The organism is Caenimonas terrae, from assembly GCF_042655405.1.
In the GTDB taxonomy this organism is placed as follows: Bacteria; Pseudomonadota; Gammaproteobacteria; order Burkholderiales; family Burkholderiaceae_C; genus Ramlibacter; species Ramlibacter terrae_A.
Genome location: NZ_JBHSMF010000006.1, coordinates 556845 through 780289, shown reverse-complemented (window position 1 = coordinate 780289; position 223445 = coordinate 556845). Strand labels below are relative to the sequence as shown.

Genomic DNA, 223445 nt, shown 5'->3' with positions numbered 1-223445 from the left:
TCGTCGACACGGTGGCCGACAAGTTCTACGGCGACAAGGTGAAGATGGCCTTCGCCTTCGCCGAGTTGTTGAACCAGGAAGCGCTGGCGCTGCAGGCCGACGGCGTGGACATCATCCAGTTCGACGAGCCGGCCTTCAACGTGTACATGAAGGACGCCGCGGACTGGGGCGTGAAGGCGCTGGAGCGCGCCGCGCAGGGGCTCGCCTGCACCACCGCCGTCCACATCTGCTACGGCTACGGCATCCAGGCCAACAACGACTGGAAGCAGAAGCTGGGCGAGGAATGGCGCCAGTACGAGCAGGTGTTCCCGGCGCTCGCCGCCAGCAGCATCGACCGCGTCAGCCTGGAGTGCTACCACTCGCACGTGCCGCCGGATCTGATGAAGCTGCTGGCAGGCAAGGACGTGATGGTGGGCGTGATCGACGTCGCCAGCGACGAGATCGAGACGCCCGAGCAGGTGGCGGACACCATCGGCCGGGCGCTGCAGTTCGTGGCCAAGGAGCGGCTGTTTCCCTGCACCAATTGCGGCCTGGCGCCGATGGACCGCGAGGTCGCCCTCAAGAAGCTGCAGGCGCTGGGCGCCGGCGCCGAACTGGCGCGCCGGAGATACGCTTGAGCGCGCGGCTGAATCCGCAGGCGGCGGTCCGGATCCGGGAGGTGCTGCAGGGCCATGTCGACAGCGGCCTGATCCCGGGCGCGGTGGCGCTGGTCGCGCTGGGCGGCGAGACCTGCCTGTTCGAAACGCTGGGACGGCGCGATCCGGCGGCGCCGGACGCGATGCGCACCGACACGGTCTTTCGCATTTATTCGATGACCAAGCCGGTCGTGTCGCTGGCCGCGCTGATGCTGGTGGAGCAGGGGCGGCTGCTGCTGACCGATCCGGTCTCCAAGCACCTGCCGATGTTCGCCGGCCAGCAGGTGCTGGGCGCGGACGGCAAGCTCGTTGCGGCAGCCCGCGAGGCGACGGTGCAGGACCTGTTGCGCCACACGGCCGGCTTCACCTACGAATTCATGGGCGACGGCCCTGTGCACCGGCAGTACGCCGAGGCCGCCCTTGCATCCCACAAGCGCAGCAACCTGGAATTCTGCGAGGCGCTGGCGGCGATTCCGCTGGCGTTCCAGCCGGGCAGCTGCTGGGAATACAGCCGCGCCACCGACGTGCTGGGCGCGTTGCTGGAAGTGGTCGCTGGCCAGCCGCTGGGCGCGTTGTTGTCGGCCATGGTGCTGGCGCCCCTGGGCATGAAGGACACCGGCTTTTCGCTGCCGGAGGCGGCCCACGGGCGGATGGCCGAGCCCTTTGCGGCGGATCCGCAGACCGGCGAAGCCGTGGTGCTGATGCCCAACCGGCGCGTGCCTCGCTTCGAATCCGCCGGCGGCGGCCTGCTGTCCACCGCCGCCGATTACGCGCGCTTCCTGCTGCTGCTGCGCAATCGCGGCAGCCTGGACGGCGTGCGGCTGCTGTCGCCGCAGACGCTGGCGTGGATGACCGCCGACCACCTGGGCGCCATTCCCGTGCGCGGCGACCTGCTGGCGCCGGGCAACGGCTTCGGCCTGGGCTTCGCCGTCCGCACCGATGCGGGGGTTGCGCCGACGCCGGGCTCGGTGGGCAGCTATTTCTGGTCCGGCCTGGGCGGCACCTCGTTCTTCGTCGACCCGGCGCAGGACCTGTTCGCCATGCTGCTGACCCAGGCCCCGGGCCAGCGCGAATTCTTCATCCGCCTGTGGCGCCAGCTGGTGTACGGGGCGCTTGACTGAGCATGGTGCTGGTGTAGCCTCGGCGGCATGAGCACGCACGACGATCCCCACGACCACGCCCATTCGCCCGACTGGAAGCACGACGGCGTCCGGGTCATTCCCGGCAACCAGCTGGACTCCAACACGGCGCAGACGCCGGGCATGGACCGCAAGGCCGCGATCAACTTCGCGCGGGTCGGCGCGCAGAAGCTGTGGGCCGGCACGGTGACGATCCACGCCAACGCCAAGACCGGCGCCCACCACCACGGCCACCTGGAAAGCGTGATCTACATCGTCAAGGGCCGGGCCCGCATGCGCTGGGGCGACCGGCTGCAGTTCACGGCGGAGGCGGGGCCGGGCGACTTCATCTATGTGCCGCCTTACGTGCCGCACCAGGAGATCAATGCCAGCCCCACCGAGGCGCTGGAATGCGTGCTGTGCCGCAGCGACGGCGAGGCGGTGGCGATCAACCTGGACATCGAGCCGGCCGAGCGTCCCGAACAGGTGCTGTGGGTGGACCCGACCCATCCGAAGGGCGGCGTCTAGGCCCCGGCCGCCTGACGGCTGCCGTCAGGCACGAAGCCCGCTGAGCGCTCACTTCCGGCGGGCGCATCGCCGTCGCTGACCTGTCAGCTCTGTCCTACGCGATGGCGGGGGTTTTTCGCGCTCCGCCTTCCGACGGGCCTACAAGGCGGCCCGAGGCTCAGCAGCTACAACGGGCACATGCAAGAAGCTCCCAAGACCTCCATGCCCGTCACCGGCCGCGTGCTCGCCTTGCTGGCGCTGCTGTGCGCGGCGATCGGGCCCGCGGCTGCGGCATACCTCAACACCACGGCCGGCGGCGTGCTGCGGCCCGGCGTCTACGGCAGGATCGAGATCGGCAGGTCGGCCCCGCCGCCGCTGATCTACCCGCGCCCCGTGATCGCCTCGCGCACGGTGCTGCCGGCCAACGTCAAGCCGGTCTACCTGTACGTGCCGCCCGGCCAGGTCCGCCGCTGGGAGCGCCACTGCGCCAAGTACCGCGCCTGCGACCTGCCCGTGTATTTCGTTCGCATGGACAACAGCCCCAGCAAGCTGGGGCGCTGGAAAGCGCGCAGCGAGCTCGCGCACCGCGACCCCGACCTGGCGCTGCGGACCATGGGCGGGCCGCCCGGGTACCGGGACTAGCTCGCGTCGGCGACGTGCAAGACCAGCTTGCCGAAATTCTCCCCGGTGAACAGCTTGGCCAGCGCCTGCGGAAAGGCCGCAATGCCGCCGGCCATCACGTCTTCGCGGCTCTTGATGCGCCCCTCCTTCAGGTAGCCGGACAGCTCGGCCACCGCAGCGGGGAAGCGCTCGGCGTAGTCGAACACCACGATGCCTTCCATCCGCGCCCGGTTCACCAGCAGCGACAGGTAATTCTTCGGTCCCTGCACCGGCGTGGTGTTGTTGTACTGGCTGATGGCGCCGCAGATGACGATGCGCGCGCCGCGGCCGATGCGCGCCAGCACGTCGTCCAGGATCTCGCCGCCGACGTTGTCGAAGTAGACGTCCACGCCCTTGGGGCAATGCTGCTTCAGGCCGGCCTTCACGTTGCCGGCCTTGTAGTCGATGCAGGCGTCCAAGCCCAGCTCGCGGACCACCCACTCGCACTTGGCGGGGCCGCCGGCGATGCCGACGACGCGGCAGCCCTTGAGCTTTGCCAGCTGGCCCACGGTCTGGCCGACCGCGCCGGCGGCGCCGGAGACAACCACGGTCTCGCCGGCCCTGGGCTGGCCCACGTCCTTCAGGCCGAAGTAGGCCGTCATGCCGGGCATGCCCAGCACGTTGAGCCACTGGGCCGGCGTGCCCAGCCTGGTGTCGATCTTGTGCAGGCCGGTGCGCTGCTCCTGGCCGGCCTCGACCAGCGCGTATTCCTGCACGCCCAGCACGCCGGACACCAGGTCGCCGGCGGCGAAGCGCGGGTTCTCGGAGGCCACCACCTGGCCGATGCCGCCGGCACGCATCACCTCGCCGATGGCCACCGGCGCGATGTAGCTCTTGCCATCGTTCATCCAGCCGCGCATCGCCGGGTCCAGCGACAGCAGCAGGGTCCTGACCAGCACGCCGCCGGCGGCCGGCCGGCCCACCGCTTCGGTGGTGAAGTTCCAGTCCTGGGCGACCGGGTTGCCGCTGGGGCGGCGGGCCAGGCGGACCTGGTGGTTGGCGAGTGCGGCGAGGGTGGTCATGGCGGGCTCCTGGAGGTGCGTCGCGATGGTAGCGGCGCCCCCAATTCCGCACGGTTGCGCAGGCGACAGCAGGCCCCGCACAAAGCCATTTTGCTTGTGCTGTAATGGCCGCGGAGGGGACGCGAGCAACAGAAAAACAAGGAAAGCTGCCGATGTCCATCACACCGTTTTCCACTGCCCCGGCGGCAGGCACAGCATGGCGCCGCGCGCTGGCGCAGCGCTACGACCAGGTGCGCGCCTGCAGCCTCGCACTGGCTGCGCCGCTCAGCGCCGAAGACCAGGGCGTGCAGTCGATGCCCGACGCCAGCCCCACCAAGTGGCACCTCGCGCACACCAGCTGGTTCTTCGAGGCAGTCGTGCTGATGCCGAACGACGGCGGCTACCGTCCGTTCGACGAGCGCTTCCTGCGCCTGTTCAACTCCTATTACGAATCGCTCGGACCGCGCCATCCGCGGCCGCAGCGCGGGCTCCTGACCCGGCCCTCGCTGGACGAAGTGCAGGCCTACCGCGCCCATGTGGACGCGGCGATGCGCGGCCTGATCGGCAGCGCCGGCGATACGGCGTGGCAGGCGCTGGCGCCGCTGGTGGAGCTTGGCCTCAACCACGAGCAGCAGCACCAGGAACTGATCCTCACCGACATCCTGCATGCGCTGTCGTGCAATCCGATGCTGCCGGCCTACCTGCCGCATGAGCCGCCAGTGCTGCGGCTGGCCACGCCGCCGCCGGCGCAGCGCTGGCTGGCGCAGGAGGGCGGCGTGCGCGAGGTCGGGCACGGCGGCGCCGGCTTCGCCTTCGACAACGAGGGCCCCCGCCACCAGGTGCTGCTGCAGCCTTACCGCATCGCCGACCGGCTGGTGAGCTGCGGCGACTACGAGCAGTTCATCGCCGACGGCGGCTACCGCAATCCGGCGCTCTGGCTGTCCGACGGCTGGGCCGCGGTGCAGGCCGGCGGCTGGCAGCATCCGGCCTACTGGCTGGCGCCGGACGACCCGCGCGCGCCGGCCGGCCACTGGCAGGTGTTCGGCCTGTCGGGCGTGCGGCCGCTGGACGCCGCGGCGCCGGTGGCGCAGCTCAGTTTCTACGAGGCCGCCGCCTATGCCGAATGGGCGGGCGCGCGCCTGCCGACCGAATTCGAATGGGAAGCAGCGTTCGACGCGCCGGGCATCGCGCAGATGACCGGCCAGGTCTGGCAGTGGACCCGCTCCTCCTACGATCCCTATCCGGGCTTCCGGCCCTGGCAGGGCGCGGTGGCCGAATACAACGGCAAGTTCATGGTCGGCCAGGTGGTATTGCGCGGCAGCAGCAGCGCCACGCCGGACGGCCACGCCCGGCCGACCTACCGCAACTTCTTTCCGCCGGCGGCGCGCTGGCAGTTCTCGGGCCTGCGGCTGGCCAGGGACGGCACATGCTGAACCCGTCGCCCATGGACCAGGAACTGCTGGCGCCGCCGGCAGCGCAGGAGGCGGCGACGCGCGGCTTCGCGGCCGACATGGCGCGGGCGCTGACCGTGCATCCGCGCAGCATCTCGCCCAAGTATTTCTACGACGCCCGCGGCTCGCAGCTGTTCGACGCGATCTGCGAACTGCCCGAGTACTATCCGACCCGCACCGAGCTGGCGATCCTGCGCCGGCATGCGCCCGAGATCGCGGCGCAGATGGGGCCGCGCGCCGAGATCGTCGAATTCGGCGCCGGCTCCTGCGTCAAGGTCGGCCTGCTGCTCGATGCCATGGAGCAGCCGGCGCGCTACCTGCCGATCGACATTTCCGGCGAGCACCTGGCCGCCTCCGCCGCCGAACTGCGCGGGCGCTATCCGGCGCTCGACGTCCAGCCGGTGGTGGCCGACTACACGCAGCGGCTGCTGCTGCCGGCGCTGCTGCCGGGCGCCGGCCGGCGGGTCGGCTTTTTCCCGGGTTCGACCATCGGCAACTTCACGCCGGCCGAGGCGCTGCATTTCCTGCAGGTCGCCGGCCAGGTGCTGCGCGGCGGCGCGCTGCTGCTGGGTGCGGACCTGGTCAAGGACCCCGCCGTGCTGCACGCGGCGTACAACGACGCGCAGGGCGTCACCGCCGCCTTCAACCTCAACCTGCTGGCGCGCTCCAACCGCGAGCTCGGCACCGACTTCGCGCTGGAGCAGTTCGCCCACAGCGCGTTCTACAACGCGCCCTTGCAGCGCATCGAGATGCACCTGGTCAGCCGCTGCCGGCAGCAGGTGACGCTGGACGGCCAGGCGCATGCGTTCGACGAGGGCGAGACGCTGCACACCGAGAATTCGTACAAGTTCACCGTCGACGGCCTGCGGGCGCTGGCCGAACGCGCGGGTTTCCGCGCCGGGCCGGTGTGGACCGACCCGCAGCGCATGTTCAGCCTGCACTGGCTGCAGGCACCAAAGTAGATGTCCAGTCAGTTGGGGACAGAGCCTAAGATCTGTCCCGCAAGGAGATCAAGAATGAAAGCAATCTGGAAAGACGCCGTGATCGCGCAAAGCGACGACCTCGTGGTCGTCGAGGGCAACCAATACTTTCCCGAAAGCTCGCTCAACCGCGAGTACGTCACCTTCAGCAACCACAAGACCAGCTGCCCGTGGAAGGGCCAGGCCAGCTATTACTCGCTGATCGTCGATGGCGAACTGAACACGGACGCCGCCTGGTATTACGCCGACCCGAAGCCGGAGGCCGAGATGATCAAGGGCCGCGTGGCCTTCTGGAAGGGCGTCAAGATCGAAGCCTGAGACGTTGCGGGACAGGCCTTCCGCTCTGTCCCCGACTGACTCCGGCGGTGCCGTGCGGGCTTTGCTAAGCTCGACGCATGAATTTTTCGCCGCCCTTCAGCACCCCCGCAGAACTGCAGCAGCAGCTGCGAACGCGCGGCTACGCGCTGCTCAGCCCGCAGTCGGTGGCGCAGCTGGCTGGCGTGACGCTGGCCGAGCTCGATGCGCTGCGTCCGGGCTGGGACGCGCTGCCGCCGGACGTCCACCTCAAGGACGGCGGCAAGTACCGGCGGCGCCGCCACTCCAGCTTCGTCGCCGACGGCGGCGAACTGGTGCCGGTGCCGCATCGCGCGCACTGGCAGCCGGTGGAATACAACGCGCTGCACGGCGGCATGGAGCGCTGGTTCGAGCCGATGGACGAAGCGACCGTGGCCGCGCCGGCCTGGCGCAAGCTGCTCGGTGCGCTGGCGGCGATCAGCTCGCAGCTCAAGGGCCCGCGTCCCTGGTTCGTGGAAGCGCACCAGTTCCGCATCGACACCACCGACGGCATCGGCCGTCCCACGCCCGAGGGCGCGCACCGCGACGGCGTCGACGTGGTGGCGGTGTTCCTGGTGGCGCGCGAGGGCATCAAGGGCGGGGAGACGCGGGTGTTCGAATCCGACGGCCCCGCCGGCCAGCGCTTCACCCTGGCCGAGCCCTGGAGCCTGCTGCTGCTGGACGACGCCCGCGTGGTCCACGAGACCACGCCGATCCAGCCGCTGGCCCCCGGCGGGCACCGCGACACGCTCGTCGTCACGCTGCGCGCCGGCGGGTTTCAGGACGCATGAGCGCCTGAAAGCGGTTGCGTCCGGCTGTCCGATTCCAACTAGTCGCGGATGTCGGCGACCGGCCTGGAACCGAAGTCGGGCCGGGCGAGGAATGCCAGCAGCCTGGCGGCGGCCTCCTGGGGCGATGCGAGCACGCCCTTGTCCTTCAGGCCGATGAAGGTGTCGATGTCGGGGAAGCGGCTGGTGTCGGCGCCGCGCAGCTGCACCTGCATGTCGGTGTCGATCACGCCGGGCGCCAGCGAACAGATCTTGGCGCCGTTCGGACGGCCGGCTTCTTCCAGCGCGACGCAGCGGCTGAAATGGTCCATGCCGGCCTTGGCGGCGCAATAGGCGGCCTGCGATGCCATCGGGTTGCGGCCCAGGCCCGAGGAGACGTTGAGGATGCGGCGCTGCGCCTTCCAGCCGGCGGTCGCGCGCAGGAAGGCGCCGGCCAGCAGCATCGGCGCTTCCAGGTCCACCCGCAGCGCGTCCGACAGGTCGCGCGCCGGGATGTCGCCCAGCGGCGCGATCCGCGGCAGCAGGCCGGCGTTGTTGATCAGCGTGACCGAGGCGAGGGTGGCGCCGTCGCGCCGCGACAGCCAGGTCTCCAGCTTGGCGGCGGCGCTCTCGGGCCGGGCCAGGTCGTGCGGCCATTGCTCGCAGGCCACGCCCTGGCGCGACGCCAGGCCGGCCAGCACGTCGTTGGTCTTGCGCGAGATGCACAGCAGGTCGTGGCCGGCGGCGATCAGCTGTTCGGCCATCGCGTGGCCCATGCCGCGCGAGGCGCCGGTGAGGATGGTGAGGTTGGGCGAAGTCATGCGCCATGGTAGCCACTCTGCGGCGCCGGTCCCGACCGGGCCGCAGTCGCCGTCCTAGAACGGCGCCGGGCTCTCGAAGGACAGCGCCGCGCCGGTCAGCGGATGGGCGAGCCGCAGCCCGCACGCGTGCAGCAGCAGGCGCGGGGCCGCGGCCGCGATCGGGCCGGGCGCATACAGCGCGTCGCCCAGGATCGGGTGGCCCAGCGCCTTCAGATGCACCCGCAGCTGGTGCGAGCGGCCGGTGACCGGCTCCAGCTCCAGCCGCGTGGTGGCGGTCGCCTGGTCGTGGGCCAGCACCCGCCAGCGCGTCACGCTGGCCTGGCCGCGCTCGCGGTCGATCACGCGCAGCGGCCGGTTGGGCCAGTCGGCGGCGATCGGCAGGTCGATCACGCCCCAGCCTCCCGCCGGCGGCTGCAGCAGGCCGGCCACCACCGCCACATAGCGCTTGCTCACTTCGCGCTCGGCGAAGGCCCGGCTCAGGCGCCGCTGCATGTCGGGGCCGCGCGCCATCAGCAGCAGGCCCGAGGTGGCCATGTCGAGGCGGTGCACGATCAGCGCGTCGGGGACCAGCGCCTGCACCCGCAGCGACAGGCAATCGGCCTTGTCCGCGCCCCGGCCCGGCACGCTGAGCAGGCCGGCCGGCTTGTCCAGCACCAGCAGCTGCTCATCGCTGTGCAGCACATGCACGGCGTGGCCTGCCGTCGATCGGTCGCTCGCTTCCATGGGGTCCATTGTGGTCCGCCCAGTTACACTCGCCGCAGTTTCCCCAACGTCATACCCAGGAGCCAGCATGCTGTTTGGCAAGTTGCTGCCGCGCGAAGGCAATTTCTTCGAGATGTTCAACCAGCACGCGGAGCGCATCGTCGAGGCGGCCCGGGCCTTCTCGCAGCTGGTGGCGAACTACAACGACCCGCACCTGCGCGAGCAGTACAACCGGGACGTGGACAACGCCGAGCGGGCGGCCGACCGGGTGACGCACGACGTCAACCGGATGATCCACCAGACCTTCATCACGCCGATCGACCGCGACCAGATCCACACGCTGATCAACACCATGGACGACGTCGCCGACCTGATCCAGGACTCGGCCGAGACGCTGGCGCTGTACGACGTGCGCCAGGTCAACGAGGAGATCACCCGGCTGACGGACCTGAGCGTCAAGTGCTGCGAGCGGGTCAAGGACGCGGTGGCCCTGATCAGCAAGCTGGCCGATCCGGCCAGCGCCGAGGCGGCGCTGAAGACCTGCGAGGAGATCGACCGGCTGGAGTCGGACGCCGACCGCGTGATGCGCTCGGCCATGAGCAAGCTGTTCCGCGAGGAGCCGGACGTGCGCGAAGTGATCAAGATGAAGGCGATCTACGAGCTGCTCGAGACCATCACCGACAAGTGCGAGGATGTGGCCAACGTGATCGAGGGCATCGTCCTCGAGAATTCCTGAGCGGCGGCGGTTCTCGATGACAACCGTGCAGGCCTCCCTGTGGGTGGTGATCATGCTGATCGTGCTGGCGATCGCGTTCGACTTCATGAACGGCTTCCATGACGCCGCCAACTCGATCGCCACCGTCGTGTCCACCGGCGTGCTCAAGCCCACCACCGCCGTGGTGTTCGCCGCCTTCTTCAACCTGGTCGCGATCTTCGTCTTCCACCTCAGCGTGGCCGCCACGGTGGGCAAGGGCATCGTCCAGCCCGGCGTGGTGGACACCCACGTGGTGTTCGGGGCGCTGATCGGCGCCACCGCGTGGAACATCGTCACCTGGTATTACGGCATTCCCAGCAGCTCCTCGCACGCGCTGATCGGCGGCATCGTCGGTGCGGTGATCGCCAAGGCCGGCGCCGGCTCGCTGATCGGGGCCGGGATCTGGAAGACCGTGCTGTTCATCTTCGTGTCGCCGCTGCTGGGGTTCCTGCTCGGCTCGCTGATGATGGTGCTGGTCTCCTGGCTGTTCCGGCGCAGCCGGCCGTCCAAGGTGGACCGCTGGTTCCGGCGCCTGCAGCTGGTCTCCGCCGGTGCCTACAGCCTGGGCCACGGCGGCAACGACGCCCAAAAGACGATCGGCATCATCTGGATGCTGCTGATCGCCACCGGCCATTGGGACGCCGGGGCCGCCTCGCCGCCTTACTGGGTGATCGGCGTGTGCTACACCGCCATCGCGGCCGGCACCATGTTCGGCGGCTGGCGCATCGTCAAGACCATGGGCCAGAAGATCACCAAGCTCAAGCCGGTGGGCGGCTTCTGCGCCGAGACCGGCGGGGCGATCACGCTGTTCCTCGCCACGGCTCTGGGCGTCCCGGTCTCCACCACCCACACGATCACCGGCGCGATCGTCGGCGTCGGCTCCACCCAGCGCGCCAGCGCCGTCCGCTGGGGCGTCGCCGGCAACATCGTCTGGGCCTGGATCTTCACCATCCCCGCCAGCGCGTTCGTGGCGGCGATTGCGTATTGGGCGAGTTTGCAGGTGTTCTGAACTGTTCGCGCGGCGCGGCAGGCGGTGCCCGGCGCGGGCTCACACTGCGGCGGTCGGCGCGGCGCGCCGGAATCGGCAAGACACGGAACGGCGCAGGCGAGGAGACGTCTGGATCCCGGGTTGAGCCCGGGATGACGGTCAGCCGGCGAGCGCGGCCTTCACCGCCGCCGACACCTGGCCCATGTCGGCCTTGCCGGCCAGGCGGGCCTTGACGGCGCCCATCACCTTGCCCATGTCGCCCGGACCCTTGGCGCCCAGTTCGGCGACGATGGCCTTCACCTCGGCGGCGACTTCCTCGGCCGACAGGCGCGCCGGCAGGTAGGCCTGCAGCACCTTCACTTCGGCGATCTCCTTGTCGGCCAGGTCCTGGCGGGCCGCCTTCTCGAAGGCCTCGATGCTGTCCTTGCGCTGCTTGAGCATCTTGTCGACGATGGCGATCACCGCCACGTCGTCCAGTTCGATGCGTTCGTCCACTTCCTTCTGCTTCATGGCGGCCGTCAGCAGGCGGATGGTGCCCAGGCGCTCGCTGTCCTTGGCGCGCATGGCGGCCTTCATGTCCTCGGTGATGCGTTCCTTCAGGCTCATGCTGTTCTCCGGAAAAAGGGGGTCAGAAACGGAACAAGCCTGCTTGAGCGTCCCCAGGCAGGCTTGTCGAGCCGCGCGCCGCGAGGGCGCCCGGCAGGCGGGAAAAAGCGCTTAGTAGAGCTTCTTGGGCAGCTGCATGCTGCGAACCCGCTTGTAATGGCGCTTCACGGCCGCGGCCTTCTTGCGCTTGCGCTCGGCGGTCGGCTTCTCGTAGAACTCGCGGGCGCGCAGTTCGGTCAGCAGGCCCAGCTTCTCGATGGTGCGCTTGAAACGGCGCAGGGCGACGTCGAAGGGTTCGTTCTCTTTAACTCGGATGGTCGTCATTAGCTAATGATTTCGTTTGATGTGCCAGGAGAAGATCAGGCTCCGGGCGGGGGTTCCCCAACTAAAGATGATCAGGCCGTTGGGGTTTGCCAGCAAAGCCCGACATTATAGCCTTGCGCCGGATTTGGGCAAGGCTGGGGGAAATCCGCGGGCTTCCCAGCGGGCCGCTGCGCCGGAAATGGGCTAGATTCCGCGGGTGACTGTTTCGCCGCCTCCGTCCCCGCCCACTGGGGCCGGCACGCCGGAAAACCAGCAGCGGCAGCCGGCCCGGGCCGCCCAGGGCCCAGCCTCGGCCGAGGACGCCCTGCGCCAGAGCGAGGAGCGGCTGCGGATGGCGCTGGCCGCCGGCCGGGTCGGCATCTGGGACTGGGCCATCCCCGGCAACCAGGTCACCTGGTCGGACGAAATCTACGCCCTCCACGACATGGAACCGGGCAGCTTCGGCGGCCGGGTGGAGGATTTCGGCCCGCTGATCCATCCCGACGATGCCCCTGCGGTCATGGCCGCGCTGGACCGCGCCCTGAAGCTGGGCGAGCCCTATGCCGCCGAATACCGGTTCCGGCGCGCCGACGGCAGCGTCCGCTGGATCGCCACCCAGGGCTACGTGACGCGCAACGAGCAGGGCGAGCCGGTGCGCATGATGGGCGCGGCCAGCGACGTGACCGAACGGGTGGAGCTGCTGGCGGCCGAGCGCAGGGCCCGCCTGGCGGCGGAAGCGGCCCGCCACCGGCTGGAACTGCTGGCCCGCGCCGGCACCGTGCTGTCGGGGTCGCTCGACCCGCAGGACACGCTGCGGGCCATCGCCCGCACCCTGGTGCCCGACATCGCCGACTGGTGCCGGATCGACCTGCTGGACGAAGAGGGCGTGCTGCGGCGCCGGCTGGCCTTCCACACGGATCCCGAGCTGGCACAGCAGGCGCTGGAGATGGCGCTGCGCGTGCGCGCGGCGCCCACCACCACCGGCTCGATGGCCTGGGTGCTGGACAACGGCATGCCGGTCCACGGCCGCTTCGACGCCGGCGAGGCGATGGCCGACCCGGCGTTGCGCACCTTCACTCAGGCGTTCGGCATGGGGGCGTACTTCATCATGCCGCTGACCGCGCGCGGCCGCACCGTCGGCGTGATGGCGGTGATCCAGGCCGAGTCGGGACGCGACCTGGGCGAGGACGACCGGGCGCTGATCCAGGAGCTGGGCCAGCGCGCCGCGCTGGCGCTGGACAACGCCAGGCTGTACGCCGAAGCGGAGGCGGCGCGCCGCCAGGCCGAAACCGCCAACCGCACCAAGGACGAGTTCCTGGCCATCCTGGGGCACGAACTGCGCAACCCGCTGGCGCCGATCGTCAGCGCCCTGGAGCTGATGCAGCGGGTGGAGCCGCAGGTCCACGCCAACGAACGGCGGGTGATCGGCCGCCAGGTGATGCACATGTCGCGGCTGATCGACGACCTGCTGGACATCTCGCGCATCACCCAGGGCAAGATCGAGCTGCGGCGCGAGGCCGTGGACCTCAAGGCGGTGATCGCCAATGCGATCGAGCTGACGCAGCCGGTGTTCGAGGGGCATCGCCAGCCGGTGCAACTGCGGCTGGCGCCGCAGCCGGCGACCGTGATGGGCGACCCGGTGCGGCTGGCGCAGGTGCTGTGCAACCTGCTGATCAACGCCGCCAAGTTCACGCCGGCCGATGGCCTGGTGTCGCTGCAGCTGGAGGTGCGCGACGGCATGGCCGAAATCGGCGTGCAGGACAGCGGCCACGGCATCTGCGCCGACCTGCTGCCGCGGGTGTTCGACCAGTTCGTGCAGGGCCGGCAGGCGATGGACCGCCGCAGCGGCGGCCTGGGCCTGGGCCTGGCCATCGTCCGCTCGCTGGTGGAGATGCACGGCGGCGACGTCACGGCGGCCAGCGAGGGACAGGATCGCGGCAGCCGGTTCAGCGTCCGCCTGCCGCTGGTGGAAGCCGGTCCGGCCCAGTCCTCGCGGCCGGCGCCGCTGGAGCAGCATGCGCCAGGCAGCCGGGTGCTGCTGGTGGACGACAACGCCGATGCGGCCGACAGCCTGGCGGAGCTGCTGCGCATGGTGGGCTACGAGGTGCGCACCGCCGGCCACGCCGACGAGGCGCTGGCGCTGCTGGACGATTTCTCCCCCGCGCTCGGGCTGCTGGACATCGGCCTGCCCGACATCGACGGCTACCAACTGGCGGCCCGCCTGCGCGCCGACCCGCGCAGCCAGGCCATGCGGCTGGTGGCGCTGACCGGCTACGGCCGCGACAACGACCGCGCCAAGGCGCTGGCCGCCAGCTTCGACGAGCACCTGGTCAAGCCGGTGGCAATCGAGCGCCTGCTGCAGGTGGTCGACGCGCTGCTGGCCCCCAACCCTGATTGACAACCGGAATCCCGATGCCCCACCTGCCAGCTTCCAGCGCGTTGCAGCGCTTTCGCGTGATCGACCTGACCCAGGTGCGCGCCGGCCCCACCGCCTGCCGCCAGCTGGCCGACTGGGGCGCCGACGTGGTCCAGGTGCAGATGCCCGACCACATGCGCGGCGACGACACGCTCGGCGGCCAGGAGGGCTCGGACTACCAGTACACCCACCGCAACAAGCGCTCGATCACGCTGAACCTGAAGGAGCCGGAAGCGATCGCCGTGCTCAAGCGGCTGATCGCCGGGGCCGACGTGGTGGTGGAGAACTTCCGGCCCGACGTCAAGGGCCGCCTGGGGATCGACTACGCGAGCCTGAGCGCGGACCATCCGCGGCTGGTCTACGCCAGCATCTCCGGCTTCGGCCAGAGCGGGCCGCTGGCGCAGCGCCCCGGCTTCGACCAGATCGCGCAGGGCATGGGCGGGCTGATGTCGGTGACCGGCCAGCAGGGCGGCGAGCCGATGCGGGTCGGCATCCCGATCGCCGACCTGTGCGCCGGCATCTTCGCCGCCCAGGGCATCCTGGTGGCGCTGCTGGAACGCGAAAGCTCGGGCAAGGGCCAGTGGCTGCACACCTCGCTGCTGGAAGCGATGGTCTACATGATGGATTTCCAGACCTCGCGCTGGCTGATCGACGGCGAGGTGGCGACCCAGGCCGGCAACTTCCATCCGACCAGCATCCCCACCGGCGTCTACAAGGCGCGCGACGGCTACATGAACATCGCGGTGTTCGGCTCCAAGATCTGGGAGCGCTTCTGCGACATCCTGGGCGCGCCAGAGTGGGTGGCGGACGAGCGCTCGCACGACAAGAAGGCGCGCTCGGTGCACCGCGACTGGTTGAACGCGCAGATCAACGAGCGGCTGGCCGCGCACGACCGCGCCTACTGGATCGAGCGGCTGAACGCAGGCGGCGTCGCCTGCGGCCTGATCAACAACCTGCAGGAAGTGTTCGAGGAGCCGCAGGTGCAGCACCTGGGCATGGTGAAGGACGTGGTGTCGCCGCACTTCGGGCCGCAGCGCATGGTGGGCCAGCCGGTGCAGCTGGAGCGCACGCCCAGCAGCATCGCCCGCTCGGCGCCCAGGCGCGGCGAGCACACGCGCGAGATCCTGGCCGAACTCGGCCTGGCCGACGCCGACATGGACCGCATGAAAGCAACCGGGATCTTCTGATGACAACCGACTACCAATCGCCCACCGAACGCGTCCAGAGCTGGCTGGACGGCAGCACGCTGCACATCCGCTTCAACAATCCGGCGCGCCACAACGCGCTGTCGGTCGACATGTGGGAGGCGGTGCCGGCGCTGCTGGCGCCGGCCGCAGCGGACGAACGGGTCCGGCTGGTGGTGTTCTCCGGCGCCGGCGAGAAGGCCTTCGTGTCGGGCGCCGACATCACGCAGTTCGAGGACATGCGGGCCGCCCGCGAGGCCGTCACGCGCTACGAGGCGATGGCGGAAGCGGCCCTGGCCGGCATCGCCGACTTCAGCAAGCCGACGCTCTCGTGCATCCGCGGCTGGTGCATCGGCGGCGGCGTCAACGTGGCGATCGCCTGCGACATCCGGATTGCCGCGAGCGATTCGGTGTTCTCGATCCCGGCGGCCCGGCTGGGCCTGGGCTACCGCTACTCGGCGATGAAGAACCTGGTCGACCTGGTCGGGCCGGGGGTGGCCAAGGACCTGTTCTTCACCGCCCGGCGGATCGACGCGCAGGAGGCGAAGGCGGTCGGCCTGGTCTCGCGCGTGTGCGAGCCGGACCAGCTGGAAGCGCTGCTGGCCGAATACACCGGCAGCATCGGCGTCAATGCACCGCTGACCATCCGCACCGCCAAGGCGATCACGGCCGAGATCCTGAAACCCTCGCCGGAGGTCGACCTCGACCGGTGCCGGCAGATGATCCGGGGCTGCTTCGACAGCGCCGACTACGCCGAGGGCCGCAAGGCCTTCATGGAAAAACGCAAGCCGGTGTTCACCGGCAAATGAGGAACGACACGATGCGCTCTTGGTGGATGCAGACCGACGGGGCGCACAGCGCCCTGGAATTGCGCGACGGCGCGCTGCCCGTGCCCGGCCCGGGCCAGCTGCTGGTGCGCATGCACGCGGCCGGCCTGAACCGGGGCGAATTCATCCTGGCCCACGGCCTGCACAAGGCCGGCGCCGCCAAGGCGATCGGCATGGAAGGCGCGGGCGAGGTGGCGCAGGCCGGTGCCGGCAGCCGCTTCAAGGCCGGTGACCGGGTGATGGGCCGCTGCGGCGGCGCCTTCGCCGAGTTCGCGCTGATGGACGAGCGCGAGGCGCTGGCCGTCCCTGCCAATCTCTCCTGGGAGCAGGCTGCCAGCGTGCCGCTGGTGTTCCTGGTGGTGCACGACATGCTGGTGCTGCAGGGGCGCCTGCGAGCCGGCGAATGGATGCTGGTCAACGGTGTGTCATCGGGCGTGGGTGTCGCCGCAATGCAGCTGGCCAAGGCGCTGGGCGCGCGGGTGATCGGCACTTCCGGCTCGGCGGAAAAACTCTCGCGGCTGCAGGCACAGGGCCTGGACGTCGGCCTGTGCACGCGCGGCGCGGATTTTCACGACGCGGTGATGAAGGCCACGGCCGACAAGGGCGTGAACCTGGTGATCAACACGGTGGGCGGCACGGTGTTCGCCGAGGACATCCGCTGCATGGCGTTCCAGGGCCGGCTGGCGACCGTCGGCTATGTCGATGGCGTGCTGAAGGCGGAGATCGACCTGCAGGCGCTGCACAGCAAACGGCTGACGCTGTTCGGCGTCTCCAACAAGCTGCGCTCGCCCGAGCAGCGCGCCGAGGGCGTGCCGCGCTTCGTCGCCGAGGTGCTGCCGGCGCTGGCCGACGGCCGGATCCAGCCGCTGGTGGACAAGGTGTTCCCGTTCGAACAACTGGAGCAGGCCAAGGCGGCCATGGAAGCCAACCGGCACCTGGGCAAGCTGGTGCTGGCGATGTCCCCGGCCTGAGCCGCAACCTTTCCACAGGAAACACCATGAACCACAAGCCGGGAAGATTCAGGCGCCTGCTGCTGGCGGCGATGGCGGCGACAAGCATGACGGCAGCCTTCGCCCAGGCGCCGGCCTATCCGTCCAGGCCGGTGAAGCTGGTGGTCGGCTTCGCCCCCGGCGGCGCCGCCGATTACGTGGCGCGCGTGATGAGCGAAGCGATGGGCAAGTCGCTCGGCCAGCCGATCGTGATCGAGAACCGCGCCGGCGGCGGCTCCAGCATCGCGGCCGACGCGGTGGCCAAGTCGGCGCCGGACGGCTACACCGTGCTGATCGCCAGCCCGGCCAGCATCTCGGTCAATCCGGCGCTCAATCCCAGGCTGGGCTACAGCCCGCGCGACCTGCAGCCGGTGGGCAAGCTCACCAGCTCGCCGCTGGTGCTGGCGGTCAATCCCGCCACCGGCATCAGCTCGGTGCGGGAGCTGATCGAGCGCGCCCGCAAGGCGCCGGGCACGCTGAACTACGCGACCTCGGGCAACGGCTCGGCCCCGCACCTGGGCGCCGCGCTGTTCCTGCAGATCACCGGCGTGCAGATGACGCACATCCCGTATCGCGGCGGCGCGCCGGCGATCCAGTCGGTGATTGCCGGCGACACGCAGCTCACCTTCGGCACGCCGCCGTCGGTGCTGCCGCAGGTGCCGAGCCGGCTGCGCGCGCTGGCGGTCAGCACGCGCGAGGGCTCGTCGCTGGTGCCCGGCGTCCCGGGCATGGCAGCGGCGGGGCTGCCCGACTACGCGATCGAGTTCTGGTACGGCCTGTTCGTGCCGGCCGGGACGCCGGCGCCGGTGGTGAGGAAGCTGTTCGACGCCGCCATCGCCGCGATGCAGCAGCCCGCGGTCAAGGCGGCGCTGGCGCGCGAGGGAACCGAAGTGTCGCTGTCCGCATCGCCGGAGGACTTCGGCGCCTTCCTGGCCGAGGACGCGAAGTTCTGGACCAAGCTGGTGAAGGACGCCGGAGTCAAGCTGGAGTGACGGCGGGCCGGGCCGCCAGCGCCTGCGCGCAGGCGTGGGCGCTGGCCCAGGCCCACTGGAAGTTGTAGCCGCCCAGCCAGCCCGTGACGTCCACCACCTCGCCGATGAAGAACAGGCCGGGCTGCTTCGATTCCATGGTCTGCGACGACAGGTCGCGCGTGTCGACGCCGCCGGCCGTCACTTCCGCCTTCTTGTAGCCCTCGGTGCCGGTCGGCACCAGTTCCCAGCGCGAGAGCCGCTCGGCCAGCGCCAGCAGCGCCTTGTCGGTGGCGTCGCCGATCGGCTTCTGCCAGGCCGCATCCTGCTGTACCCACGCGTCGGCAAGGCGTGCGGGCACCAGTGCCGCCAGCTCGTTGGCGACCAGCTTGCGCGAGCGCGCCTTGGCCTGCAGCAGCGCCTCTTTCAAGTCGACGCCGGGCGCCAGGTCGATGCGGATCGGCTGGCCCGGACGCCAGTAGCTGGAGATCTGGAGCACCGCCGGGCCCGACAGCCCGCGGTGGGTGAAGAGCAGGTCTTCGTGGAACGAAACCGTTCTGGCTGAGCTTGTCGAAGCCTTCCTTGGCGCGGGCCCTTCGACAGGCTCAGGGCGAACGGTCGATATCTGCACCGGCAGCGCCAGCCCCGCGAGCTGCGAATAGGGCGCCCAGGCGTCGCCGTCGAAGGTCAGCGGCACCAGCGCCGGCCGCGGCTCCACCAGCCGCAGGCCGAACTGCCTGGCGATGCGGTAACCGAAATCGGTGGCGCCGATCTTGGGGATGGACAGGCCACCGGTGGCGATGACGACGTTGCGCGAGCGCACCGGCCCGCGGTCGGTGTCGATCTCGTAGCGCGCGCCGTCGTCGGCGTCGCAGGAGCGGATCGCCTTCACGCTGCACGGTTGCCAGCGCGTGACCTGGCCGGCCTCGCATTCGGCCACCAGCATGCCGATGAAATCGTCGGCCGAGCGGTCGCCGAACAACTGGCCCTTGTGCTTCTCGTGGAAGGGGATGCCGTGCTTTTGCACCAGCGCGATGAAGTCCTGCGGCGTGTAGCGCGCCAGGGCCGAGCGGCAGAAGTTGGGGTTGTCGCCCAGGAAGTGCTTGTGCGGCGCCGCCGGCTCCAAGTCGCGGTTGGTGAAGTTGCAGCGGCCGCCGCCGGAGATGCGGATCTTCTCCCCGAGCTTGTCGCTGTGGTCCACCAGCAGCACCTTGAGCCCGCGCTGCCCGGCCTGGCCGGCACAGAACAGTCCCGCCGCGCCGGCGCCGATCACGACCACATCGAAACTTTGCATGCGCCGCAGTGTAGGTGACTGTCATCCCGGGCTCGACCCGGGATGACGCCATCAGGCCACGCGGAACTGCGCCGGCACGGCATCGGCGGCGGCGATGCCGGACACCACGTCGCCGACCACGATGACCGAGGGGCTGGCCATCTGCTCGCGCGCGATGGCGGCGGACAGCTCGCCCAGCGTGGTGACGATGTGCCGCTGGTCCGGCAGGCTGGCGCGCTGCACCACTGCCACCGGCGTGGCGGCCGGCAGGCCGGTGAGCAGTTCCCGCTGGATGCGGGCGGCGCCGCTCACGCCCATGTAGATCACCAGCGTCAGCTTGGCATCGCGCGCGGTGGCGGCCAGCGAACGCCAGTCGGCGCCTTCCGACCCCGGCCGGGAATGGCCGGTGACGAACACCACGCCGTGCGCATGTTCGCGGTGGGTCAGCGGCACGCCCAGCGAGGTCACAGCGGCCAGGCCGGAAGTGATGCCGTTGACCACGTGCACCTCCACGCCGGCGGCGCGCAGGTGCTCCACTTCCTCGCCGCCGCGGCCGAAGATGAAGGGGTCGCCGCCCTTGAGCCGCACCACGTTCTCGCCTTCGCGCGCGGCCATCACCATCAGCTTCTCGATGAAAGCCTGGGGCGTGCTCTTGCAGCCGCCGCGTTTTCCCACATGCACCACCCGCGCGGTCGGCGAAGCGAAGGCGACGATCTGGTCGCTCACCAGGTCGTCGACCAGCAGCACCGTGGCCGCCTCGATGGCCTTCACCGCCTTGAGCGTCAGCAGGTCCGGATCGCCCGGGCCCGCCCCGACCAGGGTGACCTTGCCGGTGGCATCGAGGGGATTGCTGTGGGTGTTCATGCTGCGTCAGCCAGATGCAAGATATGTTCCACCTGCTGCAGCATGGAGGCCGGAACCGGGCGCCGCTCGTCGAGCACATCGCGGATATAGGCCGCCGTTGTCGCAGCGTCGATCCCGCCCGGCAGGTCGGGCAGCTCGGTGAGCGTGCCCTTCTGGCCGGCCTCCAGCGCGACGTGGCGGCCGCGGATGAAGCCGTCCATCTGCGGCAGGCGGCGGGCATCGGCCACCGCCTCGCCCTCGGTGCCGCGCAGCAGCAGCGCCGTCGATTGCTCCAGCTGGAACACGGCCGACATCGATTCCAGGTACTCGCGGTGGGTGTAGCTGCTGACGATCACCGCCGGCCCGGCGCAGGGATTCATCAGCTTGACCATGCTGTGGCCGGAGTTGCGCAGGCCCACCACGCGCCGCACGTCGAGCAGGCGCTTGAGCGCGGGGCTGAGCAGTTCCAGCGGCGCGTAGGCCACCTCGCCTTCGGCCAGCGGCCGGATCGCCGGCAGCGGCGCGAGGTCGAGCCGCTCCAGCACCGCCGGCACCGTCACCCGGCTGTCTTCGGTGGCCGAACCGTGCATCAGCACCGGCAGGCCGCGCCGCGCCAGCAGCAACGCCAGCAGCGGCGTGAGCAGCGGCAGGCGGCGCGCACCGTTGTAGCTGGGAATGGCCACCAGCGGCCGCCGGCCGGCCGGCACCAGCGCCATCCGCGCATGGGCCGCGTCGAGAAAGCCCGCCATCTCCTGCGGCGTCTCGCCCTTGATCCGCATCGCCAGGCAGAAGGCGCCCAGCTCCAGGTCGGTGATCGTTCCGTCCAGCACCTGCGCCATCAGGTCGGCGGCCTGCGCGCGCTCGAGCGGCCGCGCGCCGCGCTGCCCGCGGCCGATCTCCTTGAGGTACTGGCTGATTCCCATGCCGGGATTTTCTCAGAGCCTTGCCAACCGCTGGCTATAAGGCGAATGACCGCGCCTTTCAGGCCCGGGCCGGCTCCGCCGCCGGCTGACGGGCCAGGCGTTTCAGTTCCGGAATGCAGGAGCCGCAGTTGGTGCCGCAGCGCAGGTCGGCCTGCAGCGCCGCCAGCCGCGCGGCCTCGTCGCCGGCGCTGTCCGCGAGGCATTCGCCGATCTGCAGGTCCGTCACGTTGAAGCAGGTGCAGACCAGCTTGCCGCGCGACTGCACCGCCACCGGTGCCTTCGCGCCGGGCGACAGCAGCAGCCGGCCATAGGCCTGCGCCGGCAGTTCATCCTGCAGCAGGGTGCGGATCCAGGCCTGGGCGCTGATGTCGCCGGCCAGCACGAAGGCTTCCAGCCGCGCGTCCGCGCCGTGCCGCGCCAGCCGCATGGCGCGGCGCTGGCCCCGGCGCGGGTCGGCGTAGCGCAGCACCTCGGGGCCGTCCAGCCCCAGCAGCGCCTCGATCCGCGCCAGCAGCTCCGCCGGCGGCGCTTCGTGGGCCGCCGCCCGCAGCAGGATGCCGGTGCGCGAGCCCTTGGCCGCCTGCGCCAGCGGCACGCTGTTGGAAAAGGGCACGCAGGATGCGAACGGGAACAGCTCCATCACCGCGCGCAGCTGCTCGCGCACGGCCAGCGCGGTGTCCTCGGACAGCCAGCCCAGCGCCAGCAGCGACCAGGGCAGTTCGGCCTTGAGGATCTTGACGGCGGCGTGCTTGAGTTCCGGCTGTTTGGAGCTGGGGCAATAGGCCGACGTGGTGAGCGCGTTGACGCCCGCCAGCCTGTGGCCGGTGCTGGAGCAGCCGCCCAGGTAGTCGCCGCCCCAATGCATGGCGATGAAGGCCTGGTTCAGGCCGACCTCCGGGCTGGCCTGCACCGGCACCACGATGGAGCCGCGCTTGCTGGTGACGTGCACCAGGTCGCCTTCGGCCAGCAACCGGCGGCGCATGTCCTGCGGATGCATCTGGACCGAGGGCTCGGCCACGTGGCCGAACAGCCGGCCCAGCGTGCCGGTGCGGCTCATGCCGTGCCACTGGTCGCGCAGCCTGCCGGTGGTGAGCGAGAAGGGATAGCGCGACTCGCGCGGCTCGGCCAGCGGCTGGTAGACGGTGTTGGCGAAGCTGGCCCGGCCGTCCGGCGTCGGAAACACGCCGTCCTCGTACAGGCGGGCCTTGCCCTGCGTCGCGCCTTCGGGCATCGGCCATTGCAGCGGCGTCTTCTCCAGCAGCGCGTAGCTCATGCCCGTGATGTCCAGGTCGCGGCCGCGCGTCGATTCCCGGTGCTCGTTCCAGATGGATTCGGGGCAGGTGTAGGGGAACAGACTCCGTTCGACAGGCCTGTCCCGAGCTCGGTCGAAGGGCTCAGGGCGACCGGAAAGGCGCCGTTCCAGCCGCCGCGCGAAGTCCACCGCGATCGCCCAGTCGTGCCGGGCCTCGCCGGGCGGCGGCACGGCGGGGTTGACGCGGCTGATGCGGCGCTCGCTGTTGGTGACGGTGCCGGTCTTCTCGCCCCAGGTGGACGCCGGCAGCAGCAGATCGGCGTAGTCGCAGGTGGAGGTGGTCGAGAACGCTTCCTGCACCACCACGAACTCGGCCCGCTCCAGCGCCCGCCGCACCGTGTTCTGGTCCGGCATCGATTGGGCAGGGTTGGTGCAGGCGATCCACAGCGCCCTGATCTCGCCGTCGGCGGCGGCCTGGAACATCTCCACCGCCGTCTTGCCCGGCTTGTCCGGCACCGAGGCCACGCCCCACAGCGCAGCCACTTCGGCGCGGTGCTGCGGGTCGGACAGGTCGCGGTGCGCGGACAGCAGGTTGGCCAGCCCGCCGACCTCGCGCCCGCCCATCGCGTTGGGCTGGCCGGTGAGCGAGAAGGGGCCGGCGCCCGGCTTGCCGATCTGCGCGGTGGCCAGGTGCAGGTTGATCAGCGCCGCGTTCTTGGCGGTGCCGCTGGTCGACTGGTTCAGGCCCTGGCAATACAGGCTGAGCGTGGCCGGCGAGGTGGCGAACCATTTGGCCGCCGTGAACAGGTCTTCCTTGCGGATGCCGCAGACCTGCGCCACCAGGTCGGGCGTGCAGTCGCGCACCGTGGCCTTCAGGTCGTCCAGGCCCGTCGTGTGGGCGGCGATGTACTCAGGTTTGGTCCAGCCTTCCCACAGCATGATGTGCAGCAGGCCGTTGAACAGCATCACGTCGGTGCCCGGCTGGATCGGCAGGTACAGGTCGGCGATGCCGGCGGTGTCGGTCTTGCGCGGGTCGCAGAAGACGATCTTCAGCGCCGGATTGGCGGCCCTGGCGTCCTCGATGCGGCGGAACAGGATGGGATGCGCGAACGCGGTGTTGCTGCCGACGATGAAGATGCAGCCGGCGTGGTTGACGTCGTCGTAGCAAGTGGGCGGCGCGTCGGCGCCCAGCGTCAGCTTGTAGCCGGCCACCGCGCTGCTCATGCAAAGGCGCGAGTTGGTGTCCACGTTGTTGGTGCCGACCAGGCCCTTGGCCAGCTTGTTGAAGACGTAGTAGTCCTCGGTCAGCAGCTGGCCGGAGATGTAGAAGCCGACCGCGTCCGGCCCGTGCTCGCCGATGATCTGGGCGAAGCTTTCGGTGGCGAACTCCAGAGCGGCGTCCCAGCCGAGCGGCCTGGGCTTGTCGCCGCGGTGCTCGCGCCGCATCGGCTGCAGCAGCCGCGTCTGCAGCGTGACGGGTGCCGTGGCGGTCAGGTGCAGCGTCGAGCCCTTGGTGCACAGCCGCCCGAAATTGGCCGGATGATCCGGGTCGCCGCGCACGCCGGTGATCTGCACCCCTTGCGACTCGATGATCACACCGCATCCCACGCCGCAATACGGGCAGGTCGAACGGGTCTCCCGCCGTTCGCCCTGAGCGGGTCGAAGGGCTTCGACAGGCTCAGCCCGAACGGAAAGAGTGCTCATGACGAGTGAGGCGCCTGCACCTCGTAGGTCCGGTCGCCGACCGCGCCCGTCGTGGCGCCGGGGCCGGAGCGCGGCGGCTGCAGGTCGAGCGCCAGCGTCGCCAGTTCCACCGGGTCCAGCAGCACGCTGCCGGCGTCCACCCTGACGGCGAACTTCTGCACGCAGCCTTCGTCCGGCGCGCTGGCGCAGCCGTCGGCCAGGCCGATGGTCCAGTTGTGCAGCGGGCAGGCCACGCTGGTGCCGAACACGATGCCCTGCGACAGCGGCCCGCCCTTGTGCGGGCAGCGGTCCAGCAGCGCGAACACCTGGTCCTGGCCGTTGCGGAACACCGCCACGTCCATGCCCTTGGGCCGCGCCACGCGGCGCGAGCCCAGCACGGGAATGTCTTCCACCCGGCAGATCACTTTCCAGTCACTCATTCGACGGCTTCCTTCTGCGTCTTCTGCGTCGCTTCTGCGTGTTCTGCGTCCGGTTGTCCGATTCTGGAGAACTGGCGCGTGTCGACCGACGCCTTCTGGTGCTCGAACCAGGGATCGGGCTCGCCGTCCAGCGCGAACTGCAGCCGCTCCCACAGCGCCCGGCGCAGCTCGTGGTCTTCCAGGATCTTCTTCTTGACGTAGTCCAGGCCGACGCGGTTGACGTAGTGCAGCGTGCGCTCCAGGTAGAAGCCTTCCTCGCGATACAGCTGCAGGAAGGCGCCGCTGTACTCCAGCACCTCGGCGGCGGTCTTGAGCTTGCAGAAGAAGTGCGCCACTTCCGTCTTGATGCCGCCGTTGCCGGCGATGTAGATCTCCCAGCCCGAATCCACGCCGATCACGCCGACGTCCTTGATCCCCGCTTCCGCGCAGTTGCGCGGGCAGCCGGAGACGGCCAGCTTGACCTTGTGCGGCGCGTACATGCGCCACAGGGCCCGTTCCAGGTCCTTTCCCATCTGCGTGCTGTCCTGGGTGCCGAAGCGGCACCACTCGCTGCCCACGCAGGTCTTGACCGTGCGCAGCGCCTTGGCGTAGGCATGGCCGGACGGCATGCCGATGTCCTTCCAGACGTTCTGCAGGTCTTCCTTCTTCACGCCCAGCAAATCGATGCGCTGGCCGCCGGTGACCTTCACCGTCGGGATCTTGTACTTGTCCACCGCATCGGCGATGCGGCGCAGCTCGCTGGCCGTGGTCTCGCCGCCCCACATCCGCGGGATCACGGAATAGGTGCCGTCCTTCTGGATGTTGGCGTGGCTGCGCTCGTTGATGTAGCGGCTCTGCGGATCGTCCCTGGCCTCCTTCGGCCACGTCGACAGAAGGTAGTAGTTGATCGCCGGCCGGCAGGAGGCGCAGCCGTTGGGCGTGCGCCAGTCCATCATGCTGTAGACGTCCGCGATCGCCAGCAGGTGCATGTCGCGGATGGTGTTGCGCACTTCCTGGTGGCTGTGGTCGGTGCAGGCGCACATCGCCTTCTTCTTGGGCGCCGACGAATAGTCGCCGCCGGCCGTGAACATCAGGATCTGTTCCACCAGGCCGGTGCAGGAGCCGCAGGAGGCGCTGGCCTTGGTGTGCTTCTTCACTTCCTCCAGCGTGAACAGGCCCTTTTCCTTGATCGCCTTGCAGATCGTGCCCTTGGTGACGCCGTTGCAGCCGCAGACCTCGGCGCTGTCCGGCATCGACGCGGCCTTGGTGTGGCCCTCGTGGCCGACGTCGCCCAGGCTGGACTCGCCGAACATCAGCTTGTCGCGGATGTCGCCGATGCTGCGGCCGTCGCGCAGCAGCTTGAAGTACCAGCTGCCGTCCACCGTGTCGCCGTACAGGCAGGCGCCGATCAGCTTGTCGTCCTTGAGCACCAGCTTCTTGTAGACGCCGCCGAACGGGTCGGACATAACGATTTCCTCGGTGCCCTCGCCGCCCATGAATTCGCCGGCGGAAAACAGGTCGATGCCCGTCACCTTCAGCTTGGTGGACGTGAGCGAACCGGTGTAGCGGCCGATGCCGAACTGCGCCAGGTGGTTGGCTGCCACCTTGGCCTGCTCGAACAGCGGCGCCACCAGGCCGTAGGCGATGCCGCGGTGCGCCGCGCATTCGCCGACCGAGTAGATGCGGGCATCTGTCACCGTCTGCATGGTGTCGCTGACGACGATGCCGCGGTTGATGTGCAGGCCCATGCTCTCGGCCAGTTGCGTGTTGGGGCGGATGCCGACTGCCATCACCACCAGGTCGGTCGCGACCTCGGTGCCATCCTTGAACTTGATGCTGGTGACGCGGCCATCCGCGCTGCCCACCAGCTCCTGCGTCTGGGCGCCGATCAGGAACTTCAGGCCGCGGTCTTCCAGCGACTTCTGCAGCAGCTTGCCGGCCACGTCGTCCAGCTGGCGCTCCATCAGCCAGGGCATCACGTGAACCACGGTCACTTCCATGCCGCGCTTCATCAGGCCGTTGGCCGCTTCCAGCCCCAGCAGGCCGCCGCCGATGACGACCGCGCGTTTGTACTTCTCGCTGGCCTCGATCATCGTGTTGGTGTCCGCGATGTCGCGGTAGGCGATCACGCCCTGCAGCTCCTTGCCGGGCACCGGCAGGATGAAGGGGTTGGAGCCGGTGCACAGCAGCAGGCGGTCGTACGGCTCCTCGGTGCCGTCGTCGGCGATCACCAGGCGCTTCACGCGATCCACCTTCACCACCTTCTTGCCGGCGTGCAGGGTGATGCCGTTGTCCCTGTACCAGTCCCACGAGTTCAGGACGATGTCGTCCATGGTCTGCTCGCCGGCCAGCACCGGCGACAGCAGGATCCGGTTGTAGTTGGGATGCGGCTCGGCGCCGAACACGCTGATGTCGTACAGCTGCGGCGCCACCTTCAACAGCTCCTCGATGGTGCGCACGCCGGCCATGCCGTTGCCCACCATCACCAACTTCGACTTCTTCATCGGATCTCCAGAGAGGACTGCTCTCCGGAGTGCAAGGGTCATGCCAGTTGTGCAGGCGGCCCCTGGCGGGCCGGCGCACCAATGGGCGGCGCGATTGCGCTGGCGCGACGCACCAAGTGGTGCATGCCGCCTGCCGATGCTGGTGCATCGGCCGGCATCGACTGCCGGCGGACGCATCCGGTGCCTAGCGCGCCTTGCCGGGGTCCTTGACGAACTTCTGGACGTCGAATTCCACGTTGTACAGCTTGCCGCCGACGCGCTCCACCTTGCGGATGTAGACGTCCTGCACGATGTCGCGGGTCTGGGCGTCGATCAGCACCTGGCCGCGCGGGCTCTCGAAGATCTGGCCCTTCATCGCGTTGACCAGCGCCTCGCCGCCGGCGCCCTTGGTGGCCTTCAGGCCCTCCATGAGCACGCGCATGCCGTCGTAGCCGCCCACCGCCATGAAGTTGGGACGCATGCCGTTGTTGGCCTTGGAGAAGGCCTCGACGAACTTGCGGTTCATCGCCGACGGGTGGGCGGCCGAATAGTGGTGCGAGGTGATCACGCCCAGGGCGGCGTCGCCCATGTCGGCGAGCACGTCGTCGTCCGTGATGTCGCCCGGCCCGATCAGGCGGATCCCGGCCTTGGCCATGCCGCGCTCGGCGAACTGCTTCATGAACACCGCCGCCTGGCTGCCGGCGGGCAGGAACACGAACACCGCTTCCGGCTTGGCATCCATCACGCGCTGCAGGAACGGCGAGAAGTCCTGCGTCACCATCGGCATGCGCAGCGACAGGGGCACCTGGCCGCCGTTGGCCGTGAGCACCTGGGTGAAGGCCTTCTCCGCATCGATGCCGGGCCCGAAGTCCGACACCAGCGTCACGACCTTGTTGACCTTGTTCTTGTAGGCCCACTCGGCCACGCCCATCGTCACCTGCGGCAGCGTCATGCTGGTGCGCACGATGAAGGGCGACTTCTCGGTGACCGAGGAGGTGGCGGCGTTCATCACCACCATCGGCGTCTTGCTCTGGGTAGCGATGGTCGCAGTGGCAAAGGCCTGCGGCGTCAGGCCGAAGCCGGCCAGCGCCGTCACCTTGTCGTTGACCACCAGCTCCTGGGCCAGGCGGCGGGTGGTGTCCGGCGAGCCGGCGTCGTCCTTGACGATCACCTCCACCTTGCGGCCGGCCACCGTGTTGCCGTGCTGAGCCAGGTAGAGATTGACGCCGGCGCCGATCTGGCGGCCCATGTAGGAGAAGGGTCCCGTGACCGGAACGACCAGGCCGATCCGGATCGGGTCGGCGGCGTGCGCGGCAAGCGGCGCCAGCGCCGTCAGTCCGCTCAGGATGGCTGTCGCCAGGGCTTGCTTGATGCGCATGTGTCTCGCTCCTGTAGGGATGCGCCCCGCTGCCGGGGCGAAACCATTCTAGGGCGGGGTCCGTGCGCTGCCCCCGGGCCTAACCCTCAGGCGGCCTGCCTTTCCACGTGGGCCTGGCGGGTGTAAAGGAAGTCGATCACGGCCTTGCGGTAATGGACGTAGCGGGGATCTTCGGCCAGTTCCACCCGGCTGCGCGGACGCGGCAGGTCCACCGCCAGGACCTGGCCGATGGTGGCGGCCGGGCCGTTGGTGAGCATGACGATGCGGTCCGACAGCAGCACCGCTTCGTCGACGTCGTGCGTGACCATCACCACGGTGCTGCGCGTCGTTGCCACGATCTGCAGCAGCTCGTCCTGCAGCCTGGCGCGGGTGAGAGCGTCCAGCGCGCCGAAGGGCTCGTCCATCAGCAGCACCTTGGGTTCCATCGACAGCGCCCGGGCGATGCCGACGCGCTGCTTCATGCCGCCGGAAATCTCGCCCGGCCGCTTCTGCGCCGCCGCGGCCAGGCCGACCAGCGCCAGCGCCGCCTCGGTGCGGGCCTTGAGTTGCGCGCGGTTTTCGGTGGCGGCGAAGACCCGCTCCACCGCGAGGTAGACGTTCTCGAAGCAGGTGAGCCAGGGCAGCAGCGAGTGGTTCTGGAACACCACGCCGCGGTCCGGGCCCGGCCCGGCGATCTCGCGGTTGGCGCAGATCAGCGACCCCTCGGTCGGCCGCGCCAGTCCCGCGATCAGGTTCAGCAGCGTCGACTTGCCGCAGCCCGAGTGCCCGATCAGCGTCACGAACTCGCCCTTGGCCACGGTCAGGTCGATGTCGCGCAGCGCCACGAACGGGCCCTTCCTGGTGGCGAAGGTCTGCCCGACGGCTGCGATCTGGATGTATCTGGTGCTCAGGTTCTCATTCATTGACGTTCCTAAAGTCGGGATCGGGGGCAGGACGCAGAAGGCGCAGAAGCAACGCAGAAAGCGCAGAAAAGACAGATGAAACAATCGAATTCAAATCTTCAATGGTTCTCTTTTGCGTCTTCCGCGTCCGGCTGTCCGCATTTCAGGTCTTTACTTCTTCAAAGGTGAAGGCGGTGGCAAGCTTGATGAGGGCGTATTCGAGCAGCAGGCCGACCATGCCGATCACGAAGATCGCGATGATGATGTTCCGGACGTTCAGGTTGTTCCACTCGTCCCACACCCAGAAGCCGATGCCGACGCCGCCGGTGAGCATCTCGGCGGCCACGATCACCAGCCAGGCGGTGCCGACGGCCAGCCGGACGCCGGTGAGCATGTAGGGCAGCACGGCGGGGAACAGGATCCTGGTGACGATCTTCCACTCGGACAGGTTCAGCACCCGCGCCACGTTCATGTAGTCGCTGGGCACGCGCTGCACGCCGACCGCGGTGTTGATGATCATCGGCCAGATCGAGCAGATGAAGATGGTCCAGATCGCCGCCGGGTTGGCGCCCTTGAACACCATCAGGCCGATCGGCAGCCAGGCCAGCGGGGAGACCGGGCGCAGCAGGCTGATCAGCGGGTTGAACATCCGCGACAGGAAGGTGAAGCGCCCGATCATGAAGCCGGCCGGAATGCCGACCGCCGCCGCCAGCCCGAAGCCCAGCGCCACCCGCTGCAGCGAGGACAGCACGTTCCAGCCGATGCCCTGGTCGTTCGGCCCCTTGCGGTAGAACGGGTCGCTGAACACGGCGACGGCCTGGTGGAAGGTCTCCACCGGCGTCGGCAGGCCGCTGCTGCTGCGCAGCGAGACCAGCTCCCACAGCAGCACCAGCAAGCCGATGCCCAGCACCGGCGGCAGCACGCGCAGCCAGGCGGCGCGGACGTCGAACGGGATGCGAGCCGTTCGCACTGAGCTTGTCGAAGTGCCCGTGGTGGCTTCGACAGGCTCAGCCCGGACGGATTGTGAGGGCGCGACCTTGGTGGCGGGCGGGTCGACGGGCTCGGCCCCAACGGCACTCATCGTCTCCAGCGGCGAATGAAACACTGCACTGACCATGGCCGTCTCCTAGGCGTTGCTGGCGTGGACCTTGAACGAGTCCGCGTACTTCTTCGGGTCTTTGCCGTCCCAGACCGTGCCGTCCATCAGCTTCGAGCTGCGCAGCACGTCCTTGGGCACGGGTGTCCTGGTGGCGGCGGCGGCGTCCTTGTAGACGTCCAGCTGGTTGACCTGTTTCGCGACGGCCAGGTAGTCCGGGTGCTCCTTGATCAGGCCCCAGCGCTTGTGCTGCGTCATGAACCACATGCCGTCCGACAGGTAGGGGAAGTTCACCGCGCCGTCGTTGTAGAACTTCATGTAGTTGGGGTCGTCCCAGGTCTTGCCCATGCCGTTCTGGTAGCGGCCCAGGATGCGCTGGTTGATGGCGTCGACGCTGGTGTTGACGTAGCTCTTGTCGGCGATGGTCTCGGCCATCTTCTGCTTGTTGCCCAGGCTGGCGTCGATCCACTTGCCGGCCTCCAGGATGGCGGCGGTGACGGCGCGGGCGGTGTTGGGATGTTTCTTGACGAACTCCGCGGTGGTGCCCAGCACCTTTTCCGGATGGTCCTTCCAGATGTCCTGGCTGGTGACGGCCGTGACGCCGATGCCGTCCAGGATGGCGCGGTGGCCCCACGGCTCGCCGACGCAGAAGCCGTCCATGTTGCCCACCCGCATGTTGGCCACCATCTGGGGCGGCGGCACGGTGATGACCTTGGCGTCGCGCATCGGGTTGATGCCGCTGGCCGCCATCCAGTAATACAGCCACATCGCGTGGGTGCCGGTGGGGAAGGTCTGGGCGAAGGTGTACTCGCGCTTCTCGCTGGCCATCAGCTTGGCCAGCCCGGCGCCGTCGACCGCGCCCTTGTCGGCCAGCTTCTTGGACAGCGTGATCGCCTGGCCGTTGTTGTTCAGGGTCATGAGCACGGCCATGTCCTTCTTCGGCCCGGCGGTGCCCATGTGCACGCCGTAGACCAGGCCGTACAGCACGTGGGCGAAATCGAGTTCGCCGTTGACCAGCTTGTCGCGCACGCCGGCCCAGCTCGCTTCCTTGCTGGGGACGATCTTCACGCCGTGCTTCCTGTCGATGCCCAGCACCGAGGCCATCACCACGCTGGCGCAATCGGTCAGCGGGATGAAGCCGATCTTCACTTCTTCCTTCTCCGGCTTGTCGGAGCCGGCGGCATAGACGGCGCTGCGCAGCGCGGGTGAAATGCCCACGGCGCCGACGGCGGCGGCCTGCAGCACGGTGCGGCGGGACAGTCTGGTTCTCAGCAGGTCGGTCATCACAAGGCAACTCCAGCAACAAAGAATCGGCCAAATCAAAAAGGCGTCCGCACGCGACACACGGGTGTCGGTGGGGACGCCTTCGTCCGGGATGGCCGGGCCGCTTCGCCGTTGAAGCAGACCGGTCAGCGAACCTTCATCGGTTCGTGCCAGGGAGATCGCAAGGGCCGTGCCAGGACTTGTCATTCCGGGGTGGACCCGGGATCCAGGCGCTGGCGCCCAGGGACCTTCGATGTTGTTTCACTGCATTCGCCTTGCGGGCCACCGTCTGGATGCCGGATCAAGTCCGGCATGACGGTGTGTGCGCACCGCATCTGTGCGCCGCACCATCGGAAGGCGTCAACCCAGCAGGTCGGCGACGTCCAGGATGCGCTGCGCCACTTCGCCGAGCTTCAGGCCGCGGTCCATCGCGGCCCTGCGCATCTTGGCGTAGGCGTCCGCTTCCGACATGCCCTGGCGCTGCATCAGCACGCCCTTGGCGCGGTCGACCAGCTTGCGGTCGTTCAGCTCCGAGCGGGCATGCGCCAGCTCGCGCCGCAGCTCCTGCTCGTGCTGGAAGCGCGCCATCGCCACTTCCAGGATCGGGCGGATCCGCTCCGGCGACAGGCCGGCGACGACATAGGCCGAGACGCCCGCGGCCACGGCGTCTTTCACATGGGTGGTGTCGTCGTCGTTGGTGAACATCACGATCGGGCGGCGGGCGTCGCGGCTGGCGACCACCACGTGCTCCAGCGCGTCGCGCGCCTCGCTTTCGGCATCCACGATGATCATGTCGGGCTGCAATTGCGCCAGCCGTTCGGCCAGGAAGGTGTCGGTCGGCAGCACGGCCACGATGTTGTAGCCGGCCTCCAGCAGGCCGATGCGCAGGGCCCGCGAGCGCTCTGCCTGTTCGATGGCGTAGTCGTCGCCCGCGTCCGGCTGCAGCGAGTCGGGCGCGATGACGACGAGGCGAAGGGTCTGGGAGACGGACGGCATGCGGGCGAATCCGCAAGATTCGCGCCAGAACGGCCTTGCCGGCCGGCGGGCAACGCCGTTCCCATAAACTGCAGCGATGCTTGTCCTCGGAATCGAATCTTCATGCGACGAAACCGGCGTTGCTGCGGTCGAGGCATTCGGCAGCGCGACGCCGACGCTGCTGGCGCACGCCTTGCACAGCCAGATCGAGATGCACCAGGCCTATGGCGGGGTCGTCCCGGAGCTGGCCAGCCGCGACCACATCCGGCGCGTGCTGCCGCTGGCCGAACAGGTGCTGGAGCAAAGCGGCCGCGCGCTTGCCGATCTCGATGTCGTCGCCTACACGAGGGGCCCCGGGCTGGCCGGTGCGCTGCTGGTGGGCGCGGGCGTGGCGTGCGCGCTCGGTGCCGCGCTGAACAAGCCGGTGCTCGGCGTGCACCATCTGGAGGGCCACCTGCTGTCGCCCTTTCTCAGCGCCGATCCGCCGCGCTTCCCGTTCGTGGCGCTGCTGGTGTCGGGCGGCCACACGCAGCTGATGCGGGTCGACGGCGTCGGCCGCTATGACCTGCTGGGAGAGACGATCGACGACGCCGCCGGCGAGGCCTTCGACAAGTCGGCCAAGCTGATGGGCCTGGGCTACCCGGGCGGGCCGGCGCTGTCGAAGCTGGCGCAGCAGGGCCGGGGCGATGCGTTCAAGCTGCCGCGCCCGCTGCTGCACAGCGGCAACCTGGACTTTTCATTCGCCGGCCTGAAGACCGCCGTGATGACGCAGGCCAGGAAACTCGGGGACGAGCTGGAGGCGCGCAAGGCCGATCTCGCGGCCTCCACCGAGGCGGCGATCGTCGATGTGCTGGTGAAAAAGACGCTGGCGGCGCTGGACGACACGGCTTTGGACCGCGTGGTGGTCGCCGGCGGTGTGGGCGCCAACCGGCTGCTGCGCCAGCAGCTCGATGCCGCCTGCCGCCGGCGCGGCGTGCGCGTGCACTATCCCGAGCTGCACCTGTGCACCGACAACGGCGCCATGATCGCCATGGCCGCCGCGATGCGCCTGCAGTCCGGACAGCAGGAGGCCACCTCGGTCTACGCCTTCGACGTCAAACCGCGGTGGCCGCTGGCGCAGCTCTAGCCCCCGGGATGACGACGGCAAGTTGCGAGCGACGCTCGCAACTGCGTTGTCACTTCACTTCGATCTGCTTGACGTTGCTGGCCGGAACCTGCTTGGCCAGGGTCAGCGTGAGGACGCCGTTTTCCAGCTTGGCGGTGCTGGCATCGACGTCGATGTCCTGGGGCAGCTCGTAGGCGGCCTTGTACTGGCGCTTGGCTTCGGCCTTGGTCCCGATGCGCACCACGCTGCCTTCGGTGGCGATGGTCAGCTCTTCGCGGGTCACGCCCGGCAGGTCCAGCGTCACGGTCCAGGCCTTGTCGTCCTGGGTGACGTTCACGCCCTGGCTCACGGGCGTGAAGAAGGCCTCGTTGACGAAGCGCTCGAAGCTGCGGTCGAAGGAACGGGAGCCGGGCGCGACGGCGCGGCTGCGCACGACAGGGGCGAAAAACATGGTGAACTCCTTGGTGATCGGGGCAACTGCGGTTGCCTTAAACTGCGCGGCTCTCAACCCGATCGCCGCATGCACAGCATCTGTGCCCCGCGCGGCCGTTTTCAAGGGAATTCCGGTGCTGAAAATTGCCCGCCGCGGGGTCTTGAAATCCCTCGTGGCATCGCTATGTCTTCCGGCCTTCGCGCACGCGCAGGGCGATTCCGCGCCGATCCGGCTGGCCATGATCGAGGGCCTGTCCGGCGGCAACGCCAACGGCGGCGAAGCGGTGTTCCGCAACCTGGTGTGGGCGGTGGAGCGGGTCAACGCGCGCGGCGGCGCGAAGCTGCCCGGCGGCGCCCGGCCGCTGGCGCTGGAGCGCTACGACAGCAAGGGCCAGATCGAGGAGGCGCTGGCGATGCTGCGCTCGGCCATCGACAACGGCGCGCGCTTCATCCTGCAGGGCAATTCGTCGGCGGTGGCGGCGGCCCTCATCGAAGCGATCAGCAAGCACAACGAGCGCGAGCCGACGCGCCGCGTGCTGCTGCTCAATTACGCCGCGGTCGATCCGATCCTCACCAACGAGCGCTGCAGCTTCTGGCACTTCCGCTTCGACGCCCATGCCGACATGCGGATGGCGGCGCTGATGGCGGTGCTCAAGGACGACCGCGCGGTGAAGTCGGCGTACCTGTTCGGCCAGGACTACAGCTTCGGCCAGACGGTGCTGCGGGAGGCGCGGCGCCAGCTGGGCGTGCAGCGGCCCGACATCGCCATCGTCGGCGACGAGCTGCATCCGATGTTCCGCATCAAGGACTTCGCGCCCTACGCCGCCAAGATCAAGGCCAGCGGCGCCGACGCGGTCATCACCGGCAACTTCAGCAACGACCTGACGCTGCTGGTGAAGGCGGCGCGCGACGCCGGCTTCGAGGGCAAGTTCTACACCTTCTACGGCAACGCGCTGGGCGCGCCGGCGGCCATCGGCGATGCCGGCATCGGCCGCGTGATCGCGGTGGCGGACTGGCTGCCCAACCTGCCGACGCGCGAGAGCGAGGCCTTCTACCAGGCCTTCCGCAAGCGCTATCCCGATCCGGCCGACGACTACGTCCACATGCGCATGCAGCTGCTGGTGGAGGCGCTGGCCTCCGCCATCGGCAGCGCCGGCTCGCTGGAAGCGGCCGCGGTCGCCACGGCGCTGGAACACACCAGCGCCAGCCTGTACGGCCAGCGCGGCACGATGCGCGGCGCCGACCACCAGTTCCAGCAGCCGCTGGTGGTGGGCGTGATGGACCGGCAGGGCACGCCCGGCGTGAAGTTCGACGTCGAGGGCTCGGGCTACGGGTTTCGGGTCATCAGGCAACTCACTGCGGCCCAGGCGGAGATGCCGACCTCGTGCCGGATGATCCGGCCGGCCTGACAGACCTCTGGGACAATTGCGTTCATGCGCCAGACCCTGATCAACCTCGAAGAATCGAAGATCCGCGAAGTCGCCAATGCCGGCATGGGGCGCAGCGACGTGCTGGCCTTCTGGTTCGGCGAGAGCGACGAAGTGACGCCGGAATTCATCCGGCAGGCCGCGATCGACTCGCTGCAGAAGGGCGAGACCTTCTATTCGCACAACCTGGGCCTGCCGGAACTGCGCGAGGCGGTGGCCGGCTACATGAGCGGCCTGCACGGCGCCATCGGCAGCGACCGGATCGCGATCACCTCGGGCGGCGTCAACGCGCTGATGCTGGCGGTGCAGGCGCTGGTCGATGCCGGCGACCGGGTGGTGGCCGTCACGCCGGTCTGGCCCAACCTCACGGCCCAGCCGCTGATCCTGGGCGCCGACCTGCATTGCGTTTCGCTCAGGCCGGACGGCGGCCGCTGGACCCTGGACCTGGATGCGCTGCTGGCGCAGGTCACCGGCAAGACCCGGCTGCTGATCCTGAACGCGCCCAACAACCCCACTGGCTGGACCCTGACCCGCGGCGAGCAGGAGGCCATCCTGGCGCATTGCCGCGGCACCGGCACCTGGATCCTGGCCGACGAGGTCTACGAGCGGCTCTATTACGAAGAGACGCCCAACCGCTGTGCCCCCAGCTTCCTGGACGTGGCCCGGCCGGAAGACCGGCTGGTGGTGGTCCACAGTTTCTCCAAGAGTTTCCTGATGACCGGCTGGCGGCTGGGGTGGCTGGTGATGCCGCCATCCCTGACCCGCCACATGGGAAAGCTGGTGGAGTTCAACACCTCCTGCGCCAGCGTCTTCACCCAGCGCGCCGGCGTGGTCGCCCTGCAGCGCACCGACGAAGTGACGCCGCGGGTGGTGGCGCATCTCAAGCACTGCCGCGACACCCTGGTGCCGCTGCTGAAGGCGCTGCCAGGGGTCCAGGTGGAAGCGGCCCGGGGCGGGATGTACGCCTTTTTCAAGCTCGACGGCTACGAGGATTCGCTCGGGGTGGCCAAGCGGCTGGTGGCCGAGGCCGGCCTGGGGCTGGCGCCGGGCAGCGCCTTCGGCCCCGAGGCCCAGGGCTGGCTGCGCTGGTGTTTCGCCTCCAGGGAGCCGGCCCGGCTGGCCCAGGGGGTGGACCGGCTGGCGGCCTGGCTTCGGGCGCAGCCGGCCGGGTGAACGCTTCCAGGCTATAATTCCAAGGCTTTGCATCCCGCAAGCGCACGCCGATGGCAGTTCCAGCCGCCGGCGCAAGTGACAACCCGATCGCACCCCAGGTGCGAGCACTCCAAGGAAACCAATGATCGCATCCACAGTCAAGGCCGAAGTCGTCAAGGCCAACGCGCGCAGCGCCACGGATACCGGCAGCCCGGAAGTCCAGGTGGCCATCCTGACCGCCCGCATCAACGAACTGACCCCCCACTTCAAGACCCACGCCAAGGACCACCACGGCCGCCGCGGCCTGCTGCGCATGGTGAACCGCCGCAAGAGCCTGCTGACGTACCTGAAGAACAAGGACGCCGACCGCTACACCGCGCTGATCGGCAAGCTGGGCCTGCGCAAGTAAGCAGGGCAAAGAGACACAAGCGCCTGAGTTAGCCCGCTAGCTCAGGCGCTTTTTACTTCGGAGACGGCGGATACAAGACATTCTCCAGCGGCCAGGGCGCATCCAGCCTCCGGCTCCTGAAGAATGCCTCGTGTTCCCGCTCCAGGCCTCAAGGCGCAGCCGATGCGCCGAATTCCATAGGAGAGAACGACATGAGCATCTTCAACAAGGTCACCAAGAGCTTCCAGTGGGGCCAGCACAAGGTCACCCTCGAGACCGGTGAAATCGCGCGCCAGGCGTCCGGCGCCGTCGTCGTCGACATCGAAGGCACCGTGGTGCTGTGCACCGTGGTCGCCTCCAAGACCGCCAAGCCGGGGCAGGACTTCTTCCCGCTGACCGTGGACTACATCGAGAAGACGTATGCAGCCGGCAAGATCCCCGGCAGCTTCTTCAAGCGCGAAGCCAAGCCCAGCGAGCTGGAGACGCTGACCAGCCGCCTGATCGACCGCCCGATCCGCCCGCTGTTCCCCGAAGGCTTCCTCAACGAAGTGCACGTCGTCATCCACACCGTGTCGCTCAACCCGGAAGTCGATCCGGACATCGCCGCCATGATCGGCTCCAGCGCCGCGCTGGCGATTTCCGGCGTTCCCTTCGCCGGCCCGATCGGCGCCGCCCGCGTCGGCTACATCGACGGCCAGTACGTGCTCAACCCGGGCCAGACCCAGCGCAAGGATTCGCTGCTGGACCTGGTGGTTGCCGGCACCGAGTCCGCCGTGCTGATGGTGGAATCGGAAGCCAAGCAGCTGTCGGAAGACATCATGCTGGGCGCCGTGGTGTTCGGCCACGAGCAGGGCAACATCGCGATCAACGCGATCCACGAGCTGGTGCGCGAAGCCGGCAAGCCGGTCTGGGACTGGCGCGCCGCGCCCAAGGACGACGTCCTGATCAACAAGGTCAACGCCCTGGCCGAGGAAAAGCTGCGCGCCGCCTACCAGCTGCGCAACAAGCAGGCCCGCACCCACGCCACCCGCGAGGTGACGACCTGGACGATGATGGGCCTGAAGGCAGAAGGCGTCGAATTCGACTCCAGCGTGGTCGAGAACATGCTGTTCGACATCGAAGCGAAGATCGTGCGCAACCAGATCCTGTCGGGCGAGCCGCGCATCGACGGCCGTGACACCCGCACCGTGCGCCCGATCGAGATCCGCACCGGCGTGCTGCCCCGCACCCACGGCTCCTCGCTGTTCACCCGCGGCGAAACCCAGGCGCTGGTCATCACCACGCTGGGCACCGAGCGCGACGCGCAGCGCATCGACGCGCTGATGGGCGAGTTCGAAGACCGGTTCATGTTCCACTACAACATGCCTCCCTTCGCCACCGGCGAAGTGGGCCGCATGGGCTCCACCAAGCGGCGCGAAGTGGGCCACGGCCGCCTGGCCAAGCGCGCGCTGCTGGGCGTGCTGCCGACCAAGGAAGAATTCCCGTACACCATGCGCGTGGTCTCCGAGATCACCGAATCCAACGGCTCCTCGTCGATGGCGTCGGTGTGCGGCGGCTGCCTGTCGCTGATGGACGCCGGCGTGCCGATGAAGGCCCACGTGGCCGGCATCGCCATGGGCCTGATCAAGGACGGCAACCGCTTCGCCGTGCTGACCGACATCCTGGGCGACGAAGATCACCTGGGCGACATGGACTTCAAGGTGGCCGGCACCACCAACGGCATCACCGCGCTGCAGATGGACATCAAGATCCAGGGCATTACCCGCGAGATCATGCAGGTGGCGCTGGCGCAGGCCAAGGAAGCGCGCATGCACATCCTGGGCAAGATGCAGGAAGCGATGGGCGAGGCCAAGACCGAAGTGTCCAACTTCGCGCCCAAGCTCTACACGATGAAGATCAATCCGGAGAAGATCCGCGACGTGATCGGCAAGGGCGGCGCCGTCATCCGCGCGTTGACCGAAGAGACCGGCTGCCAGATCAACATCGAGGAAGACGGCACCATCACCATCGCCGCCACCGACAACGAGAAGGCCGACGTTGCCAAGAAGCGGATCGAGCAGATCACCGCCGAAGTGGAAATCGGCAAGGTCTACGAAGGCCCGGTCACCAAGATCCTGGACTTCGGCGCGCTGATCAACCTGCTGCCCGGCAAGGACGGCCTGCTGCACATCAGCCAGATCGCCCACGAGCGGGTCGAGAAGGTCACCGACTACCTGTCGGAAGGCCAGATCGTCAAGGTCAAGGTGCTGGAGACCGACGAGAAGGGCCGCGTCAAGTTGTCGATGAAGGCGCTGCTGGATCGTCCGGCCGGCATGCCGCAGGACGACCGCTTCGGCGGCGGCCGCGACGAGCGGCGCGATTCGCGCCCGCCGCGCGAGGACCGTGGTCCGCGCGAAGACCGTGGCCCGCGCGACCAGCAGTTCCGTGGCGACCAGCAGCCCCGTGGCGAGCAACAACCGCGTGGCGAGCAGCAACCGCGCGGCGACCAGCAGTTCCGCGGCGAGCAGCAATTCCGTGGCGACCAGCAGCCGCGTGGCGAGCAGCAGCAGCAGCCGCGCGACAGCCAGGCCAATCCCGGCGATCAGCAGCGCAACACGCCGGTCGACGACCACCAGTCCTGAACGCCTGCCGTTCGTGAGCCGCCGGCGTCCCAGGGCGCCGGCCGGAGGCCAGAAAGACCATGAAAGCCGTTGAAATCACAAGCTATGGGGCGCCCGAGGTGCTGCGCCTGGGCGAGCGCCCGGATCCGGTCGCCGGTCCCGGCGAGCTGCTGATCCGCGTCGCCGCCAGCGGCATCAACCGCCCTGACGTGCTGCAGCGCACCGGCAACTACCCGGTGCCGCCGGGCGCCTCGGACCTGCCCGGCCTCGAAGTGGCCGGCACCATCGTCGACGGCGATGCGCAGGCCATGGCGCAGGCCGGCCTGAAGGCCGGCGACCGCGTCTGCGCGCTGGTGGCAGGCGGCGGCTATGCGCAGCTGTGCGTCGCGCCGGTCGGCCAGACGCTGCCGGTGCCCAGGGGCCTGAGCGACATCGAGGCGGCCTCGCTGCCGGAGACGTTCTTCACCGTGTGGAGCAACGTGTTCGACCGCGTCAGGCTGCAGGCCGGCGAAACCCTGCTGGTGCAGGGCGGCACCAGCGGCATCGGCGTCACCGCGATCCAGATGGCCAAGGCGCTGGGCGCCACCGTCATCGCCACGGCGGGCAGCGACGAGAAGTGCCAGGCCTGCATCAAGCTGGGCGCGGACCACGCAATCAATTACAAGACCCAGGATTTCGTCGCCGAGGCCAAGCGCCTCACCGACGGCAAGGGCGTCGACGTCGTGCTGGACATGGTCGCCGGCAGCTACGTGGCGCGCGAGGTGGAATGCCTGGCCGAGGACGGCCGCATCGCGATCATCGCCGTGCAGGGCGGCACCAAGGCGGAATTCAACGCCGGCATGGTGCTGCGCAAGCGGCTGGTGATCACCGGCAGCACGCTGCGCCCGCGGCCGGTGGCCTTCAAGGCCGCCATCGCCCAGTCGCTGGCCAAGAACGTCTGGCCGCTGATCGAGCGCGGCGCGATCAAGCCGGTGGTCTTCAGGACCTTCCCGGCCGCGCAGGCGGCCCAGGCCCACACGCTGATGGAATCGAACCAGCACATCGGCAAGATCGTGCTGACGTGGTGACGATGGCCAAGCACAAGCTCATCGCCGGCAACTGGAAGATGAACGGCAGCATCGCTGCCAACGACGCGCTGGTGCGCGCCGTCATCGCCGGCCTGGCCCAGTCCGACTGCACGGTCGCGGTCTGCGTGCCGGCGCCTTACCTGGCGCAGCTGCAGATGCTGCGCCACGGCTCGGCGCTGGAGCTGGGCGCGCAGGACGTCTCGCAGCACGAGCAGGGCGCCTTCACCGGCGACGTCTCGGCCTCGATGCTCAAGGAATTCGGCGTGCGCTACGCCATCGTCGGCCATTCCGAGCGGCGCCAGTACCACGGCGAATCGGACGCAGTCGTCGCCGACAAGGCCAAGGCAGCGCTGGCCCACGGCATCACGCCGATCGTCTGCGTCGGCGAGACGCTGGCCGAGCGCGAGGCCGGCAAGACCGAGGAAGTGGTCAAGCGCCAGCTGGCGGCGATGATCCACACCAACGGCCATTGCATCAGCGAGATCGCGGTTGCCTACGAACCGATATGGGCCATCGGCACCGGCCGCACCGCCACGCCGGAGCAGGCTCAGCAGGTGCACCAGGTGCTGCGCGCGCAGCTGCAGGCAGCCACGCCGCACGCGCAGCGGGTCCACATCCTGTACGGCGGCAGCATGAACGCGGCCAACGCGGCCAGCCTGCTGGCCCAGCCGGACATCGACGGCGGCCTGATCGGCGGGGCGTCGCTCAAGGCGCAGGACTTTCTTCAAATCATCGGCGCCGCGCGCAGCGCGCGCGCCTGACAGCGACAAAAAATAGGAGTGATCGAATGACTGTGTTACTTACCATCGTGCTGGCCGTGCAGATGCTTGCGGCCCTGGGCATGATCGGCCTGATCCTGGTGCAGCATGGCAAGGGCGCCGACATGGGCGCGGCCTTCGGCAGCGGCAGTTCGGGCAGCCTGTTCGGCGCCAGCGGCAGCGCCAACTTCCTGTCGCGCACGACCGCGGTGTTGGCCGGCGTGTTCTTCGCCTGCACCCTGGCGCTGGCCTACTTCGGCAACCTGCGGCCGGCGGATTCGGGCAGCGTGCTCGAGCGCGCCGGTGCACCGGCGGTGGCGCCAGCCGCCTCCGGCGCTGCTGCCATCCCTGGCACCGCCGCTCCGGTTGCGGCCGTCCCCGCGAGCGCCGCCTTGCCGCCCGCCACACCGGCGTCAGGCGCCGCGCAGATTCCCACCAAGTAACGGCCGCGCAGCGCCGTTCTCCTCGAAGAACGGCGCTGATTTCGGAGTAAAATCAAAAGCTGCCCGGGAAGCAAAGCTGTTCGCAGTTCCTCATGCCCGTCCCGGGCCGTGAACAAACCGCCGTCGTGGTGAAATTGGTAGACACGCTATCTTGAGGGGGTAGTGGCGAAAGCTGTGCGAGTTCGAGTCTCGCCGACGGCACCATACAAAAAAGAGGCCCCGGGCAGCACCCGGCGGCTTGAAGCGGTTACCCATAAGCGCCCAAGATGAACCTCGACCAGTACCTTCCTGTCCTCCTGTTCATCCTGGTCGGTGTTGGCGTCGGCGTCGCGCCCCAGGTGCTGGGCTACGTGTTCAGCAAGGCCGCCGGCTTCCACAAGCCCGACGCGGCCAAGAACTCCCCCTATGAATGCGGCTTCGAGGCGTTCGAGGACGCCCGGATGAAGTTCGACGTGCGCTACTACCTCGTCGCCATCCTGTTCATCCTGTTCGACCTGGAGATCGCCTTCCTGTTTCCCTGGGCCGTCGCGCTCAAGGAGATCGGGGCCGTCGGCTTCTGGTCGATGATGGTTTTCCTCGCCATCCTGGTGGTTGGCTTCGTCTACGAGTGGAAAAAAGGCGCGCTGGACTGGGAATGAACCCGCCCGCGCCCGCAAGGACTGATCTCAATGGCTAACGAAGGCATTCTCGACAAGGGCATGGTCACGACGACCGTGGACTCCGTCATCAACTGGGCAAAGACCGGATCGCTGTGGCCGATGACCTTCGGGCTGGCCTGCTGCGCGGTGGAGATGATGCACGCCGGCGCGGCGCGCTACGACATCGACCGCTTCGGCATGCTGTTCCGCCCCAGCCCGCGGCAATCGGACCTGATGATCGTGGCCGGCACGCTGTGCAACAAGATGGCACCGGCGCTGCGCAAGGTGTACGACCAGATGCCCGAGCCGCGCTGGGTGCTGTCGATGGGTTCGTGCGCCAACGGCGGCGGCTATTACCACTACAGCTACTCGGTGGTGCGCGGCTGCGACCGCATCGTGCCGGTGGACGTGTACGTGCCCGGCTGCCCGCCGACGGCCGAGGCGCTGCTGTACGGAATCATCCAGCTGCAGCAGAAGATCCGCCGCACCCAGACCATCGCGCGGGCCTGAAAGCAATGCAGACCATCACTCCGTTCGCAGTCGATCCCGAGGCGCTTGCCGCCCACATCCAGAGCACCCTGGGCCCCCTGGCCAGGTCCGTGGCCGTGCGGCTCGGCGAGATCACGGTGCAGGTCGCGCCTGCCGACTACCTCGCGGCCGCCACCCAGCTGCGCGACGCGCCCGGCTGCCGGTTCGAGCAGCTGATGGACCTGTGCGGCGTCGACTATTCCGACCACGGCGAAGGCACCTGGGAAGGCCGGCGCTATTGCGTCGTCTCCCATTTGCTGTCGATCAGCCTGAACCAGCGCGTGCGGCTGAAGGTGTTCGCGCCGGACGACGACCTGCCGGTGGTCGATTCGATCAACGGCATCTGGAGCGCCGCCAACTGGTTCGAGCGCGAGGCCTTCGACCTGTACGGCATCGTGTTCGAGGGCCATGCGGACCTGCGCCGCATCCTGACGGACTACGGCTTCATCGGCCACCCGTTCCGCAAGGACTTCCCGGTCTCGGGCCACGTGGAGATGCGCTACGACCCCGAGCGCCAGCGCGTGATCTACCAGCCGGTGACGATCGAGCCGCGCGAGATCACGCCGCGCATCATCCGCGAAGAAAACTACGGCGGCATCCGCGCGCCGAGCAAATGATGAGCCCCCACGTTTGCGGCTACGCCGCTTCACTGCCCCCCGAGGGGGCGCATGCCTCTCTAGGGGCGGCCCGTCGAGAGGCATAGCAATGGCCGAGATCAAGAACTACACCCTGAACTTCGGGCCGCAACACCCGGCCGCGCACGGCGTGCTGCGGCTGGTGCTGGAGCTGGACGGAGAAGTGATCCAGCGCGCGGATCCGCACATCGGCCTGTTGCACCGCGCCACCGAGAAGCTGGCCGAGACCAAGACCTACATCCAGGCGCTGCCCTACATGGACCGCCTCGATTACGTCTCGATGATGTGCAACGAGCACGCCTACTGCATGGCCATCGAGAAGATGATGGGCCTGGAAGTGCCGATCCGGGCGCAATACATCCGCGTGATGTTCGCCGAGATCACCCGCCTGCTGAACCACCTGCTGTGGCTGGGCGCGCACGGGCTGGACTGCGGCGCGATGAACATCCTGATCTACTGCTTCCGCGAGCGGGAAGACCTGTTCGACATGTATGAGGCGGTGTCCGGCGCGCGCATGCACGCGGCCTATTTCCGTCCGGGCGGCGTCTACCGCGACCTGCCCGACAGCATGCCGCAGTACAAGGTCAGCAAGGTCAAGAACCAGCGCGCCATCGACCGCCTCAACGAGAACCGCAGCGGCACGCTGCTGGACTTCATCGACGACTTCACCAAGCGCTTCCCGCACTATGTGGACGAATACGAGACGCTGCTGACGGACAACCGGATCTGGAAGCAGCGCACCGTCGGCATCGGCGTGGTGACGCCGGAGCGGGCGCTCAACCTGGGCTTTTCCGGCCCGATGCTGCGCGGCTCGGGCATCGAATGGGACCTGCGCAAGAAGCAGCCCTACGAGGTGTACCGCCACATGCAGTTCGACATCCCGGTGGGCAAGACCGGCGACTGCTACGACCGGTACCTGGTGCGCGTGGAAGAAATGCGCCAGGCCAACCGCATCATCAAGCAGTGCGTGGACTGGCTGCGCGCCAACCCGGGCCCGGTCATCACGGACAACCACAAGGTGGCCGCGCCGGACCGCGAATCCATGAAGACCAACATGGAAGAACTGATCCACCACTTCAAGCTGTTCAGCGAAGGCTTCCGCGTCCCCGAGGGCGAAGCCTATGCGGCGGTGGAGCATCCCAAGGGCGAGTTCGGCATCTACATGGTCAGCGACGGCGCCAACAAGCCGTACCGCCTGAAGATCCGCGCCCCCGGCTTCCCCCACCTGGCCGCGATGGACGAGATGTCGCGCGGCCACATGATTGCCGATGCCGTCGCCGTGATCGGAACGATGGACATCGTGTTCGGAGAAATCGACCGATGAGTGCAGCAAGCAACGCAACGCCGGCGGTGCCCAGCGCATCGATGCTGGAGCGCTTCGCGCGCGAGGTGGCCAAGTACCCGTCCGACCAGAAGCAGTCCGCCGTGATGGCCTGCCTGGCCGTGGTGCAGGCCGAGTGGGGCTGGGTCAGCCGGGAGGCGGAGAACTTCGTCGCCGAGTACCTGGGCATGCCGCCGATCGCCGTGCACGAGGTCACCACCTTCTACAACATGTACAACCAGGTGCCGGTGGGCAAGTACAAGTTCAACGTCTGCACCAACCTGCCGTGCCAGCTGCGCGACGGCGCCAAGGCGCTGCACTACCTGGAGCGCAAGCTGGGCATCAAGATGGGCGAGACCACGGCCGACGGCATGTTCACGCTGCAGCAGAGCGAATGCCTGGGCGCCTGCGCCGATTCGCCGGTGATGCTGGTGAACGACTTCACCATGTGCAGCTTCATGAGCAACGACAAGCTGGACCAGCTGGTGGATGGCTTGAAAGGAGCGACCGAATGAACGCCCAGCAAGTGCTCGGCCAGTTCCAGGCCACCGGCGTGCAGACCTGCTTCCACGGCCGCCACATCAGCCCGCAGATCTACAAGGACCTGGACGGCACCAACTGGCGGCTGAAGGATTACGAGGCGCGCGAAGGCTATGCGGCGCTGAAGAAGATCCTCAATGAGGGATTAACGCAGGACCAGGTGATCGCCACCGTCAAGGAATCGGCGCTGCGCGGCCGCGGCGGCGCCGGCTTTCCCACCGGCCTGAAGTGGAGCTTCATGCCGCGCCAGTTCCCGGGCCAGAAGTACCTGGTCTGCAACTCGGACGAAGGCGAGCCGGGCACCTGCAAGGACCGGGACCTGCTGCAGTACAACCCGCACCAGGTGATCGAGGGCATGATCATCGCGGCCTACGCGATGGGCATCACGGTCGGCTACAACTACATCCACGGCGAGATCTTCCAGACCTACGAGCGCTTCGAGGAAGCGCTGCAGGAGGCGAGGGCGGCGGGCTATCTCGGCGACAAGATCCTGGGCTCGAACTTCTCGTTCCAGCTGCACGCCTCGCACGGCTTCGGCGCCTACATCTGCGGCGAGGAGACGGCGCTGCTGGAATCGCTGGAGGGCAAGAAGGGCCAGCCGCGCTTCAAGCCGCCGTTCCCGGCCAGCTTCGGCCTGTACGGCAAGCCCACCACCATCAACAACACGGAAACCTTCGCGGCCGTGCCGTGGATCATCCGCAACGGCGGCCAGGCCTTCCTGGCGGTCGGCAAGCCGAACAACGGCGGCACCAAGATCTATTCGGTCTCCGGCGACGTCGAGTGGCCGGGCAACTACGAGGTGCCGCTGGGCACGCCCTTCCCCAAGCTGCTGGAACTGGCCGGCGGCGTGCGCAAGGGCCGCACGCTCAAGGCCGTGATCCCGGGCGGATCATCGGCGCCGGTGTTGCCGGCCGCGATCATGATGGAGTGCACGATGGACTACGACTCCATCGCCAAGGCCGGCTCGATGCTGGGCTCGGGCGCCGTCATCGTGATGGACGATTCGCGCTGCATGGTGGAGTCGCTCAAGCGGCTCTCCTACTTCTACATGCACGAGTCGTGCGGCCAGTGCACGCCCTGCCGCGAAGGCACGGGCTGGCTCTGGCGCGTGGTGGACCGCATCCACAACGGCCACGGCAAGCCCAGCGACATGGACCTGCTCAACTCGGTGGCCGACAACATCCAGGGCCGTACCATCTGCGCGCTCGGCGACGCGGCGGCGATGCCGGTGCGCGCCATGATCAAGCATTTCCGGCCTGAATTCGAAGCGATGATCAACAAGGCGGCTGTGACCTCATGATTGAGATTGAACTGGACGGGCAGAAGGTGGAGATCACCGAGGGCAGCATGATCATGCATGCGGCCGACAAGGCGGGCACCTACATCCCGCACTTCTGCTACCACAAGAAGCTGTCGATCGCGGCCAACTGCCGCATGTGCCTGGTCGACGTGGAGAAGGCGCCCAAGCCGATGCCGGCCTGCGCCACGCCCGTCACGCAGGGCATGATCGTGCGCACCAAGAGCGACAAGGCGATCAAGGCGCAGCAGTCGGTGATGGAGTTCCTGCTGATCAACCATCCGCTGGACTGCCCGATCTGCGACCAGGGCGGCGAATGCCAGCTGCAGGACCTGGCGGTCGGCTATGGTGCTTCTTCTTCCCGCTACGAAGAGGAAAAGCGCGTCGTGTTCCACAAGGACGTGGGCCCGCTGATCTCGATGGAGGAGATGAGCCGCTGCATCCACTGCACCCGCTGCGTGCGCTTCGGCCAGGAGCTGGCCGGCGAGATGGAGCTGGGCATGATCCACCGCGGCGAGCATTCCGAGATCACCACGGTGCTCAATGACACGGTGGATTCCGAAGTCTCCGGCAACATGATCGACCTGTGCCCGGTCGGCGCGCTCACCAGCAAGCCGTTCCGCTACCAGGCCCGGCCGTGGGAGCTGTCGCGCCGCAAGTCGGTCAGCCCGCATGACAGCACCGGCGCCAACCTGATCGTCCAGGTCAAGAACAACAAGGTGATGCGCGTGCTGCCGCTGGAAAACGACGCCGTCAACGAATGCTGGCTGGCCGACCGCGACCGCTTCTCGTACGAAGCGCTCAACACCACCGAGCGCCTGACCCAGCCCATGCTCAAGCAGGGCGGCGAGTGGAAGCCGGTGGACTGGCAGACCGCGCTCGAATACGTGGCCAACGGCCTGCGCCAGATCAAGGCGGACCACGGCGCTGCCAGCATCGGCACGCTGGCCAGCCCGCACAGCACGGTGGAAGAACTGTTCCTGGCCGCTGCGTTGATGCGCGCGATGGGCAGCGAGAACATCGATTACCGGCTGCGCAACGCGGAGTTCCCGAAGACCGAAGCCGCCGGCACCACGCCGTCGGTCCGCTGGCTGGGCACCACCATCGCCTCGCTGTCCAACCTGCAGCGGGCGCTGGTGATCGGCTCCAACCTGCGCAAGGACCACCCGTTGTTCGCCATGCGCGTGCGCGCCGCGACGCGCAAGGGTGCAACCGTCTCGCTGATCCACGACGTGGAGCAGGACTGGGCGATGCCGGTGAAGAACAAGCTGATCGCGCCGGCCGGGCAATGGGTGCAGGCGCTGGCGGATGTGGCGGGAGCGATTGCCGCCGAAAAGGGCGTTTCCGGCCCCATCTCCACGCAGGCTTCGACAGGCTCAGCCCGAACGGAAGTGAAGGCGCTCGCGCAGTCGCTGCTCGCCGGCGAGCGCAAGGCCATCCTGCTGGGCAACGCCGCTGCGCATCACGCCAGCGCCTCCAGCATCCTGGCCCTGGCCAACTGGATCGGCGAGCAGACCGGCGCCACTGTCGGCTATCTGACGGAAGCCGCCAACACGGTCGGCGCCCAGCTGGCCGGCGCGCTGCCGGGTGCCAACGGCCTGAACGCAGGCCAGATGCTGGCCGGTGGCCTCAAGGCCGTTCTGCTGCTGAACACCGAACCGGAATTCGATTCCGCCGCCGGCCGCGCCGCCGTCGCCGGCCTGAACAAGGCGCAGATGGTCGTCACCCTCAGCCCGTTCAAGGCCAACCTGGAATTCAGCGACGTGCTGCTGCCGATCGCGCCGTTCACCGAGACGCCGGGCACCTTCGTCAACGCCGAAGGCCTGGTGCAGGGCTTCCACGCCGTGGTCAAGCCGCTGGGCGAAACCCGCCCGGCCTGGAAGGTGCTGCGCGTGCTGGCCAACATGCTGGGCCTGCCCGGCTTCGATTACGAATCGGCGCAGGAGGTGCTCGCTGCATCGCGCGGTGGCGACCATGCCCAGGCAGCCAGCGTGCAGGGCAACGTGCTGGGCAACCGCACCTCCGCCGCGATCGACCTGTCGCCGTCGGCCGGCCGGCCTGCCACCGCCGCCATCTACCAGCTGGACAGCATCGTGCGCCGCGCGCCCTCGCTGCAGCTGACCGCGGACGCCAAGCGCGCTGCCGCCGTGGCCGAAGGAGAGCCGGCATGATCGACCAGATCTACGGCTTCGGCAACGGCCTGGTGGGCGCCGGCTGGTGGACGGCCGCCGCCTGGCCGGTGATCTGGACGCTGATCAAGATCATCGTGGTGGTCCTGCCGCTGATGGGCGCCGTCGCCTACCTCACGCTGTGGGAGCGCAAGGCCATCGGCTTCACCCAGATCCGCATCGGCCCCAACCGCATCGGCCCGCTCGGGCTGCTGCAGCCGATCGCCGACGCGCTCAAGCTGCTGACCAAGGAAATCATCGTCCCGACGGTGGCCAACAAGGGCCTGTTCTTCCTCGGCCCGATCATGACCATCATGCCGGCGCTGGTCGCGTGGGTGGTCATCCCCTTCGGTCCGGACGTGGCGCTGTCCAACATCAATGCCGGCCTGCTGTTCCTGATGGCGATCACCTCGCTGGAGGTGTACGGCGTGATCATCGCCGGCTGGGCCTCCAACTCGAAGTACGCCTTCCTGGGCGCGCTGCGGGCCTCGGCCCAGATGGTGAGCTACGAGATCGCCATGGGCTTCTGCCTGGTGGTGGTGCTGATGGTCGCCGGCAGCCTGAACATGACCGACATCGTGATGGGCCAGGGCAAGGGCCAGTTCGCCGCCATGGGCCTGGGCTTCCTGTCGTGGAACTGGCTGCCGCTGCTGCCGATCTTCCTGGTCTACTTCATCTCCGGCCTGGCCGAGACCAACCGGCACCCGTTCGACGTGGTGGAAGGCGAATCGGAGATCGTCGCCGGCCACATGATCGAGTACTCGGGCATGAGCTTCGCGATGTTCTTCCTGGCCGAGTACGCCAACATGTGGCTGGTCTCGATCCTGGCGGTCACCATGTTCCTGGGCGGCTGGCTGTCGCCGGTGGCCTTCCTGGACTTCATCCCGGGCTGGATCTGGCTGGGCCTGAAGACCTTCGCCGTGGTCACCATGTTCCTGTGGGTGCGCTCCACCTTCCCGCGCTTCCGCTACGACCAGATCATGCGGCTGGGCTGGAAGATCTTCATCCCGGTCACGCTGGTGTGGCTGGTGGTGGTGGGTGCCTGGATGCAGACCCCGTACTCAATCTGGAAGTAAGGAAAGCAGTTCATGTCTTCTTCCCAAGCCATCGCCCAGCCGCGGGCCTTCTCGCTCAAGGACTTCCTGTCCAGCTTCATGCTGGTCGAGCTGTTCAAGGGCCTGGCCATCACCGGCAAGTACGCATTCGCGCGCAAGATCACGGTGCAGTTCCCCGAGGAAAAGACGCCGCTGTCGCCGCGCTTTCGCGGCCTGCACGCGCTGCGCCGCTACGAGAACGGCGAGGAGCGCTGCATCGCCTGCAAGCTGTGCGAGGCGATCTGCCCGGCGCTGGCGATCACCATCGAATCCGACGTGCGCGAGGACGGCTCGCGCCGCACCACCCGCTACGACATCGACCTGACCAAGTGCATCTTCTGCGGCTTCTGCGAAGAGAGCTGCCCGGTGGACTCGATCGTGGAGACCAACATCCTCGAATACCACGGCGAGAAGCGCGGCGACCTGTACTTCACCAAGGACATGCTGCTGGCCGTGGGCGACCGCTACGAAACCGAGATCGCGGCCAGCAAGGCGGCGGACGCCAAGTACCGCTGATCCCGCAGCGCAACCAACAACAATCCCCATGGACGTCAAAACCGGCCTCTTCTACCTGTTCTCGGCGGTGCTGCTGTTCGCGGCCTTCCGGGTCATCACGGCCCGCAACCCGGTGTATGCCGCGCTCTACCTGGTGCTGGCCTTCTTCCAGGCGGCGGCGGTCTGGATCCTGCTGAAGGCGGAGTTCCTGGCCATCGCGCTGGTGCTGGTCTACGTCGGCGCTGTGATGGTGCTGTTCCTGTTCGTGGTGATGATGCTGGACATCAACATCGACAGCCTGCGCGCCGGCTTCTGGAAGCACTTCCCGCTGGCCGCGACGGTCGGTGCGGTCATCGCGCTCGAGATGGCAGCGGTGCTGCTGGGCGGCTTTCGCACCGGCGAGGAGCCGCGCACGCTGACGGCGGCGCAGGCCGCCGCCGCCGCGCAGCCCAACACCAAGGAACTGGGTAAGCTGCTGTACAGCCAGTACCTGTATCCGCTGGAGATCGCCGCCGTGATCCTGCTGGTGGCCATCATCGCGGCCATCGCGCTGACGCTGCGCAAGCGCAAGGACAGCCGCCACATGGACCCGTCCGACCAGGTGCGCGTGCGCCCGCAGGACCGGGTGCGCATCGTGTCGATGAACCCGACGCTGGTGCAGCCGGCGCCGGAGCCGGTTGCGGCCGCGGCGGTGGAGGCCAAGCCATGATCCTCACCCTGGGCCACTTCCTGTCGCTGGGCGCGATCCTGTTCGCGCTGTCGGTGATCGGCATCTTCCTGAACCGGCGCAACCTGATCGTGCTGCTGATGGCGATCGAGCTGATGCTGCTGGCGGTGAACATGAACTTCGTCGCCTTCTCCTACTACCTGAACGACATGCACGGGCAGGTGTTCGTGTTCTTCATCCTGACGGTGGCCGCGGCCGAATCGGCCATCGGCCTGGCCATCCTGGTGCTGCTGTTCCGCAACAAGTCGAACATCAACGTCGACGAACTGAACACGCTCAAAGGCTAAAAAAATAATGAGCCAGACCCTCAACGCTTCCACGCTGCTGGCCGTGCCGCTGGCGCCCCTGGTCGGCGCCGTGATCGCCGGCGTCTTCGGCACCACCTTCGGCGGCAACGTGGTCGGCCGGCGGCTGTCGCACAGCGCCACCATCCTGGGCGTGTTCATCGCCTTCGTGCTGTCGGCCATGACGCTCAAGAGCGTGGCGCTGGACGGCGCCCGCTTCAACGCCACCATCTACGAGTGGATGAACGTGGGCGGCCTGAAGATGGAAGTCGGCTTCCTGGTCGACGGCCTGACGGCGATGATGATGTGCGTCGTCACCTTCGTCTCGCTGATGGTGCACATCTACACCATCGGCTACATGGAGGAAGACGCCGGCTACAACCGCTTCTTCGGCTACATCTCGCTGTTCACCTTCTCGATGCTGATGCTCGTCATGAGCAACAACTTCCTGCAGCTGTTCTTCGGCTGGGAGGCGGTCGGCCTGGTGTCCTATCTGCTGATCGGCTTCTGGTACACGCGGCCAAGCGCCACCTTCGCCAACATGAAGGCCTTCCTGGTCAACCGGGTCGGGGATTTCGGCTTCATCCTGGGCATCGGCCTGATCGCCGCCTACGCCGGCTCACTGAGCTATGCGGACGTGTTCGCCAAGGGCGGCGAGATCGCCAAGCTGGGCTTCCCCGGCACCGGCTGGATGCTGATCACGGTGGTCTGCATCTGCCTGTTCATCGGCGCGATGGGCAAGAGCGCGCAGGTTCCGCTGCACGTCTGGCTGCCCGATTCGATGGAAGGCCCGACGCCGATCTCCGCCCTGATCCACGCGGCAACGATGGTGACGGCCGGCATCTTCATGGTGGCGCGGATGTCGCCGCTGTTCGAGCTGTCGGACACGGCCTTGTCCTTCGTGATGGTGATCGGCGCGATCACGGCCCTGTTCATGGGCTTCCTGGGCATCATCCAGAACGACATCAAGCGGGTCGTCGCGTATTCCACGCTGTCGCAGCTCGGGTACATGACGGTGGCGCTCGGCGCCTCCGCGTACTCGGTGGCCGTGTTCCACCTGATGACGCACGCCTTCTTCAAGGCGCTGCTGTTCCTGGCGGCCGGCTCGGTGATCATCGGCATGCACCACAACCAGGACATCCGCTGGATGGGCGGCGTGCGCAAGTACATGCCGATCACCTGGATCACCTTCCTGCTCGGCTCGCTGGCGCTGATCGGCACGCCGCTGTTCGCCGGCTTCTATTCCAAGGACAGCATCATCGAAGCGGTGGGAGAGAGCCACCTGTGGGGCTCGGGCTTCGCCTACTTCGCAGTGGTGGCCGGCGTGTTCGTGACCGCCTTCTACTCGTTCCGCCTGTACTTCCTGGTGTTCCACGGCAAGGAGCGCTACGACCAGAATCCGGAGGCGCATGGCCACCAGGCGCATTTCTCCGACGAGGAGCCTGACGTGCAGCACCACGACGGCCACGGTGATGCGCACGGCCACCACGAGGAGCACAAGCCGCACGAGTCGCCGTGGGTGGTGACGGCGCCGCTGCTGCTGCTGGCCTTTCCGTCGGTGGTGATCGGCTTCCTCACCGTCGGCCCGATGCTGTTCGGCGACTTCTTCAAGGACGCGATCGTCGTCAACCTGGAGAAGCACCCGGCGATGGAGGAACTGGCCAAGGCCTTCCACGGCCCGGCGCAGATGGCGCTGCACGGGCTGATGACGCCGCCGTTCTGGCTGGCGCTGGCCGGCGTGGCGCTGGCCTACTACCTGTACATGGTCAACACCGCGCTGCCGGCGAAGATCCGGGCCCGGGCCGAGCCCCTGTACCGGCTGCTGGAAAACAAATATTACGCGGACTGGTTCAACGAGAACGTGCTGGCCCGCGGTGCGCGCCTGCTGGGCACGGGCCTGTGGAAGGGCGGCGACCAGGGCGTGATCGACGGCTTCTTCGTCAACGGCTCGGCCCACCTGATCGGCCGCATCTCCGGCGTGGTGCGCTGGGTCCAGTCCGGCTACATCTACCACTACGCCTTCGGGATGATCCTGGGCGTGTTCGTGCTCATGACGTATTTCGTCTGGTTGGCCCGCTAAACCAATAACAAAAGTCACGGAAAAGAACATGGGTTTGTTGAGTCTTGCGATCTGGACGCCGATCTTTTTCGGCGCCGTCCTGCTGGCCCTGGGACGCGACGACCAGGCCCGCGCGGTGCGCTGGATCGCCCTGATCGGCAGCATCGTCAGCCTGCTGGTCACGCTGCCGCTGTACGGTCGTTTCCAGACCGGCACGCCGGCCATGCAGTTCGTGGAGCGCAGCCCGTGGATCGAGCGCTTCAACGTCTATTACCACCTGGGCATCGACGGCATCTCGTTCTGGTTCGTGATCCTGACGGCCTTCATCACGGTGGTCGTGGTGATCTCGGCCTGGGAGGTGATCACCGAGCGCGTCAACCAGTACATGGGCGCGTTCCTGATCCTGTCGGGGCTGATGATCGGCGTGTTCTGCGCGCTCGACGGCATCCTGTTCTACACCTTCTTCGAGGCGACGCTGATCCCGATGTACCTGATCATCGGCGTCTGGGGTGGTCCCAACAAGATCTACGCGGCCTTCAAGTTCTTCCTGTACACGCTGCTGGGCTCGCTGCTGATGCTGATCGCGCTGGTGTTCCTGTACACCAAGTCGGGCGGCAGCTTCGACCTGGCCACCTGGCAGAAGATGCCGCTCGGCGGCACGGCGCAGACCTTCCTGTTCTTCGCCTTCTTCGCCGCCTTCGCGGTCAAGGTGCCGATGTGGCCGGTCCACACGTGGTTGCCTGATGTCCACGTGGAGGCGCCCACCGGCGGCTCCGCGGTGCTGGCGGCCATCATGCTCAAGCTGGGCGCCTACGGTTTCCTGCGATTCTCGATCCCGATCGCGCCGGATGCGGCGCGCGAGTGGGCCTGGCTGATGATCGCGCTGTCGCTGATCGCGGTGATCTACGTCGGCCTGGTGGCGCTGGTGCAGCAGGACATGAAGAAGCTGGTGGCCTATTCGTCGGTGGCCCACATGGGCTTCGTCACGCTGGGCTTCTTCATCTTCAACGACCTGGGCGTGGCCGGCGGCATCGTGCAGATGATCGCCCACGGCTTCGTCTCGGCCGCGATGTTCCTGTGCATCGGCGTGCTGTACGACCGGGTGCATTCGCGCGAGATCGCCAGCTACGGCGGGGTGGTCAACACCATGCCGAACTTCGCGGCCTTCGCGCTGCTGTTCGCGATGGCCAACTGCGGCCTGCCCGCCACCGCCGGCTTCGTCGGCGAATGGCTGGTGATCCTGGGTGCCGTCAAGTCCAACTTCTGGCTCGGCTTCGGCGCCGCCACGGCGCTGGTCCTGGGCGCCGCCTACACGTTGTGGATGTACAAGCGGGTCTACCTGGGGCCGGTGGCCAACGAGGACGTGCGCGAACTCAAGGACATCAACCCGCGCGAGTTCCTGATGCTGGGCCTGCTGGCGATCGCGGTGATCTGGATGGGCGTCTATCCCAAGCCCTTCACCGACGTCATGAACGCCTCGGTGGCGGAATTCCTCAAGCAAGTGGCCGTGTCCAAACTGAACTGAAAGAGCCGGAACATGCTGGACAAGATGAGCCTCATCGTCACCTCGCCGGAGATCCTGCTGCTGGTGATGGCCTGCGTGATCGCGCTGGTGGACCTGGGCGTGACCTCGCGCCTGCGCGGCGCCACCTACTGGCTGACCATGGCCACGCTGGCCGTGGTGGCCTGGTTCAGCGCCGACTTCGCGCTGCAGGGCCAGACCATCTACGCCTTCGGCGGCATGGTGGTGAGCGACCCCATGGGCAACTGGCTCAAGTGCTTCGCCGCGCTGGCCATGATGGTCTGCCTGGTCTACGGCCGCGGCTATGCGGCGGACCGCGACATGCTGCACGGCGGCGAGATGTTCACGCTGTCGATGTTCATCCTGCTGGGCATCTTCGTGATGATCTCGGGCCAGAACTTCCTGGTGATTTACCTGGGCCTGGAGCTGATGACGCTGTGCAGCTACGCGCTGGTGGCGCTGCGGCGCGACCACGCCACCTCCACCGAGGCGGCGATGAAGTACTTCGTGCTCGGCGCGATGGCCAGCGGCTTCCTGCTGTACGGCATGTCGATGCTGTACGGCGCCACCGGCTCGCTGGACATCGGCACGGTGTTCAAGATCGTCAACTCCGGCCAGGTCAAGCACCAGGTGCTGGTGTTCGGCCTGGTGTTCATCGTCTCCGGCCTGGCCTTCAAGCTGGGCGCCGCCCCGTTCCACATGTGGATCCCGGACGTCTACCAGGGCGCCCCGACCTCGGTCACGCTGGTGATCGGCAGCGCGCCCGAGCTGGCTGCGTTCGCGATCTGCATCCGGCTGCTGGTGGAAGGCCTGCTGCCGCTGGCGATCGACTGGCAGCAGATGCTGGCGGTGCTGGCGATCGCCTCGCTGCTGATCGGCAACCTGGCGGCCATCGCGCAGACCAACCTCAAGCGCATGCTGGCCTACTCCACCATCGCTCAGATGGGCTTCGTCATCCTGGGCCTGCTGTCCGGCGTGGTCAACGGCAACACGCTGTCGGCCGCCAACGCCTACAGCTCCGCCATGTTCTACATCGTCACCTACGTGATGACCACGCTGGCCAGCTTCGGCATCATCCTGCTGCTGGCGCGCGAAGGTTTCGAGAGCGAGGAGATCACCGACCTGGCCGGCCTGAACCAGCGCAGCCCGCTGTTCGCCGGCGTGATGGCCATCTGCATGTTCTCGCTGGCCGGCGTGCCGCCGCTGGTCGGCTTCTACGCCAAGCTGGCGGTGCTGCAGGCGCTGGTCTCGTCCGGCCAGGCGCTGTACATCGGGCTGGCGGTGTTCGCCGTGATGATGTCGCTGGTGGGCGCCTTCTACTACCTGCGGGTGGTCAAGGTGATGTACTTCGACGCGCCGATCACGGCCACCACGGTCTCGGCGCCGGCCGACGTCCGCGCCGTTCTCACCCTCAACGGCGCGCTGGTGCTGATCCTGGGCATCCTGCCCGGCGGCCTGATGACGCTGTGTGCCCAGGCGATCGTCAAGACGCTGGCCAGCTGATCCCCCGGGGGTCCCCTTGTCCGAATCGGTTTCCGTCTGGCTGGTGATCGTGGTCGCCTTCCTGGCGGCCAACCTGCCGTTCCTCAACCAGCGCCTGCTGGGCGTGGTGCCGCTCAAGCGCCCGGTCAAGCCGCTGCCGCTGCGGCTGGCGGAACTGGTGCTGCTGTACTTCATCGCCGGCGGCCTCGGCCTGCTGCTGGAGAACCGTGCCGGCCAGATCGCGCCGCAGGGCTGGGAGTTCTACGCCGTCACCGGCGCGCTGTTCATCACGTTCGCGTTTCCGGGCTTCATCTGGCGCTATCTGTGGAAGAAGAAATGAGCCCCCGCGTTTGCTGCTTGGCAGCTGCTCTGCCCCCCGAGGGGGCGCAGTCGGCCTTGGGGCGGCCCGGCGGCTGACTGGCACCATGGCCGACGACAGCCACCTGGTGGAGCACAGGCTGGGCAGCGAGGAGCTGTTCAAGGGCAGGCTGCTGCACGCATGGAGGGACACCGTGAAGCTGCCCGATGGCGGCACGGCGACGCGCGAATACATCGTCCACCCCGGCGCGGTGGTGATCGTGCCCTTGCTGGACGACGGGCGCGTGCTGCTGGAGCGGCAGTTCCGCTATCCGGTGCAGCAGGTGATGATCGAATTTCCGGCCGGCAAGCTCGACGTGCCCGGCGAGGACAAGCTGGCCTGCGCCAAGCGCGAGCTGCTGGAGGAGACGGGCTACACGGCGCGCGAATGGGCCCATGCCGGCGTGCTGCACCCGGTGATCTCGTATTCCACCGAGGCGATCGACATCTGGTTCGCGCGCGGGCTGGTGGACGGCGGCCAGCGCAACCTGGACCACGGAGAGCACCTGGACGTGTTCAGCGCCACGCCGCAGGAGCTGGCGCAGTGGTGCCGGGACGGCCGAGTCACCGATGCCAAGACGCTGTCCTGCGCGCTCTGGCTGCAGAACGTCCTGGCCGGAGCGTGGACACTGGAGTGGCGCTCATAATCCGGCTATGTTGAGCCCCCACGCCAGGCACGATGTGCCGTCGCCGCCCCCCGAGGGGGCCATCGCGCCTTGGGGCGGCCCGGCGGCGCGATGAAAGTCCTCGACCTCCAGTGTGCGCAACAGCACAGTTTCGAAGGCTGGTTCGGATCGGAGGCGGACTTCCAGGACCAGCTGGCGTGCGGGCTGGTGGAATGCCCGCTGTGCGGCGACGTCGCCATCAGCAAGCTGCTCAGCGCCCCGCGCCTGAACCTGGGCGGCGGCAAGGAGCCGGCGCCCGCCGCCCGGCACCAGCAGGACCTGGTGGCGGCGCCGGACCGCACCATGCAGGCCGCCTGGATGAAGATGGTGCGCCACGTGATGGCCAACACCGAGGACGTGGGCGCGCGCTTCCCGGAAGAAGCGCGCCGCATGCATTACGGCGAGACGCAGGAACGCGGCATCCGCGGCCAGGCCTCGCCCGGCGAAACCCAGGCCCTGCTGGAGGAGGGCATCGGCGTGCTGCCGCTGCCCATTCCCAAGGCGCTGAAGGAACCGTTGCAGTAGCGCCGCTCCGCGGAAACCCACGCGATTCGTGAACAAGGTCCGCGCCTGGGCGCGGGTGAGTGCCGATCCCGGACGGTGCGAGGGTCATCCCGGGTCCGGGCGCGGCACCAGCCGAGTAGGATGCAGCTCAACCAACGAGAGACGCGTCAGAAATGCCTGTACCGGTTTCGGAGATGTCTCAGGTCTACGCCTTGACGGCTCTGGGTGAGCATGAGTTGCGCGGTAGCGTGACCAGCCTGTCTCCCAACGAGCTCGAGTTCCTGGTGCGGGTCGACGGCTCGCTGTCGCTGGCGCAGATCCAGGCCGGAATGCCCGCAGTCACGCAGGATGCGTTCGCGTCGCTCTTTCGCGGACTGCGCGACCGGCGCCTGCTGGAGCCGACGCAGGCCGATCCGCTGGCCCTGCAACTCCAGGCCTGCCTGAACCAGATGGCGCTGCCGGTGAGCGACGCCAAGGCGGATTCAGGCGTCTCGTCGCTGCGCAGCAGCGGCTTCTACGTCGAGATCGCCCGCGAGCGGTCGCTGGCGCGGCCGCCGGGCGGGGTGCTCACCGCCATCGTGGTGGAAGACGAGCCGACGCTCGCCCGCTTCATCCAGAGCTACCTCGCCTTCGAGGGCTTCCAGGTCCGGCTGGCGAGCAACCGCAGCGAGATCGTCGCCGAGTTCAGCAAGCCGCCGGTCCCCGACCTGATCCTGCTGGACGTGCTGCTGCCGGATGCAGACGGCTTCGACATTCTGTCGCGGGTGCGGCAGCACAAGGCGCTGAGCCAGGTGCCGGTCGTCATGCTGACGGGCAAGGCCACGCGCGAGGCGGTGCTCAAGGGCATGGCCGGCGGCGCCGACGGCTACGTGACCAAGCCGTTCGAGGCCGAGTCGCTCCTGCGCGTGGTGCGGGCCGTCGTCGGCCTGCCTGCGCCACCGGAGCAGGCCCCCGATCCATGGGCCAGCCGGGACGCGGGCAGCTGGAAGTTGTGACGATGCAAGCCGAACGCAAGCCCGGCTCCCGGCGCATCCTGGTGGCCGAGGACGTGGAGATCAACCGCGAGATCCTGGGCGATGTGCTCGCCGGCCTGGGGCATGAACTGGCCTTTGCGCAGGACGGCGCGCAGGCACTGGAACTGGTGCAGCGCAGCACCTTCGACCTGGTCCTGATGGACGTGCAGATGCCGGCCATGGACGGCCTGGAGGCAACCCGGCGCATCCGCACGCTCGACGGCGGGGCGCGCAACGTCCCGATCCTGGCGCTCACCGCGAACGTCACGCAGGAAGAGGGTCGGCGCTGCATCGCGGCGGGAATGAACGAATGCCTTGCCAAGCCCTACGACTGGGTCCAGATCGAAGCGGCGATCGCGCGCTACGGCTGCGCCGGAGCGGCGGCGAAGCCGCTGCCCGCGCCGCCGCCGGCGACGCATCCCGGCGGGCCCGCCCTGGTGAACACCCAGGTCCTGGCCGGCCTGCGGCGCATGGCCGGTCCGGAGCAGTTGCGCGCGATGGTCCGCTCCGGCCTCGATGCCTACCAGACCTACTGCCAGGAGATGCTCCATCCCGCCGCCGGCGCGGACGCGATCGCGGCGCAGGCGCACAAGCTCAAGGGTTCCGCCGGCACCATCGGCCTGGGCGCGCTCAGCGCCGTCGCGGCCCGGATCGAGGACGCGCTGGCCGACGGTCTCCCGGTCGGCCTTCTCTTGCAGGAACTGGAAGACACGATGGCCGCCACCCGCGCCGAACTCGACACCCTGGGCGTGCTTGCGGACGGCAAGTCCGCCGCCGCGCCGGCCCGGACGCAGCAGCAGTTGGAGGCCGCTCTCCATGCGTCCGAGGCCCTGCTGCAGGCCCGCGACAGGCAGCTGGCCGCGCTCCAGGACGGGTACGACCTGCTGGTCTCCACGCTGGACGCCACCAACGACGGCGTGTTCACGCGGCAGGCGGGGGGCAGCATCTTCTTCAACATCCGCACGGCCGAACTGTGGGGGATTCCGGAGGAGGACATCGCCACCATCGACGCGGAGAGCCTGCGCCGGTTCAACCTCGAGCAGGTGGCGGATCCGGTCGCGTATTCAGCGCTGATCGAAAGGCACCGCGCCAATCCTAGGGAGAGGCTGGTCCGCGTGGTCGCGCTCAAGAGCGGCCTGCTGCTCGAGCGCACCGTCGCCCCCCAGTTCGTCCACGGCAAGTGCGTCGGCAGCGTCATTACCTACCGCGATGTGACCGCGAGCGTGCGGCACGAGGAAGAGATGGCCTTCAATGGCCAGGTGCTCGAGAACTCGGGTCCGATGTACTGGATCGAGCGCGACACGGGTGCGATCGCCTATGCCAACCGCGCGGCCTGCAAGCACTTCGGCTTCGAGGTCCAGGAGCTGCGCGGCGTGTCTGCCGCCAGCCTGGGCCTGGCGCTCACGCCCGAGCAGGACCGCATGGTGATGGCGCAGGCCGCCGACGCCGGCCCGATCTCGTTCGCCGGCGTGCACCGGCGCAAGGACGGCAGCCTGCGCGACGTCGAGCTGTCGATCTTCCTCACCGAGCAGGCCGAGCGCAGCATGTTCGTCGTCTGCGTCAAGGACGTCACCGAGCAAAGGGGCGCCGAACTCGAGGCCGGCCGGCAGCGCGCGTTGCTGCTGTCGCTGATCAACTCGATTCCCGACGGGATCGTCTTCAAGGACCTGGAGGGCCGCTACCTCGGGTGCAACACCGCCTATTCGGTGCGGACCGGGCTGTCCATCGACCAGGTGCGGGGCCGGACCTGCGAGGAGCTGTTTGCGCCGGCGCGCGCCGCCGAGATCCGGCAACGCGACCGCGCCGTCATCTCGGCCAACCAGCCGCGGACCATCGAGGAGATGCTGTCGGTGGCGGATGGCCGCGAGGTCTGCTATGAAACCGTGGTGTCGCGGCTGCAGAACCAGTTCGGCCAGGCCGAGGGCCTGCTGGCGGTGTCGCGCGACATCAGCGAGCGCAAGAAGCACGAGGAGCAGATCCGCACGGCCATGGAGTTGGCCGAGGCGGCCACCCACTCCAAGTCGGACTTCCTGGCCAACATGAGCCACGAGATCCGCACGCCGATGAACGCCATCATCGGCCTGTCGCACCTGGTGCTGCAGACCGACCTGGCGCCGCGCCAGCGCGACTACGTGAGCAAGGTGCAGACGGCGGGCCAGCACCTGCTGGGCGTGATCAACGACATCCTGGACTTCTCCAAGGTCGAGGCCGGCAAGCTGGACCTCGAGCATGCGGAGTTCGAACTGGAGAAACTGCTGGACACCACTGTCAGCCTGATCTCGGGCGAATGCGAGAAGAAGGGCCTGGAACTGGTGATGCACGTGGAGCCTTCGGTTCCCGCCCGCCTCAAGGGCGATTCGCTGCGGTTGGGCCAGGTGCTGCTGAACCTGGTCAACAACGCGGTGAAGTTCACCGCCCGGGGGGAGGTCGGGATCACGGTGCGGGAGATGGAGCGGACCGAGGGCCAGGTGCTGCTCGAGTTCCGTGTTCGCGATACCGGCATCGGCCTGTCGCCCGAGCAGATCGGCCGCCTGTTCCAGAGCTTTTCCCAGGGGGACGCGTCGACCACGCGCCGGTTCGGCGGCACCGGGCTGGGCCTGGCCATCAGCAAGAAGCTGGTCGAACTCATGGGCGGGCAGGTGGCCGTCGAGAGCCAGCCCGGGGCGGGCAGCACCTTTTCTTTCACGGCGCGGCTCGGGATCGGCGCGGACCACGCCCGCAAGCTGGTCCCCAACCCCGACCTGCGCGGTTGCCGGGTCCTGGTGGTGGACGACAGCTTCCATGCGCGTGCGGCGATCGCCGTCATGCTCACGAAGATGTCCTTCGTGGTCACCGAAGTCTCCTCGGGCGCGGAGGCCATCGATGCGGTGCGTGCCGCCGCCGTCGCCGGCGACCCGTTCCGGATCGTGTACCTGGACTGGCGCATGCCCGGAATGGACGGGATGGACACGGCACGGCGGATCAAGGCGCTCGGCCTGCCGCTGCCGCCCGTGCTCATGATGGTTTCAGCGCACGGCCGCGAGGAAATGCTGCGGGAAGCGCAGAACATCGGCCTGGACGGCGTGCTGGTCAAGCCGGTCAACGCGTCGCTGCTGTTCGACAGCACGATGAATGTGCTGGGCGCGAGCTGGCAGGAGGTGGCGCCGGCGTCGCCGGCGGCGCGGCCCGGCGCCGACGGCCTGCCGGGCTCGCTCGGTGCCCTGCACGGGGCGCGCATCCTGGTGGTGGAGGACAACGAAATCAACCAGATGGTGGCGCGCGAGATGCTGGAAAGCGCGGGCTTCGTGGTGGACGTGGCGGACAACGGCCAGCTGGGCCTGGAACGGGTGCAGCAAGCCGACTACGACCTGGTGTTCATGGACATGCAGATGCCGGTGATGGACGGACTCACCAGCACCCGCGAGATCCGCAAGATCGCGCGGCTGGCGCGGCTCCCCATCCTGGCAATGACGGCCAATGCCATGGAGCACGATCGCCGGCGCTGCATCGACGCCGGCATGAACGACGCAGTCATCAAGCCCATCGACCCGAATGCCCTCTGGGCCGCGCTGGTCCGTTGGCTGCCGGAGCGCGGCGCGGAGCCTGCACCGATGCCGGCCAGCGCCGTTGCAGCCCCAGCGGCCGCGGCGCCGGGTGCGGACGGCCTGCCGCGCGTTGCCGGGCTGGACACCGAACTAGGGCTGAGCCGCGTCCTGAACAAGAAGGACCTGTACCTGACCATCCTGCGCCGGTTTGCGTCGGGCTACGGATCGCTTGCGGCGAAGATCCAGGCGGCGCTCGCCACCGGCGACCTCGCGACCGCGGAACGCCTGGCCCACAGCGCGAAGTCGGTGGCCGCCAACATCGGCGCTTCCGGCATCGAGGCGCACGCCGCCGGCCTGGAGAGCGCCCTCAAGGCATATGCGCCGCCGGCCGAAGTCCAGCAGCGCCTGGGCGCCTTCGAACGCGACCTGGTCACGCTGGTGGCGGCGCTGAACGATCAACTGGCGCCGGAGGCGCCGCCCGCTGGATCGGGGGCGCCTTCAGCGGCCCTGAAGGAGCCGTTGCAGTAAGACTTTGCAACGGCGGCCGCCGAGATATCCACATCATCTGTGGACAACGCTGTGGGCTGGCCGGGGGTGAAGTGCGCAGCGCCAGCGCCGGTGCGGGCTGCAACGCGGCGCCTGCCAGATAGGCAGCTCAGCGCCGGCCCAGCCGCTGGACCCCGATGCTCTTGAGCATGAACTTCTCGTAGATCGGCTCCGAGGTGCCGTGCTTCATCTTGTACAGGAAATATTTCTCGTACGCGATCTTGGCCAGGTGCACCCACTTGCCCTTGCTGAACCAGTTGGTGTTGCGCGGCGGGATCTGCGGCAGCGCCACGAAGGCGATGCCGGTGTCGCCCATGTCGGCCAGGCAGATCGCGTTCCAGCTGCCCTGCGCCACCGGCGGCTGGCCGGCCAGGTCGGCGCCGATGTTGTTGACGATGGCCGTCACCATGGTCTCGATCATGTAGCCGGTCTTGGGCGCGCCGGTCGCCACCGGCGTCGCCTCCACCGGCGGGATCGCCACGCAGACGCCGGCCGAGAAGATGTTGCGGTACTTCTTGCTGCGCTGGTATTCGTCGATCAGCACGAAGCCGCGCGGGTTGCACAGGCCTTCCACCGCCGCCACCGCGTCCACGCCCTTGAAGGCCGGCAGCATCATGCTGTACTTGAACGGCAGCTCGTGCTCCTGCTTGACCTGGCCCTGGTCGTCCAGCTCGGTGACGAACATCTTGCCGTGCTCCACCCGAGTGACCTTGGCGTTGGTGATCCACTTGATGTGGTTGTTGCGCAGCTCGCTCTCCAGCATGGTCTTGGAGTCGCCCACGCCGCCCAGGCCCAGGTGGCCGATGTAGGGCTCGCTGGTCACGAAGGTCATCGGCACCTTGTGGCGCAGCTTGCGGCGCTGCAGGTCCTTGTTCAGGATGAAGGCGAATTCGTAGGCCGGCCCGAAGCAAGACGCGGCGGGCATCGCGCCGACGACCACCGGCCCCGGCTCCTCGACGAAGCGCTGGTAGTCGTCCCAGGCCTTGGCGGCGTGGTCCACCGTGCAGATCGACTGCGTGTGGCCGGCGGGCCCCGAGCCCGGCACCTCGTCGAAGGCCAGCTTCGGTCCGGTGGTGATGACCAGGTAGTCGTACGTCAGCCGGCTGCCGTCCTGCAGTTCCAGCCCGTTGCCCTCGGCGTCGATGCGCTGCACCGGCTGCGCCACGAAGGCGATGCCCTTCTTCTCCAGGTGCGGCCGGATCGGGAAGGTGATGGACTCGCGCTTGCGCCAGCCGACCGCCAGCCAGGGGTTGGACGGGACGAACTGGAAGTAGTCCAGCGCGTTGACGACCGTGATGTTGTGTTCCTTGCCGAGGTGCGCGCGCAATTCGTAGGCGGCGGGCATGCCGCCGATGCCGGCGCCCAGAACGATGATGTGGGCCATGGTGATCTCCTGGTTGGTGGGGAAGAAAGTCCTTGCCGTGAGTCCTCGTCAGCGCTGCAGCGCCGCGTTGACCTCCTGCAGCCGCGCCTCGTCCAGCCCGCCCGCCAGGGCGGCCAGCCGCAGCCGGTTCAGCAGCACGTCGGCGCGGGCCTGCACCAGCGCCAGTTCGGCGCCACTGGCGTCGTTCTGCGCGTTCAGCAGGTCCAGCGTGGTGCGGTCGCCGACCTGGCGCCCCAGCTGCGTCGCGTCCAGGCGCGCGCGGCTGGCGGTGAGCGATTCGGCCAGCGCTTGCAGCCGCGCCTTGCCCGTCTGCAGGCCCAGCCAGGCGGCGCGGGTCTGCTGGCGCACCTGCTGGCGGGTGCGCTCCACTTCGGCGTCGGCCTTCTCCTGCAGCCGCAGCGCTTCGTCCTGCCGGGCGCTGCGCATGCCGCCGGTGGACAGCGGCACCGTCAGCTGCAGGCCGACCATCGCCTGGCTGGCGGTGTTGCTGGCGCTGCCGAAGTCGCCGCTGCCGGCGAGCCGGTCGCGGCCCGCTTCCGCCACCAGGTCCAGCGTCACGCCGGCACGCGCGCTGCGCCGGGCCACTTCCTGCGCGGCCGACTGCGCGTTGGCCTGCTGCAGCCGCAGCTGCGGGCTGTCACGGCCGGCCAGTTCCAGCCACTGCTCCAGCGGCGGCAGCACGGCCGGCGCCGCGGCCTCGGCCGGAGGCGCCAGCTGCAGCGCCGCCGGCGGCAGGCCGGTGACGTCCGACAGCTGCTCGCGGGCCAGCTGCAGTTCGCTTTCCGCCGCCAGCACCTGCGCCTGCAGCGCGCGCGCCCGCGCCGATGCCTCATGGGTGTCGGTGATCGGCTTGTCGCCGGCGGCGAAGCGGTCGCGGGCTTCCACCAGCGCCTGGTCGACGGCAAGCTGCTGGCGCTGCAGCAGCTCGAGCTTGCGTTCGGCCAGCACCGCGTCGAAGTAGCGCTGGGCGGTGCGCAGCATCAGCTCCTGCTGCGAAGCCTGCCATTCCAGATCGGCGGCATCGGCGCCGATCAGCAGTTGCCGGCGCTGCGCCTGCCGGTCGCCGCTGACCAGCGGCTGGCGCGCGCTCAGGCCCCAGCGCGTCGAGGTGCCGCCGTGGATCGAGGTGGCGAAATTCACGCCGTCCGACTGGCCGAAGCCGGGCGCCGAAAAGCGCGCGCCGGTCATCGCCGTGTCGGCGTTCATGGCGCCGACCGTGGCGTTGAGGGCCAGCGTGGGACGCCACAGCGCCGCGGCCTGCGCCCTGCGCGTCTCGCCGGCCTGGCGGCCGGCCAGCGCGATCGCCGCGTCCGGGTCGTGTTCGCGCGCTGCCTGCCAGGCCTGCATCAGGTCCGTGGCCTGCGCCGAGAGCGCGGCCAGCGCGAGCGCGGCGATCGCCAGGCGTCGGGGAAGCGCACGCATGGGCCGGTCCTTCAGCAGCCGCGCTCGGCACCCAGCTTGCGCAGGATCGTTTCCATCACGCACCACCGGGTGAGCGCGCTTTGCAGCAGGTTGATGCCGACGAAGGCGGTGAAGGCCAGCCACCACTGGCTGACGAAGACCGGGCTGCCGGGGGTGCCCAGTGCCAGCGACAGCAGGATGAAGATGCCCGCGACGAGGCGGACGATTTGCCAGGATTTCATGAAAGGACTCCTTGAGGTTGATGAAATGAAGAAAGGGATCAGGCCGCGGCCGGTGCCAGCGCGCCCAGGCGCTTGCGGTAGGCCGCGTAGTAAAGCGTCGGGATCACGACCAGCGTGAGCACGGTGGAGACGAAGATGCCGAAGATCAGCGAGATCGCCAGCCCGTTGAAGATCGGGTCGTCCAGGATGAAGAAGGCGCCGAGCATGGCGGAGGCGCCGGTCAGCATGATCGGCTGGGCCCGGGTGATCGCCGAGTGGACGACGGCCTGCTTGAACTCCACGCCGGCCCGCACCTGCAGATTGATGAAGTCCACCAGCAGGATCGAGTTGCGCACGATGATGCCGGCCAGCGCGATCATGCCGATCATGCTGGTGGCCGTGTACTGCGCGCCCAGCAGCGCATGGCCCGGCATCACGCCGATGACGGTCAGCGGGATCGGCGCCATGATGATCAGCGGCGTCAGGTAGGAGCCGAACTGCGCCACCACCAGCAGGTAGATCAGCACCAGGCCCACCGCATAGGCGGCGCCCATGTCGCGGAAGGTCTCGTAGGTGATCTGCCACTCGCCGTCCCACTTCAGCGCGTAGCCGCGCCACGGGTCCTGCGGCTGGCTGATGAAGTATTCGGCAACGCTGCCGCCGTCGGGCGCGCGGATCTTCGCGATGTCGCCGCGCATGCCGAACATGCCGTACAGCGGGCTGTCCAGCTTGCCGGCCATGTCGCCCAGCACGAAGTCCACCGCCAGCAGGTCCTTGTGGTAGACCGGCTGCTCGCGCAGCGTGTCGCTGACCGTCACCAGCTCGCCGATCGGCACCAGCTTGCCCGACGCGCTGCGCACCGACAGCTGCAGCAGCGCGTCCAGGTCGCCCTGGCTGGCCGCCGGCAGTTGCAGCACGGCCGGCACCGGATACCGGCTGGCGTCGTGCAGGTACGTCGCCGACTCGCCCGCCAGCGCGGTGCGCAAGGTGCCGACGATGGCCTGTTGCGGCACCCCCAGCATGGCGGCCTTGCGCCGGTCCACCAGCAGCAGCTTGCGCGGCGCGTCGGCGATGCCGGTGTCGTCCACGTCCACCACGTTGGGCGTCTTCTCGAACACGGCGCGCACGGCCCTGGCCACCTGGCGCCGGCCTTTGGCCTCCGGCCCGTAGATCTCGGCCACGATCGGCGACAGCACCGGCGGGCCCGGCGGCACTTCCACCACCTTCACGTTGGCGCCGAAGCGCCGCCCGATCTTCTGAAGTTCGAGCCGGACCCGGGCCGCGATCGCGTGGCTCTGGTCGCTGCGCTGGTGCTTGTCGACCAGGTTGACCTGGATGTCGCCGACCTCGCCGCCGGCGCGCAGGTAATACTGCCGCACCAGGCCGTTGAAGTTGATCGGGGAAGCGGCGCCGGCGTAGGCCTGGTAGTCCGTTACCTCGGGCACCGTGGACAGCTGCGCGCCCAGCTCGTGCAGCACGGCGGCGGTGCGCTCCACCGGCGTGCCGGCCGGCATGTCCACCACCACCTGGAATTCCGACTTGTTGTCGAAGGGCAGCATCTTGAGCAGCACCAGGCCGGTGGCCGGCAGCACCAGCGACAGCACGATCAGGACGGCGATGCCCAGCCCCAGCAGGCCGCGGTTGCGCCTGCCGCTTCGATCGTCCAGCAGCGGCTTGAACACGCGCTCGAACAGCGGCGTCAGTTTGCCGGCCAGGCCGGTCGGGCCGGCGGCATGGCCGTGCGCCGGGGTGGCCTTCATCCACAGGCGCGCCAGCCACGGCGTGACCATGAAGGCGATCGCCAGCGACAGCAGCATGCCCATGCTGGCGTTGATGGGGATCGGGCTCATGTAGGGGCCCATCAGGCCGCTGACGAAGGCCATCGGCAGCAGCGCCGCGATCACCGTCAGCGTCGCCAGGATGGTGGGGCCGCCCACTTCGTCGACCGCGCCGGGAATGAGCTCGGTCAACGTGCGGTCGGGATGGAGCTGCTGGTGGCGGTGGATGTTCTCCACCACGACGATGGCGTCGTCCACCAGGATGCCGATCGAGAAGATCAGCGCGAACAGCGACACCCGGTTGAGCGTGAAGCCCCAGGCCCAGGAGGCGAACAGCGTCACGGTCAGCGTCAGGATCACCGCGGCGCCGACGATCGCCGCCTCGCGCCGGCCCAGCGCGATGAACACCAGCGCCACCACCGCGGTGGTGGCGAACAGCAGCTTCTCGATCAGCTTGATCGCCTTGTCGTTGGCGGTGGCGCCGTAGTTGCGCGTCTCGGCCACCAGCACGCCGGCCGGGATCACCGTGTTGCGCAGCTGCTCCACCCGCTTCATCACGCCGTTGGCCACGTCGATCGCGTTCTGGCCGGGCTTCTTGGTGACGGTGAGGGTGACGGCCGGGTATTCGCCGCCGCCGTCCTTGCCGGACTGCCCGTACCAGGCGTAGCGGCCGGCCGGCGGCGGGCCGTCGCGCACCTGCGCCACGTCCTTGAGGAACACCGGCTTGTTGTCGCGCACGCCCACCACCAGCTCGGCGACGTCGCTGGCCTGCGCCAGATAGGGGCCGGCCTCGATGGCGACGCTGCGGTTGCCGCCGACCAGCTCGCCGACCGGCAGGCCCAGGTTGGCCGACTGCAGCGCCGTGCGCAGGTCCTGCACCGTCACGCCCGAGCCGGCCATGCGGGCCGGATCGATCTCCACCAGCACGGCGTGGCCGGGGCCGCCGATGGTCTGAATTTCGCGCGTGCCCGGCACCCGCTTGAGGTCGGCCTCGATGCTGTGGGCGACCCGCTCCAGGTCGAAGGCGCCGGTGGCGGGGTCCTTGCTGTACAGCGTGAGGGCGACGATCGGCACGTCGTCGATCCCCTTGGGCTTGACGATCGGGTCCAGCACGCCGACGCCGCGCGGCAGCCAGTCGCTGTTGTCGCGCAGCGTGTCGTGCAGGCGCACCAGCGCCTCGGTGCGTGGCACGCCGACCTTGAACTGCACCGTCAGCACCGCCAGGCCCGGGCGCGAGACCGACATCACGTGCTCGACGTCCGCGATCTGCGACAGCACCTGCTCGGCCGGCGCGGCCACCATCTGCTCGACGTCCGCCACCGCGGCGCCGGGGAAGGGGACCAGCACGTTGGCCATCGTCACGTTGATCTGCGGTTCTTCCTCGCGCGGCGTCACCATGACGGCGAAGATGCCCAGCAGCAGCGCCATCAGCGCCAGCAGCGGCGTGATCTGCGCCGACTGGAACGCGGCGGCGATCCGCCCGGAAATGCCCATGCGCGGTTGCTGCTTCATCTCAGGGCGCCCTGGCCGCGGCCTGCGGGTCGAGGGCGACGGTGTCGCCCTTGCCGACGCCGCTGAGGATCTCCACCCGCTCGCCCTGCACCGGGCCGAGCCGCACCTGCCGCAGCAGCGGCCGGCCCTGCGCGTTGAGCACGTAGACGCCGGTCATCTCGGCGCGCCGCACCACGGCGCTGGCCGGCAGGTACAGGCGCTCGGCGCCGGGGGCGCCCGCGCCCGCCGCGGCGGCCGGCAGCCAGACCCGCGCGAACATGCCCGGCACCACGCCCTTGAGGCCGGCCGGCAGCGCCAGCCGGACCTGGCCGGTGTGGGTGGCGGCATCGACCACCGGCAGCACCTGCACCCGCGCCGGCTGGAGCCGGCCGGGCGCGGCGGCATAACCGGGCAGCTCGAAGCGGATGTCCCTGCTGTCGGCCAGGGCCGCCAGCACGGTCTGCGGCACCGCCGCCGTCACGCGCAGCGCCGACGGATCGTGCAGCGTGAGCAGGGCGCGGCCCGGCATGGCCATGTCGCCGAGCGTGACCGGCACGTCGCTCACCACGCCGTCGTAGGGCGCGCTCAGCACGAAGAAGCCCGACTCCGCCTGCGCCGCGCGGGCCTGGGCCTGCTGCGCCTGCACCTGCGCCTGCGCCGACTCGTACTGCGCCCGCGCGCGGTCGAGCGCCGACTGGCTGATGTACTGCTTCTGGAACAGCAGCTGCTGGCGCTGGTATTCGGTGGCGGCGACCTTGAGCGCCGCCCGCGCCGCGTCCACCTGGGCGGCGCTGGCCGCGGCGTTCTGGCTGGCCGCGCGGGCGTCGATGCGCACCAGCGGCTGGCCGGCCTTCACCGAGTCCCCGGCCTTGACGTTGAGCGCGACGATGGCGCCCGCCACCTGGGCCGACAGCGTGGTCTGGCGCTCCGCTTCCACCACCGCGTCCAGGCTCACTGCGTTGCCGCCGGCGGCCGAGCCCTGCACCTGCACCGTCGCCAGGGCGGCGCCCGCGGCGGCCCACGCGGGCGGCGCGCCGAGCGCCATCGCCATCACTGCGGCAAGCCATCCTGTCCTTGACATCCCGAATCCCCTTTGTTGCATGTTTAGCTAATCAGCTAATTAAGCAATCATACGGTAAACTCAAGTCCTTCGCACTGCACTTTGATCCGGCGCGGCGCGACGGCGCTGATCTACGTCAAGGAGCGTTCATTCATGAAAAACCTGCCGCCCGAAGCGCTGGCCGAGGTGGCCCGCTACTTCCAGGTGCTGTCGGAGCCGACCCGGCTGCAGATCCTCAACCTGCTGCGGCAGGGGGAGCGCAACGTGGGCGACCTGGCACAGGCCTGCGGCTTCTCGGCCGCCAACGTCTCGCGCCACCTGGCGCTGCTGACCGAGCAGGGCCTGGTCGCGCGCGAGAGCCGCGGCACCAGCGTCTATTACCACGTCGCCGACGAGTCGGTGTTCGCGCTGTGCGACCTGGTCTGCGGCAATATCGCCCGCCAGCTGGACGATACGGCTTCCCGGCGCAAGGCCTTCGCGCCGGGGCGGCGGCGCTGAGGGCGCGGCCCGTCACTCCATGAACTGCAGCGCCGCCAGCCGGGCATACATGCCGCTGGTGGCGACCAGCGAATCGTGGGTGCCCTGTTCGACGATGCGGCCGTGGTCCATCACGATGATGCGGGTGGCGCGCTGCACGGTGGCCAGCCGGTGGGCCACCACCAGCGTGGTGCGACCGCTCATGGCCGACTCCAGCGCTGCCTGCACCATGCGCTCGCTCTCGGCGTCCAGCGCGCTGGTGGCTTCGTCCAGCAGCAGCAGCGGCGGGTTCTTCAGCATCGCCCGCGCGATCGCGATGCGCTGGCGCTGGCCGCCCGACAGGCGCACGCCGCGCTCGCCCAGGAAGCTGTCGTAGCCCTCGGGCAGGGCGGTGATGAACTCGTGCGCGAAGGCGGCGCGGGCGGCGGCCACCACTTCCTCGTCGCGGGCGGCGGGGCGGCCGTAGCGGATGTTCTCCATCGCGCTGGTGGAGAAGATCACCGCGTCCTGCGGCACGATGCCGATCCGCTGCCGCAGGTCGTGCAGGGAGAGCTCGCGCGTCGGCACGCCGTCCAGCCGGATGGTGCCCTGCGCCGGGTCGTAGTAGCGCAGCAGCAGCTGGAACACCGTGCTCTTGCCGGCGCCGCTGGGGCCGACCAGCGCCACCGTCTCGCCCGGCGCCACGACCACGTTGAAATCGCGCAGCGCCGGTGTCAGCGGCCGCGACGGATAGTTGAAGGTGATGCCCTGGAACTCCACCCGGCTGCCGCCGCTGACCGAGGGCAGCGCCGCCGGCGCCGGCGGCGACACCACCGGCGACTTGGCGTCCAGCAGTTCCATCAGGCGCTCGGTGGCGCCGGCCGCGCGCAGCAGGTCGCCGTAGACCTCGCCCAGCACGCCCACCGCGCCGGCCAGCATGATCACGTAGACCACGGTCTGGCCCAGGTGGCCGGCGGTGATGGTGCCGGCCAGCACCGCCTGCGTGCCCTGGTACAGGCCCCACAGCAGCGCCGCGCTGGTGGCGATGATGACGAACGCGATCAGGAAGGCGCGGGCCTTGGTGCGGTGCACCGCGGTGGCGAAGGCGCTGGCGGTGGAGGCGTCGAAGCGCTCGGCCTCGCGCGTCTCGGCGGTGTAGCTCTGCACCACCGGGATGGCGTTGAGCACTTCGGCCGCGATGGCGCTGGAGTCGGCCACCTTGTCCTGGCTCACCCGCGACAGCTTGCGCACCCGCCGGCCCCACCAGGCGGTCGGGAACACCACGACCACCAGGATGCCCAGCACCTGGGTCATCACGTAGGGATTGGTCACCACCAGCATCAGCAGCGCGCCGGCGCCCATCACCGCGTTGCGCAGGCCCACCGACAGCGAGGAGCCGACCACGGTCTGTACCAGCGTCGTGTCGGTGGTCAGGCGCGACAGCACCTCGCCGGTCTGGGTGGTCTCGAAGAATTCCGGGCTCTGCTGCAGCACGTGGGCATAGACCGCGTTGCGCAGGTCCGCCGTGACCCGCTCGCCCAGCCAGCTGACCATGTAATAGCGCGCCGCCGAGAACATGCCCAGCGCCGCGGCGACGGCGAACAGTTCCATGAAGTGCTCGCGCAGGGCCAGCACCTGGGTGCCCTTGGATTCGGCCGACAGCCCGCCGTCGATCAGGCTGCGCAGCGCCAGCGGGAACACCAGCGTCGCCAGCGCCGCCAGCAGCAGGAACAGGCCGGCCAGCGCAAAGCGCCCGCGGTAGGGCCGCAGGAAGGGGACGAGGCCCGACAAGGAGCGGGGCGAGCCCTTGCTGGGGGCGGGGCGGGCAGATGTATCCATGCCCCGAGTTTAAGCTTGAGCAAGCAAAGACAGCCTTGACAATATTTGCTTAGGCAAGTATCATCGCCCCTCATGTCCACCAAAGCCACCGTCCGCCGCAGCCCCGCCCGGCCCGCCACCCCCGCGGCCAAGCGCAAGGCGCCGCCGCGCGCCGCGCCCAAGCTCAAGGTGGAGGTGCAACCCGACTTCTACGTGCCGGAGAACTACCAGCCGGAAGAGAGCGTCGGCTACCTGATGCGCCGCATCCTCAACACGGTGGCCACCGAGATCGAGCGCGAGATGGCGCCCAACGGCCTGACCAACGCGCAATGGATCCCGCTGTTCAAGCTGTTCATGGGCCCGGTCTCCACCGTGGCGGAACTGGCGCGCGAATGCCAGCTCGACGCCGGCGCGATGACGCGGCTGCTGGACCGGCTGGAGGCCAAGGGCCTGCTGCGGCGGGTGCGCTCCTGCGAGGACCGGCGGGTGGTCAACCTGGAACTGACGGCCGAGGGCCGGGCCGCCGCGCAGGAGATCCCCGGCGCGCTGTGCCGGGTGCAGAACGCCCACATGAAGGGCTTCACCCACGCCGAGTGGGAGACGCTCAAGCGCCTGCTGCGCCGCATCCTGGAGAACGCGCTGGCGATCCAGGCCGACAAGGGAACGACCAATGAAAAATGACCCAATGACCCACCGCAACCCCAGACTGGCCGCGCTGGCGGCGGCGCTGCTGCTGGCGGGCTGCGCCAACATGGCCGGCATCGAACCGCAGGCCAGACTGCGCGACGACGCATCGCTGAACCTGCCGGCCGCCGCTGCCGAGGCGCCGCTGGCGGTGCAGTGGTGGCGCGCTTTCGGCGACGAGCAGCTCGATCGCCTGATCGAGCAGGCACTGGCCGACAACCCCAACCTGCGCATCGCGCAGGCCCGGCTGGCGCGCGCCCGCGCCGCCGGCGAAGTGGCCGGCGCCGCGCTGCTGCCGCAGGTCAACGGCCAGTTCGACGCCATGCACCAGCGTTACAGCGAGACCGGCCTGCTGCCGCCGCCGATCGCCGGCTCGGTGCGGGACAGCGCCACGCTGCAGCTGGGCGCGGGCTGGGAGCTGGACTTCTTCGGCAAGAACCGGGCGCTGCTCGAAGGAGCGCTGGGCGCGGTCCGCGCCCAGCAGGCGGAAACCGATGCCGCCCGCATCCTGCTGGCCAGCAACGTCGCCCGCAGCTATTTCCAGCTGGCGCGCGTGGACGAGCAGCTGGTGGTGGCCCGGCGCACCCTGGCCCAGCGCGAAGAAGCGCTGCGGCTGGTGCGCGACCGCGTCAACGCCGGCCTGGACACCAGCCTGGAGCTGCGCCAGAGCGAGGGCGGCCTGCCCGAGGGGCGCCAGCAGATCGAGGCGCTGCAGGAGCAGGCCACGCTGGCGCGCAACGCGCTGGGCGCGCTGGTCGGCAAGCCGAACACCGACGTGGTCGCCACCGCGCCGCGGCTGGCCGACATCAAGCCGCTGGCCACTGCCGCCGTCATTCCGGCCAACCTGCTGGGCCTGCGCGCCGACGTCGCCGCCGCCCGCTGGCGAGTGGAGGCGGCCGGCCAGGACGTGCGCAGCGCCAAGGCGCAGTTCTATCCGGACATCAACCTCTCCGCCTTCGCCGGCCTGTCCAGCATCGGCCTGGGCAACCTGCTGCAGGCCGGCAGCCTGCAATGGGGCGTGGGCCCGGCGATCCGGCTGCCGATCTTCGAGGGCGGCAAGCTGCGCGCCAACCTGCGCGGCAAGACGGCCGACTACGACGCCGCGGTGGAAAGCTACAACGCCACCGTGATCGAAGCGATCCACGAGGTGGGCGACCAGCTCGCCTCGGGCCGCTCGATCGCGCTGCAGCAGGCCGAGCAGAAGCAGGCGCAGGCCTCGGCCGAAGGGGCCTACGACATCGCCGTGCAGCGCTACAAGGCAGGGCTGGGCAACTACCTGAACGTGCTCACTGCGGAGAACGCCGTGCTGGCCCAGCGCCGGCTGGCGGTGGATCTGGCCGCCCGCGCGCTCGACACGCAGGTGGGACTGGCCCGCGCCCTGGGCGGCGGCTATGTGCCGCCTGCCGATGCCGTCGCCGCCGCCAACGACAAGAACTGAAAACATTCTGGAACCGAACATGGAAGCAAACCAAACTCCCGCCGTCGTCCCCACCGTGCACGCCGGCGCCGGCCGCCGGCGCAAGGCCCTGACCATCCTGGGTGCGGTCGTCGTGATCGGCGGCCTGGCCTGGGGCGGCTACGAATGGCTGGTGGCCAGCCACTACGAGTCCACCGACAACGCCTACGTGCAGGGCAACGTGATCCAGATCACGCCGCAGATCGGCGGCACCGTGATGGCGATCATGGCCGACGACACCGACTTCGTGAAGGCCGGCCAGCCGCTGGTCAAGCTCGATCCCACCGATGCGAAGGTTGCTCTGGACCAGGCCGAGGCCAACCTCGCGCAGACCGTGCGCCAGGTGCGCATGCTGTACGCCAACAACGGCTCGCTGTCGGCGCAGGTCTCGCTCAAGCAGGCCGACATCGGCCGCTACCAGGCCGACGTGGCCCGTGCCACCGACGACCTGAACCGCCGCCAGCAGCTGGTGGGCAACGGCGCGGTGTCGAAGGAAGAACTCGATCACGCCCAGACCCAGCTGGCCAACGCCCGCAGCGCGCTGTCGGCGGCGCAGGCCGGCGTGGTGGCGGCGCGCGAGCAGCTCACCAGCAACCAGGCGATGACCGAAGGCACCAGCGTGGACGAGCATCCCAGCGTGCAGGCCGCCGCCACCAAGGTGCGCGAGGCCTGGCTGGCCGCCCGCCGGGCATCGCTGCCGGCGCCGGTGGACGGCTACGTCGCCAAGCGCACCGTGCAGCTGGGCCAGCGGGTCGCCGCGGGCACGCCGATGATGTCCATCATCCCGCTCAAGCAGGTCTGGGTGGACGCCAACTTCAAGGAAGTGCAGCTGCGCAAGATCCGGCTGGGCCAGCCGGTCAAGCTCACCGCCGACATCTACGGCAAGAAGGTGGAATACGACGGCACGGTCGCCGGGCTCGGCGCCGGCACCGGCTCCGCCTTCGCGCTGCTGCCGGCGCAGAACGCCACCGGCAACTGGATCAAGGTGGTGCAGCGGGTGCCGGTGCGGGTGGAACTCGACCCGCGCCAGGTGGCAGCCAACCCGCTGCGGGTCGGCCTGTCGATGGACGTCGTGGTCGACGTCAGCAAGCAGGACGGCAAGACGCTGGCCGACGTGCCGCGCGCCGCGTCGCTGGCCACCACCGAGGTCTACGACTCGCTGGATACCGGCGCCGAAGCCGAGGTCAAGCGCGTGATCGCGCAGAACTCCGGCCGCGGCGTGCGCCCGGCCACCGCGGTGTTCGGCGCCTCGGCCGCCCCGGCGGTGGCCAGCAGAAACAACAACGCGCACTGAGAGCGATGGCCACGTCGCCCACGCCCGCTGCGCAGCACCAGCCGCTGGAAGGGTCCGCGCGGCTCTGGGGCACGCTGGCCCTGTCGGCCGCCACGTTCATGAACGTGCTGGACACCTCGATCGCCAACGTCTCGCTCCCGGCCATCGCCGGCGACCTCGGCGTCAGCCCGAACCAGGGCACCTGGGTGATCACCAGCTTCGCGGTGGCCAACGCCATCGCGCTGCCGCTGACCGGCTGGCTGTCGCAGCGCTTCGGCCAGGTGCGGCTGTTCGTCGGCAGCGTGATCCTGTTCGTGCTGGCCTCGTGGATGTGCGGCCTGGCGCCCAACATGACGACGCTGATCGCCTTCCGCGCGCTGCAGGGCTTCGTCGCCGGCCCGATGATCCCGCTGTCGCAGTCGCTGCTGCTTTCCAGCTACCCGAAGGCGCTGGCCGGGCTGGCGATGGCGCTGTGGGCGATGACCACGCTGGTGGCGCCGGTGCTGGGGCCGCTGCTGGGCGGCTGGATCACCGACAACATCAACTGGCCGTGGATCTTCTACATCAACATCCCGGTGGGCATCGCCGCGGCGCTGTCGTCGTGGGCGATCTACCGCAAGCGCGAGAGCCAGACCCGCAAGGTGCCGATCGACAAGCTCGGGCTGGCGCTGTTGGTGGTCTGGATCTCGGCGATGCAGATGGTGCTGGACCTGGGCAAGGAGAACGACTGGTTCCACTCCGGGATGATCGTCGGCCTGACGGTGGTGGCGGTGGTGGGCTTCGCCTTCTTCATGGTGTGGGAGCTGACCGACGTGCACCCGGTGGTGGACCTGCGGCTGTTCGCCAAGCGCAACTTCTGGGCCGGCACGGTGACGGTGTCGATCGGCTACGGCCTGTTCTTCGGCAACGTGGTGCTGCTGCCGCTGTGGCTGCAGCAGTTCATGGGCTACACCGCCACCGACGCCGGCATGGTGCTGGCGCCGGTGGGGCTGATGGCGATGGTGCTGTCGCCGTTCGTGGGCAAGACCGTGGGCCGGGTGGACCCGCGGCGCTACGTGACCTTCTCGTTCCTGGTGCTGGCGCTGGTGCTGTGGATGCGCTCGCGCTTCAACACCCAGGCCGACTTCGTCACCATCATGATCCCCACCGTGGTCCAGGGCGTGGCGATGGCGTTCTTCTTCATCCCGCTGATGACGATCACGATGTCGGGCATGTCGCAGGAGCGGATGCCGGCCGCCTCGGGCCTGACCAACTTCGTGCGGATCACGGCCGGCGCCATCGGCACCTCGGTCTCCACCACGCTGTGGGAAAGCCGCGCGGCGCTGCACCATTCGCAACTGGCGGAGGCGGTCAACCCGTCCAGCCCGGCGACGCAGGCCACGCTGTCGGGACTGGCGGCGGCGGGGCTGACGCCGCAACAGGCGCTGGCGCAGATCAACCGGCTGGTCGACCAGCAGGCCTTCATGCTGGCGGCCGCCGACATCTTCTACCTGTCGGCCGGGCTGTTCCTGCTGCTGATCCCGCTGGTGTGGCTGACGCATCCGCAGCGGGCGGCCGGCGGCGGCGGCGCGCTGGACGCGGCGGCCGGGGCGCACTGAGCGCAGGGGCAGGGCGCAGCTACTGCGCTTTCCTGCCCCACTTCTCGATCAGCACGCGCGCCATTGCTTTCTGCCGGATGGCGGCCCCATCGGCGCCCGGAAAGGCGGACCGCACGGCGGCCTCGACATCGGCCCGTGCGGCGGCCATGCCTATCCCAGCTGGTGGAACCCGCTGATGTCGAAGTGCACGTCCACCTTGGTGCCGCCGGCCAGGCGCAGGCGGAAGGTCTCGATGGTGCGGCCCTGGCTGTTGCGGCCCAGCGAGCGCAGGTCCACCTTCCAGTCGCGTTCCATCGCGCCGAAGGTCTTTTCCAGCCACGCGTACTCGGCCGGCACGCCCGCCATGGGGGTGTTCGCGGCAATCTTCACCGGCAGCTCCGGCGTGAAGCCCTCGCGCGGGGCCGCGCGCCGCGATCCAATCACGGTTGCATCCGCATCGACGCTGGAGTCCATCGAATTCATGTCCTTTCCCGCCGATTGTGCCGTGTCCGGCGCCGGCGGGGGTGCGCCCGCGCCGGCTGTGCCTCCCGTCCTACAACGGCGGCCGGCGCCCGGTGTCTAAGATCGGGGCATCTCTTTGCATCTGCATCCAATTCACGGAGTCACGCCATGATCGACGCCAACGCAGGATCGGCCAGCAAGCTCGGACGCGAACGCATCGACGTCCAGCACGACTACGCGGTATGCGCCTGGGCGCGGCACTTCAACACCAGCCAGACGCGGGTGAAGGAGGCGGTGCAGGCGGTGGGCGACCGGGCCGACCGGGTGCGCGACCACCTGGCCGGGCAGGGCGCCAGCGAGCGCCCGTCCGCCCGGTGACGGCGCCCGCCGCGCTGGCGCTGCGCAAGGCCACGGCAGCCGACGCGGCCGCGATTTCGCGCTTCAACCAGGCCATGGCCCTGGAGACCGAAGGCAAGACCCTGATCCCGGAACTGGTGGACGCCGGCGTGCGCCGCCTGATCGCCACGCCCGCGCTCGGCTTCTACGTGGTGGCCGTCGCCGGCGACCGCATCGTGGCCTGCCTGCTTGTGACCCAGGAATGGAGCGACTGGCGCAACGGCCTGTTCTGGTGGATCCAGAGCGTGTTCGTGGAGCAGGGCTGGCGCCGCCAGGGCGTCTACAGCAGCCTCTACCGGCACGTGCAGGAGCTGGCCGGGGCCGATCCGGGGGTCTGCGGCTTTCGCCTTTACGTGGAAAAGGACAATGCAGTCGCCCAGCAGGCCTATGCGGCGCTGGGCATGGCGGCGACGGATTACCTGATCTACGAGGAACTGCGACCTGGGGTGCGCTACTTCAAGTAGCATCAAGGTGCGACCTTTCCGCACCCCCCATGGAACCAAAAGTGATAGAGGACCGGCGCAACCCAGGCCTGGAAGAGCGCCTGCAGCTGCTGATCGAGGCGGTTGTCGACTACGGCATCTTCGTGCTTGATCCCCAGGGCCACGTCGTGTCCTGGAACACCGGCGCGCAAAAGCTCAAGGGCTACACCCGCGACGAAATCGTCGGCAAGCACTTTTCCACCTTCTACCCACGCGAAGAGGTGGAGCGCGGCTGGCCGCAGGAGGAACTGCGCCGGGCGCTGGCCAGCGGCCGCTTCGAGGACGAGGGCTGGCGCATCCGCAAGGACGGCAGCCGCTTCTGGGCCAACGTGGTCATCACGCCGCTGTACGAGTCCGGCGGCGAGCTGGCCGGCTTCGCCAAGATCACCCGCGACCTGACCGACCGGCGCGAGAACGAGCAGCGGCTGCGCGCCAGCGAGGAGCGGTTGCGGCTGCTGATCGAGAGCGTGCGCGACTACGCCATCTTCATGCTGGACCCGGACGGCACGGTGCGCGGCTGGAACACTGGCGCCCAGACGATCAAGGGCTACACGGCCGACGAGATCATCGGCCAGCACTTCAGCAAGTTCTACACGCCGGACGACCAGCGCGCCGGCAAGCCGGCCCGCGAGCTGGAGACCGCGCTGGCAGTGGGCAGCCTGGAGGACGAAGGCTGGCGGGTGCGCAAGGACGGCACGCTGTTCTGGGCCAACGTGGTGATCACGGCGGTGCGCGACACCTCGGGCCGGCTGATCGGCTTCGCCAAGGTCACCCGCGACATGACGGAGCGCAAGCGGCTGGAGGAGCTGGAGCGCTCCAGCCGCCGGATGAGCGAATTCCTGGCGATGCTGGCGCACGAGCTGCGCAACCCGTTGGCGCCGATCCGCAACGCGGTGACGGTGATGCAGCTGGAGACGATGGCCAGCCCGGCACTGCGCAACAGCCGCGACATCATCGACCGCCAGCTCACCCACATGACGCGGCTGGTCGACGAGCTGCTGGACGTGGGGCGCCTGACCACCGGCAAGGTCAAGCTGCGGCGCGAGAAGGTGGATTTCGGCGGCGTCATCGCCCGCAGCGTGGAGATGGCGCGGCCGCTGATCGAGGCGCGCGGACACCAGCTCAACGTGGACCTGCCGCCCATCGGGGTGTTCGTCAACGGCGACGGCACCCGCCTGACGCAGATCCTGCAGAACCTGCTGGTCAACGCCGCCAAGTACACGCCCGACGGCGGCCGCATCCGGCTGCAGGTGCAGGCCGCCGACGGCTTCGTCGACACCCGCGTCATCGACAGCGGCCGCGGCATCGAGCCCGACGAACTGGAGCGGATCTTCGAGCTGTTCATGCAGGGCGACACGTCCAACGCGCCCAACGAGAGCGGGCTGGGCATCGGGCTGACGCTGGCCCGCTCGCTGGCCCTGCTGCACGGCGGCACGCTGGAGGCCACCAGCGGCGGCTCCGGCCGGGGCAGCACCTTCATGCTGCGGCTGCCGCTGGGCGAACTGCAGGAGGACCTGCCGGACGAAGGCGTCCCCGGGCAGCCGGCGCCGGGCGCGCTGCGGGTGATGGTGGTGGACGACAACCGCGATTCGGCCGACAGCGCCACCAGCATCGTGCGGCTGCTCGGTTTCCGGGTGGAGACGGCGTACAACGGCGCCGCGGCGCTGGACCTGGCGCGCACGCTGCGGCCGCACGCGGTGCTGCTGGACCTGTCGATGCCGCAGATCGACGGCTACGAGACGCTCAAGCTGCTGCGCGTGCAGCCGGGGATGGAGAACGCCTACGTGATCGCGATGACCGGCTTCGGCAGCGACGAGGACCGCCGCCGCACCCGCGCCGCCGGCTTCGACGCCCACCTGGTCAAGCCGGTCGGCCTGGACCTGCTGGTCGGCGTGCTCAACGAGGCGCGCGAGCGGCACGAGGCTGCGGGCCCCTGAAGGCGCAACAGCCGGACGCAGAACACGCACAAGCAACGCAGAGAGCGCAGAAAAGACACTCGCTACAGCCGCAGCCGCTGGGCGTAGCCGGTCATCTCCAGATAGCCCTGGCCGACGCGCTTGCCGTTGCTGTCGAACAGGTGGGCCAGGCCTTCCCAGTAGATCGCGCCGGTGGAGGCGCGGCTGTCCAGCTCCTGGTCGTCGATGACGGCGCGCACGGTGTAGAAATCGGCGGGCGTGCGCACCATCCATTCGACCGGATAGGTGGCCTGTGAGAGCGGGCTCTTCCAGCGCCGCTGCGCGCTGAAGGCCACCTCGCCGACGCCGAAGTTGAACGGCTCGCCGCCGCGGGCGCGAAACGATCCGCCATCCCACAGCGTCGCGCCGTCCCTGCCGCGCAGCCGGAATGCGGTCAGCGCGCTGCCGTCGTCCAGGTTCATGCCGATCCAGTCCCAGCCCTGCGCATCGGGATGCAGCACCTCGTCGCTCCACTCGTGGTCCATCCAGGCCTTGCCCTGGGCCTGCAGCACCCGGCCCGGCAGCCGCAGCGTGCCGGTCACCGCCAGCTGCGGCTCGCTGTAGTAGTAGCTGGCCTGCTGCTCCTGCGGGCCCTTGCGCGACAGGCCGTTGCGGCCCTGCAGCAGCAGCGGCTGGGTCGGCGCGCAGCGCAGCTGCAGGCCGATCTCCTCGCCGGCCACCTGCGCCACATAGGCGCCGTCCTCGCGCCGCAGGCTCCAGTCGCGCAGCCGGATCGCGGTGTCCGTCCCGCTGGCCGACACCACGCCGAAGCCTTCGCGCGCGATCCGCTGGTCGTGCCGGAGCTTGCGGCCCTCGACGTCGGTGATCGCGGCGTGTGCGAACAGCAGCTGGCGGGCCGCGAACTGCGATTGCATCTGCTGCGTCGCGTCCACCCGCGAGCGGAAGAAGGTCACCTGGAAGCCGAACTCGCGCCCGCCGGAGCTGACGGCGCCGGTGATGTACCACCACTCGGTGCGCAGCGCCGGATGCGCGCCGTGGTCGCGCGGGAAGCGCAGCGTGAGCGGCGGCAGCGCCCGCGCCGGCCCGGCGGCCAGGGCGGCTATCAGCAGGGCGCGGCGGCGCAGCAGCACGAGCGGCGTCACGGTGCGATGCTCCCTCTGCTGTCATCCCGGGCTCGACCCGGGATGACAGACGAGTGCGCGCTGTCGCCCATCACCAATCCTCCTTCACCGCCAGCACCGCGTCGCGGCCCGCGGCGGCGCGCCCGGCCAGCCAGGCGGTCGCCGTGCCGGCGGCCACGACGGCCAGGCACAGCAGCGCGAGGCGCAGCCACGGCACCTCCAGGTCCATCGTCCAGTGGAAGCTCTGGGGGTTGACCACGTGCACCAGCACCAGCGAAACGGCCAGTCCCAGCGCCAGCCCGGCCAGCGAGCCGATCACGGTCCAGGCCGCACCTTCGCCGGCCACCACCGCCAGGATCTGGCGGCGCGTCAGCCCCAGGTGGGCCAGCAGGCCGAACTCCTTGCGCCGCGCCAGCACCTGCGCGCTGAAGCTGGCGGCGATGCCGAACAGGCCGATCGCGATCGCCACCGCCTGCAGCCAGTAGGTGACGGCGAAGCTGCGGTCGAAGATCCGCAGCGAGGTCGCGCGCAGCTCGCGCGCGGAGGCGAACTCCAGCAGCGCCGCGCCGTCGGGCGCCTGCCGCTGCGCCAGCTCGCGCAGCGCCTGCTGCACCGCGCCGGCGTCGGCGCCGGGCGCCAGCCACAGCTGCACGTCGTTGGCCCGCAGGTCGCCCGTCAGGCGCTGGTAGGCGCGCCGGTCGATCGCCACCGCGCCGCTCTGGCGCACGTAGTCGCGCCAGACGCCGGCGACGAAAAAGCGCGGCCGGCTGCCGTCCTTCACCGCCGGCTGCAGCGCGTCCGACAGGCGCGCGAATTCCTGGCCCGGGTGCACGCCGTGCAGGTCCACCACCGCCTCGCTCACGTACACCGGCAGCACGCCCGGCGGCACCGGCAGCGGCGCGCCGACCAGCGGCAGCGCCTGTGCCGGGTCGTCGATGCCGCGGGCGATCAGCGCCACCGCCGGCAGCGCCGGATCGAGCAGCAGGCTGCGCAGGCGCTGCGTCGCCACCCGCTGCACGCCGGGCAGCTGCGCCGCCGCGGCGACGAACTCCGGCGTGAAGTAGGCGCTGTCCGCCGAGGCCGACGACACCGCGGTGCGCACGTAGAGATCGGCCGGCAGCACCACGTCCAGCCAGCGCGCCACCGAGTCGCGAAAGCTCGCCACCATCACGGTCAGGGCCACGGCCAGGCTGAGCGCGGCGACCACGCCGCTGACCGCGACGGCGGCGCTTTCGCGCACGCGCCGCGCCCGTTCCACCGCCAGCAGCGGCAGCAGCCGGTGCGCCAGCAACGGCGCGAGCCGGTCATACAGCAGCGCCACCAGCCAGGGCAGGGCGGTGATGCCGCCGACCAGCAGGAAGCCGACCGACAGGTAGGCCGCCAGCGGAATGCCGGCGATCGGCGGCAGCAGCGCCAGCAGGCCGCCGGCCGCCATCAGCAGCAGCGACCAGCCGTGGCCGTGGCCGCCGGCGATCGGGCTGCCCAGGCCCTTGAGCGTCTGCGCCAGCGGCAGCCGCGACGCCGCCAGCGCCGGCCACCAGCCGCCGGCCATCGCGGCGGCCACGCCCAGCAGCCCGTAGGCGAGCGCGGCCGGCGTGCTCCACTGCAGCTGCGGCGCGACGCCGGGGAAGTAGCCGCCGCCCAAATCGCCGCCCAGCAGCTTGAGCGCCAGCGACGCCAGCGCGGTGCCCAGTGCGATGCCCGCGATGCTGCCGGCCGCGCCCAGCAGCGTCGATTCGGCCAGCACCAGCGCGCGCCGCTGGCGCGCCGTCAGCCCCAGCACGCCGAGCAGCGCGAACTGCTGCGAGCGCCGCGCGACGCTCAGCGACAGCACCGAGAACACCAGGAAGCCGCCGGTGAAAAGCGCCACCAGCGCCAGCACCGTGAGGTTGACGCGGTAGGCGCGCGACAGGTTGCTCACGCGTTCGGCCGCGTCGCCCGGTTGCCCCGCCGCGATGCCGGGCGGCAGCCGCAGGCCGCGCAGCCAGGCTTCGCGGTCGGTGCCGGCGGCCAGCCGCACGTCGATGCGCGTGAGCTGGCCGACGCGGCCGAACAGCTCCTGCGCCGCGCCGATGTCCATCACCGCCAGCGGCGCGCCGCCGGCCGCCACGCTGCCGCCGACACTGGCATCGCGCAGCTGCAGTCCGCTTTGCAGCCGCACGCCGGCGCCCGCCACGAGCCGCTGCGCCGCCGCATTGAGGAACACCGTGCCCGGCGCCAGCAGTGCCAGCCGGTCGCCGCCAGCGGCGGGTTGCGGCATCAGTGCCGGCGCCACCGCCGACACCACCAGCGCATCGACGCCGACCACGCGGATCGGCAGCCGCCGGCCGTCGGCCAGCGCCAGCAGCGTGGACAGTTCGAGCACCGGGCTGGCGACCGCGACCGCGGGGTCGGTGGCGATGCGGCCGAACAGCGCTTCGTCGAATGGCCCCTGGGCCGAGCGCAGTTCCAGGTCCGGCTGGCCGTTGACCGAACGCACCGCGCCCGCGAACTCGCTCAGGGCCGATGCATTGATGAGCTGAACCGAGAACGAGAGCGCGACCCCGAGCAGCACCGCCAGCACGCCGGCAGCGCTGCGCCACGGATGGTGGCGCAGCTCCTGCCAGGAGAAAGTGCGCAGCAGCGACAACATGCGCCGATTGTGGGCCTTCACCAACGAATGAGCGATGGCGGCTGGCCATGATCGTGGCCCTGCGACTTCTTAGCAATGCTGCGGCGGGTGGCATCCCGCATCTGAGCCGCGATGGCTGCCGGATCAGGTCCGGCGTGACAAGCCTCAGGCCATCGCGCCCATCAGTTCGTCCTTGCGCGCCTGCAGCTGGTCGCGCATGGCGACCAGGTCCAGCTTGCGGGCGGCGCGGGCCTTGGGGAACATTTCGGTGCGCTCGTCCTTGACGTGGTGGTCGATGTTCTCGCCCAGCACCTTGACCTTGGCGTCGAACATCTCGTCCGGCTCGGTCCCGCTTTCGATCTGGGCCACCAGGTCCTTGGCGCCCTGGTGCTCCACCTCGCCTTCGGCGACGATCGACGTGTCCTTGAGCGCGGCGCGCAGGGCCGGGTAGAAGATCTCTTCCTCGATCTGCATGTGCACGTTCAGTTCCTGGCAGATCTGCCGCACCAGCTCGATCTTCTTCTTGACCGCCGTGCGGGCGCGCGAGGCACCCAGGTCGGAGTAGGCGTTGAACAGTTTCTTGACGGCCTTGTGGTCGGCGTCGAGCAGGTCGCAGGCATCTTTTTCAGAGCGGGTTGCCATCGGGAATCTCCGGTTGTTGAGACTCCGATGATCGGCCGCGCCGGCGCCGCGGCCTGTAGGAGAAATTCGGCAGCGCCCGCCGGGCGCAGCGCGGGCTTGCGCTAAGCTCGTGCGGATGGATTCCTCCCCCACCTACCAGGACGTCGTGGCCGCCGCGGCGCGTTTGCTCGGCCATGCGCACCGCACGCCGGTGCTCCGGTCGTCCACCATCGACGGCCGGCTCGGCGCGCAGCTGCACTTCAAGTGCGAGAACTTCCAGCGCATGGGCGCCTTCAAGTTCCGCGGCGCCTTCAACGCGCTGTCGCGCTTCACCCCGGCGCAGCGCCGCGCCGGCGTGCTGGCCTTTTCCTCCGGCAACCATGCGCAGGCGATCGCGCTGTCGGCGCGGCTGCTGGAGATGCCGGCGGCGATCCTGATGCCGCTGGACGCGCCGGTCTCGAAGGTGGAGGCCACCCGCGGCTACGGCGCCGAGGTGATCCAGTTCGACCGCTACACGCAGGACCGCGAGGCGCTGGCCGCGGGGCTGGCGCAGGAGCGCGGCATGACGCTGATCCCGCCCTTCGACCACCCGGACGTGATCGCCGGCCAGGGCACGGCGGCCAGGGAACTGTTCGAGGAGGCCGGCGAACTCGACGCGCTGTTCGTCTGCCTGGGCGGCGGCGGCCTGCTCAGTGGCAGCGCGCTGGTCGCGCGCGCGCTGGCGCCGCGCTGCAAGGTCTACGGCGTCGAGCCGGAGGCGGGCAACGACGGCCAGCAGTCGTTCAGGACGGGGCGGATCGTCGACATCCCCACGCCCAAGACCATCGCCGACGGCGCCCAGACCCAGCACCTGGGCCGGTACACCTTCGAGATCATCCGGCGCGACGTCGACGACATCTTCACCGTCACCGACGCGCAGCTGGTGGAGGCGATGAAGTTCTTCGCCGAGCGCATGAAGATGGTGGTCGAGCCCACCGGCTGCCTGTCGTTGGCCGGCGCCTGCCACGCCGGCCTGGACCTCAAGGGCCGGCGGGTCGGCGTGATCGTCAGCGGCGGCAACGTCGACCTGCAGCGCTTCGCCTCGCTGGTGGCCTGACGATGGGGCGGCTGTTGCCCCTGGCGCAACTGCCCGAGGTGCAGCGGCTGGAAGGCCTGGCGATGCGGCTGCAAACGCCCTGCGGCCCGGACGGCACGATGGCGTGGCGGCGCTGGGGCGAGGGGCCGCCGCTGGTGTTGCTGCACGGCGGCAGCGGCAGCTGGACCCACTGGCTGCGCAACATCGACACGCTGGCGCAGCGCTACACCGTGTTCGCGGCGGACCTGCCCGGTTGCGGCGACTCGGCGCTGCCGCCGGGCGCGCGCGACGCCGACACCATCCACCAGCAGGTGGCCAACGGCATCGCGCAGCTCGCGGGCGGCGTGCCGGTGCAGCTGGTGGCCTTTTCCTTCGGCACCGTGGTGGCCGGCTTCATCGCCGCCACCCGGCCGGAGCTGGTGAAGCACCTGCACCTGGCCGGTTGCGCCGGGCTGGGCCTGGCGCGCCCGCGGCTGGAGCTGCGCTCGCTGGCCGGCGTGCCGGCGCAGGAACAGGAAGCCGTGGTGCGCGCCAACATGGAGGCGCTGATGGTGCTGCATCCGCAGACGCTGGACGACACGGCTCTTTCGCTGCATTACGCCAACCTGCAGCGCGACCGGCTGCGGCGGCGCCGGATCTCGCGCACGCCGGTGATGATCGAGCTGCAGGCCCGCTGGCAATGTCCCGTGCATGCGGTGTGGGGCAGCGGCGACGTGCTGATCCGCGACGACCGGGCCCGCCTGCCCGCGGTGTTCTCGGGCTGCGAGCTGCGCGGGCTGGCGCTGGTGGAGGATGCCGGCCACTGGCTGCAGTACGAACGGCCGCAGGCGTTCGACGCCGTGCTGCTCCAGGGGCTGGCGGCGGCGGACTGAAGGGATTGCTGCAAGGAGGCGAGCATGGACAAAGCGGACGCCGGCCCGGCCCGGCCGGCATCGCAACTGATCTCGCAGCGCATCGCCGACCTCGGCGACTGGCGCGGCGCCGCGCTGGCCCGGATGCGCAAGCTGATCCTGGACGCGGTGCCCGGGGTGGTCGAGGAGTGGAAGTGGATGGGCACGCCGGTCTGGTCGCACGGCGGCATCCTCTGCACCGGCGAGTCGTACCGGGACAAGGTCAAGCTCACCTTCGCCAAGGGGGCTTCGCTGAAGGACCCGGCGCACCTGTTCAACGCCAGCCTGGACGGCAACGCGCGCCGCGCCATCGACATCCGCGAGGGCGAGCAAGTGGACGCCGGCGCCTTCCAGGCACTGGTGCGCGAGGCCAGCGCCCTGAACGCGGCCGGCAAGTCCGGCGCGGCGAAGAAGGCCAAGGGCTGACGGCCCGGCCGCTGGCGGCATACTGTCGGCGACGCCGTCTTCCAGGAGTGCCCATGTGCAGGAACATCAAGACACTGTTCAATTTCGAGCCGCCGGCCAGCGAGCTTGAGATCCGCGACGCCTCGCTGCAGTTCGTGCGCAAGCTCAGCGGATTCAACGTCCCGTCTCGGGCCAACGCGCAGGCCTTCGACCAGGCGGTGCAGGAGATCGCCGCCAGCGCCCGCACGCTGATCGCCTCGCTGGTGACCACGGCCGAACCCCGCGACCGCGAGATCGAGGCCGCCAGGGCCCGCGCCCGTTCTGCCGCCCGCTTCGGGTCTGCCAGTTGACGGACGGCACCATGCGCACGACCAGCCTGGGCCTTCTGATCCTGGTGTGCCTGGCGATTGCCGGCGCCTATTTCGCCGGCCATTACATGGGCCAGGCCGACGCGCAGGACGGGACCGCCGACGCGGTGTTCTACGCGGACGCCGCGCGCAGCGCCGAATCGTTCGCGACGGCGGCCAGCATCCGGCAGGCGCTGCGCGAGTCGGACCCGGCCCGGGCGGAGCTGCTGGCAGTCCGCGACGCCGCCCTCAAGGTGCCGTCGCTGGTCGCCTGCGCGGCCTCGCCCGAGTGCGCGGCCGCAGTCGGCGCCCGGCTGCCGACCAAGGCGCAGCTCGATGAAGCGCTCGCCGCCCGGCGGGCGCTGCGCGAGCAGCCGTGAGCCGCTGCGGCCGGCAGAAATTCCACTTCACTGCGAGGTAAGCCATGGCGTCTGCCAACGATTTCTGGACCCTGTCGGCCGCCCAGGTGGCGGCGCTGGTGCGCTCGCGCCAGGCCAGCGCGCTGGAGGTGGCGCAGGCCGCGCTGGCGCGGGTGGAGCGGGTCAACCCCGCGCTCAACGCGATCGTGGAGCACCGGCCCCAGGAAGTGCTGGCGCAGGCCCGCGCCATCGACGCGGCCATCGCCCGCGGCGAGGATCCGGGCCCGCTGGCCGGCGTGCCGGTCACCACCAAGGTCAACATCGACCAGGCCGGCTACCCCACCACCAACGGGCTGCGCTCGCAGCGCGCGCTGGTCGCGCCAGCGAACAGCCCGGTGGCCGAGAGCCTGCTGCGTGCCGGCGCGGTGCTGCTGGGGCGCACCAACACGCCGGCCTTCAGCTACCGCTGGTTCACCAGCAACCAGCTGCATGGCGTCACGCGCAATCCGCGCGATCCGGCGCTGACGCCGGGCGGCTCCTCGGGCGGCGCGGCGGCGGCCGTCGCCTCGGGCATGGGCCCGCTGGCGCACGGCACCGACATCGCCGGCTCGATCCGCTATCCCGCCTATGCCTGCGGCGTGCACGGCCTGCGCCCCTCGTTCGGCCGGGTCGCCTCCTGGAACCCCTCGGCCGGCGCCGACCGGGCGATCGGGGGCCAGCTGATGGCGGTGTCCGGCCCGATTGCCCGCACCATCGCCGACCTGCGGCTGGGCCTGCAGGCGATGGCGCGGCCCGATGCGCGCGACCCCTGGTGGGTGCCGGCGCCGCTGGAGTGGCCGGATGCGCCGCGGCGCGCGGTGGTCTGCCTGCGGCCCGACGGCATGGACACGCGGCCCGAGGTCTGCGCCGCGCTGCTCGATGCAGCGGCTCGCCTGCGCGACGCCGGCTGGACCGTGGAGGAAGTGGACAGCCTGCCGCCGCTGAAGGACGCCGTGCCCCTGCAGATTGCGCTGTGGATGGGCGATGGCTACCAGGGCATGGTCGAGGCGGCGCAGCGCGAGGGCGATCCGGGCGCGATCGCCGCGCTGGCAGGGCAGCGGCAGCTGGTGGGGAACCTGCAGGCGGCGGACCTGTCGGCTGCGCTGTCCAGGCGGCTGGGCATCGCGCGGGCCTGGCAGCTCTATCTGGAACAGCATCCGGTGGTGCTGCTGCCGGTCTCGGCCGAACTGCCGTTCGAGAACGACCTGGACCTGCGCGATGCGGCTTCCTACGAACGCGTCTGGCGCTCGCAGATGACGATGATCGCGCTGCCCCTCACGGGGCTGCCGGCGCTGACGGTCAGCACCGCGCTGGTGGGGCGCACGCCGGTCGGCGTGCAGGTGGTGGCGGGGCGCTTTCGCGAAGACCTGTGCCTGGCCGCCGGCGCGGCCATCGAGGCCGGCGGCGTGCCGCCGGCGCCGGTCGAGCCGCAGGCCGCCTGAGCCGTTGCCGTCCTGGGCGCCCGCCGGCGCAGCCGGATCGGCACGCTGGCGGCAGTTCCTAGCGCCCTGTGAGCGGAATCCCTAAGGTACCTGGCTCAGCGTTGCCTAGACTGGAGCGAATCCACCAAGCGCCATGCTCCAGTCCCCCCAGTCCACTGCCCCGCCCTCGGCCTCCATGCCCCAGCAGCTGTCGGCGGGTTACGCCCTGCTGCAGGACGTGGACGAGGCGCTGCGCCATGCGGAAATGGCACTGCAGGCTGCGCACCGCGATTACGTCGCGCGGGTGGGCCCGCGGCCCGACACCGTCTACCGCGAGGTGGTGCGGCTGCGCGAGCAGGCGCGCGTGATGCTGGACCAGCTGGCCGACCTGTTCCTCGGCGAGGAACAGCGCGGCCACCGCCAGGTCAGCGAAACGCGCTCACGGCAATAAGCAGGAAGCCGGCCACCGCCAGCAGCGCGTGGACCACGATGATGTTCTTGGGGATCGGCAACTGCTTGTTGTGGAACGCCAGGTTCAGGTAGATCCCGCCCAGCGCCGCCGCCGCCAGCAGCAGCAGCCCCAGCCAGGCGAGCGACGGCATGCCCGCGGCGAATCCGGCGTAGAGCAGCAGCGTCAGCCCGCTGCCGGCCAGCAGGCCATGCAGCATCGCGATCCAGGACGGCGGCCGCTCGGCGCCCGAAAAGCGGATCACCGCCATCAGCAGCCCGCCCACCGCGGTCAGTGCCAGCAGGATCGTGGCGGTCTTCATCATCGTTGCTGCATCCATGGCGATTCTCCTTCGGTATTGTTCAGAGCGATTTCAGGTACTGCGCCAGGTCGGCGATGTCCTGCGCCGACAAGCCTAGTCCTTTTTTGCCGTTGTAGGTCTGGGCTGCGGCTTCGAGCGTCGGCGCCGAGCCGTCGTGGAAGTAGGGCGCGTGCTGCCAGGCGCCGCGCAGCGGCGAGGTGCGGTACTGCTTGGTCGCGGAGCGCGCGGCGTAGCTGGGCGACTCGGGCTCGGCCATCGAGTCGGCCGGCGGATGCAGGGTGGCGTTGGCGTCGGTGAAGCTGGCGCCCGAGTGGCAGGTGGCGCACTTGCCGCCGCCCTCGAACACCAGCCGGCCGCGGGCGGCCGCCGCCGCGTCGAAGCTGCCGGCCGGCGGCGCCGGGGCGGCGAGCGACAGCTGGTAGGCCTGCAGCGCCGGCAGCTTGGCGCTCACCAGGTCGACGCTGCCGTGCGTCACCGACAGGTTCAGCCGCGGCTCGACCACCGAGCCCAGGCCGCCCATCTGCGTCACCGCCACGTAGCGGTTCCAGTAGGCCAGGTCCTCGCCGTCGCCGGTGAACGTGATGCGGTGGATGCCGTCCAGGCCGTAGGCGGGCGGGATCACCACCGGCTTGTTGCTGCCGTCGATGTTGAAGCGCGGGTCGTACTTGCCCTTGCCCCAGGAGTTGTAGACCGCCTTCATCGCGCTGGTGAGCGCGGGCGACAGGGCGATGATCGCGCCCGGGTTCAGGTCGCGGTTGGGCCAGCCGTCCAGCCGCTTGCCGATGCCCGGCGCAAACGAGTTGTCGACGGTGGAATGGCACAGGGCGCAGGTGACGCCGACCCGCACCAGCGCGTCCTTGCCGTCCACCGCCTGCACCGTGCCCTTGATGCCCACCACCGCGTCCAGCTTGATCAGCGCCACGGTCGTGGCTGGGCTTTTCAGGTCCACGCTGCCGTTGCGGATGCCCTCGACCACCGACGGCGGCAGGGCATCGGCGTCCACCTTCAGCCCCACCGACAGCGCCGTCGTCGGGTCGACGGCGGCGGCGATCACTTCGTGCATCCGCAGCGTGTCGGTCCACTGCGCCTCGTCGCCGAAGGTGTCGAAGCGGAAGATCTGCTGGCCTTGCGCGACCAGCGCCGGGTCGGGCGGCGCGTTGTCCGATGAGCCGCCGCAGGCCGACAGCAGGGTCGCCGCCGCCAGGCAGCCGATGGGAAGGAGCAGGTAGGCACGCATGGTGGTCTTTCGTGGAGTCCGTGCCGTTAGACGCGGTGGACCGCAGAAAGGTGACGGCGCAGCCGTCAGGCGAAGAAGCCGCGCGGATCCTTGGTGATCGCCACCGAGACGATCCAGCCGAAGGTGACGAGCGCGCCGACCCAGGCGACGGCGCGCACCGGCGCCGGCCGTCCGGGCTTGAGCGCCACCATCCCCAGCGCGATGTACCCCAGCAGGCCGGCGATCTTGGCCAGCAGCCACGGCGCCTGCATCGGGTTGAGCCGCAGCGTCCAGGCCAGCAGCAGCGCGGATGCCAGCAGCACCGTATCGACGACGTGCGGCAGCGTCTTGGCCGGCCTGCTGCCGACCCAGGCCGCGCCCAGCAGCGAGCCGAGGCCGCGGGCGAAGAAGCCGGCGATTGAAAGGGCAACCGCGGCCTGGTGCACCGTCTTGAGGGCGACGTAGTCCATGCTCAGCCCGGCTTGCCGTCCAGCCGCGCGCGGGTCAGCACCGGCCAGTAGCGCAGCGCGTACAGGCCGAAGCCCGCGGACCACAGGGCGGCCGAGCACAGCACCGCGTGGACGATGAATGCCGGCGCCGCCAGCGGCACCCCCACGCGCACCAGCGCGGCGGCGATCACCAGCGCGAAGCAGGCCACGTCCCAGCGGTCCGCCACCAGCGGCCGGCCGGTGTGGCCGCGGGCGGTGCGCGCCATCATGCCGATGATCAGCCCGCCGGCGGCGCCGACCGACAGCGCGTGGACCGCCAGCGAGGGCGCAACCCAGCCCGGCTGCGCCAGCGCGCGCAGCACCAGGTGCACCGGAATCCACAGATAGGCGACATGCAGCACCCACACCAGCGGCGCGCGGCCGGTCTTCCATGGCTGCCAGAGCGACCAGCGCGCCAAGTGCGCGGCGCCGGCCGCGACCGCCAGCAGCGCCAGCGGCAGTCCCTGCAGTTGCGCGGCGTCGGCGGCCAGCAGCGCCAGCGTCAGGCCCAGCGCCGCCTGCTCCAGCAGCGGCCGGCGGGTTGCGTTCGCACCGGGCACGCCGTTGTTGGTGAACATCGGGATCACGCGGCCGCCCATCACCGCCATGATGAACAGCACTGCGTCCAGCGCCACCTGGATGCCGACCCAGCCGGGTACCTTGAGCACGCCGAGCTTGTCCAGGTGCACCAGCAGTTCGGCCGCCGACAGCAGCACCAGCAGCCCGACGAAGAAGTAGTTGCGGCGGTTGCCGGCGGCGACGAAGGGGATCGCCAGCGCGACCGCCGCCGCCAGCGGGAAGGCGGCGTTGGCGATCGCCGCGCTCCAGCCGAAGGGAGTCAGCACCAGCACCCGGCCCGCCACCCAGAGCAGCGCCAGCGCCGCCAGCGGGGCGCCGGCCAGCGTCGGCCGGTTGGCCCAGTTGCGGCCCGCGGTCAGCAGGAAGCCGACGATCACCGCCAGGATGAAGCCGAACAGCATCTCGTGCGCGTGCCACAGCGGCCCGTCCAGATAGGGCCGGCCCAGCCAGCCGGAAAACTGCAGCGCCCACAGCGGGATCGACAGCGCGGCGAACACGCTGGCCAGCAGATAGAACGGGCGGAAACCCAGTTGCCACAGCGCGAAACGCGGCGGCCCGGCGGCGGCGCGGGCCGGCTCCTCGATGCGGATGATGGTGCTCATGAACGGTTCTCCCTGGCCCGCCCCGGGCCGTGCCGATGACGCCAGGCCAGCGCCGCGCCCGCCACCGTGGCGGCGAACAGGGCGATGGCGACGGCATTCAATGATGCGCCGATTGCGCGCAACGCCATGTCGTTCCAGCCGGCGCCCAGCCGCAGCAGCAGCGACAGGTGCAGCGCCGCCAGCGGAACATAGAAGGCATTGCCGAACTGCAGCTTGACGCGCGCCACCGCCGGCAGGATCACCGGCGCGTGGCCCATCATCATGCTGACGATGAAGCCCAGGCCCAGCGCGTGCAGCGCCACGTCGCGCAACGGCAGCCCGAGCGCGGTCGCGGCCCAGGCGGCACCGGCGACGGCCAGCCAGGCATAGCCGCCCAGCAGGCACAGCGCCATGTAGCGGGCCAGGCCGCCGGCGCGCACCGTGCGCCGCGCGATGTCGAAGGCGGCCAGCCATGCCGCCAGCGCGAACAACGCGGCGCCGTACAGCACGCCGCCGGCGCGGGGCGCGAAGGCCGAGAGCGCCGCACCCGCTGCCAGCGCCGCCAGCACCAGTTCCAGCGCCAGCTGCACGCCGGGCCGGCGCCGCATCAGCCGCGTCATTTCCAGCCGCTCGGCGGCGACGGTCAGCACCAGGAAGGCGAACCACCAGGGCAGCGCGGCAAGGCTGGCGCCGCCGCCCGCAAAGGCCAGGTTGCCTGCCAGCCAGGCCAGCGCGCCACCCAGCAGCAGCGCGGTGTGGGCGGCGCGCTGGCGCAGCAGCAGCTGGATGTTGACGGCGACGAACAGCATGGACGCGCCCACCAGCAGCCAGCCGCCCGCCGCCGGCCGGCCGGCCAGCAGGGCCAGGCCTGCGAGCCCGGAGCCCAGCGGCGCCAGCAACGCCCAGCGCAACCTGACGGCGACGGCGCGCTCGACGCCGATCACGGTGCCCATGAAGCCGCAGATCATCAGCGCCGCGTGGGCCAGCGCCGCCTGTGCCAGCCAGTCGGCGCCGCCGCCGGCCGGCAACATGACCCCGGCCCGCAGCAGCCCGCCGGCGATGCCGGCCGCCAGCGACAGCAGCGCCGTCGCCAGCACCAGCGCGCGCGCGGCGATCACCATCCCATGAAGCGCCGGGCGCTCTCGCTCATGCGCGCGGTGGTCCATGGCGGCTCCCAGACCAGGTCGACCTGGATCTTGAGCTCCGGCGGCAGCGCGCGATCGAGCTGGGTTTCGATGTCGTCGACGATCACATCCGCGACCGGGCAGGCGGCGGAGGTCATGGTCACTTCGACCCTGGCGACGCCGTCGGCGACGCTGACGCCGTAGACCAGGCCGACGTCGACGATGTTCATCGCCACTTCCGGGTCCACCACGCGGCGCAGCGCGGCGAGGATCGCCGGCTGCAGCTGCGGCGGCCCGCGATAGGGGAATGGCTCTGTGTTCATGCGTTACGCCCGGCGAACAGGATGGCGGCCAGCTGCTGCCGGTTGCGTACCAGGTCGGCCAGCGTGTAGCGATCGAGCACCGCGTAGAAGGCTTCGACCGCCTCGCCCAGCACGCGGCGCAGGCGGCACACGGGCGCGATGCAGCAGTTGCCGTCCTCGGCGAAGCACTCCGCCACCACCGCCTCGCCTTCGGTGCGGCGGACCACCGCGCCGACGCCGATCGCCTCCGGCGGCTCGCCCAGCGCCAGCCCGCCGCCCTTGCCGCGGGCGTTGGCCAGCCAGCCGGCCTTGCCCAGGAAATGCACGACCTTGGTCAGGTGGTTCTCCGAGACGTCGAATGCCGCCGCGATCTCGGCGATGGTGGCCCGTCGCCCGGGCCGGGCGGCCAGGTAGACCAGCACCCGCAGGCTGTAGTCGGTGAAGGCGGTGAGCTTCATGGCGCTCAGGCGGCAGCGGCGGTCCCCGCGATGGCGCTGGCCCGGCTCCTGCCCCATCCGAGCAGGCGGAAGGCATACAGGGCCAGGAACAGCGCGCCGATGGCGAACAGGATGTCGCCCGGCACCCGCAGCCAGACCAGGGCCTGCATCACCGGCGAGTGGATGATCTCGGCCGAACGCGCGTACCAGAGTCCCTTGCTGACGCTGGCCCAGGCCTGGTAGATGCCGGCCGGCAGCAGCGACAGGAAGACCATCATCGCCAGCCCGACGTTCATGCCCCAGTAGGCCGGCGCCAGCAGCTTGTCGGCGTGCAGGTGGCGCGGGTACAGCGTGCGCAGGCAGAACAGCATCAGGCCGATGCCCAGCATGCCGTACACGCCGAACAGCGCGGCGTGGCCATGGGCTGCCGTCATGTTCAGCCCCTGCACGTAGTACAGCGATGCCGGCGGGTTGATCGCGAAGCCCAGCAGCCCGGCGCCGACCGTGTTCCAGAAGCCGACCGCGACGAAGCACATCACGGGCCACTTCCAGGCGGCCAGCCACGGCATCTCCTGCGAGCGCTTCCAGGTCTGCAGCGCTTCCAGCCCGATCAGGGTCAGCGGCACCACTTCCAGCGCGGAGAACACGGCGCCGACGGCGATCACCGAAGTGGGCGTGCCCGTGAAGTACAGGTGGTGCAGCGTGCCCAGGATGCCGCCGAACAGGAACACGATGGTCTCGGCGATGATCGCGCGGTTGGCGCTGCTGGCGCGCACCAGGCCCAGGTTGGTGAAGATCAGGGCGACGACGGCGGTGGCGAAGACCTCGAAGAAGCCTTCCACCCAGAGGTGGACCAGCCACCAGCGCCAGTACTCCACCATCGAATAGTGGGTGTGCTGGCCCCACGCCAGCGAGGTCGCGTAGAAGCCGCCGATGCAGGTGGCCGACAGGAACACCATCGCGATCAGGCCGCGGGTCTCCGACGGCCGCTTCAGCGCCGGCCACAGCGCCCGCCCGAGCAGGAACACCCAGAACAGCAGGCCGACGAACAGCAGGATCTGCCAGACGCGGCCCATGCTGGTGTATTCCAGGCCCTGGTTGCCGAGCCAGAAGCTGAAGTTCACGCCCTGGTGCTGCAGCGTGCCGAGCCAGCCGGTGACGGTGGAGCCGACCACGATGGCGATCAGCGCCCAGAACAGCAGGTCGACGCCCAGCTTCTGCAGCTTCGGCTCTTTCCCCGACAGCAGCGGCGCGACGAACAGGCCGGTGGCCAGCCACGCGGTGGCGATCCAGAAGATGCCGATCTGGGTGTGGACCGTGCGGCTCACCACATAGGGCAGGACCTGCGCCAGCGGAATGCCGAAGAACGAACCGCCCTCGACCGCGTAGTGGGCGGTGACCACGCCCATGCCGATCTGCAGCAGCATCAGGCCGATGACGGCGAAGAAGTACTTGCGGGTGGCCAGCATCGACGGCGTGGCGACGGCGCCCAGCAGCGGGTCGGCCTGGGGCGGCTGGGCCTGCGGCTCGTGCTTGCTGCCGCCGTGCAGCCACAGCATGGCGGCGATGGCGCCCAGCAGCAGCACGATGCTGACCATCGACCAGATGGCGGCCGAATCGGTCATCTTGTTGCCCACCAGCGGCTCGTAGGGCCAGTTGCTGGTGTACGAGAGATTCTCTTCGCCGGGGCGGTCGGTGCTCGCGGCCCACGAGGTCCAGAAGAAGAAGGCGGTCAGCGCCGCGCGATCGGCGGGATCGGGCAGCAGGTTGCCGCGCATGGCGTACTGGTCGCGCAGCTTGTCCAGTGCTGCGTCGTCGCCGAACAGGCCCGCGTAGTGGCGTGCCACGCTGCGGATCGCCTGGGCACGCTGGGCCGAGACGGTGATGGCGCCGGTGGTTTCGTCATAGGTGTTGCGGCGCATTTCCTCCTTGAGGGCGGCGTCGACGGCGCCGCGCTCGGAGGCCGTCAGGGTGGCCACGTCCTTGCCGGCGCGCACGGCCTGCAGCGCAACCGCTTCGCGGTGCAGCCAGTCGGCCGACCAGTCGGGCGCGACGTAGGCGCCGTGGCCCCAGACACTGCCCTGCTGCTGGCCGCCGCTGGCCAGCCAGACCTGCTGGCCAAGCTGCACCTGCTCGCCGGTGAACAGCACCTCGCCGCCGGTGGTGACGACGGCCTTGGGAATGGGAGGCGCCGTCAGGTAGATCTGCAGCCCGAGGTAACCGAGCGCGCCGAACGACAGCACGAAGACGAAGGCGAGCCAGCGCCACAGCATCTTGTTGTTTTTCATGATTGGGGTGTTTCGAAGGGAGTTCGGGAAAGGGAACGAAGGGTCACGCGCCGCCGCCGCATGCGCCGCAGCAGCGGCCGTCGCTGGCGGCCGCCTTGCGCCTGGTGATCGCCACGCGCCAGGTGTCCGGGCCCTGCTCGAGGTAGTCCCAGCCGAACCCGCCGGGCGACTGCGCCTGGAAGGCGAAGTACAGCGGCCTGGGGTCGTGGTCGTTGACCAGTTCCATCGCCTGGCCGTCCGCCAGGGCGTTGAAGGTGGAGAAGATCAGCGGATGGCGCTCGCGCGGCGGGATGGCTCGGACGTCGATGCGGGGGCTGGTTTCAACGGGCATGGGAACCTCTCTAGAAGATGCATTTGGAATGCACCTATCGTAGGAAGCTCAGCCGGCCAGGGACTTGATCTGGATCAAAGGTGAGCACACTGCCACCCGGCCAGGATGACCGCAGGACGTCAGGACGCCGGCGCAGCCTTCAACGCGATCGTCAGCAGCAGCGACGAATCCTCCAGGGCGTGCAAGCCGTGGATCTCGTCGCCGGCCGAGTGCACCAGCTCCCCGGCGGCCAGCTCGCGCTCGCCGGCTTCGCAGGTGAACGCGATCCGCCCCTCGATGCACTGCAGCGTGATCTCGCCGGGCACCGCGTGCGGCGGCATCCGTTCGTCGCGTTGCAGGACCAGTCGGATCACCTCGAGGTCGGCCGACTTGAACAGCGCGTGGGAGCGGGCTTCGGCCAGCTTGGGGCCGAGTGGCCGCACGTCGATCACGTCGCCGGGCTGGGCATGGGGAATGGCCATGATGACTCCTAGTGTCCGTCCACTGTACACAGGCCGGCGTGCTGGCGGGGCGGCCCGCGGGATGGGACACTCCGGGGCCCGGCGCGTGCAAACTGGCGTGCCTCCAACCTCATGAAAGAACAACGATGCGATTGACAAGCTCCCTGAAGACCGGCTTCCTGGCCCTGGCCCTGGCCCTGGCCTGCGGGCTGGCGATGGCGGACGGCTATCCGTCGCGCCCGATCAAGTTCGTGGTGCCGTGGCCCGCCGGCGGCGCGACCGACCAGGTGGCGCGGATCCTGGCCCAGCCGCTGTCGCAGGCCATGGGCGTGCCGGTGGTGGTGGAGAACAAGGGCGGCGCGGGCGGCAACATCGGCACCCAGTCCTTCGTGCACGACAGCCCCGACGGCTACTCGATCCTGCTGGCCACCAGTTCCACCAACGCGGCCGGCCCGCACCTGTTCGCGCGGCAGGGCTTCGATCCGGCCAAGGACTTCACCCCGGTCACGCTGCTGGTCTCGATCCCCAACGTGATGGTGGTGCCGGCCAAGTCGCCCTGGCACAGCATCAAGGACATCGTCGCCGCCGCGCGCGCCAACCCCAACAAGTACACCTACGGCTCGGCCGGCATCGGCTCGTCGCAGCACCTGGCCGGCGCGCAGTTCAAGAAGTCGGCGGCGATCGACATCGTGCACGTCCCCTACAAGGGCAGCGGCCCGGCCGCGGCCGACCTGATGGCCGGCCACATCGACATGATGATCGACACCGGCTCGCTCGGCAGCATCAAGGGCGGCAGCCTGCGCGCGCTGGCCGTGGCGTCCGAGACCCGGCTGGACGTGCTGCCGGACGTGCCGACCTTCAAGGAAGCGGGCGTGCCGATGATCGCCTCGGCCTGGTACGGCGTGATGCTGCCGGCCAATGCGCCGGCCGACGTGGTGGCGCGCCTGAGCCGGGAATTCAACACGCTGCTGAAGAATCCCGAGATCCGCGCCCGGCTGCAGGCCATCGGCGCCGAGATCGGCGGCGGCAGCTCCGACAGCTTCGCCAGGTTCTCGCTGTCGGAGATCAAGCGCTACGAGGCCATCGTGCGCGATTCCGGCGCGCCCAAGGAGTGATCAGGCGAGAAAGCGATCGGCCAGCGCCTGGGTCTGGGCCCGGAACAGGCCGATGTCGTTGCCGACCGCGACGAAGCTGGCGCCCTGCTCCAGGTAGCGGCGGGCGTCGGCCTCCACCGGGGTCAGGATGCCGATCGGCTTGCCCTGGGCCCGGATGGCGGCAAACAGCCGGATGATCGCCGCCTGCACCTCGGGATGGCCGGGATTGCCGATGTGGCCCAGCGCCGCGGCCAGGTCCGAGGGGCCGACGAACACGCCGTCCACGCCATCGACCGCCGCGATCTGCGCCACCGCGTCGATCCCGGCCCGGCTCTCGATCTGCACCAGCACCGTCATGTTGTCGTTGGCGATCCTGAAGTAATCCGGCACGCTGCCGTAACGGTTGTTCCGCTGCACCATCGCCACGCCGCGGATGCCCTGCGGCGGATAGCGGGTAGCGGCGACCGCGTCGCGCGCGGCCTGGGCGGTCTCCACGAACGGGATCAGGAAGTTGTGGAAGCCGGCATCGAGCAGGCGCTTGATGATCACCGGCTCGTTGGCCGGCGGCCGCACCACCGGCGCGCTGGCGCTGTCCTTGAGCGCCATCAGCTGCGGGATCAGCGTGAGCACGTCGTTGGGCGAATGCTCCGCGTCCAGCAGCAGCCAGTCGAAGCCGGCCAGCCCCAGCACCTCGGTGGTGATCGGGTTGGCCAGCGAGCACCAGCAGCCGATCAGGCGCTGCTGCTCGCGCAGGCGCTGCTTGAAGCTGTTGACCGGAAAGGCGCTGTAAGGGGTGGGGTTCATCCTGCGATGTTATCGGTCCAGTGCCGGCCGCTTCGGATCGAACTTCCAGCCGGGGATGAGGAACTGCATCGCCATCGCGTCGTCGCGCGCACCGAGGCCGTGCTGCTGGTACAGCTGGTGCGCCTTCTCCACTTCGACCATGTCGAGCTCGACGCCGAGCCCCGGCTGCTTGGGCACCTGCACCAGGCCGCCGACGATCTGCAGCGGCTCGTTCGTCAGGCGCTGGCCGTCCTGCCAGATCCAGTGGGTGTCGATGGCCGTCACCCGGCCCGGCGCGGCGGCGGCGACGTGGGTGAACATCGCCAGCGACACGTCGAAGTGGTTGTTGGAATGCGAGCCCCAGGTCAGGCCCCAGTCGCGGCAGGTCTGCGCCACCCGCACCGAGCCGGCCATGGTCCAGAAATGCGGGTCCGCCAGCGGGATGTCCACCGACTGCAGCGACAGCGCGTGCGTCAGCTGGCGCCAGTCGGTGGCGACCATGTTGGTGGCGGTCGGCAGGCCGGTGGCGCGGCGGAATTCCGCCATCACCTCGCGGCCGGAGAAGCCATCCTCGGCGCCGCACGGGTCTTCCGCGTAGGCGACCACGCCCTGCATGTCGCGCATCAGCCGGATCGCGTCCTTGAGCAGCCAGCCGCCGTTGGGGTCCAGCGTGACGCGCGCCTTCGGGAAGCGCTCGTGCAATGCCCTGACGGCCTCGGTCTCTTCCTCGGCCCGCAGCGCGCCGCCCTTGAGCTTGAAGTCGTTGAACCCGTAGCGCGCGTAGGCGGCCTCGGCCAGCTTGACCACCGCCTGCGGCGTCATCGCCTTCTCGTGGCGCAGCCGGAACCAGTCGCTGTCCGCATCGGGGTCGCTGGCATAGGGCAGGTCGGTCTTGCCCTTGTCGCCGACGTAGAACAGGTAGCCGAGCATCTCCACCGCATCGCGCTGCTGGCCCTCGCCCAGCAGGGCCGCGACCGGCAGCCCGAGGAACTGCCCGAGCAGGTCCAGGAAGGCCGACTCCACCGCGGTGACCGCGTGGATGGTGGTGCGCAGGTCGAAGGTCTGCTGGCCGCGGCCGCCGCTGTCGCGGTCGGCGAACTGCCTGTGCATGCGCTGCAGCACCTGCTGGTGGTTGCCGATCGGCTGGCCGACCACCAGGGCGCCGGCGTCTTCCAGCGTCCGGCGGATCTTCTCGCCGCCCGGCACTTCGCCGACGCCGGTGCGGCCGGCGCTGTCGGTGAGCAGCAGCAGGTTGCGGGTGAAGAAGGGGCCGTGCGCGCCGCTCAGGTTCAGCAGCATGGAGTCGCGGCCGGCGACGGGGATCACCCGCAGCGCGGTGATGGTGGGAGTGGACGATGCGGCCATGGCCAGGTATTCCTCAGTCGAGCGTGATGCCACGCTCCTTGATGATGCGCGTGTAGCGCTTGCGGTCGCTGTCGATCAGCGCGCCGAACTGCGCCGGCGTCATGGCCATCGGGATCGCGCCCAGCTCGGTGAGCCGGCCCTTGACGTCGTCGGCAGCCAGCACCTCGCGCAGGTCGGCGGCGATCTTCTCCACCAGCTCCTTTGGCGTCGCGGCAGGCGCCAGCAGGCCGATCCACGAGATCGAGTTGAAGCCCGGGATGACCGTCTCGGCCAGCGTCGGCACGTCCGGCAGGGCGCCGACCCGCTTGTCGCTGGTCACCGCCAGCGCCCGCAGCTTGCCGGCCTTGACGTGGCCGCTGGCTTCCAGCACGGTCATGAACGACAGCTGCACGTGGCCGGCGAGCAGGTCGCCGATGGCCGGGCCGCCGCCGCGGTAGGGCACGTGCAGGATGTAGGTGCCGGTGGATTCCTTGAACATCTCGGCCGCCAGGTGCGGGCCGCCGCCGGCGCCGGAGCTGCTGTAGGTGAGCTTGCCGGGCTGGCGCTTGGCCAGCGCGATGAATTCGGCCGGCGTCCTGGCCGGCACCTGCGGATTGACCATCATGGCCAGCGGCAGTTCGGCGATCAGCGAGATCGGGGCGAATGCGCTGTCCGGGTCGTAGTTCAGTTTCTTGTACAGAGCCGGGTTGATCGACTGGGTGCCGATGTTGCCCACCAGCAGCGTGTAGCCGTCCGGGCGGGCCTTGGCCACCACATCGGCGCCGATCTGGCCGGCCGCGCCGCCGCGGTTCTCCACCAGCACCGGCTGACCCCACTTCGCGGCCAGCTTCTGCGCCACGATGCGGGCGCCGGTGTCCGTGCCGCCGCCGGGCGGAAAGGGCACGACCAGCGTCACCGGCCTGGTCGGAAAGGCGGCCGGCTGCGCCTGCGCGACCCCGCAGGCGAGCAGGGCGACGGCGGCGCTGGCGAGGACGCGGCGCCGCATGCTCAGTCGGCCTTGATGTGGCGGGAGGCGATCAGCTTGCCCCAGCGCGCGTATTCGGAGGCCTGGTAGGCCGCGAAGTGCTCCGGCGTGTCGGCCACGATCTCGAAGCCGAGTTCCAGCAGCTTGGGCTTGACGGCCGGGTCGTTGAGGGCGGCGACGATGGCGGCGTTGAGCTTGCGCTTGACGTCGGCCGGCAGTCCCTTGGGGCCGGCGATGGCCTGCCAGGACTGCACGTTGGCGCCCTTGATTCCGCTTTCTTCCATGGTCGGCACGCTGGGCAGCAGCGGCGAGCGCTTCTCGCTGGTGATGGCCAGCGCCCGCAGCTTGCCGGCCTGGATCTGGGGCAGCGCGGTGTTGATGTTCATGAAGGACGAATCCACCTGGTTGCCCAGCAGGTCGGTCATCACCGGGCCGCCGCCCTTGTAGGGCACGTGGATGCCGCTGGTGCCGGTCTGCAGCCAGAACAGTTCGGCCGTCAGGTGGTCGCTGCTGCCGTTGCCCGAGGAGGCGAAGGTCATCTTGCCCGGGTTCGCCTTCTCGTAGGCGATCACGTCGGCCATCGTCTTGTGGGCCGAAACAGTGGGCACCACCAGCACGTTGGGCGCCTGCACCGCGATCGAGATCGGGTCCAGGTCCTTGAGCGCGTCGTAGGGCACCTTGAACAGGTGCGGTGCGATCACGAAGGGGCCGAGCGAGGACACCAGGAGCGTGTAGCCGTCGGCCGGCGCGCGCGCCACCTGGGACGCGCCGATGGTGCCGGTGGCGCCGGCCTTGTTGTCGACGATGGCGTTGCCCGCGCCCAGCTTTTCCGGCAGCTTGCTGGCCAGCATGCGGGCGATCAGGTCGGTGGAGCCGCCCGGCGGGAACGGGACGACCAGCGTGATCGGCTTGGCGGTGGGCCAGGCCTGGGCCAGAGTCGCCATCGAGGCAAGCGCCAGCGACGCGGCGATCAAGATCTTTTTCATCGGAGTCTCCTGTGGTGGCGCTGTTACTGCGCGCCGAGTTTGGAAATCAGTTGCGCCAGCTGGTCGACCTCGGCCGGCTTGAGCTCCGACAGCGGCGGGCGCACCGGCCCGGCGCCGTGGCCGACCAGCGTGGCGCCGGCCTTGACCATGCTCACCGCGTAGCCCTGGCCCTGGTTGCGCAGCGCGATCAGGGGCAGGAAGAATTGGTCCAGCAGGCGGTTGGTCGTCGCCGTGTCGCGGGCGTGGTGGGCGTTGTAGAACTCCATCGCCGTCTTCGGGATGAAGTTGAACACCGCCGACGAATACACCGGGCAGCCCATCGCCTGGTAGGCGCCGGCGAACACTTCCGCCGTCGGCAGCCCGCCCAGGTAGGCGAAGCGATCGCCCATGCGGCGCTGGATGGCGACGAAGGATTCGATGTCGCCGACGCCGTCCTTGAAGCCGATCAGGTTGGGGCAGCGGTCGGCCAGCTTCACCAGCGAGGCCGGCGTCAGCCGGCAGGCGCCGCGGTTGTAGACGATGACGCCGAACTGCACGCTCTTGCAGACCGCCTCGACGTGGGCGACCAGGCCGTCCTGCGTCGCTTCGGTCAGGTAGTGCGGCAGCAGCAGCACGCCCTGGGCGCCCAGGCGCTCGGCCTCCTGCGCGTACTTGATGGCCAGCGTGGTGCCGCCGCCGGTGCCGGCGATGATCGGCATCCGGCCCTTGCAGGTGTCCACGGCGGTCTTGACCACCTGGCCGTATTCCTGCGGCTCCAGCGAGAAGAACTCGCCGGTGCCGCCGGCGGCGAACAGCGCGGTGGCGCCGTAGGGCAGCAGCCACTCGAGCCGGTCGGCGTAGGGCCTGGGTGCGAACTGCAGCTGGCTGTCGAAGTCGGTCAGCGGAAAGGACAGCAGGCCGTACGAGATGATCTTCTTGAGTTCTTGCGGGGTGGTCATGGTGGGATCCATCAGGAGGGAAACGAAAACTGCTCGCGGGTCCAGCCGCGGGCTTGCCCGGAAAGGGTCAGGCCCAGGCCGGGCCGGGTCGGCACCAGCATCCGGCCGTCCCGGATCTCGATGCGCTCGTCGAACAGCGGCTCCAGCCATTCGAAGTGCTCGACCCAGGGCTCGCGCGGATAGGCCGCGGCCAGGTGGATGTGAAGCTCCATCGCGAAGTGCGGCGCCAGCATCAGGCCGGCGTGTTCGGCCAGCGCGGCGACCTTCAGGAACGGCGTGATGCCGCCCACCCGCGGCGCATCGGGCATCAGGTAGTCGGCGGCGCGATGGCGGATCAGGTCGGCGTGCTCGGCGGCGCTGGTCAGCATCTCGCCGGTGGCGATCGGCGTGTCGAACTGCAGCGCGAGCGCGGCGTGGCCTTCGTGGTCGTAGGCGTCCAGCGGCTCCTCGATCCAGACCAGGTTGAACTGCTCGAAGATGCGGCACATGCGCTGCGCGGTCGGCCGGTCCCATTGCTGGTTGGCGTCCACCATGATCGGCACGGCGTCGCCCAGGTGCGTGCGCACTGCTTCCACCCGCTGGATATCCAGTGCGCCATCGGGCTGGCCGACCTTGAGCTTGATGCCGCCGATGCCGCGCGCGATCGACGCCGCGGCGTTGGCCTTCAGCTGCTCGATCGGCGTGTGCAGGAAGCCGCCGGAGGTGTTGTAGCAGCGCACCGAATCGCGGTGGGTGCCCAGCAGCTTGGCCAGCGACAGGCCGGCGCGTTTCGCCTTCAGGTCCCACAACGCGACGTCGAAGGCGCCGATGGCCTGGGTCGCCATGCCGCTGCGGCCGACCGAGGCGCCGGCCCAGCACAGCTTGTCCCACAGCCTGGAAATGTCGCTCGGATCCTCGCCGACAAGAACCGGCGCGATCTCCTTCGCATGGGCGAACTGGCCCGGGCCGCCGGCGCGCTTGGAGTAGCTGAAGCCCAGGCCGCCGTGGCCGTCCGCCGTCTCGATCTCGGCGAACAGCATCGCGATCTCGGTCATCGGCTTTTGCCGGCCGGTCAGGACCTTGGCGTCGCTGATCGGGTGGGCCAGCGGCAGGTAGCAGGAGGAAACCCTGACGCGCGAGATCTTGTCCATCATTCGAGCTTGAGGCCGGCCTTGGTCACCACCGCCTGCCAGTGCCTGATCTCGGTGTCCACGAACCTGGTGATCTCCGCCGGCGGCATGGTGGAGACTTCCGCGCCCTGCGCCACCAGCTGCTCGCGCACGGCGGGCAGGCGGATGATGCGCAGCAGCTCGGACGAGATCTTCGACAGCACCGCCGGCGGCATGCCCGCCGGCGCCAGCACGCCCTGCCAGGTGCCGGACTCGAAGCCGGGCAGCGTCTCGGCGATGGTCGGCACATCCGGCAGCAGCGCGACCCGCGTGAGCTTGGACACGGCCAGGATCTTCAGGCGCTTGGCCTGCACGAACGGCAGCGTCGCCAGCATCCCGTTCATCAGCACGTCGGTGGTGCCGGCCATGGTGTCGTTGATCGCCTGCGAGCCGCCCTTGTAGGGCACGAACGACCACTTGGCGCCGGTGCGCTCGGCGATCTGCACGCCGGCCAGGTGCGGCGCGCTGCCCAGCGCGGTGACGGCGAAGGTCAGGTGCTTCTTCTTCGACAGCTCCACCAGCTCCTTGAGGTTGTTCACCGGCACCGAGGGATGGACCACCAGCAGGTGCGGCGAATACGCGAGCATCGCGACGCCCTGCAGGTCCCTGGCCGGATTGAACGGCAGCTTGTAGAACGAGGGGCTGATGGCCAGCGCGCGCACGTCGCACAGCAGCAGGGTGGAGCCGTCGGCCGGCGCCTTGGCGACGAAGTCGGCGCCGATGTTGCCGTTGGCGCCGACCTTGTTGTCGACGATCACGGTGGTGCCCAGCGCCTCGCCCAGCGGCTGCGCGATGGCGCGGGCGATGATGTCCGAGGATCCGCCGGCGGTGAAGGGGACGATGATCCGCAGCGGTTTGCCGCCGAAGTCGACCTTGCTGCCCGCGGGCTGCGCTGCCTGCAGGCCGCCGGCCCCGGCGGCCGCCAGGGTGACGAGCGCGGCGCGCCGGGTGAGGCCTGTGGTGCTGGAATTCTTCAAGTGGATCTCCTGGATGACAACGTTATCATTTGGCGGCGCCTGCATCGGTCGGGTGGCGGTGAGGCCGGGGCCGCCTGGCGCTTTGCCCACACCGGCGAGGCCAGTCTAAGCGCCGGATCCATACCGCTGGCAATCGATTCGCGGCTATGGTAACGTTGTCATTCACGGCCGTCAAGCCATCCAGAAAAATGTCCAGCCCCACCCCCCAGCCCGCCAAAGCCGCCACCTTGCACGACGTGGCCCGGGAGGCGGGCGTGTCGCTGATCACGGCGTCGCGGGCCCTGACCAACCCGGGCCTGGTCTCGGACAAGACCATCGAGCGCGTGCAGCAGGCGGTCGCCGCCACCGGCTACATCCCCAACCTGCTGGCCGGTGGCCTGAAGTCCAGGCGCAGCCTGATGGTGGCGGGCCTGGTGCCCACCATCTCGGTGCCGCAGTTCCTGCCGACGGTCAAGGCACTGACCGAGACCCTGGACGCCGCCGGCTACCAGTTGATCCTGGGCCAGAGCGGCTACGACCATTCGCGCGAGGAGAAGCTGCTCAACACCATGCTGAGCCGGCGGCCCGACGGCATCGTGATCACCGGCCTGGTCCATTCGCAGCAGGCGCGCGAGCAGCTCAGCCGGCTGGGCATTCCGGTGGTGGAGACCTGGGACCTGAGCGACCGGCCGGTCGACATGATGGTGGGCTTCTCGCACGTCAAGGTCGGCAGCGCGGTGGCCGGCTTCTTCCTGTCGCGCGGCTGGCAGCGGGTTGGCATCGCCACCGGCGACGACCACCGCGCGATGATGCGGCACGACGGCTTCCTGGCCGCGATCGGGCGCGCGGTGCCCACCGCGATCGTGCCCGCGCCCAGCAGCGTCGAGTGGGGCCGGCGCGCGATGGCGCAGCTGCTGGAGAAAGACCCGCAGCTGCGCGCCGTCTACTGCAGCTCCGACGGTTTCGCCCAGGGACTGATGATCGAGGCGCAGTCGCGCGGCCTGCGCATTCCGCAGGACCTGGCGGTGTGCGGCTTCGGCGACGCGGATTTTTCCGCCCACCTGCAGCCGTCGCTGACCACCGTGCACATCGACGGCGCCGGCATCGGCCGCATCGCCGCGCAACTGATCATCGACCGCTGCGCCGGCAAGACCATCGACCAGCCGATCGTCGATGTCGGCTTCCACATCATCGAGCGGCAGTCCACCGCTCCAGCGTAGAAAGACCGCCATGCAAATCGCCGCCCGAGCGCCGCTGTACATCACCATGCACCCGGCCGACAACGTCGCCATCGTCGCCAACGACGGCGGCCTGCCGCCCGGCACCGTGTTCCCCTCGGGCCTGACGCTGCGCGAGCACGTGCCGCAGGGCCACAAGGTGGCGCTGGCCGACCTGGCCCAGGGCGATGCCGTGCGCCGCTACAACGTGACCATCGGGTCTGCCCTCAAGCCCATCGCGGCCGGCAGCTGGGTGCACGAGCGGCTGCTGGCGATGCCCGCTGCCCGCAGCCTGGAGCGGCTGCCGATCGCCACCGTCAGGCCCGAGCCGCAGCCGCCGCTGCAGGGCTACACCTTCGAGGGCTTCCGCAACCCGGACGGCTCGGTCGGCACCCGCAACATCCTGGCGATCACGCAGACGGTGCAGTGCGTGGCCGGCGTCACCGACTTCGCGGTGCAGCGCATCAAGGCGGAACTGCTGCCCATGTTCCCCAACGTCGACGACGTGGTGGCGCTGGAGCACGGCTACGGCTGCGGCGTGGCGATCGACGCGCCCGACGCCGTGATCCCGATCCGCACCCTGCGCAACATCAGCCTGAACCCGAACTTCGGCGGCGAGGTGATGGTGGTGAGCCTGGGCTGCGAGAAGCTGCAGCCCGAGCGGCTGATGCCGCCGGGGACCATCCCGCTGATCGACGAGCGCAACGTGGCGGATGTCGGCGTCAATGCCGACAGCAAGCTGGACGTGGTCTGCCTGCAGGACGACGCCCATGTGGGTTTCATGTCGATGGTCGACTCCATCATGCGGCAGGCGCAGGAGCACCTGGAGCGGCTGAACGCCCGCACCCGCGAGACGGTGCCGGCCAGCGAGCTGGTGGTCGGCGTGCAGTGCGGCGGCAGCGATGCCTTTTCCGGCGTCACGGCCAATCCGGCGGTGGGCTTTTGCACCGACCTGCTGGTGCGCGCCGGCGCCAGCGTGATGTTCTCGGAAACCACCGAGGTGCGCGACGGCATCGACCAGCTCACCTCGCGCGCCGCCACGCCGGAGGTGGCGGCGGCGATGATCCGCGAGATGGCGTGGTACGACGCCTACCTGCAGCGCGGCAGCGTCGACCGCAGCGCCAACACCACGCCCGGCAACAAGAAGGGCGGGCTGTCCAACATCGTGGAGAAGGCGATGGGCTCGATCGTCAAGTCCGGTTCGTCGCCGATCACCGGCGTGCTGGCGCCCGGCGAGAAGCTGCGGCAGAAGGGGCTGACCTACGCCGCCACCCCGGCCAGCGATTTCATCTGCGGCACGCTGCAGCTGGCCGCCGGCATGAACCTGCACGTGTTCACCACCGGGCGCGGCACGCCCTACGGGCTGGCCGAAGTGCCGGTGATCAAGGTGGCGACGCGCAGCGACCTGGCGCGCCGCTGGCACGACCTGATGGACGTCAACGCCGGCGCCATCGCCGACGGCGACGCGACGATCGAGGAGGTGGGCTGGGAGCTGTTCCGCCTGATGCTGGACGTCGCCAGCGGCCGCAAGCAGACCTGGGCCGAGCGCTGGAAGCTGCACAACGCCCTGGTGCTGTTCAACCCGGCGCCGGTGACTTGACGGCGGTTCCAGGAAGCAGACAGCCGGACGCAGAATTCACACAAGCAACGCAGAAGACGCAGAAAAGACCAATGGGTTGAATCATTTTCGATCGGCTGTTCTTTTGCGTGTTCTGCGTTGTTTCTGCGTCTTCTGCGTCCTTGTCCCCGCTTCAAGGCCTGAGGCATCATCGGCGGCGTGGATTACACGCTCGTCCTGATCCTGGGCCTGGTGGCCGGCACGCTGGGCGGCGTGGTCGGCTTCGGCACCTCGATCATGCTGATGCCGGCGCTGGTGCTGGTGTTCGGCCCGCGCGAGGCGGTGCCGATCATGGCGGTGGCGTCGATCATGGCCAACGCCTCGCGCGTGGCCGCCTGGTGGCGCGAGATCGACTGGCGCGCCGTCGCCGCCTACAGCGCCACTGCGGTGCCGGCGGCGGCGCTGGGTGCGGCGACGCTGCTGGTGCTGCCGGCGCGCGGCGTGGAAGCGATGCTGGGGCTGCTCTTCATTGCGATGATCCCGGCGCGGCGCTGGTTCGCGGCGCAGGACTTCAGGCTGGGGTTGTGGCACCTGGCCGCGGCCGGCGCGGCGATCGGCTACCTCACCGGCATCGTCGCCACCACCGGCCCGATCAACGCGCCCTTCTTCCTGGCCTACGGGCTGGTCAAGGGCGCCTACCTGGGGACCGAGGCGCTGGGCTCGCTGGCGGTGTTCGTCGCCAAGGCCGTCGCCTTCCGCAGCCTGGGGGCGTTGCCGGTGGAGACGGTGGGCAAGGGCGCGATCGTCGGCAGCTCGCTGGTGGCCGGCTCCTTCATTGCCAAGCACTTCGTGCGCCAGGTCGACGCCGCGCGTTTCCGCCTGCTGATGGACGGCCTGCTGCTGGCCGCCGGCATCACGATGCTGTGGGCCGCTGCGGCGCAGTGACTGCGCTGCGGATGGTCCTGGGCGTTCAAGAATTGCCTGGCCCGCGGCGGCCTTGCCGGCGGCCGCAGTGAAGGGGACTAGCGCGTGCCCATCAACCCCAGCAGGCCGATCAGGATCAGGTAGATCGCGACGATGTAATTGAGCAGGCGCGGCATGATCAGGATCAGGATGCCGGCGATCAGCGATGCGATCGGGCCGAGGTGGGGGATCAGGTTCATTGTCGTCTCCGAGGATGGGGTGCGTGCATCCTGCCTCAGCGGCGCGCCGGGCCATGTAGTCCATTGCCGACTCCTGCCATCCCGCAGCAGGTCCGGCACGACAGGTCAGCTAGCGCTCGGTCAGCGTCAGCAGGATGTCCGCGTACCAGGCGCAGTTCAGGCCCAGCGCTTCGTCCAGCTTCAGGTCGCGCGTGCCCACGTCCAGCCGCGCCGAGTGCACGCCCAGCAGCCGCCAGGGCAGGTCGCCGTGGCCGGCTTGCGCGGCGGCCATGCGCATCACCACCGGCGACCCGCTGGTGCCGCGGTGGGTCCGTGCGTCGGTGAGGAAATAGCCCTCGCCGCCGAAGCGCAGGCCGAAGGACGAGGCGTTGACCGCGTGCCGCGCGACCGGCATGTGGTGCAGCGTGTCGTGGAAGCCCAGCGGAAAGCCGACGATCAGCAGCGAGGTGCCCAGCTCCACCGGCTCGCTGGCCTCGTGCAGGTGGCGCGGCGTGAAGGCGCGGTACAGCGCGGTCCGGGGCAGCGCGTCGCGCTCGATCTCCAGCACCGCGACGTCGATCTCGCCGGACTTGTCCTTGCCCTGGCGCCACAGGCTCTTGCCGTCGCGGTACAGCGGCATCGAGAACCCGGTGGAGGCCGCCAGGTTCTCTTCGTCCATGTGCAGTTCGATCTCGATGCGGTCGGGAAAATGCTTGCTCGGCTCGTCGATCATCACGTGGCGGCTGGTCACCAGGAACAGCCGGTCGGCCCGCTCGAAGAAGAAACCGCTGGCGTTGGTCAGGCCCCGCTTGCCGTCGAAGGTGCCGATGCGCGCGGCCGTCAGCAGCAGGGATTCGAGCCGCAGCGAGGAGGGCGCCGGGACGGTGGAGGAGAGCGGCGCATCGCTTGCGGCGGGCGCCGGGAAGGATGTCGGTTTTCTGGTTGCCATGGGGAATTGTGCGCCGCTGACCCGCCGCTTGCGCCTAGTCGGGCCGGATGCCTTCGCTGGTGAGATGCAGCACGCGGTCGGCGCGCGCGGCGGCCGCCACCGAATGCGTGACCAGCACCAGCGACGCGCGATGCTCGCGGGTCTGCGCCAGCAGCACGTCCATGACGCGCAGGGCGGTGGCCGGGTCGAGGTTGCCGGTCGGCTCGTCGGCCAGCAGGAAGGCCGGCTGGTGCACCAGGGCCCGCGCGATCGCCACCCGCTGCAGCTGGCCGCCGCTGAGCTGCTGCGGCAGCCGCGGGCCCAGGCCCGCCAGGCCGACCGCATCGAGCATCCGTTCCACCCGCACCGGGTCAGGCTGCCCCAGCAGCATCAGCGGCAGCCCGACGTTCTGCGCCACGTCCAGGTGCGGCAGCACGTGGAAGGCCTGGAACACGAAGCCGATGCGCCGGCGCCGCAGCAGCGCCCGGGCCTCGTCGTCCAGCGTCGCCAGGTCGACGCCGTCCACCGCGACGCTGCCTTCGTCCCACGTGTCCAGGCCGGCCAGGCAGTTGAGCAGCGTGGACTTGCCCACGCCCGATTCGCCGACGATGGCGACGAACTCGCCGGCGCCCACTTCCAGCGAGACGTTGCGAAACACCACGGACTCGCCGTAGCGTTTGGCCAGCTGGCGCACGACCAGGCTCATTGCGCCTGCGCCGCCGCGTCCAGCACCTGCTGCAGCGCATCCGGCGCATCGCAGGCGATCACCTGCCGCTGCGGCATGCCGCGCAGCCAGGTGAGCTGGCGCTTGGCCAGCTGGCGGGTGGCGAAGATGCCGCGCTGGCGCAGTTCGTCCAGCGGGAACTCGCCGCCCTGCGCCGCCTGCGCGTCCAGCAGCTCCCACGCCTGCCGGTAGCCGACGCAGCGCATGCTGGGCAGGCCCGGGTCCAGGTCGCCGCGCGCCCGCAGCGCCATCACTTCGTCCAGGAAGCCCGCCGCCAGCATCGCGTCGAAGCGGTCCGCGATCCGCGCATGCAGCCAGCTGCGCTCCTGCGGTTCCAGCGAGAGCAGGGGAGCCGCCAGGCCGCGCCCGGTCTTGTGCTGGCGCGCCACGTGGAAACTGGACAGCGGCCGGCCGCTGATGCGGAACACCTCCAGCGCGCGCTGGATCCGCTGCGCGTCGTTGGGCGCCAGCCGCGCGGCGGTGACGGGGTCCACGTGCGACAGCGCCGCGTGCATGGCCGGCCAGCCGTTGATCGCCGCCTCCGCCTCCAGCTCGTCGCGCACGCTGGCGTCTGCCGGCGGCATCGCGTCCAGGCCCTCGAACAGCGCCTTGAAGTACAGCATGGTCCCGCCCACCAGCAGCGCCAGCTTGCCGCGGGCGTTGATCTGCGCCACCAGCGCCGTGGCATCGGCCACGAAGTCGGCGGCGCTGTAGGCCTGCAGCGGATCGCGGATGTCGATCAGGTGGTGCGGCACCGCCGCGCGTTCGGCGGCGCTGGGCTTGGCGGTGCCGATGTCCATGCCGCGGTACACCAGCGCCGAATCGACGCTGATGATCTCGCACGGCTGGCGGCGCGCGATCGCCAGCGCCGCCGCGCTCTTGCCGGAGGCGGTCGGGCCGGCCAGCGCCAGCACGCGCGCAGCGCCGGCCGCGATGCGGCCGGAGGCGGGGGCGGGTGGCGCGACGGGCATCGCTAAAGGGTAGCAGAACAGCACGCCGCGGCCGCGCGACAGGCCCTGTAGGAGGTTGACGACGAGCGGACAGGAGGCTTGCCGGCTCCCTGGCCGGCGGCCCGGTCCTAACTTGGATTCATGTCAACCAGTTCGAAGGAACACAGATGAACAAGCAGCAAGTCAAGGGTAGCGTCAAGGAAGCGGCCGGCGAGGTCCAGGAACAGGCCGGCAAGCTGATCGGCAGCAAGGAACAGGAGGTCAAGGGCCACGCGCGCGAACAGGCCGGCAAGGCCGAAAAGAAGAGCGGCGACCTCAAGGGCGTTCTCCGGGAAAGTGGCAGGCACTGAAGGCAGCGGTGCCACAGCCTTTGACGGCCGGGCTTGCCCGGCCGTTTTTTTGCCCGGAGAGGGCCACCTCCTACGCGGGCGCCCGCGTGCGGTCCGTACGATGGCCGGTGACACATCAGCACGAGGACAGCACATGGGCGACGCGATTTCGACACTGAAGAAGATCAAGGAATATGACGATGCCCGTCCCGGCTTTCCGGGCGAGCACTGGATCGTGCTGGGCGCCGGCATCGGGCTGTGGCTGGCGACCCGCCGCCGCCGCTCGATGGTGGTGCAGGCGCTGGGCGCGCTGGGCGCCACCGCGCTGGCCGCCCGCGCCGCCAGCGGGCGCGAGGGCCTGAGCAAGGTGCTGCGCTACACGCCGCTGGGCGGCGGCATCCGGCGCCGCGGCTAGCGCGGCGTGCCGGGGGCGCTCGCGCCTCAGGACTTCTTGGCGTACTTCTTGTCGGCCTTGGACAGTTCCTTGTTGTACTTGTCCATGACCTTGGCCTTTTCCTTGTCGGTCTTGGCTTCGGCCATTTCATGGATGCCCTTGGCCTTGGCTTCTGCCTTTTCGTGGGCCAGCTTGGCGTCGTTCATGCAGGCCTTTTCCTCGGCGCCCTTCATCGGCTTGCAGGCCTTCTTGGCATCCTTGTAGGTCGCGTCGGCCGACTTCTTCAGGGCCTTGGCGTCGTCCTTGGTGCCGGCCAGGTCGCCGGCGCTGGCTGCCGGGGCGGTGGTGGCTGCAGGCGCCGTCGTGGCCGGGCTCTGGGCCGAAGCGAAGGTGGACAGGCCGAACAGGGCCGTGGCAGCGATAGCGATCAAAGTCTTCTTCATGGGGGATTTCTCCTGACGCCGACAATCCGGCTCTCTCCCAACGCGGCACGACGACATCGGTTTGTAGGACGGCGCCTCGACAGCGCATGGGCACTGTCAGCCCTGCGTCAGTGCAGGCTGAACAGCTGAGCCAGTGCCTGGCGGTATTGCGCCTGGCCGAGCGACATCGTGCTGAAATGCGAGCCGCCCGCCACCAGCAGGAACTGCTTGCGGCCCTGCGCTGCGTCGTAGAGTTTTCGGCCCAGCGCGCTGGCGATCAGGTTGTCGTTTTCTCCGTGCACGACCAGCAGCGGCGAATGGATCTTCGCCACCTTCTTGATCGACTCGAAGCGCTGCGTGATCAGCGCGGCCGGCAGCCACGAGCCCTGCAGCCAGCCCCACTTCATGGTGCCGGCGACGTCCGGGATCGAGCTGAAGGTGCCTTCGACGATGGTGCCGCGCTCGTCGTCCACCTGGGCCGCCAGGTCGATGGCGATGGCGCCGCCCAGCGAGTGGCCGAAGATGTAGCGGTCGCGCCGCGGGTACCTGGCGGCCAGCCAGTCCCAGGCGGCCCGCGCGTCCTCGTAGGCGGTCGCCTCCGACGGCAGGCCGGCGGTGCTCTTGCCGAAGCCGCGGTAATCGATGGCCAGCACCGAGAAGCCCAGTTCCTGCATGCGGCGGATGCGCGGCGCCGAGCCTTCCACGTTCCAGCGGGCGCCGTGCAGATAGAGCAGCACCGGGGCCCGCGCCGCGTGCGGTCCGTCGGCCGCCAGCCAGAGTCCGTGCAGCCGGGCCGGCGCGTCGGTCACCTTCGAGCTGAAATCGATCCAGACGTCGTCCATGTCCTGGGCCAGCGCGGCGCTGCCGCCCCAGGCCCGGTCGCTGGGCTGGAAGATCCAGGCCCGCTCGTGCTCGTCCAGGGTGGCACAGCCCAGGGTGAGCAGGGCGGCCAGGGCGGCCGCCAGGAACAGGATCCAGCGTTTCATGCCAGGGTCGGAGCGGCCGGCGGGGCGGAAAGTTCAGCGATTGTCATTCGAGCGTGTCGTCCAGGCATTGTCGTCCCCAGCTTGACCCGGGACCCAGACGCAACGAATGCCAATACCGTCATCAAGGAGCATGGATGCGTCTCGCTGATCGACGGGGTCGTCGGCGCACAAGCGTCTGGTGCCGCGTCGCGGCCCGGCATGACAGCTTTGGCGTGAAGCGCCAGCCTCAGCGGCCGCGCATGAACAGCGCGTCGAGCTCGCGCACGGAGAGCTGGCGCCAGGTGGGGCGGCCGTGGTTGCACTGGTCGGAGCGCTCGGTCTGCTCCATCTGGCGCAGCAGGGCGTTCATCTCCTCCAGCGTGAGCTTGCGGTTGGCGCGCACCGCGCCGTGGCAGGCCATGGTGCCGAGCAGCTCGTTGCGGGCGCGCTCGACCACCGTGCTGGCGTCGTGCTGCGCCAGTTCGGCCAGCACGCTGCGCGCCAGTTCCACCGCGTCGCCCTGCGCCAGGCTGGTGGGCACCGCGCGCACCGCCAGCGTCTTCGCCGAAAAGGGCGTGATCTCCAGCCCGAGCGCGGCCAGCGCCTGCGTGCAGGCTTCCACGGTGGCGATCTCCTGTGGCGTGGCGGCGAAGGTGGCCGGGATCAGCAGCGGCTGGCTGGCGATCCGGTCGGTGTCCATCTGCAGCTTGAGCCGTTCGTAGACGATGCGCTCGTGCGCCGCATGCATGTCGACGATCACCAGGCCCTGCTGGTTTTCGGCCAGGATGTAGATGCCCTGGAGCTGCGCGATCGCGCGGCCGAGCGGCCAGGCGCCGGCGGGCAGGGGAGAAATCGCGTCATCAGGTAAAGCCGTTCGCCCTGGGCTTGGCCTGTCCTGAGCCTGTCGAAGGGTCGAAGCCCCCGCCAGCCCTTCGACGGGCTCCGGGCGAACGGAAGGGTTGGCGTTCCACAGCGCCGCGAGATCGGAGACGCGGTTGCCGATCTCCGGCGCGAAATTCATCGCCGGCTGCTGCCACGTCGCCGACGCCGGCAAGCCGTCTTCCCTCGCTGGCGGCTGTTCCTGCTGGAGCGCCAAGGCAGCCCTGGGCGCGGCCAGCGCGTATTCCACCGCATGGCGCACGGCCTGGTGCACCTCGCGGCTGTCGCGAAAGCGCACCTCGATCTTGGTGGGGTGCACGTTGACGTCGACGCGGGCCGGGTCGATCTCCACGTACAGCGCGTAGACCGGCTGGCGCTGGCCGTGCAGCACGTCCTCGTAGGCGCTGCGCGCCGCGTGCGTGATCACCTTGTCGCGCACGTAGCGGCCGTTGACGTAGGCGAACTGGTGGTCGGCCCGGGCCCGCGCCAGGTCGGGGATGCCGGCGCGGCCGCTGACCCGGATCGGCCCGGCGCTGTATTCCACCGCGACGCCCTGGTCGATCAGTTCGTCCCCGAGCACGTCGGCCAGCCGCTGCTCGCGCGTGGCCGGCCGCCACTGTTCCACCAGCCGGCCCTCGTGCCAGATCGCGAAGCCGACGTCCGGGCGCGCCAGTGCGTGGCGGCGCACCGCCTCGATGCAATGGGCCAGCTCGGTGGCGTCGCTCTTGAGGAACTTGCGGCGCGCCGGCGTGCTGAAGAACAGTTCCTTCACTTCCACGCTGGTGCCGATGGCGCGCGCCGCCGGCCGCAGCTCGCCGCTGCGGGCGTCCAGCGCGAAGGCACTGGCCTGGCCGGCGCAGCGTGACAGCAGCGTCAGTTCGGCCACCGAGCCGATCGCCGCCAGCGCCTCGCCGCGAAACCCCATCGTGCCCACCGACTCCAGGTCCTGCAGCGAGCCGATCTTGCTGGTGGCATGGCGCCGCAGCGCGATCGGCAGTTCCTCGCGCGGGATGCCGCTGCCGTCGTCCTCCACCGAGATCAGCCGCACGCCGCCGGCCAGCAGCCGCACCGTGACCTGGGTGGCGCCGGCGTCCAGCGCGTTGTCGGTGAGTTCGCGCACCACCGAGGCGGGGCGTTCCACCACTTCGCCGGCCGCGATCTGGCTGACCAGTTCGTCGGGCAGTTCGCGGATCGGGCGGCGGGGGGCGGGTGGGGAAACGGTGGGGAGGGAAGCTGGCACCGGGGTATTTTAGGTTCGGCCGCCGCGGCCGGCCGGCTGGTTGAACAGCCCCCAGTAGACGCCGACCGCGCGCGCGCAGGCGATCAGGCCTTCGTAGCCGACCGGCTTGGTCACGAAGCCGTTGACCCCGGCCGCATAGCCGGCCTCCACGTCCAGGTGCTGGTTGGACGAGGTCATGATCACCACCGGCAGCAGGTGCAGGCTGGGCTCGCGGCGGATCGCGCGCACCAGGTCCAGGCCGTCCATGCGCGGCATCTTGATGTCGGTCAGCACCACCAGCGGCAGCACGTCCTCGCGCCCGTCGTACTCGCCGCGCCGCAGCAGGTAGTCCATGGCCTGCACGCCGTCGCGGCAGACGACGATCGGGTTGGCCAGCTGCGCTTCCTCCAGCCCGATGCGGAACAGTTCGACGTCGTCGTCGCTGTCGTCGACGATCAGGATCGGCTGGAGACTGTCATGCGGCATAGGGTTCAGACACTACCAGTTCGGCGCGGCAGCGTAAACCGGAAACAGGCGCCGGCGCCCGGCTCGCTCTCCACCCAGACCTTGCCGCCGTGGCGCTCCACGATGCGCCGCACGTTGGCCAGGCCGACCCCGGTGCCCTCGAATTCGTCCTGGTGGTGCAGCCGCGAAAACACCTTGAACAGGCGGTGCACGTACTGCATGTCGATGCCCACCCCGTTGTCGCGGATGGCGATGCAGTCTTGGTCCGGGCCGGCATCCTCGCTGAACACCTCGATCAGCGCCGGCGTGCTGCGGGCCGAGTACTTCACCGCATTGCCCACCAGGTTGGACATCACCTGGGCCAGCAGGGCGGCGTCGCCCTGCACCACCGGCAGCGGGCCGATCCGCCATTCGACGGCCCGCCCCTCCAGCTCCGGCGCCAGCGCGTCGATGCAGCCGCGCAGCACCTCGTTGAGGTCCACCGGCCCCACGGCCAGCTCGTGGTGGCTCAGTTGCGAGAAGGCCAACAGGTGGTCGATCAGCCGGCCCATGCCGTGGGCGGCGGCGACGATCCGGCCCAGGTAGTCGCGGGCCTTGTCGTCCATGCCGGCGCCGTGCCGCAATTCCAGCACCCGCGCGAAGCCGTGCACGTGGCGCACCGGCGCCCGCAGGTCGTGCGCCACCGAATAGGCGAAGGCCTCCAGCTCCTGGTTGACCCGGGTCAGGTCGGCGGTGCGGGACGCCACGGTGCCCTCGAGTTCGCGCGCGAAGCTGCGCTGCTGCTCCTGGATCCGCTTCTCGATCGAGATGTCGTGGAACGACGCCAGCAACTGGGGGCTGCCGCCGCCGGTCACTTCGCCCAGCGACATCGCCAGCTCCAGCGGCTGGCCGTCGCGCGTGACGCCGACGACGTTGCGCACCGTGCCCACCTGCGGCATGCCGTCGCGCGCCAGTTCCGGCACCAGCATCGAGAACGGCTGCCCGAGCAGTTCGCCCTCCGGATGCCCGAACAGGCTGCAGGCGGCGGGGTTGGCCGAGCGGATCAGGCCGGCCGTGTCGATCGCGATGATGCCGGTCAGGGTGGCGGAAAGGACGGCACTGGCGCGGGCCTGGGCCCGGTCGCGCTGGCCGATCGCCCGCCGCAGCAGGCCCGCCACCAGCAGGGTCAGCGTCAGCACCAGCAGGCCGGCGGTCAGCGCCTTGCCGTGCAGCAGCGAGTCGACCGGGCGCGAGCGCATCTCGATCGACCAGAAGCGGCCGTGGACGGCAATCACCTGGGCCAGCGTGCGTTCCTCCCGCCAGGGCGACCGCGCCGGCAGGTTGCCGTACCGTCCCAGCAGCAGCAGGCCCGAGGCGCCCGGCGCCGGGCCGTCGACCGCGCCGGCGTCGGTCAGGCTGATCTCGGTTTCCGGCAGCAGGTGGTGTCCCAACGCCGTCCCCAGCAGGTGGTCGGCAACGAACACCACCGAGACCTGGCCGCGGTATTCGCGGCGCCGGTCCTGGACGTTGCGCAGGGTCGCGCCGCGCCGGTAGATCGGTGCGCGGATCACCAGCCCGGTCTTGCCGGTCTGCACCAGGGTAAAGGGCGCCGACGCCGTCGCCTCGCCGGTGTCGCGCGAGGCCTCCAGCACCGCCGCGCGCACCGGGCCGGACGCCGTGTCGAAGCCGAAGGCGGCCTCGTTGCCCTGCATCGGCTCGTTGAATTCGGTGGCGACGTAGAAGGGCCGCTCGCCCGGCGGGACGATCCGGAACTCCGGGTAGCCGCCCGGCTGCAGCGAGGCGTCGGCCCGCACCGCGGCCTCGAAGGCGGCACGCTCCTGCTGCGGCACCCAGCGCGCGAACTGCAACGCCTGCAGCTCGGCGCCTTCGCCGACCCGCAGGGCGCGGGCGTACTGGTGGAAATCGGCACGGGTGACGTTGTCGGAGGCCAGGAACAGGCCCTGCACGCCGCGCAGCATCGTGTAGGCCTGCTCCACCTTGCTGGTCACTTCGTAGGTGAGCTGCGCAAAGCGCTGTTCGTCCTCCCGGTCCCGGGACTCGGAGTCGCCTCTTGCCACGGCATACCAGGTGAGCGCCGCCAGGGCGCTTCCCGCCAGCAGCACCGCACCGGCGTAGAACCGCGCGAAATATCGAATGCCACCCGATGAGTTCATTTCCGCCAGCATAACCACCGGCGGCCGGCGCGCGCCGCCGGGGGATAATCGTCCGATGGAATTCGTCACCTTTATCGTCGGCTTCGTCCTGCACGTCGACACCTACCTCGAAACCTTCGTGCGCAACTACGGCGCCTGGGTCTACGCCCTGCTGTTCGTGATCATCTTCGTGGAGACCGGCGTCGTCGTGATGCCCTTCCTGCCCGGCGACTCGCTGCTGTTCGTGGTCGGCGCGATGTGCGGGCTGGGCCTGATGAGCCTGCCGCTGTCGATCGGCCTGCTGATCGCCGCCGCGGTGCTGGGCAACCAGAGCAACTACACGATCGGCCGCTTCTTCGGGCCGAAGGTGTTCCAGTGGGAGCAATCGCGCTTCTTCAACAAGCGCGCCTTTTTGCAGGCCCACGAGTTCTATGAACGGCACGGCGGCATCACCATCGTGGCGGCGCGCTTCATGCCTTTCCTGCGCACCTTCGCGCCCTTCGTGGCCGGCGTCGCCGAGATGACCCGCCGCAAGTTCACGCTGTACGACGTCACCGGCGCCGTGCTGTGGGTCGGCGGCGTCGTCACCGCCGGCTACCTGTTCGGGGGCATCCCCTGGGTCAAGCTGCACCTGGACAAGATCATCTGGGCCATGATCTTCATTCCGGGCGTCGTGATCCTGTTCGGCGCCTGGAAGGCCAGGCGCAAGGCTGCCCTGGTGGGCTGAGGGCGTCGGGCTGCCCGTCTTGTGACTTCCCAGGAGACAAGCAATGAATGCACCGCAAAGCCTGTCGCGCTGGAGCGAGCCGGGATCCAGCCGCGTGCCCTTCTGGGCCTACACGGACGCGCAGCTCTACGCCCGCGAGCTGGACAAGATCTTCTACGGCGAGCACTGGTCGTACGTGGGACTGGAGGTGGAGATCCCCAACACCGGCGACTTCAAGTTGAGCCACATCGGCGAGCGCCAGGTGATCATGGTGCGCGACCGGGTGGCGCCGAAGGACCGCGCCACTGACAGCGGCATCCGGGTGGTCGAGAACCGCTGCGCCCATCGCGGCGTGCGCTTCTGCCAGCAGCAGCACGGCAACGCCCGCAGCTTCGTCTGCCCGTATCACCAGTGGACCTACAAGCTCAATGGCGACCTGGCGGGGCTGCCGTTCAAGGACGGGGTGAAGGACGGCGACTGCGTCAACGGTGGCATGCCGGCCGGCTTCGAGCTGAAGGACCACGGCCTGACCAAGCTGCGCGTGGCGGTGCTGCACGGCCTGGTGTTCGCGACCTTCAGCGACAGCGTCGAGCCGCTGCAGGACTATCTCGGTCCCGAGCTCAAACCCTGGCTGGACCGCATCTTCCAAGGCCCTTCGACGGAGCTCGGGACAGGCCGCACGCTCAGCCTGCTGGGCTACAACCGCCAGCGCATTCCGGGCAACTGGAAGCTGATGATGGAAAACATCAAGGACCCGTACCATCCGGGCCTGCTGCACACCTGGTTCGTCACCTTCGGGCTGTGGCGGGCCGACCAGAAGAGCCGGATGGTGATGGACGCGCACGGCCGGCATGCGGTGATGGTCTCCAGCCGCAACGAGGGCGGGCACAACGCAGCGGTCACGGCCGGCGTCACGTCGTTCAAGGCCAACATGGCGCTGCACGACGACCGCCTGCTGGACGTGGTGCCGGAAGCCTGGTGGACCATCGACGATCCGGCCCATCCCGGCAGCAAACTCACGCCATCGGTCACCATGATCACGCTGTTTCCCAGCCTGATCATCCAGCAGCAGGTCAACTCGCTGTCCACCCGCCACATCGTGCCGCGCGGCGAGGGCGAGTTCGATTTCGTCTGGACCCATTTCGGCTTCGCCGACGACACGCCGGAGATGACGCGCCGGCGCCTGCGCCAGGCCAACCTGTTCGGGCCGGCCGGCTTCGTCAGCGCCGACGACGGCGAGGTGATCCAGTTCAGCCAGCAGGGCTTCGCCCAGTGGGGCGAGGGCGGCAGCACCCTGTGCGAGCTCGATGGCACCGGCACCGGGCCCAGCGGCCACATGGTGACCGAGACCCTGATCCGCAGCATGTACGCCTACTGGAAGAAGGTGATGGCCGTATGAGCGACGCCACCGTTCGGGCTGAGCCTGTCGAAGCCCTGTTCCTGCAGATGCAGGTCGACCGGCTCAACGCCGCCTACTGCGCAGCGCTGGACGAGGCGCGCTTCGACGACTGGCCGGAGTTCTTTTTGGACGACGGCCAGTACAAGGTGCAGGCGCGGGAGAACTTCGACCGCGGCCTGCCGCTGGCGCTGATCGCGCTGGAAAGCAAGGGAATGATGAAGGACCGGGTCTACGGCGTGACGCAGACCATCTACCACGGGCCGTACTACATGCGCCACGTGGTGGGCCCGGCCCGGGTTCTGTCCGACGACGGTGGCCTGGTCAGGGCGCAGTCGAACTACGCGGTGTTCCGCACCCGCCCGGGCGATGCCAGCGAGGTGTACAACGTCGGGCGCTACATCGACGAGATCGTGCGCACCGAAGCCGGCCTGCGCTTGCGCAGCCGGCTTTGCGTGTACGACAGCGAGATGGTGCTCAACTCGCTGATCTACCCCATCTGAGGCCGGATCAACGGCGGCGATCGGGCTTGGTGGCCTGGTTGCCGATGTAGGCACCGGCAGCCGCGCCACCCACGGTGCCGAGCGGGCCGCCGAGCAGGGCATCGCCCACCACGCCGCCGACCACGGCGCCGCCGACCGTTCCCGCCGTCTGGCGGTCCATGTTGGCACAGCCGGACAGACCCATCACCGCTGCGGCTGCAACAGCCGCGAGAATTTTCGTGTTCATCAGATTCACCTTCATGGTTGGTTGGTTCCAGGCCGACTTCGTGCGCGGTGTGAGCCGCTCCCAAGCCTGTGAGATCAATGTATGAACCCGGCGCAAACGGGGGTGTAGGAAGATATCGCCGCACCCCGTCGGCCTGCGTCGGCCGAAATCACACTCGAACGCAATGCGTTACAAGGGGCGGTTGCGCGCCAGCGGCGGATTCTTCAGGAAGTAGCGGTTGATGCCGCGCATGATCGCGTCGGCCAGCTGCTCCTGGTAGGCGTCGCTGCGCAGGCGCGCCTCTTCGTCGGGGTTGCTGATGAACGCGGTTTCCACCAGCACGCTGGGGATGTCCGGCGCCTTGAGCACCGCGAAGCCGGCCTGTTCCACGTTGCGCTTGTGCAGCGCGCCGACGTTGCCGATCTCGCCGAGCAGCGCGCCACCGAGCTTGAGGCTGTCGTTGATCTGCGCGGTGGTGCTCATGTCCAGCAGCGCGCGCGCCAGGTGCACGTCCTGCGTCTTGATGTTGACGCCGCCGATCAGGTCGGCCCGGTTCTCCTTGTCCGCCATCCAGCGCGCCGCCGAACTGGAGGCGCCGTTCTGGCTGAGCGCGAACACGCTCGCGCCCTTGGCCGACGGCGTGAGGAAGGCGTCCGCATGCAGGCTCACGAACAGGTCGGCCTGCACCCGCCGCGCCTTCTGCACGCGCTGGTGCAGCGGCACGAAGAAGTCGGCGTCGCGCGTCATGTAGGCGCGCATCGGGTTGCCGTTGACGACGGTGGCGTTGATGCGCTGCTGCAGCCGCTGCGCGATCTGCAGCACCACGTCCTTCTCGCGCGTGCCGGACGGCCCGGTCGCGCCCGGGTCTTCGCCGCCGTGGCCCGGGTCCAGCGCCACGATGATCAGGCGGTCGGTGCGTTGCGCACGCGCGGTGGCCGGCGCCGGGCGCTGCGGCGCCGGCGCTGGCGGCGCTGCGGGCGGCGCGCTGGCGGGCCGCTGGCTCTGCCTGGCGATCAGTTCGCCCAGCGGGTCGCCGGCCGGCGCCGGCGCCGGCTGCGCCTGGCTGTCCTTCATGCGCTGGGCGATCAGTTCCTCCAGCGGATCGGCGGCCTTGCGCGGATACACGTCCACCACCAGCCGATGCTGGTAGGCCGCGACCGGCGGCAGGCTGAACACCTGGGGCAGCGCGGCCTGCTTCAGGTCGATCACCAGCCGCACGCCCGAGGGCGCGCCCTGGCCGACCCGGATGCCGGCGATGAAGGGATCGTCCGGCTTGACCTTGGCCACCAGCTCGCGCAGCGCGGGATTGAGTTGGATGCCCTCGATGTCCACCGCCAGCCGCGGCGGGTCCGGCACCACCACCTGGCGCGACACCAGCAGGCCGTCGGACTCGATGGTGACGCGCGTGTAGTCGGGCGCCGGCCAGACCCGCACCGCCAGGATGGTGGCGCCGCTGGCGATCTGCTGCGCCCCGAGCAGCAGCACCAGCGTGCCGCCCTGCACCAGCTCGCGCCGCCTCATTGCAGCAGCTCCCGGCCCAGCGGCGTCTGCGCCGCCAGCGTCACGTGGCGCACGTCGTCCGCCCCGACCTCGATGCGGACCACCAGGTCGGCCCTGGGCAGCAGGGCGCCGGCGTTCTGCGGCCACTCCGCCAGCTTCAGGCCCGGGCTGGCGAACAGGTCGCGAAAGCCCGCGTCTTCCCATTCGCGCGGATCGCTGAAGCGGTAGAAGTCGAAATGCCAGATCGCCAGCTCCGCCTCGTCCTGGGCCGGCCGCCCTTCGACAGGCTCAGGACGAACGGCCACGACGTACGGCTCGACGACGGCATAGGTGGGGCTCTTGATGCGGCCCTGCACGCCGAGCGCGCGCAGGATGTGGCGCACCAGCGTGGTCTTGCCGGCGCCCAGCTCCCCATGCAGTTCGATGAAGGCGTTGCCGATGGCCGGATGGGCCGCCAGCCGCTGCGCGAAGGCCGCGCATTCTTCCTCGCTGGTCCAGTCCAGGCGCAGGTCCGCGCTTCCTACAATCGGCGGGTGGTGTTCAGCAGCAGTCAGATCGACGGTCCTCAATTGGTGGCGCAGGTGGCCCAGTGGGCCATCGATTGCGGATTTTCCCAAATCGGCGTGGCCGGCGTCGACCTGTCCTCGGCCGAGCCGGGGCTTTCGGCATGGCTGTCCAACGGCTTTCACGGCGAAATGGCCTACATGCAGGCCCACGGGATGAAGCGGGCCCGGCCGGCGGAACTGGTCCCCGGCACCGTCAGCGTGATCACCGCACGGATGGACTATCTGCCGGCGGCCACGCCGCCCGGCTGGCAGGCGGTGGAAATGGCGCGCCTGCAGCGCCCGCGCGAGGGCATCGTCTCGCTCTATGCGCGGGGCCGCGATTACCACAAGGTGCTGCGCGCCCGGCTGCAGCAGCTGAGTGACCGCATCGCCCGGGAGATCGGCCCCTTCGGCCACCGCGTCTTCACCGATTCGGCGCCGGTGCTGGAGGCGGAGCTGGCCGCGCGCAGCGGCCAGGGCTGGCGCGGCAAGCACACGCTGGTGCTCGATCGCGACGCCGGCTCGATGTTCTTCCTGGGCGAGATCTACGTGGATCTCGCGCTGCCGCCCAGCGCACCGGTGACGGAGCACTGCGGCAGCTGCAGCGCCTGCATCGCGATCTGCCCGACGCAGGCCATCGTCGCGCCCGGCAAGCTCGATGCGCGCCGTTGCATCTCTTACCTCACCATCGAACACCACGGGCCGATCCCGATGGAGCTGCGCCCGCTGCTGGGCAACCGCATCTACGGCTGCGACGACTGCCAGCTGGTGTGCCCCTGGAACAAGTTCGCCAGGCGCAGTGCGCTGCCCGATTTCGACGAGCGCGCCGGCCTGGTCGGCAGCCAGCTGGCGGAGCTGTTCGGCTGGAGCGAGGAGCAGTTCCTGCGCCGCACCGAGGGCAGCCCGATCCGCCGCATCGGCCACGAGCGCTGGCTGCGCAACATCGCGGTGGCGATCGGCAACGCGCTGGCGGCGGCGGACGACGCGCCGCTGCGCGCCGCGCTGCTGGCGCGCCAGCACCATCCCAGCGCGCTGGTGCGCGAGCACGTGGCGTGGGCGCTGGCGCAGTCGGGCGCGGCCCCGGCGCAGTGAGGCCGCGGTGCTTGCGGGTCTGGCGGACGCTAGCGCAGCAGCCCCAGGGCGAAGGGCAGGCTTGCCACCCCGAGCACGGTGGACAGCGTGACCATCCCGGCGACATAGGGGCCGTTGTAGCCCATGCGCGCGGCCAGCACGTAGCAGCTGGAGGCCGTCGGCAGCGCCGAGAAGGCCAGCAGCACCGTGGTCTGCACCGGGTCCAGCCGGAACAGCCGCGCCAGCCCGAACGCCGTCAGCGGTATCAGCAGGTGCCGGATCGACAGCAGCGCGAAGGCCAGCGCCTTGGCCCGGCCCAGCGGCCCCAGCTGCATGCCCGCGCCGGCGGCCATCAGGCCCAGCGCCAGCGAGGCGCCGCCGATGCGCCCGAAGGTCGGCTCCAGCCACACCGGGATGCGCAGCCCGGCGAGGTTGGCCGCCAGCCCCAGCAGGGTGGCGATGATCAGCGGGTTGCGCAGCAGCGCGCGCAGGAAGCCGGTGTTGGCGTGGCGCGCCATCGGCCACACGGCGGCCACGTTGTACAGCGGCACGCTGACGCCGATCAGCACCGCGATCAGCGCCAGCCCCGGGCCGCCGGCCAGCCGCTCGGCCAGCGCCAGCGCGATGAAGGAATTGAAGCGGAACGCGACCTGCGCCGCGCCGGCGTGCTCGCGCGCATCCACGTGCCGGCCGATCCACGGCCACCAGGGCACCGAGTACGCGAGCGCGATGCCGGCCACGCCCATCAGCAGGCCGGCGCCGATCAGGCCCGAGGTGGCCGCCAGGTCCAGCGGGTTGCGCACGATCGACTGGAACAGCAGCACGGGAAACAGGAAGTAGTACACCAGCCCTTCGACCGGCTCCCACACGCTGCGATCGAGCGCCGTGTAGCGGCACACCAGGTAGCCGCAAAGTATGAGCGAGAAGTCCGGAAACAGCAGCTGCGCGTAATTCACCGGGGCGAGCATAGCCGAGCGCTTGCGCTGACCGGGTATGCCCTCAGCGGTGCAGCCTCTGGGGGCAGCGCATTTCGCATACGATGCCGGGTTACCCGCTTTACGATATCCAAGGAGTCCGCATGAATCGCCGCCACTGGTTTGCCCTGTCCGCCGCCGCTCTCGCGGTGGCCAGCGCCGGCCCCGTCTTCGCCCAAGCCTATCCCAACAAGACGATCAAGCTGGTCGTGCCCTTCGCCCCCGGCGGCACCACCGACATCATCGCCCGCGTGATCGCCGAGCCGCTGGGCAAGGCCCTGGGCCAGAGCGTGGTGGTGGAGAACAAGGCCGGCGGCGGCGGCGTGGTCGGCGCGCTGGATGCCTCGCGCGCGGCGCCGGACGGCTATTCGCTGGGCGTGGCGACGGTGTCGACGGTCGCGGCCAATCCCGCGATCAACCCGAAGATTCCGTACAACTCGGTCACCGACTTCACGCCCATCATCAACATCGCGGCGACGCCCAACATCATCGCGGTGAATCCGTCGTTCCCGGCCAAGGACTACAAGTCCTTCGTCGCCGAACTGAAGAAGTCGCCGGGCAAGTATTCGTATTCGTCGTCCGGCACCGGCGGCATCGGCCACCTGCAGATGGAGCTGTACAAGAGCCTGTCGGGCACCTTCGTCACCCACATCCCGTACCGCGGCGCCGGCCCGGCGCTCAACGACACCGTCGCCGGCCAGGTGCCGATGATCTTCGACAACGTGCCCTCGACCCTGCCGTGGGTCAAGGAAGGCCGGCTGGTGCCGATCGTGGTCGCCGCGCCGCAGCGCCTGGCGTCGCTGCCGAATGTGCCGACCTTCAAGGAAGTGGGGCTGGAGCCGGTCAACCGCATGGCGTTCTACGGCATCTACGGCCCCAAGGGCCTGCCGCCGGAAGTGGTCGCCAAGATCCATGACGGCGTGATGAAGGCGCTGCAGGATCCGGCCGTGCGCAAGCGCATCGAAGACACCGGCTCCATCATCGTCGGCAACACGCCGCAGCAGTTCGCCGAGCAGATCAAGGCCGAACTGGCGGTCTACAAGAAGGTCGTCGAAACCGCCAAGCTCAAGCTCGACTGAGCTGCGCCATGAGCGAAGCGTCGGTCGATGCGTTCATCGACGCGATCTGGCTCGAGGAGGGCCTGTCGAAGAACACGCTGGCCGCCTACCGGCGCGACCTGACGCTGTACGGCCGCTGGCTGAAGGAGCGGGGCAAGGCCATCGAGGCGACCGCGGAATCGGACCTGAACGCCTATTTCGCCGCCCGCCACAGCCAGACCAAGGCGACATCGGCCAACCGGCGGCTCACCGTCTTCAAGCGCTACTTCCGCTGGGCGCTGCGCGAGCGGATGATCGCCGCCGACCCGACGCTCAAGCTGCAGTCGGCCAGGCAGGCGCTGCGCGTGCCCAAGACCCTGAGCGAGCCGCAGGTGGAAGCGCTGCTGGCCGCGCCCGACGTCGAGGAACCGCTGGGCCTGCGCGACCGCGCGATGCTGGAGCTGATGTACGCCAGCGGCCTGCGGGTGAGCGAGCTGGTCGGCCTGAAGCTGTTCAACCTGGGCATGAACGAAGGCGTGCTGCGCGTGCTGGGCAAGGGCGGCAAGGAACGGCTGGTGCCGTTCGGCCAGATCGCCCGCGACTGGATCGTGCGCTACCTGGCCGAGGCGCGGCCGGCGATCCTGGGCGGCCGCCAGACCGAGGACCTGTTCGTCACGGTGCGCGGCAGCGGCATGTCGCGGGTGATGTTCTGGATGATCGTGAAGAAGCATGCGCTGGCGGCCGGCATCAACGCGCCGCTGTCGCCCCATACGCTGCGCCACGCCTTCGCCACCCACCTGCTCAATCACGGCGCCGACCTGCGCGCGGTCCAGATGCTGCTCGGGCACGCCGACATTTCGACCACCACCATCTACACCCACGTCGCGCGCGAGCGGCTCAAGTCGCTGCATGCGCAGCACCATCCGCGCGGCTGACACCGACAACCGAAGACCGTCGACCCATGAACCAACGCAACCCGCTCTCCCGCCGCGCCGGCCTGGCCCTGCTGGCGTCCTTCCTGCTGGCGGCCGTTCCCGCCGTTCATGCGCAGGCCGGCCACTGGCCCGCCAGGCCGATCCGCCTGATCGTGGCCTATCCCTCCGGCGGCGTCAGCGACATGGTGGCGCGCCTGCTGGCCGACAAGCTGTCGGCGCAGCTGGACACGCCGGTGCTGGTGGAGAACAAGGGCGGCGCCAGCGGCAGCATCGGCGTCGACGCGGTGGCCAAGGCGGCGCCCGACGGCTACACGCTGGGCTTTGCCGCCGTCAGCCCGCTCACGCTCAGCCCGCACCTGGGCAAGCTGCCCTTCGACCCGGTGCGCGACATCGCGCCGGTGGCCAGCGTGATGTATTCGCCGGTGCTGGTGCTGGCGACGCCGGCCAGCGACAGCAAGGACTTCGGGGCGCTGCTGGCGACCGCCCGCGCCAGGCCCGGCGCGGTGCGCTGGGCGACCTCGGGCCCGGCCTCGCTGGGCAACATCCTGCTGGAGCAGCTCAAGGCCGCGGCCAAGGTGGACATCACGGCGATCCCGTACAAGGGCGGCGGCCAGCAGATCACCGATGCCGTCGGCGGGCAGTTCGAGGTGCTCTCGGTCAACACCAGCCCCACCATCGTGCAGCAGATGAAGGCCGGCAAGCTGCGGGCCCTGGCGGTGGGCGCGCCGGCGCGGCTGGAGGCGATGCCGGCCGTGCCGACGCTGGCCGAACTGGGCTATCCGGCGGCCAACATGACCTCGCTGTTCGGCGTGTTCGCGCCGGCGGCGGTGCCGCAGCCGCTGCTGGAGCGGCTCAACGCCGAGATCAACAAGGCGCTGGCGCAGCCGGACCTGCGGGCCCGGCTGCTGGGCAGCGACAACGTGCCCACCGGCGGCACGCGCGCCGAGTTCGCCCGGCAGATCGCCGGCGAATCGCAGAACAACGCCCGCATCATCCGGGCCGCCGGCATCAAGGCCGACTGAGGCCTCAGCTCCCGCGCTGGGTCAGCGAGAAGCGGCTTTCCTGCGCCTGGGCGCCGCGCCGGGCCACCATGAAGAACTCGTAGCGCTCGCCCGGATAAGGCGTGCCGGGCACCATGGTGAACGAGAAGATGCCTTCGCCGTCGGCCTGCAGCGTCTGCGCATAGACGATCCGTTCCTGGCCGACCGCGGGCGCCGGCGGCGGCAACGCCCGCACCGTCACCTGCACCATCGCGCCGGGCGCCGTGCGGCCCTTGATCAGCACCGGGTCGGGTCCGATCTCGGTGTTGGGATACTGGTTGACGATCTGCACCGCCAGGCTGGCAGGACCGGCCGGCACCACGATGCGCGGGGGCGGCGCCACCACGACCGGCGGCACGACCACCACCGGCGGATTGGCGACGATGCCGCCCGTCACCTCGAAGTTCCAGGCCTTGCGCACCGTGTTGCCGGCCATGTCGCGCGCCGTCACGTCCACCGTGTGGCGCCCCGGCGGCAGGGCCGCGCGCAGGCTGAAGCCCTGGCGCGTGATCTGGGCGTCGCGTGTCACGTTGCGGCCGGACAGCAGGATCTGCACGCTGGCCGGGTCGACGCCGCTGCCGCGGCCGTCGTCGAAGCTGGCGCCGATCTGCAGCGGCGGGCCGACGCGGATCTGCTCGCCGTCGCGCGGGCTGAGGTTGGACACCTGCGGCGGCTGGCGGTCGAACTCGGCGCGGGTGGCGGGCATCGCCAGGTTGGCGGTGGCCATCCGGTCGCCGATCCGCAGCGTGGCCATGATCGGGCGCCTGGGGTCGAAATTGTCCGAGCGGCGCACGGTGTAGCCGCCCTCGTAGACGCCCGGCCGCACTTCGCGCAGGGCCAGGTCGTTGGCCACGCCGGGCAGGTCCACCACCACGGCGGCGCCGGGCGTTCCTTCCAGCGCGAAGCGCAGGTCCACGCCCGGTTCGATGCGCTCCACCGGCGCCATGCCGAAGCGCTCGATGCGCAGATCGGCGACGCGCGGCGGCGGCAGCGGGCGCGGCACGGGCAGCAGGTCGGCCAGCCCGAAGTTGGCGGCCGCCACCCGGTCGTCGCGCTCCAGCGTGGCGCGGACGGGTGCATTGCGTTCCACCTGGTCGCCGCGTCTGACCGTGTAGGAGCCGACGTAGACGCCGCGCTGCGTCTCCTGCAGTTCGACTGCGTCGCGCAGGCCGCGGACGTGCACGCGGGCCTGGCCGCGCGGCGAGCCTTCCAGCGTGAAGGTGACCAGGGTGCCGGGCACCAGCGGTCCGTCGGCCTGGGCGCTGAGCGAGCGCACTTCCGGCGCCGGCTGGGCGATGGCGGTGGCGGGCAGCGCCACCAGGCTGGCCGCGGCCGGCAGCAGCAGGAAGGCCGAAGCCAGGTAATTGCGCATGGGGTGTTTCATCCGGTTCTCCGATCAGCGCGCGACGTCGAAGCTCCAGCCCTGGCGCACCATGTTGCCGGCCATGTCGCGCATGGTCACGTCCACGGTGTGGCGTCCCGGCGGCAGCGCGCCGACGAAGTTGAACGACTCGCGGTTGACCTGCGCTTCGCGCGTGACGTTGCGGCCGGACACGCTGATCTGCACGCTGTCCGGGTCGATGCCGCTGCCGCCGTGGTCGCCGAAGCGGGCCGCGATCCGCACCGGCGCGCCGGCCGGCACGACGTCGCCGTCGCGCGGGGAGAAGTCATACACCGACGGCGGCCGGTTGTCGCCGGCGGTGGGCCGCGCTTCGCCCATCGGCGGGCGCATCTCGCCGGCCGGGCGGTTGTCGGCGCCCGGGTGGGCCGCCGGCATCGCCAGGCTGGAGGTGACGACGCGGTCGCCGTTGCGCAGCGTGGCCACGAACGGGCGGTTCGGGTTGATGTTGTCGGCGCGGCGGATGGTGTAGCTGCCTTCATAGTGGCCGGGCCGCGTTTCGCGCAGGTGCAGGTCGCGCTCCACGCCGGGCATATCCACCGACACGGTCGATCCGGGCATGCCTTCCACGGCGAACTGCAGTTCGGCGCCGGGCTCGACGCGCTCCACCGGCATCATGCCGAAGCGCTCGATGCGCAGCGCCGGCACGACGGCCACGGGCGGCGCCGGCGGCGGGGTGACTGCCACCGGCGACTGGCCGTTCAGGACTTCCGCCATCGTGAAGGTTTCCACGCTGATGCGGTTGCCGCGCTTGAGCGTGGCGCGCACGTTGCTGTTGGGAGAGACGCGGTCGGTGCGCTTGAGCGTGTAGCGGCCGACGTAGACGCCGGGCGCCATCTCGCGCAACGGCACTGCGGCACGCAGGCCCTCGATGCGCACGGCGGCCTGGACCCTGGGCGTTCCGATCAGGCGAAAGCGCAGCATGGAGCCGGGTTGCAGGCCGGCATCGGCGTTGGCGTCGAGCGACTGCACTTCCGGGCTGGCCGGCTGGGCCATCACCGAGGCAGGGGCAGCGACCAGCACCATGGCTGCAGGCAGCAGGAACAGAGCGGACGTGACGTAATTGCGCAGATATTTCTTCATGAGTCGATTCCCAACGTTTTTGAACGAGATGGATATACAACGTCCGGCCGGTGCGCGGCGCGCACCTCCCGCTCGTGAAGAGCGTTGCCAAACGTATCGCCGGGGTCATCGTGGACGCAAAGCGGCGCGCCCTACATCAGCAACCGTGCCAGCTCCGTGTCAGTAAATCCCGCTTTCCGACGGGCGGCGTCGTTGAAGGGCGGATGGAGCTTCGGCGCGTCGTAGCGATCGGCCAGCACGCGGTAGTGCGCCACCGGGTCGAGTCCGTCCCGATCGCACAGCCAGCGGTACCAGCGGTTGCCGATCGCGACATGGCCGATCTCGTCGCGCAGGATGATCTCCAGGATGTCCACCGCGCGCAGCGCCGCGGCGCTGCCGACCTTGCGCAGCTTGTCCTGGATCTGCGGCGTGGCGTCGAGCCCGCGCGCCTCCAGCGTGCGCGGCACCAGCGCCATGCGCCCGAGCACGTCGTCGCTGGTTCGCTCGCACATCGACCACAGGTTGTCGTGGGCCGGCAGCTCGCCGTAGTCCATGCCCAGGGACTGCAGGTGCTCGCGCAGCAGGCTGAAGTGATGGGCCTCTTCGCCGGCCACCTTCATCCAGTCCAGGTAGTACTCGCGCGGCATGGCGTCGAAGCGCCAGGCCGCGTCCAGCGCCAGGTTGATCGCGTTGAACTCGATGTGGGCGATGGCGTGCAGCAGGGCCGCCAGGCCCTCGGGCGAGAAGGGCGAGCGCCGCGGCACCTTGGAAGGATGGATCAGCGCCGGCCGCGCCGGGCGTCCCGGCACCGGCGCCGACGGCAGCGGCGCGGCGGCAGCCACCGGCAATTGCACCGCCTGCTGCGCCGCGGCCTGCGCGGCGGCGACCTTTTGCTGCGGGTCCGCCGTGCACAGGGCCTGCAGTGCGAGGCGGCGCAGTTCCGGGGCCGTCATTGCCGTGCCGTCCGCATCAGAAGGCGTTCTGCAGCATCAGCGCGCCCAGCGCCAGCAGCAGGCTGACCGGCATCACGATGGCGCCGACCCGCAGGAAGTGCATCGCGGAAACGTTCTCGCCTTCGCGCCGGATCGCGATCAGCCACAGGATGGTCGCCAGCGAGCCGGTCACCGACAGGTTGGGCCCCAGGTCGATGCCCACCGCGATGGCGCTGCGCGCGAAAGTGGGAACGTCGGCCGCCGCCACCACCGAGCCGGCCACCAGCCCGGCCGGCAGGTTGTTCATCAGGTTGCACAGCACCGCCACCGCGATGCCCGCGCCCCAGGCCGATTCGCGCGGCGCCGCCGCGACCGCCGATTGCAGCGCCGCGCTCAGCGTCTGCACCACGCCGGTGGCGGCAAGCGCCTCCACCAGCACGAACAGCGCGGCCACCAGCAGCAGCACGCTCCACGACACTTCGCGCAGCAGCACCCAGGGCGACTCGCGCTTGCGCACCAGCACGGCGGCGGCGGCGGCGCCCGATGCCACCAGCGTCGGCCAGCCCAGCGGCCAGCCGGCCGCGGACGCCGCCAGCAGCGCCAGCGCCACCGCGCCGATGCCGGCAAAGGCCAGCTTGCCGGTGGCCGTGAGCGGGGGCACATCGATGTCGCCATGCACCGTGCCGGCCAGGTCGCCGGCGTGCAGCAGCCGCAGCGTGAAATAGGTGCCCGCGATGGCCGCCAGCGAGGGCGCGATGAATTGCGCCAGCCAGGGCAGCAGCGCCGGCAGCCGGTCGCCGAACACCACCAGGTTGGCCGGATTGGAGATCGGCAGCACGAAGCTGGCCGCATTGGCCACCAGCGCGCAGGCGAACAGGTAGGGCAGGGGCTTGACGCCGGCCTTCTTGGCGGCGGCATACACCGCCGGGGTCAGCACCACGGCGGTCGCGTCGTTGGACATGAAGACCGTCACCAGCACGCCGACGCCATAGACCAGGGCGAACAGCCGCCCGGCGCTGCCGTCGGCCCGCTGCACTGCCCGCGCCGCCACGTAGTCGAACAGGCCTTCGCGCCGCGCCAGTTCGGCCAGCACCATCATCCCGCCCAGGAACAGGTAGACGTCGTTACCCTTGCCGACGGCGCGCGCCGCATCGGCCCAGGGCAGCAGGCCGGCCAGCACCAGCAGCACCGCGCCGGCCAGCGCCCAGACGGCCTCGGGCACCCGCCAGGGCCGCAGGATGACGCCGGCGGTGGCGACGGCGGCGACCGACCAGGTGGCCAGGTTGACGCCCGAGGCGGCCGGGACGGCGAACGCTAGCGGCATCGGGCTGGCGCCATGGCGGGCGCTGCGGCGGCCGCGAGGGAGTTGGAAGCCGTGGTCGCCCGGCGATGAAGCTGCATCCCTACAATTCTAGGTTGCGTCAATTACGGAAACATCTTCATGGCCCTCTATGAACTCGACGGCAAGGCGCCGACGCTCGGCGCCGGCGCCTGGGTCGCCGACAGCGCGCAGGTGATCGGCAACGTGGAACTGGGCGAGAACGCCAGCGTCTGGTTCGGCGTGGTGGTGCGCGGCGACAACGAGACGATCCGCATCGGCCGCAACAGCAACGTCCAGGACCTGTCGGTGCTGCACTCCGACGCCGGCGTGCCGCTGACGCTGGGCGACAACGTCAGCGTCGGCCACCAGGTGATGCTGCATGGCTGCACCATCGGCGACGGCAGCCTGATCGGCATCCAGGCGGTGGTCCTGAACAACGCGAAGATCGGCCGCAACTGCATCGTCGGCGCCGGCAGCGTGGTCACCGAGGGCAAGGAGTTCCCCGACAACTCGCTGATCCTGGGCAGCCCGGCCAGGGTGGTGCGCACGCTGGACGAGAAGGGCCTGGCGATGCTGGGCTACATCGCCGCCCATTACGTCGAGAACGGCGAGCGCTATCGCCGCGGCCTGAAGAAGATCGGCTGATGTCCGAGCTGCACAAGTTCCTGTTCGACGGCCTGCCGGTGCGCGGCGCGATCGTGCGCCTGACCGACGCCTGGACCGAGATCCTGGCCCGCCGCAAGGCCAACACCGACGGCGGCGAGTGGCCGCAGGCGGTGCGCGAGCTGCTCGGCGAGATGGCGGCGGCCGGCGCGCTGATGCAGTCCAACATCAAGTTCAACGGCGCGCTGGTGCTGCAGATCTACGGCGACGGCCCGGTGAAGGTGGCGGTGGCCGAAGTGCAGCACGACCTCGCGCTGCGGGTGACGGCCAAGGTGGTGGGCGCGCTGGCGCCGCAGGCGCGGCTGCCCGAGCTGGTCAACGTCCACAACAAGGGCCGCTGCGCCATCACGCTCGACCCCAAGGACCGCTTTCCCGGCCAGCAGCCTTACCAGGGCGTGGTGCCGCTGCACGGCGACCACGGCGAGAAGCTGGATAAGCTCAGCCAGGTGCTGGAGCACTACATGCTGCAGTCCGAGCAGCTGGACACCACCCTGATCCTGGCGGCCGACGACAAGGTCGCGGCCGGCCTGATCATCCAGCGGTTGCCGGTCAAGGGCGAAGGCAACCTCGCCGGCTCGATGGTCAGCAAGGCCAACGAGGACGAGATCGGCCTGAACGAGGACTACAACCGGATCTCGATCCTGGCGGCCAGCCTCAAGCGCGAGGAGCTGCTGGAGCTGGACGTGGACACCGTCCTCACCCGCCTGTTCTGGGAGGAAAAGGTGCTTCGCTTCGAGCCGCAGGTGCCGCACTTCGCCTGCACCTGCAGCCGCGAGCGGGTCGGCAACATGATCCGCAGCCTCGGGCGCGAGGAGGCGGACGGCATCGTGGCCGAACGCGGCGAGATCGAGGTGGGCTGCGACTTCTGCGGCAAGCAGTACCGCTTCGATGCGGTCGATTCGGCCCAGCTCTTCACCGCGCCGGACGCCCAGCCGCCGGCGACGCCGACGGTTCAATAGCGCCGGGGCTTCACCAGCGCGCCGCGAAGGTGGCGCGCAGTTCCTCGATGGCGGCCGCGTCCAGCGGCTGCAGCGGCGCGCGGGCCAGGGTGACCAGGCGGGCCGTCTCCTCCAGTTCCTCCAGCACCGCCATCGCGGACGCCGGGCTGTCGTGCCAGACCACCGGCCCCAGGCGGTTCAGCATCACGGCGCGGATCGGCGTGCCGGCGTCGCCGTATTGCGCGATCAGCCTGGCCACCGCCTCGGCCGCCGCCGGCGCGCCCGGTCGGTGGTACGGAACGTGCGGCACATGGCCGACCTTCATCACGAAATAGGGCGTGACCGGCGCCAGCAGTTCCGGCTGCTGCGAGGCGAGGCTGAGCGCGACGCAATGCGTGCTGTGCGTGTGCAGCACGCAGCGGGTGCCGGCGTCATACGGCGACGCCGCAGCCACGATGCGCGCATGCAGCACCAATGTCTTGCTCGGGCGGTCGCCCGCCAGCTGGGCGCCCTGCGCATCGACATGCGACAGGCGCGCGGGGTCGAGCAAGCCCAGGCAGGCGTCGGTGGGCGTGATCAGGACCGAGCCGTCGTCCAGCCGGCAGCTGATGTTGCCGGCGGTGGCGTGCACGTAGCCGCGCTCGAACAGGCTGCGGCCGACCCGGCAGATCTCGTCGCGCGCCTGCGCTTCGTTCATTGCAGCATTCCGAAGGCCTTGGCGAAGAAATCCGGCGTGCCGAAGTTGCCGGACTTCAGCGCGATGTGCAGGCCCTGGCCGTCCGGGGTGAGCGCGTGGCACCAGGGCACGCCGGGGTCGATCTGCGGGCCGATCTGCAGCTGCGCCACGCCCAGCGCCTGCACGCAGGCGCCCGAGGTTTCGCCGCCCGCCACCACCAGCTGGCGCACGCCCAGCCGCACCAGGCCGGCGGCGATCGCGGCGATGGTGCGCTCCACCATCGCGCCGGACTGGTCGGTGCCCAGCCGGCCCTGGATCGCGGCGACGGCTGCCGGCTGCGCCGTCGAATAGACCAGCACCGGCCCGCCGGCCAGCAGGGGCGCGGCCCAGGCCAGCGCCTGCCCGGCGACGTCTTCTCCGGCGGCGATGCGCAGCGGGTCGACGGCCAGCGCGGGCCGGCCCGAGCGGATGAATTCCTGCACCTGCTGGTTGGTGGCCAGCGAGCAGCTGCCCGACACCACCGCCTGCAGTCCGGCCGGCGGCGGCAACTGGCTGGCGCGCGACGAGGGTTCGATGCCGAAGTTGGCCGGCAGGCCGATGGCGACGCCGGAGCCGGCCGTCACCAGCGCCATGCCCTTCAGCGCCGGTCCCAGGCGCAGCAGGTCGTCGTTGGAGACGGCGTCGACGATGGCGATGCCCACGCCCTGCGCCCTGAGTTCGGCGATCCGGCGCGCGATGGCGTCGGCGCTGTCGGCCACGGTGCGGTGGTCGATCAGGCCGACCTTGCGCCGGCACTGGGCCTGCAGCACGCGCACCAGGTTGGGGTCGTGCATCGGCGTGAGCGGGTGGTCCTGCATGCCCGATTCATTGAGCAGCAGCTCGCCGACGAACAGGTGGCCCTTGAACACGGTGCGCTTGTTGTCCGGGAAGGCCGGCGTCGCGATCGTGAAGTCGGTGCCCAACGCGTCCATCAGCGCCTCGGTCACCGGCCCGATGTTGCCCCGGGGCGTGCTGTCGAAGGTGGAGCAGTACTTGAAATAGATCTGCCGCGCGCCGTTGGCCCGCAGCCAGTGGAGGGCGGCCAGCGATTGCTCGATCGCCTGCGCCGGCGCGATGGTGCGCGACTTGAGCGCCACCACCACCGCATCGGCGTCCGCCTGCGCCGCCGCTGCCGGCACGCCGATGGCCTGCGTCACCCGCATGCCGGCGCGCACCAGATTGTTGGCCAGGTCGGTGGCGCCGGTGAAGTCGTCCGCGATGCAGCCCAGTTTCATGGTGGCGGCATCTTACGTCCTGGCCACCGCGTCCGGCAGCCCGGTCGCGATCGCCGTGAACAGCCGCAGTTCGCACTGCGGGTCGCTGCACTTGTCGCACACCCAGGTCCATGGCCGGCCGGCAGGGCCCGCAGGGGTAGGCGTGGCCGAATCGATGGCGGCCAGCGCGTTGGCGACCCGCTGCTCGCCCTGCCCGTACACCACGCGATAGGGAACGCCGGCAGCGGCCAGCGCCTGGCGCACCAGCGCATCCACCTGCTCGCGCACCTGCGGCCCCTGGCGCTGCAGGCCGTCCGCGACCCAGGGCAGGTCCAGGCCGGTGACCAGGGTGAGGTCGTAACGGCGCTGCCGCTCCAGGGCATAGCGATAGAGCTCGCCGTCCTCGAACAGCATGCCGCTGTAGATCGCCACCATCAGCGCCGTGGTGTCGGCGATGGCCACGTCCGCGCCGTGCGCCGCCTGCGTGACGAGCCGCTCCTGCTCGCGCGCGATCGGCAGCTGTTCCTCGGGCCGCGGCTCGCGGCCCTCGCGCTGGCACCAGTCGCGCAGCACTTCGGGGACCACGGCCACCGACTTGCCCTGCGCGCGCAGCCTGGCTGCGAGTTCGCCCGCCAGCCGGGTCTTGCCGGTGCTCTCGGCGCCGAGCAGCGCGATCTTCATCGGCGGGCGGCCCGGGCTACTTGGCGACCTGGACGAAGATCTCGTTGGGCTTGACCATGCCCAGCTCGCTGCGCGCCTTTTCCTCCACCATGTCCAGCCCTTCCCGGAGGTCGCGCACCTCGGAGGCCAGCCGCTCGTTGGCCTGCTGCGCCTGCGCGTTGCGCAGCTTCTGCTCCTCCAGCCGGTGCTGCAGCGAGGCGACGTTGCCCACGCTGCCGCGGCCGAACCACAGCTGCCCATGCACCACCGCCAGCAGCGCGATCAGCAGGGCCGGAACGATGCGGTTGGCCATTGGTGCGCGGGCGGGCGGTTCAGCGCAGGTTGTAGAAGGCCGAGCGGCCCGGATACGACGCGACGTCGCCCAGGTCTTCCTCGATCCGCAGCAGCTGGTTGTACTTGGCCATCCGGTCCGAGCGCGACAGCGAGCCGGTCTTGATCTGGCCGGCGTTGCTGCCCACCGCGATGTCGGCGATGGTGCTGTCCTCGGTCTCCCCCGAGCGGTGGCTGATGACGGCGGTGTAGCCGGCACGCTTGGCCATCTCGATGGCGGCGAAGGTCTCGGTCAGCGTGCCGATCTGGTTGATCTTGATCAGGATCGAATTGGCGATCTTCTTCTCGATGCCTTCCTTCAGGATCCTGGTGTTGGTGACGAACAGGTCGTCGCCCACCAGCTGCACCTGCCGTCCCAGCCGCTCGGTCAGCACCTTCCAGCCGTCCCAGTCCCCCTCGGCCATGCCGTCCTCGATGCTGATGATGGGGTACTTGCCGACCCAGCCGGCCAGCATGTCGGTCCACTCGCCGGCGCCCAGCGACAGGCCTTCGGCCTCCAGCCCGTAGCGGCCGTCCTTGTAGAACTCGCTGGCGGCGCAGTCCAGGCCCAGGGCGATCTGCTCGCCGGGCCGGTAGCCGGCCTTCTCGATCGCCTCCAGGATCATCTGGATCGCGGCCTCGTGGTTGGCCACGTTGGGGGCGAACCCGCCCTCGTCGCCGACTGCCACGCTCATGCCCTTGTCGTTGATGATCTTCTTGAGCGCGTGGAACACCTCGGCGCCATAGCGCACCGCTTCGCGAAAGCTCGGCGCGCCGACCGGGATGATCATCAGCTCCTGCAGGTCCAGGTTGTTGTTGGCGTGGGCGCCGCCGTTGACCACGTTCATCATCGGCACCGGCATCTGCATGCCGCCCATGCCGCCGAAGTAGCGGTACAGCGGCAGCCCCGATTCCTCGGCGGCGGCGCGCGCCACCGCCATCGAGACGGCCAGCATCGCGTTGGCGCCCAGCCGGCCCTTGTTCTCGGTTCCGTCCAGGTCGATCAGCGTCTTGTCCAGGAAGGCCTGCTCGGAGGCGTCCAGGCCCAGCACCGCTTCGGAGATCTCGGTGTTGACGTGCTCCACCGCCTTGAGCACGCCCTTGCCCAGGTAGCGGCCCTTGTCGCCGTCGCGCAGCTCGATCGCCTCGCGCGAGCCGGTGGAGGCGCCCGAGGGCACGGCCGCGCGGCCCATGGTTCCCGATTCCAGCAGCACGTCGCATTCGACGGTGGGATTGCCGCGCGAGTCCAGGATTTCGCGGCCGACGATGTCAACGATTGCGCTCATTCAAGCTCCGGTTAATACAAACGATATGCGTACAGCTGCTTCAGCCCGACGCCGATCCAGCCTTCGGGGGTCTTGCCCGGCGCCACCGCCTGGCGGTTGATCTCGGTCTGCACGCCGATCAGGCTGATGCCGTAGCCGGACAGGTCGGTGGAATACTTGCCGCCCTTCGCGTTCAGGTCCGTCACCGCCGCCAGCAGCTGGGCGCTGGAAACCGTGAAAGCATACCAATGCCATTGCGCCCAGGGCCGGCTGGCCGTGACATGGCTGACCTGGTGCGTCACCGGATTGTCGAACTTGGACAGGTAGCGGCCGCGGCTGCGGTACACGGGATTGATGTAGGGGATGTTCTGGTCCAGGCCGGTCGAATCCCGGCTTTGCGCGCCGGGCGCAAAGCCGGCCAGGAACAGCGTCGGCTGCATCCAGAAGAAGTGGCCGTCGCCGTCGTGGATCTGGAGCTGGGCCGTCGCATAGCCCTTGGCACCGGCCAGCATCTTCGCGCTCGGGATCTTGAGGCTGAATTCCATGCCGAAGCGCGAGGCCGGGGTCTGCCACGGGCGCGGCATCTGGTCCGCCGCCCAGGCGACGTTGGCCTGCATGTTGACGAAGCGATGGGCCGGATCGTCCGACAACGGCGCACAGCCGGTCTTCATCACCCAGCCGGCGCTGCCCACGTCCAGGCCCTTGCCGGCTTCCACCTGGAACGCGCTGCACTCGCCCGCGCCGTGCTGCTTCTCGTCGGCCGGCTCCTTGCCGTCCAGCCCGGTGTATTCGCCGACCGGCCAGGTGGATGCTTCGGAGAAGGCGGACTCGCCGTACTCGCCATGGACGAAGTGCAGCACGCCGGCCGGCCGCGGCTGGCCGGCGCGCAGGCTTTCCAGCGAAAAGATGCGGCCGTCCAGCGAGCCGAGCGCCTCCGGCTTGTAGTAATAGTCGATCGCCGACCAGCGCTGCGACTGCGCATGGACCGCGCCCGCGGCCAGCAGCAACGCCAGGACAAGGGCTTTCAACGGCAGCCTCAAACGCCTTCGATCAGCACCATCCGCATCACGGCGATGCCTTCGCGCGCCCGGCGGGCGGCGGCGTATTCGGTGGAGTCGTAGAACTTGCGGGCCTGTTCGACCGAGGGGAACTTGAGCAGCACCGCGCGGGCCGGGCTCCAGTCGCCTTCCAGCACCTCGACCTTGCCGCCGCGCACGCAGACCTCGGCGCCGTGCGCCTTCATCGCGATGCTGGACAGGCGCTTGTACTCTTCGTAGGCCTGCGGATTCTTCACGTCCACGTCGGCAAGGATGTAGGCACTGCTCATGACGTTTCCCCTTCAGGCGTTGAAGTTGTCTTCCAGGTAGCCGTTCTTCTTGGTCACCCGGTCCAGCGCCAGCAGCGTTTCCAGCAGCGCCTTCATGTGCTTGAGCGGGACGGCGTTGGGGCCGTCCGACATCGCCTTGGCCGGATCGGGATGGGTTTCCATGAACAGGCCGGCGATGCCGACAGCCACCGCGGCGCGCGCCAGCACCGGCACCATCTCGCGCTGGCCGCCCGAACTGGTCCCCTGGCCGCCCGGCAGCTGCACCGAATGGGTGGCGTCGAACACCACCGGCGCGCCGGTCTCGCGCATGATCGCCAGCGAGCGCATGTCCGACACCAGGTTGTTGTAGCCGAAGCTGGCGCCGCGCTCGCAGGCCATGAAGCTGTCTTCCGGCAGGCCCTTTTCCCTGGCTGCGGCGCGCGCCTTGTCGATCACGTTCTTCATGTCGTGCGGCGCCAGGAACTGGCCCTTCTTGATGTTCACCGGCCGGCCGGACTGGGCGACGGCGCGGATGAAATCGGTCTGGCGGCACAGGAAGGCGGGGGTCTGCAGCACGTCGGCGACCTTCGCCACTGCGGCGATCTCGTTCTCGCCGTGCACGTCGGTGAGGATCGGCAGGCCCAGGTCTTTCTTCACCTTGGCCAGGATCTCCAGCCCGCGCTGCATGCCGGGGCCGCGGAAGCTGGTGCCCGAGGAGCGGTTGGCCTTGTCGTAGCTGCTCTTGAAGATGAAGGGGATGCCGAGCGCGGAGGTGATTTCCTTGAGCGCGCCGGCCGTGTCCATCTGCAGCTGCTCCGACTCCACCACGCAGGGGCCGGCGATCAGGAAGAACGGCTGGTTCAGGCCGATCTCGAACCCGCACAGCTTCATGCCACGACCTTCAGCGGCTTGGCGGCCTGCGTCACGGGGGCGGTGCCGGCCTCGCGGTCGGCCTGGTGCTCCACCGCCGCCTTGATGAAGGAGTTGAACAGCGGGTGGCCGTCCCACGGGGTCGACTTGAATTCCGGGTGGAACTGCACGCCCATGAACCAGGGGTGCACGTCCTGCGGCAGCTCCACGATCTCGGTGAGGTGCTCGCGCTGCGTCAGCGCGGAAATCACCAGGCCGGACTTGCGCAGCTGGTCCAGGTAATTCACGTTGGCCTCGTAGCGGTGGCGGTGCCGCTCGTTGACCACGTCGCCGTAGATCTTGTGCGCCAGCGTGCCCGGCATCACGTCCGAGCTCTGCGCGCCCAGCCGCATCGTGCCGCCCAGGTCCGACGTGTGGTCGCGGGTCTTGATGGTGCCGTCGCTGTCCTTCCATTCGGTGATCAGGGCGATCACCGGGTGCGGCGTGGCGGGTTCGAACTCGGTGCTGTTCGCATCCTTGAGGCCGGCGACGTCGCGCGCGTATTCGATGGTGGCCACCTGCATGCCCAGGCAGATGCCCAGGTAGGGCACCTTGTGCTCGCGGGCGAAGCGGGCGGCGCCGATCTTGCCTTCGATGCCGCGCTTGCCGAAGCCGCCCGGCACCAGCACCGCGTCGTACTTGGCCAGCTGCTCGACGCTCTCGGGCGTGATGGTTTCCGAATCCACGTAGTCGATCTTGACCCGCACGTGGTTCTTCATGCCGGCGTGGCGCAGCGCCTCGTTGAGCGACTTGTAGCTGTCCGACAGGTCCACGTACTTGCCGACCATCGCGATCGTCACTTCGCCCTGCGGGTTTTCCGTCTCGTGCACCAGCGCGTCCCAGCGCTTGAGGTTGGCCGGCGGCGTGTTCAGCCGCAGCTTGTCGCAGATCAGCCCGTCCAGGCCCTGCTCGTGCAGCATGCGCGGCACCTTGTAGATGGTGTTCACGTCCCACATCGAGATCACGCCCCACTCGGGCACGTTGGTGAACAGCGAGATCTTGGCCCGCTCGTCCTCCGGGATCGCGCGGTCGGCGCGGCACAGCAGGGCGTCGGCCTGGATGCCGATCTCGCGCAGCTTCTGCACCGTGTGCTGGGTCGGCTTGGTCTTGAGCTCGCCGGCGGCCGCGATCCACGGCACGTAGGTCAGATGGACGAAGGCGGTGTTGTTGGGGCCCATGCGCAGGCTCATCTGCCGCACCGCCTCCAGGAAGGGCAGCGACTCGATGTCGCCGACCGTGCCGCCGATCTCCACGATCGCCACGTCGGCGGCGTCCGGCTGGCCGTAGTGGGCGCCGCGCTTGATGAATTCCTGGATCTCGTTGGTGATGTGCGGGATCACCTGCACCGTCTTGCCCAGGTAGTCGCCGCGGCGTTCCTTCTCCAGCACCGACTGGTAGATCTTGCCGGTGGTGAAGTTGTTCACCTTGCCCATGCGGGTGGTGATGAAGCGCTCGTAGTGGCCCAGGTCCAGGTCGGTCTCGGCGCCGTCGTCGGTGACGAACACCTCGCCGTGCTGGAAGGGGGACATGGTGCCCGGATCGACGTTGATGTACGGATCGAGCTTGATGAGGGTGATCTTGAGGCCCCGCGATTCGAGAATCGCAGCTAAGGAGGCTGAGGCGATTCCCTTGCCGAGGGAGGACACCACACCGCCGGTGACGAAGACGAATTTGGTCATGTCAGGTCGGAAGGGGCTCTTCCGGGAGGTGGTAAAGCGAAATTATACCGGCGGGGCGAAGGGGAGCGGGAGCGGGGCAAGGACGCAGAAGACGCAGAAGGATTCAAGACCCATTGAAGGTTTTGATTTCTGCGTCTTCTGCGTCGTTTCTGCGCTTTCTGCGTCCGGTTGTCCGCTTTGGCTGTCCGCTTTGCGTATTTGCTACATTGCGCGGATGAATGACCTCGCCGGCAAGCACATCGTCCTGGGACTGTCGGGGGGCATCGCCTGCTACAAGTCGGCGGAACTGTGCCGGGCGTTGATCAAGGAAGGGGCGACGGTCCAGGTCGTGATGACCGACGCGGCGGAGCAGTTCATCACGGCGGTGACCATGCAGGCGCTGTCGGGCCGGCCGGTCTACACCTCGCAGTGGGACGCGCGCGAGCCGAACAACATGCCGCACATCAACCTCTCGCGCGGCGCCGATGCGATCCTGGTGGCGCCCTGCAGCGCCGACTTCATGGCCAAGCTGCTGCACGGCGGCGCCGACGAACTCCTGAGCCTGATGTGCCTGGCGCGGCCGATCGACAAGGTGCCGCTGCTGCTGGCGCCGGCGATGAACCGCGAGATGTGGGCCCATCCGGCCACCCAGCGCAACATGGCGCAACTGGGCGCCGACGGCGCCCACATCCTGGGCGTGGGCTCGGGCTTCCAGGCCTGCGGCGAGACCGGCGACGGCCGCATGCTGGAGCCGGCCGAACTGCTGCAGGACGTGGTGGCCTTCTTCCAGCCGAAGGTGCTGGCCGGCAAGCGCGTCCTGATCACCGCCGGGCCGACCTTCGAGGCGATGGACCCGATCCGCGGCATCACCAACCATTCGTCCGGCAAGATGGGCTTCGCCATCGCGCGCGCGGCCCGCGAGGCCGGCGCCGACGTCACGCTGGTGGCCGGGCCGGTGGCGCTGGCCACGCCGCGCGGTGTCGCCCGGGTGGACGTCCAGTCGGCGCGCCAGATGCTGGACGCCACATTGGCCGAGACGCCGCGCGCCGACGTGTTCGTCGCCACCGCGGCGGTGGCCGACTGGCGGCCGGCGAACACCAGCGACGAGAAGATCAAGAAGGACGGCTCCGGCGCCGCGCCTACGGTGCGTTTCACCGAGAACCCCGACATCCTGCTGACGGTGGCGCAGGGCGAGCGCGCGCGCAAGGGCGCGCTGTTCTGCGTCGGCTTTGCCGCCGAAAGCCACGACCTGGTGGCGCACGCGCAGGCCAAGCGGGCCCGCAAGGGAATTCCGCTGCTGGTCGGCAACATCGGGCCGCTCACCTTCGGGCTGGACGACAACCAGCTGCTGCTGGTGGACGAGCACGGGGTGCGCGAGTTGCCGCGCGCTTCCAAGCTGGTGCTGGCCCGCACCCTGGTGGCGGAGATCGCCCGCCGCATGTTCGCAGATTCCCGCACTCCCAGCCCATGAACATCGACCTCAAAGTGCTCGATCCGCGGATGGCGGACCAGTTGCCCTCCTATGCCACGCCCGGCAGCGCCGGCCTGGACCTGCGCGCCTGCATCGACCAGCCGCTGACGCTGGAGCCGAACGGCTGGCGGCTGGTGCCGACCGGCATCGCGATCTACATCAAGGACCCCGGTTTTGCGGCGCTGATCCTGCCGCGCTCGGGCCTGGGGCACAAGCACGGCATCGTGCTGGGCAACCTGGTCGGACTGATCGACAGCGACTACCAGGGCCAGCTGATGGTGAGCGCCTGGAACCGCAGCGACGTCGCCTTCACGCTGCAACCGATGGAGCGGCTGGCTCAGCTGGTGATCGTGCCGGTGGTGCAGGCGACGTTCAACGTGGTCGACGAATTTCCGCTGAGCCAGCGCGGCGAGGGCGGCTACGGGTCCACCGGCAAGGGCTGAAAAGCCGGGCCCTCCTACGGGGGCCGGGCTGCACTCCTACAGACAAGCGAGCCATTGGCCGCTCTGCGGCCGGCCGTGGGCGGTCTCCAATCGGCAGACAGGGTGGGCCCGATGGCGTCACCATGGTTCAACAATCATCAGGAGATTCATATGCGCACACTCGCTACCATCGCTTCCGTCACCGTGCTGGCCGCCACCCTGGCTGCCTGCGGCACCGTTGATCCGTACGGCCCGAACAACTACCCGGTGAGCTCCACCTCGACGACGACGACGTATCCGGCCACCTATCCCGCCTCCACCTATCCGAACGCGACGGTGAGCAGCAACATGGTCGAATTCGGCCGTGTCTCCAACATCGAAGTGATCCAGGCCAACACGGCGCCGCGCGGCAACAGCACGGCCGGCACCATCATCGGCGGCGTGGTCGGCGCGGCCCTGGGCAACACCATCGGCGCCGGCAACGGCCGCGCAGCTGCAACCGTTCTGGGCGCCGTCGGCGGCGCAGTGGTGGGCAACAACATCGCCCGCAACCGTGACGGCACGTACAACAGCAACGTGTACCGCATCAGCGTGCAGACCGACAACGGCCAGTGGCGCTCCTACGACGTGTCAGCCACCGGCGACCTGCGCGTGGGCGACCGCGTGCGCATCGAGAACAACGTCCTGTACCGTTCGTAATGCGATAGGGCCCGGCCGCCGCGGCGGCCGGGTCAGTGCAGCAGCCCGCTCCCAGGAGCCTGCGGCTGCACGGTAAAAAAGCCGGTGCCGCAGCTGCCCCGGCCGATCTCGGCTTCCGTGGCCTCGCGGACCGCTTCCACCTTGAGCGCCAGCCGGATCGCAATGCCGGCCAGCGGATGGTTGCCGTCCAGCACCACCTGCTCGGGATAGATCTCCGTCACGGTGTAAACCACATCACGCGGCGCGTCCTTGCTTCCGCCTTCGGGAATGCCTTCAAAGGTCATTCCTTCCTCCAGGTCGGTCGGGAACAGTTCCCGCGGTTCCAGAAACACCAGGTTCTCGTTGTAGTCGCCGAAGGCTTCCTCGGGCTCGAGGTGCAGGTCCAGCTTGTCGCCCGCTTCATGCCCCTGCAGGGCCTCCTCGATCCGCGCCAGCAGGTCGGCGCCGCCGACCAGGAACTCCACCGGCTCGTCCAGTTCGTCCAGCACTTCGCCAAGGGTGTCCTTGAGCGTCCAGGTCAGTGCGACCACGCATTGGGGTGTGATTTCCATAGGAGAATTGTCGCACCTTGACCCTGCCCACCACACAACCCCTCGCTCTCCTGGGCGGCCTGAGCCCGCAGCAGTTCATGCAGCGCTACTGGCAGAAGAAACCGCTGCTGGTGCGCGGCGCCGTGCCGGGCCTCAAGCCGCTGCTGAGCCGCTCCGAGCTGTTCGGGCTGGCCGCGCGCGACGAGGTGGAATCCCGGCTGGTGGTGCGCAACGCGAGCAGCTGGTCGATGCGGCGCGGCCCGCTGCCGCGCCGGTCGCTGCCCCCGCTGACGCAAGCCGACTGGTCCTTGCTGGTGCAGGGCGTGGACCTGCACGAGGACAAGGCGCATGCGCTGTTGTCGCAGTTCCGCTTCGTCCCGGACGCCCGCGTCGACGACCTGATGATCAGCTGGGCCAGCGACGGCGGCGGCGTCGGCCCGCATTTCGACAGCTACGACGTCTTCCTGCTGCAGGCCCAGGGCCGGCGGCGCTGGCGCATCGGCAAGCAGCAGGACCTGCAGCTGCAGGAGGGCGTCCCGCTGAAGATTCTGGCGAATTTCCAGCCGCAGCAGGAGTACCTGCTGGAGCCGGGCGACATGCTCTACCTGCCGCCGCGCTACGCCCATGACGGCACCGCCGTGGGGGAATGCCAGACCTATTCGATCGGCTTTCGCGCGCCGGGGCGCGGCGAGCTGGCACGCGAGTTGCTGCAGCGCCTGGCCGAGGACGCCGACGACGAAGCCGGGACGGCGCTTTACCGCGACGCCGGCGCCCCGGCGGTGGATCACCCGGCTGCGATACCGGCCGGGCTGCAGCAGTTCGCGGCCGATGCCGTGCGCGCCGCCTTGGCGGATCCGCTGGCGCTGGACCGGGCCCTGGGCGAGTACCTGACCGAGCCCAAGCCCAACGTCTGGTTTGACACGGCCGCGGCGCCGCGCTCGCTCGGGGCGGTGGCGCTGGACCGGCGCAGCCGCATGATGCACGATGGCCAGCATGTGTTCCTCAACGGCGAGAGCTGGCGTGCCGGCGGGCGCGACGCCACGCTGATGCGGCGGCTGGCGGATCGGCGCAGTCTGTCCGCGGCGGAGGTCGGGCGCGCCAGCGCGGGCGCGATCGACCTCCTGCGCGACTGGTGCGAAGCGGGGTGGCTGCACCCGCAACAGGAGGCCGGCAATGGATGACGACAAGGGCCAGGACCAGAAACAGGCGCCGCTGACGGCGGGGCGGTTCGCCGGCCGCGTGGATTTCCAGCAGCTGGTGCGCGATGCGCTGGCGCGGGCCGCGCAGGAGGGCTGGCGGGAACTGATCCTCAGCGATCCGGACTTCGCCGACTGGCCGCTGGGCGAGCGCGCGGTGGCCGAATCGCTGGGCGCCTGGTCCGCCGCCGGGCGCCGCTGCACGCTGCTGGCCTGCCGCTTCGACGAGCTGGCCGTGCGCCATGCGCGCTTCGTCAGCTGGCGCCGCAGCTGGTCCCACATCATCGAGGCGCGCGCCTGCGGATCGGCCGATCCGCTGGAGTTTCCCAGCGCGATCTGGAGCCCGGCGTGGGTCATGCAGCGGCTCGATCCGGAGCGCTGCAACGGCTACGCCGGGCCGGAGCCGGAGCGGCGCCTGCTGTTGCGCGAGAGCCTGAACGAATGGCTGGCCAAGAGCAGCCCGTCCTTCGCCGCCACGACGCTGGGTCTGTAAAGATCAGGGTTTGTGCGGGTGCGCAGAAAAGCGGCATATAATTGAAGGCTGAGCAAGGAGCTCGAGTCCCTTGGTCAGTCCCATCCGGCCATCCCGGCCAATGCGGACGATTTCCGGAAATTGTTCACTCCATAAGGAAACCTGAAATGAAGAATTCGCTAGTCCTGGCGACCCTGTTCGCAGCCGTGGCCCTGGCCGCTTGCAGCAAGACCGAAGCCCCGGCCCCCGCCCCCGCACCGGCTCCCGCCACCACCGTCGTCGTGCCGCCGGCACCGGCACCGGCTCCCGACGCTGGCGCTGCTGCCGCCGCTGGCGCTGCCAACAACGCTGCCGCTTCGGCAAACAACGCCGCCGGCGCTGCCAACGCTTCGGCTGGCTCGGCCGACTCGGCTGCCAAGGCTGCAGCCGACGCTGCATCCGCCGCCAAGAAGTAATTCTTCCGGCCCGGCTGAAAGCCGCCTTCGGGCGGCTTTTTTGTTTTTTGGCACAAGGGGCCGTGACTTTTCTGGCACGGCGTCATTTCCTTTAATTGAAACTAACGGAAACTACTTGTTACCAAATGCGTTTTTGCGATATCGTCAGGCATGCCCTTCGAAGATGCCGAATCGCAGCCCGAATTCGTTCCGACCCAGGCCCCGGCGGCAGTGTCGGATTTCGGCCCGTCGGCGATGGAATCGCGCGAAAGCCGCAGCAGCGAATGGCCGGTGGCGACCGTCGCCACCTTCCTGTATGCGCGCCTGCACAACTTTGCGGCCGCCTGCCAGGCCATGTCCGCCACCGAACTGACCGCATTCGTCAACGACGTGCGCCACATGCTCTCGGACGCCGTCGTCAAGCTCGGCGGCGAGATCGCCCAGCGCCGGCCGGATTCGATCCTGGCGGTGTTCTCCAACGCGCCGGAAGCGCGCAAACCCGATCATGCCCAGCGCGGCCTGCACGCCGCCATCCTGGCCGTGCACGAAGCGGTGCAACTGGCCACCCGCATCGGGGCCCAGCCGGACATGGCTTCGCTGCCCCCGTTGACGCTGGCGGTGGGCGTCCATCTGGGCGCCGCCGACGTGACGCCCCGGGCCAACGGCGCCAAGGGCATGGTGACAGCGGTGGGCGAGGCGGTGGAACTCGCGCGCCTTCTTGAAGTGACGGCCACCGACCTGCACTGGAGCATCGCCACGTCCGCCGCTACCAGCCTGGCCGCGGCCGGCCGGGCCGAGAAGGGCCGCATCGGCTCGCTGGGCCTGCCCGACGAATCGTTCATCGACATCGTCGAGGTGACCGGCCTGGTGCCGCGCCGCGGATCGCAGACCCCGCCGCGCATGTTCGAGCTGCTGCGCGATTCGATCGCCGCCAACCAGCAGTGGCGCAAGCGCTCCACCGGCGGCGCGTCGGTGACCAGCCCGGCGGCAGCGATCCATCCGGGCAGCCACCTGCTGGTGGAAGGCTACCGGGTGCTGCGCAAGATCGGGGAAGGCGGGATGGCGTCGATCTTCCTGGCCGAGGCCGGCGACGGCGGCCCGCCGCAGGTGCTGAAGGTGGTGCGCATGGACGCCAGCGCCAACAACGACAGCCTGCAGCGCTTCATCCAGGAATTCGCCCTGCTCGAGCAGGTGAGCCACCCCAACGTCGCGCGCATCTTCCGCCAGGACTTCTCGCTCGGCCATGCCTACATCGCGATGGAGTATTTCCCCAGCGGCGACCTGGCGGCGCGGCTGCGGCGGCCGCTGGACGCCCGCACGGCGATCGATTACCTCAAGCAGACCGCTGCCGGCCTGGGCGCCATCCACGCCGTCGGCATCGTGCACCGCGACCTCAAGCCAGACAATCTGATGCTGCGCCAGGACGGCAGCCTGGCGCTGGCCGACTTCGGCGTCGCCAAGCAGGTCTCGATGCTGATCACTGACACCGGCGACGGCGACATCGTCGGCACGCCGTATTACCTCAGTCCCGAGCAGGCCACCGGCCAGCCGGTGGACGCGCGTTGCGACCTCTACAGCCTGGGCGTGATGGCCTATGAAATGCTGACCGGCCGCAAGCCCTATCACGCCAACACCGCGCAGGAGCTGCTGTCCAGGCACGTCAACGATCCGGTGCCGGTGCTTGGGGCGCCGCACGAGCACCTGCAGCCCGTGCTGGAGCGGATGATGGCCAAGGACCGCGACCAGCGCTATCCGTCGGCCAGCGCCCTGCTCGACGACCTGCAGCAGCGGGGCATCTGACATGACGCAATCCTTCGCGCCCGACCACTCGACGCTGCTCGACCACCGGCGCCCGCGCCGCGGCCACGCCGTCAGCCGGCGTCCCCATGCAGGCACGGGCGGCCTGCCGTGCGTGGCCGGTTATCACCTGCTGGGCAAGGTGGGCGAGGGCCGGCTGGCAACGGTCTACCTGGCGCAGGACATCGATGGCGCCGAGGTGGCCCTGAAGATGCTGCGGCCCGGCCACGCGGACAAGGCCGCGAGGGCGGCGGCGTTCACGCGCGAGTTCGGCATCCCCGCGGCGATCCAGAGCCGGCACGTGGTGAAGGTGTTCGAGCAGCTGGCGGTCGACGGCGACTGCGCGATCGCGATGGAATACCTGGGCGGCGGCGATGTCGGCCGGCTGATCGCCGGCGGCCTGGTGCCCGATGCGGCGCTCGTGCTGGCGCGCCAGGCCGCGCTGGCGCTGGACGCGCTGCACCTGCGCGGCTTTGCCCATGGCGACGTCAAGCCGGCCAACCTGATGCTGCGCACCTCCGGCGAGGTGGTCCTGGTGGACTTCGGGACCGCGCGCGCGTGCGATGCGGCCGAGCCTGCGGCGCCCGCCGGCGTGGTGGTGGGGACGCCGCGCTATGCGGCGCCCGAGCGATCGCAGCTCGGCACGGTGGCCCCGGCGGCCGACGTCTACAGCCTGGGGGTCGTGCTGTTCGAAATGCTGTGCGGCAGGCCGCCCTTTCCCGGGCAGACCTTGCTGGAGGTGTTGTCCCAGCACCTGATGGCGCCGGTGCCGCGGCTGCCGGCTGCGCTGGCGCGGTTCCAGCCGCTGGTGGACGCGATGCTGTGCAAGCAGCCCCATGACCGGTTGCAGGACGGCCGTGCGGTCCTGGGCCAGATCGAACTTCTAACGGGTGCGCCAGCGCATCCAGCGCCGATGGGCGCATTCGCAAGCAGGTGACAAAGGTGAGCATGAACGACCAATTCCTAGTGGACGTGATCGGGTTCAACCCGGTCGAGCGCTCCATGCTGGCCAGCATTTTCGCGCTGGCCGCCAGGCGCGACCCGGGCTTCGCCCAGTACGACCCGACGGCGGGAGGCGACAGCCCCCACCTCTACCTGGTCGACATCGACAACCCGGAAGCTGCCAAGCAGTTCCAGGCGCTGAGCAAGGTGGCTGCCCTGCCGGCGGTGCTGGTGGGGACCGCGCCCGCCGGCGCCCGCAACACGGTGCTGGCCCGTCCGGTGCAATGGGCCCGGCTGCTGCAGGCGCTGGAGGCGACCGCGCTGGCGGCCGAACCCGGCGGTGAGCTGGCGGCAGTGGAAGACTCCACGTTGCCGCTGGGCCGCAGCAATGCCGGGGCCCTGGGCCGCAGCAATGCCGGCGCGCTCGGCTCCAGGGCCTCGGCCGAACCTTCGATCCCGGACCAGGCGTCCAAGCGCCGGGCGCTGGGCGACGCGGTGCTGGTGGTGGACGACAACGCCACGGTCCGCATGTTCATGAAGGCCAAGCTCGCACCCTTCGGCTTCGAGGTGGACTACGCCGAAACCGGCGAGGAAGCGGTGGGCCTGACCGGCTCGCGCGAATACGCGTGCGTGTTCCTGGACGTGGTGCTGCCCGGCATCGACGGCTACCAGGTCTGCAAGCTGATCAAGTCGAACAAGCAGGCCATCAAGAAGACTGCCGTCGTCATGCTGACCAGCCGCAGCTCCCCGTTCGACAAGCTGCGCGGCTCGCTGGCGGGCTGCGACGAATATCTGACCAAGCCCCTGGACGAGAACCGCCTGCTGGAAACGATTGCGCAGTTCATCCCCAGCACCCGCAAACGCGACAAGACGAAAACCGCAACAGGTGAGAAAAAATGAGCAAATCGATTCTGGTCGTCGACGACACGCGTTCCATGCGCAAGATGGTCGCCGCCGTGCTGCAGGGCGCCGGCTACGAAGTCGCGGAGGCGGGCGACGGCGTCGAGGCGCTGGAGCTGGCCCGCGAGCGGGTCTACGACCTGGTCGTGACCGACCACAACATGCCGCGCATGGATGGCGTCACGCTGGTGCGCGAACTGCGCTCGCTGCCGAACTACGACCCGGTGGCGCTGATCGTGCTGTCGACCGAGGTCAGCCCGGAACTCAAGCAGAAGGGCCGCGATGCCGGCGCCAGCGGCTGGATGGCCAAGCCCTTCGATCCGCAACGCATGCTCGACATCGTCGGCAAGTTCATCTAGAGCGGGAGCAGATCGATGTCGCAGCTTTCCAGCGCCCTCGGCGATGCCGACACGTTCCGGGAGATCTTCTTCGAGGAGACCCAGGAGCACCTGGCCAACGTCGAGGCGATCCTGCTGCGGCTGGACACCGATGCGCCGCTGCCGGACGACCTCAACGCGATCTTCCGCGCGGTCCACTCGATCAAGGGCAGCGCCGGCATGCTGGGCTGCACCGACATGGCGGCGCTGACGCACCTGCAGGAAAACCTGCTCGACCTGCTGCGCAAGGGCGAGCGGCCGATCGGCAAGGGCGACATCGACGCCATGCTCAAGGCCGGCGACACCGTGCGATCGCAGGTGCTGCACCACCGCGGGCTGCTGAGCGCGGCGCCGGACAGCTCGCAGGTCGAAGCCATGATGCTGGAGCGCGTGCGCCTGCCGTCGACCGACGCGCCGGGCATGCAGGCCGGCCAGCTGGTGCGCAACTTCACGGTTCGCCTGGCTCCGCTGGCCGAGCCGATTGACGACGCCGAACTCGACATGATGCTGCAAGGCCTGGGCGAGATGGGCGTGGTGGAGAACACCGTGGTCGACAACGTCGCCGGCGGCTCCGTGCGGTTCGACGTCAGCCTGCAGGGGGCCGCGGCGGATCTGCAGAGCGTGCTGTCGCTGGTGGTGGCGCCCGACCAGATCTCCATCGAGACCCGGTCCGATGGCGCGCCCGATCCGGTGGCGGAGGCGGCTGCCGTGCTGGCCCAGGCCGCCGCCGTGGTCGACGGCGACGAATTCTTCGTCGATCCGGCGCAGTTCAAGCGGCGCGGCCATGCGGCCGATCCGTCGCTGTCGGCGGCGCCGAAGGCAGCGGCCCAGCCGACGTCCGCGCACGCCGCCACGCCGGTGGACCTGTTCGTCACGCCGGAACAATTGAAGGCGCAGCGCGCCCCGGTTGCGGTGCGGGAGCCGGCCGAACCGGCGGACCACCATGAGGCGCCGTCGCCGGCCGCCGACAGCCTGCGCCGCGGCGCAGACCAGCAGGCGCACGCCGGCGGCTCGGACGCGTTCATCCGGGTCGCCACCGAGAAGGTCGACCTGCTGGTCAACCTGGTGGGCGAGCTCGTGATCACCGAAGCCATGCTGGCGCGCCACGGCGCCCTGGCCGAAACCGGCGCGGCCAGCCACTATGGCGGCAACACCGGGCTGGCGGACCTGTCGCGCCACACCCGCAACCTGCAGGAAGCGGTGCTTGCGATCCGCATGCTGCCGATCTCCAACGTCTTTTCCCGCTTTCCGCGGCTGGTGCGCGAACTCGCGCTGCGGCTGGGCAAGCGGGTGGAGGTGCGGATGTCCGGCGAGGGGACGGAACTGGACCGCGGCCTGATCGAAAAGATCTCGGACCCCCTGACCCACCTCGTGCGCAACGCCGTCGACCACGGCCTGGAATCGCCCGAAGCGCGGATCGCGGCCGGCAAGCCGCCGGTGGGCGTGGTCAACCTGCGCGCCAGCCAGCGCGGCGGCAACATCGTGATCGAGGTCAGCGACGATGGCCGCGGGCTGGACGTGGAACGCATCCGCGCCCGCGCCGCCGAGCGCGGCATGGCCGTGCCCGCCGATGCGCCGGACGAAGAGGTGTGGGCCCTGATCTTCGAGGCCGGCTTCTCCACCGCGGAGGAGGTGACGGACGTGTCGGGGCGCGGCGTCGGCATGGACGTGGTCAAGCGCAATATCCAGTCGCTCAACGGCACGATCGACCTGTTCTCGACGCCGGGGCAAGGCACCCGCGTGACCGTCAGCGTGCCGCTGACCCTGGCCATCATGGAAGCGATGACGGTTTCCGTCGGCGGCGAGATCTACGTGCTGCCGCTGGCCTGCGTCGCCGAATCGCGCAGCGTCGATCCCGCCGATCTGCACACGCTGCCGGGGCAGGGCGACACGCTGCGGGTGCGCGACGACTACCTGCCGGTGCTGCAGCTGGCCAGGCTGTTCCCGCCCCGGGTGCCGTCGGCGCAGGGCGGCGGCATCGCCGTGATCGTGGAAACCGACGGCTGCGACGCCGCCTTGCTGGTGGACGAACTGGTCGGCCAGCAGCAGGTGGTGGTCAAGAGCCTGGAAACCAATTTCCGCAAGGTGCCGGGACTGTCGGGTGCGACAGTGATGGGCGACGGCTCGGTGGCGCTGATCCTGGACGTCGGCCACCTGGTGCGGCTGGCCGGCCGCGAAGGCGCCCTGCTGCTGTAGCGCGCAGCCTGCGCCGGCGCTGGCCTAGGATTCCTGGGGCGCCAGCGGGGCCGGCGCCGTCATGTCCTCGGCGGCGCCTGCGGCGGCCTTGGCGGCCGGCTGGGGCCTGATGCGCATGGCCTGCTTGCGGTCGTGCGTGACCGCGCCGACGATGCGCAGGCCGGCGAGGTCGCGCGACAGCACCGCGTCGGACAGGCCGGTGCGCTTGCCCAGTTCCACGAAGCTGAGCGGCGCCCGGGTCAACTCGCGGCCGATCATGAGGTGCGAATCGTCGAACAGGCGCTGGGGCAATTGCGGCGAGCGGCACCAGTAGATCGGGCCCGTGCGGAAGTAGGTCGGCAGCAGGTCGCGCTGCGTGCGCATCGCGTACTGCCACAGCGCCTGGCTCATGCCCACCTGCACGAAATGGCCGGGAATCTCGTCGGCCGGGCCGGGGCGCTTCGACCAGAGCGCGTTGTCCAGGTGGAAGGGATCGGCGATCGGCAGCACGCCGACGCCGCTGCGCCGGCTGACCACGGCCACCAGCCGGCCATCGACGGTCACGTGGTAGACGGTGCCGCTCAGGTCCATCCGCGACTGGACGATCCGCGAGGCCAGGCAGAACTGCACCGACACCGGACGCAGCCAGCCCTCGAATTTCTCCAGCATCGCGCGCGTGCTGGGCGGGGAGGCCATGTCGAAGGTGCTCTCGGCCTGGATCCCGGCGGCCAGCGGCAGGCTGAATGCCATCGGGCGGCCCGGATGGTCGGCGTCGATGCGCAGCGCCGGCGAGCGGGGCACCGCGCCGGCCACCTGCAGGCAGCCGTCGGGCAGCGGCGTGACCCGCGATCCGTTCACGCACACGGCATCGGCATCGTCCAGCGCCGAAATGCGCCAGCGCAGCCGGGTGCGCAGGACCACCAATGCGGTCTCGAGCATGGCCTGCTGGGCCGGGCTGAAGCCCAGCAGGCCCAGGCGCAGGACCGGCAATTCGGCGGGGGGTTTTTCGGCGGGCAAGGAGAGGACGCTCACAAAAGTTACGTAAAGATACACGATTTGCCTGCAGGGGGATCGTGCGCCACCGTTCTCCGGCCAAAAAGGCGTTGAATTGCGGCCTTCTGAGCAGTTTTGCACGGGCCGCGCGGGCGCTTTGGGCGGATGAGCAACCGCACCGTCCAGGCGCATGGCCGGGGCAAGGGCAGCATCGCCGGCGCCTGCGCCGAGCCGCAACGGCGGCTGCGCCCGCGTTAGTGCGCAAATCCACAGAATCCAAAATATTCGGCTTGTAACAACAGTTACTGCTTGCAACAAGTGCAGCCGAATGGCATTCTCGCTCCTCATGTGCCATGGCCCCGCGGGCCTGAGGGAGTCCAGACAATGCAACAACCCTACGCCGCCGGCTCTTCCGGCTCGCGCTCCAAGAAGACCGTCGAGGTCGACGCCAGCGAATTCCTGACGTTCCGGCTCGGTGTCGAAAGCTACGGCATCGAGATCCTGAAGGTCCAGGAGATCCGCGGCTACGAGACGCCCACGGCCATCGCCAACGCGCCCGACTTCATCAAGGGCGTGATCAACCTGCGCGGCGTGATCGTGCCGATCCTGGATCTGCGCATCAAGTTCCAGCTGGCGCAGGCCAACTACGACGAGTTCACCGTCGCCATCATCCTGAACGTCGCGGGCCGCGTGGTCGGCGTGGTCGTGGATTCGGTCTCCGACGTCCTGACCCTGGCCACCGAGTCGATTCGCGCGACGCCCGAATTCGCCTCCGCCGCCTTCGACACCAAGTACATCACCGGGCTGGCCACCGTCGACGAGCGGATGCTGATCCTGCTGGACATCGAAAAGCTCATGACCGGCGCCGACATGGCCCTGGTCGACAGCGCGATCCACTGACCCGCATCGCCCTCGACCGACGGAGCCAGGCATGAACCACGCCATTCGCCCGCTGCCGACGCCCAGCCCGGCGGCCATCGGCCATCCCGGGCGCGACACGCCGCGGGTGGCCCAGGGAAAGATCCAGGCATGACCAAGGGAACGGGCATTCTTCGTTCGGTCACCATCCGGCAGCGGCTGGCGGTCGCGTTCTCGATCTTCATCGGCCTGCTGGTGCTGATGGCGGCCATCGGCACCTGGCGCCTGACCTCGCTGGGCGCGGTCGCCAACCGGATCGCCACGGCGGACACGCGGGTGGAGCGGCTGGTGGGCGAATGGTTCGGCGAGACGAAGACCAACGCCGCGCTGGCGCTGGTCATCACCCACACCGACGATGCCGACCTGCAAAGGATCCTGGGGCCGCAGTTCGACGCCGGCACCAAGCGCATCTCCGAACAGCGCAAGCAGGTCGAGGCGATGCTGCTGACCCCCGAGGCGAAGGCGCTGTATGCGAAGGTCAGCGTCGCCCGCAAGGTCTATGAAGACGCGCGGGACAAGATCCTGGACCGCAAGATGACGGGGCAGCGTGACGAGGCGGTGAAGCTGCTGAGCACCGCCATGCTGCCGGCGATGGCTGCCTACGAGGCATCGATCCAGTCCATGGTGGACTACTACGAACAGGACGTCGCCCGCAGCGCCGCGGCGGCGGGCGCCAACGCGGTGGACGGCCGCAACGTGTTCGTGGCGGTGTGCGCCGCCGGCGTGCTGCTCACGGTCCTGTTCTCGTGGCTGATCACGCGCTCGATCACGGTGCCGATCCGCGAAGCCGTGGCGACCGCCATGCGCGTCGCCGGCGGCGACCTCAGCGTGCAGCCGCAGTCGGCCGGCCGTGACGAGACCGGGCAGCTGCTGCACGCGCTGGCCGACATGACCGAAGGGCTGCGCACGCTGGTCGGCGAAGTCGCCGGCGCCGCGGGCACGGTTGCGGACACCAGTGCGCAGATCGCGCAGGGCAACCTGGACCTGTCGCAGCGCACCGAGGAGCAGGCCAGCACGCTGGAAGAAACCGCCAGCTCGATGGAGGAGCTCACCTCCACCGTGACGCAGAACGCCCACAACGCCCGCCAGGCCAGCCAGCTGGCGGTCGGCGCCAGCGACGTCGCGCGCAGGGGCGGCAGCGTGGTCGGCCAGGTGGTCGCGACCATGACCGGCATCAGCGACTCGTCGCGCAAGATCGCCGACATCATCGGCGTGATCGACGGCATCGCCTTCCAGACCAACATCCTGGCGCTGAACGCAGCGGTGGAAGCGGCGCGCGCCGGCGAGCAGGGCCGCGGTTTCGCGGTGGTGGCGGCCGAAGTGCGCAACCTGGCGCAGCGCAGCGCCGCCGCAGCCAAGGAGATCAAGGCACTGATCGGCGCCTCCGTGGAACAGGTCGGGGCCGGCACCAAGCTGGTAGACGCCGCTGGCAAGACGATGGCGGAGATCGTCGATTCGGTCAGGAAGGTCAGCGACCTGGTCGCCGAGATCGCCGCCGCCAGCCAGGAACAGAGCTCCGGCATCAACCAGGTCAGCACCGCCGTCAACCAGATGGACCAGGTGGTGCAGCAGAACGCCTCGCTGGTGGAAGAGGCCACCGCCGCCACCGAGTCGATGAAGGAACAGGCCGCCTCGCTGCTGCGCGTGGTGTCCCGCTTCGATCTCGGCAGCGACAGCGCGCCGTACCAGCCCATGCCGGCCGCCGCCGCAGCGGCCCCGCCCGCGCCGGAGCCGATCCGGGTGCGACCGGCCGCCGCACCGGCGCTCGCCGCTGCCCCCGTGTCGCCGACGGCCGCCGCGCTGGCCGGGCCGCACGTCAACGGCGCACCGGCGGGCGGGGAATGGAAAGAGTTCTAGCCGCCGCGTCAGGCGCCTCGCAGTGACATGCGGGCGCGATCGCAGCTTCAATCACAGGAGAGACAGAAAGTGAACCGTCAACTGGCCTGCCGCACTCGAACGCGGATGGAGATCGCGTGAAAGTCCTGCAAAAGATCCTGGTCGCCCCCGCGGTGGCGATCCTTTTCCTCCTGGTCCTCGGAGGCTTGTCGTACGGCGTCCTGCAGCAGCAGAACGCCGCGCTGGAGGAGCTGTCACGCAGCCGGTTTGCCGGCTATCAGGTGGCGGCCGACGCGGCCCAGGACCTGAGCGAAGTGCACTCCAACGTCTATCGCCTGATCACCTGGATCGCCAACCTCAGCGAGGACAAGGTCAAGCAGGTGACCAACGAGCAGAAGGCGAAGATCGACCAGGTCAACGCCAAGATCACGCAGTTCGCCGGCCAGGCCAACGCCACCGAGGGCGAGCGCAAGCTGATCGCGCTGGCGACGGTGGAACTGGCGAAGTACCGCAAGGCGATCGACACCGCGATCGACCTGAGCACCGTGGACATCTCCACCGGCGCCATGGCCATGCAGAGCGCCGACACGCAGTTCCAGGGCATGCTCAAGCACTTCGACGACCTGGTGCAGCTCGAGAAGAAGCTGGCGCAGGAAAGCTACGACGCCTCGGCCGCCGCGTTCCGCACCGCCGTCGCGGTGCTGATCGCGATCACGCTGCTGGCGCTGGCGGTGTCCGGGGCCATCGCCCTTTACATGAGCGGCGTCATCGTGCGTCCGCTCAAGCGCGCCATCTCGGCCGCCGACCAGATTGCCAGCGGCGACCTCAGCGCCGACATCCGCACCCGCAGCAAGGACGAGACCGGTCAGCTGCTCAAGGCGCTGGGCGAGATGACGCTGAAGCTGCGCAGCCTGGTCGGCGACGTCGCCAACGGCGCGCACACCGTGTCGGATACCAGCGCGCAGATCGCGCAGGGCAACCTGGACCTGTCGCAGCGCACCGAGGAGCAGGCCAGCACGCTGGAAGAAACCGCCAGCTCGATGGAGGAGCTCACCTCCACCGTCACCCAGAACGCCCACAGCGCCAGGCAGGCCAGCCAGCTGGCGATGACCGCGTCGGAAGTGGCCCGCAAGGGCGGCAGCGTGGTCGGGCAGGTGGTCGCGACCATGACCGGCATCAGCGACTCGTCGCGCAAGATCTCCGACATCATCGGCGTGATCGACGGCATCGCCTTCCAGACCAACATCCTGGCGTTGAACGCCGCGGTGGAGGCGGCGCGCGCCGGCGAGCAGGGCCGCGGCTTCGCGGTGGTGGCAGCCGAGGTGCGCAACCTGGCGCAGCGCAGTGCTGCCGCAGCCAAGGAGATCAAGACACTGATCGGCGACTCGGTCAACAAGGTGGACGCCGGCACCAAGCTGGTGGATGCCGCCGGCAAGACCATGGAAGAAGTGGTCAGCTCGGTGGCCAAGGTGAGCGAGCTGATCGCCGAGATCGCCGCTGCCAGCCAGGAGCAGAGCTCCGGCATCGAACAGGTCAACACCGCTATCACCCAGATGGACCAGGTGGTGCAGCAGAACGCCTCGCTGGTGGAAGAGGCCACCGCGGCGACCGAGTCGATGAAGGAACAGGCCGCCTCGCTGCTGCAGACGGTCTCGCGCTTCAAGCTCGGCGCCGCCGACGATGCCTTCGCGACGCTGCGCCAGCCGGCGCCGGCGCCTATGCCCGTGCACCACATGCCCGCTCCCGAGCCGATCCGCGTCCGCGCCAGCGCCGCGCCGGCCCGCGAGGCGGCAGCCGCCAGGCTGGCCGCGCCCCATGCACAGCAAGGCAGCGGCAACGGCGAGTGGAAAGAGTTCTAGCCCGGCCGCAACCTGATTCAACGACGCCTCCAGTTCAGCATGGACAACCGCTTCGACCGCTTGATCGCCAGCATGAAGGTCGGCCCGCGCCTGACGCTGGGCTTCGCGTTGATCGTCGCCCTGATGCTGGGCATGGCGGTGATCGCGGTGCTCGGGTTGCAGGGCCTCAACGGCAACCTGCGCTCGATCGTGGAAAACCGCCACGCCAAGACCGAGCACCTGCACGCCATCGTCGACGAAGTCAACGCCGTCTCGATCGCGCTGCGCAATGCGCTGCTGGCCGACGAGGCCGGGCGTGTCGTCCACCTCACGCGGGTCACGGCCGGGCGCGCGACGCTGTCGGACCTGCTGGACCGGCTGGACGTCGCGTTCGCGCCGACCGACCAGCGCAGCAAGACGCTGCAGCAGGCGCTGCACAGCCACAACGCCGCCTATTCGGTGGAACTGATCCGGCTGATGCGCACCCTGGCATCGGGCCAGGTCGAGGCGGCCACCGGGCTGCTGCACACCGGACTGCAACCCAAGTTCGAGAGCTACATGCAGGCGCTGCGCGAGCTCAATGCCTACGAAGCGCAGCTGATGCAGCAATCGCAGGTGCAGGCCGCCGATTCCTACGCCAGCGGTCGCGGCTGGATCGGCGGGATGCTGCTGCTGGCGGTCCTGTTCACCGCAGTCCTCGCCAGCGTGCTGACGCGCAGCATCGTCAGCCCGCTGCGCGGCGCGGTGTCGGTGGCGCAACGCGTGGCCGAGGGCGACCTGACGATGCAGGTCCGTCCCGGCGGCCGCGACGAGACCGGGCAGCTGCTGGCGGCCCTGGCCGGCATGACGCAGAACCTGCGGACCCTGGTCGGCGAGGTGGTCGGCGGCGCCCACACGGTATCCGACACCAGCGCCCAGATCGCGCGCGGCAACGTCGACCTGTCCGAGCGCACCGAGATGCAGGCCAGCACGCTGGAGGAAACGGCCAGCTCGATCGAGGAGCTCACGACCACCGTGGGCCAGAACGCGGACAACGCCCGCCAGGCCCGCCAGCTGGCAATCGGCGCCACCGAGGTGGCGCGCCGGGGCGGCCAGGCGGTGGGCCAGGTGGTCGCGACCATGACCGGCATCAGCGAGTCGTCGCGCAAGATCGCCGACATCATCGGCGTGATCGACGGCATCGCCTTCCAGACCAATATCCTGGCGCTCAATGCGGCGGTGGAAGCGGCACGGGCCGGCGAGCAGGGCCGCGGTTTCGCGGTCGTGGCGGCCGAAGTGCGCAGCCTGGCCCAGCGCAGCGCCGCGGCGGCCAAGGAGATCAAGGCGCTGATCGGCGATTCGGTGGTGCAGGTGGAAACCGGCACCAGGCTGGTGGACGCCGCCGGCAAGACCATGGAAGAGATCGTCGACTCGGTCCGGAAGGTCAGCGACCTGATCGCCGAGATCGCCGCCGCCAGCCAGGAGCAGAGCTCGGGCATCGAACAGGTCAACACGGCCATCAACCAGATGGACCAGGTGGTGCAGCAGAACGCCTCGCTGGTGGAAGAGGCGTCGGCCGCCGCCGAATCGATGAAGGACCAGGCGGCCTCGCTGCTGCAGATGGTGTCGCGCTTCAAGCTGTCCGGGCAGCCGGCCCAGGCGCCGGCCGGGGCCATCGCGGCGATCCGCGTTCGCCCCGGCGCGGCCGCCGCGCCTGCCGTGCCGCTGGCGCAAGAGGCCTCCCGCGCCCGCCGCAACGGGGCCTCCCCCGGCTGGACGGAGTTCTAGGATGCAAGCGGCATCAGCACTCCGGGCCAGCGACGTCGCCCACCGGCCATCGGACCGCTCCGGCCCGGCGATCGACGGGCCGGCGGGCGTCGATGATGCTGCACCCTCCAGCGTGGGGCTGTTCCGCCGCTCCACCATCCGGGTGCGGCTGATCGTGGCGTTCTGCTTCGTGGCCGTGCTGCTGATGGTGCTGGCCGGGGTGGGCAGCTGGGAGATCGACAGCCTGAACCGGGCGGCGGAATACAGCATGCGGGGCCAGCGCCTGATGGGCAAATGGTTCGCCGAGACCCAGGGCAACGTGATCCGCACGATGGTGATGTCGCGCACCGACGATGCCGGCGTGCGCGAGCAGCTGGCGCCCGAGATGGCGGCCGCATCGCAGCGCATCACGGCGCTGCAGAAGGAGGTGGAAAGCCTGCTGACCACTGCCAGCAGCAAGGCGCTGTTCGAGCAGGTCGGCGCCCGCCGCAAGGCGTACCTGGAGATCCGCCAACGGATGCTGGAGAAGAAGAAGGCCGGCCAGGGCCAGGAGGCGCTGGCCATGCTCGACAACGCGCTGGTCCCGGCGATGAATTCCTATCTCGGCTCGATCGAGGCGCTGCTGGACTTCTACGGCGGCGCGGCGGGCGGCGAGTCGGCGGCCGGCCGGGCCCGGGCGCAGACCGCCCAGATGCTGGTGATCGGCGTGTGCCTGCTGGCGATCGTGGTCGGTTTCGTGTTCGCCTGGAAGATCACCTCCGGCATCGTCGGCCCGGTGCGCTTCGCCGCCAAGCTGGCCCGGCGGGTGGCCGGCGGCGACTTGACCGCGACGGTGCGCACCGGCGGCAGCGACGAGATCGCGCAGATGCTGCAGGCGCTGTCGGACATGATGGCCGACCTGCGCACCGTGGTGGGCGAGGTGTCGGTCGGCGCCCGCACCGTGACCGACAGCAGCACGCGGCTGGCTGCCGGCCACCTGGACCTGTCGCAGCGCACCGAGGAACAGGCCGCCACGCTGGAGCAGACCGCCAGCTCGATGGAGGAGCTGACCGTCACCGTCAACCGCAACGCCGAGAACGCCCGCCACGCCAGCCAGCTGGCCGCCGGCGCATCGGAGGTGGCGCGCCAGGGCGGCGCCGTGGTCGGCGACGTGGTGGCGACGATGACCGAGATTTCGGAGTCGTCGCGCAAGATCGCCGACATCATCGGCGTGATCGACGGCATCGCCTTCCAGACCAACATCCTGGCGCTCAATGCGGCGGTGGAAGCGGCGCGCGCCGGCGAGCAGGGCCGCGGCTTCGCGGTGGTCGCCGCGGAAGTGCGCAGCCTGGCCCAGCGCAGCGCTGCCGCCGCCGGCGAGATCAAGGCGCTGATCGGTGCGTCGGCCGGCAAGGTCGAGGCCGGCACCCGGCTGGTGGACGCCGCCGGCGCCACCATGGCCCAGATCGTCGCCTCGGTGCGCGAGGTCACCGACCTGGTGGCGCAGATTGCGGCCGCCAGCCACGAGCAGAGCGCGGGCATCCAGCAGGTCAACACGGCGGTCGCCAGGATGGAGCAGGCGGTGCAGCAGAACGCGGCCCTGGTGGACGAGGCCACCGCGGCGACCGAGGCGATGAAGGGCGAGGCCAGCGCGCTGCTGCGCAGCGTCGGCCGCTTCCGCCTGGCCGACGCCCCGGCGCAGGCCGCGCCGGCGCAGGCCGGCCCCGCCGCCGGCCGCAGCCCCGGCGCGATCCGCGTGCAGCAGGCCGCGGGCACGGACGCCGCGCTGCATCGGCTGCATTCGCTGGCGCTCGCTGCGACCGGCAAGTACGCCGGCCAACCCGGCCGGAAGGACTCCTAGGTGCTGATGCGCAATCCGCCCGGCGAGCATGCCGGTGCTGCCGCGTCCGAGCCCACCTGGCTGGCCGAGGCGGCATTCCAGCTGAACGACCGCGACTTCGGCCGCGCCCGCCAGCTGATCGACGAGTACGCCGGCATCAAGCTGAGCCTGCAGAAGCGCAACATGGTCTACAACCGGCTGCTGCGGCGCCTGCGCGCCCACGGCGCGCACAGCTTCGGCGCCTACCTGGACCTGGTGGAGGCCGATCACTCGAGCGAGCGCCAGGCCTTCGTCAACGCGCTGACGACCAACCTCACCGCGTTCTTTCGCGAGCCGCACCATTTCGAACTGCTGGCGGCGCGCGCGGCCGACCATGCGCGCCGGGCCAAGGCGCCGCTGCGGGTCTGGAGCAGCGCCTGTTCCACCGGCGAGGAGGCCTGGTCGATCGCGATGGTGCTGCGCGAAGCCGGCTGCGCCGCCGACATCCGCGCCAGCGACATCGATTCGGAAGTGCTGCGCACCGGCACCGCCGGCGTCTACCGCAGCGAGCGCGTCGCCGACCTGGAGCCGGCGCGGCTGAAGAAGCATTTCCTGCGCGGCACCGGCGGCAACGACGGACTGGTGAGCGTGCGGCCGGAACTGCGCTCGATGGTGCGCTTCTTCCAGCTGAACCTGCAGTCGCCCGAGTGGCCGCGGCAGGACCGCTACGACGTGATCTTCTGCCGCAACGTGGTCATCTACTTCGACCGCGATGCGCAAAAGCGGCTGGCCGCGCGCTTTGCCGACATGCTGACGCCCGGCGGCCTGCTGGTGGTGGGGCATTCGGAGAGCTTCCCGGCGGCGCACCCCGCGTTCCGCTCGTGCGGACGCACGGCCTACGAACGCGCTGCGGGCTAGGGCGATGGAGGGCGTCGCACCGATCCGCTACTTCGACCGCGACTTCCAGGTCGAGTCGGTCAAGATCCTGCCCGGCCAGTATTACGCGGCCAGCGGCACGGGGGCGATCTCCACCGTGCTGGGCTCCTGCGTGTCCACCTGCCTGTGGGACCCGGTCACCCGCATCGGCGGCATGAACCACTTCATGCTTCCGGGCGACGGCGAGGCCGCCGCGTCGCCGGCGGCGCCCTCGGCCCGCTTCGGCGTCTATGCGATGGAAGTCCTGATCAACGAGATGATCCGGCTGGGCGCCGACCGTCGCCGGATGGTGGCCAAGGTGTTCGGCGGCGGCCGGGTGCTGCAGGGCTTCGACTCGCTGGACGTCGGCGCCAAGAACTGCCAGTTCGTGCTCGAGTTCCTGGCCACCGAGCAGATCCCGGTGGTGGCGCGCGACCTGCTGGACGTCTACGCGCGCAAGCTGCACTTCTTTCCCGAGACCGGCAAGGTGCAGCTCAAGAAGCTGCACATCCTGCCCAACGACACGGTCGAACAGCGCGAGCGCGAATACCTGTACCGGCTGGGCGACAAGGCCGGCGGCGGCGAGTTCGACAACTTCTCGGCGCGGCGATGATCAAGGTCCTGGTCATCGACGATTCGGCCGTGATGCGGGCCTTCCTGAGCCGGGTGGTGGCGTCGCAGCCGGACATGGAGCTGGTGGCCGTTGCGGCCGACCCGGTGCTGGCGATCGACCGCATCCGGCTCAAGGCGCCGGACGTGATCACGCTGGACGTCGAGATGCCGCGCATGAACGGCCTGGAGTTCCTGGGCAAGCTGATGGCGGTGCGGCCGCTGCCGGTGATCATGATCTCCTCGCTCACGCGCGAGGGCGCGGACACCACGCTGCGCGCGCTCGAACTGGGCGCGGTGGACTTCTTCGCCAAGCCGGCCAACCTGGCCGACCTGGAGGGCAGCGTCCACGAGATCGCCGAGAAGATCCGGGCCGCCGGCCTGGCGCGGGTGGTGCGGCACCGGATCCCGGCGGCGCCGGTGCGCCTGGTGCCGCCGCTGCCCCGGGCCCCGGGCGCGGCGGCGAACGACCGTGTGATCGGCATCGGCGCGTCAACCGGCGGGGTTGAGGCGTTGCGCGAGATCCTGGTGCACCTGCCGCCGCGGATGCCGCCGATCCTGATCGCGCAGCACATGCCCCCGGGCTTCACCGAAACCTTCGCCCGCCGGCTGAACTCGATCTGCCAGATCGGCATCCGCGAGGCCGAGGACGGCCAGGCCGCCTGCCACGGCATGGCCTACATCGCGCCGGGCGGTCGCCACCTGACGCTGACCCGCCGCATGGGCGGCTACGTGCTGCGCGTCACCGACGAGCCGCCGGTGAACCGGCACCGGCCCTCGGTCGATCCGCTGTTCCGTTCGATCGCCAAGGCGGCGGGCGCGCGCGCCATCGGCGTGATGCTCACCGGCATGGGCGCCGACGGCGCCGAGGCGATGCTGGCGCTGCGCCAGGCCGGGGCTTACACCATCGCCCAGGACGAGGCCAGCAGCGTGGTGTTCGGCATGCCGCGGCAGGCCATCGCGCTGGGCGGGGTGCGGGAAGTGCTGGCGCTGGCCGACATGGCGCAGCGGCTGGAGGCGCTCACGGCCTGAGGGCGGGCGGCGCCGCTCAGGCGCTGTGCCAGTCGCTGCCGCTGGGGCCGTCGGCCACCAGGATGTCGGCCTCGCTGCAGCCCAGCGTGCGGGCCAGCACCTCGCGCACCACGTCGGGCCGGTTGTTCTGCTCGCTCAGGTGCGCGGCCATCACCTTGTTCAGTCCCTGCGGCTGGATCGCCAGCGCGATCGCCGCGGCCGCCTCGTTGGCCAGGTGGCCCCAGGCGCCGCCGACCCGGCGCTTGAGGAACGGCGGGTAGCTGCCGGTCGCCAGCATCTGCGGGTCGTGGTTGCATTCGAGCAGCAGCGAGCGGCAGCCGGCCAGCTGCTGCAGCACGTGCGCCGTCGCGTGGCCCAGGTCGGTGAGGATGCCGAAGCGCACGTCGCCGTCGCCGCAGGTCAGCTGCAGCGGCTCGCGGGCGTCGTGCGGCACCGTGAACGGCCGGACCTGCAGCGCGCCGACCTCGAAGGTCTGCGAGTCGCAGACGATCCGCAGCAGGCCGGCGAAATCGGGCTCGCCGATCGCCAGGTAGGTGCCGTGGCTCATGTAGACGGGGATGCGCTCGCGCAGCGCAAGCTGGCGGGCGCAGCCGATGTGGTCGCCGTGCTCGTGGGTGACGAAGATGGCATCGATCTGGTCGGCCAGCATGCCGGCGAGCCGCAGCCGCTTGTCCAGCTGCGGCAGGCCCAGGCCGCAGTCCACCAGCAGGTGGCTGATGCCGGTGCCGCCGCGCGCCTGGACGACGGTGGCGTTGCCTGTGCTGCCGCTGCCCAGGCTCTTGAATCTCAGCATGCTCTTGAAGTGACCTGGCGGGACGGACCAGAGGTGCGGCGCTGCTCTGTCCCCGACTGGTCGTCCTTCTGCTTACTTCAGATCGTCTGCGATGACCTGCACGATGCGCTGCGCATTGGCCGACGACTCGGGGGCGCCGGCGTCGTTGAGCACCGACACGGTGGTCGATTCGCCCTGGCTCTTGAGGTTGATGCGGTACTTCAGCGGCGGCACGCCCTTGTCGTCGCGCTTGAACAGCTTGGCGAAGAAGCCCGGGTCCTTGCGGTCGGCGCTCGGCTCCACGTAACGCACGAAGTACGTGCCCTGGTTGCGGTCGCGGTCTTCGACGGTGAAGCCGGTGCGGTCCAGCGCCAGCCCGACGCGGCGCCAGGCGCGGTCGAAGCCTTCGTCGATCATCACCACCGGCGTGTTGCCGACGGTGGCGACGCGCGAGGTGGACTTGGACGCGGCCGCCGCCACCTGGGCCCGGCTCTGGTCCTGGGGCGCGCCCAGCTTGACCATCAGGCGGCGCAGGAATTCGGTTTCCAGTTCCGGATCGGTCGGCCGCGGCTGCCACACGGTCTGGTCCTTCTGGTTGTTGCTGTACACCTCCACCATGCCGCGGTGGCTGATGTAGATCTCGGTGCCGCCGTTGGCGGTGCGCTCCAGCCGGGTGCGGAACTTGTCGCGCTCGGAGGTGGAGTAGACCGAGTCGATCAGCTTGCCCAGCGTGTTGCGGATGAAGTCCTGCGGCAGCTTGGCGCGGTTCTCCGCCCAGTCGGTTTCCATGATGCCCAGGCTGGACTGGTCCAGCGACAGCAGGAAGCCGTTCTCCTGCCAGAAGTCGCGCACCGGGCCCCACAGCTGGTCGGCCGGCCGGCTCACCACCAGCCAGCGCTGGTTGCCGTCGCGCTCGATGCGCACGTCGCCCATCGTGTTGGCGGCGGTCGGCACGCCCGGGGCGGCCTGGCCCACCTGGAAGCCGGTGGCCGTGACGGCGCCGCCGCTGACGACATAGCGCGAGTCCTTGGACAGCTGGGTCAGGTCCGGCGGCACCTCGAGCGAGACGCCCTTGCCGGCGCTCTTGTAGTCGATCTTCTCGCCCTCCATCACGGAGCAGGCGGCCAGGGCCGCGCACAGCGTCAACAGGGCGAGTTTTGCAGTTTGCTTCACTTCAGGATCCTTCGGAATGATCAATACAAGGCGTTCAGGACAACAGGCCGCATTCGCGCAGCGCTGCTTCCACCACCGGCGCATTGGACTGCGACAGCGGCGTCATCGGCAGGCGCATGGCCGGGCCGCACAGGCCCATGCGGGCCATCGCCCACTTGAGCGGAATCGGGTTGGCCTCGACGAACAGGTGCTTGTGCACCGGCATCAGCTTGCGCTGGATGGCCATCGCCGTCCTGGAGTCGCCGGCCACCGCCGCCACGCACAGCTCGTGCATCAGCCTGGGCGCGATGTTGGCGGTCACGCTGACGTTGCCCTTGCCGCCGCACAGCATCAGCGCCACGGCCGTCGGGTCGTCGCCGGAATAGACCGAGAAGGCCGGCGGCAGGTCGCGGATCAGCCACTGCGCGCGCGCGATGTCGCCGGTCGCTTCCTTGATGCCGACGATGCCGGGCACCTGCGCCAGCCGCAGCACCGTCTCGTGCGCCATGTCCGCGACCGTGCGGCCGGGGACGTTGTACAGCACGATGGGCAGGTCGCCGGTGGCTTCGGCGATGGCCTTGAAGTGCTGGTACTGGCCTTCCTGGGTCGGCTTGTTGTAGTAGGGCACGACCTGCAGCTGGCAGTCCGCGCCGATCTTCTGCGCGTAGCGGGCCAGCTCGATCGCCTCGCGGGTGGAGTTGGCGCCGCAGCCGGCCATGATCGGCACCCGGCCGCGGGCCTGTTCGACCGACACCCGGATGATCTCCTGGTGTTCCTCCACGCTGACCGTGGGCGACTCGCCGGTGGTGCCGACCACGCCGATGCAGTCCGTCCCCTCGGCGATGTGCCAGTCCACCAGCTTGCGCAGCGCGGCATAGTCGACGCTGCCGTCTTCAAGCATCGGGGTCGCCAGCGCCACGATGCTGCCTGTAATCGGTGTCATGTCGGGATTTGTCGGGAAACACGCATTTTAGGGCCTCAGGCGGATGGCAATCGGTAGCGCGGCACGGGCTCATCCGGCAGCGCACGCACCGCCGCGATCCGCTGGACGAAGCGCTCGGGCTGCCCGATGAACCCGTCCTCGTATCCCACCACCCGCAGGCCCGGGCAAACCCGCAGCAACTCGCCGGGCTGCAGCAGGAAATCGGGCCGCGAGGGCTTGCCGACTGACTCGTTGCCGGCGGCAAAAGTTTCGTAAAGCAGCACGCCGCCCGGCGCGACGCTGTCCACGATGGCGGGAAGCAGCGGCCGCCAGAGGTAGTTGGTGACGACCACGCCGGCGAAGCGGCGGCCGGGCAGGGGCCAGGGACCGTTCTCGATGTCGGCCAGCAGCGCCTCGCCCAGGCCCGCGACCTCGGCGATCGCTTGCGGCGAACGGTCCACGCCGGTCACCGGATGGCCGCGCGCGGCGAAGAAGCGCAGGTGGCGGCCGTGGCCGCAGGCCAGGTCCAGCACCGGGCCGCCGGCGGGAACCAGGTGGGCCCAACGCTGCACCCAGGACGACGGGCTTTCCGTTCCGTGCGGCGTGCTCATGTCGGGCGGACGTCGTCCTTGAGCGCCGCCAGCGCCATGTCCTCGACCCGGCCCGGCGCCACCAGCTTGACGAAACGCCCGAGCTTGCCTCTGGCGGTCATGACCACCTCGCGCCGGCGGCCGGCCATGCCCTTGAGGATCAGCCGCGCGCATTCCTGCACGCTCATCGCGTCGTCTTCCTTCAGGCCGCTGGAGCCGGCGGCGACGCCCCTGGCGTTCAGGCCGCGGTGGCGGATCTGGGTGGCGACCACGCCGGGGTACGCGGTGGTGACGCTCACCCCCGAACTCTTGAGTTCGGTGCGCAGCGCTTCGAAGAATCCGGTCATGGCGAACTTGGTGGCGCTGTACGCGGTGCGCCCCGGCACCCCGACCAGGCCGGCCAGCGAGGAGACGGCGACGATCCGGCCCCTGGACGCCTTGAGCGAATGCAGGGCCGCATGGGTGCACCACACGCTGCCCCACAGGTTCACCTTCATCAGGTCTTCGTACCAGTGCAGGTCGGCCGGCTTGACGTCGGCGAACAGGGCTTGCGCCGACACGCCGGCGTTGTTGATCAGCGCGTCGATCTTGCGGAAGCGCGACACCGCCAGGTCCACCAGCGAGCGGCACTGCTGCTCGTCGCGCACGTCCATGCTCACCACCAGCGTCTGCGCGCCCAGCGCCTGGCACTCGGCGGCGACCGCGTCGAGCTTGTCCTGGCTGCGCGCGGCCAGCACCAGCGCCGCGTTCTTGCCGCGCGCCGCCGCGAGCTGGCGCGCCATTTCGGCGCCGATGCCGTCGGAGGCGCCGGTGATGATGGTGACGTTCATTGCACTTAGTGGAAGCAGGACCAGATCTGGTCGGCCAGTGTGACCATGATCTGCGGCCGCGTATACAGGGCAAACACCGCAAGCAGGGCGGCGACGGCGCCGGCATAGGCCAGCAGCTTGCGGGCCGTCATGCGCACTTCATGCCCCCTGCGGCAGCGGGGCGCGCGCGATCGGCGCCTCGCGCACCGGCAGGTTCACCAGCGCCGCGAACACGCCCAGTGCGATCGCGATGTACCAGACGATGTCGTAGCTGCCGGTGCGGTCGTACAGCAGGCCGCCCAGCCAGACGCCCATGAAGGAGCCGATCTGGTGGCTGAAGAACACGAAGCCGCTGAGCATCGACAGGTGGGAGACGCCGAAGATGCCGGCCACCGAGGCGTTGGTCACCGGCACCGTGGACAGCCACAGCAGGCCCATCACCGCGCTGAACAGGTAGACCGACAGCGGCGACAGCGGCAGCGCCAGGAAGAGGGCGATCGCCACCGAGCGCGCGATGTAGATGAAGGCCAGGATCTTGCGCTTGGCCAGCTTCTGGCCGAGCACGCCGGCGATGTAGGTGCCGAACACGTTGAACAGGCCGATCAGCGCCAGCGCGTAGCTGGCCACCTGCGGCGACAGGCCCTTGTCCCGGAGGTAGCTGGGCATGTGCACGCCGATGAACACCACCTGGAAGCCGCAGACGAAGTAACCGGCCATCAGCAGCTGGAAGCTGGGGTATTTCAATGCTTCGCGCAGCGCCTGCATGATGGTCTGCTCGCGCCTGGGCGCAGCGGCGCCGGCGAAGCCCGGTTCGCGCAGGCCGAAGGCCAGCGGCGCGACCAGCAGCACCGCCAGGCTGAGCGCCAGCAGCGCCTGCTGCCAGCCCAGGTTGGCGATCAGCAGACCCTCCACCGGCACCATCAGGAACTGCCCGAACGAGCCGGCGGCGGCCGCCACGCCCATCGCCCAGGACCGTCTTGCCGGGTCGATCTGGCGGCCGATGATCCCGTAGACCACGGCGTAGGTCGTTCCGGCCTGGGCCGCGCCGATCAGGATGCCGGCCGTCAGCGTGAAGGTGAAGACGGTGGGCGCCAGCGCCATGCCGGCCAGGCCGGCCGCATACAGGAGCGCGCCGCCAACGATCACCCGGAAGGCGCCGAAGCGGTCCGCCACCATGCCGGCGAAGATGCCGAAGCAGCCCCACGCCAGGTTCTGGATGGCGATGGCGAAAGCGAAGTTCTCGCGGGTCCAGCCCTGGGCCTGGGTGATCGGCTGCAGCCACAGGCCGAAGCCGTGGCGGATGCCCATCGACAGGGTGACGATGGCGGCGCCGCAGGCGAGCACCTGCAGCATGGACAGGCGGGGGGAGGCAGGCGCGTTCGGCATCCCGCGACTTTAGCGAATGGCCGTGGCCCGGTCCCTTGAAAGTTTTTGCGGCCGCTGATGACCGCAGTGCATGAATGGCCGGCTGTACGTTCATCCAGTCATTTCCGGATGCCGGGTCTACAATCCGCCGCAACATGGCAGTCAAACCACCCAGCGACTATTCAGAAGGCTCGATCCGCGTCCTCAAGGGCCTGGAGCCGGTCAAGCAGCGGCCGGGCATGTACACGCGCACCGACAACCCGCTGCACGTGATCCAGGAAGTACTGGACAACGCGGCCGACGAGGCGCTGGCCGGCCACGGCAAGCGGATCAAGGTGATCCTGCATCCGGACGGCTCGGTCAGCATCGAGGACGACGGCCGCGGCATCCCGTTCGGCATGCACCCCGAGGAGAACGCGCCGGTGCTGGAGCTGGTCTTCACCCGGCTGCACGCCGGCGGCAAGTTCGACAAGGGCAAGGGCGGCGCCTACAGCTTCTCCGGCGGCCTGCACGGCGTCGGCGTCTCCGTCACCAACGCGCTGGCCAAGCGGCTGGAGGTGACGACCCACCGCGAAGGCATGGTCGCCCGGCTGGTGTTCGAGGCCGGCGACGTCGCCGAACAGCTGCAGCTGCGCAAGATGGCCGAGGGCGACCGCCGCCAGGGCACCACGGTGCGGGTGTGGATCGACCCCAAGTACTTCGAGACTGCGCAGTTGCCGATGGCGGAACTGGCCCACCTGCTGCGCAGCAAGGCGGTGCTGATGCCCGGCGTCACGGTCTCCCTGGTCAACGAGAAGACCAAGGAGACCCAGAGCTGGCAGTACAAGGGCGGCCTGCGCGACTACCTGATGCAGACGCTCAATGCCGATCCGGTGATCCCGCTGTTCGAGGGCGAGGGCTTCGCCGACAGCAACGAGAACTTCGCCGAGGGCGAGGGCGCGCAGTGGTGCGTCGCCTTCACCGAGGACGGCCAGCCGGTGCGCGAGAGCTACGTCAACCTGATCCCCACCAGCGCCGGTGGCACCCACGAGAGCGGCCTGCGCGACGGCCTCTTCACCGCGGTCAAGAGCTTCATCGAGCTGCACTCGCTGCTGCCCAAGGGCGTCAAGCTGCTGCCGGAGGACGTGTTCGCCCGCGCTTCCTATGTGCTGTCCGCCAAGGTGCTGGACCCGCAGTTCCAGGGGCAGATCAAGGAGCGCCTGAACTCGCGCGACGCCGTGCGGCTGGTCTCCAGCTTCGTGCGTCCCGCGCTTGAACTGTGGCTGAACCAGCACGTGGAATACGGCCGCAAGCTCGCCGAGCTGGCGATCCGCGCGGCGCAGGTGCGGCAGAAGGCCGGCCAGAAGGTGGAAAAGCGCAAGGGCTCGGGCGTCGCCGTGCTGCCCGGCAAGCTCACCGATTGCGAGAGCAAGGACATCAGCCACAACGAGGTGTTCCTGGTAGAGGGCGATTCGGCCGGCGGCTCGGCCAAGATGGGCCGCGACAAGGAATCGCAGGCCGTGCTGCCGCTGCGCGGCAAGGTGCTCAATACCTGGGAGGTGGAGCGCGACCGCCTGTTCGCCAACACCGAGATCCACGACATCGCGGTGGCCATCGGCGTCGATCCGCACGGCCCCAACGACACGCCGGACATGAGCGGCCTGCGCTACGGCAAGGTCTGCATCCTGTCGGACGCCGACGTCGACGGCTCGCACATCCAGGTGCTGCTGCTGACACTGTTCTTCCGCCACTTCCCCAAGCTGATCGAGACCGGCCACCTGTACGTGGCGCGGCCGCCGCTGTTCCGCGTCGATGCGCCGGCCCGCGGCAAGAAGCCGGCCTCCAAGAGCTATGCGCTGGACGAAGGCGAGCTGACGGCCATCCTGGACAAGCTGCGCAAGGAAGGCGTGAAGGAAAACGCCTGGAGCATCAGCCGCTTCAAGGGGCTGGGCGAGATGAGCGCGGAACAGCTGTGGGAAACGACGCTCAATCCCGACACCCGCCGGCTGCTGATGGTGGAACTGGGCGCCACCGATTTCCTGCAGACCGAGAACCTGATCACCAAGCTCATGGGCAAGGGCGAAGCCGCCTCGCGCCGCGAGCTCATGGAACTGCACGGCGACGCCGTGGAGATCGACGTCTGAGCCCGCACCGGAGCGCCGCATGACAGCCGCCAACTTCGCCGCCAGTTCCCCTTCACGCGCGACCGCCCGGGTGCGGCTGCGCCCGACCATGAGCAGCGACATCGAGTACGTGCTGTCGCTGGAAAACGATCCGCAGAACCTGCAGTTCATCACGCCCTGGGAGCGCACCCAGCACGAGGCGGCGATCCGCTTTCCGGACTTCCGCCACTTCGTCATCGAGGGCGGCGCCGGCCTGGACGCGGTCGGCTTCCTGATCCTGATCGGCTGCCGCAGCCAGAACCAGTCGCTGGAACTGAAGCGCATGGTGGTCCAGAGCAAGGGCGCCGGCTACGGCCGCGCCGCGCTGCGGGTGGCCAAGAAGGTGGCCTTCGACGACCTGCGCGCGCACCGGCTGTGGCTGGACGTGAAGGAAGGCAACAGCCGGGCCCAGGCGCTGTACGACAGCGAGGGCTTCGTGGTGGAAGGCCGGCTGCGCGACGCCGTCAAGGTCGCGGCCGGCTACGAGTCGCTGGTGGTGATGTCGATGCTGCAATCCGAATTCAGCGGCCGCCGCAGCCTCGGCCTGGAGATGCACGCATGAGGAAGCTGCTGGCCGTGCTCGCGCTGATGACGGGGCTGCTGCCGCTGGCGCACGCCGACATCTACGGCTTCGTGGACGACAAGGGCGTGGCCCATTTCGCCGCCGAGAAGGTGGACGAGCGCTACCAGCTGTTCTACCGCGGCGGCCAGAGCTTCGACACCAGCCAGGGGCTGGCGGCGCCGCCGCCGGCGGCAGGCGGCGCGCCGCCCCGGCTACTGGCCTACATCGAGAAGGCGCCGGGCTACCTGCAAGTGCGGAGGCACCTGCGCGAGGCGTCCAGCGCGCAGGGCATCGATTACGAACTGCTGCAGGCGCTGATCGCCACCGAATCCGGCTTCGACGTGGACGCCGTCTCGCCCAAGGGCGCGATCGGCCTGATGCAGGTGCTGCCGGCCACCGCGCAGCGCTACGGCCTGGCCGGCGACCGCAAGCGCACGCTGGACCAGAAGCTGGCCGACCCGCGCACCAACATCCGCACCGGCAGCCGTTACCTCAGCGACCTGATCCGGCTGTTCCCCGGCCAGCTGGAGCTGGCGCTGGCCGCCTACAACGCCGGCGAGGGCGCGGTGCAGCGCGCCGGCAACCGCATTCCCAACTACCGCGAGACGCGCAACTACGTCAAGACCGTGATGCAGCTGTACACCCTGCTCAAGCCGGCAGCGCCGCCGCAGATGGCGGACCGGGCGCCGCTGCGCATCCGGATGGAACTGCCGGTGGGAGGCGCCGTGGGCCGGGGCAACCTGCCCACCGGCCTGCCGCTGGCCGCGGCGCCCGACCCGGCGCCCCTCGAACGTGAATGAGCACGCGGACCCGCTGGTCGCCCTGAGCCTGCTGGCCGGCGCCCAGGTGATGGTCGTCTGCTTCAGCGTGGTGATGGCCAACGCCTACCGCGAGCGCGGCCTGCTGCTGCACGCCGGCGCCACCATGCTGGGCGTGATCGCCGCCGCGGTGCTCGACGCCGGCCGCACGGCGCTGGCGCAGACGGCGCTGCTGCTGTTGCTGGCCTTTGCCGGCCTGCAGGTGCGCGACCTGGTGTCGCATGCCGGCGCGGTGCGCAACCCGCGGCGCTGGATGACGGTGCTGTGCATGGGCGTGCTGCCGGCCGCGGCGCTGGCCACAGCGGCGCTGGGCTACAACGTGCTGCTGCCGGGCGCCGCCGCCTGGACGGCGATCACCATGCTGCTGCTGCTGCGGGCATGGCCGCAAAGCCAGCCCTGGATCGTGTGGCTGGCCGCCAGTTGCAGCGCCCTCGCTGCCGGCGTCGCCTGGCTGGGCTGGCGCTCGCTGGACAACGTGCCGGATCCGGCGCTGCCGCTGGCCGCCTGCCTGACGGCCTGGGCCGCGCTGACCCACCTCACCGCCATCTGGCGCAGCCGCATCCTGAGCGAAACCCGGGTGCGGATGGATGCCCGCAACATGGTGGACCCGCTTACCGGCCTGGCGGCGCCGCTGGTGTTCTACGAGCGCGTGCACGCCGTGCGCAACCTGATGCGCCGCTATGGCCACCCCAGCGTGCTGCTGCTGGTCCACATCGAGAACCTGCACCAGCTCTATTCGCAGTTCGGTCCCGAGGTGGCCGAGTCGGCGGTGCTGGTGGCGGCCAACCGCATCCGGCAGTCCGTGGTGGAGGGCGACGTGGCCGCGCGCCTGAGCCATTCGCGCATCGGCGTCCTGTGCGAGGGCGTGGGCCTGGCCGAAGGCGCCGCCAACTTCGCCAGCCGCATCCTGGTGGCGGGGCTGAAGGAGCCGCTGCCGGCTGCGCCCACCGAATTCCTGCAGTTCCGCATCGTGATGGCGCTGGTGCCGGTGACGGACGTCGCGCCCAAGACCTTGCTGCAGAAGATGTCGGACGGCCTTGACGCGCAGGTGCGCGAGGCCGGCGAGCGCCGCATCGTGTCGCTGGGCGACGCCGAACTGGCCTGAGCTTCGTTCCAACTTCTTTCCCCCTGACCCTTACCTTAGCCGCAGATGGAGCAAGACCTGATTTCCACCGACAGTGACGACAGCGGCCTGGACCTGGCCACCTATGCCCAGCGCGCCTACCTCGAGTACGCGCTCAGCGTGGTCAAGGGCCGGGCCCTGCCCGACGTGTGCGACGGCCAGAAGCCGGTGCAGCGCCGCATCCTGTATTCGATGTCCCGCATGGGGCTGGGCTTCGGCGGCCCCAACGGCGCCACCGGCGCCAAGCCGGTCAAGAGCGCCCGCGTGGTCGGCGACGTGCTGGGCCGCTTCCACCCGCACGGCGACCAGGCGGCGTACGACGCGCTGGTGCGCATGGCGCAGGATTTTTCGCAGCGCTATCCGCTGATCGACGGCCAGGGCAACTTCGGCAGCCGCGACGGCGACGGCGCGGCGGCGATGCGTTACACCGAGGCCCGGCTGGCCCGCATCACCAACCTGCTGCTCGACGAGATCGACGAAGGCACGGTCGACTTCATCCCCAACTACGACGGCAGCACGCAGGAGCCGCAGCAATTGCCGGCGCGCCTGCCGTTCACGCTGCTCAATGGCGCCAGCGGCATCGCCGTCGGTCTGGCCACCGAGATTCCCAGCCACAACCTGCGCGAGATCGCGGACGCCTGCATCGCGCTGATCAAGACGCCCAGGCTGACCGACGACGAGCTGTTCGCCATCGTGCCCGGCCCGGACTATCCGGGCGGCGGCCAGATCATCAGCCCGGCGGCCGACATCGCCGAGGCCTATCGCGGCGGCCGCGGCTCGCTGAAGGTGCGGGCCCGCTGGAAGATCGAGGAACTGGCGCGCGGCCAGTGGCAGCTGGTGGTCACCGAGCTGCCCCCGGGGGTGAGCACCCAGCGGGTGCTGGAGGAGATCGAGGAGCTGACCAATCCCAAGGTCAAGGCCGGCAAGAAGGCGCTCTCGTCCGACCAGGCGCTGATGAAGCAGACCGTGCTGTCGGTGCTCGATGTCGTGCGCGACGAGTCCGGCAAGGAGAACGCCGTGCGCCTGGTGTTCGAGCCCAAGACCAGCCGCATCGAGCAGCAGGAGCTGATCACCACGCTGCTGGCCCACACCAGCCTGGAAACCTCCTCGCCGATCAACATGACGATGGTCGGCCTGGACCGCCGGCCGGTGCAGAAATCGCTGCGCCAGATGCTGGGCGAGTGGATCGAGTTCCGCCAGCTCACCATCCAGCGCCGCTCGCAGCACCGCCTGACCAAGGTGCTGGACCGCATCCACATCCTCGAAGGCCGGCAGCTGGTGCTGCTGAACATCGACGAAGTGATCGCCATCATCCGGCGCAGCGACGAGCCCAAGCAGGCGCTGATTGCGCGCTTCAAGCTGAGCGACCGGCAGGCCGAGGACATCCTGGAACTGCGGCTGCGCCAGCTGGCGCGGCTGGAAGCGATCAGGATCGAGCAGGACCTCAAGGACCTGCGCGAGGAGCAGAAGAAGCTCGACGAGATCCTGGGCAGCCCGGCGGCCCTCAAGCGCCTGATGGTCAAGGAAATCGAGGCCGACGCCAAGCTGTTCGCCGACGCCCGCCGCACCCTGATCCAGGCCGAGAAGAAGGCCATCGCCGAAGTGAAGGTGATCGACGAACCGGTGACGGTGGTCGTGTCGCAAAAGGGCTGGGTGCGGGCGCGCCAGGGCCACGGCCACGAGGCGGCCAGCTTCGCCTTCAAGGCCGGCGACGGCCTGTACGGCGCCTTCGAATGCCGCACGGTGGACACGCTGCTGGCCTTCGGCAGCAACGGCCGCGTGTATTCGGTGCCGGTGGCCACGCTGCCCGGCGCGCGCGGCGACGGCCAGCCGCTGACGACGCTGATCGAACTGGAGCCGGGCACCCACCTGATGCATTACTTCGCCGGTGCCTCCACCGCCTGGTTGCTGGTGAGCGGATCGGGCGGCTACGGCTTCCTGGCGACGGTGGAGAACATGCTGTCGCGCCAGAAGGGCGGCAAGGCCTTCATCAGCATCGGCGAGGGCGAGACGGTCTGCCGGCCGTCGCCGGCCAACGTGCCGCCGCCGGCCGGCGTGGCGGCCACCGGCTTGTTCGCGCCTGCGACGCACGTCGCCTGCGCATCGACCGGCGGGCGCATCCTGACCTTCGAGATCGGCGAACTCAAGCCGATGGCCAACGGCGGCCGCGGCTTGATGCTGATCGACCTGGAAGCCAAGGACACGCTGGCCGGCGCCGCGGCCTACAGCCGCAGCGTGAAGATCGCCGGCATCGGGCGCGGCGGCAAGGAACGCGAGGAAACGCTGGAGATCCGCTCGCTGAACAACGCCAAGGCGGCGCGCGGCCGCAAGGGCAAGGCCGCCGACCTGGGCTTCAAGCCGACGGACATCGTGCGGATCGAGTGAGGCGCCGCGCGAAGCGCTGACCTTGGCCGTCGGTTCAGGCCGACAGCGGGAGCGGCGTTTTTCGCGTAGCGTGGCCCGATCGTCACCATCGGTTTGTCCATGCCCCACCTGTTTCGCGCCGGCCTGCTCCAGCGCCGCTTCGCCGTCACGCTGATCGCGCTGGCCTCCACGCTCACGCTGTCCCTGGCCGTTCCGGCGGCACATGCCGCCAGCCGGCACCACAGGGCCGGCGCCGCGGCGCCAGCGCCCGTCGATGCCGCCAGCCAGGCGGCGCAGCTTAGTGGCGAAGCGGCGACGCCGCCGCTGGCCATCGGCTCCAAGGGTGCCGCGGTGGTGCGGGCCCAGGTGCTGCTCGATCGCGCCTGGTTCTCCTCCGGCGAAATCGACGGCATCTTCAGCAGCAACCTGCAGCGCGCGGTCGCAGCCTTCCAGCTGTCGCGCGGCCTGCCCACCAGCGGCAAGATCGATGCAGGCACGTGGACCGCGCTGCAGGAAGACACGGCGCCGCTGTTCACCACCTACACGGTCACCGATGCCGACGTCGCCGGTCCCTACGAGAAGCTGCCGACCGACGCGATGGAAAAGGCCAAGCTGACCGCGCTGGGCTACGAGTCGATGCAGGAGGCGCTGGCCGAGCGCTTCCACCTCGCACCGAAATTGCTGGCCGACCTGAACCGCCGCCGTCCGGCCAACGCCGGCGACACGCTGGTCGTGCCCGACGTGGGCGGCACCGCCAGGCCGGCCGGGCCCTCGGCCTCGATCCGCATCGACAAGAGCGACAAGATGCTCTACCTGCTGGGCGCGCACGACAAGGTGCTGGCGGCCTTTCCGGTGAGCTTCGGCGGCGCCGACGATCCGCTGCCGGTGGGGCGGCTGAAGATCGTGAGCGAAGTGAAGAACCCTCAGTTCACCTACGACCCCAAGCTGCTGAAGTCGGCCAAGCCGACCGACGTCAAGGCGCAGCTGCCGGCCGGCCCCAACAACCCGGTCGGCCTGATGTGGCTGGGCCTGAGCAAGCCGCACGCCGGCATCCATGGCACCAACGAGCCGTCGCGGATGGCGCGGGTGGAAACCAACGGCTGCGTGCGGCTGACCAACTGGGACGTGCTGCGGCTGGCCAGCATGGTCAAGCCGGGGCTGCCGGTCGACGTCCAGGAGTGACATGCTGCGACGCGCCGCTGCATTGACCGCGCTGCTGCTGCTGGCGGCCTGCGGCCGCGAGCAGCCGCGCACCGTCGTCCTCGATCCGCGCACCGGGCATGCAGCAGTGCAGCCGCCCGCGCCGGTGCCCGCGCCGGCGCCGGCGATCGTCGCGCCGCCCACTGCGGCGCCACCGATCGCCGAGGCCCCTGCTGCTCCTTCGGCACCGCCGCCGGCGGACGCGCCAGCGGTTCCGCCCGAGCCGGCGCAGGCGCAATCCAGCGCCGAGGGCGCCGCTTTGCTCGCGGCGCGCCGACCGATGCTGCCGGTGGAGGGCGTGCCGCCTTCCGCCTTGCGCGACAACTACCAGCAGGGCCGCGGCGCGCGCAAGCACGAGGCGATCGACATCATGGCGGCGCGCGGCACCCGGGTGTTCGCGGTCGACGACGGCAAGCTGGTCAAGCTGTTCCACAGCGTGCCGGGCGGCATCACCGCCTACCAGTTCGATCCGCAGGGCCGGCTGGCCTACTACTACGCCCACCTGGACCGCTATGCCGACGGCCTGAAGGAGGGGATGGCGCTGCGGCGCGGCGACCTGATCGGCTATGTGGGCAGCACCGGCAACGCGGCGGCCGAGGCGCCCCATCTCCACTTCGCGGTGTTCCTGCTCGGCCCGGAAAAGCAGTGGTGGAAGGGCGAGCCGGTCAATCCCTTCCAGGCCCTGCGCAGCGGCGATGCCGCCCAGGCCGCGCGTTAAGCTGGCGCGATGGCCCGCCCGATCGCTTCCCTGCTGCTGCTGGCGGCGCTGGCCGCCTGCAGCCGGCCGGGCGCCGAGCTCTCGCATGAGATCGCCCGACGCTTCCAGCTGAGCGGCGGCGGCTCGGTGAACCTGGCGGAGGCGGTGCCGGGGCCATGGGACGAGGTCTGCGTGCTGGCCCCGGGCGCCGACAACGTCGCCGCCAACAACACCCTGGGCTTTGGCTGGAACGCCGAATCGAAGACCTCCATCCGCAGCAACGAGAACATCTCGGTGCTGGTGTTCGTCAAGGACGGCGAGGTGCTGCAGTACGTGGAGCATCCGCGGGCCGACGGCGACTTCAGCCGGCTGGGCGGCAAGTGCTTCCCGCGCCAGGATTCGGTCTTCGTGCAGGAAGAGATCCCGGCCAAGGGCTGGCCGGGCCTTGTCAACCGCTCCGAGCGCCGCTAGCGTAGGAGGGACCATGCCGACGGCTGGCCGCCGAAGTGCGCAGCATCGGCTGGCGCCTTCCGCCGCAGGAGGACCAAGAGGAGCCAAGCGATGTTCGCAGGCCATGTCGGTGCCGCACTGGCCCTGGGCCGGGCGCAGCGGCGCGTCAATGTCGGCGTGTTCGTGCTGGCCGCGCTGCTGCTGGATGCCGTGCTCTGGGTGCTGGTCCTCCTCGGCTGGGAATCGGTGGCGATTGCGCCGGACTACGCCAGCACCCACCAGCCGCAGTTCGACTTCCCGTTCTCGCACTGGCTGCTCGATGCGCTGGTGCACCGGCCCGAGCTGCCGCTGGCCGGCGACGCGTCGGCCAGGCTGGGCCTGGGGCTGTGGAACGCGATGCCGCTGGCGCTGGCCGTCGAGGCCGCGATCGCGCTGGCGGGGCTGGCGCTGTTCCTGTCCGGGGCCGGCCTGTCGCGGGGACGCAAGCTGGCGCTGGCGCTGGTCTTGCTGGTCGTGCTGGCCGGCACCGTGGCCGGCATGACGGTCGCGCCACCACCGCCTTCCATCGCGGCGATGGCCTGGAGTTCGCTGGGCGCGATCGCGCTGGTCTGCCTGCTGGCCGGCTGGTTCGGCCGCGGCGCGATGGATCCCGGGCCGGGCCCGGGATGATGGCTACGCCACTTCGGCGATCAGCTCGATCTCGACGCAGGCGCCCATCGGGAGCTGCGCCACTCCGAAGGCACTTCTCGCGTGCTGGCCGGACTCGCCGAACACGATGCTGAACAGCTCGCTGGCGCCGTTGGTCACCAGGTGCTGCTCGGTGTAGTCGGGCGTGGAGTTGACCAGGCTCATCACCTTGACGATGCGCTTGACCTTGTTCAGATCGCCGACCGCCGCATGCAGCGTGCCCAGCAGGTCGACGGCGATGGCGCGCGCCGCGTGCTTGCCTTCGTCGGTGCTCATGTTCCTGCCCAGTTGCCCGACCCAGGCCTTGCCGTCCTTCTTGGCGATGTGGCCGGACAGGAAGACCAGGTTGCCGGTGCGCACGAAGGGCACGTAAGCCGCCGCCGGCATCGCCACCGGCGGCAGGGTGATGCCCTGGTCCTGCAATTTGTCGTAAACGCTCATGGGAGGCTCCTGAAGTTCGGGGACGGGCGCCGCACGCCTGTCGACCAGCTTGCTCTGGACGGGATCGGAACCGGATTGTAGGAGAGCCGCGGCGGCGCGCTAGCCGGCGGCGCCTTCCACCGGCGACACGGTGACCGCCACCCGCAGCGTGTGGTTGGCGCCGCCGTGGATCACGCCGCGGATCGGCGAGACGTCGGAATAGTCGCGGCCGGTGGCCAGCCGCACATAGTCCTCGCCCGGCATGCGGTCGTTGGTCGGGTCGAGGTCGGCCCAGGTCCCGCCGGCGCGGTCCGCGCCCGGCAGGTAGACCGAGACCCACGCATGCGAGGCATCGGCGCCCACCAGCCGCGGCTTGCCGGGCGGCGGCTGGGTCAGCAGGTAGCCGCTGACATAGCGCGCCGGCAGCCCCAGGCTGCGCAGGCAGCCGAGCATGATGTGGGCGAAGTCCTGGCACACGCCCTTGCGCAGCGCCAGCGCTTCCAGCGCCGGCGTGCTGACGTCGGTCGCCTCCGTCTCGTATTCGAAGTCGTTGTGGATCTTCGTCATCAGCGCCTGCGCCGCGTCCCACAGCGGCCGGCCCGGCGCGAAGCAGGGCCGCGCGTAGGCCAGGAAATGCTCGTGGCGCGGCACGTAGGGCGAGGCGAACACGAATTCGCTGGCCGGGTCCCAGGCCGCCTTGCGGTGGTAGCGCATGCGCTCGCGCACCACCTCCCACGGCAGGCTGGCGGCCGGCGCGTCGCCGCCGCGGGTGGAGACCACGCTGTCGGCCACCACCGTCAGTTCGTCGTGCGCGCTCGCCAGGCTGAAGAAGGCGCGGGTGTTGCCGTAGACGTCGATCGTTTCGGTCTGCAGCGCCGGCGCCGGCGCGATGGCCAGCCGGTGGCTCAGCACCTGCTGGCGCTCGTCGTGCCGGGGCTTGAGGTGCGCCATGTGCTGCGCGGTCTTGACCGGCGGCACGTAGTCGTAGGCGGTCTCGTGGATGACGCGCAGAAGCATACGGTCAGTCGGCGCCGGGCCGCCCCAAGCCGACTGAGGCCCAAGAGGGGCTGAGTCCCGCGGCTCCGAGACTGCCTGCGCAGTCTCGGACGGGACGAAGAGCCGCTGATTCCGGCAGCGGCAAGTCCAGCGCAGGACACGAAGTGACAAGCGTGGGGGCCATATTCATGCTCCGATGCTGTGGCGCGCTTCGCCGGAATGGGTGAAGTAGCGCGCGCCGATGTCGTCCGACAGCTTGTAGGCGGCTTCGGTGCATTGCGCCAGCAGCTCCGCCAGGTTGGCATAGTGGCCCTCGGCGTCGCGCGCGCAGATCGCGTCGAACGACCAGGCCTGCGGATCCGGCACCGTCAGCGCGATCTCGGGCATCTTGCCCGGCGCGCTGCCGGCCAGCCTGGCCAGCCGTCCGCGCAGCGTCTGCGCCACCCAGCCGAGCGAGCGCGGGTTGTCGCGGTCCAGCACCAGCAGGTCCAGCAGGGCGGGGATGTCGTGGCGCTGCTGGTACTGCGCGTGGAAGGTGATGGTGCTGTCGAACAGGGCCACCAGTGCCTCGAAGCCGCCCTCGTCGAACACCGCGCCGGTCTCGAAGGCGTGCGCCAGCGCGGACGACAGGAAGGCCAGCCGCTCCAGATGCCGGCCGCTGGACAGCAGGCGCCAGCCGTCGTCGCGCGTCATGCGGTCGGTCTGGGCGCCGGTCATCGCCGCCGTGTGGCCCGAGAGGTTTTCCAGCGCGCGCAGCGCTTCCACCGACGAATAGTCGCCGTCGTCGTTGAAGCAGGCGCATTCCACCAGGAACTGCTCGTCGGCCCGCACGATGGCATTCCACTGTTCCAGCGACAGGCGCTCGCGCACCGCCGACGCGGCGTTGCGCAGGCCGTTGAGGTTGTAGCCCACGCCGTGCTGCTCGGGGTCGCCCAGCGCGAAGATCAGCGAGCGCTCGAACACGCGGCGCGCCTGCGCCGGCGGCGGCACCGCCGGCAGCACCAGCGCGTGCGCCACGCACAGTTCGCCCAGCCAGGCCAGCAGCGGCTGCGAGTTCTGGTCCTCGCCGTTCAGGCTCTCCAGCGTCAGGCGGGCCAGCCGCGTGGTGTTCTCGGTGCGCTCCGTGTAGCGCCCCAGCCAGAACAGGTTCTCGGCGGCGCGGCTGGTGGTGGTGCTGCGCGCGCGGTGCGACACGGTGGCGGCGGGCTGCTCGTGCTGCAGCAGGCTGGTCGGGTCCACCTCGCCATGGGTCATCACCCAGGTGTCGGCGCTGCTGCCGCCGCGCTGCATGGAGGCGATGTCCTGCTCGGTGCCGGCCAGCCGGGTCAATCCGCCGGGCAGCACGTGCCAGGAGCGCGGGCCGTCGGACACCGCGAACACCCGCAGCACCAGCGAGCGCGGCAGGATCCGGTCGCCGCCGCGGCTGCTGCGCCAGGTCGGCATCTGCGACAGCGGCAGGTAGGACTGCAGGGTGTGCTCGTCGCACTCGCGCACGATGCGGCCGGCCCACTCGTCGCGCTCGCGCCGCGACAGCGACTTGCCCAGCACGGTGGCGCTGCCGGGCCCGGCGTAGGTGGACTTGATGACGCTCTCGCCCAGCAGCGGCAGCACCGCTTCGAGCGCCGCGCGCTCGCCGCACCACCAGGTGGCCAGCGAGGGCAGCTGCAGTTCTTCCTTCAGCAGGTGGCGCGACAGCGCCGGCAGGAATCCCAGCAGCGCGGTCGACTCCAGGAACGCGGAGCCGGGCATGTTGGCCACCAGCACGTTGCCGGCGCGGATCACCTGCAGCAGGCCGGGCACGCCCAGGCGCGAGTCGCTGCGCAGCTCCAGCGGGTCGAGGAATTCGTCGTCCAGCCGCTTGAACAGGCCGTGCACCGGCTCCAGCCCCTGCAGCGTCTTGAGGTACAGGCACTGGTCGCGCACCGTGAGGTCGCTGCCCTCGACCAGCGTCAGGCCCAGGTAGCGCGCGAGATAGGCGTGCTCGAAATAGGTTTCGTTGTACGGGCCCGGCGTCAGCAGCACGATGCGCGGATCGTTCTGCGTCGGGCACATCTGCTTGATGCCGTCGATCAGCGCCCGGTAGCTGGCGGCCAGCCGCTGCACGTTGAGGTCGCGGAATGCCTCCGGGAACAGGCGCGAGGTGATCAGCCGGTTCTCCAGCAGGTAGCCCAGGCCCGAGGGCGCCTGGGTGCGCTGCGACACCACCCACCAGTGGCCGTCCGGCCCGCGCGCCAGGTCGAAGGCCGCGATGTGGAGGTGGGTGTCCGCGGCCGGCCGCACGCCGTGCAGCGCGCGCAGGTAGCCCGGGTGGCCGTGCACCAGCGCCGGCGGCAGCAGGTTGCCGGCCAGCAGCGTCTGCGGGCCGTAGACGTCGGCCATGATCGCGTCCAGCAGCTTGACCCGCTGCAGCACGCCGGCCTCGATCTGCTGCCAGCATTCGGGCGTGACGATCAGCGGGAACAGGTCCAGCGACCAGGGCCGCTGCGGGCCGTCCGCCTCCGCATAGACGTTGTAGGTGACGCCGTTGTCGCGGATCTGGCGCTCCAGGTTGGCGGTGCGCCGGTTCAGGTCCCTGAAGCCGTCGTGGCCCAGGCTCTCGAAGAAGCGCGACCACTGCGGCGTCGGCTGGTCGCGGGCTGCGGCCTCGGCGGGCGCGCCATCGGCGGCGGCCAGGGGCGTGGACACGCCGCCGCGCAGTTCGTCGTAGTGGCCGGCCGCGGCGGGCGGCGCCAATGCGGCCGCCAGCGCCGCCGGCGTCTCGCCGCTGGCGTCGCCGAACAGCGAGTCGAGGTTGTCGTTCTGTTTGTCCACCGGGGGATTGTCACACCCCGGGGCTCCCGGCCGCCCCCGGCTGCGGGGCCGCGCCCATCGCTGTCGCGGGCCGGCGACGGATGGGTAGGATATGGCGATGACTTCCAGCCTTCCCGGACTCCTGATCGGCGCACTGGCCTTCGCCATTGCCTTCGGCATCGCCAAGTTCCTCTCGGTGCGCAGGCAGCGCCGCAGCAAGGAACGCGAGCGGCAGGCCGAGCGCGAGGCCCAGAGCCGGCAGGTGCGCCGGGCGCAGCAACGCAAGGGCCGCTGAGCAGGCTCAGGCGGCGCGCTTGGCCACGGTCTGCGTGTGGGCGCGCGGCTGGTTGGTGTGGCCGTTGCCGGCCTGCGCCTGGCCGATGTTCAGGCCATAGGACGCGGCGGTGACGGCAAGCACTACCGGCAGGCGGTGCAGGATGCTGAGGGTCTTGTTCTCGTTCATTGTTCTGGTACTGCTTGGTTTTCGACAGGGCCGCAGTATCGCGTCCCCCGCCGCCTGCGTGGGGCGCTCGAAGCGTGCCAGCCTCAAATTGGATAGCGGCCTACACGCCGGATCGGCCGGTGCCGACGCCGCTGTCAGGCCGGCGTCGGCGGCGCCGCATTGGCGAGCTTCCAGGCCGCCAGTTGCCGCAGCACCACCGGCAGCGCCATCGCGGCGCCGATCAGCGTCACCACCAGCCCCGGCGCGATCAGCAGCAGCGCGGCGGCCACGCACAGCAGTTGCTCCCAGCGCTTGAGTTCGACCAGGAAGAACTTGCTCAGCGCCGCGGCCAGCACCGTGATGCCCAGCACGCAGCCGATGAAGGTCACGCTGAAGTCGTACCAGGTGAAGCCGTTGGCCACCAGCAGCAGCGAGGGCGAGAACACGAACACGAAGGGCACCAGCACCTTGGCCAGCCCGAGCCGGAACGCCATGTTGCCGGTCTTGAACGGGTCGCTGCCCGCCATTCCCGCCGCCGCATAGGCGGCCAGCGCCACCGGCGGCGTGATGTCGGCCAGCACGCCGTAGTAGAAGACGAAGAAGTGGGCCACCAGCGGCTGCACGCCCAGCTGCACCAGCGTGGGCGCAGCCACCGTCACCATGATGATGTAGTTGGCGGTGGTGGGGATGCCGCATCCCATCAGGATGCAGACCACGCCGGTCATCACCAGCGCGGCAAACAGCGTCAGGCCCGGGGTGCTGGCGAAGGCGGTGGGGATCACCGCCGACAGGCCGCCGGCGATCACCGCGGCCCAGGTCGTGATGATGTAGCTGATCTTGAAGCCGACGCCGGTCAGCGTGACCACGCCGATCACGATCCCCACCGTGGCGGCGGCGGCGCCCACGGCCAGCGCGTACTTGGCGCCGGTCTCGAAGGCCTCGACCAGCACCCGGTGGTGGATGCGCCCGGTCACGCCGGCCAGCAGCCAGCCGGCCAGCGCCAGCGCGACGCCGGCCGCGAACAGGCCCAGCTTGATCCATTCGCTCTGCTGGCCGAGGTCGGCGAAGGCGATCACCACCAGGATCAGGTGCAGCGCGATCATCAGCGCCCAGTTCTTCACGCCGTTGCCGCTCATGCGGGTGGTCAGGCCGACGATCGCGCAGGACGTGATGCCGGTGAAGGCGGCCAGGTAGGGCGTGCGGCCCATCACCAGGATGGAGATCAGCAGCACCAGCGGAATCAGCGTCGGCCAGCGCTGGCGCAGCGACTCGCGCAGCCTGGGCATCTCCTCGTCGGTCAGGCCGCGCAGGCCGAAGCGCTTGGCCTCGAAGTGCACCTGCATGAAGACGCCGAAGAAGTGCATGAAGGCCGGCACGATGGCGGCGGCGATGATGGTCTGGTAGGGGACGTTGAGGAACTCCACCATCAGGAAGGCGGCGGCGCCCATGACCGGCGGGGTGATCTGGCCGCCGGTCGACGACGCCGCCTCCACGGCGGCGGCGAACTCGCGCCGGTAGCCGACGCGGATCATCGCCGGGATGGTGAGCGAGCCCACCGTCACCGCATTGGCCACCGAGGAGCCGCTGAGCATGCCGAACATGGCGGAGCCGAACACGCTGACCTTGGCCGGCCCGCCGGCGTAGCGGCCGGCGACGCTGGCGGCCAGGTCCAGGAACAGCTGGCCCAGGCCGATGCGGGTCGCCATCACGCCGAACAGCACGAAGTGGAAGACGTAGGTCGCCACCACGCCCACCGCCACGCCGTAGATGCCCTGGCTGGTGAGGTACTGGTGGTTGATCATCTGGCTCCAGCTCGCGCCGGCGTGCTTCAGCAGGCCGGGGAAGTAGGGGCCGAACAGCGCATAGATCGTGAAGCCGATCGCGATCAGCGGCAGCGGCCAGCCCATCGAACGGCGCGTCGCCTCCAGCAGCGTGAGGAACAGGATGGTGCCCATCACCACGTCCGACAGGTCGGGATTGCCGACCCGGAACGCCAGGTCGTCGAACACCCACGGGATGTACAGCACGCTGGCGGCGCAGGCCAGTCCGAGCACCCAGTCCACCAGCGGCACGCCGCCGGGGCGCAGCAGGCTCGGGCGGGCCGGCTGGTTCAGCGACTTCTTGCTGGCCGCGAACACCAGGAAGATCAGCCCCAGCACGAAGGCCAGGTGGACGCCGCGGTGCGTCGTTTCCCGCAGCAGGCCGAAGCCGGCCGTGTAGTAGTGGAAGCACGAGAGCGCGATCAGCAGCCACGTGACGATCTGCAGCGCCGGCGGCACCACCGGGCGGAAGCGCATCTCCGGATCGAACTTCTCTTCCAGCTCCTGCAGCTTCTTCTCGTCCAGCGTGGTGGTCAGCTCTGACATCGGCGTCCTCGTGAAAAACAAAAAAGGGAGGGCCAGCCTCCCTTCGTCCGGGCCCGCGGCCGGGGCTTACTTGAGCAGGCCGGCTTCGCGGTAGAACTTTTCGGCGCCCGGGTGATAAGGGATGCCGACGCCCTGCACGGCGTTCTGCCGGGTGATGAACTTGCCCTTGGCGTGGCCGGCCTGCAGCGCCTTCTGCGCCGCGTCGCTGTAGAGGGCCTTGGTGATCTGGTAGACCGTTTCGGTGTCCACCTTGGCGTTGGTCACCAGCTGGGCGCCGACGGCCAGCGTCTGCACGGCGGGCACGTCCTTGTAGGTGCCGGCGGCGATGTTGTCGACGGCGAAGAACGGGCTGGACTTGCGCAGGGCGTCGGCCTGCGGGCCGGCCAGCGGGATCAGTTCGATGCCGGCGCCGCTGGAGGCCAGTTCGGCGATCGCGCCGGCCGGTGCCCCGCCGACGAAGAAGAAGGCGTCGAGCGCGCCGTCCTTGAGCTTGTCGCCGGCCTGGTTGGGCTTGATGTATTCGGGCTTGATGTCCGATTCCTTCACGCCGTAGGCGGCCAGCACCATGCGGGCGTCGATCAGCGTGCCCGAGCCCGGCTCGTCCAGCGCCACGCGCTTGCCCTTGAGGTCGGAAACGGACTTGATGCCCGAGCCCTTCTTGACCACCAGGTGGATGCTTTCGGGGTAGAGGTTGGCGATCATGCGCAGGTCGGCGACCTTGGGCTTGCCCTCGAAGGCGCCGGTGCCGGTGTAGGCCCAGGTGGCGACGTCGGACTGCGAGAAGCCCGCTTCCATCGAGCCGCTGGCGACGCCGTTGACGTTGGCCAGCGAGCCGTTGGTGGCCTGCGCGGTGGCGATGATCTTGCCGGGTTGCGACACGGCGTTGGCGATCATGCCGCCGACGGGATAGTAGGTGCCGGCGGTGCCGCCGGTGCCGATGCGGAAGAATTGCTGGGCCTGGGCGGCGCCGGCAAATGCGAGGCTGGCGGCGAGCGCGCCGGCCCAGAGTAGTTTCGACTTCATGGATGTCTCCTGGAACAGGTTCTTCGAACTGAGCAAGAAGTAGACCACGCTGTCCGCGCGCCATCGCCTAGTGGAAGCCCGAAGGGAAGGCTGTCATCCCGGCCCCCGAGCCGGGCCGAACAACAACGGGGACTGTCGATCAAGCGGGCAAGCGCTGTCTCTTCCTGATCGACGGTATTGGGATTCGAGATGGATGGATGCCGGATCAGGTCCGGCATGACAGCTATTCGTCGATCGAGGCGCTCCAGCGGTCGCCCCAGTTCTTGGCGTCATCGAGCTCGCGCCGGCCGCGCTTGGTCGGACGGCCATGCTCGATCGAATGCGCGGGCTCCGGCGACAGCCGCCGCTGTTCGGCGGCCTGCTGGCGCGCCTTCAGGCTGTCGGCGGTTTCTTCATAGAGCTGCTGCGCCACGGGCGCCGGGCCGCGCACGCCCGACAGGCCCTTGACCACCACGGTGCGCATGACCTGGCCCTGGCGCAGCGTGACGGTGTCGCCGGGCTTGAGCTCGCGCGCCGGCTTGACCTCGGCGCCATTGACCTCGACCCGCCCGCGGGCGATCTCCTCGGTCGCCAGCGAACGGGTCTTGTAGAAACGGGCTGCCCAGAGCCACTTGTCGACGCGCAATTTGTCCATCAGGATCCATTGTGGGCCAGGGGCAGGGTCACCGTGGCCGCCAGGCCGGCGATGCGCCCATGGTTTTCCCGGTTATCCAGCGCGATCGAGCCGCCCAGCGCGCGCACGATCTCGTGGCAGATCGCCAGCCCCAGCCCCGAGCCGCTGCCGACGTCGCCGGCCGAGAACGGCTGGAACAGCCGGCTGCGCAGTTCGGCGCCGATGCCGGGCCCGCCGTCGAAGACGGTCAGCGCCGCGTTGCCCCCATCCGCCACCACCCTCAGCCACAGCTCGCCGCCCTGCGGGCTGTGCTTGATGGCGTTGTGCAGCAGGTTGCGCACCAGCTCGTTGAGCATCCACTCGTGCGAACGCACCGGGGCCGGCACGGTGGTGATGTCGAAGTCCAGGTCCTTGTCGGCGATCAGCGGCGACAGCTCCAGCGCCACCGCACGCACCACGGCGCCCAGGTCGTGGACGCCGGTGTCCGGCTGCTGGCGCAGCTGCTCCACCTTGGCCAGCGACAGCATCTGGTTGGCCAGGGCGGTCGCACGGTCCACCGTCTGGTTGATTTCCTGCAGCGCCTGGCGCGGCTCGAGGTCGCCCCGCAGTGCCGACTGCACCTGGGTCTTGAGCACCGCCAGCGGCGTGCGCAGCTGGTGGGCGGTGTCGCGCACGAAGCGCTTCTGGTTGTCCAGCAGCAGGGCCAGCCGCGCCATCACCTGGTTGGTGGCGTCCACCAGCGGCAGCAGCTCGCGCGGCGAGCCGGGGGCGGCGATCGGCGTCAGGTCGCCCTCGGCCCGCGCCTGCAGCACGGCGCTGAGCTTGCGCACCGGCCGGGTGGCGCGCTGCACCACCACCGCCGCCACCAGCGCGATCACCGCCACCAGCAGCGCCTGCCGCCAGATGGTGTCGACCAGGATCTGGCGCGCCAGCGAACGGCGCAGCTCCGGCGTCTCGGCCACCTGCACCACCGCCATGCCGCGGCCGTTGGCGCTGGCCACCGGCTGCAGCAGCACGGCCACCCGCACCTCGCCGCCGCGGAAGTGGTCGTCGTAGAAGTCCACCAGCGCCGCGTAGGGCGGGCGCTGCGGCAGCGTGCCGTGCCAGAACGGCAGCTCGGGAAAGCCCGACACCATCTCGCCCTGCAGGGTGGAAACGCGGTAGAACAGCCGGCTCTGGTTGTCGGCCTCGAAGGCTTCCAGCGCCGAATAGGGGACGGTGGCGCGCAGCTGCGCCTGCTCGTCGTAGCCTTCCACATCGAGCTGCTCGCCGATGGTCTTGGCCGAGGCCAGCAGCGTGCGGTCGTACGCCGTGTTGACGGCCGCCAGCGCCTGCGCGTACAGGCTGAAGCTGTTGAGGCCGATCAGCAGCACCACCGGCACCAGGATGCCCACCAGCAGGTAGGTCCGCAGCGACACCCCTTCCGGCTTCATTCGACCTTCAGCAGGTAGCCGAGCCCGCGCAGGGTCATCAGCGAGGTGCCGGTGTGGACCAGCTTCTTGCGCAGCCGGTACACCACGACCTCGATCGCTTCGTACTGGACGTCGCCCTCGCCCGGGAACACCAGCTCGAACAGCCGCTCCTTGGAGACCGCGTGGCCCGGGCGCAGCATCAGCGCCTGCAGCAGCGCGGCCTCGCGCGGCGTCAGCTCCAGCACCTGGTCGCGCAGGTAGATCGCGCCGCTGTCGCGGTCGTAGCGCAGCGCGCCGGCGGCGACCGGCGCCTGGCCGGCGGCCGGCGCGGCGCCCGCCTTGCGCCGCACCAGCGCGCGCAGCCTGGCCTCCAGTTCGTCCAGGTCGAAAGGCTTGGGCAGGTAGTCGTCGGCGCCGCTGTTGAGGCCCAGCACGCGGTCGCCGACCGTGCCGCGCGCCGTGAGGATCAGCACCGGCGTCGCCAGCCCGAGGCCGCGCGCCTGTTCCAGCACCTGCAGGCCGTCCAGGCCCGGCAGGCTGAGATCGAGCACCACCACGTCCGGCGGCTGCGCCCGCCACAGCGCCAGCGCCTGGCGGCCGTCGCCGCAGCCCTGCACGCCGACGCCGCGCCGCGACAGCGCACGCTCGAGGGTGCTGCGCATGGAGGGATCGTCTTCGACCAGCAGGAGGTTCATCGCTCGCCCAAGGTTAACGGCAAGCGCCGCATGGCCCGCACTCTAGTAGTTTCCCCAATCCGGCGGACAGCCGTTTGACAGCCGGGGGGCGCATGATCGCGAAGCCGAAACTGAGTGCTACCTGAACAACACCTAGGAGACCCGATGCGTCGCGACACCTTCCTCAAATCGCTGGCCGCGCTGGCCGCAACCGGCGGCCTGCCGCTGTCGGCGCTGGCAGCCACCAACGTCAAGATGATGATCCCGGCCAATCCGGGGGGAGGCTGGGACACCACCGGCCGTGCGCTGGGCAAGGCGCTGCAGGAGGCCAGGGTGGCCGACAGCGTCACCTATGACAACAAGGGCGGCGCCGCCGGCGCGCTGGGCCTGGCGCAGTTCATCAACAGCGCCAAGGGCGATCCCCACGCCATGATGGTGATGGGCGCCGTGATGCTGGGCGGCATCATCACCGGCAAGCCGCCGGTCAGCCTGTCGCAGGTGACGCCGATCGCGCGCCTGACCAGCGAATACAACGTGTTCGTGCTGCCGGCCAATTCGCCGCTGAAGTCGATGGCCGACGTCATCGCGCAGCTCAAGAAGGACCCGGGCAGCGTCAAGTGGGGCGGCGGGTCGCGCGGCTCCACCGAGCACATCGCCGCGGCGATGATCGCGCGCGAGGTCGGCGTCGATCCGGCCAAGATCAACTACGTCGCCTTCCGCGGCGGCGGCGAGGCCACCGCCGCCATCCTGGGCGCCAACGTCACCGTCGGCGGCAGCGGCTACAGCGAGTTCGCCGAGTACATCAACGCCGGCAAGATGAAGCCGATCGCCGTCACCTCGGGCACGCGGCTCAAGGGCATCAACGTGCCGACGCTCAAGGAGCAGGGCATCAACGTCGAGATCGGCAACTGGCGCGGCGTCTACGGCGCCCCCGGCATCACCGAGCCGCAGCGCCGGGCGCTGACCGAGATGGTGCTGGCCGCGATCAAGACCAAGGCGTGGCAGGAAGCGCTGCAGAAGAACGACTGGACGCCGGCGGTCCTCACCGGCGCCGCGTTCGACAAGTTCGTCGACGACGAATTCGCCAGCCTGCGCGCCACCATGGTGAAGTCCGGCATGGTGTGAGACCTTGTGGGACAGATCTTCAGCCCTGTCCCCAACTGATGAGGACCGCGCTTCCCGCAAGCCAAACCGACGCCCGGATCGCCCCGGGCGTTTTTTCGTTCCCCGCACCGGCCAGCACCATGACACAACAACACAAGCCCTCGACGGCGCAGACGGCGATCGGCGCCGGCGTCGTGCTGATCGCGCTGGCGCTGGCCGCCGGCGCGGTCTCGATCCCCTCGGCGGCCGGCTACGGCGGCATCGGCCCCAACTTCCTGCCCTGGGCCATCGCCGCCGTGCTGGCCCTGTGCGGCGTGATGCTGGTCGTGCAAGCGCGCACCACCGGCTTTCGCGAACTGGACCAGCCCACCGGCGCCGAGCACGGCTACTGGGCCGGCTTCGCCTGGGTGACGGCCGGCCTGCTGGCCAACGCGGCGCTGATCACGACCATCGGCTTCATCTTCAGCTGCACGCTGTGCTACCTGCTGGCGGTGCAGGGCCTGCGGCGCGCCGCCGGCGAGGATGCCGGCCACCCGCGGGTGCTGGCGATCGACCTGGCGACCGGGCTGGCGATCTCGGCGCCGGTGTTCTGGACCTTCACCCAGTTCCTGGCGATCAACCTGCCGGGCCTGACCTCCAACGGCTGGATCTGAGCATGGACATCCTGAACGCACTCCTGCAAGGCTTCGCCACCGCCATCACGCCCGCCAACCTGGTCTGGTGCCTGGTCGGCTGCGCCCTGGGCACCGCCATCGGCGTGCTGCCGGGCATCGGCCCGGCGGTGGCCGTTGCCATGCTGCTGCCGATCACCGCCAAGGTGGAAGTCACGGCCTCGATGATCTTCTTCGCCGGCATCTACTACGGCGCCATGTACGGCGGCTCCACCACCTCGATCCTGCTGAACACGCCGGGCGAAACCGCCAGCATGGTGACGGCGATGGAGGGCAACAAGATGGCCAAGAGCGGCCGCGCCGGCGCCGCGCTGGCCACCGCCGCGATCGGCTCGTTCGTGGCCGGCACCATCGCCACCGTGATCGTCACGCTGTTCGCCCCTTACGTGGCGGAGTTCGCGGTCAGGCTCGGGCCGCCGGAATATTTCCTGCTGATGGTGCTGGCCTTCACCACCGTCAGCGCGGTGCTGGGCAAGAGCCCGCTGCGCGGCATGGTGTCGCTGTTCATCGGGCTGGCGGTCGGCCTGGTCGGCCTGGACCAGATCTCCGGCCAGTCGCGCTACACCCTGGGCGTGCCCGAACTGCTGGACGGGATCGAGATCGTGCTGGTGGCTGTGGGCCTGTTCGCGGTGGCGGAGGTGATGTACGCGGCGCTGTACGAAGGCCGCGGCACCGAAACGCAGAACAAGCTGAGCAAGGTCTACATGACCCGGCGCGACTGGAAGCGCTCGATCCCGGCCTGGCTGCGCGGCACCGCGATCGGCGCGCCCTTCGGCTGCATCCCGGCCGGCGGCACCGAGATCCCGACCTTCCTGAGCTATGCGATGGAAAAGCGGCTGGCCAAGGGCGAGGACCTGGCCGAGTTCGGCCGCGCGGGCGCGATCGAAGGGGTGGCCGGGCCGGAGGCGTCGAACAACGCCACCGTCACCACCGCGCTCATTCCCCTGCTGACGCTGGGCATCCCCACCTCCAACACCACGGCGATCCTGCTGGGCGCGTTCCAGAACTACGGCATCCAGCCCGGGCCGCAGCTCTTCACCACCTCGGCCAACCTGGTCTGGGCGCTGATCGCCTCGCTCTACATCGGCAACGTGATGCTGCTGATCCTGAACCTGCCGCTGGTGAACCTGTGGGTCAAGCTGCTGAAGATCCCCAAGCCCCAGCTGTACGCCGGCATCCTGATCTTTTCCACCGTCGGCGCCTACGGCATGCGCCAGAGCGCCTTCGACCTGGTGCTGCTGTACGCGATCGGCGTGGCCGGCGTGGTGATGCGGCGCTTCGATTTCCCGACGGCGCCGGTGGTGGTCGGCATGATCCTGGGGCCGCTGGCCGAGGCGCAGTTGCGCAACGCCGTCTCGATCGGCGAGGGCAGCGCGATGGTGTTCCTGCAGCGCCCCATGTCGGTCACCATGATCGGCGTCATCCTGGTGGTCCTGGTCGTTCCGCGCCTCATGGCCTACCGGGCGCGGCGGCGGCTGGCCTGAGGAAGGCGGGGACAAGGACGCAGAAGTGACGCAGAAGGCGCAGAAGGATTCAAGGAAACCCTGAAGGTTTTCTTTTTGCGGCTTCTGCGTTGTTTCTGCGCTTTCTGCGTCCGGCTGTCCGCTTTCTGTAGCATCGCGGAATGCAAGAAGACAACCTGCCCAGGGACGGCGCGAGCATCCTGGCGCTGGCGGCGCGCTCGATGTTCCAGCTGTTCTCCAGCGTCAGCCAGGGCATGTTCCTGGTCGACCGCAGCGGCCGCATCGTCTGGGTGAACGAAGGCTACCTGCGCTTCCTGCCGGCGCTGGGCCTGACCTCGGTCGACCAGATCGTCGGCCAGATGGTGGAAGACGTCATCCCCAACACCCAGATGCGCAAGGTGCTGGAGACCGGCCAGCCGGTGCTGATCGACCTGCTCACCAACCGCGCCGGCACCTTCGTCGTCAGCCGCATTCCGCTGCGCGACGAACAGAGCAACGAGCTGATCGGCGCGATCGGCATCGTGCTGTTCGACCACCCCGAAACCACGCTGCAGCCGTTGATCAGCAAGTTCGCGCACCTGCAGCGCGACCTGGACGACGCCCGGCGCGAGCTGGCCAGCCAGCGCCGCCACAAGTACACGCTGGCCAGCTTCGTGGGCGCCAGCCCGGCGGCGGTGGAGGTCAAGCGGCAGGCGCGGCGGGCCGCGCAGTCGGCCAGCCCGGTGCTGCTGCTGGGCGAGACCGGCACCGGCAAGGAATTGCTGGCCCACGCGATCCACGCCGCCTCCTCGCGCGCCGCCGGCCCGCTGGTCAGCGTCAACATCGCGGCGGTGCCCGACACGCTGCTGGAAGCGGAGTTCTTCGGCGTCGCACCCGGCGCCTACACCGGCGCCGACCGCAAGGGCCGGCAGGGCAAGTTCAAGCTGGCCGACGGCGGCACGCTGTTCCTGGACGAGATCGGCGACATGCCGCTGAGCCTGCAGCCCAAGCTGCTGCGCGCGCTGCAGGAAGGCGAGATCGAGGCGCTGGGTTCCAACAAGGTGATCGGCTTCGACGCCCGCGTGATCGCCGCCACGTCCAGGGACCTGCAGGCGCTGGTGCGCGAGGGCAAGTTCCGCGAGGACCTGTTCTACCGCCTCAACGTGCTGCCGATCCGGGTGCCGCCGCTGCGCGAGCGCCGCGTCGACATCCCGGCGCTGGTGGAGGTGCTGGCCGAGGACATGGCGCTGCGCAGCGGCTCGGCGCCGCCGGAGCTCGGCGCCGAGGCGATGGCGCTGCTGTCGGCGCAGGCCTGGCGCGGCAACATCCGCGAGCTGCGCAACGTGCTGGAGCAGGCGGCGATGCGCACCGACTCCAACCAGATCGGCGTCGCGGAGCTGGAAGCGGTGCTGCGCGAGTCGGGCATCGAGCAGATCGTCGCGCCGTCGGTCGCCGCGGCGCCGGCGGCGATGCCGCTGCGGCGCGTCACCGACCTGCGGCCGCTGGCCGAGCAGGTGGCCGAGGTCGAGCGGCAGGCCATCCAGGCGGCGATGGCGCACACCCGCGGCAACAAGTTCGCCGCCGCCAAGCTGCTCGGGATCTCGCGCGCCAAGCTCTATGAACGGTTGGATGGATTGCCTGGATCTCAGGCAACTGTCTCGGATTCAGACAGGTAGACTGCCTCGTTCCAAGGCATACTCGCGCCGGCCGAGAAAAAAAGCCTTCAGGATCAAGGGCCGGCCAACTGGCACGCGTCCTGCAATTGCGGGGCGAGAGTTTCGCAGTCAAAACAGGAGACAAATCCATGAATCGCCGCAACACCCTTGCCCTGGCCGCGCTCGCCGCCGCCGCGCTTGCATCGCCGCTGGCCTTCGCCCAGGCCAAGGAGATCAAGGTCGCCCACGTCTACAGCCGCACCGGCCCGCTGGAGGCCTACGGCAAGCAGACCCAGACCGGCCTGCTGATGGGACTGGAATACGCCACCGGCGGCACCATGGCCGTCAACGGCCGCAAGATCGTGCTGATCGAGAAGGACGACCAGGGCAAGCCCGACCTGGGCAAGTCGCTGCTGGCCACCGCCTACTCGGACGACAAGGCCGACATCGCCATCGGCCCGACGTCCTCGGGCGTGGCCCTGGCCATGCTGCCGGTGGCCGAGGAATACAAGAAGGTGCTGATCGTCGAGCCGGCGGTGGCCGACTCGATCACCGGCGACAAGTGGAACAAGTACATCTTCCGCACCGGCCGCAACAGCTCGCAGGACGCGATCTCCAACGCGGTGGCGCTGGACAAGCCGGGCGTGAACATCGCCACGCTGGCGCAGGACTACGCGTTCGGCCGCGACGGCGTCAAGGCCTTCAAGGAGTCGATCAAGACCGCCAAGATCGTGCACGAGGAATACCTGCCCGCCAACACGACGGACTTCACCGCCGGCGCGCAGCGCCTGATCGACAAGCTCAAGGACCTGCCGGGCCGCAAGGTGATCTGGATCGTGTGGGCCGGCGCCGGCAACCCGTTCAAGATCGCCGACCTGGACCTCAAGCGCTACAACATCGAGATCGCCACCGGCGGCAACATCCTGCCGGCGATGGTGGCCTACAACCAGTTCCCGGGCATGGAAGGCGCCAGCTACTACTACTACGGCTTTCCGAAGAACCCGGCCAACACCTGGCTGGTGACCAACCACTACAGCAGGTTCAAGTCGCCGCCGGACTTCTTCACTGCCGGCGGCTTCTCCGCCGCCATGGCGCTGGTCACGGCGCTGAAGAAGACCAACGGCGACACCGGCAGCGACAAGCTGATCGCCGCGATGGAAGGCATGAGTTTCGACACCCCCAAGGGCCCGATGACCTTCCGCAAGGAAGACCACCAGGCGATGCAGTCGATGTACCACTTCCGCGTCGCCAAGGGCGCCAAGCTGGGCGCGCAGGCCGACCTGGAGCTGGTCAAGGAGATCAAGGCCTCCGAGATGCACGTGCCGATCCGGAACAAACACTGAAAAAAATCTGAAGATTTTTTTCAGTGGCTGATCGGTGCGAAGTGGACCGGCAGAGCCGGATCCACCTCGCAAGGGGGACTGTGCTGCACGTTGTTGCGCACAGTCCGATGAAGCCAGGCTGCGCCTGGCGGGCTTTGCTCACGTTGGAAAACCATGAGTCAACTTGCCACGCATGAACTCACGGTCCGCTTCGGCGGGCACGTGGCGGTGAATGCCGTGACCTGCTCGTTCGAGCCCGGGACGTTGACGGCCATCGTCGGCCCCAACGGGGCCGGCAAGACCACCTACTTCAACCTGATCTCCGGCCAGCTGCGCGCCAGCGGCGGCACCGTGACGCTGGACGGCAGGGACCTGTCGGGCGCCTCGCCGTCGGAGCGCACCCGCGCCGGCCTGGGCCGCGCGTTCCAGCTGACCAACCTGTTCCCGCGCCTGACGGTGCAGGAGAACGTGCGGCTGGCGGTGCAGGCGACGCGCGAAGGCCGGCACCGCCTCGGCATGAACCTGTGGAGCATTTGGAGCGACCACGCGGACCTGCTGGCGCGGGCCGACCAGATCCTGCGCGACGTGGCGATGGCGGACAAGGAGGGCGAGCTGGTGGCCAACCTGCCGCACGGCGACCAGCGCAAGCTGGAAGTGGCGCTGCTGATGGCGCTGGAATCCAAGGTGTTCATGTTCGACGAACCGACCGCCGGCATGAACGCGGCCGAGGCGCCGGTGATCCTGGACCTGATCCGCAAGCTCAAGCAGGACCGGTCCAAGACCATCCTGCTGGTGGAACACAAGATGGACGTGGTGCGCGAACTGGCCGACCGGATCATCGTGCTGCACAACGGCACGCTGGTGGCCGACGGCGAGCCGGCCGAGGTGATCGCCTCGCCCGTCGTGCAGGAGGCTTATTTGGGCGTTGCGCCCACCTCCGTTCGGGCTGAGCCTGTCGAAGCCCTTCGACAAGCTCAGGGCGAACGGGATCCGAACCCTTCGACCCTTCGACAGGCTCAGGGCGAACGGGATCCGAACCCTTCGACCTTTCGACAGGCTCAGGGCGAACGGAATGGGGAGGGCGCATGAACGCGAACCTGCTCGAACTGCAAGGCGTGCACACCCACATCGGGGCGTACCACATCCTGCACGGCGTCGACCTGGCCGTGCCGCGCGGCCAGCTCACCATGCTGCTGGGACGCAACGGCGCCGGCAAGACCACCACGCTGCGCACGATCATGGGGCTGTGGCGGGCCTCGCAGGGGCGCATCGGCTTCGGCGACCAGGACATCACGACCACCGACACGCCGCAGATCGCGGGGCTCGGCATCGCCTACGTGCCCGAGAACATGGGCGTGTTCGCCGACCTGACGGTCAGGGAAAACATGCTGCTGGCCGCGCGCAAGGCGAAGCACGCCGGCCAGATGGACGAGAAGCGCCTGCAGTGGATCTTCTCGCTGTTCCCGGCGGTGGAGAAATTCTGGAACCATCCGGCCGGCAAGCTGTCGGGCGGGCAGAAGCAGATGCTGGCCGTCTCGCGCGCCATCGTCGAGCCGCGCGAGCTGCTGATCGTCGACGAGCCGAGCAAGGGGCTGGCGCCGGCCATCATCAACAACATGATCGACGCCTTCGCGCAGCTCAAGGCCAGCGGCGTCACCATCCTGCTGGTGGAGCAGAACATCAACTTCGCCCGGCGGCTCGGCGACACGGTCGCGGTGATGGACAACGGCGTCGTCGTCCATTCCGGCCCGATGCAGCAGCTGGCAGAAGACGAAGAACTTCAGCGCACGCTGCTGGGGCTGGCGCTATGAACAAGCTTGCGGACTTCGACTGGAAGCCGATGGCGCTGGTGCCGGTGCTGGCCCTGCTGGTGCTGCCCTTCATCGGCTCGGGCTCGACCTGGGTCACGCTGACGGTCGCGGGCCTGGCGATGGGGATGATCATCTTCATCATCGCCTCCGGCCTGACATTGATCTTCGGCCTGATGGACGTGCTGAACTTCGGCCACGGCGTGTTCATCACGCTGGGCGCCTTCGTCGCCATCAGCGTGCTGGGCCTGATGCCGGACTGGACCGCCTCGCCGCAGCTCTGGCGCAACCTGGTGGCGGTGGTGCCCGCGATCCTGGCTGCGATGGTGGTGGCCGCGGCGGCCGGCGTGGTGTTCGAGCGGCTGATCATCCGGCCGGTCTACGGCAACCACCTCAAGCAGATCCTGATCACCGTCGGCGGCGCCATCATCGGCGAGGAACTGATCAAGGTGATCTGGGGCCCGCTGCAGGTGCCGTTGCCGCTGCCCGAGGGCATGCGCGGCACGCTGCTGCTGGGCGACGCGGCGGTGGAGAAATACCGGCTGCTGGCGGTGGTGGTCGGCCTGGCGGTGTTTGGCCTGCTGGCCTGGACGCTGGCGCGCACCAAGATCGGCCTGCTGATCCGGGCCGGCGTGCAGGACCGCGAGATGGTGGAGGCGCTGGGCTACCGCATCAAGCGCCTGTTCATCGGCGTGTTCGTCACCGGCAGCGCGCTGGCCGGGCTGGGCGGGGTGATGTGGGGGATGTACCTGCAGAACGTGACGCCGCAGATCGGCGCGCAGGTCAACGTGCTGATCTTCATCGTCATCATCATCGGCGGGCTGGGCTCGACCTCGGGCGCGCTGATCGGCGCGCTGCTGGTCGGCCTGCTGACCAACTACGCCGGCTTCCTGGCGCCCAAGGCGGCGCTGTTCTCGAACATCGCGCTGATGATCGCCATTCTGCTGTGGCGGCCGCAGGGCGTCTACGCCCAGAACCGCTGATCCTTCGACAAGCTCAGGACGAACGGACCTCACCATGCTCAGGCGGCTTCTCTCCCTCCTTCGACAAGCTCAGGACGATCGGGCTTTCTCATGCTGAGCCGACTGCTATCGAACGACTATCCGCGCAGCCGCGTGCTGGCCGTGATCCTGGTGGCGCTGCTGCTGGCGCTGGCCTTCGCGCCCTTCCTGTTTCCCGGCGTCAAGGCGCTGAGCGTCGCCGCCAAGATCCTGGTGTTCATCGTGCTGGTCGCCAGCTTCGACCTGCTGCTCGGATACACCGGCATCGTGAGTTTCGCGCAGACGATGTTCTTCGGCATCGGCGCCTACGGCATCGCCATCGCGTCGACCCGCATGGGCGCGGGCTGGCCGGCGCTGTTGGCGGGACTGGCGGTGGCGCTGGCGCTGTCCTTCGTGCTGTCGCTGGCGGTCGGCCTGTTCTCGCTGCGGGTGAAGGCGATCTTCTTCGCGATGATCACGCTGGCGGTGGCCACCGCGTTCCAGACGCTGGCCTCGCAGCTGTCGGATTTCACCGGCGGCGAGGACGGCCTGACCTTCAAGATGCCCGAGGTGCTGTCGCCCGGCTTCCAGCTGTCGGACACGCCGTTGCTGGGCGTGACGCTGGACGGCCGGCTGATCTGCTATTACCTGCTGTTCTTCTGCGCGCTGTTCCTGCTGCTGGCGCTGCTGCGGATCGTCAACTCGCCGTTCGGCCGGGTGCTGCAGGCGATCCGGGAGAACGAGTTCCGGGCCGAGGCGATCGGCTACCGGGTGGTGGTGTATCGCACGACCTCCAGCGTGCTGTCGGCCCTGTTCGCCACCGTCGCCGGTGCGATGCTGGCGGTCTGGCTGCGCTACAACGGGCCTGACACGTCTCTGTCCTTCGAGATCATGCTGGACGTGCTGCTGATCGTGGTGATCGGCGGCATGGGGACGATCTACGGCGCGGCCGTCGGCGCCGGCATCTTCGTCGTCGCCCAAAGCTACCTGCAGGACCTGCTCAAGCTCGCCAGCGATGCCACCGCCGGCCTGCCGTGGCTGTCGGCGCTGCTGTCGCCGGACCGCTGGCTGCTGTGGCTGGGCCTGCTGTTCGTGCTGTCGGTCTATTACTTCCCGACCGGCGTGGTGGGGCGCCTGCGGGCGCTGCGCCTGGGCCACCCGAAGTAGGAGAGCCTGCATGTCGTTCCGCTCCGAATACGCCAGCTGCGCCGGCCGCGAGATCCACTACACCGAGTGGGGTCCGCGCAGCGGCACCGCCGTCATCGCCTGGCACGGGCTGGCGCGCACCGGCCGCGACATGGACGAACTGGCGCAGCGCCTGAGCCAGCGCTTTCGCGTGATCTGCCCGGACACGCTGGGCCGCGGGCTGAGCCAGTGGAGCCCGGACCCGGCCAACGAATACCAGCTCTCGTTCTATGCGCGGCTGGCGGCCGAACTGCTGGACCGGCTGCAGGTGGAGCACGCCCACTGGGTCGGCACCTCGATGGGCGGCGCCATCGGCACGGTGGTCGCGGGCGGCCTGCTGCAGCCTGCGCTGAAGGGCCGCATCCGCAGCCTGGTGCTCAACGACAACGCGCCGCGGCTCGCTGCCGCCGCAGTGGAGCGCATCCGCACCTATGCCGGCAACCCGCCAGCCTTCGCCACCATGCGCGAACTGGAGGCGTTCTATCGCCAGGTCTACCGGCCCTTCGGCTGGCTGAGCGACGCGCAGTGGCGCCGGCTGGCCGAGACCTCCACGCGGCGGCTGCCCGACGGCCGGCTGACGCCGCATTACGACCCGGCGATGGTGCGGCAGTTCATCGACCATCCGAACGACTACGACATCTGGGAGCACTACGACGCCATCGAGGTGCCGGTGCTCTGCCTGCGCGGCGCCGAGTCGGACCTGGTGCTGCCCGACGCCGTCGACGAGATGCTGCGCCGCGGCCCGGGCCTGCGCGGGCTGACGCGGGTGGTGGAAGTGCCCGGTTGCGGCCACGCCCCGGCGCTCAACGTGCCCGGGCAGCTCGATCTGGTCGCCGGCTTCATCGAGCAGCACGAACCCCGTTAGTGTTGCTGCGCCGGGTGGCAGCTATCGCTCCGCGCCCATCGCCAGCGCCGCCGCCTTCGAGGCCGCGAGCCCCGCCTTGTCCGGCGCCTGTTCGGTCGGCCATCCCTGCAGGTGACGCACGGCGATGGCGCCCAGCGCCGCGATCCAGGCCGGGTCGTCGTTCAGGCAGGGAATGAACTCGAAGCTCTTGCCGCCGGCCTGCAGGAACGCGTCGCGGCCTTCCTGCGCGATCTCCTCCAGCGTCTCCAGGCAATCGGCGGTGAAGCCGGGGCAGGCGACGTCCACCCGCCTGACGCCCTTGCGCGCCAGCGCGACCAGCGTCGGTTCGGTGTACGGCTCCAGCCACTTGGCCTTGCCGAAGCGCGACTGGAAGGTGACGCTGTAGCGCTCCGGCTCCAGTTGCAGCCAGGTGGCCAGCATGCGCGCGGTCTTGTGGCACTCGCAGTGGTACGGGTCGCCCAGCTGCAGCGTGCGCTGCGGCACGCCGTGGAAGCTCATGACGAAGTGGTCCGGCTGGCCGTGCTCGGCCCAATGGCGCTGGATGCGCGCGGCCAGCGCGGCGAGGTAGCCGCGGTCGTCGTGGTAGCGGTTGACGAAGCGCAGTTCGGGGATGCTGCGGACGCGGCCGGCCCAGTCGTTCACCGCATCGACGACGCTGGCGGTGGTCGTGCCCGAATACTGCGGATAGGCCGACAGCACCAGGATGCGCGTCGCGCCCTCGGCCTTGAGCGCGTCCAGCTGCGAGGCGATCGACGGACTGCCGTAGCGCATCGCGTAGCGGACCTTGACCCGGTGGCCGTGTTCGCCCAGCCAGCCTTGCAGCAGCGTGGCCTGCTTCGCGGTCCACACCTTCAGCGGCGAGCCGTCCTTGGTCCAGATGGTGGCGTATTTGGCGGCCGACTTGGCCGGCCGCAACGGCAGGATCGCGCCGTACAGGATCGGCAGCCAGGCGGCGCGCGGGATCTCCACCACCCGCGGGTCGCTGAGGAATTCCTTCAGGTAGCGCCGCACCGCCGGCGCGGTCGGCGCATCGGGCGTGCCGAGGTTGCAATAGAGCACGCCGGTCGTCTGCGGCTGGCCGTGCTGGAAGGCGGGTTCGGGAGCAAAGGGCATCAGCTATTCTCACCGCATGCTTGACGTTTCGAAAATCAAGGCCATCTCGTTCGACCTGGACGACACCCTGTGGCCGATCTGGCCCACCATCGAACGGGCCGAGAAGGCCTTGCACGACTGGCTGGGATTCCATGCACCGATGGCGGCCGCGATGTTCTCCGGTTCCGGCGCGCTGAGCGAGATCCGCAGCGAGATCGGGATGACCCGCCCCGACCTCAAGTCCGACCTCAGCGCGCTGCGCCGCGAATCGATCCGGCTGGCGCTGCAGCGCGCCGGCGAGAACCCGCAGCTGGCCGAACCGGCGTTCGACGTCTTCTTCGAGGAGCGCCAGCGCGTCACGCTGTTCGACGACGCGCTCGCCACGCTGGACTTCCTGTCGGCGCGCTTTCCGCTGGTGAGCGTGTCCAACGGCAACGCCGACGTCGCCAAGGTGGGATTGGCGCACTATTTCCGCGCCTCGATCTCGGCCCGCGAGTTCGGCGTCGGCAAGCCGGACCCGCGGATCTTCCTGGCGGCGGCCGGCGCGCTGGACCTGGTGCCGCAGGACGTGCTGCACGTCGGCGACGACGCCACGCTCGACGGCCTGGGGGCGCTGAACGCCGGCATGCAATGCGCCTGGCTCAATCGGTCCGACCACCTGTGGCCGCACGAGACGACACCCAACCTGACCGTCACCGGCCTGGAAGAACTCTGCGCGCTGTGGCGCCAGCCGGCTTAGCCGGATTCAGGGGACCGGATCCACCCGGACCTTGAGCGACGAATACCAGCTCGCGAGGTCGTCGATGTCGGCGTCGCTCAGGGTCTTGGCCATCAGCGACATCACTTCGTGCCGGCGGGTGCCGGCGCGATAGGCCTTGAGCTGCGCCGCCAGGTAGAGCGCCGACTGGCCCGCCAGGTTCGGCGCGTCGGGCAGCGTGGCCAGCCCCATCGGGCCGTGGCACACCGCGCAGGCATTGGCCTTGGCGCGGCCCGCTGCCACTTCGCCGGCAAGTGCCGGCCAGGCCAGCAGCGCCGCCACCGACAGCGCAGCGACGCGACCGGGATTCACTGGCCGCTGTAGGTGATGCGGTAGATGGCGCCCGCGTAGTCGTCGGAGACGAACAGCGAGCCGTCCTTGGCCACCGCCACGTCCACCGGGCGGCCCCGATAGGTGCCGGTGTCCTCGTCGAGCCATCCCTGCGCGAACACCTCCGTCCTGTCGGCAGTGCCGTCGGCCTTGAGCGATGTGAACAGCACCCGCGCCCCGATGGGTTTGGTGCGGTTCCACGAGCCATGCTGGGCCGAGAAGAAGCCGCCCTGGTACTTCGCCGGGAATTGCCGGCCGGTGTAGAAGGCCATGCCGAGGTCGGCGGCGTGGGCATCGGTCATCACCTGGGGATGGACCGTGTTGGCGGGCAGCGGATCCTTGTCGTAGCCGTTCTCGGTGATCCGGGTCTTGCTGACGATGTAGGGGTAGCCGAAGAACTGGCCGGGCTGGGTCGCCCGGTTGATCTCGCCCATCGGGATGTCGTCGCCCATTCCGTCGGTCTGGTTGTCGGTGAACCACAAGGTCTTGTCCTTCGGATTGAAGTCCATGCCGACGGAGTTGCGCACTCCGGTGGCATACACCTCCCGGCCCGTGCCATCGATGTTCATGCGGATGATGCCGCCGATGCCCACTTTCGTGTACAGCGCCAGCTTCTCGCGCGGCTGCACGTTGAACGGCTGGCCGAGCGTGATGTACAGCTTGTTGTCGGGCCCGATGCGGCACACGCGTCCGCTGTGGTTGAACGACTCTTCGTCCACGGGAATGAGCTCTCCCTGCGGCACCACTTCGCCGACCGCGACGTCGGCGCCTTCGTAGAAGAACTCCGCCGCCGGGAAGGTGTAGACGCGGTTGGTCTCGACCACGATCAGGAAGCCGTCCCTGGTCCAGCACACCGCGTTCGGATTGCGGAACTTCAGCGACGGCGCGAATTCCTTGACCTCGGTCGCGGTGTCGCCGCTGTTGCGGTTGGTCACGGCCCAGACGTTGGACTTGCGGGTGCCCACGAACATCATGTTGGTCGACGGCGCGACCGCGATCATGCGGGCATCGGGAACCACCGCGTACAGGTCGATCTTGAAGCCCGGCGGCAGCTTGATGCGCTTGAGGTTCTCGCGCAACTGGTCGGCGTTCTTGCCGGTCTGCGGCACCATCGGGATGTTGGGGTCGGTGCCCGACACCTTCATCTGCTTGAGCTTGTCGATGTTCTGCATCTGTGCCGCTGCCGGCAGGGCCGCGCCCAGCGTGAGGACCAGCGCGACTGCGGCGAGCGGGTTGAGTCTTTGATCGAACATGGGGCCTCCATTGGTTGTTGGCCCGGCGCCCGCAAGCGCCAGGCCGTCAAACTTTGCGGCGCTCGCAAGGGGCTCGCACGCGGGCTAACCCTAAGCCCGCCGCGGTGCCGCAAGGCGAGCACCGCATGCTCGCGCTGCTGCTGTCGGGCACCGCGCCATGGCAGGGCGCGTCAGCGCACTGAAGCAACGGCGAGCAGCGCCGAGCGCACCGCGCCTTCGATGGTCGCCGGATAGGGGCCGTCCACATAGTCGCCGCAGGCCAGCAGTCCGGGCCCCACCTGCATCGCCGGTCGCAGCAGGCCCGGGACGCTGGCGAAGGTTGCGCGCCGCTCCACCACCGTCTGCACCGGGATGAGGCCGCTCCAGCCGAGCGCGGCTGCCTGCGCGAGCACCTGCTGCTGCAAGATGTCGCGCTCGCGCGGGCTGGCGCTGACGACGAAGGCGAGCAGGCCCTGCGGGCCGCCGAGCTGGCTGCGGTCGAACGCGAACTGCGCCGGCGCACTCTCGTTCGAATGCAGCGCCAGCATCGGCAGCGGCAGCCTGGGGCCGCCGGTGACGTAGACGGTGGCGATCGCTTCGTGCGTGAGCGCGGCGGCGCGGCGCAGCCACTCGCCAGCCTCGATGGCGGCGGCGTGCACCAGCCGCTCGGCCTCCCAGGGCGGGCAGGCGAGCAGCACGGCATCGAAGGGCTCGCCGTCGACCAGCCAGCCCGACGCGTGCGGCCCGATCTGCTGCACCCGGCGGCCTGTCAGCACCCGGGCGCCGCGCCCGGCCAGCCACTGGCCGGCGGCATGCGGGAACAACCGCCCGAGGTCTACCTTCGGCAGCAGCAGGTTGGAGCCGCCCCAGAATCCATGGCCCTTGCCGAACAGCGCATCGCGCACCACCCGCAGGAACACCTCTCCGCTGGAGCGCGCTGCCGGGGTATTCAGCGCCGAGACGCACAAGGGCTCGATCAGCTGCTCCATCACGCGCGGCGTCAGGCCCTCGCAAAGCCGCGTGACCGTCGCCGACGGATCGCAGCGGAAGCGTGCCAGCTGCCAGCGCAGCGAGGCCGCGAGCATCGAGGTCTTGTCGCGCACGCTCCAGCCGCGCGCGCTGGCGATGCCCCAGGCCGCATCCAGCGGCGCCGGCCAGTGGGGCAGGGCCAGGCCGTCGCCATCGGGAAAGCGCAGCGTCAGCGGCAGGCGCAGCAGCACCTGCGCCGGGTCGACGCCGATGTCGTGCATCAGCTGCAGCGTTGCGGTGTAGGCACCGATCATGATGTGCTGGCCGTTGTCCAGCACCAACTGCGATCCATCGGGCAGCGCCAGCGGCAGGCTGCGTGCCCGGCCGCCGAGGACGCGCGAACTCTCGAACAGCGTGACCTGCCGGCCATCCCGCGTGGCGGCCACCGCGGCTGCCAGCCCGGCCCAGCCGGCGCCGATGACGGCAAGCCTCATATGAGCGGCGCCGGGCCGCCCCCAGCCGCGAACGCCCGCCCGGGGGGCAGCGCGGCCCACGCAGTGGCAAGCGTGGGGGCTCTCATGCCCTGCCGAGCGCCTGGACTTTCCAGGCCAGCCAGAGCTTGCGCAGCGGGGTCAGGCTGACCCGCTGGTGCAGCACCTGGAAGCCGTCGCGCTCGATCTCGCGCAGCAGGGTGCGGTAGATGCTGGCCATCATCAGCCCGGGCTTCTGGGCCCGGCGGTCGGTCGCCGGCAGCAGCGCGAGCGCTTCGTCGTACAGCCGGTGCGCGCGCTGGGCCTGGAACTGCATCAGCGCCGTGAAGCGCTCCGAGTAGCTGCCCTTGAGGATCTCGTGGGCCTTGACGTCGAACTGCTGCAGCTCGCTGACCGGCAGGTAGATGCGGCCGCGCCGCGCGTCCTCGCCGACGTCGCGGATGATGTTGGTGAGCTGGAACGCCAGCCCCAGCTTGTGCGCATAGGCCGTGGTTTGCGGCTCGCTCTGGCCGAAGATGCGCGCCGACACTTCGCCCACCACGCCGGCCACCAGGTGGCAATAGCGCTCGAGGTTGGGGAAATCGAGGTAGCGGGTCTGGTCCAGGTCCATCTCGCAGCCCTCGATCACGGCCTGCAGCTGGCGCTGCTCGATGCCGAAGGGCTGGGTGCAGGGCATCAGCGCCTTCATCGCCGGGTGGCTCGGCTTGCCGGCGAAGGACTGCGCCACTTCGGCATGCCACCACGCGAGCTTGGTGCGCGCCACGCCGGGGTCGGTCACTTCGTCCGCCACGTCGTCCACTTCGCGGCAGAAGGCATAGAAGGCGGTGATCGCTGCCCGCCGCTGCGGCGGCAGGAACAGGAAGGCGTAATAGAAGCTGCTGCCCGAGGCGGCGGCCTTCTGCTGGACGTATTGCTCGGGCGTCATGGAGCCCCGATTCTCGCTTGCACGCACCGTCACATGCGCAGGCTGCGCCACAGCATCGCCGGGAAGTCGGCCAGCCCCAGCGCGGGGCGGGCCGCGAAGGTGTTGAACCCCATCTCTTCGATCCGGTCCAGCGTGCGCAGTCCGCCTTGCACCACCAGCCGCAGCTCCCAGCCGGCCCGGCCGGGGACCTGGTGCACGATCGGCGCGCCGCTGTCCATCAGGCTGCGGGTCCAGTGCGCGAATTCCGCGATCAGCTTGGGCGCTTCGCGGTGGACCGCCCAGGTCGACGGCCGCGCCGGGTCCAGGCCGTGGCGCTGCAGGTCCTCGGCCGGCAGGTAATAGCGCCCGCGCACCACGTCCAGGCCGACGTCCTGCCAGAAGTTGACCAGCTGCAGCGCGGTGCAGACGGCGTCGCTGCGCTCCAGCGCCGCGCTGTCGCTGATGCCATAGAGATGCAGCAGCAGGCGGCCGACCGGGTTGGCGCTGCGCCCGCAGTAATCCAGCAGCTCGGCGCGGTTGGCATAGCCGGCGCCGGCCGCGCTCTTGGCGACGTCCTGCTCGAAGGCCGACAGCAGGTCGGCCAGCGGGCGCTGCGGCAGGCTGAAGTCGCGCACCGCGCCGCGCAGCGGAATGAAGACGCAGGGCCAGCGCCCGCTGTCGGGGCGGCCGGCGTAGCAGGCATCCAGGTCGGCGCCGAAGGTGGAGAGGTCGGCCATGCGCTGCGATGCGCTGTCCGTCCCCTCGTCGGCGATATCGTCGGCGGTGCGGGCGAAACCGTAGATCGCGGCCACCGCCGGGCGCAGCCGCGCCGGGCAGAGCCAGGAGGCGACGGGGAAGTTCTCGTAGTGGTCGACCCCTCGGGGCGACAGGCGCAGGCTGGTGTTCACTCATCGATTGTCGCTTGACAGCCAGAACCGCTTCTCCTAGATTACTAACCAGTCAGTCATTAATGTTTTGCTGTTTGCGCAGCAGGTTCGCCATGCCATTGCCCCGCTCCAGCCTCCTGCAGTCCAGCTTCAGCCTTTCGTTCGCCCTGGCGCTCGCCGCCTGCTCGCCCGCACCGGCGCCCCAGGAGCCGATTCGCGCCGTGAAAGTGTTGACCGTCGGCACCAGCAGCTTCGAGTCCACTCCCGAATTCGCCGGTGAGGTGAAGGCGCGGATCGAATCGCGGCTGGGCTTCCGGGTGGCCGGCAAGCTGGTGCGCCGGCAAGCCGAACTGGGGCAGCGGGTCAGGGCCGGCGAGGTGCTGGCGCAGCTCGATCCGCAGGACCTGCGGCTGGCGGCCGACGCCGCCCGGGCCCAGGTGGCGGCGGCGCAGACCAACCGCGAACTGGCAGCCGCCGACTTCAAGCGCTACGCCGCGCTGAAGGACCAGAACTTCATCAGCGGCGCCGACCTGGAACGGCGCGAGACCACCCTCAAGGCGGCGCAGGCGCAGTTCGACCAGGCGCAGGCGCAACTGGCGGCCCAGCGCAACCAGGCCGCCTATGCCACGCTGGTGGCCGATGCCTCCGGCGTGGTCACGGGCATCGACGCCGAGCCGGGGCAGGTGGTGGCGGCCGGCGCGCCGGTGCTGCGGATCGCGCAGGACGGCCCGCGCGACGTGGTGTTTTCGGTGCCGGAAGACAAGGTTGCGCTGGTGCGCACCGGCTCCGACGTGGTCGTGCGGATCTGGGCCGGCAGCAAGACGCTGGCCGGCAAGGTGCGCGAGGTGTCGGCCAGCGCCGATCCGGTGACGCGCACCTTCCAGGTCAAGGTGGCGGTGGAGGGGCCGGACGCGCCGGCGCTGGGCTCCACGGTCTCGGTGCTGCCGAAATCGCTGGGCCACGCCGGCGCCAGCGTCATCAAGCTGCCGACCAGCGCGTTGCGCCAGGACGGCCTGGCCACCGCGGTGTGGGTGCTCGATCCGAAGACCATGACGCTGCGCTCGCAGCCGATCCAGGTCGCGACCGCCGACGGCAACGACGCGGTGATCGCTTCCGGCCTGCAGCCCGGCATGCTGGTGGTGTCCGCCGGCGTGCACGTGCTGTCGCCCGGCCAGAAGGTGACGATCTACCAGGACCGGCTGGCGCCGCCTGCGGCCCTGCCCATGGCTGCGGCGAGCCGGCCATGACCGGCAGCGAGCCCGGGCCGGGCTTCAACCTGTCGAAGTGGGCGCTGGACCATCCGGCGCTCACCCGCTACCTGATGATCGTGCTGATGCTGCTGGGCGCGGCGGCGTTCTTCCAGCTCGGGCAGGACGAGGACCCGCCGTTCACCTTCCGCGCGATGGTGGTGCGGACCTACTGGCCCGGCGCCACCGCGCAGCAGGTGGCCGAGCAGGTCACCGACAAGATCGAGCGCACGCTGCAGGAGGTGCCTTACTCCGACATCATCCGCAGCTATTCCAAGCCTGGCGAGTCGCAGGTGATCTTCCAGATCAAGGACTCCTCGCGGGCCGCCGACGTGCCCAACGTCTGGTACACGGTGCGCAAGAAGATCGGCGACATGAAGATCACGCTGCCGGGCGGCGTGCAGGGGCCGTTCTTCAACGACGACTTCGGCGACGTCTACGGCGTGATCTACGCGCTGGAATCGGACGGCGGCTTCAGCAACGCCGAACTCAAGAGCTTCGCCGACGACGTCCGCCAGCAGCTGCTGCGCGTGCCGGACGTGGCCAAGGTGGAATTGTTCGGCGTGCAGGACGAGAAGCTCTACGTCGAGCTGTCGCAACAGCGGCTGTCGCAGCTGGGCCTGGACATCAACCAGGTGCTGCAGCAGCTGGGCCAGCAGAACGCCGTGGAATCCGCCGGCGCGGTGCAGACGCCGCTGGACACGGTGCAGGTGCGCGTCGGCGGCCAGTTCGAGGTGGTGGACCAGTTGCGCAGCATGCCGATCCGGGGCAGCTCGGGCAACCAGCTGCGCCTGGGCGACATCGCCGAGATCAAGCGCGGCTACATCGATCCGCCGGTTGTCAAGGTGCGCCACCAGGGCAAGGAGGTGATCGCGCTGGGGGTGTCGATGGCCAAGGGCGGCGACATCATCGGCCTGGGCAAGGCGCTCAAGACCATGGGCAACCGGATCGAGGACGGATTGCCGGCCGGCATCAAGCTGGTCCAGATCCAGGACCAGCCGCGCTCGGTGGCCAGCTCGGTCAACGAATTCGTCCGCACCCTGATCGAGGCGGTGGTGATCGTGCTGGCGGTGAGCTTCATCAGCCTGGGCCTGCACAAGCGCCCGGGCGCCGGCGTGCCCTGGTGGAAGCGCTGGTACGTGGACATGCGGCCGGGCCTGGTGGTGGGCATCACCATCCCGCTGGTGCTGGCCGTCACCTTCCTGGCGATGGACTACCTGGGCATCGGCCTGCACAAGATCTCGCTGGGCTCCCTGATCATCGCGCTGGGGCTGCTGGTGGACGACGCGATCATCGCGGTGGAGATGATGGTGCGCAAGATGGAGGAGGGCTACGACAAGGTGCGCGCCGCCACCTTCGCCTACGAGATCACCGCGATGCCGATGCTGACCGGCACCCTGATCACCGCCGCCGGCTTCCTGCCGATCGGCCTGGCCCGCTCCACGGTCGGCGAATACACCTACGCCATCTTCGCGGTGACGGTGATCGCGCTGGTGCTCAGCTGGCTGGTCTCGGTCTACTTCGTGCCTTACCTGGGCACGCTGCTGCTCAAGACCAAGCCGCACGCCGAGCACGACACGCCGCACGAGCTGTTCGACAGCCCGTTCTACAACCGCTTCCGCCGCACGGTGGACTGGTGCGTGGAGCACCGCTGGATCACCATCGGCGCCACGGTGCTGAGCTTCGGGCTGGGCATCGCCGGCATGGGGATCGTGCAGCAGCAGTTCTTCCCGGATTCGAGCCGGCCCGAAATCATGGTCGACATCTGGTTCCCGGAAGGCACCTCGTTCGCGACCAACGAGCAGACCGCCAAGCGGGTGGAGCAGCGGCTGCGCAACGAGCCCGGCGTCGACACTGTCAGCACCTGGATCGGCTCGGGCGTTCCGCGCTTCTACCTGCCGCTGGACCAGGTGTTCCCTCAGACCAACGTGTCGCAGTTCATCGTGGTGCCCAAGGACCTGAAGGTGCGCGAGTCGCTGCGCATCAAGCTGCCGGCGTTGCTGGCCACCGAATTCCCCGAAGTGCGCGGGCGGGTCAAGCTGCTGCCCAACGGCCCGCCGGTGCCGTACCCGGTGCAGTTCCGCGTGGTCGGGCCCGAGCCGCTGGCCTTGCGGCTGCGCGCCGACGAGGTCAAGGCGGTGATGCGCAGCAGCCCCAACACGCGGGGCGTCAACGACAACTGGAACGAGTCGGTGAAGGTGCTGCGGCTGGAAGTGGACCAGTCCAAGGCGCGCGCGCTGGGCGTCACCAGCCAGTCGATCGCGCAGGCGGCCCGCACGCTGCTGGCCGGCAGCACGGTCGGCCAGTTCCGCGAGGGCGACAAGCTGATCGACATCGTGCTGCGCCAGCCGCTGGAAGAGCGCAGCGCGATCACCGACATCGGCAACGCCTACCTGCCGACGGCCTCGGGCAAGTCGATTCCGCTGACCCAGATCGCCAAGCCGGTGTTCACCTGGGAGCCGGGCGTGATGTGGCGCGAGAACCGCGACTATGCGATCACGGTGCAGGGCGACATCGTCGAGGGCCTGCAGGGCGCCACCGTCACCGACGAACTGCTGCCCAGGCTGCGCGCGGTGGAAGCGAAGTGGCCGGCCGGCTACAAGATCCAGGTGGCGGGGGCGGTGGAGGAGAGCTCCAAGGGCTCGTCGTCGATCGCCGCCGGCATCCCGATCATGCTGTTCATCACCTTCACGCTGCTGATGCTGCAGTTGCACAGCTTCAGCCGGGCGATGCTGGTGTTCATCACCGGGCCGCTGGGCATTGCCGGCGTGGCGGCGGCGCTGTTGCTGCTGGGTCGGCCGTTCGGCTTCGTCGCGCTGCTGGGCGTGATCGCGCTGATGGGGATGATCCAGCGCAACTCGGTGATCCTGATCGACCAGATCGAGCAGGACCGCGCCCGCGGGGTGCCGGCCTGGGATGCGATCGTCGAATCCGCGGTGCGGCGCCTGCGCCCGATCGTGCTGACCGCGGCGGCCGCGGTGCTGGCCATGATCCCGCTGTCGCGCTCGGTGTTCTGGGGGCCGATGGCGGTGGCGATCATGGGCGGACTGGTGGTCGCGACGGTGCTGACGCTGCTGGCGCTGCCGGCGATGTATGCCGCCTGGTTCCGGGTGAAACGGGAAGATGACCCCGCCGCGCGTCACCCGATCGCGGGAACCGTCCCCGTTCCCGGGTAAAATGCGCGGTTGACCGAATTTGGGCGGGCGGTCGGGGCTTCCCTGGCTGCCCGCGTCCGATTTCAGCTCAGCGCGGGTGGCGAAATTGGTAGACGCACCAGGTTTAGGTCCTGACGCCAGCAATGGTGTGGGGGTTCGAGTCCCCCCCCGCGCACCAGAGACTGACTCACCAGACAGATTTACCTCAAGAGAGAACTTATGGCCGTGAACGTTGAAACCCTCGACAAGCTGGAACGAAAAATCACGCTGACGCTGCCCGTCAACGTCATCCAGTCGGAAGTGGACTCCCGCCTGAAGCGCCTGGCGCGCACCGTCAAGATGGACGGCTTCCGCCCGGGCAAGGTACCGATGAACGTCGTGGCCCAGCGCTACGGCTACTCGGTGCATTACGAAGTGATGAACGACAAGGTCGGCGAGGCGTTCGCCCAGGCCGCCAACGAGGCCAAGCTGCGGGTGGCGGGCCAGCCCAAGATCACCGAGAAGGAACAGTCGCCCGAAGGCGAGCTCGCGTTCGACGCGATCTTCGAGGTGTTTCCGGAAGTCAAGATCGGCGACCTCGCCGGTGCCGAAGTGGAGCGCGTGACGGCAGACGTCACCGAGAGCGCCATCGACCGCACGGTGGACATCCTGCGCAAGCAGCGCCGCACCTTCGCCCAGCGTCCGCACGATGCCGCGGCCCAGGATGGCGACCGCGTGACGGTGGACTTCGAAGGCAAGATCGACGGCGAGCCGTTCCAGGGCGGCAAGGCCGAGGACTTCCAGTTCCTGATCGGCGACGGCCAGATGCTCAAGGAATTCGAGGAAGCGGTGCGCGGCATGAAGGTCGGCGAGAGCAAGACCTTCCCGCTGGCGTTCCCGGCCGATTACCACGGCAAGGAAGTGGCCGGCAAGTCGGCCGACTTCATGGTCACGGTCAAGAAGATCGAAGCGGCCAACCTGCCGGAAGTTAACGAGGCGCTGGCCAAGTCGCTGGGCATCGCCGACGCGACGGTGGAAGGGCTGCGCGCCGACATCAAGAAGAACCTCGAGCGCGAGGTGAAGTTCCGCCTGCTGGCCCGCAACAAGCAGGCCGTGATGGACGCTCTGGTGGCCAAGGCCGAACTGGACCTGCCCAAGTCCAGCGTGCAGTCCGAAGTGGACCGCATGATCGAGGGTGCCCGCGCCGACCTCAAGCAGCGCGGCATCAAGGACGCCGACAAGGCGCCGATCCCCGAGGACATGTTCCGCCCGCAGGCCGAGCGCCGCGTGCGCCTGGGCCTGGTGGTGGCGGAGCTGGTGCGCTCCAACGACCTGCATGCCAAGCCGGAGCAGATCAAGACCCACGTGGAAGAGCTTGCCGCCAGCTACGAGAAGCCGGAAGACGTGGTGCGCTGGTATTACAGCGACAACCGCCGGCTGGCCGAAGTCGAGGCGATCGTGATCGAGAACAACGTGACCGACTTCGTGCTGGGCAAGGCCAAGGTCACCGACAAGTCGATCTCCTTCGAGGACCTGATGGGACAGCAGGCCTGAGCCCGCGCCTTCCAGCCAATGGGGCCTGTTGCCGGACCTTGCAGTCCGGGGCGCAGGCCCCATTTGCTTTGCAGCTTTCCCTTTTCGCTACAGTAGCGACAGACAACCGGAGTCAATTCCCATGAGCGCACTTGAAACCCAGGCCCTCGGCATGGTGCCGATCGTCATCGAGCAGTCCGGACGCGGCGAGCGTTCCTACGACATCTATTCGCGCCTGCTGCGCGAGCGGGTCATCTTCCTGGTCGGCCCGGTCAACGACCAGACCGCCAACCTGGTGGTCGCCCAGCTGCTGTTCCTGGAGAGCGAGAACCCGGACAAGGACATTTCCTTCTACATCAACTCCCCTGGCGGCAGCGTCAGCGCCGGCATGGCCATCTTCGACACCATGAACTTCATCAAGCCGGACGTCTCCACGCTGTGCACGGGCATGGCCGCCAGCATGGGCGCCTTCCTGCTGGCCGCCGGCGCCAAGGGCAAGCGCTTCTCGCTGCCCAACTCCAAGGTCATGATCCACCAGGTGCTGGGCGGGGCCCAGGGCCAGGCGACCGACATCGAGATCCACGCCCGCGACATCCTCAAGACCAAGGCCGTGATGAACCGCATCCTGGCCGAGCGCACCGGCCAGCCGCTGGAGAAGATCGAGCGCGACACCGAGCGTGACTATTTCCTCGATGCCGACGAAGCCAAGGCCTACGGGCTGGTGGACCAGGTGATCGCGAAGCGTCCCTGACCGACAATGCGGGGCGCGGCGCAACTCCTGCTGAGCGAGTTGCACTGCAGCAACGGCGCTTCCCGGCATCGGAGGCGCCGTTTTTTATTTGGTTATCATTGAGAAACTCCTTTTAAAAGGCATAGTGCATGGCCGAGAAAAAAGGCTCTTCCGGCGAAAAGACGTTGTATTGCTCCTTCTGCGGCAAGAGCCAGCATGAGGTCAAGAAACTGATCGCGGGTCCGTCGGTGTTCATCTGCGACGAGTGCATCGACCTGTGCAACGAAATCATCCGCGACGAGCTGCCTTCGGGCGACGAGACGCGGGAGGCGCGCGGCGACCTGCCCACGCCGGGCGAGATCAAGGCCAACCTGGACAACTACGTGATCGGCCAGGAAGCGGCCAAGCGCACGCTGTCGGTGGCCGTGTACAACCACTACAAGCGGCTGCGCCACAAGGAAAAGTCCAAGAAGGACGACGTGGAGCTGACCAAGAGCAACATCCTGCTGATCGGCCCCACCGGCTCGGGCAAGACCCTGCTGGCCCAGACGCTGGCGCGGATGCTGGACGTACCCTTCGTGATGGCGGACGCCACCACGCTGACGGAAGCCGGCTATGTCGGCGAGGACGTCGAGAACATCATCCAGAAGCTGCTGCAAAGCTGCAACTACGAGGTAGAGCGGGCCCAGCGCGGCATCGTCTACATCGACGAGATCGACAAGATCTCGCGCAAGTCGGACAACCCGTCGATCACGCGTGACGTCTCGGGCGAGGGCGTGCAGCAGGCGCTGCTCAAGCTGATCGAAGGCACCATGGCCAGCGTTCCGCCGCAGGGCGGGCGCAAGCACCCGAACCAGGACTTCCTGCAGATCGACACGACCAACATCCTGTTCATCTGCGGCGGCGCCTTCTCCGGGCTGGAAAAGGTCATCGAGCAGCGCACCGAGTCGTCGGGCATCGGCTTCGGCGCCACCGTCAAGAGCAAGAAGCAGCGCAGCCTGTCGGACATGTTCCGCGAGGTGGAGCCGGAAGACCTGATCAAGTTCGGCCTGATCCCGGAACTGGTCGGCCGGATGCCGGTGGTCGCCACCCTGGCGGAGCTGAGCGAAGACGCCCTGGTGCAGATCCTCACCGAGCCGAAGAACGCGCTGGTCAAGCAGTACGGCAAGCTGCTGGCGATGGAGGGCGTGGACCTGGAGATCAGGCCCAGTGCCCTCAAGGCCATTGCCAAGAAGGCGCTGGCGCGCAAGACCGGCGCCCGCGGCCTGCGCTCGATCCTGGAGCAATCCCTGATCGACACGATGTTCGAGCTGCCCAACACCTCCAACGTGGACAAGGTCGTCGTGGACGAATCCACCATCGAGGAAAACAAGCCGCCGCTGCTGGTGTACCGCGAAGCCGCCAGGAAGGCCTGAGCTGCACGTTGCGTCCGCCGCTGCGGTGAGAGTTGCAACAAAGCTCGCCCTGCCGCCCCCGGCGGCCGGCGCGAGGGTTGAAAATCACCCGATACGGGCCATATTCATCGGGTAACTCAAAGGATAAGCATGTCCGGACACATTCCACTGCCTGCCACCGCGATCGACCTGCCGCTGCTGCCGCTGCGCGACGTGGTGGTGTTCCCCCACATGGTGATTCCGCTGTTCGTCGGCCGGCCCAAGAGCATCAAGGCGCTGGAAACGGCGATGGAATCGGAGCGCCGCATCATGCTGGTGGCCCAGAAGGCCGCCGCCAAGGACGAACCGTCGGTCACCGACATGTTCGAGGTCGGCTGCGTCTCCACCATCCTGCAGATGCTCAAGCTGCCTGACGGCACGGTCAAGGTGCTGGTGGAAGGCCAGCAGCGCGCCCGCGTCAACAAGATCGACGACGGCGAGGCCCACTTCACCGCCAATGTCACGCCGGTGGAAGCGGCCGCGGGCGAGCAGAAGTCCAGCGAGATCGAGGCGCTGCGGCGCGCCGTGATGCAGCAGTTCGACCAGTACGTGAAGTTGAACAAGAAGATCCCGCCCGAGATCCTGACCTCGATCTCCAGCATCGACGATCCGGGCCGGCTGGCGGACACCATCGCCGCCCACCTGCCGCTCAAGCTGGATAACAAGCAGATCGTGCTGGACCTGGCCGACGTCAAGCTGCGGCTGGAGAACCTGTTCGAGCAGATCGAGCGCGAGGTCGACATCCTGAACGTCGACAAGAAGATCCGCGGCCGCGTCAAGCGCCAGATGGAGAAGAACCAGCGCGATTTCTACCTCAACGAGCAGGTCAAGGCGATCCAGAAGGAGCTCGGCGAGGGCGAAGAGGGCGCCGACATCGAGGAGATCGAAAAGAAGATCAAGGCTGCCAAGATGCCCAAGGAGGCATTGAAGAAGGCCGAGGGCGAATTCAAGAAGCTCAAGCTGATGTCGCCCATGTCGGCCGAGGCGACGGTGGTGCGCAACTACATCGACGTGCTCACCGGCCTGCCGTGGGCCAAGAAGACCAAGATCAAGCACGACCTGGCGCATGCCGAGGCGGTGCTCAATGAAGACCACTACGGGCTGGAGAAGGTCAAGGACCGCATCCTGGAATATCTCGCGGTCCAACAGCGCGTGGACAAGGTGAAGGCGCCGATCCTGTGCCTGGTCGGCCCTCCGGGCGTGGGCAAGACCTCGCTCGGGCAGTCGATCGCCAAGGCGACCGGGCGCAAGTACGTCCGCATGGCGCTTGGCGGCATGCGCGACGAAGCGGAGATCCGCGGCCACCGCCGCACCTACATCGGCGCGATGCCGGGCAAGGTGCTGCAGAGCCTGAACAAGGTCGGGACGCGCAATCCGCTGTTCCTGCTGGACGAGATCGACAAGCTCGGCACGGATTTCCGCGGCGACCCGTCCAGCGCGCTGCTGGAAGTGCTGGACCCGGAGCAGAACCACAAGTTCGGCGACCACTATGTGGAGGTCGACTTCGACCTGTCGGACGTGATGTTCGTGGCCACCTCCAACTCGATGAACATCCCGCCGGCGCTGCTGGACCGGATGGAAGTGATCCGGCTGGCCGGCTACACCGAGGACGAGAAGACCAACATCGCCATCAAGTACCTGCTGCCCAAGCAGATGAAGAACAACGGCGTGAAGGAAAACGAACTGCTGGTCTCCGAAGAGGCGATCCGCGACATCGTGCGTTATTACACGCGTGAGGCGGGCGTGCGCTCGCTGGAACGCGAGCTGTCCAAGATCTGCCGCAAGGTGGTCAAGGGCCTGCAGTTGAAGAAGATGACGCCGAAGGTCGTGGTCGACGGCGCCAACCTCAACGACTTCCTGGGCGTGCGCAAGTTCACCTATGGCCGCGCCGAGAACCAGAACCAGGTCGGCCAGGTGGTCGGACTCGCGTGGACCGAAGTGGGCGGCGACCTGCTGACCATCGAGGCCGCGCTGATGCCCGGCAAGGGCGTCATCACCACCACGGGTTCGCTGGGCGACGTGATGAAGGAATCGGTGGCGGCAGCGCGCACCGTGGTGCGCAGCCGGGCCCGGGCCCTGGGCATCAAGGACGAAGTGTTCGAGAAGAAGGACATGCACATCCACGTGCCCGACGGCGCCACGCCCAAGGACGGCCCGAGCGCGGGCGCGGCGATGACGACGGCCATCGTGTCGGCGCTCACCGGCATCCCGGTGCGCGGCGACGTCGCGATGACCGGCGAGATCACGCTGCGCGGCGAGGTGACGGCGATCGGCGGCCTGAAGGAAAAGCTGCTGGCCGCGTTGCGCGGCGGCATCAAGACGGTGCTGATCCCGGAAGAGAACGCCAAGGACCTGCAGGACATCCCGGACAACGTGAAGGCGGGCCTGGAGATCGTGCCGGTCAAGTGGATCGACAAGGTGCTGGAAGTGGCGCTCGAGCGCCACCCCACGCCATTGCCGGACGAAGAGCAGGCGCCGGCCGCTGCAGTGGAGGCGCCTGCGGTCGCCACCGCCGCTCCGGTCACCACGCCGGTATCGGTGAAACATTGAATTGAGCGAGCCCAGGTTGCAGCGCAGCGAAAAACTACGCTATAATTCGAGGCTCGAAATGCGGGAATAGCTCAGTTGGTAGAGCGCAACCTTGCCAAGGTTGAGGTCGAGAGTTCGAGACTCTTTTCCCGCTCCAATTTTAAAAAAGGGAAGCTCCGGCTTCCCTTTTTCTTGGCGCGATAGCAAATCGGTTATGCACGGGATTGCAAATCCCGCTAGCCCAGTTCGACTCTGGGTCGCGCCTCCAGTTTCTGCCTCCTTGCGACGCCGGCTTCTGCCGGAATCACTGCGTGAAGCCGGCCTCAGGCATCTCGCGGGCCGGGCGGCTCATGGCAAGCCCGACGAGCAGCAGCACGCTGCCCACCAGCATCCAGTTGTCCAGGTCCCAGAACGCGAGGAACAGCGCTGCGCCGGCAATGATGCACGCCGACGCTGCGCGGGCGCGCGCCGTGCGGCCCCAGAGAACCAGCCCCTGGAGCGCCAGGCCGACGAAAGCCAGCTTGGCAAGCGTCGTCGTGAGCAGGAACGCACCTTGCGGCGACGTCATGGCGGCGTAGGCCGCGGTGGCGCCTTCGACGTCGCGCGCGTCGACACGGGCCAGGCCGTCGTAGAACGCCGTCCACATGCCGAACAGGCCGCCCAGGTAGATCGTCCCGACCACCGTCACCATGCACGCCGCGGCGCTGGCAGCGGCGCGGCCCGGCGCAGCGAGGCGATGCAGCCGCAACGCTGTCACCAGGAACAGCGGCAGCGCCAGGTACGCGATGACGTGCGGGTCGTGCAGCAGCGGACGCTGTCCGCCGTGCGCGATCAGCCAGGGCACGATGACCTGCGGCGGGGTCGGCAGGTAGCGCAGGCGGAAATCCAGGAACTGCGGCAGGCCGCGCAGGTGCATGGCGAAGACGATCACCAGCAGCAGCGGCAGGAGCATGGGCAGTGCGGCGGCGGCAAGCAGGCGCAGGCGGGTGGGTGTCATCGGCGCGATCGAAGTGGGGACGGCCCTTATCATTCCGTGCATCCTCGTCGAACTCCACCCGCAACAGGCTCACCATGTCTCCTACCGGACGTCGGCCCGAAGGTGTCCGGAAACCCGCCGACCGGCGGGTCGCGCGGACACGGCGCAGCATCGACACCGCATTTCTCTCGCTGCTCCAGCGGCGCGGCTACGAAGCCGTTGGCGTCAGCGACATCGTGCGCGAGGCCGACGTCGGCCTCGCGACGTTCTACGAGCACTACACCTCCAA

Annotated in this window: 214 protein-coding genes, 4 tRNA genes and 1 pseudogene (2 of these 219 cut by a window edge); 123 read left to right on the top strand and 96 right to left on the bottom strand. The window is 69.4% G+C overall.

Annotation, left to right across the window (positions count from 1 at the left end; translation table 11 throughout):
• The 4 genes from ACFPOE_RS10595 to ACFPOE_RS10580 form a co-directional block, all read left to right on the top strand.
• A protein-coding gene (locus tag ACFPOE_RS10595) for a methionine synthase (protein ID WP_376850049.1) crosses the window boundary here: on the top strand, window positions 1–617 show its 3' portion. Its footprint begins 403 nt before the window's first position; 617 of the gene's 1020 nt are visible here — the last part of the coding sequence; its start codon lies beyond the left edge, outside the window; its stop codon occupies window positions 615–617.
• Entirely contained in the window at window positions 614–1756 is a 1143-nt protein-coding gene (locus ACFPOE_RS10590; protein WP_376850048.1) for a serine hydrolase domain-containing protein, read from the top strand. Before ACFPOE_RS10595 ends, ACFPOE_RS10590 begins: the two co-directional genes overlap by 4 nt.
• Before the next feature lie 27 nt (window positions 1757–1783).
• Window positions 1784–2281 carry a cupin domain-containing protein gene (locus ACFPOE_RS10585; protein ID WP_376850047.1) on the top strand — a complete coding sequence of 166 codons (498 nt, stop codon included), beginning with the start codon at window positions 1784–1786 and terminating at the stop codon, window positions 2279–2281.
• A gap of 177 nt (window positions 2282–2458) precedes the next feature.
• Window positions 2459–2902 (top strand): hypothetical protein, encoded by a 444-nt coding sequence (locus tag ACFPOE_RS10580; protein WP_376850046.1) that lies wholly within the window; start codon window positions 2459–2461, stop codon window positions 2900–2902.
• Here ACFPOE_RS10580 and ACFPOE_RS10575 read toward each other — a convergent pair.
• Complete coding sequence (locus tag ACFPOE_RS10575; protein WP_376850045.1) at window positions 2899–3942, bottom strand: NADP-dependent oxidoreductase; 1044 nt, start codon at window positions 3940–3942, stop codon at window positions 2899–2901. The genes ACFPOE_RS10580 and ACFPOE_RS10575 overlap by 4 nt on opposite strands.
• Before the next feature lie 152 nt (window positions 3943–4094).
• Between ACFPOE_RS10575 and egtB the strand changes: the two genes are divergently transcribed.
• From egtB to ACFPOE_RS10555, 4 genes are all read left to right on the top strand, one after another.
• Window positions 4095–5354 (top strand): ergothioneine biosynthesis protein EgtB, encoded by a 1260-nt coding sequence (gene egtB / locus ACFPOE_RS10570; protein WP_376850044.1) that lies wholly within the window; start codon window positions 4095–4097, stop codon window positions 5352–5354.
• Window positions 5348–6334: an L-histidine N(alpha)-methyltransferase gene (gene egtD / locus ACFPOE_RS10565; protein ID WP_376850043.1), complete on the top strand. Its 987-nt coding sequence runs from the start codon at window positions 5348–5350 to the stop codon at window positions 6332–6334. Before egtB ends, egtD begins: the two co-directional genes overlap by 7 nt.
• Before the next feature lie 54 nt (window positions 6335–6388).
• Window positions 6389–6670 carry a DUF427 domain-containing protein gene (locus tag ACFPOE_RS10560; RefSeq protein ID WP_376850042.1) on the top strand — a complete coding sequence of 94 codons (282 nt, stop codon included), beginning with the start codon at window positions 6389–6391 and terminating at the stop codon, window positions 6668–6670.
• A gap of 77 nt (window positions 6671–6747) precedes the next feature.
• The gene (locus tag ACFPOE_RS10555) at window positions 6748–7476 is read left to right on the top strand and encodes a 2OG-Fe dioxygenase family protein (protein ID WP_376850041.1); all 729 of its coding nucleotides are present in this window, start codon (window positions 6748–6750) and stop codon (window positions 7474–7476) included.
• Window positions 7477–7514: 38 nt separating this feature from the next.
• On the opposite strand, the gene ACFPOE_RS10550 is transcribed toward ACFPOE_RS10555, so the two are convergent.
• Both ACFPOE_RS10550 and ACFPOE_RS10545 read right to left on the bottom strand, forming a co-directional pair.
• Window positions 7515–8273, bottom strand: coding sequence for an SDR family NAD(P)-dependent oxidoreductase (locus ACFPOE_RS10550; protein WP_376850040.1), 759 nt, complete (start codon window positions 8271–8273; stop codon window positions 7515–7517).
• A 54-nt stretch (window positions 8274–8327) separates the two neighbouring features.
• Window positions 8328–8996 (bottom strand): RluA family pseudouridine synthase, encoded by a 669-nt coding sequence (locus tag ACFPOE_RS10545; RefSeq protein WP_376850039.1) that lies wholly within the window; start codon window positions 8994–8996, stop codon window positions 8328–8330.
• A gap of 67 nt (window positions 8997–9063) precedes the next feature.
• Between ACFPOE_RS10545 and ACFPOE_RS10540 the strand changes: the two genes are divergently transcribed.
• Both ACFPOE_RS10540 and ACFPOE_RS10535 read left to right on the top strand, forming a co-directional pair.
• On the top strand, window positions 9064–9711 hold the full coding sequence (locus tag ACFPOE_RS10540) for a DUF47 domain-containing protein (protein WP_376850038.1): 648 nt from the start codon (window positions 9064–9066) through the stop codon (window positions 9709–9711).
• A gap of 16 nt (window positions 9712–9727) precedes the next feature.
• Window positions 9728–10738, top strand: a complete 1011-nt coding sequence (locus ACFPOE_RS10535; protein WP_376850037.1) for an inorganic phosphate transporter — start codon at window positions 9728–9730, stop codon at window positions 10736–10738.
• Window positions 10739–10876: 138 nt separating this feature from the next.
• Here the strand turns inward: ACFPOE_RS10535 and ACFPOE_RS10530 are convergent, their stop codons facing one another.
• Both ACFPOE_RS10530 and rpsU read right to left on the bottom strand, forming a co-directional pair.
• Entirely contained in the window at window positions 10877–11323 is a 447-nt protein-coding gene (locus ACFPOE_RS10530) for a GatB/YqeY domain-containing protein (protein ID WP_376850036.1), read from the bottom strand.
• A 111-nt stretch (window positions 11324–11434) separates the two neighbouring features.
• The gene (gene rpsU, locus ACFPOE_RS10525; protein ID WP_012346814.1) at window positions 11435–11647 is read right to left on the bottom strand and encodes a 30S ribosomal protein S21; all 213 of its coding nucleotides are present in this window, start codon (window positions 11645–11647) and stop codon (window positions 11435–11437) included.
• Between the two features lie 196 nt (window positions 11648–11843).
• On the opposite strand from rpsU, the gene ACFPOE_RS10520 reads away from it, so the two are divergent.
• Genes ACFPOE_RS10520 through ACFPOE_RS10500 form a run of 5 tightly spaced genes read left to right on the top strand, consistent with a single transcriptional unit; the run spans window position 11844 to window position 18034 of the window.
• The gene (locus ACFPOE_RS10520; RefSeq protein ID WP_376850035.1) at window positions 11844–14024 is read left to right on the top strand and encodes a hybrid sensor histidine kinase/response regulator; all 2181 of its coding nucleotides are present in this window, start codon (window positions 11844–11846) and stop codon (window positions 14022–14024) included.
• Between the two features lie 14 nt (window positions 14025–14038).
• The gene (locus tag ACFPOE_RS10515) at window positions 14039–15229 is read left to right on the top strand and encodes a CaiB/BaiF CoA transferase family protein (protein ID WP_376850034.1); all 1191 of its coding nucleotides are present in this window, start codon (window positions 14039–14041) and stop codon (window positions 15227–15229) included.
• Window positions 15229–16035: an enoyl-CoA hydratase gene (locus ACFPOE_RS10510; protein WP_376850033.1), complete on the top strand. Its 807-nt coding sequence runs from the start codon at window positions 15229–15231 to the stop codon at window positions 16033–16035. The genes ACFPOE_RS10515 and ACFPOE_RS10510 overlap by 1 nt, the downstream gene beginning before the upstream one ends.
• Window positions 16032–17024, top strand: a complete 993-nt coding sequence (locus ACFPOE_RS10505; protein WP_376850032.1) for a zinc-binding dehydrogenase — start codon at window positions 16032–16034, stop codon at window positions 17022–17024. The genes ACFPOE_RS10510 and ACFPOE_RS10505 overlap by 4 nt, the downstream gene beginning before the upstream one ends.
• Window positions 17025–17050: 26 nt before the next feature.
• A complete protein-coding gene (locus ACFPOE_RS10500; RefSeq protein ID WP_376850031.1) occupies window positions 17051–18034 on the top strand; it encodes a Bug family tripartite tricarboxylate transporter substrate binding protein in 984 nt (327 codons plus the stop codon).
• Here ACFPOE_RS10500 and ACFPOE_RS10495 read toward each other — a convergent pair.
• The 11 genes from ACFPOE_RS10495 to ACFPOE_RS10445 form a co-directional block, all read right to left on the bottom strand.
• Window positions 18021–19304 (bottom strand): BaiN/RdsA family NAD(P)/FAD-dependent oxidoreductase, encoded by a 1284-nt coding sequence (locus ACFPOE_RS10495; RefSeq protein ID WP_376850030.1) that lies wholly within the window; start codon window positions 19302–19304, stop codon window positions 18021–18023. The genes ACFPOE_RS10500 and ACFPOE_RS10495 overlap by 14 nt on opposite strands.
• A gap of 51 nt (window positions 19305–19355) precedes the next feature.
• Window positions 19356–20147 carry a uroporphyrinogen-III C-methyltransferase gene (gene cobA, locus ACFPOE_RS10490; RefSeq protein ID WP_376850029.1) on the bottom strand — a complete coding sequence of 264 codons (792 nt, stop codon included), beginning with the start codon at window positions 20145–20147 and terminating at the stop codon, window positions 19356–19358.
• Window positions 20144–21049, bottom strand: a complete 906-nt coding sequence (ybiB, locus tag ACFPOE_RS10485; RefSeq protein ID WP_376850028.1) for a DNA-binding protein YbiB — start codon at window positions 21047–21049, stop codon at window positions 20144–20146. The genes cobA and ybiB overlap by 4 nt, the downstream gene beginning before the upstream one ends.
• Window positions 21050–21107: 58 nt before the next feature.
• Window positions 21108–24005, bottom strand: coding sequence for a nitrate reductase (locus tag ACFPOE_RS10480; protein ID WP_376850027.1), 2898 nt, complete (start codon window positions 24003–24005; stop codon window positions 21108–21110).
• The gene (gene nirD / locus ACFPOE_RS10475) at window positions 24002–24424 is read right to left on the bottom strand and encodes a nitrite reductase small subunit NirD (protein ID WP_376850026.1); all 423 of its coding nucleotides are present in this window, start codon (window positions 24422–24424) and stop codon (window positions 24002–24004) included. Before nirD ends, ACFPOE_RS10480 begins: the two co-directional genes overlap by 4 nt.
• Window positions 24421–26907, bottom strand: coding sequence for a nitrite reductase large subunit NirB (gene nirB / locus ACFPOE_RS10470; protein ID WP_376850025.1), 2487 nt, complete (start codon window positions 26905–26907; stop codon window positions 24421–24423). Before nirB ends, nirD begins: the two co-directional genes overlap by 4 nt.
• 184 nt (window positions 26908–27091) lie before the next feature.
• Entirely contained in the window at window positions 27092–28264 is a 1173-nt protein-coding gene (locus ACFPOE_RS10465; RefSeq protein ID WP_376850024.1) for an ABC transporter substrate-binding protein, read from the bottom strand.
• Between the two features lie 86 nt (window positions 28265–28350).
• A complete protein-coding gene (locus tag ACFPOE_RS10460; protein WP_376850023.1) occupies window positions 28351–29166 on the bottom strand; it encodes an ABC transporter ATP-binding protein in 816 nt (271 codons plus the stop codon).
• Window positions 29167–29308: 142 nt separating this feature from the next.
• Window positions 29309–30262: a nitrate ABC transporter permease gene (ntrB, locus tag ACFPOE_RS10455; RefSeq protein WP_376850022.1), complete on the bottom strand. Its 954-nt coding sequence runs from the start codon at window positions 30260–30262 to the stop codon at window positions 29309–29311.
• Window positions 30263–30271: 9 nt separating this feature from the next.
• Complete coding sequence (locus tag ACFPOE_RS10450) at window positions 30272–31525, bottom strand: CmpA/NrtA family ABC transporter substrate-binding protein (protein WP_376850021.1); 1254 nt, start codon at window positions 31523–31525, stop codon at window positions 30272–30274.
• A 339-nt stretch (window positions 31526–31864) separates the two neighbouring features.
• Window positions 31865–32500: an ANTAR domain-containing response regulator gene (locus ACFPOE_RS10445; RefSeq protein ID WP_376850020.1), complete on the bottom strand. Its 636-nt coding sequence runs from the start codon at window positions 32498–32500 to the stop codon at window positions 31865–31867.
• Window positions 32501–32576: 76 nt separating this feature from the next.
• Between ACFPOE_RS10445 and tsaD the strand changes: the two genes are divergently transcribed.
• A complete protein-coding gene (tsaD, locus tag ACFPOE_RS10440) occupies window positions 32577–33605 on the top strand; it encodes a tRNA (adenosine(37)-N6)-threonylcarbamoyltransferase complex transferase subunit TsaD (protein WP_376850019.1) in 1029 nt (342 codons plus the stop codon).
• A 49-nt stretch (window positions 33606–33654) separates the two neighbouring features.
• Here the strand turns inward: tsaD and ACFPOE_RS10435 are convergent, their stop codons facing one another.
• The gene (locus ACFPOE_RS10435; RefSeq protein ID WP_376850018.1) at window positions 33655–34035 is read right to left on the bottom strand and encodes an Hsp20/alpha crystallin family protein; all 381 of its coding nucleotides are present in this window, start codon (window positions 34033–34035) and stop codon (window positions 33655–33657) included.
• 154 nt (window positions 34036–34189) lie between these two features.
• Between ACFPOE_RS10435 and ACFPOE_RS10430 the strand changes: the two genes are divergently transcribed.
• From ACFPOE_RS10430 to ACFPOE_RS10300, 27 genes are all read left to right on the top strand, one after another.
• A complete protein-coding gene (locus ACFPOE_RS10430) occupies window positions 34190–35425 on the top strand; it encodes a branched-chain amino acid ABC transporter substrate-binding protein (RefSeq protein ID WP_376850017.1) in 1236 nt (411 codons plus the stop codon).
• A 24-nt stretch (window positions 35426–35449) separates the two neighbouring features.
• Complete coding sequence (locus ACFPOE_RS10425) at window positions 35450–36616, top strand: pyridoxal phosphate-dependent aminotransferase (RefSeq protein WP_376850016.1); 1167 nt, start codon at window positions 35450–35452, stop codon at window positions 36614–36616.
• Between the two features lie 121 nt (window positions 36617–36737).
• On the top strand, window positions 36738–37004 hold the full coding sequence (gene rpsO / locus ACFPOE_RS10420) for a 30S ribosomal protein S15 (RefSeq protein WP_376850015.1): 267 nt from the start codon (window positions 36738–36740) through the stop codon (window positions 37002–37004).
• Window positions 37005–37195: 191 nt separating this feature from the next.
• Window positions 37196–39604 carry a polyribonucleotide nucleotidyltransferase gene (gene pnp / locus ACFPOE_RS10415; RefSeq protein ID WP_376850014.1) on the top strand — a complete coding sequence of 803 codons (2409 nt, stop codon included), beginning with the start codon at window positions 37196–37198 and terminating at the stop codon, window positions 39602–39604.
• Window positions 39605–39663: 59 nt separating this feature from the next.
• Window positions 39664–40650: an NAD(P)H-quinone oxidoreductase gene (locus tag ACFPOE_RS10410; protein ID WP_376850013.1), complete on the top strand. Its 987-nt coding sequence runs from the start codon at window positions 39664–39666 to the stop codon at window positions 40648–40650.
• A gap of 2 nt (window positions 40651–40652) precedes the next feature.
• Window positions 40653–41411, top strand: a complete 759-nt coding sequence (tpiA, locus tag ACFPOE_RS10405) for a triose-phosphate isomerase (RefSeq protein WP_376850637.1) — start codon at window positions 40653–40655, stop codon at window positions 41409–41411.
• 26 nt (window positions 41412–41437) lie between these two features.
• Window positions 41438–41851 (top strand): preprotein translocase subunit SecG, encoded by a 414-nt coding sequence (gene secG / locus ACFPOE_RS10400; protein WP_376850012.1) that lies wholly within the window; start codon window positions 41438–41440, stop codon window positions 41849–41851.
• Between the two features lie 119 nt (window positions 41852–41970).
• Window positions 41971–42055 (top strand) — tRNA-Leu (locus tag ACFPOE_RS10395).
• 62 nt (window positions 42056–42117) lie between these two features.
• Window positions 42118–42489, top strand: coding sequence for an NADH-quinone oxidoreductase subunit A (locus ACFPOE_RS10390; RefSeq protein WP_376850011.1), 372 nt, complete (start codon window positions 42118–42120; stop codon window positions 42487–42489).
• 30 nt (window positions 42490–42519) lie between these two features.
• Complete coding sequence (locus ACFPOE_RS10385) at window positions 42520–42999, top strand: NuoB/complex I 20 kDa subunit family protein (RefSeq protein WP_172220173.1); 480 nt, start codon at window positions 42520–42522, stop codon at window positions 42997–42999.
• 14 nt (window positions 43000–43013) lie between these two features.
• Window positions 43014–43634, top strand: a complete 621-nt coding sequence (locus ACFPOE_RS10380) for an NADH-quinone oxidoreductase subunit C (RefSeq protein WP_376850636.1) — start codon at window positions 43014–43016, stop codon at window positions 43632–43634.
• An 88-nt stretch (window positions 43635–43722) separates the two neighbouring features.
• Window positions 43723–44976, top strand: a complete 1254-nt coding sequence (locus tag ACFPOE_RS10375; RefSeq protein ID WP_376850010.1) for an NADH-quinone oxidoreductase subunit D — start codon at window positions 43723–43725, stop codon at window positions 44974–44976.
• Window positions 44973–45488, top strand: a complete 516-nt coding sequence (gene nuoE / locus ACFPOE_RS10370; protein WP_376850009.1) for an NADH-quinone oxidoreductase subunit NuoE — start codon at window positions 44973–44975, stop codon at window positions 45486–45488. Before ACFPOE_RS10375 ends, nuoE begins: the two co-directional genes overlap by 4 nt.
• Window positions 45485–46813: an NADH-quinone oxidoreductase subunit NuoF gene (gene nuoF / locus ACFPOE_RS10365; protein ID WP_376850008.1), complete on the top strand. Its 1329-nt coding sequence runs from the start codon at window positions 45485–45487 to the stop codon at window positions 46811–46813. Before nuoE ends, nuoF begins: the two co-directional genes overlap by 4 nt.
• Entirely contained in the window at window positions 46810–48981 is a 2172-nt protein-coding gene (gene nuoG, locus ACFPOE_RS10360; RefSeq protein WP_376850007.1) for an NADH-quinone oxidoreductase subunit NuoG, read from the top strand. Before nuoF ends, nuoG begins: the two co-directional genes overlap by 4 nt.
• Entirely contained in the window at window positions 48978–50054 is a 1077-nt protein-coding gene (gene nuoH, locus ACFPOE_RS10355; protein ID WP_376850006.1) for an NADH-quinone oxidoreductase subunit NuoH, read from the top strand. The genes nuoG and nuoH overlap by 4 nt, the downstream gene beginning before the upstream one ends.
• A gap of 12 nt (window positions 50055–50066) precedes the next feature.
• Complete coding sequence (gene nuoI / locus ACFPOE_RS10350; protein WP_376850005.1) at window positions 50067–50588, top strand: NADH-quinone oxidoreductase subunit NuoI; 522 nt, start codon at window positions 50067–50069, stop codon at window positions 50586–50588.
• Window positions 50589–50616: 28 nt separating this feature from the next.
• On the top strand, window positions 50617–51276 hold the full coding sequence (locus tag ACFPOE_RS10345; RefSeq protein ID WP_376850004.1) for an NADH-quinone oxidoreductase subunit J: 660 nt from the start codon (window positions 50617–50619) through the stop codon (window positions 51274–51276).
• Entirely contained in the window at window positions 51273–51581 is a 309-nt protein-coding gene (gene nuoK, locus ACFPOE_RS10340) for an NADH-quinone oxidoreductase subunit NuoK (protein WP_376850003.1), read from the top strand. Before ACFPOE_RS10345 ends, nuoK begins: the two co-directional genes overlap by 4 nt.
• Before the next feature lie 7 nt (window positions 51582–51588).
• Entirely contained in the window at window positions 51589–53658 is a 2070-nt protein-coding gene (nuoL, locus tag ACFPOE_RS10335; protein WP_376850002.1) for an NADH-quinone oxidoreductase subunit L, read from the top strand.
• A gap of 28 nt (window positions 53659–53686) precedes the next feature.
• Window positions 53687–55162, top strand: coding sequence for an NADH-quinone oxidoreductase subunit M (locus tag ACFPOE_RS10330; RefSeq protein ID WP_376850001.1), 1476 nt, complete (start codon window positions 53687–53689; stop codon window positions 55160–55162).
• A 12-nt stretch (window positions 55163–55174) separates the two neighbouring features.
• Window positions 55175–56662 carry an NADH-quinone oxidoreductase subunit NuoN gene (nuoN, locus tag ACFPOE_RS10325; RefSeq protein WP_376850000.1) on the top strand — a complete coding sequence of 496 codons (1488 nt, stop codon included), beginning with the start codon at window positions 55175–55177 and terminating at the stop codon, window positions 56660–56662.
• Between the two features lie 16 nt (window positions 56663–56678).
• Window positions 56679–56981, top strand: coding sequence for a DUF2818 family protein (locus ACFPOE_RS10320; RefSeq protein ID WP_376849999.1), 303 nt, complete (start codon window positions 56679–56681; stop codon window positions 56979–56981).
• Window positions 56982–57066: 85 nt separating this feature from the next.
• Complete coding sequence (locus ACFPOE_RS10315; RefSeq protein WP_376849998.1) at window positions 57067–57645, top strand: NUDIX domain-containing protein; 579 nt, start codon at window positions 57067–57069, stop codon at window positions 57643–57645.
• Between the two features lie 90 nt (window positions 57646–57735).
• A complete protein-coding gene (locus ACFPOE_RS10310; RefSeq protein WP_376849997.1) occupies window positions 57736–58188 on the top strand; it encodes a DUF1178 family protein in 453 nt (150 codons plus the stop codon).
• Window positions 58189–58415: 227 nt separating this feature from the next.
• Window positions 58416–59162, top strand: a complete 747-nt coding sequence (locus tag ACFPOE_RS10305; protein WP_376849996.1) for a response regulator transcription factor — start codon at window positions 58416–58418, stop codon at window positions 59160–59162.
• 2 nt (window positions 59163–59164) lie between these two features.
• A complete protein-coding gene (locus tag ACFPOE_RS10300) occupies window positions 59165–63232 on the top strand; it encodes a response regulator (RefSeq protein WP_376849995.1) in 4068 nt (1355 codons plus the stop codon).
• A 127-nt stretch (window positions 63233–63359) separates the two neighbouring features.
• On the opposite strand, the gene ACFPOE_RS10295 is transcribed toward ACFPOE_RS10300, so the two are convergent.
• From ACFPOE_RS10295 to ACFPOE_RS10275, 5 genes are read right to left on the bottom strand one after another with little or no spacing between them, the layout of a single operon-like run.
• Window positions 63360–64634, bottom strand: a complete 1275-nt coding sequence (locus tag ACFPOE_RS10295; RefSeq protein WP_376849994.1) for an NAD(P)/FAD-dependent oxidoreductase — start codon at window positions 64632–64634, stop codon at window positions 63360–63362.
• Between the two features lie 48 nt (window positions 64635–64682).
• Window positions 64683–66056 (bottom strand): TolC family outer membrane protein, encoded by a 1374-nt coding sequence (locus tag ACFPOE_RS10290; protein ID WP_376849993.1) that lies wholly within the window; start codon window positions 66054–66056, stop codon window positions 64683–64685.
• An 11-nt stretch (window positions 66057–66067) separates the two neighbouring features.
• Complete coding sequence (locus tag ACFPOE_RS10285) at window positions 66068–66277, bottom strand: YgaP family membrane protein (RefSeq protein ID WP_376849992.1); 210 nt, start codon at window positions 66275–66277, stop codon at window positions 66068–66070.
• Window positions 66278–66315: 38 nt separating this feature from the next.
• A complete protein-coding gene (locus ACFPOE_RS10280) occupies window positions 66316–69546 on the bottom strand; it encodes an efflux RND transporter permease subunit (RefSeq protein WP_376849991.1) in 3231 nt (1076 codons plus the stop codon).
• Window position 69547: 1 nt separating this feature from the next.
• Complete coding sequence (locus ACFPOE_RS10275) at window positions 69548–70606, bottom strand: efflux RND transporter periplasmic adaptor subunit (RefSeq protein WP_376849990.1); 1059 nt, start codon at window positions 70604–70606, stop codon at window positions 69548–69550.
• Between the two features lie 132 nt (window positions 70607–70738).
• On the opposite strand from ACFPOE_RS10275, the gene ACFPOE_RS10270 reads away from it, so the two are divergent.
• Complete coding sequence (locus ACFPOE_RS10270) at window positions 70739–71083, top strand: ArsR/SmtB family transcription factor (RefSeq protein ID WP_376849989.1); 345 nt, start codon at window positions 70739–70741, stop codon at window positions 71081–71083.
• Between the two features lie 12 nt (window positions 71084–71095).
• Here ACFPOE_RS10270 and ACFPOE_RS10265 read toward each other — a convergent pair whose 3' ends face one another.
• Complete coding sequence (locus ACFPOE_RS10265; protein WP_376849988.1) at window positions 71096–72880, bottom strand: ABC transporter transmembrane domain-containing protein; 1785 nt, start codon at window positions 72878–72880, stop codon at window positions 71096–71098.
• 72 nt (window positions 72881–72952) lie between these two features.
• Here ACFPOE_RS10265 and ACFPOE_RS10260 point away from each other — a divergent pair, with 72 nt between their 5' ends.
• Genes ACFPOE_RS10260 through ACFPOE_RS10245 form a run of 4 tightly spaced genes read left to right on the top strand, consistent with a single transcriptional unit; the run spans window position 72953 to window position 77870 of the window.
• Window positions 72953–73540 carry a MarR family winged helix-turn-helix transcriptional regulator gene (locus ACFPOE_RS10260; protein ID WP_376849987.1) on the top strand — a complete coding sequence of 196 codons (588 nt, stop codon included), beginning with the start codon at window positions 72953–72955 and terminating at the stop codon, window positions 73538–73540.
• A 4-nt stretch (window positions 73541–73544) separates the two neighbouring features.
• Window positions 73545–74981, top strand: a complete 1437-nt coding sequence (locus ACFPOE_RS10255; RefSeq protein ID WP_376849986.1) for an efflux transporter outer membrane subunit — start codon at window positions 73545–73547, stop codon at window positions 74979–74981.
• Between the two features lie 19 nt (window positions 74982–75000).
• Window positions 75001–76293: an HlyD family secretion protein gene (locus tag ACFPOE_RS10250; RefSeq protein WP_376849985.1), complete on the top strand. Its 1293-nt coding sequence runs from the start codon at window positions 75001–75003 to the stop codon at window positions 76291–76293.
• Window positions 76294–76298: 5 nt separating this feature from the next.
• Entirely contained in the window at window positions 76299–77870 is a 1572-nt protein-coding gene (locus ACFPOE_RS10245) for a DHA2 family efflux MFS transporter permease subunit (RefSeq protein ID WP_376849984.1), read from the top strand.
• 19 nt (window positions 77871–77889) lie between these two features.
• Here the strand turns inward: ACFPOE_RS10245 and ACFPOE_RS10240 are convergent, their stop codons facing one another.
• A complete protein-coding gene (locus ACFPOE_RS10240) occupies window positions 77890–78018 on the bottom strand; it encodes a hypothetical protein (RefSeq protein WP_376849983.1) in 129 nt (42 codons plus the stop codon).
• Window positions 78019–78020: 2 nt separating this feature from the next.
• Window positions 78021–78332, bottom strand: coding sequence for a hypothetical protein (locus ACFPOE_RS10235; RefSeq protein WP_376849982.1), 312 nt, complete (start codon window positions 78330–78332; stop codon window positions 78021–78023).
• Window positions 78333–78479: 147 nt separating this feature from the next.
• Between ACFPOE_RS10235 and ACFPOE_RS10230 the strand changes: the two genes are divergently transcribed.
• The 3 genes from ACFPOE_RS10230 to ACFPOE_RS10220 are packed head-to-tail and all read left to right on the top strand — an operon-like array spanning window position 78480 to window position 81126.
• On the top strand, window positions 78480–78689 hold the full coding sequence (locus ACFPOE_RS10230) for a DUF3606 domain-containing protein (protein ID WP_376849981.1): 210 nt from the start codon (window positions 78480–78482) through the stop codon (window positions 78687–78689).
• Entirely contained in the window at window positions 78686–79171 is a 486-nt protein-coding gene (locus ACFPOE_RS10225) for a GNAT family N-acetyltransferase (RefSeq protein WP_376849980.1), read from the top strand. Before ACFPOE_RS10230 ends, ACFPOE_RS10225 begins: the two co-directional genes overlap by 4 nt.
• A 29-nt stretch (window positions 79172–79200) precedes the next feature.
• Entirely contained in the window at window positions 79201–81126 is a 1926-nt protein-coding gene (locus ACFPOE_RS10220; RefSeq protein ID WP_376849979.1) for a PAS domain-containing hybrid sensor histidine kinase/response regulator, read from the top strand.
• Window positions 81127–81188: 62 nt separating this feature from the next.
• On the opposite strand, the gene ACFPOE_RS10215 is transcribed toward ACFPOE_RS10220, so the two are convergent.
• The 3 genes from ACFPOE_RS10215 to ACFPOE_RS10205 all read right to left on the bottom strand — a co-directional run bounded on the left by ACFPOE_RS10215 (window position 81189) and on the right by ACFPOE_RS10205 (window position 85479).
• The gene (locus ACFPOE_RS10215) at window positions 81189–82247 is read right to left on the bottom strand and encodes a lipocalin-like domain-containing protein (RefSeq protein WP_376849978.1); all 1059 of its coding nucleotides are present in this window, start codon (window positions 82245–82247) and stop codon (window positions 81189–81191) included.
• Between the two features lie 70 nt (window positions 82248–82317).
• Complete coding sequence (locus tag ACFPOE_RS10210) at window positions 82318–84858, bottom strand: ABC transporter permease (RefSeq protein ID WP_376849977.1); 2541 nt, start codon at window positions 84856–84858, stop codon at window positions 82318–82320.
• Window positions 84859–85002: 144 nt separating this feature from the next.
• Complete coding sequence (locus ACFPOE_RS10205) at window positions 85003–85479, bottom strand: hemerythrin domain-containing protein (protein WP_376849976.1); 477 nt, start codon at window positions 85477–85479, stop codon at window positions 85003–85005.
• Window positions 85480–85594: 115 nt separating this feature from the next.
• On the opposite strand from ACFPOE_RS10205, the gene ACFPOE_RS10200 reads away from it, so the two are divergent.
• The 7 genes from ACFPOE_RS10200 (at window position 85595) to ACFPOE_RS10170 (ending at window position 90445) form a co-directional block, all read left to right on the top strand.
• Window positions 85595–86554, top strand: coding sequence for a threo-3-hydroxy-L-aspartate ammonia-lyase (locus tag ACFPOE_RS10200; protein ID WP_376849975.1), 960 nt, complete (start codon window positions 85595–85597; stop codon window positions 86552–86554).
• A gap of 14 nt (window positions 86555–86568) precedes the next feature.
• On the top strand, window positions 86569–87405 hold the full coding sequence (locus ACFPOE_RS10195; RefSeq protein WP_376849974.1) for an alpha/beta fold hydrolase: 837 nt from the start codon (window positions 86569–86571) through the stop codon (window positions 87403–87405).
• A 24-nt stretch (window positions 87406–87429) separates the two neighbouring features.
• On the top strand, window positions 87430–87849 hold the full coding sequence (locus ACFPOE_RS10190) for a DUF1801 domain-containing protein (protein WP_376849973.1): 420 nt from the start codon (window positions 87430–87432) through the stop codon (window positions 87847–87849).
• Between the two features lie 53 nt (window positions 87850–87902).
• Window positions 87903–88178, top strand: a complete 276-nt coding sequence (locus tag ACFPOE_RS10185; protein ID WP_376849972.1) for a DUF2277 domain-containing protein — start codon at window positions 87903–87905, stop codon at window positions 88176–88178.
• 11 nt (window positions 88179–88189) lie between these two features.
• A complete protein-coding gene (locus ACFPOE_RS10180; protein ID WP_376849971.1) occupies window positions 88190–88555 on the top strand; it encodes a hypothetical protein in 366 nt (121 codons plus the stop codon).
• 44 nt (window positions 88556–88599) lie between these two features.
• Entirely contained in the window at window positions 88600–90015 is a 1416-nt protein-coding gene (locus ACFPOE_RS10175; protein ID WP_376849970.1) for an amidase family protein, read from the top strand.
• Window positions 90016–90148: 133 nt separating this feature from the next.
• The gene (locus ACFPOE_RS10170; RefSeq protein WP_376849969.1) at window positions 90149–90445 is read left to right on the top strand and encodes a hypothetical protein; all 297 of its coding nucleotides are present in this window, start codon (window positions 90149–90151) and stop codon (window positions 90443–90445) included.
• Here the strand turns inward: ACFPOE_RS10170 and ACFPOE_RS10165 are convergent.
• The 10 genes from ACFPOE_RS10165 to ACFPOE_RS10120 all read right to left on the bottom strand — a co-directional run bounded on the left by ACFPOE_RS10165 (window position 90420) and on the right by ACFPOE_RS10120 (window position 98571).
• Window positions 90420–90782, bottom strand: a complete 363-nt coding sequence (locus ACFPOE_RS10165; RefSeq protein ID WP_376849968.1) for a hypothetical protein — start codon at window positions 90780–90782, stop codon at window positions 90420–90422. The genes ACFPOE_RS10170 and ACFPOE_RS10165 overlap by 26 nt on opposite strands.
• Before the next feature lie 22 nt (window positions 90783–90804).
• Window positions 90805–92001, bottom strand: coding sequence for a c-type cytochrome (locus ACFPOE_RS10160; RefSeq protein WP_376849967.1), 1197 nt, complete (start codon window positions 91999–92001; stop codon window positions 90805–90807).
• 65 nt (window positions 92002–92066) lie between these two features.
• Complete coding sequence (locus tag ACFPOE_RS10155; RefSeq protein ID WP_376849966.1) at window positions 92067–92450, bottom strand: SirB2 family protein; 384 nt, start codon at window positions 92448–92450, stop codon at window positions 92067–92069.
• Between the two features lie 2 nt (window positions 92451–92452).
• Window positions 92453–93649, bottom strand: a complete 1197-nt coding sequence (locus tag ACFPOE_RS10150) for an NnrS family protein (RefSeq protein ID WP_376849965.1) — start codon at window positions 93647–93649, stop codon at window positions 92453–92455.
• Window positions 93646–94794, bottom strand: a complete 1149-nt coding sequence (locus ACFPOE_RS10145) for a hypothetical protein (protein ID WP_376849964.1) — start codon at window positions 94792–94794, stop codon at window positions 93646–93648. Before ACFPOE_RS10145 ends, ACFPOE_RS10150 begins: the two co-directional genes overlap by 4 nt.
• The gene (locus tag ACFPOE_RS10140) at window positions 94743–95075 is read right to left on the bottom strand and encodes a metal-sulfur cluster assembly factor (protein WP_376849963.1); all 333 of its coding nucleotides are present in this window, start codon (window positions 95073–95075) and stop codon (window positions 94743–94745) included. The genes ACFPOE_RS10145 and ACFPOE_RS10140 overlap by 52 nt, the downstream gene beginning before the upstream one ends.
• Window positions 95072–95512, bottom strand: a complete 441-nt coding sequence (locus ACFPOE_RS10135) for an RrF2 family transcriptional regulator (RefSeq protein ID WP_376849962.1) — start codon at window positions 95510–95512, stop codon at window positions 95072–95074. The genes ACFPOE_RS10140 and ACFPOE_RS10135 overlap by 4 nt, the downstream gene beginning before the upstream one ends.
• A 5-nt stretch (window positions 95513–95517) precedes the next feature.
• Window positions 95518–97779: a nitric-oxide reductase large subunit gene (locus ACFPOE_RS10130; protein ID WP_376849961.1), complete on the bottom strand. Its 2262-nt coding sequence runs from the start codon at window positions 97777–97779 to the stop codon at window positions 95518–95520.
• A gap of 43 nt (window positions 97780–97822) precedes the next feature.
• Window positions 97823–98110, bottom strand: a complete 288-nt coding sequence (locus ACFPOE_RS10125) for a DUF2249 domain-containing protein (protein WP_376849960.1) — start codon at window positions 98108–98110, stop codon at window positions 97823–97825.
• Window positions 98111–98229: 119 nt separating this feature from the next.
• Window positions 98230–98571 carry a cupin domain-containing protein gene (locus ACFPOE_RS10120; RefSeq protein WP_376849959.1) on the bottom strand — a complete coding sequence of 114 codons (342 nt, stop codon included), beginning with the start codon at window positions 98569–98571 and terminating at the stop codon, window positions 98230–98232.
• A gap of 125 nt (window positions 98572–98696) precedes the next feature.
• On the opposite strand from ACFPOE_RS10120, the gene ACFPOE_RS10115 reads away from it, so the two are divergent.
• Window positions 98697–99665, top strand: a complete 969-nt coding sequence (locus tag ACFPOE_RS10115; RefSeq protein WP_376849958.1) for a Bug family tripartite tricarboxylate transporter substrate binding protein — start codon at window positions 98697–98699, stop codon at window positions 99663–99665.
• On the opposite strand, the gene garL is transcribed toward ACFPOE_RS10115, so the two are convergent.
• The 7 genes from garL to ACFPOE_RS10080 are packed head-to-tail and all read right to left on the bottom strand — an operon-like array spanning window position 99666 to window position 106805.
• Window positions 99666–100448, bottom strand: coding sequence for a 2-dehydro-3-deoxyglucarate aldolase (garL, locus tag ACFPOE_RS10110; protein ID WP_376849957.1), 783 nt, complete (start codon window positions 100446–100448; stop codon window positions 99666–99668).
• A gap of 9 nt (window positions 100449–100457) precedes the next feature.
• A complete protein-coding gene (gudD, locus tag ACFPOE_RS10105; RefSeq protein ID WP_376849956.1) occupies window positions 100458–101792 on the bottom strand; it encodes a glucarate dehydratase in 1335 nt (444 codons plus the stop codon).
• Window positions 101793–101805: 13 nt separating this feature from the next.
• On the bottom strand, window positions 101806–102777 hold the full coding sequence (locus ACFPOE_RS10100; protein ID WP_376849955.1) for a Bug family tripartite tricarboxylate transporter substrate binding protein: 972 nt from the start codon (window positions 102775–102777) through the stop codon (window positions 101806–101808).
• 2 nt (window positions 102778–102779) lie between these two features.
• Entirely contained in the window at window positions 102780–103742 is a 963-nt protein-coding gene (locus ACFPOE_RS10095; RefSeq protein WP_376849954.1) for a Bug family tripartite tricarboxylate transporter substrate binding protein, read from the bottom strand.
• Window positions 103743–103765: 23 nt separating this feature from the next.
• Window positions 103766–104680: a 5-dehydro-4-deoxyglucarate dehydratase gene (gene kdgD / locus ACFPOE_RS10090; RefSeq protein WP_376849953.1), complete on the bottom strand. Its 915-nt coding sequence runs from the start codon at window positions 104678–104680 to the stop codon at window positions 103766–103768.
• Window positions 104681–104691: 11 nt separating this feature from the next.
• The gene (locus ACFPOE_RS10085) at window positions 104692–105813 is read right to left on the bottom strand and encodes an L-talarate/galactarate dehydratase (RefSeq protein ID WP_376849952.1); all 1122 of its coding nucleotides are present in this window, start codon (window positions 105811–105813) and stop codon (window positions 104692–104694) included.
• Window positions 105810–106805: a Bug family tripartite tricarboxylate transporter substrate binding protein gene (locus ACFPOE_RS10080; RefSeq protein ID WP_376849951.1), complete on the bottom strand. Its 996-nt coding sequence runs from the start codon at window positions 106803–106805 to the stop codon at window positions 105810–105812. Before ACFPOE_RS10080 ends, ACFPOE_RS10085 begins: the two co-directional genes overlap by 4 nt.
• 188 nt (window positions 106806–106993) lie before the next feature.
• Here ACFPOE_RS10080 and ACFPOE_RS10075 point away from each other — a divergent pair, with 188 nt between their 5' ends.
• The 3 genes from ACFPOE_RS10075 to ACFPOE_RS10065 all read left to right on the top strand — a co-directional run bounded on the left by ACFPOE_RS10075 (window position 106994) and on the right by ACFPOE_RS10065 (window position 110504).
• Entirely contained in the window at window positions 106994–108004 is a 1011-nt protein-coding gene (locus tag ACFPOE_RS10075; RefSeq protein ID WP_376849950.1) for a LacI family DNA-binding transcriptional regulator, read from the top strand.
• Between the two features lie 10 nt (window positions 108005–108014).
• Entirely contained in the window at window positions 108015–109601 is a 1587-nt protein-coding gene (garD, locus tag ACFPOE_RS10070) for a galactarate dehydratase (protein WP_376849949.1), read from the top strand.
• 177 nt (window positions 109602–109778) lie between these two features.
• Entirely contained in the window at window positions 109779–110504 is a 726-nt protein-coding gene (locus ACFPOE_RS10065) for a sulfite exporter TauE/SafE family protein (RefSeq protein WP_376849948.1), read from the top strand.
• Window positions 110505–110581: 77 nt separating this feature from the next.
• Here the strand turns inward: ACFPOE_RS10065 and ACFPOE_RS10060 are convergent, their stop codons facing one another.
• The 4 genes from ACFPOE_RS10060 to miaA form a co-directional block, all read right to left on the bottom strand.
• A complete protein-coding gene (locus ACFPOE_RS10060) occupies window positions 110582–110722 on the bottom strand; it encodes a DUF3096 domain-containing protein (RefSeq protein WP_376849947.1) in 141 nt (46 codons plus the stop codon).
• A 109-nt stretch (window positions 110723–110831) separates the two neighbouring features.
• Complete coding sequence (locus ACFPOE_RS10055; RefSeq protein ID WP_376849946.1) at window positions 110832–111650, bottom strand: S1 family peptidase; 819 nt, start codon at window positions 111648–111650, stop codon at window positions 110832–110834.
• Between the two features lie 34 nt (window positions 111651–111684).
• A complete protein-coding gene (locus ACFPOE_RS10050; RefSeq protein WP_376849945.1) occupies window positions 111685–112335 on the bottom strand; it encodes an ABC transporter ATP-binding protein in 651 nt (216 codons plus the stop codon).
• The gene (gene miaA / locus ACFPOE_RS10045; RefSeq protein ID WP_376849944.1) at window positions 112332–113324 is read right to left on the bottom strand and encodes a tRNA (adenosine(37)-N6)-dimethylallyltransferase MiaA; all 993 of its coding nucleotides are present in this window, start codon (window positions 113322–113324) and stop codon (window positions 112332–112334) included. The genes ACFPOE_RS10050 and miaA overlap by 4 nt, the downstream gene beginning before the upstream one ends.
• 146 nt (window positions 113325–113470) lie before the next feature.
• Here miaA and ACFPOE_RS10040 point away from each other — a divergent pair, with 146 nt between their 5' ends.
• Window positions 113471–113653 carry a CsbD family protein gene (locus ACFPOE_RS10040; RefSeq protein WP_376849943.1) on the top strand — a complete coding sequence of 61 codons (183 nt, stop codon included), beginning with the start codon at window positions 113471–113473 and terminating at the stop codon, window positions 113651–113653.
• A 133-nt stretch (window positions 113654–113786) separates the two neighbouring features.
• Entirely contained in the window at window positions 113787–114047 is a 261-nt protein-coding gene (locus ACFPOE_RS10035) for a hypothetical protein (RefSeq protein WP_376849942.1), read from the top strand.
• Window positions 114048–114073: 26 nt separating this feature from the next.
• Here ACFPOE_RS10035 and ACFPOE_RS10030 read toward each other — a convergent pair whose 3' ends face one another.
• The 5 genes from ACFPOE_RS10030 to ACFPOE_RS10010 all read right to left on the bottom strand — a co-directional run bounded on the left by ACFPOE_RS10030 (window position 114074) and on the right by ACFPOE_RS10010 (window position 120129).
• Window positions 114074–114469 carry a cell envelope biogenesis protein TolA gene (locus tag ACFPOE_RS10030; RefSeq protein ID WP_376849941.1) on the bottom strand — a complete coding sequence of 132 codons (396 nt, stop codon included), beginning with the start codon at window positions 114467–114469 and terminating at the stop codon, window positions 114074–114076.
• Window positions 114470–114576: 107 nt separating this feature from the next.
• Window positions 114577–115434, bottom strand: coding sequence for an alpha/beta hydrolase (locus ACFPOE_RS10025; RefSeq protein ID WP_376849940.1), 858 nt, complete (start codon window positions 115432–115434; stop codon window positions 114577–114579).
• A 226-nt stretch (window positions 115435–115660) separates the two neighbouring features.
• On the bottom strand, window positions 115661–117532 hold the full coding sequence (gene mutL, locus ACFPOE_RS10020) for a DNA mismatch repair endonuclease MutL (RefSeq protein WP_376849939.1): 1872 nt from the start codon (window positions 117530–117532) through the stop codon (window positions 115661–115663).
• Between the two features lie 9 nt (window positions 117533–117541).
• On the bottom strand, window positions 117542–117997 hold the full coding sequence (locus ACFPOE_RS10015; protein ID WP_376849938.1) for a response regulator: 456 nt from the start codon (window positions 117995–117997) through the stop codon (window positions 117542–117544).
• Between the two features lie 5 nt (window positions 117998–118002).
• On the bottom strand, window positions 118003–120129 hold the full coding sequence (locus ACFPOE_RS10010; RefSeq protein WP_376849937.1) for a CHASE domain-containing protein: 2127 nt from the start codon (window positions 120127–120129) through the stop codon (window positions 118003–118005).
• A 55-nt stretch (window positions 120130–120184) separates the two neighbouring features.
• On the opposite strand from ACFPOE_RS10010, the gene ACFPOE_RS10005 reads away from it, so the two are divergent.
• Genes ACFPOE_RS10005 through ACFPOE_RS09995 form a run of 3 tightly spaced genes read left to right on the top strand, consistent with a single transcriptional unit; the run spans window position 120185 to window position 122713 of the window.
• The gene (locus ACFPOE_RS10005) at window positions 120185–120835 is read left to right on the top strand and encodes a VTT domain-containing protein (protein ID WP_376849936.1); all 651 of its coding nucleotides are present in this window, start codon (window positions 120185–120187) and stop codon (window positions 120833–120835) included.
• 43 nt (window positions 120836–120878) lie between these two features.
• Window positions 120879–122213 (top strand): aromatic ring-hydroxylating dioxygenase subunit alpha, encoded by a 1335-nt coding sequence (locus ACFPOE_RS10000; RefSeq protein ID WP_376849935.1) that lies wholly within the window; start codon window positions 120879–120881, stop codon window positions 122211–122213.
• Window positions 122214–122260: 47 nt separating this feature from the next.
• Window positions 122261–122713, top strand: coding sequence for an aromatic-ring-hydroxylating dioxygenase subunit beta (locus tag ACFPOE_RS09995; RefSeq protein WP_376850635.1), 453 nt, complete (start codon window positions 122261–122263; stop codon window positions 122711–122713).
• A gap of 7 nt (window positions 122714–122720) precedes the next feature.
• Here ACFPOE_RS09995 and ACFPOE_RS09990 read toward each other — a convergent pair whose 3' ends face one another.
• The 3 genes from ACFPOE_RS09990 to tsaE all read right to left on the bottom strand — a co-directional run bounded on the left by ACFPOE_RS09990 (window position 122721) and on the right by tsaE (window position 124972).
• Window positions 122721–122939, bottom strand: a complete 219-nt coding sequence (locus tag ACFPOE_RS09990; protein ID WP_376850634.1) for a glycine zipper 2TM domain-containing protein — start codon at window positions 122937–122939, stop codon at window positions 122721–122723.
• Window positions 122940–123107: 168 nt separating this feature from the next.
• Window positions 123108–124439, bottom strand: coding sequence for an N-acetylmuramoyl-L-alanine amidase (locus tag ACFPOE_RS09985; RefSeq protein ID WP_376849934.1), 1332 nt, complete (start codon window positions 124437–124439; stop codon window positions 123108–123110).
• The gene (gene tsaE, locus ACFPOE_RS09980; RefSeq protein ID WP_376850633.1) at window positions 124436–124972 is read right to left on the bottom strand and encodes a tRNA (adenosine(37)-N6)-threonylcarbamoyltransferase complex ATPase subunit type 1 TsaE; all 537 of its coding nucleotides are present in this window, start codon (window positions 124970–124972) and stop codon (window positions 124436–124438) included. Before tsaE ends, ACFPOE_RS09985 begins: the two co-directional genes overlap by 4 nt.
• Between tsaE and queG the strand changes: the two genes are divergently transcribed.
• The gene (gene queG, locus ACFPOE_RS09975; RefSeq protein ID WP_376849933.1) at window positions 124955–126055 is read left to right on the top strand and encodes a tRNA epoxyqueuosine(34) reductase QueG; all 1101 of its coding nucleotides are present in this window, start codon (window positions 124955–124957) and stop codon (window positions 126053–126055) included. The genes tsaE and queG overlap by 18 nt on opposite strands.
• A gap of 29 nt (window positions 126056–126084) precedes the next feature.
• Here queG and ACFPOE_RS09970 read toward each other — a convergent pair whose 3' ends face one another.
• Window positions 126085–126990 (bottom strand): AEC family transporter, encoded by a 906-nt coding sequence (locus tag ACFPOE_RS09970; protein ID WP_376849932.1) that lies wholly within the window; start codon window positions 126988–126990, stop codon window positions 126085–126087.
• A 122-nt stretch (window positions 126991–127112) separates the two neighbouring features.
• Here ACFPOE_RS09970 and ACFPOE_RS09965 point away from each other — a divergent pair, with 122 nt between their 5' ends.
• Genes ACFPOE_RS09965 through ACFPOE_RS09955 form a run of 3 tightly spaced genes read left to right on the top strand, consistent with a single transcriptional unit; the run spans window position 127113 to window position 130002 of the window.
• Window positions 127113–128087 carry a tripartite tricarboxylate transporter substrate binding protein BugE gene (locus ACFPOE_RS09965; RefSeq protein ID WP_376849931.1) on the top strand — a complete coding sequence of 325 codons (975 nt, stop codon included), beginning with the start codon at window positions 127113–127115 and terminating at the stop codon, window positions 128085–128087.
• Between the two features lie 8 nt (window positions 128088–128095).
• Window positions 128096–128980, top strand: coding sequence for a site-specific tyrosine recombinase XerD (gene xerD, locus ACFPOE_RS09960; protein ID WP_376849930.1), 885 nt, complete (start codon window positions 128096–128098; stop codon window positions 128978–128980).
• 26 nt (window positions 128981–129006) lie between these two features.
• A complete protein-coding gene (locus tag ACFPOE_RS09955) occupies window positions 129007–130002 on the top strand; it encodes a Bug family tripartite tricarboxylate transporter substrate binding protein (RefSeq protein ID WP_376849929.1) in 996 nt (331 codons plus the stop codon).
• Between the two features lie 4 nt (window positions 130003–130006).
• Here ACFPOE_RS09955 and ACFPOE_RS09950 read toward each other — a convergent pair whose 3' ends face one another.
• The 4 genes from ACFPOE_RS09950 to ACFPOE_RS09935 all read right to left on the bottom strand — a co-directional run bounded on the left by ACFPOE_RS09950 (window position 130007) and on the right by ACFPOE_RS09935 (window position 134737).
• On the bottom strand, window positions 130007–131404 hold the full coding sequence (locus ACFPOE_RS09950; protein ID WP_376849928.1) for an Ig-like domain-containing protein: 1398 nt from the start codon (window positions 131402–131404) through the stop codon (window positions 130007–130009).
• Between the two features lie 12 nt (window positions 131405–131416).
• Complete coding sequence (locus tag ACFPOE_RS09945; RefSeq protein WP_376849927.1) at window positions 131417–132502, bottom strand: Ig-like domain-containing protein; 1086 nt, start codon at window positions 132500–132502, stop codon at window positions 131417–131419.
• Between the two features lie 131 nt (window positions 132503–132633).
• Window positions 132634–133434: a ferritin-like domain-containing protein gene (locus tag ACFPOE_RS09940; RefSeq protein WP_376849926.1), complete on the bottom strand. Its 801-nt coding sequence runs from the start codon at window positions 133432–133434 to the stop codon at window positions 132634–132636.
• Window positions 133435–133450: 16 nt separating this feature from the next.
• Entirely contained in the window at window positions 133451–134737 is a 1287-nt protein-coding gene (locus tag ACFPOE_RS09935) for an SLC13 family permease (protein WP_376849925.1), read from the bottom strand.
• Between the two features lie 117 nt (window positions 134738–134854).
• Between ACFPOE_RS09935 and ACFPOE_RS09930 the strand changes: the two genes are divergently transcribed.
• Window positions 134855–135379: a gamma carbonic anhydrase family protein gene (locus ACFPOE_RS09930; RefSeq protein ID WP_376849924.1), complete on the top strand. Its 525-nt coding sequence runs from the start codon at window positions 134855–134857 to the stop codon at window positions 135377–135379.
• The gene (gene hslO / locus ACFPOE_RS09925) at window positions 135379–136356 is read left to right on the top strand and encodes an Hsp33 family molecular chaperone HslO (RefSeq protein ID WP_376849923.1); all 978 of its coding nucleotides are present in this window, start codon (window positions 135379–135381) and stop codon (window positions 136354–136356) included. The genes ACFPOE_RS09930 and hslO overlap by 1 nt, the downstream gene beginning before the upstream one ends.
• 10 nt (window positions 136357–136366) lie before the next feature.
• Here the strand turns inward: hslO and ACFPOE_RS09920 are convergent, their stop codons facing one another.
• From ACFPOE_RS09920 to ACFPOE_RS09880, 9 genes are read right to left on the bottom strand one after another with little or no spacing between them, the layout of a single operon-like run.
• Window positions 136367–137032, bottom strand: a complete 666-nt coding sequence (locus ACFPOE_RS09920) for a class II aldolase/adducin family protein (RefSeq protein ID WP_376849922.1) — start codon at window positions 137030–137032, stop codon at window positions 136367–136369.
• On the bottom strand, window positions 137029–138285 hold the full coding sequence (gene otnK / locus ACFPOE_RS09915) for a 3-oxo-tetronate kinase (RefSeq protein ID WP_376849921.1): 1257 nt from the start codon (window positions 138283–138285) through the stop codon (window positions 137029–137031). The genes ACFPOE_RS09920 and otnK overlap by 4 nt, the downstream gene beginning before the upstream one ends.
• Window positions 138286–138297: 12 nt before the next feature.
• The gene (locus ACFPOE_RS09910) at window positions 138298–138945 is read right to left on the bottom strand and encodes an AAA family ATPase (RefSeq protein WP_376849920.1); all 648 of its coding nucleotides are present in this window, start codon (window positions 138943–138945) and stop codon (window positions 138298–138300) included.
• 16 nt (window positions 138946–138961) lie between these two features.
• Window positions 138962–139237, bottom strand: a complete 276-nt coding sequence (locus ACFPOE_RS09905; RefSeq protein WP_376849919.1) for a septum formation initiator family protein — start codon at window positions 139235–139237, stop codon at window positions 138962–138964.
• Window positions 139238–139256: 19 nt separating this feature from the next.
• Window positions 139257–140540 carry a phosphopyruvate hydratase gene (eno, locus tag ACFPOE_RS09900; protein WP_376849918.1) on the bottom strand — a complete coding sequence of 428 codons (1284 nt, stop codon included), beginning with the start codon at window positions 140538–140540 and terminating at the stop codon, window positions 139257–139259.
• Window positions 140541–140551: 11 nt separating this feature from the next.
• Window positions 140552–141547 (bottom strand): hypothetical protein, encoded by a 996-nt coding sequence (locus ACFPOE_RS09895; RefSeq protein ID WP_376849917.1) that lies wholly within the window; start codon window positions 141545–141547, stop codon window positions 140552–140554.
• An 8-nt stretch (window positions 141548–141555) separates the two neighbouring features.
• Window positions 141556–141846, bottom strand: coding sequence for a DUF1330 domain-containing protein (locus ACFPOE_RS09890; protein WP_376849916.1), 291 nt, complete (start codon window positions 141844–141846; stop codon window positions 141556–141558).
• A 12-nt stretch (window positions 141847–141858) separates the two neighbouring features.
• Window positions 141859–142716 (bottom strand): 3-deoxy-8-phosphooctulonate synthase, encoded by an 858-nt coding sequence (gene kdsA / locus ACFPOE_RS09885; RefSeq protein ID WP_376849915.1) that lies wholly within the window; start codon window positions 142714–142716, stop codon window positions 141859–141861.
• Complete coding sequence (locus ACFPOE_RS09880; RefSeq protein WP_376849914.1) at window positions 142713–144413, bottom strand: CTP synthase; 1701 nt, start codon at window positions 144411–144413, stop codon at window positions 142713–142715. Before ACFPOE_RS09880 ends, kdsA begins: the two co-directional genes overlap by 4 nt.
• A gap of 214 nt (window positions 144414–144627) precedes the next feature.
• Between ACFPOE_RS09880 and coaBC the strand changes: the two genes are divergently transcribed.
• From coaBC to ACFPOE_RS09865, 3 genes are all read left to right on the top strand, one after another.
• Window positions 144628–145863, top strand: coding sequence for a bifunctional phosphopantothenoylcysteine decarboxylase/phosphopantothenate--cysteine ligase CoaBC (gene coaBC, locus ACFPOE_RS09875; RefSeq protein WP_376849913.1), 1236 nt, complete (start codon window positions 144628–144630; stop codon window positions 145861–145863).
• Window positions 145860–146306: a dUTP diphosphatase gene (gene dut / locus ACFPOE_RS09870; RefSeq protein ID WP_376849912.1), complete on the top strand. Its 447-nt coding sequence runs from the start codon at window positions 145860–145862 to the stop codon at window positions 146304–146306. The genes coaBC and dut overlap by 4 nt, the downstream gene beginning before the upstream one ends.
• Window positions 146307–146456: 150 nt before the next feature.
• On the top strand, window positions 146457–146984 hold the full coding sequence (locus ACFPOE_RS09865; RefSeq protein WP_376849911.1) for an outer membrane lipoprotein: 528 nt from the start codon (window positions 146457–146459) through the stop codon (window positions 146982–146984).
• Window positions 146985–147016: 32 nt separating this feature from the next.
• Here the strand turns inward: ACFPOE_RS09865 and ACFPOE_RS09860 are convergent, their stop codons facing one another.
• Window positions 147017–147535, bottom strand: a complete 519-nt coding sequence (locus ACFPOE_RS09860; protein ID WP_376849910.1) for an FKBP-type peptidyl-prolyl cis-trans isomerase — start codon at window positions 147533–147535, stop codon at window positions 147017–147019.
• A gap of 23 nt (window positions 147536–147558) precedes the next feature.
• Here ACFPOE_RS09860 and ACFPOE_RS09855 point away from each other — a divergent pair, with 23 nt between their 5' ends.
• The 8 genes from ACFPOE_RS09855 to ACFPOE_RS09820 all read left to right on the top strand — a co-directional run bounded on the left by ACFPOE_RS09855 (window position 147559) and on the right by ACFPOE_RS09820 (window position 155828).
• Window positions 147559–148695: a JmjC domain-containing protein gene (locus ACFPOE_RS09855; protein WP_376850632.1), complete on the top strand. Its 1137-nt coding sequence runs from the start codon at window positions 147559–147561 to the stop codon at window positions 148693–148695.
• A complete protein-coding gene (locus ACFPOE_RS09850; protein WP_376849909.1) occupies window positions 148688–149203 on the top strand; it encodes a hypothetical protein in 516 nt (171 codons plus the stop codon). The genes ACFPOE_RS09855 and ACFPOE_RS09850 overlap by 8 nt, the downstream gene beginning before the upstream one ends.
• A 146-nt stretch (window positions 149204–149349) precedes the next feature.
• Window positions 149350–149637: a hypothetical protein gene (locus tag ACFPOE_RS09845; protein WP_376849908.1), complete on the top strand. Its 288-nt coding sequence runs from the start codon at window positions 149350–149352 to the stop codon at window positions 149635–149637.
• Window positions 149638–149787: 150 nt separating this feature from the next.
• On the top strand, window positions 149788–151416 hold the full coding sequence (locus tag ACFPOE_RS09840) for a protein kinase domain-containing protein (protein WP_376849907.1): 1629 nt from the start codon (window positions 149788–149790) through the stop codon (window positions 151414–151416).
• 1 nt (window position 151417) lies between these two features.
• Window positions 151418–152350 carry a serine/threonine-protein kinase gene (locus ACFPOE_RS09835; RefSeq protein WP_376849906.1) on the top strand — a complete coding sequence of 311 codons (933 nt, stop codon included), beginning with the start codon at window positions 151418–151420 and terminating at the stop codon, window positions 152348–152350.
• 11 nt (window positions 152351–152361) lie between these two features.
• Window positions 152362–153255 carry a response regulator gene (locus tag ACFPOE_RS09830; protein ID WP_376849905.1) on the top strand — a complete coding sequence of 298 codons (894 nt, stop codon included), beginning with the start codon at window positions 152362–152364 and terminating at the stop codon, window positions 153253–153255.
• Window positions 153252–153614, top strand: coding sequence for a response regulator (locus ACFPOE_RS09825; RefSeq protein ID WP_376849904.1), 363 nt, complete (start codon window positions 153252–153254; stop codon window positions 153612–153614). The genes ACFPOE_RS09830 and ACFPOE_RS09825 overlap by 4 nt, the downstream gene beginning before the upstream one ends.
• A gap of 15 nt (window positions 153615–153629) precedes the next feature.
• Complete coding sequence (locus ACFPOE_RS09820; RefSeq protein ID WP_376849903.1) at window positions 153630–155828, top strand: chemotaxis protein CheA; 2199 nt, start codon at window positions 153630–153632, stop codon at window positions 155826–155828.
• Window positions 155829–155852: 24 nt separating this feature from the next.
• Here the strand turns inward: ACFPOE_RS09820 and ACFPOE_RS09815 are convergent, their stop codons facing one another.
• A complete protein-coding gene (locus tag ACFPOE_RS09815; RefSeq protein ID WP_376849902.1) occupies window positions 155853–156839 on the bottom strand; it encodes a hypothetical protein in 987 nt (328 codons plus the stop codon).
• Window positions 156840–157184: 345 nt separating this feature from the next.
• Here ACFPOE_RS09815 and ACFPOE_RS09810 point away from each other — a divergent pair, with 345 nt between their 5' ends.
• The 8 genes from ACFPOE_RS09810 (at window position 157185) to ACFPOE_RS09775 (ending at window position 167492) form a co-directional block, all read left to right on the top strand.
• Window positions 157185–157700, top strand: coding sequence for a chemotaxis protein CheW (locus ACFPOE_RS09810; protein WP_376849901.1), 516 nt, complete (start codon window positions 157185–157187; stop codon window positions 157698–157700).
• A gap of 129 nt (window positions 157701–157829) precedes the next feature.
• Window positions 157830–159575 carry a methyl-accepting chemotaxis protein gene (locus ACFPOE_RS09805; RefSeq protein ID WP_376849900.1) on the top strand — a complete coding sequence of 582 codons (1746 nt, stop codon included), beginning with the start codon at window positions 157830–157832 and terminating at the stop codon, window positions 159573–159575.
• 116 nt (window positions 159576–159691) lie between these two features.
• Window positions 159692–161413 (top strand): methyl-accepting chemotaxis protein, encoded by a 1722-nt coding sequence (locus ACFPOE_RS09800; RefSeq protein WP_376849899.1) that lies wholly within the window; start codon window positions 159692–159694, stop codon window positions 161411–161413.
• Between the two features lie 39 nt (window positions 161414–161452).
• Entirely contained in the window at window positions 161453–163159 is a 1707-nt protein-coding gene (locus tag ACFPOE_RS09795; protein ID WP_376849898.1) for a methyl-accepting chemotaxis protein, read from the top strand.
• A 1-nt stretch (window position 163160) separates the two neighbouring features.
• The gene (locus ACFPOE_RS09790; protein ID WP_376849897.1) at window positions 163161–164978 is read left to right on the top strand and encodes a methyl-accepting chemotaxis protein; all 1818 of its coding nucleotides are present in this window, start codon (window positions 163161–163163) and stop codon (window positions 164976–164978) included.
• Between the two features lie 6 nt (window positions 164979–164984).
• Window positions 164985–165854, top strand: coding sequence for a CheR family methyltransferase (locus ACFPOE_RS09785; protein WP_376849896.1), 870 nt, complete (start codon window positions 164985–164987; stop codon window positions 165852–165854).
• Window positions 165844–166464 carry a chemoreceptor glutamine deamidase CheD gene (gene cheD, locus ACFPOE_RS09780; protein ID WP_417281643.1) on the top strand — a complete coding sequence of 207 codons (621 nt, stop codon included), beginning with the start codon at window positions 165844–165846 and terminating at the stop codon, window positions 166462–166464. The genes ACFPOE_RS09785 and cheD overlap by 11 nt, the downstream gene beginning before the upstream one ends.
• Entirely contained in the window at window positions 166461–167492 is a 1032-nt protein-coding gene (locus tag ACFPOE_RS09775; protein WP_376849894.1) for a protein-glutamate methylesterase/protein-glutamine glutaminase, read from the top strand. The genes cheD and ACFPOE_RS09775 overlap by 4 nt, the downstream gene beginning before the upstream one ends.
• Before the next feature lie 16 nt (window positions 167493–167508).
• Here the strand turns inward: ACFPOE_RS09775 and ACFPOE_RS09770 are convergent, their stop codons facing one another.
• The 7 genes from ACFPOE_RS09770 to ACFPOE_RS09740 form a co-directional block, all read right to left on the bottom strand.
• Window positions 167509–168285 carry an MBL fold metallo-hydrolase gene (locus tag ACFPOE_RS09770; RefSeq protein WP_376849893.1) on the bottom strand — a complete coding sequence of 259 codons (777 nt, stop codon included), beginning with the start codon at window positions 168283–168285 and terminating at the stop codon, window positions 167509–167511.
• Between the two features lie 72 nt (window positions 168286–168357).
• Window positions 168358–169374: an outer membrane protein assembly factor BamC gene (bamC, locus tag ACFPOE_RS09765; RefSeq protein WP_376850631.1), complete on the bottom strand. Its 1017-nt coding sequence runs from the start codon at window positions 169372–169374 to the stop codon at window positions 168358–168360.
• Window positions 169375–169471: 97 nt separating this feature from the next.
• A complete protein-coding gene (gene dapA / locus ACFPOE_RS09760; protein WP_376849892.1) occupies window positions 169472–170359 on the bottom strand; it encodes a 4-hydroxy-tetrahydrodipicolinate synthase in 888 nt (295 codons plus the stop codon).
• 35 nt (window positions 170360–170394) lie between these two features.
• A complete protein-coding gene (locus tag ACFPOE_RS09755) occupies window positions 170395–170949 on the bottom strand; it encodes a class I SAM-dependent methyltransferase (RefSeq protein ID WP_376849891.1) in 555 nt (184 codons plus the stop codon).
• On the bottom strand, window positions 170946–171758 hold the full coding sequence (locus ACFPOE_RS09750; protein WP_376849890.1) for an SDR family oxidoreductase: 813 nt from the start codon (window positions 171756–171758) through the stop codon (window positions 170946–170948). Before ACFPOE_RS09750 ends, ACFPOE_RS09755 begins: the two co-directional genes overlap by 4 nt.
• A 5-nt stretch (window positions 171759–171763) precedes the next feature.
• A complete protein-coding gene (locus tag ACFPOE_RS09745) occupies window positions 171764–171889 on the bottom strand; it encodes a hypothetical protein (RefSeq protein WP_376849889.1) in 126 nt (41 codons plus the stop codon).
• Window positions 171890–171896: 7 nt separating this feature from the next.
• Entirely contained in the window at window positions 171897–173123 is a 1227-nt protein-coding gene (locus tag ACFPOE_RS09740) for an MFS transporter (RefSeq protein WP_376849888.1), read from the bottom strand.
• Window positions 173124–173257: 134 nt separating this feature from the next.
• Here ACFPOE_RS09740 and ACFPOE_RS09735 point away from each other — a divergent pair, with 134 nt between their 5' ends.
• The 9 genes from ACFPOE_RS09735 (at window position 173258) to ACFPOE_RS09695 (ending at window position 183126) form a co-directional block, all read left to right on the top strand.
• Window positions 173258–175225 (top strand): DNA topoisomerase IV subunit B, encoded by a 1968-nt coding sequence (locus ACFPOE_RS09735; protein ID WP_376849887.1) that lies wholly within the window; start codon window positions 173258–173260, stop codon window positions 175223–175225.
• 19 nt (window positions 175226–175244) lie between these two features.
• Window positions 175245–175805: a GNAT family N-acetyltransferase gene (locus ACFPOE_RS09730; RefSeq protein ID WP_376849886.1), complete on the top strand. Its 561-nt coding sequence runs from the start codon at window positions 175245–175247 to the stop codon at window positions 175803–175805.
• Window positions 175802–176605, top strand: coding sequence for a lytic transglycosylase domain-containing protein (locus ACFPOE_RS09725; RefSeq protein WP_376849885.1), 804 nt, complete (start codon window positions 175802–175804; stop codon window positions 176603–176605). The genes ACFPOE_RS09730 and ACFPOE_RS09725 overlap by 4 nt, the downstream gene beginning before the upstream one ends.
• On the top strand, window positions 176598–177728 hold the full coding sequence (locus tag ACFPOE_RS09720; protein WP_376849884.1) for a diguanylate cyclase domain-containing protein: 1131 nt from the start codon (window positions 176598–176600) through the stop codon (window positions 177726–177728). The genes ACFPOE_RS09725 and ACFPOE_RS09720 overlap by 8 nt, the downstream gene beginning before the upstream one ends.
• 45 nt (window positions 177729–177773) lie before the next feature.
• The gene (gene parC, locus ACFPOE_RS09715; RefSeq protein WP_376849883.1) at window positions 177774–180131 is read left to right on the top strand and encodes a DNA topoisomerase IV subunit A; all 2358 of its coding nucleotides are present in this window, start codon (window positions 177774–177776) and stop codon (window positions 180129–180131) included.
• A gap of 99 nt (window positions 180132–180230) precedes the next feature.
• The gene (locus ACFPOE_RS09710) at window positions 180231–181292 is read left to right on the top strand and encodes a L,D-transpeptidase family protein (protein ID WP_376849882.1); all 1062 of its coding nucleotides are present in this window, start codon (window positions 180231–180233) and stop codon (window positions 181290–181292) included.
• A 1-nt stretch (window position 181293) separates the two neighbouring features.
• A complete protein-coding gene (locus tag ACFPOE_RS09705; RefSeq protein ID WP_376849881.1) occupies window positions 181294–182028 on the top strand; it encodes a M23 family metallopeptidase in 735 nt (244 codons plus the stop codon).
• A 9-nt stretch (window positions 182029–182037) separates the two neighbouring features.
• A complete protein-coding gene (locus ACFPOE_RS09700) occupies window positions 182038–182478 on the top strand; it encodes a hypothetical protein (RefSeq protein WP_376849880.1) in 441 nt (146 codons plus the stop codon).
• A gap of 90 nt (window positions 182479–182568) precedes the next feature.
• Complete coding sequence (locus ACFPOE_RS09695) at window positions 182569–183126, top strand: hypothetical protein (RefSeq protein WP_376849879.1); 558 nt, start codon at window positions 182569–182571, stop codon at window positions 183124–183126.
• Between the two features lie 3 nt (window positions 183127–183129).
• Here ACFPOE_RS09695 and ACFPOE_RS09690 read toward each other — a convergent pair whose 3' ends face one another.
• The 3 genes from ACFPOE_RS09690 to ACFPOE_RS09680 form a co-directional block, all read right to left on the bottom strand.
• Window positions 183130–183585, bottom strand: a complete 456-nt coding sequence (locus ACFPOE_RS09690) for a RidA family protein (RefSeq protein ID WP_376849878.1) — start codon at window positions 183583–183585, stop codon at window positions 183130–183132.
• A gap of 99 nt (window positions 183586–183684) precedes the next feature.
• A complete protein-coding gene (locus ACFPOE_RS09685; RefSeq protein ID WP_376849877.1) occupies window positions 183685–184581 on the bottom strand; it encodes a transglutaminase family protein in 897 nt (298 codons plus the stop codon).
• 165 nt (window positions 184582–184746) lie between these two features.
• Window positions 184747–187371: a circularly permuted type 2 ATP-grasp protein gene (locus ACFPOE_RS09680; RefSeq protein WP_376849876.1), complete on the bottom strand. Its 2625-nt coding sequence runs from the start codon at window positions 187369–187371 to the stop codon at window positions 184747–184749.
• Between the two features lie 97 nt (window positions 187372–187468).
• On the opposite strand from ACFPOE_RS09680, the gene ACFPOE_RS09675 reads away from it, so the two are divergent.
• Window positions 187469–187645, top strand: coding sequence for a hypothetical protein (locus tag ACFPOE_RS09675; protein WP_376849875.1), 177 nt, complete (start codon window positions 187469–187471; stop codon window positions 187643–187645).
• A gap of 6 nt (window positions 187646–187651) precedes the next feature.
• Here the strand turns inward: ACFPOE_RS09675 and ACFPOE_RS09670 are convergent, their stop codons facing one another.
• From ACFPOE_RS09670 to ACFPOE_RS09645, 6 genes are all read right to left on the bottom strand, one after another.
• Entirely contained in the window at window positions 187652–187813 is a 162-nt protein-coding gene (locus ACFPOE_RS09670) for a hypothetical protein (RefSeq protein ID WP_376849874.1), read from the bottom strand.
• A gap of 134 nt (window positions 187814–187947) precedes the next feature.
• Window positions 187948–190158: a TRAP transporter permease gene (locus ACFPOE_RS09665; protein WP_376849873.1), complete on the bottom strand. Its 2211-nt coding sequence runs from the start codon at window positions 190156–190158 to the stop codon at window positions 187948–187950.
• Window positions 190159–190224: 66 nt separating this feature from the next.
• Complete coding sequence (locus ACFPOE_RS09660) at window positions 190225–191181, bottom strand: TAXI family TRAP transporter solute-binding subunit (protein WP_376849872.1); 957 nt, start codon at window positions 191179–191181, stop codon at window positions 190225–190227.
• Window positions 191182–191404: 223 nt separating this feature from the next.
• Window positions 191405–191815, bottom strand: coding sequence for an RNA-binding S4 domain-containing protein (locus ACFPOE_RS09655; RefSeq protein ID WP_376849871.1), 411 nt, complete (start codon window positions 191813–191815; stop codon window positions 191405–191407).
• A complete protein-coding gene (locus ACFPOE_RS09650) occupies window positions 191815–193227 on the bottom strand; it encodes a sensor histidine kinase (protein ID WP_376849870.1) in 1413 nt (470 codons plus the stop codon). Before ACFPOE_RS09650 ends, ACFPOE_RS09655 begins: the two co-directional genes overlap by 1 nt.
• The gene (locus ACFPOE_RS09645; RefSeq protein WP_376849869.1) at window positions 193224–193901 is read right to left on the bottom strand and encodes a response regulator transcription factor; all 678 of its coding nucleotides are present in this window, start codon (window positions 193899–193901) and stop codon (window positions 193224–193226) included. The genes ACFPOE_RS09650 and ACFPOE_RS09645 overlap by 4 nt, the downstream gene beginning before the upstream one ends.
• Before the next feature lie 144 nt (window positions 193902–194045).
• On the opposite strand from ACFPOE_RS09645, the gene ACFPOE_RS09640 reads away from it, so the two are divergent.
• From ACFPOE_RS09640 to ACFPOE_RS09595, 10 genes and pseudogenes are all read left to right on the top strand, one after another.
• A complete protein-coding gene (locus ACFPOE_RS09640) occupies window positions 194046–195005 on the top strand; it encodes a Bug family tripartite tricarboxylate transporter substrate binding protein (RefSeq protein WP_376849868.1) in 960 nt (319 codons plus the stop codon).
• Window positions 195006–195124: 119 nt separating this feature from the next.
• Entirely contained in the window at window positions 195125–195637 is a 513-nt protein-coding gene (locus tag ACFPOE_RS09635; RefSeq protein ID WP_376849867.1) for a tripartite tricarboxylate transporter TctB family protein, read from the top strand.
• A 2-nt stretch (window positions 195638–195639) separates the two neighbouring features.
• A complete protein-coding gene (locus tag ACFPOE_RS09630) occupies window positions 195640–197139 on the top strand; it encodes a tripartite tricarboxylate transporter permease (protein WP_376849866.1) in 1500 nt (499 codons plus the stop codon).
• 140 nt (window positions 197140–197279) lie between these two features.
• Entirely contained in the window at window positions 197280–198773 is a 1494-nt protein-coding gene (locus ACFPOE_RS09625; RefSeq protein WP_376849865.1) for a sigma-54 interaction domain-containing protein, read from the top strand.
• Window positions 198774–198901: 128 nt separating this feature from the next.
• Window positions 198902–200095: a substrate-binding domain-containing protein gene (locus tag ACFPOE_RS09620; RefSeq protein WP_376849864.1), complete on the top strand. Its 1194-nt coding sequence runs from the start codon at window positions 198902–198904 to the stop codon at window positions 200093–200095.
• A 153-nt stretch (window positions 200096–200248) separates the two neighbouring features.
• Window positions 200249–201004 (top strand): annotated as a pseudogene (locus ACFPOE_RS09615) (ABC transporter ATP-binding protein); the annotation flags it as partial.
• A 155-nt stretch (window positions 201005–201159) separates the two neighbouring features.
• Complete coding sequence (locus ACFPOE_RS09610; protein ID WP_376849863.1) at window positions 201160–201885, top strand: ABC transporter ATP-binding protein; 726 nt, start codon at window positions 201160–201162, stop codon at window positions 201883–201885.
• Entirely contained in the window at window positions 201882–202865 is a 984-nt protein-coding gene (locus tag ACFPOE_RS09605; protein WP_376849862.1) for a branched-chain amino acid ABC transporter permease, read from the top strand. Before ACFPOE_RS09610 ends, ACFPOE_RS09605 begins: the two co-directional genes overlap by 4 nt.
• Window positions 202866–202955: 90 nt before the next feature.
• The gene (locus tag ACFPOE_RS09600) at window positions 202956–204029 is read left to right on the top strand and encodes a branched-chain amino acid ABC transporter permease (protein WP_376849861.1); all 1074 of its coding nucleotides are present in this window, start codon (window positions 202956–202958) and stop codon (window positions 204027–204029) included.
• A 10-nt stretch (window positions 204030–204039) separates the two neighbouring features.
• A complete protein-coding gene (locus ACFPOE_RS09595; protein ID WP_376849860.1) occupies window positions 204040–204912 on the top strand; it encodes an alpha/beta fold hydrolase in 873 nt (290 codons plus the stop codon).
• 21 nt (window positions 204913–204933) lie between these two features.
• Here the strand turns inward: ACFPOE_RS09595 and hemH are convergent, their stop codons facing one another.
• A complete protein-coding gene (hemH, locus tag ACFPOE_RS09590; RefSeq protein ID WP_376849859.1) occupies window positions 204934–206025 on the bottom strand; it encodes a ferrochelatase in 1092 nt (363 codons plus the stop codon).
• Between the two features lie 16 nt (window positions 206026–206041).
• Between hemH and ACFPOE_RS09585 the strand changes: the two genes are divergently transcribed.
• Complete coding sequence (locus ACFPOE_RS09585; RefSeq protein WP_376849858.1) at window positions 206042–206743, top strand: HAD family hydrolase; 702 nt, start codon at window positions 206042–206044, stop codon at window positions 206741–206743.
• Between the two features lie 6 nt (window positions 206744–206749).
• On the opposite strand, the gene ACFPOE_RS09580 is transcribed toward ACFPOE_RS09585, so the two are convergent.
• The 5 genes from ACFPOE_RS09580 to hpnC form a co-directional block, all read right to left on the bottom strand.
• Window positions 206750–207073 carry a c-type cytochrome gene (locus ACFPOE_RS09580; RefSeq protein WP_376849857.1) on the bottom strand — a complete coding sequence of 108 codons (324 nt, stop codon included), beginning with the start codon at window positions 207071–207073 and terminating at the stop codon, window positions 206750–206752.
• Window positions 207070–208344, bottom strand: coding sequence for a PQQ-dependent sugar dehydrogenase (locus ACFPOE_RS09575; RefSeq protein ID WP_376849856.1), 1275 nt, complete (start codon window positions 208342–208344; stop codon window positions 207070–207072). The genes ACFPOE_RS09580 and ACFPOE_RS09575 overlap by 4 nt, the downstream gene beginning before the upstream one ends.
• 170 nt (window positions 208345–208514) lie before the next feature.
• Window positions 208515–209786: a hydroxysqualene dehydroxylase HpnE gene (hpnE, locus tag ACFPOE_RS09570; RefSeq protein ID WP_376849855.1), complete on the bottom strand. Its 1272-nt coding sequence runs from the start codon at window positions 209784–209786 to the stop codon at window positions 208515–208517.
• A gap of 82 nt (window positions 209787–209868) precedes the next feature.
• Window positions 209869–210708, bottom strand: coding sequence for a presqualene diphosphate synthase HpnD (gene hpnD, locus ACFPOE_RS09565; RefSeq protein WP_376849854.1), 840 nt, complete (start codon window positions 210706–210708; stop codon window positions 209869–209871).
• A gap of 29 nt (window positions 210709–210737) precedes the next feature.
• Window positions 210738–211595, bottom strand: coding sequence for a squalene synthase HpnC (hpnC, locus tag ACFPOE_RS09560; RefSeq protein WP_376849853.1), 858 nt, complete (start codon window positions 211593–211595; stop codon window positions 210738–210740).
• A gap of 92 nt (window positions 211596–211687) precedes the next feature.
• Here hpnC and ACFPOE_RS09555 point away from each other — a divergent pair, with 92 nt between their 5' ends.
• The 9 genes from ACFPOE_RS09555 to ACFPOE_RS09515 all read left to right on the top strand — a co-directional run bounded on the left by ACFPOE_RS09555 (window position 211688) and on the right by ACFPOE_RS09515 (window position 222448).
• On the top strand, window positions 211688–212821 hold the full coding sequence (locus ACFPOE_RS09555; protein WP_376849852.1) for an efflux RND transporter periplasmic adaptor subunit: 1134 nt from the start codon (window positions 211688–211690) through the stop codon (window positions 212819–212821).
• Window positions 212818–215997, top strand: a complete 3180-nt coding sequence (locus tag ACFPOE_RS09550) for an efflux RND transporter permease subunit (RefSeq protein ID WP_376849851.1) — start codon at window positions 212818–212820, stop codon at window positions 215995–215997. The genes ACFPOE_RS09555 and ACFPOE_RS09550 overlap by 4 nt, the downstream gene beginning before the upstream one ends.
• Before the next feature lie 70 nt (window positions 215998–216067).
• Window positions 216068–216154, top strand: a tRNA-Leu gene (locus ACFPOE_RS09545).
• Window positions 216155–216195: 41 nt separating this feature from the next.
• Window positions 216196–217509, top strand: a complete 1314-nt coding sequence (tig, locus tag ACFPOE_RS09540) for a trigger factor (protein ID WP_376849850.1) — start codon at window positions 216196–216198, stop codon at window positions 217507–217509.
• Window positions 217510–217630: 121 nt separating this feature from the next.
• Window positions 217631–218239 carry an ATP-dependent Clp endopeptidase proteolytic subunit ClpP gene (gene clpP / locus ACFPOE_RS09535; RefSeq protein ID WP_376849849.1) on the top strand — a complete coding sequence of 203 codons (609 nt, stop codon included), beginning with the start codon at window positions 217631–217633 and terminating at the stop codon, window positions 218237–218239.
• 128 nt (window positions 218240–218367) lie between these two features.
• Window positions 218368–219633 (top strand): ATP-dependent Clp protease ATP-binding subunit ClpX, encoded by a 1266-nt coding sequence (clpX, locus tag ACFPOE_RS09530; RefSeq protein WP_376849848.1) that lies wholly within the window; start codon window positions 218368–218370, stop codon window positions 219631–219633.
• A gap of 129 nt (window positions 219634–219762) precedes the next feature.
• Window positions 219763–222201 carry an endopeptidase La gene (gene lon, locus ACFPOE_RS09525; protein ID WP_376849847.1) on the top strand — a complete coding sequence of 813 codons (2439 nt, stop codon included), beginning with the start codon at window positions 219763–219765 and terminating at the stop codon, window positions 222199–222201.
• Between the two features lie 60 nt (window positions 222202–222261).
• Window positions 222262–222337, top strand: a tRNA-Gly gene (locus ACFPOE_RS09520).
• A 37-nt stretch (window positions 222338–222374) separates the two neighbouring features.
• Window positions 222375–222448, top strand: a tRNA-Cys gene (locus ACFPOE_RS09515).
• A 36-nt stretch (window positions 222449–222484) separates the two neighbouring features.
• Here ACFPOE_RS09515 and ACFPOE_RS09510 read toward each other — a convergent pair.
• Window positions 222485–223177 carry a hypothetical protein gene (locus ACFPOE_RS09510; RefSeq protein ID WP_376849846.1) on the bottom strand — a complete coding sequence of 231 codons (693 nt, stop codon included), beginning with the start codon at window positions 223175–223177 and terminating at the stop codon, window positions 222485–222487.
• A gap of 74 nt (window positions 223178–223251) precedes the next feature.
• On the opposite strand from ACFPOE_RS09510, the gene ACFPOE_RS09505 reads away from it, so the two are divergent.
• Window positions 223252–223445, top strand: partial view of a TetR/AcrR family transcriptional regulator gene (locus tag ACFPOE_RS09505; RefSeq protein WP_376849845.1) — the start only. The gene runs 445 nt beyond the window's last position; only the first 194 of its 639 coding nucleotides appear in the window; the start codon lies at window positions 223252–223254; its stop codon lies beyond the right edge, outside the window.

Bases quoted from the DNA above. Each gene is read 5' to 3' on its own strand.
- ACFPOE_RS09905 (WP_376849919.1), bottom strand. From the start codon at position 139,237: ATGGCCAACCGCATCGTTCCGGCCCTGCTGATCGCGCTGCTGGCGGTG.
- nuoG (WP_376850007.1), top strand. From the start codon at position 46,810: ATGATTGAGATTGAACTGGACGGGCAGAAGGTGGAGATCACCGAGGGC.
- ACFPOE_RS10425 (WP_376850016.1), top strand. From the start codon at position 35,450: ATGCGCCAGACCCTGATCAACCTCGAAGAATCGAAGATCCGCGAAGTC.
- ACFPOE_RS10220 (WP_376849979.1), top strand. From the start codon at position 79,201: ATGGAACCAAAAGTGATAGAGGACCGGCGCAACCCAGGCCTGGAAGAG.
- ACFPOE_RS10025 (WP_376849940.1), bottom strand. From the start codon at position 115,434: ATGAAACGCTGGATCCTGTTCCTGGCGGCCGCCCTGGCCGCCCTGCTC.
- ACFPOE_RS10290 (WP_376849993.1), bottom strand. From the start codon at position 66,056: ATGCGTGCGCTTCCCCGACGCCTGGCGATCGCCGCGCTCGCGCTGGCC.
- ACFPOE_RS09955 (WP_376849929.1), top strand. From the start codon at position 129,007: ATGAACCAACGCAACCCGCTCTCCCGCCGCGCCGGCCTGGCCCTGCTG.
- ACFPOE_RS09595 (WP_376849860.1), top strand. From the start codon at position 204,040: ATGTCGTTCCGCTCCGAATACGCCAGCTGCGCCGGCCGCGAGATCCAC.
- ACFPOE_RS10200 (WP_376849975.1), top strand. From the start codon at position 85,595: ATGGATTCCTCCCCCACCTACCAGGACGTCGTGGCCGCCGCGGCGCGT.
- ACFPOE_RS09910 (WP_376849920.1), bottom strand. From the start codon at position 138,945: ATGAAGATCGCGCTGCTCGGCGCCGAGAGCACCGGCAAGACCCGGCTG.
- ACFPOE_RS10530 (WP_376850036.1), bottom strand. From the start codon at position 11,323: ATGAGCCTGAAGGAACGCATCACCGAGGACATGAAGGCCGCCATGCGC.
- ACFPOE_RS09795 (WP_376849898.1), top strand. From the start codon at position 161,453: ATGGACAACCGCTTCGACCGCTTGATCGCCAGCATGAAGGTCGGCCCG.
- pnp (WP_376850014.1), top strand. From the start codon at position 37,196: ATGAGCATCTTCAACAAGGTCACCAAGAGCTTCCAGTGGGGCCAGCAC.
- ACFPOE_RS09930 (WP_376849924.1), top strand. From the start codon at position 134,855: ATGGCCCTCTATGAACTCGACGGCAAGGCGCCGACGCTCGGCGCCGGC.
- ACFPOE_RS09655 (WP_376849871.1), bottom strand. From the start codon at position 191,815: ATGGACAAATTGCGCGTCGACAAGTGGCTCTGGGCAGCCCGTTTCTAC.
- cobA (WP_376850029.1), bottom strand. From the start codon at position 20,147: ATGAACACCCACAGCAATCCCCTCGATGCCACCGGCAAGGTCACCCTG.
- ACFPOE_RS10555 (WP_376850041.1), top strand. From the start codon at position 6,748: ATGAATTTTTCGCCGCCCTTCAGCACCCCCGCAGAACTGCAGCAGCAG.
- ACFPOE_RS10510 (WP_376850033.1), top strand. From the start codon at position 15,229: ATGACAACCGACTACCAATCGCCCACCGAACGCGTCCAGAGCTGGCTG.
- ACFPOE_RS10270 (WP_376849989.1), top strand. From the start codon at position 70,739: ATGAAAAACCTGCCGCCCGAAGCGCTGGCCGAGGTGGCCCGCTACTTC.
- ACFPOE_RS10310 (WP_376849997.1), top strand. From the start codon at position 57,736: ATGAAAGTCCTCGACCTCCAGTGTGCGCAACAGCACAGTTTCGAAGGC.
- ACFPOE_RS10040 (WP_376849943.1), top strand. From the start codon at position 113,471: ATGAACAAGCAGCAAGTCAAGGGTAGCGTCAAGGAAGCGGCCGGCGAG.
- ACFPOE_RS09985 (WP_376849934.1), bottom strand. From the start codon at position 124,439: ATGAGGCGGCGCGAGCTGGTGCAGGGCGGCACGCTGGTGCTGCTGCTC.
- ACFPOE_RS10240 (WP_376849983.1), bottom strand. From the start codon at position 78,018: ATGGCCGCCGCACGGGCCGATGTCGAGGCCGCCGTGCGGTCCGCCTTT.
- ACFPOE_RS10100 (WP_376849955.1), bottom strand. From the start codon at position 102,777: ATGCGGCGCCGCGTCCTCGCCAGCGCCGCCGTCGCCCTGCTCGCCTGC.
- ACFPOE_RS09990 (WP_376850634.1), bottom strand. From the start codon at position 122,939: ATGAACACGAAAATTCTCGCGGCTGTTGCAGCCGCAGCGGTGATGGGT.
- ACFPOE_RS10250 (WP_376849985.1), top strand. From the start codon at position 75,001: ATGGAAGCAAACCAAACTCCCGCCGTCGTCCCCACCGTGCACGCCGGC.
- ACFPOE_RS10050 (WP_376849945.1), bottom strand. From the start codon at position 112,335: ATGAGCCTGGTCGTGCGCCAGCTGGCCAAACGCTACGGCGAGTCCGTG.
- ACFPOE_RS10545 (WP_376850039.1), bottom strand. From the start codon at position 8,996: ATGGAAGCGAGCGACCGATCGACGGCAGGCCACGCCGTGCATGTGCTG.
- otnK (WP_376849921.1), bottom strand. From the start codon at position 138,285: ATGAAACTGGGCTGCATCGCGGACGACTTCACCGGCGCCACCGACCTG.
- ACFPOE_RS10120 (WP_376849959.1), bottom strand. From the start codon at position 98,571: ATGGCCATTCCCCATGCCCAGCCCGGCGACGTGATCGACGTGCGGCCA.
- ACFPOE_RS10245 (WP_376849984.1), top strand. From the start codon at position 76,299: ATGGCCACGTCGCCCACGCCCGCTGCGCAGCACCAGCCGCTGGAAGGG.
- ACFPOE_RS10330 (WP_376850001.1), top strand. From the start codon at position 53,687: ATGGGTTTGTTGAGTCTTGCGATCTGGACGCCGATCTTTTTCGGCGCC.
- ACFPOE_RS09585 (WP_376849858.1), top strand. From the start codon at position 206,042: ATGCTTGACGTTTCGAAAATCAAGGCCATCTCGTTCGACCTGGACGAC.
- ACFPOE_RS09620 (WP_376849864.1), top strand. From the start codon at position 198,902: ATGAATCGCCGCAACACCCTTGCCCTGGCCGCGCTCGCCGCCGCCGCG.
- ACFPOE_RS10055 (WP_376849946.1), bottom strand. From the start codon at position 111,650: ATGGCAACCAGAAAACCGACATCCTTCCCGGCGCCCGCCGCAAGCGAT.
- ACFPOE_RS09640 (WP_376849868.1), top strand. From the start codon at position 194,046: ATGCGTCGCGACACCTTCCTCAAATCGCTGGCCGCGCTGGCCGCAACC.
- ACFPOE_RS09805 (WP_376849900.1), top strand. From the start codon at position 157,830: ATGACCAAGGGAACGGGCATTCTTCGTTCGGTCACCATCCGGCAGCGG.
- ACFPOE_RS09705 (WP_376849881.1), top strand. From the start codon at position 181,294: ATGCTGCGACGCGCCGCTGCATTGACCGCGCTGCTGCTGCTGGCGGCC.
- ACFPOE_RS10560 (WP_376850042.1), top strand. From the start codon at position 6,389: ATGAAAGCAATCTGGAAAGACGCCGTGATCGCGCAAAGCGACGACCTC.
- coaBC (WP_376849913.1), top strand. From the start codon at position 144,628: ATGAATGACCTCGCCGGCAAGCACATCGTCCTGGGACTGTCGGGGGGC.
- tpiA (WP_376850637.1), top strand. From the start codon at position 40,653: ATGGCCAAGCACAAGCTCATCGCCGGCAACTGGAAGATGAACGGCAGC.
- egtB (WP_376850044.1), top strand. From the start codon at position 4,095: ATGTCCATCACACCGTTTTCCACTGCCCCGGCGGCAGGCACAGCATGG.
- tig (WP_376849850.1), top strand. From the start codon at position 216,196: ATGGCCGTGAACGTTGAAACCCTCGACAAGCTGGAACGAAAAATCACG.
- ACFPOE_RS09660 (WP_376849872.1), bottom strand. From the start codon at position 191,181: ATGAAGTCGAAACTACTCTGGGCCGGCGCGCTCGCCGCCAGCCTCGCA.
- ACFPOE_RS09890 (WP_376849916.1), bottom strand. From the start codon at position 141,846: ATGAGCAGTGCCTACATCCTTGCCGACGTGGACGTGAAGAATCCGCAG.
- ACFPOE_RS10505 (WP_376850032.1), top strand. From the start codon at position 16,032: ATGAGGAACGACACGATGCGCTCTTGGTGGATGCAGACCGACGGGGCG.
- ACFPOE_RS10135 (WP_376849962.1), bottom strand. From the start codon at position 95,512: ATGAAGCTCACCGCCTTCACCGACTACAGCCTGCGGGTGCTGGTCTAC.
- ACFPOE_RS10495 (WP_376850030.1), bottom strand. From the start codon at position 19,304: ATGCAAAGTTTCGATGTGGTCGTGATCGGCGCCGGCGCGGCGGGACTG.
- ACFPOE_RS10315 (WP_376849998.1), top strand. From the start codon at position 57,067: ATGGCCGACGACAGCCACCTGGTGGAGCACAGGCTGGGCAGCGAGGAG.
- ACFPOE_RS09690 (WP_376849878.1), bottom strand. From the start codon at position 183,585: ATGAGCGTTTACGACAAATTGCAGGACCAGGGCATCACCCTGCCGCCG.
- ACFPOE_RS09840 (WP_376849907.1), top strand. From the start codon at position 149,788: ATGCCCTTCGAAGATGCCGAATCGCAGCCCGAATTCGTTCCGACCCAG.
- ACFPOE_RS10150 (WP_376849965.1), bottom strand. From the start codon at position 93,649: ATGAGCACCATCATCCGCATCGAGGAGCCGGCCCGCGCCGCCGCCGGG.
- ACFPOE_RS10300 (WP_376849995.1), top strand. From the start codon at position 59,165: ATGCAAGCCGAACGCAAGCCCGGCTCCCGGCGCATCCTGGTGGCCGAG.
- ACFPOE_RS10260 (WP_376849987.1), top strand. From the start codon at position 72,953: ATGTCCACCAAAGCCACCGTCCGCCGCAGCCCCGCCCGGCCCGCCACC.
- ACFPOE_RS09710 (WP_376849882.1), top strand. From the start codon at position 180,231: ATGCCCCACCTGTTTCGCGCCGGCCTGCTCCAGCGCCGCTTCGCCGTC.
- ACFPOE_RS09755 (WP_376849891.1), bottom strand. From the start codon at position 170,949: ATGAGCACGCCGCACGGAACGGAAAGCCCGTCGTCCTGGGTGCAGCGT.
- ACFPOE_RS09775 (WP_376849894.1), top strand. From the start codon at position 166,461: ATGATCAAGGTCCTGGTCATCGACGATTCGGCCGTGATGCGGGCCTTC.
- ACFPOE_RS10235 (WP_376849982.1), bottom strand. From the start codon at position 78,332: ATGAATTCGATGGACTCCAGCGTCGATGCGGATGCAACCGTGATTGGA.
- ACFPOE_RS10060 (WP_376849947.1), bottom strand. From the start codon at position 110,722: ATGAACCTGATCCCCCACCTCGGCCCGATCGCATCGCTGATCGCCGGC.
- hemH (WP_376849859.1), bottom strand. From the start codon at position 206,025: ATGCCCTTTGCTCCCGAACCCGCCTTCCAGCACGGCCAGCCGCAGACG.
- ACFPOE_RS09555 (WP_376849852.1), top strand. From the start codon at position 211,688: ATGCCATTGCCCCGCTCCAGCCTCCTGCAGTCCAGCTTCAGCCTTTCG.
- rpsU (WP_012346814.1), bottom strand. From the start codon at position 11,647: ATGACGACCATCCGAGTTAAAGAGAACGAACCCTTCGACGTCGCCCTG.
- ACFPOE_RS10210 (WP_376849977.1), bottom strand. From the start codon at position 84,858: ATGTTGTCGCTGCTGCGCACTTTCTCCTGGCAGGAGCTGCGCCACCAT.
- ACFPOE_RS09945 (WP_376849927.1), bottom strand. From the start codon at position 132,502: ATGAAGAAATATCTGCGCAATTACGTCACGTCCGCTCTGTTCCTGCTG.
- nuoK (WP_376850003.1), top strand. From the start codon at position 51,273: ATGATCCTCACCCTGGGCCACTTCCTGTCGCTGGGCGCGATCCTGTTC.
- egtD (WP_376850043.1), top strand. From the start codon at position 5,348: ATGCTGAACCCGTCGCCCATGGACCAGGAACTGCTGGCGCCGCCGGCA.
- ACFPOE_RS10410 (WP_376850013.1), top strand. From the start codon at position 39,664: ATGAAAGCCGTTGAAATCACAAGCTATGGGGCGCCCGAGGTGCTGCGC.
- ACFPOE_RS09965 (WP_376849931.1), top strand. From the start codon at position 127,113: ATGAATCGCCGCCACTGGTTTGCCCTGTCCGCCGCCGCTCTCGCGGTG.
- nuoN (WP_376850000.1), top strand. From the start codon at position 55,175: ATGCTGGACAAGATGAGCCTCATCGTCACCTCGCCGGAGATCCTGCTG.
- ACFPOE_RS10180 (WP_376849971.1), top strand. From the start codon at position 88,190: ATGCGCACGACCAGCCTGGGCCTTCTGATCCTGGTGTGCCTGGCGATT.
- ACFPOE_RS10015 (WP_376849938.1), bottom strand. From the start codon at position 117,997: ATGCCGCATGACAGTCTCCAGCCGATCCTGATCGTCGACGACAGCGAC.
- ACFPOE_RS10345 (WP_376850004.1), top strand. From the start codon at position 50,617: ATGGACGTCAAAACCGGCCTCTTCTACCTGTTCTCGGCGGTGCTGCTG.
- ACFPOE_RS10130 (WP_376849961.1), bottom strand. From the start codon at position 97,779: ATGAAAAACAACAAGATGCTGTGGCGCTGGCTCGCCTTCGTCTTCGTG.
- ACFPOE_RS10535 (WP_376850037.1), top strand. From the start codon at position 9,728: ATGACAACCGTGCAGGCCTCCCTGTGGGTGGTGATCATGCTGATCGTG.
- ybiB (WP_376850028.1), bottom strand. From the start codon at position 21,049: ATGGGAATCAGCCAGTACCTCAAGGAGATCGGCCGCGGGCAGCGCGGC.
- ACFPOE_RS09865 (WP_376849911.1), top strand. From the start codon at position 146,457: ATGCGCACACTCGCTACCATCGCTTCCGTCACCGTGCTGGCCGCCACC.
- xerD (WP_376849930.1), top strand. From the start codon at position 128,096: ATGAGCGAAGCGTCGGTCGATGCGTTCATCGACGCGATCTGGCTCGAG.
- ACFPOE_RS10390 (WP_376850011.1), top strand. From the start codon at position 42,118: ATGAACCTCGACCAGTACCTTCCTGTCCTCCTGTTCATCCTGGTCGGT.
- hpnD (WP_376849854.1), bottom strand. From the start codon at position 210,708: ATGACGCCCGAGCAATACGTCCAGCAGAAGGCCGCCGCCTCGGGCAGC.
- ACFPOE_RS09785 (WP_376849896.1), top strand. From the start codon at position 164,985: ATGCGCAATCCGCCCGGCGAGCATGCCGGTGCTGCCGCGTCCGAGCCC.
- kdsA (WP_376849915.1), bottom strand. From the start codon at position 142,716: ATGAAGCTGTGCGGGTTCGAGATCGGCCTGAACCAGCCGTTCTTCCTG.
- ACFPOE_RS10005 (WP_376849936.1), top strand. From the start codon at position 120,185: ATGGAATTCGTCACCTTTATCGTCGGCTTCGTCCTGCACGTCGACACC.
- ACFPOE_RS09645 (WP_376849869.1), bottom strand. From the start codon at position 193,901: ATGAACCTCCTGCTGGTCGAAGACGATCCCTCCATGCGCAGCACCCTC.
- ACFPOE_RS10385 (WP_172220173.1), top strand. From the start codon at position 42,520: ATGGCTAACGAAGGCATTCTCGACAAGGGCATGGTCACGACGACCGTG.
- ACFPOE_RS09770 (WP_376849893.1), bottom strand. From the start codon at position 168,285: ATGCTGAGATTCAAGAGCCTGGGCAGCGGCAGCACAGGCAACGCCACC.
- ACFPOE_RS09700 (WP_376849880.1), top strand. From the start codon at position 182,038: ATGGCCCGCCCGATCGCTTCCCTGCTGCTGCTGGCGGCGCTGGCCGCC.
- ACFPOE_RS10000 (WP_376849935.1), top strand. From the start codon at position 120,879: ATGAATGCACCGCAAAGCCTGTCGCGCTGGAGCGAGCCGGGATCCAGC.
- ACFPOE_RS09810 (WP_376849901.1), top strand. From the start codon at position 157,185: ATGCAACAACCCTACGCCGCCGGCTCTTCCGGCTCGCGCTCCAAGAAG.
- nuoE (WP_376850009.1), top strand. From the start codon at position 44,973: ATGAGTGCAGCAAGCAACGCAACGCCGGCGGTGCCCAGCGCATCGATG.
- ACFPOE_RS09830 (WP_376849905.1), top strand. From the start codon at position 152,362: ATGAACGACCAATTCCTAGTGGACGTGATCGGGTTCAACCCGGTCGAG.
- ACFPOE_RS09600 (WP_376849861.1), top strand. From the start codon at position 202,956: ATGCTGAGCCGACTGCTATCGAACGACTATCCGCGCAGCCGCGTGCTG.
- hpnE (WP_376849855.1), bottom strand. From the start codon at position 209,786: ATGAGGCTTGCCGTCATCGGCGCCGGCTGGGCCGGGCTGGCAGCCGCG.
- ACFPOE_RS09735 (WP_376849887.1), top strand. From the start codon at position 173,258: ATGGCAGTCAAACCACCCAGCGACTATTCAGAAGGCTCGATCCGCGTC.
- ACFPOE_RS10030 (WP_376849941.1), bottom strand. From the start codon at position 114,469: ATGAAGAAGACTTTGATCGCTATCGCTGCCACGGCCCTGTTCGGCCTG.
- ACFPOE_RS10010 (WP_376849937.1), bottom strand. From the start codon at position 120,129: ATGAACTCATCGGGTGGCATTCGATATTTCGCGCGGTTCTACGCCGGT.
- ACFPOE_RS10075 (WP_376849950.1), top strand. From the start codon at position 106,994: ATGTCCAGCCCCACCCCCCAGCCCGCCAAAGCCGCCACCTTGCACGAC.
- nuoI (WP_376850005.1), top strand. From the start codon at position 50,067: ATGTCTTCTTCCCAAGCCATCGCCCAGCCGCGGGCCTTCTCGCTCAAG.
- ACFPOE_RS10585 (WP_376850047.1), top strand. From the start codon at position 1,784: ATGAGCACGCACGACGATCCCCACGACCACGCCCATTCGCCCGACTGG.
- ACFPOE_RS09825 (WP_376849904.1), top strand. From the start codon at position 153,252: ATGAGCAAATCGATTCTGGTCGTCGACGACACGCGTTCCATGCGCAAG.
- ACFPOE_RS09665 (WP_376849873.1), bottom strand. From the start codon at position 190,158: ATGTCAGAGCTGACCACCACGCTGGACGAGAAGAAGCTGCAGGAGCTG.
- nirD (WP_376850026.1), bottom strand. From the start codon at position 24,424: ATGAGTGACTGGAAAGTGATCTGCCGGGTGGAAGACATTCCCGTGCTG.
- ACFPOE_RS09820 (WP_376849903.1), top strand. From the start codon at position 153,630: ATGTCGCAGCTTTCCAGCGCCCTCGGCGATGCCGACACGTTCCGGGAG.
- gudD (WP_376849956.1), bottom strand. From the start codon at position 101,792: ATGGCCGCATCGTCCACTCCCACCATCACCGCGCTGCGGGTGATCCCC.
- ACFPOE_RS10190 (WP_376849973.1), top strand. From the start codon at position 87,430: ATGGACAAAGCGGACGCCGGCCCGGCCCGGCCGGCATCGCAACTGATC.
- ACFPOE_RS10115 (WP_376849958.1), top strand. From the start codon at position 98,697: ATGCGATTGACAAGCTCCCTGAAGACCGGCTTCCTGGCCCTGGCCCTG.
- ACFPOE_RS10515 (WP_376850034.1), top strand. From the start codon at position 14,039: ATGCCCCACCTGCCAGCTTCCAGCGCGTTGCAGCGCTTTCGCGTGATC.
- clpX (WP_376849848.1), top strand. From the start codon at position 218,368: ATGGCCGAGAAAAAAGGCTCTTCCGGCGAAAAGACGTTGTATTGCTCC.
- ACFPOE_RS09670 (WP_376849874.1), bottom strand. From the start codon at position 187,813: ATGAACGAGAACAAGACCCTCAGCATCCTGCACCGCCTGCCGGTAGTG.
- ACFPOE_RS09685 (WP_376849877.1), bottom strand. From the start codon at position 184,581: ATGCTTCTGCGCGTCATCCACGAGACCGCCTACGACTACGTGCCGCCG.
- eno (WP_376849918.1), bottom strand. From the start codon at position 140,540: ATGAGCGCAATCGTTGACATCGTCGGCCGCGAAATCCTGGACTCGCGC.
- ACFPOE_RS09745 (WP_376849889.1), bottom strand. From the start codon at position 171,889: ATGACGGCCCGCAAGCTGCTGGCCTATGCCGGCGCCGTCGCCGCCCTG.
- ACFPOE_RS10205 (WP_376849976.1), bottom strand. From the start codon at position 85,479: ATGGCAACCCGCTCTGAAAAAGATGCCTGCGACCTGCTCGACGCCGAC.
- ACFPOE_RS10255 (WP_376849986.1), top strand. From the start codon at position 73,545: ATGACCCACCGCAACCCCAGACTGGCCGCGCTGGCGGCGGCGCTGCTG.
- ACFPOE_RS10460 (WP_376850023.1), bottom strand. From the start codon at position 29,166: ATGAATGAGAACCTGAGCACCAGATACATCCAGATCGCAGCCGTCGGG.
- ACFPOE_RS09740 (WP_376849888.1), bottom strand. From the start codon at position 173,123: ATGCCGAACGCGCCTGCCTCCCCCCGCCTGTCCATGCTGCAGGTGCTC.
- ACFPOE_RS10185 (WP_376849972.1), top strand. From the start codon at position 87,903: ATGTGCAGGAACATCAAGACACTGTTCAATTTCGAGCCGCCGGCCAGC.
- ACFPOE_RS10575 (WP_376850045.1), bottom strand. From the start codon at position 3,942: ATGACCACCCTCGCCGCACTCGCCAACCACCAGGTCCGCCTGGCCCGC.
- ACFPOE_RS09940 (WP_376849926.1), bottom strand. From the start codon at position 133,434: ATGACGGCCCCGGAACTGCGCCGCCTCGCACTGCAGGCCCTGTGCACG.
- hslO (WP_376849923.1), top strand. From the start codon at position 135,379: ATGTCCGAGCTGCACAAGTTCCTGTTCGACGGCCTGCCGGTGCGCGGC.
- dut (WP_376849912.1), top strand. From the start codon at position 145,860: ATGAACATCGACCTCAAAGTGCTCGATCCGCGGATGGCGGACCAGTTG.
- ACFPOE_RS09880 (WP_376849914.1), bottom strand. From the start codon at position 144,413: ATGACCAAATTCGTCTTCGTCACCGGCGGTGTGGTGTCCTCCCTCGGC.
- ACFPOE_RS09845 (WP_376849908.1), top strand. From the start codon at position 149,350: ATGAAGAATTCGCTAGTCCTGGCGACCCTGTTCGCAGCCGTGGCCCTG.
- ACFPOE_RS10085 (WP_376849952.1), bottom strand. From the start codon at position 105,813: ATGATGGACAAGATCTCGCGCGTCAGGGTTTCCTCCTGCTACCTGCCG.
- ACFPOE_RS10280 (WP_376849991.1), bottom strand. From the start codon at position 69,546: ATGAAGCAGCAACCGCGCATGGGCATTTCCGGGCGGATCGCCGCCGCG.
- ACFPOE_RS09725 (WP_376849885.1), top strand. From the start codon at position 175,802: ATGAGGAAGCTGCTGGCCGTGCTCGCGCTGATGACGGGGCTGCTGCCG.
- ACFPOE_RS10140 (WP_376849963.1), bottom strand. From the start codon at position 95,075: ATGAACACAGAGCCATTCCCCTATCGCGGGCCGCCGCAGCTGCAGCCG.
- ACFPOE_RS10125 (WP_376849960.1), bottom strand. From the start codon at position 98,110: ATGCCCGTTGAAACCAGCCCCCGCATCGACGTCCGAGCCATCCCGCCG.
- ACFPOE_RS10155 (WP_376849966.1), bottom strand. From the start codon at position 92,450: ATGGACTACGTCGCCCTCAAGACGGTGCACCAGGCCGCGGTTGCCCTT.
- ACFPOE_RS10295 (WP_376849994.1), bottom strand. From the start codon at position 64,634: ATGGCCCACATCATCGTTCTGGGCGCCGGCATCGGCGGCATGCCCGCC.
- rpsO (WP_376850015.1), top strand. From the start codon at position 36,738: ATGATCGCATCCACAGTCAAGGCCGAAGTCGTCAAGGCCAACGCGCGC.
- ACFPOE_RS09920 (WP_376849922.1), bottom strand. From the start codon at position 137,032: ATGAACGAAGCGCAGGCGCGCGACGAGATCTGCCGGGTCGGCCGCAGC.
- secG (WP_376850012.1), top strand. From the start codon at position 41,438: ATGACTGTGTTACTTACCATCGTGCTGGCCGTGCAGATGCTTGCGGCC.
- ACFPOE_RS09730 (WP_376849886.1), top strand. From the start codon at position 175,245: ATGACAGCCGCCAACTTCGCCGCCAGTTCCCCTTCACGCGCGACCGCC.
- ACFPOE_RS09630 (WP_376849866.1), top strand. From the start codon at position 195,640: ATGGACATCCTGAACGCACTCCTGCAAGGCTTCGCCACCGCCATCACG.
- ACFPOE_RS09995 (WP_376850635.1), top strand. From the start codon at position 122,261: ATGCAGGTCGACCGGCTCAACGCCGCCTACTGCGCAGCGCTGGACGAG.
- ACFPOE_RS09650 (WP_376849870.1), bottom strand. From the start codon at position 193,227: ATGAAGCCGGAAGGGGTGTCGCTGCGGACCTACCTGCTGGTGGGCATC.
- ACFPOE_RS09610 (WP_376849863.1), top strand. From the start codon at position 201,160: ATGAACGCGAACCTGCTCGAACTGCAAGGCGTGCACACCCACATCGGG.
- ACFPOE_RS10450 (WP_376850021.1), bottom strand. From the start codon at position 31,525: ATGACCGACCTGCTGAGAACCAGACTGTCCCGCCGCACCGTGCTGCAG.
- ACFPOE_RS10230 (WP_376849981.1), top strand. From the start codon at position 78,480: ATGATCGACGCCAACGCAGGATCGGCCAGCAAGCTCGGACGCGAACGC.
- ACFPOE_RS09695 (WP_376849879.1), top strand. From the start codon at position 182,569: ATGTTCGCAGGCCATGTCGGTGCCGCACTGGCCCTGGGCCGGGCGCAG.
- ACFPOE_RS10375 (WP_376850010.1), top strand. From the start codon at position 43,723: ATGGCCGAGATCAAGAACTACACCCTGAACTTCGGGCCGCAACACCCG.
- ACFPOE_RS09675 (WP_376849875.1), top strand. From the start codon at position 187,469: ATGACTTCCAGCCTTCCCGGACTCCTGATCGGCGCACTGGCCTTCGCC.
- garD (WP_376849949.1), top strand. From the start codon at position 108,015: ATGCAAATCGCCGCCCGAGCGCCGCTGTACATCACCATGCACCCGGCC.
- miaA (WP_376849944.1), bottom strand. From the start codon at position 113,324: ATGCCCGTCGCGCCACCCGCCCCCGCCTCCGGCCGCATCGCGGCCGGC.
- ACFPOE_RS10275 (WP_376849990.1), bottom strand. From the start codon at position 70,606: ATGTCAAGGACAGGATGGCTTGCCGCAGTGATGGCGATGGCGCTCGGC.
- ACFPOE_RS09835 (WP_376849906.1), top strand. From the start codon at position 151,418: ATGACGCAATCCTTCGCGCCCGACCACTCGACGCTGCTCGACCACCGG.
- ACFPOE_RS09550 (WP_376849851.1), top strand. From the start codon at position 212,818: ATGACCGGCAGCGAGCCCGGGCCGGGCTTCAACCTGTCGAAGTGGGCG.
- ACFPOE_RS10285 (WP_376849992.1), bottom strand. From the start codon at position 66,277: ATGAAATCCTGGCAAATCGTCCGCCTCGTCGCGGGCATCTTCATCCTG.
- ACFPOE_RS09950 (WP_376849928.1), bottom strand. From the start codon at position 131,404: ATGAAACACCCCATGCGCAATTACCTGGCTTCGGCCTTCCTGCTGCTG.
- parC (WP_376849883.1), top strand. From the start codon at position 177,774: ATGGAGCAAGACCTGATTTCCACCGACAGTGACGACAGCGGCCTGGAC.
- ACFPOE_RS10165 (WP_376849968.1), bottom strand. From the start codon at position 90,782: ATGGATGCAGCAACGATGATGAAGACCGCCACGATCCTGCTGGCACTG.
- ACFPOE_RS10145 (WP_376849964.1), bottom strand. From the start codon at position 94,794: ATGGACCACCGCGCGCATGAGCGAGAGCGCCCGGCGCTTCATGGGATG.
- tsaD (WP_376850019.1), top strand. From the start codon at position 32,577: ATGCTTGTCCTCGGAATCGAATCTTCATGCGACGAAACCGGCGTTGCT.
- dapA (WP_376849892.1), bottom strand. From the start codon at position 170,359: ATGACACCGATTACAGGCAGCATCGTGGCGCTGGCGACCCCGATGCTT.
- ACFPOE_RS10500 (WP_376850031.1), top strand. From the start codon at position 17,051: ATGAACCACAAGCCGGGAAGATTCAGGCGCCTGCTGCTGGCGGCGATG.
- ACFPOE_RS10580 (WP_376850046.1), top strand. From the start codon at position 2,459: ATGCAAGAAGCTCCCAAGACCTCCATGCCCGTCACCGGCCGCGTGCTC.
- ACFPOE_RS10175 (WP_376849970.1), top strand. From the start codon at position 88,600: ATGGCGTCTGCCAACGATTTCTGGACCCTGTCGGCCGCCCAGGTGGCG.
- ACFPOE_RS09860 (WP_376849910.1), bottom strand. From the start codon at position 147,535: ATGGAAATCACACCCCAATGCGTGGTCGCACTGACCTGGACGCTCAAG.
- ACFPOE_RS10160 (WP_376849967.1), bottom strand. From the start codon at position 92,001: ATGCGTGCCTACCTGCTCCTTCCCATCGGCTGCCTGGCGGCGGCGACC.
- ACFPOE_RS09850 (WP_376849909.1), top strand. From the start codon at position 148,688: ATGGATGACGACAAGGGCCAGGACCAGAAACAGGCGCCGCTGACGGCG.
- ACFPOE_RS10550 (WP_376850040.1), bottom strand. From the start codon at position 8,273: ATGACTTCGCCCAACCTCACCATCCTCACCGGCGCCTCGCGCGGCATG.
- ACFPOE_RS10540 (WP_376850038.1), top strand. From the start codon at position 9,064: ATGCTGTTTGGCAAGTTGCTGCCGCGCGAAGGCAATTTCTTCGAGATG.
- nuoF (WP_376850008.1), top strand. From the start codon at position 45,485: ATGAACGCCCAGCAAGTGCTCGGCCAGTTCCAGGCCACCGGCGTGCAG.
- ACFPOE_RS09510 (WP_376849846.1), bottom strand. From the start codon at position 223,177: ATGACACCCACCCGCCTGCGCCTGCTTGCCGCCGCCGCACTGCCCATG.
- ACFPOE_RS10435 (WP_376850018.1), bottom strand. From the start codon at position 34,035: ATGTTTTTCGCCCCTGTCGTGCGCAGCCGCGCCGTCGCGCCCGGCTCC.
- ACFPOE_RS10035 (WP_376849942.1), top strand. From the start codon at position 113,787: ATGGGCGACGCGATTTCGACACTGAAGAAGATCAAGGAATATGACGAT.
- clpP (WP_376849849.1), top strand. From the start codon at position 217,631: ATGAGCGCACTTGAAACCCAGGCCCTCGGCATGGTGCCGATCGTCATC.
- ACFPOE_RS09790 (WP_376849897.1), top strand. From the start codon at position 163,161: ATGCAAGCGGCATCAGCACTCCGGGCCAGCGACGTCGCCCACCGGCCA.
- nirB (WP_376850025.1), bottom strand. From the start codon at position 26,907: ATGAAGAAGTCGAAGTTGGTGATGGTGGGCAACGGCATGGCCGGCGTG.
- nuoH (WP_376850006.1), top strand. From the start codon at position 48,978: ATGATCGACCAGATCTACGGCTTCGGCAACGGCCTGGTGGGCGCCGGC.
- ACFPOE_RS09575 (WP_376849856.1), bottom strand. From the start codon at position 208,344: ATGTTCGATCAAAGACTCAACCCGCTCGCCGCAGTCGCGCTGGTCCTC.
- ACFPOE_RS09935 (WP_376849925.1), bottom strand. From the start codon at position 134,737: ATGCCGCTAGCGTTCGCCGTCCCGGCCGCCTCGGGCGTCAACCTGGCC.
- garL (WP_376849957.1), bottom strand. From the start codon at position 100,448: ATGAACCCCACCCCTTACAGCGCCTTTCCGGTCAACAGCTTCAAGCAG.
- ntrB (WP_376850022.1), bottom strand. From the start codon at position 30,262: ATGGTCAGTGCAGTGTTTCATTCGCCGCTGGAGACGATGAGTGCCGTT.
- ACFPOE_RS10445 (WP_376850020.1), bottom strand. From the start codon at position 32,500: ATGCCGTCCGTCTCCCAGACCCTTCGCCTCGTCGTCATCGCGCCCGAC.
- nuoL (WP_376850002.1), top strand. From the start codon at position 51,589: ATGAGCCAGACCCTCAACGCTTCCACGCTGCTGGCCGTGCCGCTGGCG.
- ACFPOE_RS10265 (WP_376849988.1), bottom strand. From the start codon at position 72,880: ATGGATACATCTGCCCGCCCCGCCCCCAGCAAGGGCTCGCCCCGCTCC.
- ACFPOE_RS09625 (WP_376849865.1), top strand. From the start codon at position 197,280: ATGCAAGAAGACAACCTGCCCAGGGACGGCGCGAGCATCCTGGCGCTG.
- ACFPOE_RS10095 (WP_376849954.1), bottom strand. From the start codon at position 103,742: ATGAAAAAGATCTTGATCGCCGCGTCGCTGGCGCTTGCCTCGATGGCG.
- ACFPOE_RS09750 (WP_376849890.1), bottom strand. From the start codon at position 171,758: ATGAACGTCACCATCATCACCGGCGCCTCCGACGGCATCGGCGCCGAA.
- ACFPOE_RS09635 (WP_376849867.1), top strand. From the start codon at position 195,125: ATGACACAACAACACAAGCCCTCGACGGCGCAGACGGCGATCGGCGCC.
- ACFPOE_RS10170 (WP_376849969.1), top strand. From the start codon at position 90,149: ATGCTCCAGTCCCCCCAGTCCACTGCCCCGCCCTCGGCCTCCATGCCC.
- kdgD (WP_376849953.1), bottom strand. From the start codon at position 104,680: ATGACCACCCCGCAAGAACTCAAGAAGATCATCTCGTACGGCCTGCTG.
- ACFPOE_RS09605 (WP_376849862.1), top strand. From the start codon at position 201,882: ATGAACAAGCTTGCGGACTTCGACTGGAAGCCGATGGCGCTGGTGCCG.
- ACFPOE_RS10465 (WP_376850024.1), bottom strand. From the start codon at position 28,264: ATGCGCATCAAGCAAGCCCTGGCGACAGCCATCCTGAGCGGACTGACG.
- lon (WP_376849847.1), top strand. From the start codon at position 219,763: ATGTCCGGACACATTCCACTGCCTGCCACCGCGATCGACCTGCCGCTG.
- ACFPOE_RS10480 (WP_376850027.1), bottom strand. From the start codon at position 24,005: ATGAGCACTCTTTCCGTTCGGGCTGAGCCTGTCGAAGCCCTTCGACCC.
- bamC (WP_376850631.1), bottom strand. From the start codon at position 169,374: ATGGAGGGCGAGAAGATCGACTACAAGAGCGCCGGCAAGGGCGTCTCG.